The organism is Acinetobacter sp. WCHAc060006 (assembly GCF_004209135.1).
Classification (GTDB): domain Bacteria; phylum Pseudomonadota; class Gammaproteobacteria; order Pseudomonadales; family Moraxellaceae; genus Acinetobacter; species Acinetobacter cumulans.
Map to the genome: position 1 here is coordinate 1 of NZ_SGSS01000003.1, position 190634 is coordinate 190634.

The 190634-nt window shown below is 40.3% G+C and carries 169 protein-coding genes, 5 tRNA genes and 1 riboswitch; of the genes, 69 read left to right on the forward strand and 105 right to left on the reverse strand.

The window, feature by feature from the left end; all coding sequences use genetic code 11:
• From EXE29_RS02670 to EXE29_RS02680, 3 genes are all read right to left on the reverse strand, one after another.
• Nucleotides 1–897: AbiH family protein (locus EXE29_RS02670; RefSeq protein WP_215628798.1), on the reverse strand; the 897-nt coding region annotated here is incomplete at its 3' end.
• 93 nt (nt 898–990) lie between these two features.
• A complete protein-coding gene (locus EXE29_RS02675; RefSeq protein WP_410159306.1) occupies nt 991–1371 on the reverse strand; it encodes a hypothetical protein in 381 nt (126 codons plus the stop codon).
• Nucleotides 1372–1576: 205 nt separating this feature from the next.
• Nucleotides 1577–2986 (reverse strand): D-2-hydroxyglutarate dehydrogenase, encoded by a 1410-nt coding sequence (locus EXE29_RS02680; RefSeq protein WP_120363928.1) that lies wholly within the window; start codon nt 2984–2986, stop codon nt 1577–1579.
• Nucleotides 2987–3341: 355 nt separating this feature from the next.
• On the opposite strand from EXE29_RS02680, the gene serA reads away from it, so the two are divergent.
• Nucleotides 3342–4574, forward strand: coding sequence for a phosphoglycerate dehydrogenase (gene serA, locus EXE29_RS02685; RefSeq protein ID WP_106983978.1), 1233 nt, complete (start codon nt 3342–3344; stop codon nt 4572–4574).
• Nucleotides 4575–4691: 117 nt separating this feature from the next.
• Nucleotides 4692–5567, forward strand: a complete 876-nt coding sequence (locus tag EXE29_RS02690) for an EamA family transporter (protein WP_106983977.1) — start codon at nt 4692–4694, stop codon at nt 5565–5567.
• Nucleotides 5568–5658: 91 nt separating this feature from the next.
• Here the strand turns inward: EXE29_RS02690 and EXE29_RS02695 are convergent, their stop codons facing one another.
• Nucleotides 5659–7482, reverse strand: coding sequence for an astroprincin family protein (locus EXE29_RS02695; protein WP_106983976.1), 1824 nt, complete (start codon nt 7480–7482; stop codon nt 5659–5661).
• Between the two features lie 189 nt (nt 7483–7671).
• On the opposite strand from EXE29_RS02695, the gene EXE29_RS02700 reads away from it, so the two are divergent.
• Complete coding sequence (locus tag EXE29_RS02700; protein ID WP_120363927.1) at nt 7672–8544, forward strand: EamA family transporter; 873 nt, start codon at nt 7672–7674, stop codon at nt 8542–8544.
• Nucleotides 8545–8625: 81 nt separating this feature from the next.
• Here the strand turns inward: EXE29_RS02700 and EXE29_RS02705 are convergent, their stop codons facing one another.
• From EXE29_RS02705 to truB, 3 genes are all read right to left on the reverse strand, one after another.
• Nucleotides 8626–9087, reverse strand: a complete 462-nt coding sequence (locus EXE29_RS02705) for a hemerythrin domain-containing protein (protein WP_106983974.1) — start codon at nt 9085–9087, stop codon at nt 8626–8628.
• 146 nt (nt 9088–9233) lie between these two features.
• Nucleotides 9234–10007, reverse strand: a complete 774-nt coding sequence (locus tag EXE29_RS02710; RefSeq protein WP_120363926.1) for a sulfite exporter TauE/SafE family protein — start codon at nt 10005–10007, stop codon at nt 9234–9236.
• 33 nt (nt 10008–10040) lie between these two features.
• Nucleotides 10041–10946 carry a tRNA pseudouridine(55) synthase TruB gene (gene truB / locus EXE29_RS02715; RefSeq protein ID WP_120363925.1) on the reverse strand — a complete coding sequence of 302 codons (906 nt, stop codon included), beginning with the start codon at nt 10944–10946 and terminating at the stop codon, nt 10041–10043.
• Between the two features lie 143 nt (nt 10947–11089).
• On the opposite strand from truB, the gene EXE29_RS02720 reads away from it, so the two are divergent.
• The 5 genes from EXE29_RS02720 to EXE29_RS02740 all read left to right on the forward strand — a co-directional run bounded on the left by EXE29_RS02720 (nt 11090) and on the right by EXE29_RS02740 (nt 17009).
• On the forward strand, nt 11090–12121 hold the full coding sequence (locus tag EXE29_RS02720; protein ID WP_120363924.1) for a lipase secretion chaperone: 1032 nt from the start codon (nt 11090–11092) through the stop codon (nt 12119–12121).
• A gap of 423 nt (nt 12122–12544) precedes the next feature.
• A complete protein-coding gene (locus EXE29_RS02725; protein ID WP_410159307.1) occupies nt 12545–13528 on the forward strand; it encodes an esterase/lipase family protein in 984 nt (327 codons plus the stop codon).
• 193 nt (nt 13529–13721) lie between these two features.
• Nucleotides 13722–14690, forward strand: coding sequence for an esterase/lipase family protein (locus EXE29_RS02730; protein WP_120363922.1), 969 nt, complete (start codon nt 13722–13724; stop codon nt 14688–14690).
• Nucleotides 14691–14924: 234 nt separating this feature from the next.
• Entirely contained in the window at nt 14925–15890 is a 966-nt protein-coding gene (locus EXE29_RS02735) for a lipase family alpha/beta hydrolase (RefSeq protein ID WP_228198701.1), read from the forward strand.
• Nucleotides 15891–16049: 159 nt separating this feature from the next.
• A complete protein-coding gene (locus EXE29_RS02740; RefSeq protein WP_120363932.1) occupies nt 16050–17009 on the forward strand; it encodes an esterase/lipase family protein in 960 nt (319 codons plus the stop codon).
• 60 nt (nt 17010–17069) lie between these two features.
• On the opposite strand, the gene rplS is transcribed toward EXE29_RS02740, so the two are convergent.
• The 12 genes from rplS to ispH all read right to left on the reverse strand — a co-directional run bounded on the left by rplS (nt 17070) and on the right by ispH (nt 27779).
• Nucleotides 17070–17444, reverse strand: a complete 375-nt coding sequence (gene rplS / locus EXE29_RS02745; protein ID WP_106983966.1) for a 50S ribosomal protein L19 — start codon at nt 17442–17444, stop codon at nt 17070–17072.
• Between the two features lie 142 nt (nt 17445–17586).
• Nucleotides 17587–18327 (reverse strand): tRNA (guanosine(37)-N1)-methyltransferase TrmD, encoded by a 741-nt coding sequence (gene trmD, locus EXE29_RS02750; RefSeq protein WP_120363920.1) that lies wholly within the window; start codon nt 18325–18327, stop codon nt 17587–17589.
• Nucleotides 18328–18369: 42 nt separating this feature from the next.
• The gene (gene rimM, locus EXE29_RS02755; protein WP_106983964.1) at nt 18370–18918 is read right to left on the reverse strand and encodes a ribosome maturation factor RimM; all 549 of its coding nucleotides are present in this window, start codon (nt 18916–18918) and stop codon (nt 18370–18372) included.
• Nucleotides 18919–18936: 18 nt separating this feature from the next.
• Nucleotides 18937–19194: a 30S ribosomal protein S16 gene (gene rpsP, locus EXE29_RS02760; protein WP_005013161.1), complete on the reverse strand. Its 258-nt coding sequence runs from the start codon at nt 19192–19194 to the stop codon at nt 18937–18939.
• A gap of 150 nt (nt 19195–19344) precedes the next feature.
• The gene (locus EXE29_RS02765) at nt 19345–19818 is read right to left on the reverse strand and encodes a type IV pilin protein (protein ID WP_106984100.1); all 474 of its coding nucleotides are present in this window, start codon (nt 19816–19818) and stop codon (nt 19345–19347) included.
• Nucleotides 19803–20279: a type IV pilin protein gene (locus EXE29_RS02770; RefSeq protein ID WP_106983963.1), complete on the reverse strand. Its 477-nt coding sequence runs from the start codon at nt 20277–20279 to the stop codon at nt 19803–19805. Before EXE29_RS02770 ends, EXE29_RS02765 begins: the two co-directional genes overlap by 16 nt.
• Nucleotides 20280–20291: 12 nt before the next feature.
• Nucleotides 20292–23894, reverse strand: a complete 3603-nt coding sequence (locus EXE29_RS02775) for a pilus assembly protein (RefSeq protein ID WP_165382476.1) — start codon at nt 23892–23894, stop codon at nt 20292–20294.
• A 13-nt stretch (nt 23895–23907) separates the two neighbouring features.
• The gene (locus EXE29_RS02780) at nt 23908–24762 is read right to left on the reverse strand and encodes a pilus assembly PilX family protein (RefSeq protein WP_120363918.1); all 855 of its coding nucleotides are present in this window, start codon (nt 24760–24762) and stop codon (nt 23908–23910) included.
• Nucleotides 24759–25703 (reverse strand): PilW family protein, encoded by a 945-nt coding sequence (locus EXE29_RS02785; protein WP_117006872.1) that lies wholly within the window; start codon nt 25701–25703, stop codon nt 24759–24761. The genes EXE29_RS02780 and EXE29_RS02785 overlap by 4 nt, the downstream gene beginning before the upstream one ends.
• Nucleotides 25704–26219, reverse strand: a complete 516-nt coding sequence (pilV, locus tag EXE29_RS02790) for a type IV pilus modification protein PilV (protein WP_117006873.1) — start codon at nt 26217–26219, stop codon at nt 25704–25706.
• Nucleotides 26216–26662, reverse strand: coding sequence for a pilus assembly FimT family protein (locus EXE29_RS02795; RefSeq protein WP_120363917.1), 447 nt, complete (start codon nt 26660–26662; stop codon nt 26216–26218). The genes pilV and EXE29_RS02795 overlap by 4 nt, the downstream gene beginning before the upstream one ends.
• 166 nt (nt 26663–26828) lie before the next feature.
• A complete protein-coding gene (ispH, locus tag EXE29_RS02800) occupies nt 26829–27779 on the reverse strand; it encodes a 4-hydroxy-3-methylbut-2-enyl diphosphate reductase (protein WP_117006875.1) in 951 nt (316 codons plus the stop codon).
• A gap of 134 nt (nt 27780–27913) precedes the next feature.
• Here ispH and gmk point away from each other — a divergent pair, with 134 nt between their 5' ends.
• From gmk to bfr, 6 genes are all read left to right on the forward strand, one after another.
• Nucleotides 27914–28537, forward strand: a complete 624-nt coding sequence (gene gmk, locus EXE29_RS02805) for a guanylate kinase (RefSeq protein ID WP_106983957.1) — start codon at nt 27914–27916, stop codon at nt 28535–28537.
• A 76-nt stretch (nt 28538–28613) separates the two neighbouring features.
• Nucleotides 28614–28895, forward strand: coding sequence for a DNA-directed RNA polymerase subunit omega (gene rpoZ, locus EXE29_RS02810; protein WP_120363916.1), 282 nt, complete (start codon nt 28614–28616; stop codon nt 28893–28895).
• Between the two features lie 218 nt (nt 28896–29113).
• Nucleotides 29114–31219, forward strand: a complete 2106-nt coding sequence (locus EXE29_RS02815) for a RelA/SpoT family protein (RefSeq protein ID WP_120363915.1) — start codon at nt 29114–29116, stop codon at nt 31217–31219.
• Nucleotides 31220–31296: 77 nt separating this feature from the next.
• Nucleotides 31297–31680, forward strand: a complete 384-nt coding sequence (gene ridA, locus EXE29_RS02820) for a deaminase RidA (protein WP_106983954.1) — start codon at nt 31297–31299, stop codon at nt 31678–31680.
• A 155-nt stretch (nt 31681–31835) separates the two neighbouring features.
• A complete protein-coding gene (locus EXE29_RS02825) occupies nt 31836–32030 on the forward strand; it encodes a bacterioferritin-associated ferredoxin (protein ID WP_117006877.1) in 195 nt (64 codons plus the stop codon).
• Between the two features lie 225 nt (nt 32031–32255).
• Entirely contained in the window at nt 32256–32720 is a 465-nt protein-coding gene (bfr, locus tag EXE29_RS02830; RefSeq protein WP_106983952.1) for a heteropolymeric bacterioferritin subunit Bfr, read from the forward strand.
• A gap of 31 nt (nt 32721–32751) precedes the next feature.
• On the opposite strand, the gene EXE29_RS02835 is transcribed toward bfr, so the two are convergent.
• Nucleotides 32752–33207, reverse strand: a complete 456-nt coding sequence (locus EXE29_RS02835) for a pilin (RefSeq protein ID WP_178961702.1) — start codon at nt 33205–33207, stop codon at nt 32752–32754.
• A 188-nt stretch (nt 33208–33395) separates the two neighbouring features.
• On the opposite strand from EXE29_RS02835, the gene EXE29_RS02840 reads away from it, so the two are divergent.
• The gene (locus EXE29_RS02840; protein ID WP_120363914.1) at nt 33396–34547 is read left to right on the forward strand and encodes a glycosyltransferase family 4 protein; all 1152 of its coding nucleotides are present in this window, start codon (nt 33396–33398) and stop codon (nt 34545–34547) included.
• Here the strand turns inward: EXE29_RS02840 and EXE29_RS02845 are convergent.
• Entirely contained in the window at nt 34516–35583 is a 1068-nt protein-coding gene (locus EXE29_RS02845; protein WP_227865844.1) for a glycosyltransferase family 4 protein, read from the reverse strand. The two genes, EXE29_RS02840 and EXE29_RS02845, sit on opposite strands and share 32 nt — an antisense overlap.
• Before the next feature lie 108 nt (nt 35584–35691).
• Here EXE29_RS02845 and EXE29_RS17860 point away from each other — a divergent pair, with 108 nt between their 5' ends.
• A complete protein-coding gene (locus EXE29_RS17860) occupies nt 35692–36705 on the forward strand; it encodes an acyltransferase family protein (RefSeq protein ID WP_165382477.1) in 1014 nt (337 codons plus the stop codon).
• 4 nt (nt 36706–36709) lie between these two features.
• Here EXE29_RS17860 and glf read toward each other — a convergent pair whose 3' ends face one another.
• Genes glf through EXE29_RS02875 form a run of 5 tightly spaced genes read right to left on the reverse strand, consistent with a single transcriptional unit; the run spans nt 36710 to nt 41495 of the window.
• The gene (glf, locus tag EXE29_RS02855; protein ID WP_252383543.1) at nt 36710–37810 is read right to left on the reverse strand and encodes a UDP-galactopyranose mutase; all 1101 of its coding nucleotides are present in this window, start codon (nt 37808–37810) and stop codon (nt 36710–36712) included.
• Nucleotides 37811–37816: 6 nt separating this feature from the next.
• Nucleotides 37817–38728, reverse strand: a complete 912-nt coding sequence (locus EXE29_RS02860) for a glycosyltransferase (RefSeq protein ID WP_120363911.1) — start codon at nt 38726–38728, stop codon at nt 37817–37819.
• Between the two features lies 1 nt (nt 38729).
• Nucleotides 38730–39476, reverse strand: a complete 747-nt coding sequence (locus tag EXE29_RS02865) for a glycosyltransferase (protein ID WP_120363910.1) — start codon at nt 39474–39476, stop codon at nt 38730–38732.
• A 10-nt stretch (nt 39477–39486) separates the two neighbouring features.
• Nucleotides 39487–40728, reverse strand: a complete 1242-nt coding sequence (locus EXE29_RS02870; protein ID WP_120363909.1) for a glycosyltransferase family 4 protein — start codon at nt 40726–40728, stop codon at nt 39487–39489.
• A 2-nt stretch (nt 40729–40730) separates the two neighbouring features.
• On the reverse strand, nt 40731–41495 hold the full coding sequence (locus EXE29_RS02875; protein ID WP_120363908.1) for a DUF268 domain-containing protein: 765 nt from the start codon (nt 41493–41495) through the stop codon (nt 40731–40733).
• Between the two features lie 90 nt (nt 41496–41585).
• On the opposite strand from EXE29_RS02875, the gene EXE29_RS02880 reads away from it, so the two are divergent.
• Together EXE29_RS02880 and EXE29_RS02885 are read left to right on the forward strand one after the other, a co-directional pair.
• Nucleotides 41586–42434, forward strand: coding sequence for an alpha-1,2-fucosyltransferase (locus EXE29_RS02880; protein ID WP_120363907.1), 849 nt, complete (start codon nt 41586–41588; stop codon nt 42432–42434).
• On the forward strand, nt 42435–43283 hold the full coding sequence (locus tag EXE29_RS02885) for a glycosyltransferase family 2 protein (protein ID WP_120363906.1): 849 nt from the start codon (nt 42435–42437) through the stop codon (nt 43281–43283). It begins immediately after the preceding gene.
• Here the strand turns inward: EXE29_RS02885 and EXE29_RS02890 are convergent.
• The 19 genes from EXE29_RS02890 to EXE29_RS02980 form a co-directional block, all read right to left on the reverse strand.
• Nucleotides 43272–44558: a glycosyltransferase family 4 protein gene (locus EXE29_RS02890; protein WP_120363905.1), complete on the reverse strand. Its 1287-nt coding sequence runs from the start codon at nt 44556–44558 to the stop codon at nt 43272–43274. The genes EXE29_RS02885 and EXE29_RS02890 overlap by 12 nt on opposite strands.
• A 1-nt stretch (nt 44559) precedes the next feature.
• Nucleotides 44560–46269 carry an ABC transporter ATP-binding protein gene (locus EXE29_RS02895; RefSeq protein WP_120363904.1) on the reverse strand — a complete coding sequence of 570 codons (1710 nt, stop codon included), beginning with the start codon at nt 46267–46269 and terminating at the stop codon, nt 44560–44562.
• 5 nt (nt 46270–46274) lie between these two features.
• Entirely contained in the window at nt 46275–47156 is an 882-nt protein-coding gene (locus tag EXE29_RS02900) for a glycosyltransferase family 2 protein (RefSeq protein ID WP_120363903.1), read from the reverse strand.
• The gene (locus EXE29_RS02905) at nt 47125–49068 is read right to left on the reverse strand and encodes a TenA family protein (RefSeq protein ID WP_120363902.1); all 1944 of its coding nucleotides are present in this window, start codon (nt 49066–49068) and stop codon (nt 47125–47127) included. Before EXE29_RS02905 ends, EXE29_RS02900 begins: the two co-directional genes overlap by 32 nt.
• A gap of 63 nt (nt 49069–49131) precedes the next feature.
• A complete protein-coding gene (locus EXE29_RS02910; protein WP_120363901.1) occupies nt 49132–49557 on the reverse strand; it encodes a pilin in 426 nt (141 codons plus the stop codon).
• Nucleotides 49558–49759: 202 nt separating this feature from the next.
• A complete protein-coding gene (locus EXE29_RS02915; RefSeq protein WP_120363900.1) occupies nt 49760–50317 on the reverse strand; it encodes a TPM domain-containing protein in 558 nt (185 codons plus the stop codon).
• Entirely contained in the window at nt 50311–51396 is a 1086-nt protein-coding gene (locus EXE29_RS02920; protein WP_410159305.1) for a TPM domain-containing protein, read from the reverse strand. Before EXE29_RS02920 ends, EXE29_RS02915 begins: the two co-directional genes overlap by 7 nt.
• A 25-nt stretch (nt 51397–51421) precedes the next feature.
• The gene (locus EXE29_RS02925) at nt 51422–52012 is read right to left on the reverse strand and encodes a LemA family protein (RefSeq protein WP_106983937.1); all 591 of its coding nucleotides are present in this window, start codon (nt 52010–52012) and stop codon (nt 51422–51424) included.
• A 138-nt stretch (nt 52013–52150) separates the two neighbouring features.
• Nucleotides 52151–53035, reverse strand: coding sequence for a metal-dependent hydrolase (locus EXE29_RS02930; protein WP_120363930.1), 885 nt, complete (start codon nt 53033–53035; stop codon nt 52151–52153).
• Between the two features lie 221 nt (nt 53036–53256).
• Nucleotides 53257–54678, reverse strand: coding sequence for a glutamate synthase small subunit GltD family protein (locus EXE29_RS02935; RefSeq protein ID WP_117006899.1), 1422 nt, complete (start codon nt 54676–54678; stop codon nt 53257–53259).
• A gap of 74 nt (nt 54679–54752) precedes the next feature.
• Nucleotides 54753–59228 (reverse strand): glutamate synthase large subunit, encoded by a 4476-nt coding sequence (gltB, locus tag EXE29_RS02940; RefSeq protein WP_106983935.1) that lies wholly within the window; start codon nt 59226–59228, stop codon nt 54753–54755.
• 444 nt (nt 59229–59672) lie between these two features.
• Complete coding sequence (locus EXE29_RS02945) at nt 59673–60533, reverse strand: hypothetical protein (RefSeq protein WP_117006900.1); 861 nt, start codon at nt 60531–60533, stop codon at nt 59673–59675.
• Nucleotides 60534–60547: 14 nt separating this feature from the next.
• Nucleotides 60548–61627 carry a 3-dehydroquinate synthase gene (gene aroB / locus EXE29_RS02950; RefSeq protein WP_120363898.1) on the reverse strand — a complete coding sequence of 360 codons (1080 nt, stop codon included), beginning with the start codon at nt 61625–61627 and terminating at the stop codon, nt 60548–60550.
• Between the two features lie 13 nt (nt 61628–61640).
• Nucleotides 61641–62192: a shikimate kinase AroK gene (gene aroK / locus EXE29_RS02955; protein ID WP_106983932.1), complete on the reverse strand. Its 552-nt coding sequence runs from the start codon at nt 62190–62192 to the stop codon at nt 61641–61643.
• 36 nt (nt 62193–62228) lie between these two features.
• Nucleotides 62229–64319: a type IV pilus secretin PilQ gene (locus tag EXE29_RS02960; RefSeq protein WP_106983931.1), complete on the reverse strand. Its 2091-nt coding sequence runs from the start codon at nt 64317–64319 to the stop codon at nt 62229–62231.
• A gap of 16 nt (nt 64320–64335) precedes the next feature.
• Nucleotides 64336–64863, reverse strand: a complete 528-nt coding sequence (locus EXE29_RS02965) for a pilus assembly protein PilP (protein WP_106983930.1) — start codon at nt 64861–64863, stop codon at nt 64336–64338.
• Nucleotides 64863–65561: a type IV pilus inner membrane component PilO gene (locus EXE29_RS02970; protein WP_106983929.1), complete on the reverse strand. Its 699-nt coding sequence runs from the start codon at nt 65559–65561 to the stop codon at nt 64863–64865. Before EXE29_RS02970 ends, EXE29_RS02965 begins: the two co-directional genes overlap by 1 nt.
• Nucleotides 65558–66211 carry a PilN domain-containing protein gene (locus tag EXE29_RS02975; RefSeq protein ID WP_120363897.1) on the reverse strand — a complete coding sequence of 218 codons (654 nt, stop codon included), beginning with the start codon at nt 66209–66211 and terminating at the stop codon, nt 65558–65560. The genes EXE29_RS02970 and EXE29_RS02975 overlap by 4 nt, the downstream gene beginning before the upstream one ends.
• The gene (locus EXE29_RS02980) at nt 66211–67269 is read right to left on the reverse strand and encodes a pilus assembly protein PilM (RefSeq protein ID WP_106983927.1); all 1059 of its coding nucleotides are present in this window, start codon (nt 67267–67269) and stop codon (nt 66211–66213) included. The genes EXE29_RS02975 and EXE29_RS02980 overlap by 1 nt, the downstream gene beginning before the upstream one ends.
• 164 nt (nt 67270–67433) lie before the next feature.
• On the opposite strand from EXE29_RS02980, the gene ponA reads away from it, so the two are divergent.
• Nucleotides 67434–69962, forward strand: coding sequence for a penicillin-binding protein PBP1a (gene ponA / locus EXE29_RS02985; protein ID WP_120363896.1), 2529 nt, complete (start codon nt 67434–67436; stop codon nt 69960–69962).
• Between the two features lie 72 nt (nt 69963–70034).
• Here the strand turns inward: ponA and EXE29_RS02990 are convergent, their stop codons facing one another.
• The 9 genes from EXE29_RS02990 to EXE29_RS03030 form a co-directional block, all read right to left on the reverse strand.
• The gene (locus tag EXE29_RS02990) at nt 70035–70838 is read right to left on the reverse strand and encodes a putative RNA methyltransferase (RefSeq protein WP_120363895.1); all 804 of its coding nucleotides are present in this window, start codon (nt 70836–70838) and stop codon (nt 70035–70037) included.
• A gap of 69 nt (nt 70839–70907) precedes the next feature.
• Entirely contained in the window at nt 70908–72026 is a 1119-nt protein-coding gene (mraY, locus tag EXE29_RS02995; RefSeq protein WP_120363894.1) for a phospho-N-acetylmuramoyl-pentapeptide-transferase, read from the reverse strand.
• On the reverse strand, nt 72027–73436 hold the full coding sequence (locus tag EXE29_RS03000; RefSeq protein ID WP_120363893.1) for a UDP-N-acetylmuramoyl-tripeptide--D-alanyl-D-alanine ligase: 1410 nt from the start codon (nt 73434–73436) through the stop codon (nt 72027–72029). It abuts the gene before it with no gap.
• A gap of 9 nt (nt 73437–73445) precedes the next feature.
• Entirely contained in the window at nt 73446–74939 is a 1494-nt protein-coding gene (locus EXE29_RS03005) for a UDP-N-acetylmuramoyl-L-alanyl-D-glutamate--2,6-diaminopimelate ligase (protein WP_120363892.1), read from the reverse strand.
• 10 nt (nt 74940–74949) lie between these two features.
• Nucleotides 74950–76776: a penicillin-binding protein PBP3 gene (gene ftsI, locus EXE29_RS03010; protein ID WP_117006906.1), complete on the reverse strand. Its 1827-nt coding sequence runs from the start codon at nt 76774–76776 to the stop codon at nt 74950–74952.
• A 13-nt stretch (nt 76777–76789) separates the two neighbouring features.
• Nucleotides 76790–77122, reverse strand: coding sequence for a cell division protein FtsL (ftsL, locus tag EXE29_RS03015; protein ID WP_106983920.1), 333 nt, complete (start codon nt 77120–77122; stop codon nt 76790–76792).
• A gap of 10 nt (nt 77123–77132) precedes the next feature.
• The gene (rsmH, locus tag EXE29_RS03020) at nt 77133–78044 is read right to left on the reverse strand and encodes a 16S rRNA (cytosine(1402)-N(4))-methyltransferase RsmH (RefSeq protein WP_106983919.1); all 912 of its coding nucleotides are present in this window, start codon (nt 78042–78044) and stop codon (nt 77133–77135) included.
• Between the two features lie 348 nt (nt 78045–78392).
• Nucleotides 78393–79412 (reverse strand): sulfate ABC transporter substrate-binding protein, encoded by a 1020-nt coding sequence (locus EXE29_RS03025; RefSeq protein WP_117006907.1) that lies wholly within the window; start codon nt 79410–79412, stop codon nt 78393–78395.
• Between the two features lie 249 nt (nt 79413–79661).
• The gene (locus EXE29_RS03030; protein WP_120363891.1) at nt 79662–80663 is read right to left on the reverse strand and encodes a sulfate ABC transporter substrate-binding protein; all 1002 of its coding nucleotides are present in this window, start codon (nt 80661–80663) and stop codon (nt 79662–79664) included.
• Nucleotides 80664–81037: 374 nt separating this feature from the next.
• On the opposite strand from EXE29_RS03030, the gene EXE29_RS03035 reads away from it, so the two are divergent.
• The 4 genes from EXE29_RS03035 (at nt 81038) to EXE29_RS03050 (ending at nt 83674) form a co-directional block, all read left to right on the forward strand.
• Entirely contained in the window at nt 81038–81340 is a 303-nt protein-coding gene (locus tag EXE29_RS03035) for a hypothetical protein (RefSeq protein ID WP_117006909.1), read from the forward strand.
• A 141-nt stretch (nt 81341–81481) separates the two neighbouring features.
• The gene (gene gltX / locus EXE29_RS03040) at nt 81482–82990 is read left to right on the forward strand and encodes a glutamate--tRNA ligase (RefSeq protein ID WP_120363890.1); all 1509 of its coding nucleotides are present in this window, start codon (nt 81482–81484) and stop codon (nt 82988–82990) included.
• Between the two features lie 91 nt (nt 82991–83081).
• Nucleotides 83082–83157: transfer RNA gene (locus tag EXE29_RS03045), tRNA-Glu, on the forward strand.
• 175 nt (nt 83158–83332) lie between these two features.
• Nucleotides 83333–83674: a zinc-ribbon domain-containing protein gene (locus EXE29_RS03050; protein ID WP_106983914.1), complete on the forward strand. Its 342-nt coding sequence runs from the start codon at nt 83333–83335 to the stop codon at nt 83672–83674.
• A gap of 24 nt (nt 83675–83698) precedes the next feature.
• Here the strand turns inward: EXE29_RS03050 and EXE29_RS03055 are convergent, their stop codons facing one another.
• Together EXE29_RS03055 and ettA are read right to left on the reverse strand one after the other, a co-directional pair.
• Nucleotides 83699–84625: a cation diffusion facilitator family transporter gene (locus EXE29_RS03055; RefSeq protein WP_117006911.1), complete on the reverse strand. Its 927-nt coding sequence runs from the start codon at nt 84623–84625 to the stop codon at nt 83699–83701.
• 282 nt (nt 84626–84907) lie between these two features.
• Nucleotides 84908–86569, reverse strand: a complete 1662-nt coding sequence (gene ettA, locus EXE29_RS03060) for an energy-dependent translational throttle protein EttA (RefSeq protein ID WP_117006912.1) — start codon at nt 86567–86569, stop codon at nt 84908–84910.
• Nucleotides 86570–86887: 318 nt separating this feature from the next.
• Between ettA and EXE29_RS03065 the strand changes: the two genes are divergently transcribed.
• The 11 genes from EXE29_RS03065 to EXE29_RS03115 all read left to right on the forward strand — a co-directional run bounded on the left by EXE29_RS03065 (nt 86888) and on the right by EXE29_RS03115 (nt 99935).
• Complete coding sequence (locus EXE29_RS03065) at nt 86888–88165, forward strand: O-acetylhomoserine aminocarboxypropyltransferase/cysteine synthase family protein (protein ID WP_120363889.1); 1278 nt, start codon at nt 86888–86890, stop codon at nt 88163–88165.
• A 351-nt stretch (nt 88166–88516) separates the two neighbouring features.
• Complete coding sequence (locus tag EXE29_RS03070) at nt 88517–89404, forward strand: SDR family NAD(P)-dependent oxidoreductase (RefSeq protein ID WP_106983910.1); 888 nt, start codon at nt 88517–88519, stop codon at nt 89402–89404.
• 228 nt (nt 89405–89632) lie between these two features.
• The gene (hisIE, locus tag EXE29_RS03075; protein WP_120363888.1) at nt 89633–90415 is read left to right on the forward strand and encodes a bifunctional phosphoribosyl-AMP cyclohydrolase/phosphoribosyl-ATP diphosphatase HisIE; all 783 of its coding nucleotides are present in this window, start codon (nt 89633–89635) and stop codon (nt 90413–90415) included.
• Nucleotides 90416–90433: 18 nt separating this feature from the next.
• A complete protein-coding gene (locus EXE29_RS03080; protein WP_117006914.1) occupies nt 90434–91936 on the forward strand; it encodes a UvrD-helicase domain-containing protein in 1503 nt (500 codons plus the stop codon).
• 44 nt (nt 91937–91980) lie between these two features.
• A complete protein-coding gene (locus EXE29_RS03085) occupies nt 91981–93375 on the forward strand; it encodes a P-loop NTPase family protein (RefSeq protein ID WP_106983907.1) in 1395 nt (464 codons plus the stop codon).
• A gap of 340 nt (nt 93376–93715) precedes the next feature.
• A complete protein-coding gene (locus EXE29_RS03090) occupies nt 93716–96553 on the forward strand; it encodes a monovalent cation/H+ antiporter subunit A (RefSeq protein WP_120363887.1) in 2838 nt (945 codons plus the stop codon).
• A gap of 4 nt (nt 96554–96557) precedes the next feature.
• Nucleotides 96558–96923 (forward strand): Na+/H+ antiporter subunit C, encoded by a 366-nt coding sequence (locus EXE29_RS03095; RefSeq protein WP_106983905.1) that lies wholly within the window; start codon nt 96558–96560, stop codon nt 96921–96923.
• Nucleotides 96923–98731 (forward strand): monovalent cation/H+ antiporter subunit D, encoded by a 1809-nt coding sequence (locus EXE29_RS03100; protein WP_120363886.1) that lies wholly within the window; start codon nt 96923–96925, stop codon nt 98729–98731. Before EXE29_RS03095 ends, EXE29_RS03100 begins: the two co-directional genes overlap by 1 nt.
• A gap of 2 nt (nt 98732–98733) precedes the next feature.
• Nucleotides 98734–99255 (forward strand): Na+/H+ antiporter subunit E, encoded by a 522-nt coding sequence (locus tag EXE29_RS03105; protein ID WP_120363885.1) that lies wholly within the window; start codon nt 98734–98736, stop codon nt 99253–99255.
• Nucleotides 99252–99527, forward strand: coding sequence for a monovalent cation/H+ antiporter subunit F (locus EXE29_RS03110; RefSeq protein WP_120363884.1), 276 nt, complete (start codon nt 99252–99254; stop codon nt 99525–99527). The genes EXE29_RS03105 and EXE29_RS03110 overlap by 4 nt, the downstream gene beginning before the upstream one ends.
• A gap of 12 nt (nt 99528–99539) precedes the next feature.
• Complete coding sequence (locus tag EXE29_RS03115; RefSeq protein WP_120363883.1) at nt 99540–99935, forward strand: Na+/H+ antiporter subunit G; 396 nt, start codon at nt 99540–99542, stop codon at nt 99933–99935.
• Between the two features lie 100 nt (nt 99936–100035).
• On the opposite strand, the gene EXE29_RS03120 is transcribed toward EXE29_RS03115, so the two are convergent.
• From EXE29_RS03120 to tpiA, 10 genes are all read right to left on the reverse strand, one after another.
• Nucleotides 100036–100443 (reverse strand): ribosome-binding factor A, encoded by a 408-nt coding sequence (locus EXE29_RS03120; RefSeq protein WP_106983900.1) that lies wholly within the window; start codon nt 100441–100443, stop codon nt 100036–100038.
• Nucleotides 100443–103136, reverse strand: coding sequence for a translation initiation factor IF-2 (infB, locus tag EXE29_RS03125; RefSeq protein WP_106983899.1), 2694 nt, complete (start codon nt 103134–103136; stop codon nt 100443–100445). The genes EXE29_RS03120 and infB overlap by 1 nt, the downstream gene beginning before the upstream one ends.
• Before the next feature lie 10 nt (nt 103137–103146).
• Entirely contained in the window at nt 103147–104631 is a 1485-nt protein-coding gene (nusA, locus tag EXE29_RS03130; protein WP_106983898.1) for a transcription termination factor NusA, read from the reverse strand.
• Between the two features lie 35 nt (nt 104632–104666).
• A complete protein-coding gene (rimP, locus tag EXE29_RS03135) occupies nt 104667–105191 on the reverse strand; it encodes a ribosome maturation factor RimP (RefSeq protein ID WP_106983897.1) in 525 nt (174 codons plus the stop codon).
• A gap of 199 nt (nt 105192–105390) precedes the next feature.
• A tRNA-Met gene (locus EXE29_RS03140) sits at nt 105391–105467 on the reverse strand.
• Between the two features lie 94 nt (nt 105468–105561).
• Nucleotides 105562–105638: transfer RNA gene (locus EXE29_RS03145), tRNA-Met, on the reverse strand.
• A 66-nt stretch (nt 105639–105704) separates the two neighbouring features.
• Nucleotides 105705–105781, reverse strand: a tRNA-Met gene (locus EXE29_RS03150).
• Between the two features lie 49 nt (nt 105782–105830).
• Nucleotides 105831–105915 (reverse strand) — tRNA-Leu (locus EXE29_RS03155).
• A gap of 53 nt (nt 105916–105968) precedes the next feature.
• Nucleotides 105969–106298, reverse strand: coding sequence for a preprotein translocase subunit SecG (secG, locus tag EXE29_RS03160; protein WP_106983896.1), 330 nt, complete (start codon nt 106296–106298; stop codon nt 105969–105971).
• Nucleotides 106299–106311: 13 nt separating this feature from the next.
• A complete protein-coding gene (tpiA, locus tag EXE29_RS03165) occupies nt 106312–107103 on the reverse strand; it encodes a triose-phosphate isomerase (protein WP_120363882.1) in 792 nt (263 codons plus the stop codon).
• Between the two features lie 278 nt (nt 107104–107381).
• On the opposite strand from tpiA, the gene pilB reads away from it, so the two are divergent.
• Genes pilB through coaE form a run of 4 tightly spaced genes read left to right on the forward strand, consistent with a single transcriptional unit; the run spans nt 107382 to nt 111834 of the window.
• Nucleotides 107382–109094 (forward strand): type IV-A pilus assembly ATPase PilB, encoded by a 1713-nt coding sequence (pilB, locus tag EXE29_RS03170; RefSeq protein WP_106983894.1) that lies wholly within the window; start codon nt 107382–107384, stop codon nt 109092–109094.
• Between the two features lie 28 nt (nt 109095–109122).
• Nucleotides 109123–110349, forward strand: a complete 1227-nt coding sequence (locus EXE29_RS03175; protein ID WP_106983893.1) for a type II secretion system F family protein — start codon at nt 109123–109125, stop codon at nt 110347–110349.
• Nucleotides 110349–111212: a prepilin peptidase gene (locus tag EXE29_RS03180; RefSeq protein WP_106983892.1), complete on the forward strand. Its 864-nt coding sequence runs from the start codon at nt 110349–110351 to the stop codon at nt 111210–111212. The genes EXE29_RS03175 and EXE29_RS03180 overlap by 1 nt, the downstream gene beginning before the upstream one ends.
• Before the next feature lie 13 nt (nt 111213–111225).
• The gene (coaE, locus tag EXE29_RS03185) at nt 111226–111834 is read left to right on the forward strand and encodes a dephospho-CoA kinase (protein ID WP_120363881.1); all 609 of its coding nucleotides are present in this window, start codon (nt 111226–111228) and stop codon (nt 111832–111834) included.
• A 46-nt stretch (nt 111835–111880) separates the two neighbouring features.
• Here the strand turns inward: coaE and EXE29_RS03190 are convergent, their stop codons facing one another.
• From EXE29_RS03190 to ppnP, 3 genes are all read right to left on the reverse strand, one after another.
• Nucleotides 111881–112756, reverse strand: a complete 876-nt coding sequence (locus EXE29_RS03190) for a DMT family transporter (protein WP_106983890.1) — start codon at nt 112754–112756, stop codon at nt 111881–111883.
• A gap of 47 nt (nt 112757–112803) precedes the next feature.
• Entirely contained in the window at nt 112804–113553 is a 750-nt protein-coding gene (gene rlmB / locus EXE29_RS03195) for a 23S rRNA (guanosine(2251)-2'-O)-methyltransferase RlmB (RefSeq protein ID WP_106983889.1), read from the reverse strand.
• Between the two features lie 145 nt (nt 113554–113698).
• A complete protein-coding gene (gene ppnP / locus EXE29_RS03200; RefSeq protein WP_106983888.1) occupies nt 113699–114022 on the reverse strand; it encodes a pyrimidine/purine nucleoside phosphorylase in 324 nt (107 codons plus the stop codon).
• Nucleotides 114023–114594: 572 nt separating this feature from the next.
• Between ppnP and recN the strand changes: the two genes are divergently transcribed.
• From recN to ruvX, 3 genes are all read left to right on the forward strand, one after another.
• Nucleotides 114595–116256, forward strand: a complete 1662-nt coding sequence (gene recN, locus EXE29_RS03205; RefSeq protein ID WP_106983887.1) for a DNA repair protein RecN — start codon at nt 114595–114597, stop codon at nt 116254–116256.
• Between the two features lie 133 nt (nt 116257–116389).
• Nucleotides 116390–116944 (forward strand): YqgE/AlgH family protein, encoded by a 555-nt coding sequence (locus tag EXE29_RS03210; protein WP_106983886.1) that lies wholly within the window; start codon nt 116390–116392, stop codon nt 116942–116944.
• Nucleotides 116937–117380 (forward strand): Holliday junction resolvase RuvX, encoded by a 444-nt coding sequence (gene ruvX / locus EXE29_RS03215; protein ID WP_106983885.1) that lies wholly within the window; start codon nt 116937–116939, stop codon nt 117378–117380. Before EXE29_RS03210 ends, ruvX begins: the two co-directional genes overlap by 8 nt.
• Nucleotides 117381–117461: 81 nt before the next feature.
• Here the strand turns inward: ruvX and EXE29_RS03220 are convergent, their stop codons facing one another.
• The 3 genes from EXE29_RS03220 to EXE29_RS03230 are packed head-to-tail and all read right to left on the reverse strand — an operon-like array spanning nt 117462 to nt 120797.
• The gene (locus tag EXE29_RS03220; protein WP_106984096.1) at nt 117462–118469 is read right to left on the reverse strand and encodes an HlyD family secretion protein; all 1008 of its coding nucleotides are present in this window, start codon (nt 118467–118469) and stop codon (nt 117462–117464) included.
• A gap of 37 nt (nt 118470–118506) precedes the next feature.
• A complete protein-coding gene (locus EXE29_RS03225) occupies nt 118507–118713 on the reverse strand; it encodes a DUF1656 domain-containing protein (protein ID WP_120363880.1) in 207 nt (68 codons plus the stop codon).
• Between the two features lie 2 nt (nt 118714–118715).
• Nucleotides 118716–120797 (reverse strand): FUSC family protein, encoded by a 2082-nt coding sequence (locus EXE29_RS03230; RefSeq protein WP_117006919.1) that lies wholly within the window; start codon nt 120795–120797, stop codon nt 118716–118718.
• A gap of 410 nt (nt 120798–121207) precedes the next feature.
• Here EXE29_RS03230 and EXE29_RS03235 point away from each other — a divergent pair, with 410 nt between their 5' ends.
• Nucleotides 121208–121990 carry an IclR family transcriptional regulator gene (locus EXE29_RS03235; protein ID WP_106983882.1) on the forward strand — a complete coding sequence of 261 codons (783 nt, stop codon included), beginning with the start codon at nt 121208–121210 and terminating at the stop codon, nt 121988–121990.
• 326 nt (nt 121991–122316) lie between these two features.
• A complete protein-coding gene (locus tag EXE29_RS03240) occupies nt 122317–124119 on the forward strand; it encodes an ABC transporter ATP-binding protein (protein WP_120363879.1) in 1803 nt (600 codons plus the stop codon).
• A gap of 67 nt (nt 124120–124186) precedes the next feature.
• Here EXE29_RS03240 and phoU read toward each other — a convergent pair whose 3' ends face one another.
• On the reverse strand, nt 124187–124906 hold the full coding sequence (gene phoU / locus EXE29_RS03245) for a phosphate signaling complex protein PhoU (RefSeq protein WP_106984095.1): 720 nt from the start codon (nt 124904–124906) through the stop codon (nt 124187–124189).
• 81 nt (nt 124907–124987) lie between these two features.
• Complete coding sequence (gene abuO, locus EXE29_RS03250; protein WP_106983881.1) at nt 124988–126340, reverse strand: multidrug efflux outer membrane protein AbuO; 1353 nt, start codon at nt 126338–126340, stop codon at nt 124988–124990.
• 337 nt (nt 126341–126677) lie between these two features.
• Here abuO and EXE29_RS03255 point away from each other — a divergent pair, with 337 nt between their 5' ends.
• The 6 genes from EXE29_RS03255 (at nt 126678) to gluQRS (ending at nt 133110) form a co-directional block, all read left to right on the forward strand.
• On the forward strand, nt 126678–127640 hold the full coding sequence (locus EXE29_RS03255) for a hypothetical protein (RefSeq protein ID WP_120363878.1): 963 nt from the start codon (nt 126678–126680) through the stop codon (nt 127638–127640).
• A gap of 105 nt (nt 127641–127745) precedes the next feature.
• A riboswitch (TPP riboswitch) is annotated at nt 127746–127871 on the forward strand.
• Between the two features lie 144 nt (nt 127872–128015).
• Nucleotides 128016–129917, forward strand: a complete 1902-nt coding sequence (gene thiC / locus EXE29_RS03260; RefSeq protein WP_106983879.1) for a phosphomethylpyrimidine synthase ThiC — start codon at nt 128016–128018, stop codon at nt 129915–129917.
• A 78-nt stretch (nt 129918–129995) separates the two neighbouring features.
• Entirely contained in the window at nt 129996–130616 is a 621-nt protein-coding gene (locus EXE29_RS03265; protein ID WP_120363877.1) for an NUDIX domain-containing protein, read from the forward strand.
• A 10-nt stretch (nt 130617–130626) separates the two neighbouring features.
• Nucleotides 130627–131451: a 3',5'-cyclic-AMP phosphodiesterase gene (cpdA, locus tag EXE29_RS03270; protein ID WP_120363876.1), complete on the forward strand. Its 825-nt coding sequence runs from the start codon at nt 130627–130629 to the stop codon at nt 131449–131451.
• Between the two features lie 210 nt (nt 131452–131661).
• On the forward strand, nt 131662–132189 hold the full coding sequence (gene dksA, locus EXE29_RS03275; protein ID WP_106983876.1) for an RNA polymerase-binding protein DksA: 528 nt from the start codon (nt 131662–131664) through the stop codon (nt 132187–132189).
• Between the two features lie 3 nt (nt 132190–132192).
• Nucleotides 132193–133110, forward strand: a complete 918-nt coding sequence (gene gluQRS, locus EXE29_RS03280; RefSeq protein ID WP_120363875.1) for a tRNA glutamyl-Q(34) synthetase GluQRS — start codon at nt 132193–132195, stop codon at nt 133108–133110.
• A gap of 202 nt (nt 133111–133312) precedes the next feature.
• On the opposite strand, the gene ftsW is transcribed toward gluQRS, so the two are convergent.
• From ftsW to EXE29_RS03305, 5 genes are all read right to left on the reverse strand, one after another.
• Nucleotides 133313–134509, reverse strand: a complete 1197-nt coding sequence (gene ftsW, locus EXE29_RS03285) for a putative lipid II flippase FtsW (protein ID WP_106983874.1) — start codon at nt 134507–134509, stop codon at nt 133313–133315.
• Between the two features lie 21 nt (nt 134510–134530).
• A complete protein-coding gene (gene murD / locus EXE29_RS03290; protein WP_117006925.1) occupies nt 134531–135877 on the reverse strand; it encodes a UDP-N-acetylmuramoyl-L-alanine--D-glutamate ligase in 1347 nt (448 codons plus the stop codon).
• A 172-nt stretch (nt 135878–136049) separates the two neighbouring features.
• Nucleotides 136050–136301, reverse strand: a complete 252-nt coding sequence (locus EXE29_RS03295; protein ID WP_106983872.1) for a DUF6587 family protein — start codon at nt 136299–136301, stop codon at nt 136050–136052.
• A 46-nt stretch (nt 136302–136347) separates the two neighbouring features.
• Complete coding sequence (feoB, locus tag EXE29_RS03300) at nt 136348–138207, reverse strand: ferrous iron transporter B (RefSeq protein ID WP_106983871.1); 1860 nt, start codon at nt 138205–138207, stop codon at nt 136348–136350.
• A complete protein-coding gene (locus EXE29_RS03305; protein WP_106983870.1) occupies nt 138204–138464 on the reverse strand; it encodes a FeoA family protein in 261 nt (86 codons plus the stop codon). Before EXE29_RS03305 ends, feoB begins: the two co-directional genes overlap by 4 nt.
• Nucleotides 138465–138638: 174 nt before the next feature.
• Here EXE29_RS03305 and xerD point away from each other — a divergent pair, with 174 nt between their 5' ends.
• The 4 genes from xerD to thrC all read left to right on the forward strand — a co-directional run bounded on the left by xerD (nt 138639) and on the right by thrC (nt 143099).
• Nucleotides 138639–139556, forward strand: coding sequence for a site-specific tyrosine recombinase XerD (gene xerD, locus EXE29_RS03310; RefSeq protein ID WP_120363874.1), 918 nt, complete (start codon nt 138639–138641; stop codon nt 139554–139556).
• A gap of 98 nt (nt 139557–139654) precedes the next feature.
• Nucleotides 139655–140470, forward strand: coding sequence for a DsbC family protein (locus tag EXE29_RS03315; RefSeq protein ID WP_120363873.1), 816 nt, complete (start codon nt 139655–139657; stop codon nt 140468–140470).
• 127 nt (nt 140471–140597) lie between these two features.
• On the forward strand, nt 140598–141902 hold the full coding sequence (locus tag EXE29_RS03320; protein WP_106984094.1) for a homoserine dehydrogenase: 1305 nt from the start codon (nt 140598–140600) through the stop codon (nt 141900–141902).
• Nucleotides 141903–141959: 57 nt separating this feature from the next.
• Nucleotides 141960–143099, forward strand: coding sequence for a threonine synthase (thrC, locus tag EXE29_RS03325; protein ID WP_106983867.1), 1140 nt, complete (start codon nt 141960–141962; stop codon nt 143097–143099).
• Between the two features lie 104 nt (nt 143100–143203).
• Here the strand turns inward: thrC and EXE29_RS03330 are convergent, their stop codons facing one another.
• A complete protein-coding gene (locus tag EXE29_RS03330; protein WP_130125643.1) occupies nt 143204–144253 on the reverse strand; it encodes a serine hydrolase family protein in 1050 nt (349 codons plus the stop codon).
• Nucleotides 144254–144478: 225 nt separating this feature from the next.
• Here EXE29_RS03330 and gacA point away from each other — a divergent pair, with 225 nt between their 5' ends.
• From gacA to EXE29_RS03345, 3 genes are read left to right on the forward strand one after another with little or no spacing between them, the layout of a single operon-like run.
• Nucleotides 144479–145114 (forward strand): response regulator transcription factor GacA, encoded by a 636-nt coding sequence (gene gacA, locus EXE29_RS03335; protein WP_106984092.1) that lies wholly within the window; start codon nt 144479–144481, stop codon nt 145112–145114.
• Between the two features lie 20 nt (nt 145115–145134).
• Nucleotides 145135–146703, forward strand: coding sequence for a sensor histidine kinase (locus EXE29_RS03340; RefSeq protein WP_120363872.1), 1569 nt, complete (start codon nt 145135–145137; stop codon nt 146701–146703).
• A gap of 22 nt (nt 146704–146725) precedes the next feature.
• Entirely contained in the window at nt 146726–148141 is a 1416-nt protein-coding gene (locus EXE29_RS03345) for a sigma-54-dependent transcriptional regulator (RefSeq protein ID WP_120363871.1), read from the forward strand.
• Nucleotides 148142–148144: 3 nt separating this feature from the next.
• Here EXE29_RS03345 and EXE29_RS03350 read toward each other — a convergent pair whose 3' ends face one another.
• The 4 genes from EXE29_RS03350 to lptF all read right to left on the reverse strand — a co-directional run bounded on the left by EXE29_RS03350 (nt 148145) and on the right by lptF (nt 153187).
• Nucleotides 148145–149317 (reverse strand): S41 family peptidase, encoded by a 1173-nt coding sequence (locus EXE29_RS03350; RefSeq protein ID WP_120363870.1) that lies wholly within the window; start codon nt 149315–149317, stop codon nt 148145–148147.
• Nucleotides 149318–149339: 22 nt separating this feature from the next.
• Entirely contained in the window at nt 149340–150887 is a 1548-nt protein-coding gene (gpmI, locus tag EXE29_RS03355) for a 2,3-bisphosphoglycerate-independent phosphoglycerate mutase (RefSeq protein ID WP_120363869.1), read from the reverse strand.
• Nucleotides 150888–151011: 124 nt separating this feature from the next.
• Complete coding sequence (gene lptG, locus EXE29_RS03360; protein WP_106983862.1) at nt 151012–152082, reverse strand: LPS export ABC transporter permease LptG; 1071 nt, start codon at nt 152080–152082, stop codon at nt 151012–151014.
• 1 nt (nt 152083) lies between these two features.
• Complete coding sequence (gene lptF / locus EXE29_RS03365) at nt 152084–153187, reverse strand: LPS export ABC transporter permease LptF (protein WP_106983861.1); 1104 nt, start codon at nt 153185–153187, stop codon at nt 152084–152086.
• A 159-nt stretch (nt 153188–153346) separates the two neighbouring features.
• On the opposite strand from lptF, the gene EXE29_RS03370 reads away from it, so the two are divergent.
• The 4 genes from EXE29_RS03370 to EXE29_RS03385 all read left to right on the forward strand — a co-directional run bounded on the left by EXE29_RS03370 (nt 153347) and on the right by EXE29_RS03385 (nt 156195).
• Complete coding sequence (locus EXE29_RS03370; protein ID WP_106983860.1) at nt 153347–154795, forward strand: leucyl aminopeptidase; 1449 nt, start codon at nt 153347–153349, stop codon at nt 154793–154795.
• Nucleotides 154788–155195, forward strand: coding sequence for a DNA polymerase III subunit chi (locus EXE29_RS03375; protein ID WP_106983859.1), 408 nt, complete (start codon nt 154788–154790; stop codon nt 155193–155195). The genes EXE29_RS03370 and EXE29_RS03375 overlap by 8 nt, the downstream gene beginning before the upstream one ends.
• A 36-nt stretch (nt 155196–155231) precedes the next feature.
• Nucleotides 155232–155861: a cell division protein BlhA gene (gene blhA, locus EXE29_RS03380; protein WP_106983858.1), complete on the forward strand. Its 630-nt coding sequence runs from the start codon at nt 155232–155234 to the stop codon at nt 155859–155861.
• Nucleotides 155862–155979: 118 nt separating this feature from the next.
• Complete coding sequence (locus EXE29_RS03385) at nt 155980–156195, forward strand: hypothetical protein (RefSeq protein WP_106983857.1); 216 nt, start codon at nt 155980–155982, stop codon at nt 156193–156195.
• 58 nt (nt 156196–156253) lie between these two features.
• On the opposite strand, the gene EXE29_RS03390 is transcribed toward EXE29_RS03385, so the two are convergent.
• The 7 genes from EXE29_RS03390 to glnK all read right to left on the reverse strand — a co-directional run bounded on the left by EXE29_RS03390 (nt 156254) and on the right by glnK (nt 162411).
• On the reverse strand, nt 156254–156802 hold the full coding sequence (locus EXE29_RS03390; RefSeq protein ID WP_106983856.1) for a VTT domain-containing protein: 549 nt from the start codon (nt 156800–156802) through the stop codon (nt 156254–156256).
• Between the two features lie 111 nt (nt 156803–156913).
• On the reverse strand, nt 156914–157573 hold the full coding sequence (locus EXE29_RS03395) for a riboflavin synthase (protein WP_120363868.1): 660 nt from the start codon (nt 157571–157573) through the stop codon (nt 156914–156916).
• Between the two features lie 24 nt (nt 157574–157597).
• Nucleotides 157598–158896, reverse strand: coding sequence for a DNA adenine methylase (locus tag EXE29_RS03400; RefSeq protein ID WP_106983854.1), 1299 nt, complete (start codon nt 158894–158896; stop codon nt 157598–157600).
• Nucleotides 158893–159975: a bifunctional diaminohydroxyphosphoribosylaminopyrimidine deaminase/5-amino-6-(5-phosphoribosylamino)uracil reductase RibD gene (gene ribD / locus EXE29_RS03405; protein ID WP_106983853.1), complete on the reverse strand. Its 1083-nt coding sequence runs from the start codon at nt 159973–159975 to the stop codon at nt 158893–158895. Before ribD ends, EXE29_RS03400 begins: the two co-directional genes overlap by 4 nt.
• A 26-nt stretch (nt 159976–160001) precedes the next feature.
• Complete coding sequence (gene nrdR / locus EXE29_RS03410; protein WP_106983852.1) at nt 160002–160460, reverse strand: transcriptional regulator NrdR; 459 nt, start codon at nt 160458–160460, stop codon at nt 160002–160004.
• A gap of 152 nt (nt 160461–160612) precedes the next feature.
• Nucleotides 160613–162010: an ammonium transporter gene (locus tag EXE29_RS03415; protein ID WP_106983851.1), complete on the reverse strand. Its 1398-nt coding sequence runs from the start codon at nt 162008–162010 to the stop codon at nt 160613–160615.
• A gap of 62 nt (nt 162011–162072) precedes the next feature.
• Nucleotides 162073–162411, reverse strand: a complete 339-nt coding sequence (gene glnK / locus EXE29_RS03420; protein WP_004650081.1) for a P-II family nitrogen regulator — start codon at nt 162409–162411, stop codon at nt 162073–162075.
• A gap of 274 nt (nt 162412–162685) precedes the next feature.
• On the opposite strand from glnK, the gene EXE29_RS03425 reads away from it, so the two are divergent.
• Together EXE29_RS03425 and EXE29_RS03430 are read left to right on the forward strand one after the other, a co-directional pair.
• Nucleotides 162686–162925 (forward strand): accessory factor UbiK family protein, encoded by a 240-nt coding sequence (locus EXE29_RS03425; RefSeq protein WP_120363867.1) that lies wholly within the window; start codon nt 162686–162688, stop codon nt 162923–162925.
• A 55-nt stretch (nt 162926–162980) separates the two neighbouring features.
• On the forward strand, nt 162981–164465 hold the full coding sequence (locus tag EXE29_RS03430; protein WP_120363866.1) for a YifB family Mg chelatase-like AAA ATPase: 1485 nt from the start codon (nt 162981–162983) through the stop codon (nt 164463–164465).
• A 105-nt stretch (nt 164466–164570) separates the two neighbouring features.
• Here the strand turns inward: EXE29_RS03430 and EXE29_RS03435 are convergent, their stop codons facing one another.
• Both EXE29_RS03435 and EXE29_RS03440 read right to left on the reverse strand, forming a co-directional pair.
• A complete protein-coding gene (locus EXE29_RS03435) occupies nt 164571–165335 on the reverse strand; it encodes a TorF family putative porin (protein WP_106983848.1) in 765 nt (254 codons plus the stop codon).
• Between the two features lie 372 nt (nt 165336–165707).
• Nucleotides 165708–166478 carry a TorF family putative porin gene (locus EXE29_RS03440; RefSeq protein WP_120363865.1) on the reverse strand — a complete coding sequence of 257 codons (771 nt, stop codon included), beginning with the start codon at nt 166476–166478 and terminating at the stop codon, nt 165708–165710.
• Nucleotides 166479–167047: 569 nt separating this feature from the next.
• Here EXE29_RS03440 and EXE29_RS03445 point away from each other — a divergent pair.
• Nucleotides 167048–168358 carry an OprD family outer membrane porin gene (locus EXE29_RS03445; protein WP_120363864.1) on the forward strand — a complete coding sequence of 437 codons (1311 nt, stop codon included), beginning with the start codon at nt 167048–167050 and terminating at the stop codon, nt 168356–168358.
• Between the two features lie 102 nt (nt 168359–168460).
• On the opposite strand, the gene ppa is transcribed toward EXE29_RS03445, so the two are convergent.
• Nucleotides 168461–168997 (reverse strand): inorganic diphosphatase, encoded by a 537-nt coding sequence (ppa, locus tag EXE29_RS03450; RefSeq protein WP_106983845.1) that lies wholly within the window; start codon nt 168995–168997, stop codon nt 168461–168463.
• A 111-nt stretch (nt 168998–169108) separates the two neighbouring features.
• Nucleotides 169109–169510, reverse strand: coding sequence for an MAPEG family protein (locus EXE29_RS03455; RefSeq protein ID WP_120363929.1), 402 nt, complete (start codon nt 169508–169510; stop codon nt 169109–169111).
• Nucleotides 169511–169618: 108 nt separating this feature from the next.
• On the opposite strand from EXE29_RS03455, the gene EXE29_RS03460 reads away from it, so the two are divergent.
• Nucleotides 169619–170005 carry a hypothetical protein gene (locus tag EXE29_RS03460; protein WP_120363863.1) on the forward strand — a complete coding sequence of 129 codons (387 nt, stop codon included), beginning with the start codon at nt 169619–169621 and terminating at the stop codon, nt 170003–170005.
• Nucleotides 170006–170056: 51 nt separating this feature from the next.
• On the opposite strand, the gene EXE29_RS03465 is transcribed toward EXE29_RS03460, so the two are convergent.
• From EXE29_RS03465 to EXE29_RS03490, 6 genes are all read right to left on the reverse strand, one after another.
• A complete protein-coding gene (locus EXE29_RS03465) occupies nt 170057–171733 on the reverse strand; it encodes an AMP-binding protein (RefSeq protein WP_120363862.1) in 1677 nt (558 codons plus the stop codon).
• A gap of 148 nt (nt 171734–171881) precedes the next feature.
• Nucleotides 171882–174101, reverse strand: coding sequence for a DNA topoisomerase IV subunit A (gene parC / locus EXE29_RS03470; protein ID WP_120363861.1), 2220 nt, complete (start codon nt 174099–174101; stop codon nt 171882–171884).
• A 315-nt stretch (nt 174102–174416) separates the two neighbouring features.
• Entirely contained in the window at nt 174417–175736 is a 1320-nt protein-coding gene (niaP, locus tag EXE29_RS03475) for a niacin transporter NiaP (protein ID WP_106983841.1), read from the reverse strand.
• A gap of 126 nt (nt 175737–175862) precedes the next feature.
• On the reverse strand, nt 175863–176507 hold the full coding sequence (locus EXE29_RS03480) for a trimeric intracellular cation channel family protein (protein ID WP_106983840.1): 645 nt from the start codon (nt 176505–176507) through the stop codon (nt 175863–175865).
• A gap of 61 nt (nt 176508–176568) precedes the next feature.
• A complete protein-coding gene (locus tag EXE29_RS03485; RefSeq protein WP_120363860.1) occupies nt 176569–177036 on the reverse strand; it encodes a YchJ family protein in 468 nt (155 codons plus the stop codon).
• Between the two features lie 87 nt (nt 177037–177123).
• A complete protein-coding gene (locus tag EXE29_RS03490) occupies nt 177124–178707 on the reverse strand; it encodes a TerC family protein (RefSeq protein ID WP_106983838.1) in 1584 nt (527 codons plus the stop codon).
• A gap of 319 nt (nt 178708–179026) precedes the next feature.
• Between EXE29_RS03490 and EXE29_RS03495 the strand changes: the two genes are divergently transcribed.
• Nucleotides 179027–179647 carry an LOG family protein gene (locus EXE29_RS03495; protein WP_106984090.1) on the forward strand — a complete coding sequence of 207 codons (621 nt, stop codon included), beginning with the start codon at nt 179027–179029 and terminating at the stop codon, nt 179645–179647.
• Nucleotides 179648–179722: 75 nt separating this feature from the next.
• Here the strand turns inward: EXE29_RS03495 and EXE29_RS03500 are convergent, their stop codons facing one another.
• The gene (locus tag EXE29_RS03500; RefSeq protein ID WP_106983837.1) at nt 179723–180688 is read right to left on the reverse strand and encodes a hypothetical protein; all 966 of its coding nucleotides are present in this window, start codon (nt 180686–180688) and stop codon (nt 179723–179725) included.
• A 307-nt stretch (nt 180689–180995) separates the two neighbouring features.
• On the opposite strand from EXE29_RS03500, the gene mdtD reads away from it, so the two are divergent.
• The 4 genes from mdtD (at nt 180996) to EXE29_RS03520 (ending at nt 185206) form a co-directional block, all read left to right on the forward strand.
• Nucleotides 180996–182387 (forward strand): multidrug transporter subunit MdtD, encoded by a 1392-nt coding sequence (gene mdtD / locus EXE29_RS03505; protein WP_120363859.1) that lies wholly within the window; start codon nt 180996–180998, stop codon nt 182385–182387.
• A gap of 161 nt (nt 182388–182548) precedes the next feature.
• Nucleotides 182549–183262, forward strand: coding sequence for a glycoside hydrolase family 25 protein (locus EXE29_RS03510; protein WP_228198700.1), 714 nt, complete (start codon nt 182549–182551; stop codon nt 183260–183262).
• A gap of 28 nt (nt 183263–183290) precedes the next feature.
• Complete coding sequence (gene dinB / locus EXE29_RS03515) at nt 183291–184346, forward strand: DNA polymerase IV (RefSeq protein WP_120363857.1); 1056 nt, start codon at nt 183291–183293, stop codon at nt 184344–184346.
• 494 nt (nt 184347–184840) lie between these two features.
• Nucleotides 184841–185206 carry a RidA family protein gene (locus EXE29_RS03520; protein ID WP_106983832.1) on the forward strand — a complete coding sequence of 122 codons (366 nt, stop codon included), beginning with the start codon at nt 184841–184843 and terminating at the stop codon, nt 185204–185206.
• Between the two features lie 74 nt (nt 185207–185280).
• On the opposite strand, the gene EXE29_RS03525 is transcribed toward EXE29_RS03520, so the two are convergent.
• From EXE29_RS03525 to EXE29_RS03535, 3 genes are all read right to left on the reverse strand, one after another.
• Complete coding sequence (locus EXE29_RS03525; RefSeq protein ID WP_120363856.1) at nt 185281–185820, reverse strand: DUF2726 domain-containing protein; 540 nt, start codon at nt 185818–185820, stop codon at nt 185281–185283.
• 449 nt (nt 185821–186269) lie between these two features.
• A complete protein-coding gene (locus tag EXE29_RS03530; RefSeq protein ID WP_120363855.1) occupies nt 186270–188681 on the reverse strand; it encodes a YgiQ family radical SAM protein in 2412 nt (803 codons plus the stop codon).
• Nucleotides 188682–188878: 197 nt separating this feature from the next.
• A complete protein-coding gene (locus EXE29_RS03535; RefSeq protein WP_227865841.1) occupies nt 188879–189718 on the reverse strand; it encodes a M48 family metallopeptidase in 840 nt (279 codons plus the stop codon).
• Between the last annotated feature and the right edge of the window lie 916 nt (nt 189719–190634).

Consider the following 190634-nt stretch of genomic DNA (forward strand, 5'->3'; position numbering starts at 1 on the left):
TTTAGTAAAACTATAATTATTGAACTTCCTCAAAAAATCATTTTTAATGTCTGACACACCCAAAACCAATTTGTTACTATTATTTATTTTCCCATGTAAAAAATCAATTTTCGGTTTTTCAAAGTATAAGTTTTTAATTGTATTTGTATAATTAAATGAAAATATTTTTAAATCATCAAATGGAACTTTTAATACATTATCATTTAATTCAAATATTGGTCTTAATTCATCAACAACAGAAACCAAATAATTATCAAACAGCCCTATAAAACTATTTAGAGACTTTTCTAAATCCTCAATTATTAATTTAGAATTAATATCTAAATTATAATTCTCATTCCTAAAATATTTTTTTCGTATTTCCGCCACTGGGGATTCTTCATTTAAGGCTTTTCTTTCCAAAATTTTTAATAGAACTAATTTTTCACAAATGCTATCTCCGATTTTAATATATCCAGCAGCATCAAATTCATAATATAAACTCACAACACTCTTGCTAACATAATCATTTTTCTTATATCTTTTTTCAACGTCTGATATAAATTCAGCAACAACATCCAATGCTTGGCTAAATTCCATTTCAAAATCAATCCAAGTGTCAATTTCTGTTAGATGATGGCTAAAATATGAATACCAAATATTTTCCCCAAGCTGTTTTTTTAATTTTTTTATTTTTTGAACTGAAAGTATAATGTCATCGGTTAAATACATTGCTTTTGTGTAGCTAAAAAAATATCCTTCTTTTTCATATAACGCTCCAAAAATATCATCAAAGCCCATATCACCGTCTTCTTCATTCCATTTTTCAATTGTTTCCATTGCTCGTATAAAATGCTCATACTTCGTCGGTAAATAATGCGACAAATCAAAGCCGTTACCCACAATCAAAATATTCATTGTTCTTATAAAACCCCAATAAAAAAGCGCATCAATAGATACGCTTTTTATGAGGTTTTTTCGCCTAATTTTCAACCATAAATCAAAGATTTATTAAGGGCATTTCGCTGTTTGAAAAGTCTTGGTATTTTTACCGCGATAGCATTGATACTCTTTAGACGTACCCACTCTATTCCACTGCCCGTCTACATTTTTAAAACGGTACACCGTACGAACCGATTTTACAGAATCATCCATCAAACCTGTTTCAGTCACTTTCACTTCAGCAGCCGTTGGCGACTCCACACGGTTAAAGTACTGACGGATTTCAACCGTACTTAATTCCTTACGCAAATCATCACGCTCTTTTAACACCTGCGCCAAAGGCGTATCCGAACCGCCTATATTCACTTTATTGGCAATTTTTTGTGTGGTCGCACAACCCGTAAACATCAGCGCACATACTACTGCAGCTGTCACTAGACTTGTTTTCATCATTCTATCCCAATCAACAAACATCCATACAGCGCATGATGCCTTATTCTGCCTGCTTACTCTATTTGGTAAATGTAAGCCTCGCTACTGCGCCAAGTTCAGTTTTAAATAATACAAGTGCAAGATACGCGAGTGTGGCAAGCATGCCACACGTTCCATAAAAAAACGCATCCGAAGATGCGTTTTAAGTGCTTAATCTTTTAAATTAAAGATCAAACAATTTACCTGGGTTCATAATGCCTTGCGGATCGAATACTTTTTTCAACGCTTTCATGTATTCAATTTCTTCCGCTGAACGTGTGTAGTCTAAGTATGGCTTCTTCGTCATACCTACACCGTGTTCTGCAGAAATTGAACCGTCGTATTTTTTCACAGTTTCAAATACATACTTGTTCACCACTTGGCATTTACCAAAGAATTCATCTTTGCTTAGATTCTCAGGTTTTAAAATGTTCAAGTGCAAGTTACCGTCACCGATGTGACCGAACCAGCAGATTTCAAAGTCTGGGTAGTTATCTGCCACGATTGCATCAATTTCTTTAATAAACGCAGGTACGTGTGTAATAAGTACTGAAATGTCGTTTTTGTACGGGGTAAATGGCGCAATTGACTCAGAAATGTCTTCACGTAAACGCCATAAGCTATGCACTTGGTCTAAGCTTTGGCTCATCACGCCATCATGTACCCAACCTTGTTCCATGCAGTGCTCAAAAATTTCCATCGCCTTGTCCATAATCGGCTCAAATGGCGCTTCAAATTCAAGTAAAACATAGAACGGGCATTCAGTTTCAAATGGACGCTGTACATGGCCATTGGCAAGCACTTTCTGCATTGCCACTTCACCAAAGAACTCAAATGCGGTTAAGTCAATTTTTGCTTGGAAAGCATGCAATACAGGCATAACTGCTTCAAAGTCAGGCACACCCAATACCATCACTTGCAAGTCTTGCGGTTGACGCTCAAGCTTAATTTCAGCTTCAGTCACTAAACCCAGCGTACCTTCACCACCAATAAATAAATGCTGCAGCGCATAGCCCGTTGCGTTTTTGATCATGCCTTTGTTCAAGCGAAGGATGTCACCTTTACCTGTCACTACAGTCAGACCCAACACCCAATTACGTGTCATGCCGTATTTAATCACTTTAATACCGCCGGCATTGGTACCAATGTTACCGCCAATTTGGCTTGAACCCGCAGAAGCAAAGTCTACTGGGTAGTACATGCCCTGTTCTTCGGCATAGTTCTGAAGTTGTTCAGTCACTACACCTGCTTGAACGCGAACCATGCGGTCAGCTGGGAAGAATTCTAAAATTTGGTTCATCTTGTCCATGCTGACCACGATTTCACCGTTGGCAGCCACAGCACCTGCTGATAAACCTGTACGACCGCCACTTGGCGTGATCGCAACATTAAATTGGTTCGCAAGTTTTACAATTGCTTGTACTTGCTCAGTCGTTGATGGAAAAACGATTACCGATGGATTTGGATCGAAGTGCTTAGTATGGTCACGTCCCCAATTTTCGAGACTATCTGCATCTGTTTTAATGCGATTTTCGCCAACAATAGCGGTCAATTGGGTCAATAACTCTGGGGTTAAAGCGACTGGAGCATTCATCGTTTTCAGACCTTGCAAGGATTAAACAAGTGGTGTTCGGTGCCTCGGTTTATTCGCTGTCTAGCAATTTTTAGCTGAATAAAACCTAGACACATTGTGAAGATTAAACCAACGATATGGCATTGGCGTTTTTCACGAAGCCATATTATAAGGCATTTTTAAACGGAAACCCGCAGAAATCAGCATTTTGTAAATGTCACTTTGTAAATTACACAGTTAATTAGACCTGCAACGACAATTAATGACAGCAAATTTGCCCAAATAGACGATTGTAGCGTCATAAAGGAAATGTATATAGCCCTAATTGCTATGCTATGATATGCGCACTAAATTTGGCCTTTGTAGCGGAGCCGTAATGAGCCAACATCTTTCTTTGCCTAAAGATAAAATTCGTTTCTTGTTGTTAGAAGGCGTTCACCAAAACGCGATCGACACATTAAATGCTGCCGGATACACAAATATTGATTACCGTAAAACAGCGCTTGAGGGTGATGCGCTGAAAGAAGCGATCAAAGATGCGCACTTCATTGGTATTCGTTCGCGTACACAACTTACTGAAGAAGTATTTGAAGCTGCGAACAAACTAATTGCTGTGGGTTGTTTCTGTATTGGTACAAACCAAGTGAACTTGAACGCTGCGATGGTTCGCGGTATTCCAGTATTTAACGCACCATACTCAAATACTCGTTCAGTGGCTGAACTTGTACTTGCTGAAGCGATTCTTCTTCTTCGCCGTGTACCTGAAAAATCTACAGATACACATGCAGGCGGTTGGAACAAATCTGCTGTAGGTTCGTTTGAAACTCGTGGTAAGACTCTAGGTATCGTTGGTTACGGTTCAATCGGTTCTCAACTTTCTGTGCTTGCAGAAAGCATGGGCATGAAAGTAATTTACTTCGACACAGTAACTAAATTACCGCTAGGTAATGCACGTCAAGTAGGTACTCTAGGCGAACTTCTTGCAAATGCAGACGTTGTATCTCTACACGTTCCTGATGTTCCGTCTACACGTAACTTCATGACCAAAGAACAATTTGCACAAATGAAAGAAGGTTCAATCTTCATCAATGCTGCACGTGGTACATGTGTTGTGATTGAAGACCTTGCTGATGCGCTTAAATCAGGCCACATCGCTGGTGCTGCAGTTGACGTATTCCCGAAAGAGCCTAAAGCAAACGGTGAAGAATTTGTTTCTCCACTACGCAACATTCCAAACGTAATTTTGACACCGCACGTAGGTGGTTCAACCATCGAAGCGCAAGCAAACATTGGTTTAGAAGTGGGTGAAAAATTCGTTGCTTACTCAGATAAAGGTATGACTTTATCTGCTGTGAACTTCCCAGAAATCGCACTTCCGTTGACTGAAGGCAAACACCGTTTGCTTCACATTCACAAAAACGTGCCTGGCGTGTTGTCTAAAATCAACAACTTGTTTGCAGAACACGGCATTAACATTTCTGGTCAGTCTTTAATGACTAAAGGCGATGTTGGTTACCTCGTAATGGATGTTGACGCAACTGCTTCTCAAGAAGCACTTGATACACTGCATGAAGTTGAAGGCACAATCCGCGTACGCGTATTGTTCTAATTCTACTGCGGTTTTAAAACCACAGCTTTCGAGCTGTGGTTTTTTATTTTTGTAACATTTAAAAATTAGGCTATTGTCTCTCTCCCGCTATTCGAGTGATCGAATCAAATTTAGTTTATGCCAAATTTTAAAATCAGCCCTACTGTGCAAGCCCCTCTGATCTTACTCATCGCGATGATCAGCATGCAAAGTAGTGGCTCATTTGCCAAATATCTTTTTGGGCAATTTCCCATTTTGACCGTATCCGCAATGCGTTTGTTGCTGGGTACTTTAATTTTGGCGCTTATTTTTAAAATCTGGCAGATCAATTTTCGACAGCTAAAATGGTCATCCATCCTCAGCTACGGTTTAGCTTTGGCAGGCATGAATATTCTATTTTACTTGTCGCTTGATCGTCTCCCGCTTGGCATTGCTGTCTCTTTTGAATTTATTGGTCCATTAAGTGTTGCACTGTTTGCAATACGTCGTAAGTTTGACCTGATCTGGGTTGGCCTTGCCATTTTAGGCCTCATTTTATTATTCCCTTTTGACCAAGCCGCACAAACCCTCGATCCAATTGGCATCGCACTTGCCTTAGGCGCAGGTGCATGTTGGGCTTTATATATTATTGCAGGCCAAAAACCTTCTGGCGTTTCAGGTAATCATACAGTTTGCCTTGGCATGTTTGTCGGCATGTGTATGCTAATGCCTATGGCCTTATTTGCAGGAATGCCCGCACATACCTTTGAACCCGTCAGCTTATTGTATTTTATAGGCTTGGCTGTATTGGCCAGTGCTTTGCCCTTTACATTAGAAATGATTGCGCTACGTAATTTAAGCGCCTTAAGTTTTGGCACGCTGATGAGTCTAGAACCTGCTGTTGCGGCTTTGTCTGGTTTTGTATTTTTGGGTGAGCATTTATTGTGGACACAATGGCTGGCGCTTGCTGTCATTATTAGCGCTTCCATTGGATGTACCATCACAATGCAAAAACATAAAACAGCGCAAAACTAATCCAAAATTGCTGAATTCTAATTTTACCAATAAAAAACCGCGTTTGACTGAAAAGCAAAACGCGGTTCTAAACAACTCAGTTATAGCAACCTTAACTTGGTTCTACACAGAATGCGGTATCAGTTTCAACTGGATCATTACCACCATACAAAGCCACCATTAAAGTTGGCAATGCATCACGCTTAAACCCTTCTGCCCAGTTAGATCCACAATAGGTACCTTGTAGCATACGACCTTTCAAACTCAAGCTACTAATCATGCCTTCATCTAAGCCTGCAAAACCTGCATATTGGTTTGGTAAATGAATCAGCTTTTTCTCACCATACGGCACACTAAAATACAATTTATGCGTAGCTGCATTAAATTGATCCACATACACATTCATTTCAATTTCACATGGCTTACCCACCAAGAGTGGATTGCTTACATTCAATTTACCTGTGTTGTAATCATAACCAGACGTACATTGCACATAAAAACCAAGGCCTTGAGCAGCAGCCACAATTTCTTTGTCTTTTAAGGTAATTTTTACATCGGCTTTGCTATTTGAAACCGCTGCGCCCACATAACGTACCCACTGCCCAGCTTGTAAAGTAATGGCTGTTTTCGCTGACCATACTAATGAATCATTGCTTGATTTCAAGCCACTCATCACGCGTACACCTTCTTTAGGTGCATTAAACTCGATTGCTTGATAGCTTGTTCCCACTTTTGTAGTGAACTCACCACTACACTCTACGGCTGTACCATCTTCAAGCACACATTGTACTTTATTACTGGTTGCAGGAATGCCCAAATCAATCACCACGGTTTTATCATTTGGTAATTGTGAAGTCACTGAACCAATTAAAGTGCCTGTCGTATCTTTAGCTGACCAGTGAATTTGGCCTTCTGTTGGCATATTAATAATATCAACGCCATTTTCTGAAATAGACGTCGTTTTGGTCAAACCAGAACCATCTTTAAGTTCCACAAGCGCAGTAATATGACATGGCACATAGGTGCTTGCTGACTTACATTTCACATTGACTGAAGCTGGGTTTTCAAATTTAAAGTCCCAGTTCCATGTAGAGAAATGACTTACAGTTGCTTTTACTGCTAAGCCTGTCGCAGAAAGTGGCGATGCCACGACAGTACCCGGTGTACCTTCTTCAACCCATTTACCTTTAGTAATATCGAAGTACCACATTGGAATACTGGTACCCACCGTCATGGCTTGGTTATTCACACTATTCAATGGTAAATCCATTTGTATATCGGCACTTACACCCGTTTTAAGCTGTAATTTTTGCCCTGTGCTGTCGGTAAATGTTGCCGTTAGCATACCCGCACTAATTAATGTTGCAGGATTGCCTTTGGCATCAACTGCCACACCATTGGCTGGCATTGCATTTAAATCACTACTTTGAATATCCCAAGGCGTCAATTCAACCGTTACGGCGCCCGTTGCAGGCTGTCCATTTGGCAATACAAAAGCATTGGCAGGAATAGAAATTTGCGCATTCATAAAAGCAGATTGAATTACTTGTGCTTCTTCAATATTCGCAACAGTCATAGTCTGCTTAATCGGTAACAGATTCGCCGAAATCTGTGCAAGTTCATCTACTTTTACTTCTACAGACTGGCTAATAAATCCTGCTTTTTTAAAGCTGACCACAACCATTTTCGTGCTCTGTGGTAATTTCACTTTAAATTGGGCATTTCCAGAGGCATCGGTCGTAAAACTTTGACCATTGATACCAATTTCAGCACCAATCAATGCTGAACCTGTCGCAGTTTGTACCAATGCACTTACTGATTTTTCCACAATTACTTCATTGCCTGAGCCATCACCTGAGCCCGAGCCACAGCCCACCAAAGGCACAGCTAAAATACATGCGACCATCACCGCATGTGCGTGTTGTTTTAATTTCATTTATATTTCTCGGTTTTTATATAATTTCAAAAAGCAGCATATTATTGATATTATTTACATTATGTTCAATTGAACAATATTATTCACATGATATAACAAGCAAGTTCAAAGCCCATTGAGCCCACTTGCCAAATATATTTTTGCTATACTGCCCACACGTGTTCAGTCCAGTTCAGATGCAGAGTGGCTATGCCAAACGCACAACTTATTGCAGTCTTGTTCATGGTTCTGTCCATGATCTCTTATCAAATTAGCGCATCTTTTGCGAAGCAATTGTTTCTGGTGCTCGATCCCCTGTCCGTCACTATTCTACGCTTGTGCTTTGCTTCTTTAATTGTCTGTTTCATGTTTCGCTCATGGCAAATTTTAAAGCGCTTATCTTTTTTAAAGTGGCGTGATCTGCTGTGCTACAGCGCGGCCCTTTGCCTCATGAATGTCTTGTTTTATATGTCTTTGGGCAAACTCCCACAAGGGATTGCTGTTGGACTCGAATTCATTGGCCCACTCGGTCTGGCACTTCTCTCTATTCAGCGACGTAGCGATTATATTTGGGTGCTCTTGGCCATGACAGGCATTGCATTGATGGTGCCTTGGGGCCAAACCTCAGGCAGTGACTTTTCAATCATTGGTGCTACCTGCGCTTTGGGTGCTGGCTTATGTTGGGCCTTTTATATTTATTTTGGGCAAAAAGTTGTGCATCAAAATATCGGCATGCATGCTCTGACCATTGCCATCACCTTATCTGCACTTAGCCTACTGCCTATTGGCTTGTACCGTGATGCGCCTGCATTGCTAGAAACACAATACTGGGGTAAAGCGCTGGCAATTGCAGTTCTTGCGACAGCCATTCCTTATGCGCTGGATTTAAAAGCACTGAAAGTCCTCAGCAAGTTGAGTTACGGTACACTGTCTAGCTTATCTCCAGCCTTAGCTGCCTTAACTGGCCTGTTGTTACTTGGAGAAAAAATTGGAACATTGCAGTGGATCGCACTATTTTGCGTGATGATTGCTTCAGTCGGTGTAACCTTGCGCTCACAGCAAAAAGTGAACCCGTCGAGTTAAGCCTAATTCTCCATCGCAACAGTTTTCACTGATTCAAAAAAAGAGCGCATGCGCTCTTTTCATGTGTAGTCTTTTCAATCTTTATCCTGTCAGGCTGTCTTTATCTGCTTTTTTATATTTTTGATACTCAGCTAAATACTGCGTTGCCAAAGTCTCTTTTTGCTTGGCATCCAATATTTTACCCGCCTGTTGAAAGAAGCCATGCTCCTCTTCTTGCAAATGATGATGAACGGTTTCTGCCAGCTTTTTGGCAATCGCCAACCAGCCCGGATTGCTAAATTCAGTATCGGTCAACTGCTCGAGGAGTTCATCCATTTTATGGTGTTCAGCCAGCGCATGGCGGCTAATGTTTAGCCCTGAATCCGTCATCATCAGTGGAATATATAAATAGCGATCTTCCCCTACTGCATGGGCAAATAATTCATTTTTTAAACGATCAAACAGTTCACGGCGTTCGGGTGTATCGCCTGACGTATGGAGTAACTGCTCTGCAAGTTCGCGTTGTTTTTCATGACTTTGGCGTAAAGCTTCAAATATATTCATTTTGCTAATGACCTCTGATGCTGGGCTATATGTTCAATCAAAATATACAAATGTAATTGTAGTGGGCATAAAAAAAGCCAGCCCAATCAATTTCAGGCTAGCCTTTTTTCATACGCTAAATCAGTGCGCTTTTGTAAGCATTTTGTTTAGGCTTCACCCATGATCATTTGATAGCCCAAACGTACAATTAAAATACTCACCAATACCAAGAACAATATTCGAATAAACCCACTGCCATATTTCAGCGCAGCTTTTACCCCAACAATCGAACCCAAAATATTGGCCACCGCCATCATGCCACCAATAGCAAATAACACATGCCCAGTGGGTGCAAAAAAGCTGAGCGCGGCTAAATTGGTGGTTAAATTGGCAATTTTAGACAGCGCCGATGCATGCAAAAAGTCAGCTTTTAAATAACGAATAAAAAAGAAAATAAAGAAGCTGCCCGTACCCGGCCCAAAAATCCCGTCATAAAAGCCAATGGCTAAGCTACCGACCGCAGCCAAAAGTAATATTTTGGGTGTCAATTCTTGGCGAACATGTACTTGGCCAAATTGCTTTTTACAAAATGTATAAATCGCAATAATGATCAGCATGAAAAGTACAAACGGACGCAAGACTTCTTTAGGCACCATCGATACACAGGCCGCACCAGCAAAAGAAGCCACAAAAGCACAGCTGGCGATCACCGCAAGTAATTTCCAACGCAACTTCACTTGGCGTAAAAACGTCACTGATGCCGAAGCTGTACCAAAAATAGATGAAAGCTTATTGGTACCAAAAACTGTCGCGGGGGACAGTTGTGGCATCGCATTCATAATGGCTGGAATTTGAATTAAGCCACCCCCACCGACTGCCGCATCGATTGCGCCTGCAAAGAACGCAAAAAACAGCAATCTTAGGATGATTTCAATGTCCACAAGATTGACCTTTTATTAAAACAAATGGGAGAACTACAAATTTAAAACGCGTTTGGGAACCAAACGTTTTTGCGCGGTGATTTCAGCCAAGCCTAAACATTTTTCACCATCAAAGACCAAAGCTTCTGCCACAGCCTCATGCTCAATATTACTTTCCATACCGCGACTGAAATATTCTGCACGGCCTTCTGGTACTTGGACTTGAACTAAGTGTGATACAGGTGCATGTGCAGGCAATAACAAGGCCTCACGCTCTTCCTCAGTCAAACTTTCCAAATACTCAATGGTATAGCTTGGAATCAGCTCGAACGGACCAGTTTTAATCCGATGTAAATAGGTTAAATGCCCGTATGTGCCTAAGGCTTTTGCAATATCTTCACCCAAGACACGAATATAGGTTCCTTTTGAGCATGTCACATCTAAAGTAATACTATTCTCTGTATATGACAGTAATTCGATCGCTTCAATATGTATTGGACGTGCTTCACGCTCAATCTCAATTCCTTGACGTGCCAATTCATACAAAGGACGGCCTTCCTTTTTTAAAGCCGAATACATCGGTGGGACTTGTTTAATATCACCAGTAAACAAGGCCAAAGCAGCTAAGATTTTTTCTTCCGACAGCTCAGGTACAGCTTGTTCTAACAACACCTCGCCCTCAACATCACCTGTGGTGGTGCTATGACCTAAAAATACAGTGGTTTGATAGCGTTTTACTGAGTCTAATAAATAATGTGAAAACTTGGTGGCCTCTCCTAAACAAATCGGCAATAGACCTGAAGCTAAAGGATCAAGCGCACCTGTATGACCGCCTTTATGCGCACGGAACAACCAGCGAACACGTTGCAAAGCGCCATTCGAACTAATACCAAGTGGCTTATTTAGAAGGAATACGCCACTAATCGCACGGCGCTGAATTTTAGGAGAAGATGCTTTCATAATCACACTAAGCGAGGGAAATCCTGCGCAATGTTAACCCAATATTTACAACATTTCTGTGATTTTGTACGACTTTTATGGCATATTCTGAGCAACCAAAATGATTCTAAAACAAATACAATAGGAATAAGGTGCATTAGGATATGCAAAAAAATAAGTTATGGTTGATTGTCGTTGCTGTCATTATTGCCATCGTTGCTTTAATTTTCTGGCTTTCGCCGAACACTTCTACATCAGATGCAAGTCAACAAAATCAAGATGTCGCACTAAACCCAAATAGTGAAGCCAACACGGTATCGGCAAGCGATGCCAGTGCAGGCCCAGGCTTTATGAGTAAAAGCCAACAAGATACGCAAATTAACTGCCAGATGACCATGGACAGTTCTAACCGATTAATTGTGAATGAACAAACACGTAACTGTTTTGAATATTTTATTACCCAATACGGCGAAAAAAGTTTGGATCAAATCAAAAAAGATTTCCAAACTTATATGCAAAATACCCATAAAGAACCTGCCCTTTCACAAATTTTAGATTTGTGGAAACGCTATATGGACTACCGCGAAGCGCTTGGTCAGTTACAAGCACCTAATATTGATCCAAATGATCCGAAATACTACCGTGCTATTTTTAGCAGTACCCAAAACCTACGCAAGCAGCACTTTTCAGATTATGAAATTGAGGGTTTATTTGGTACTGAAAATACTTATCATCTGTACACCCTAAACCGCTTAGATGTCATTCATGATAAAAAACTGAGTGAAACTGAAAAAGCCAAAAAACTGAAAGATTTGTTTGATGAACTTCCTGAAGACTGGAAAGAGAACCTCGAGCAAATTAATAAGCTAGAAGACTTAAGAAAACTCACTGCGGACATTAAAGCACGTGGTGGTTCAGCCGAAGAGATTCGCAATATGCGTCTCAGCTTGGTCGGCCCAGAAGCGACTCAGCGTTTAGAAACACTCGATACACAGCGCTCGGATTGGAAAAATAACGTCAATGAGTATCTAACAGCTCGTGACAACATTATGAAAAGTGGCATGAGCGATAGCGCAAAACAACAAGCCGTTCAACAATTACGTAGTCAACACTTCCAAAGCAAAGAAGACCAACTTCGTTTAAACACCTTCGAAACCCTACATGACCAAGGTGAAAAACTCCCATTTAGTGATTAAGCTTTTGCTTGGATCACCCATTAAAGCCCTGTGGTCTTCAACACAGGGCTTTTTTTTAGTTTTAAAAACCATTTTAACGACAATAAAATTTACTTATTCTGCTACAACAACAAACCACCTATACATTGATGAAATAACATTCACTGTATTGTTCATTTTTAGTCTATTTTTTAAGCAAAAATCATGACTGTAAATGTCATTCTCAGACACATTATGTCCTAAAATGACATGGTTTAAACAGGTCAGCATGGAAAAATGACTGTGCATTAGCATGTGTTCAATCAGCACCCCATTGGTTTTTCCTTAAGCATATTTGAATGATTCAAATTTGATGAAAACAGGCGTGCTGTGATTTATAAAAATAGCGATAACAACAACACAAACAAAGGAACGTGTATGCGATCTTTCAAAACAATGGCCAAGATGGCCTCTCTAGCAACATTAGCAACTTTCACAATGGGTTTAACTGCAACTACACAAGCAGCGCCAAGTGTTTTACAAGTTAAAGAAACGGCAAAGTCTGACTATGCTAAAACCAAATACCCTATTCTTATGGTACATGGTTGGTTAGGTTGGTCACGTATTGGCAATGAAAGCTTTAACATGGACTATTGGTACCAAATCCTTCCAGATATGGCACGTAATGGTTCAACTGTATTTGCAGCACAATTATCACCAGCCAACACAACGGCATACCGTGGTGAACAACTGATTACTCAAGTTGAAGATGTGATGGCAATTACAGGTAAAAATAAAGTGAACTTGATTGGTCACTCACACGGTGGTCCAACAGTACTTTATGTCTCTTCTACGCGCCCACAGTACATTGCCTCCATTACAGGTGTAGCAGGTACTTACCACGGTTCTAAAGTGGCAGATGACATTCAAAATAATAAGCTGAGCCGTACTGCATTTAATATTTTAGGTGACTATATTGTCGGCCCATTGATTGCACTGGCACAATTGAAGCCCGAGTTGGGCATTGATTTTGATGCATCAATGAAATCATTAACTCAAACTGAATCTGCAAATTTCAATGCAACAGTTGCAAAATCAGCTGTAAATGATGGTGTATTGTCTGCAACTGAGAACTGTAATAAATCTTTGAGTAATGTAGACCGTAAAGGCATTTACTACTACTCATGGACAGGCGTTGCACAAACCACCAACCTACTTGATTTAGACACAATCCTTATGCAGTTAGGGCCATTGTCTTATGGCAACAAAGACAACGACGGTATGGTGTCACGTTGTAGCGCATACATGGGTAAAGTCATTAACGACAGCTACAAACTGAACCACACAGACTTAGCAAATATGCTATTTGGTTTAACTGGTGTCTTTGCTCAAGACCCCGTTGCATTGTATCGTCAACATGCAAACCGCTTAAAACTTCAAGGTTTATAAGCATGACAATCAGGCCCCTGAAATAATTCAGGGGCTTTTTTTTGCCTATTTTTTAACTGTTAAACTTTGTTACAACTCTCTCAAACGACCATCCAGCATTGTTTGCAAATCATTGTTACGACTGCTTTTATATTCATGACAAATTGAATTGTCAGATTTATAAAACTAAAAAACCATGCAGGATGATCACAATATGAAATTTAAAATTTTATCCGCGAGTCTCATTTCTTTACTTTGCATCAACAGTGCAATGGCGACTCAGGCCACTCAAGTGACTGAAAGTAAAGTCAGCTCTAGCTATGCCAAAACAAAATATCCTATTGTTTTTAACCACGGGATGGGCGGTTTTATTAGCATTGGTACTGACACTTTAGGAATGGATTATTTCTATCAAATTTTGCCTGATTTAGCGCGTAATGGTGCCAATGTCTGGGCAACACGTGTATCCCCTTTTAACTCGACGGAAGTTCGCGGTGAACAGCTCTTACAGCAAGTCCTTGAAATTCGTGCTTTAACTGGTGCATCAAAAGTCAATTTGCTCGGCCATTCACACGGTGGCCCAACAATTCGCTATGTCGCTGGGGTACGTCCTGACGTCGTGGCATCACTGACCAGTATTGCTGGCCCACATCAGGGCTCTCCAGTGGCGGACCTTATTTTAAAAGCAGAAGGTACTCCAATTGAAGGGCCATTGGTTGGCGCAGTGAATTTTGTTTCCAAAGCCATTACTTGGGCACAAGGTTTAGACCCAAATAGCTATCCACATGATGCTTTAGCTGGAGGAAGTAGTTTAACCTTAGCAGGCTCAGCCAAATTTAATGCCCAATTCCCGCTTGGCCTACCTAAAATTGCATGTGGTGATGGTAATAGTGTAGAAAAAGGCATCTATAACTATTCATTTACAGGTGTAGGTCAAGTCACCAATGTTTTAGATTTAGACTCTGCACTCAAAGTTACTGCATTGCTCATTGATGGCGGAAAAGACAATGATGGCTTAGTGTCTAAATGTAGCGCAAAGTTTGGTAAAACCATTCGTGATAATTACAATTGGAACCATCTAGATGAAGTTAACCAAGTACTCGGCTTAAAAGCTTTATTCGCACCAGATCCTGTTGATGTTTATCGCCAACATGCCAACCGCTTAAAACTTCAGGGTTTATAAAGACTTATATTTTAAGCAATCCGCAAGCCCAACCCCCATGTTGGGCTTCTTTATTTTATTTACATTTCACTTTTGCATTCTGTCGACTAGATCACATTATTAATTGTTTTTCAGCCTATGCTGTTTTTGACATGATGTATTGTCAACACACCATAAGCACCATGCTTACTGAGTGTGTAACAACATCCTCTGTCAGATCAAAACAAAAATAAAGGATGTGACATGAACCAGAAAATCAAAGGAAGTCTGCTATGCCTTACTTTATGCACTAGTATTGCATATAGCCCAACCTATGCAGCTTCAGCTACGCAACAAACCAGCGCTAAAACCCAGATCAGCAACTATGCTCAAACCAAATATCCAATGGTCTTTGCACATGGTTTATTTGGTTTCGGTAGTGTTATTGGCGTCGACTATTTCTATCAAATTTTACCCGACCTTGCGCGTAATGGTGGCAATGTCTGGTCTGCATCTGTTTCACCCATGAATTCAAGCGAGATCCGTGGGGAACAATTACTCCAGCAGGTTGATGAAATTATTGCTCTAACAGGCCAGCCCAAAGTGAACTTAATTGGTCACTCACATGGAGGGCAATCCATACGCTATGTTGCAGGCGTTGCACCCAATAAAGTTGCCTCACTGACTACCATTGCCTCCCCCAATCAAGGCGCCAAAATTGCAGATCTGGTGTTAAATATTGAAAACACGCCATTAGAATATCCAGTCCGTGCCGTGTTCGATAGTTTAGTCTCGCCTGTGATTACATTTGCACAAGGTCTTAACCCAACTGAATTCCCCCATGACTCAAAAGCCGCCCTCAAAAGCTTAAGTATTGCTGGCTCAGCCGCCTTTAATCAACGCTTCCCTGCTGGTGTTCCTACAGCATATTGTGCTGAAGGCGCATACAGCACAGCTGGCATTTATAATTACTCCTTTATGGGAAATAACGCACTCAATACCGTATTAGACCCATCCGATTATATTGCCGCGGCAGCTTCACTGTTAATTAATAACGGTGGCGACAATGATGGTGTCGTAGCACGCTGTGATGCACGCTTTGGTAAAGTGATCCGAGATACCTATAAATGGAATCATTTTGACGAAATCAACCACGTGTTGGGCTTAAAGAGTATTTTCGCACCGAGCGCAGTCGATATTTACCGTCAACATGCCAATCGCTTAAAACTGCAAGGTTTATAACAAGAATGGGGGCAATGTCGTGGCTAACATATTTAAACAAATAGCTCAGCCACACATATAATTTTTGCACCCCTATCCATGCAGCAAAAATTCAGCCCTGCCTACTACCCAACTGAACGCATCATTGAAAACAAAAACAGTTTAAAAAGGAATCCGTCTATGAATGGAAAAATAGTCTGTACCCTTGTCTTGAGTTGCTTAAGTTTAAATGCTGCACATGCAGCTGCAGGCATACAACAAGCTCCGCCCACAACAAAAATTGATCATTATGCAGAAACCAAATATCCGATTTTGCTGGTACATGGTATGTTCGGCTTTAACCGCTTAGGCGGTGCAACTTTTGGGCTCGATTATTGGTATCAAGTCTTACCAGACCTCGCACGTCACAATGCCACAATTTATGCCTCTCAAATATCACCACTCGAGTCGATCGAAGTTCGTGGTGAACAACTCTTAGACCAAGTGGAAGAGGTTATTGCCATTACAGGAAAACCTAAAGTGAACTTAATCGGTCATAGTCATGGTGGCCCAACTGCACGTTATATTGCAGGTGTACGACCTGATTTAGTGGCTTCCGTGACCTCCATTGCAGGAACTAATAATGGCTCTCCTGTAGCAGATTTAGTGCAAAGTGTCCCTATTCTAAATGGGACTTTAGGCATTGTAATGGATGCACTCATGACACCTGTCATTAATTGGGCACAGCAGTCAAACTTACCTTCTAATTTTAAAGCTTCAATTTATAGTATGGCTAAACAAGGTGTCGCTGAATTTAATGCCAAGTTCCCACTGGGCATGCCAACGACGGCCTGCAGTGATGGAGCTAGCCTCGCCAACGGTATTCGCTTTTATTCTTGGACGGGCGTTTCGAATACCACCAATTTACTTGACCCAGACACAATTTTTACAGCCTTGGGTCCAATTGCCTTTAGTGGCCAACCCAATGATGGCTTAGTCAGTCGTTGTAGTAGTAAATTAGGCCTGACCGTTCGTGATGACTATAAATGGAACCATTTCGATGAAGTCAATCAAGTGCTCGGCTTAAAAGGGTTATTTGCACCAGACCCCGTTGCGGTATTTAGACAACACGCGAATCGCTTAAAATTACAAGGCTTATAAAATATTGAAATAAAAAATGCGCCAGATGGCGCATTTTTTTCACTCGTATAAAACTTAAAATTAAGCTTTAACTTTACGAGCTGGTAATTTTTCGCGAATACGCGCAGCTTTACCAGACAATTCACGTAGGTAGTAAAGTTTAGCACGACGAACATCACCACGACGTTTCACTTCGATACCAGCAACGATTGGAGAGTGAGTTTGGAAAACACGCTCAACACCAACACCGCTAGAAATTTTACGTACTGTGAACGCAGAGTTCAAACCACGGTTTTTCTTAGCAATTACAACACCTTCAAATGCCTGAAGACGTTCACGCTCACCTTCTTTTACTTTTACTTGAACAACTACAGTGTCACCTGGAGCAAAAGCTGGAATATCTTGTTTAAGTTGTGCGTTTTCAATTGCTTGAATTAAAGGATGCTTACCGCTCATGGGGTATCTCCAATTTGTGTGGGCCAGAAGAGGTCTGAGATCCACTGGGGCTAGAGGCTAAAGCGCATAGACCCGATTGACTTTCCCTTTATACTTGACCGCTTCAAAATATAAAGAGCCTAATAATAAGATTTAAAAAATTTTAAATCTTGGAATCTTTCAGCCATTTTTTTTGCTGCTTACTCAACTCTACTTTTTCAACCAATTCTGGTCGACGTTCAAGTGTCCGTTGATAACGCTGCAAAAAGCGCCATTTTTCAATATTTGCATGATGCCCAGATTTTAAAACTTCAGGCACATCCAAACCTTCAAAATGATCTGGCTTGGTAAATTGTGGGCAATCTAAAAGACCATCCACAAAAGAGTCTTGTACGTGTGATTGCTCATCAGACATTGCACCCGGAAGTCTCCGAATAATACTGTCCAATAAAACCATCGCAGGGAGTTCACCGCCAGATAAAACGTAATCCCCTATGGACCATTCCTGATCAACATATTTTTGGATCAAACGCTCATCGACCCCTTCATAACGACCGCAGAGCACAATCAGCCCGTCATATTCGACAAAGTCTTGTACTGCTGGTTCATTTAAGGTTTGCCCTTGTGGTGACATATACACTACAGGAACACGAACTGCACCCGCTTGCGTTGCAAGCTCTTTAGCACGGTGGATTGCTTTTGCCAAAGGCTCAGCCATCATCACCATACCTGGGCCACCACCAAATGGACGTTCATCCACTCGTTTGTAATTGCCCTCAGCAAATTCACGAGGATTAATACAATGGACTTGTACTATCTCTTTCTTTGCTGCGCGCCCGCTAATACCGTAGGCTGTAATCGCTTCAAACATTTCAGGAAAAAGCGTTATGACTGCAAAAAACATCGCAGACTCCTCTATTTTCCTGCTGCGTCAATCCTTTAAGGATTAATAATCTACGCCCCAATTCACGTAGATACGACCAGCTTCGAGATCAACTCGCTGTACCACATCTTTATGCCATGGAATCATACGCTCTTCGCTATCGATACTGTCAGCAGTAGCGCGAACTACCATCACGTCGTTAGCACCTGTTTCAAACAATTCGTGGATTTGACCAAGATTCACTTCTTGCTCTTCTTCATTTAGACCTAACACTGTTAAGCCTTTTAAATCAGACCAATAATACTCGTCCACGCCTGCTTGAGGCAGTTGCGATTTAGAAATCCAAACATTTGCGCCGACCAAGTTGTCTGCTGCAGTGCGGTCCAAGACCCCTTTCAGCGCAACAACTAAGCCTTTGCCATGTGGTTTCCAGCGTTTTACATCTGCTGTTTGCCAACCCGCTTTGGTTTCAATGTACCAAGGCAGGTAGTCAAAGATGTTGCTCATAGGTTCTGTATTGGAATAGACCCAGAGCCACCCATTTAATCCATAAGCTGAACGTAGCTGTCCAATCTGAATACGATCTTCTGGAACATTCTGTGTTGGTGTCATGGGCAAGCTACTACCGTATTAAACAGCAGCTGCAGCTTTTTTAGCTTGAGCAGCTAAAGAAGCAACACGGTCAGACGGTTGAGCGCCTTGAGATACCCAATGAGCAAAACGGTCAGCATCTAAACGAAGTTTTTCTGCTTTACCTTGAGCTGTAGGGTTGAAGAAACCGATACGTTCGATGAAACGACCGTCACGTGCATTACGGCTATCAGTCACAATGATTTGATAGAACGGACGTTTTTTAGCACCACCGCGTGCAAGACGAATAACTACCATGATACAACCTTATAGTTTTTACGGATTATCCCTGTACCGACCATCGATACACTTCAAACCCCTTTCATAGAGGGCGATATTTTACGCTAAAATCATATAAAGGGAAAGGTTAATATTCACTTATCCACAGTTTTGAATTTGGTTCAATTGTTATGGTGATTGTTTCGTCCAACTCGTTGAGGAGTTAGGATCACACCACATTACATCAGAACTGCTCCAACACCGCATATCAGCTTGGTTTAAACCTAAATAACCATTTCCCAATTGACCACCTACAGGTCGAGCAGACAATCTCCATGTATTGGCTGTCACTGCATTTAAAGTGATGATATAAGTTGCTTGTTGATTTGGTGCAAAGCTGTATTCACCACTTGCATTTACGGTATACCCCAGATTGGCAAGGGTTACCGCCGTACCATTCGGTGTAAAAGAGTAATTTGCCATTTTAAATCGTTGCAATTGCCCCGCAATATTAACCAATTCAGTTTGGACTTCAACACGCTTCGTTTTTTGCCCTGCATTTTTATATGACGGATAAGCAATGGCCGCAATAATCCCTAAAATTGCAATCACAACGATTAATTCAACAAGTGTTAAACCTTTCTGCTTCAAGGCAACTTCCATGTCTCTTCCCCCGTACCACACGCAGTGAATGTTACATTCGCATACGTTTTATTTTTACAACTTGCACCACTACTATTGATTAAATAACTATATAGCTTACCGTCTGTAGCCAATGCTCGAATAACCCAATTCCGCCCTAGTGGTGGAGTGGTTGCATTCAATTTTTTCGTTGGATCATCACCATCCATTACTTCTATTTTGTATTTAGCCGTAGTTGCTGTTGCACCATAAGGCAAATACAACGGATCAGGAGAGAGTACATAGCCTAAATAATTAAACTGCCTTGATTTTTGATGCTCTAAATCTTTGACAATTTTTTGAATTTCCTGCTGCACATTACTTTCTTGCGACTTGCGCACAAAAACTTGATAACTTGGCAATGCAATTGCAGCGACGATTCCAACAATCATCACTACAATCATCATTTCCAGAAGTGTAAAACCTTTCCAATGTCTCATCATTTACACTTCATCCTAGTTCTTTTCATACCAACTTTGTGGGATTAGCTGATTACTTGCTCTGTAGATTGTACCTGTAATTTTATTACTTGATGGTAAAACGCCTAAAGATGCGATAACGCGGCGAGATGTTGGATCAGAACCTGGTCCCATTGTAATACCTAATAGTCCTTTACCTAATTCCAAGGTATTACCAGTCACATTATCTGTATTTTGACATTGACCATACGGCATACAGAAACGGTGCGCACGACTCGTACCATAAATACCAGCCCCACAACTTGCCGTTGAATCAGTGCCCTCTGCATTAAATGTACTTACATATAAATCATTATCAATTGCAATTAAATCACCTTGAACTTTTTCAATTGCTTTACGCCCTGTACTTGAGGTAAACGCGTAATACCAGCCTTTGTAGTTCGAAGTCTCTTTATTAGCAGCCAAATTTGCAGGGGCAGTCTGTCCTGATGTAATTGCATTTAATTCACGATTACTATCGGTAATCGCAAAAAGATTAGTTCGCGTAGGACTTGTTCCCAGTGTTGCTGTAGCAGGGGTCTTTGTCGTAACTACAGTGTCATAAATATTATATATAGCATCATCTGTTAAAGTCGTATTTAATGCTGTTGTTTCACCGTTTACAATATAAGTACCGTTCACTTGCTTACCTAATAGTGGCGTACTTCTATTCCCTGAACCAATACTGATTACAGCAAATAGACCGCCAGTTCCTTGATACACTGTAAATGCAGGCATTTCATAGAAGCGTGGGCTTACACCACCATCTACATGACCATTATAGATTCGTGTGATTTGAGATGCATAATTAGCTACAGTATCTGTAGCACCATGTGTGCTCTTTAAATCTACACGGAAAACCTGACCACCTAAATCGCCAAAATAAAGATGATCTACATCGCCATCACCATCGCGGTCAACCCCTTTAATTTGACTTACGACACTGTATTTTAGGTAATCACCATCTCCAATGAGTGTTGTTCCTGCTGTTGCAGGTGTTTTTACAGCATCATAAGTCGACCATAAAAACTCACCTGTGTTGGCATCAAACATATAAACGCCAGCACCCATGCCGTTTGTCTGATTATAGTTAAAGGTTTCATAACCAGGATCATATCCACCACCAACAAACATCACTAAACGGCGTTTGCCTTTCCATTGCACATTAGCAATGGTCGGTTTTGACCAGCTTTGCCCCATTTTTGCTAAGTTTGCATAACGTGCCGTTTCAGCTGTACTTGATGGAGTTGCGAAACCATCGACACTACTATTCACTGGGTTAATGCGGAACTTAACAGTAGGTGAGTCCATATTGGTCAAATCTAACGCATAATAACTCCGCCCCCCCATCCGCAGTCCGCCATACACCCATTGTTTACCAAACTTTGTAGCAGAGTCGTAAACCTTAAACGTTTCATCTGCCGTGTTATATACATATTCAGTATGAGCTGTCCAAGCACCATCAACACCATAGTACAAATGATTCATACCATTTGAACTAGTATTAGTTGCATCTACCGTTTGCGGTGGATCTAAAAATGCTTTTCCTTGGGTTGCCAGCATTTCTTGCGGCACAAATGCAAAGACTTCCTGCCCTGCTGTGTTTCCAACAGTCGTTATCTCATCTGATTTCCCAGCTTTTACAACATGCAACACGCCCTGCGTTGTACCAAATAAGAGATAGTCATCCCTATTGGTTGTATCCATATATGCATCTCGTGCGGCCACAGCAGCAGTTGTTGCTGTTGCTGCTTGAGCAGCTTGGGCTGCCACATAAGAAACTTTACCTGCTTGAGTAAGTAATACAGGCGTTGAATGCATTACAGCGCCAATTTGACGTAGTTCACTGGTTGTTTGAGGCAGTTGACTTAGATCAAAGTTAGAAGTTAACCCTTGTACTTGAGCAGCCGTAATGTCATAACCAAGCAAACCTAAGTAATAGCCACGGTTAGTTGGATCGGCTTTAATATAGTCTTCATTAACAGCAGTTAATGTTGTGCCATTACTGGTAAATACTTTACGGTTTAAGCTTGAACCCGTTTTTTGAAGATTTAAACGACTTAGCAGGCCACCTAATGCTTTTAAGCTTTGCTGATTAGCCGTCAACGTCGTATTTGTAGCATAATTTGGCGTCCATAAATCTTCATTAGCCGTATTTAAAACACTAGCACTGCTAAATAAAGCGGTATTATTTTTATCTTTTAAGATACCACCAGAAACATTATATTTTTTTAGATTACCCGTCCAAGCACGAAAGTCTTCAGAAGGTTTTGGTTGAAATTGTGGGAAATATGCATAAGGCTGAATAACTGAGGTATTCAAAACATCTTGCGGAATAGCAGATGTACCTGTAGTAATCGCTGGGATTGGAATTTTAATAGAATTTACAAAGTTGGTCACACTATTAACAATATCATTGGTATTAGATGCACTATACCAACCGCCTTTACCAGCAACAGCAGCTTTTGCTGCAGCAAGTGTATTTCCTGAGAAAGATTGACTTAATGTATCATCAGTATAAGTTGTCGTTGGATTATAAATTACACTCTGACCATTTGAATTTGAAAAGTTAAAAGCTGTACCAAAACCTACAACTGCTGTTTTAATCTCTACATTGCTATTATTTTTTTTCTGTTGAGAGTTTGCAGCCATAGATTGCACACATGACCACGAATCTGAATCTCCGCCCGTACACTGCGTATCAGTTAAAGCAAACGTATTACGCACTTTCGCATTGTATGTAGTTTTAGCTGATGATGGGTTATCTCCGGACGGATCACCATCCGTTAGATAATACACACCGTACCCAGCACAAGCAGTTTCAGTATTAGGGCTTGATATATGATCAAATAATCCTGATATACCTGTAGCATATGCACGCGCAATAGGCGTACCACCTGTAGCACTCCAAGTTTTTATTTCATTCAATAATGCCCCTCTATTTTCAGAATTCAACACCAGTGGGTTTGACTTAATTTCAGGAGTAGAATTTCGAAATGTTGTAAGACCAATTGATGATGTTGGCGGTAAAGGAGTATTTTCTGTAGCAAGTTTCCCACCATCGACAGAAGAATTTCCAGCAATTAAATCAAATAAGCTCCGCTTTAACATTGTTACACGGTCAGGGCAACTATAGGCTTGCTGAAGCTGTGAAACCCAAACTTTCTTCAACTCCCATCCAACCCATTTCCACTCCCAACCTCCGAAATCACGACTCTCTTTCAAACAGTTCTTCGCTTCAACTTGTGAAGTAATTTGAGCTCGCCTAGTAGTACTTAATCCACCAAACGTGCTCTCATTGATATAACAATATGAACCATTAAAGTCATAATTCACTCCCCCTAAAACACTACGAACAACTAAGCTCTCACTGGTACAACTTGTATTTGTTCCAAAAAAATCTCGTTGCACCGACTTATCTATTGACTGTGACATAGATCCAGATAAATCCAGCACAAACATTAATGTCGCACCACCATTTGTCGGCGCTTTATAAATCTCAATATCACTGGCATAAGTCGTTGCTGTTTGACACAACATTGCAGTTGAGAGAGCAGTTAAACCTGTTACTAAACCTTGTTTGTATTTTTTTGTTTTCATTTTCATGTCCTCATTATTTGCTTAATGTCTGCGTCAAAGCATAATTGGCAACTTGTGTATGGGTAGGTACACCTAAATTTGATAAGCAACTTGAAACTGTGACTTTTGACAATTGTAAGTTTGCTTTTGTAGCCTCATTAATGGCTTTATCTGCTGCTGATGTTATTGGGTCATTAATCTTGCCATTAGCAGTCGCAATATCAACATCCAATTCAGCTTGCTTAGTACTTGGGATGCTATTAAAACGTGAATTAAAACATGCATTAATTTTGCTATTTAAGTCGGTAGCACTTAATGTTGAGGCACTTAAGTTTGGAAAAATCGACGTTGCATAAATTGTATACATCTGAGCAGGATCTTTTTTTGAAGACTCAGGATCAGTTCCCTTTTGCATATATTGGAAATCTACTGCATCCTTTGTATCCATGGCTTTTACAGCAATCTGCGTAATTACAGCACTACGACCCGAGGTAAAAAAACCGCTTTCAACCTTACAAAAACCACCACTACTCAAACCATCATTTTTAATAGATGTGCCATTCCAACTAATTAGACTTGAATTTGTAAGACTAAAAAAATTGGTATTACCAGATTTAAAACAAAATACTAATTCTTTACCAACATTATCTTCACCCTTGATATAACCAAACATTCCGTTTAAGGCCATATTTCTCATTAACTGGTCAGGATCTTCAATTTTAAATAATGCGGCATCTGAGTTTTGTAAAAGCAACTGTTGCGCTTGGCTCAATGTTGAAACCTTTAGTGATAAAACACTAGAGCGAATAGCCAAACTTCCAATGACAGTAATTGCAACAAGTAAAACCAAGACGATAATAAGCGTCGCACCCCGTTGATTTCTTATCATGAGCGACTCCCTAAAGCATTTCTTAACGCAACAGTTTGCATAATCGGTGTTCTAACATAACGATTCGGAAAGGTTGTTTTTTGAGTTATAGTCTGCCCAAACATTGAAAACTCTTGCGAAGTTGATACTGCTCGCTCAACGCTTGTATCTTGTGCTCTTGCAATCACACCTAACTGTACGGCAAGAATACGAGGTTTAGTTGTCGTAAGTGCATTATAATCAAGCACCGTCATATACTTCTTTCCACTTGTATCCTGTACTAGGAAGCGGACACGAAATAAATCAACACGCTTCATAATAATTTCACCACTACCATACAAACCCGCTGTATTTGAAGACTCTAACGCTGTTGCTACAGTTAGTCCTGATGAGTACCGACTTGATGCACAAGCCAATGCTGACTTTTCAGCATCTGTACCACTACCATTCGTATCAGTGCGTACAAAATAACGTTCTAAAATATAAATATTGGTACTATCAATTACTTTTCCTTCGCAATCATAACCACCTATTTCAGTAGGTCGATATTGAATGACCAATTGATCATTCACTGCATCGTCAAAACTTGCAGGAGTTGTCGTAGCATTTTTTATACGCATATTACTGGTGTTAGTACTAATATTTGCCGTTACAAATTTGCTATTAAAATTAGTATTCAAGACTAATTTATTACTAACATTCGCTGAACTAAAAACAATACCAGAGAAGTTAGAAGTATTACTCAAGCTGGCTGAAGGGCTATTTAAATTAGCTTTGCGAATATTTTTTGCAATGTAGTTCAAGCCAAAGTTCTGGTCATCTTGTAAATCTGTCGTATTTTTTTGCATCGCAACGTTACGTTGACCACTTAGAAATAGTAAAAGTGCAGCAGCAACGATAATCAGCCCAAGAACAATCGAAATCATTAACTCAACGAGTGTGAAACCGGTTTGCTTTTTCATTTAGTAAACCTCCATCATTACACACGTTGAATTTGCTCTATATGCATTTCCATTCACACAGGAATTCGCATTAGAACTACTATTTGTAGGCAAAGTACTTCCCCAAGCAACAAATAAACATTGTCGCCCTGTTGTATTAGGACAAGCAGACATCCCCAACGTCATGCCATACTGCGTCGCATATGTTGATATTTCAGCCACATCAAAATCAGCAAGTTGAGCTTCATTGCAAGCTGAAGATGCACAGTCTGGAGTCGTACTAGCACGCGATTGCGTACCTGCGAGTTCTGTTAAATAAGTGTTTGTTGTACCATCCCAAGCAGTACGATTCACTCTCACGCGCTCAGCAAGATCTCGTGCAATATTAATTGCCTGAATACGCTGAGTACCTTCTACCGTTGCTTCCATTGCCCGGACCTGCAACATCACATAACCCAATACACCAATAGCTAAAATAATGAGCGCCACCAAAACTTCAACCATACCAACACCCTTTTGTGATGATCTTGCGCTCATGGACAACTCCCATCTTCAATTTTTTCAATTTGACCAAATTTAGTTAAGGTTATTTTTTTAGAACTTGTCGGATTAGTCGTTGAAGCACCTGAAGTTTTACATAATTCAACAACTGAAAATGTACTCACAAGTACGCCATTTCCATCAAATTTAAGCTCATCATTCGCTGGAGTCTTTAAAGCAACCTTACCTTCTTGCATCCAATTTAAAGTCGTCGGTGCATTATTGGCAGAAGACGCTAACTTTAAAGTAATTTGTCTTTTCTCCAAAATTGCTTTAGTTCTTGCTGCTTTAATCTCTTGAGTCAATGTATTTGTACTTTTCTTTAAATTTTGATTTAAGCTTATGGAGTTAAAAGAAGGTACTGCCATAGTTGCAATTATTGCTAATATTGCAATCGTGACCATTAGTTCTATAAGAGTAAATCCCTTACTTTTATACATGCACACTCCAAAGACTCAAAAACCAAATACCCTATTACAAATCATAGCGTGTTCACGTACAAACCAATTACAAATAGGGATAAAAGGTATAAAAAAACAGATAATTGCTAAAAAGCAATTATCTGTCAAATGTTTAAAAATATCAGAATGTTAAATAATTAACACTTTAAGCTTGTGTTACAGGAATACGTAACTCTTTCGGCAAACTAAAGGTAATGTTTTCTTCCCGACCAGCCAATTCCTGCGGCGCTTTTGCCCCCCAATCTTGTAACCGCTGAATCACTTGCTTAATTAAAATTTCAGGTGCAGATGCACCTGCTGTCACCCCAATTTTTGAGTTTTCTTCAAACCATTCTTTTTGCAATTGCTCAGCATTATCGACCAAATAAGCATGCTTACCCATACGTTCAGCTAGTTCACGCAAGCGATTCGAATTTGACGAATTTGGTGAACCTACCACCAATACCACATCACATTGTGTCGCTAAATCACGAACTGCATCTTGACGGTTCTGAGTTGCATAGCAAATATCATCTTTACGTGGACCCTGAATTTTTGGGAATTTTTCACGTAAAGCATCAATCACTTTTGCAGTATCATCAATTGATAAAGTCGTTTGCGTTACAAAAGCCACATGTGATGGATCTTTAATTTCTAAAGCACCAACATCATCTTCATCTTCCACCAAATAAATAGAACCACCTTGTTTGGTGTCATATTGTCCCATAGTCCCTTCAACTTCTGGATGCCCTTCATGACCAATTAAAATGGCTTCGACACCCTCTCGAGCATACTTGGTGACTTCAATATGCACCTTAGTCACTAAAGGACACGTTGCATCAAAGACTTTTAAACCACGGCGCTCAGCTTCCTGTTGCACCGCTTTTGAGACACCATGTGCACTAAAAATCACAATATTATCATCAGGAACTTCATCCAGCTCATCAACAAAAATGGCGCCACGCTGACGAAGATCATCCACCACAAATTTGTTATGTACCACTTCATGGCGCACATAAATGGGCGGGTTAAAGCATTCTAAAGCCCGATTGACAATCGCAATGGCACGGTCAACACCAGCACAAAAACCGCGTGGATTGGCTAAAACAATTTCCATAGAATCCTCAATGCCCATTCAATAATTTGGATATTCAACTGAAATAAATGTAAACAATAGATGTCTAACTCTTTAGTTTAAAGCGTGTCTGCTCTAAAATAGAGAAGATATTTTATCATATCAGGAAAAATATCATGTCGGGTCTCTTGTTTGTCGTTTCTGCAGCGTCAGGAACAGGCAAAACATCCCTCGTTAAAGCCCTACTCGAACGTGTAAACAACTTACATGTTTCTGTGTCTCATACCACTCGTGGCCAACGCCCTGGTGAACTCGATGGTGTTCACTATCATTTCTCAAACAAAGATGATTTCTTGGCTTTAGTTGCGAAAGGTGGCTTTATTGAATATGCAGAAGTATTCGGCAACTATTACGGGACTGCACAACAAACTGTAAAAGAACAACTTGAGAAAGGTCATGACGTCTTGCTCGAAATTGACTGGCAAGGTGCAGAGCAAGTTCGTAAGCTTTTTCCTGAATCAAAACAAATTTTCATTTTACCACCAAGCCAGTTTGACTTACGTCAACGCTTATCTAACCGCGGTACAGATTCTGTAGAAGTCATTGAGCATCGCTTAAGTTGCGCAGTCGAAGACATGCAACAATATACAAACTTTGACTATGTCATTATTAATGATGACTTTAACAAAGCCCTGCATGATCTAGAAGCTGTCATTATTGCGAACCGTTTGGTGCTGAATCAACAAGCCAATCGACACCAAGAGTTGATTCAAAAGCTAATTACTCCGACTTCGTTGTGATTAAAACTTGAGTCTATAGCCAAAGACTCTTATACTGCACAGTCTGTTAAAATTTATTATTCAAACGAGATTTCTTATGGCACGCGTAACCGTTGAAGATTGTTTAGACCATGTAGACAACCGCTTTGAGCTTGTACTAGTGGCAAGCAAACGCGCGCGTCAATTAGCACGTCAAGGCATTGAACCAACTGTTGAATGGGACAATGATAAGCCGACTGTTGTTGCACTTCGTGAAATTGCTGAAGGCCATGTATCTAAAGAGATTCTAAAGCAACGCGATCAAGACTACCAAACTTCAAGCCTTGATCTTGCACTTTCAGCAAACAATCTTAACTTGGATGGTTTTTCTTTCCAATAATTATAGATTGATGTAAAAAAGCCTAGTTTTTAACTAGGCTTTTTTATGTTCATGCTTTTATATTTGACCAATAACAGTTATAAATAAACAGATAGAAATGCTATGCAGATGTTAGTTTTTTCATTTTTTTGAATGAATAAATTGACAAGTCATGCAATATGCATTTCATTAGAGGATTAACCGTTTCATTTGTAAAATTTAGTAGTAAAAGGTGTTTTATGCCAGGCCCAGAGGTCAGTCAAGCCAAGCAACAGCTGAAAATCATTATCGACGCTTATCTACCAGAAAGTGATGTCGAACGTGTGCTTGAAGCTTGCGACTATGCCGACATCGCGCATGATGGCATTACACGTAAAAGCGGTGAACCCTATATTCTGCATCCTATCGCGGTCAGTTGTATTTTGGCCCACATGCGCATGGACTCAGAAACACTGATGGCTGCGCTTTTGCATGACGTTATTGAAGACACAGATTTTAGCAAAGAAGATATTAGCGAAAAATTTAGCAAAACCGTTGCAGAGCTGGTGGATGGCGTAACCAAGCTGAGCCAATCCAGTGATAAAGAATACAATAAAGCCGCGTCCTTCCGTAAAATTCTGCAAGCCACCCTACAAGATCCACGTGTCATTATTATTAAATTAGCCGACCGCTATCATAATATGACTACACTTGGCGCATTACGTCCCGATAAGCGCGCCCGTATTGCCAACGAAACTTTTGAAATTTTTGTACCCATGGCCCGCCTTGTTGGTATGAATGAAATGGCGGACAATCTTGAGCATCTGTGTTATCAAAATCTAGACCTCGATATGTATAACAATGTCCAAGTCGCTCTAGCACAGACCAAACCGAAACGTTGTGAATACCAAACCAAATGGGAAAACAACCTCAACACCCTGCTTCAAGAACACCACATCGCCGGCCGAATTAAAAAGAAAAATAACAATATTGAGCTCTTACGCCACTTCGTTAAAAATGACATCGATTTGCAAGAGCTGACTCATAGCCATGCATTTGAAATTATTCTACAAAGTATTGCAGACTGCGACCGTATTGCAGAAATCCTTCGAGATAGTTTTCAAGTACTTCATTATGCCGATCATATTCGTCGCCCACTCCCTGGTGGCAATCAATCCTTAATGATGCGCTTGAAAGGTGAAAAAACGACGCTATCGCTTACCATTCAGACTGAGTTAATGCGCAAGGCTGCCCGTTTTGGTGTGGTTTTAGGTGAAAATGCACCTCAAGCTTGTCGTTCAGCCATTCAAGCCTCTATGCAAAACCTCAACGTATTAGTTGATGGGGAATGTGCTAAAACAACTTTTAGTGAATTATTAGATTATCTTCATCAAGAAAAAATCTGGGTCTATACCCCACAAGGTCATTTACACGAATTACCTCAAGGGGCAACTGCAGTTGATTTCGCGTACTCAGCCAGCCTATTTTTAGGTAACCATGCTGTAGGTGCAAAAATTAATGGTGAAACAAAGCCATTATCAACACCACTCATGAGTGGTCAAGTCATTGAAATCATCACAGATGTACTCGCTACGCCTAACCCCGATTGGCTAAGTTTTATTAATACGCAAAAAGCACGTCGTGCACTACAAAATATTTTGCGTGATCAAGATTTAGATGAACAACGTCTGGTTGGGCAACAAGCCCTCAACCGAGCGCTCAAATTATTTAATCGCTCTGTGAACGATCTCACTACAGAAGATTGGCAAGATATTTTAAATTGGCGTCATATTGCAGATCAAAATCAGCTATTTGAACAAATTGCTGTGGGTGATTTATTACCACAATTGGTTGCTAATCATTTGTTTGCACAAGATTCAACACATAGCTCTACTGGCTCAGATCGCCTTATTCAGGGCACTGAAGGTGTAGATGTTAAATATGCACACTGTTGCAACCCTGTGCTTGGTGATCAAATTCAAGGGCATTTATCACGTCGAGGCTTGATTGTGCACCGCTCACGTTGCCACAATCTCTTACATGAGCAACACATGCATCCTGAAAACATCATGCCTTTACAATGGAATGCTGAAGAAATTGAAGATATTAGCTTTAGTGCTTTCCTTTGTATTAGTATGAGCATGACGGACGAGCAAATTTCAGAATTAATCTATCAATGCCGTAAAGAAAAAGTAGGGGTAGAATCTGTTCGTACACACGAAGGAAAGACATACGTTAATATTGTCGTGCATGACCGAAAACAAATTGCGAAAATTATTCGTGACTTACGTATGCTGTTTGGTTTCCCTCGTATTTCACGTTTATCACAGCCTATCAATTTTGCAGAAACATCGAAAGCAAGTTAATGTGCATGATCAGAGCTAAATATGCGCAACTGCATAAGAGATCTTGATTTTGCATGCCATGTTACAAGGAGAAAATGATGTCCCGCCAAGTGATCCATACTGAAAATGCACCTGCTGCAATTGGTACTTATTCACAAGCAATTTTAACTGGAAATACATTATACCTTTCAGGTCAAATTGGCTTAGATCCGTATAGCATGGAGTTGGTTGAAGGCATCGAAGCACAAGTACGTCGTGTTTTTGATAATCTAAAAGCAGTTTGTGAAGCGGCTGGTGGAACTTTAGCAGATATTGCAAAATTAAATATTTTCCTTACCGACCTCTCTCATTTTCAACTCGTTAACCAAATCATGGGCGAATATTTTGCTCAACCCTACCCTGCACGTGCAGCCCTAGGTGTCGCAGCACTACCAAAAGGTGCTTTAGTGGAAATGGATGGTGTGGTTGTTATTAATCAATAAGATACCTTCTTATAAAAAAGACCACCGATAGAGTGGTCTTTTTTTATTCAAATTCCCAATAACCATAAATTAAAAATGAAATGATTTTAATTGACAAACGATAATAATTATCAATAATATTACTTATCTTATTCATTCACTGTGGTTGTCGTCAAATGTACGTTTGTTTGTGCCGTGGTATTACAGATCAAGACATTAAAGATGCCATTGCCAATGGGGCTGAAAGTTATCGCGAAGTGCGTGACTTACTTGACCTTGGTACTTGCTGTGGTCGCTGTGCACCTGAAGCACGTGCAATCATTAGTGAAGAAGTTGCTATGATTGCCTCTAGACTCGCAATCGCGGCTTAAACCAAATAATCATAATGATAAATCAATAATCGTAAGATTATTCCTCCTCCCCCGCCATGACTCTAGGCGGGTTTGTTTTTTAGACCCTATTGTTTTTGATTGCGATTTTCATTTGCTGTTCAATAAAGTACTCGCCATCTAAGTCCATCTTGTTTAATATATTTTTTAATACAGTTTTTAGTGCCTAGGTCTATTTACTTTGGCAACTTTGATGGAGCAAATGCAATGAAAGGCAATCGTGATGTAATTAATCAGTTAAATCAGGTGCTCTACCATCATTTGACTGCAATCAACCAGTATTTCCTACATTCTCGTATGTTTAATGACTGGGGAATTGAGCAACTTGGTTCAGCTGAATATAAAGAATCGATTCGCCAAATGAAGCATGCTGACAAAATTATTGAGCGTGTTTTATTCTTAGAAGGTTTGCCAAACTTACAACACTTAGGAAAACTTTATATCGGCCAACATACAGTTGAAGTATTAAACTGCGATGTACGTAAAGTAAAAGAAAACATTGAAGCCATTCAAAAAGCTGTTGCCTTAGCAGAAGCACACATGGATTATGTAACACGTGATTTAGTCCAAGAAATTCTTGAGAAAGAAGAAGAATGGTTGGATTGGACAACAACACAATTAGATTTAGTTGAAAGTGTTGGTGTTGAAAATTATATTCAGAGTCAGATTTGATATTTTAAAGCCCGCAGTTGCGGGCTTTTTATTAAATGCCTTTACATGCTGAGGGTAAGTAGAGTTGCTTAATCTCCGTTGATGCACACTCCCAACGCGCCGAACCATTTCCTGCATAATTCATCATTGCAAAAATGAGTTTTTTACCAGCAACTCCCGCATTCATTCCAGAACTATTAAACGTAAATTCAAAAGCACAAACTGCGCTAGGATACGTTGTATTTAAGCTTATACTTTGTACATATTTAGAATTAATTAGTCCTGTTGATATAACCCCCATTTCTATCAAAGACGTTGGACAAGACCCCGTATCACCAAATACAGAAATCATCTCCCCTTTATAAGTACTTGCCATACCCAATGCTTCAGATACCTGAGAGCGTGTTGTATAATTTTGATATGCAGGAATAGCAATAGCAGCCAGAATACCAATGATGGCCACGACAATCATTAACTCTATTAATGTAAAACCTTTTTGCATTTTAATTTCCTAAATAACCAAATCATATATTGTGCCATCAAAAATCATGCCAAATATTTTTGAATAAAAATCATAAGCTTATTTTAAAAATTTTTTGATACATGTCATTTTTTGTCTAAATATAACAAACTATATCACTTTTTTACCGCCACAAATTATATACAATAGAGTCTATATTTTTTAGTTTATTCAAAATGAACACAAAAAAAATTTTAATGATTACTCGAAACCTACCACCACTCATTGGAGGTATGGAACGACTCAATTGGCATATAGCAGATGAATTGGGCCAAAAAAATGAAGTTCATTTATTAAGTCATATTGAAGCCAAAAAACAGGCACCTATCCAATGTAAATTTTATGGCGTTGCACTTAATCCCCTACCTATTTTTTTGATCTTTGCTTTTTTTAAAGCATTCTTTATTTGTTTATCACAAAAACCTGATGTCCTACTTGCAGGAAGCGGCTTAACAGGACCTATTGTAGTTTTTTGGGCCAAGGTTTTTAGAAAAAAAAGCATTATTTATCTTCATGGTCTAGATATAAGCAACAATAGCCGTGCATACCAAAAAATATGGATTCCATTTATTCGCTCAGCAGATTCAATTATCTGCAATAGTACTCCCACAAAAAAATTAGCACTAGACAAAAAAATTCAAGACTCAAAAATCTCCATTATCTATCCAGGTGTAAATTTCCCACCAAAAGAAAAAAACGAAGATATCACGAATAAATTAAAAGATAAATTTAGCCTCCATAATAAAAAAATTCTACTTTCTGTTGGGCGCCTTACCGAAAGAAAAGGACTATTAGAATTTATTCAAAACTGCTTACCGCAAATAGTCCAAGAATGTCCAGACAGCGTTCTTTTAATTATTGGCGATACAGCAAATAATGCATTAAACAATAAATTTCAAAATAAAGAAGATTTACTCGAAGCAGCAAAAAAAATAAAGGTTGATCAACATATTATTTTTACAGGAGCTGTAGATGAACAAGCTTTAACGGAATTTTACTATATGGCAAGTATACATGTATTCCCTGTAAAACATATTCCAAATGATCCCGAAGGATTTGGTATGGTTGCTATTGAGGCTGCTTCGTATGGCTTACCAACTATAGCTTTTGCAACAGGAGGAATAGTTGATGCTGTGCAAAATGAAGAATCTGGTTATTTAATTCCTAACCAAGACTATGAAAAACTTACATTACAAATAATTAATTTTTTGCAAAAAGAAAATAACCTGGCCAAAAATTGTCAATTTTTTGCATCGCAATTCGCTTGGAAAAATTTAGGCTACAAGTTTGGAAAACTTATTGATTCAAATAATGATTCATCATCTTAATCGTCTCTTGCCAATCTGGAATACGCACATTTAGTTTATACTCCACAGAAATTTGTATTAATAGAGCTTCTGCTAGTTCTTCGTAATTTCCAGCAGAATATAATAACGCCTTATGTTCACCGATTAAAGGCAACATATCACCTATAGCAGTAGAAACAATCGCTAGATCCGTTGCCAGCATTTCATATGCCTTCTGTGGAAAACAATACTGACCAAACTCATCATCAGGAATACATAGAACGCCAACATCTAAAGCTTGAAATAATGTTGGAATTTTTTCATGCGCAAGTAAACCAAGATATATTACACGGTCATCATTAGGCAATGGAGTAGCAATCTCAGTTGGTCCTGCAAGGACTAAATAAATATCCTCTCGTTTAGTACGAATAATTTCCCAAGCATTTAATAAATCATGAATACCCTTCATTTTAGTTAAGCCACCTGCTGTACCAATTAATTTAGCATCTTGCGGTAGATTCAGTTCCTGCCGAGCATATGACTGATTACCAACTTTAAATAAACTTTTATTAATCACACTTGGCATGGGTACAATGTGAGCAACACTAGGATGTTCTATTTTTATTTTATCGGCAAGGCTATAGCTTGTAGTTGTAATCAGTTGAGCAGTATCAAGCGCTTTATGAAAAAAGCGACGAAATAAAGGAATACGCGCTTGACCATATGATTCAAAATTATCATAAAGATCAGCTACAAAAGGAATATTTAATTTTTTTGCTAGCCACGCACCCATAATAATATGTGGAATATCTGAGGCAGCAATAATCATCTCTGGTTTTTCGCTTTTTAGTTTTTTTAACAACGCAAAAGGGTATTCAAATATTTTTATTTTTTTCAAATACTTATAGCTATTTGAATGCCACTTTATTTGCTTTTCATCATTACTTTCATCCCAAAATCCATCATCATGATTTTGATAACTTAAGCAATAGCAGGTGACTACATGTCCCAGTAATGAGAGCTGATTAGGGATTTCGTACAAACGAGCATATTTATCCAAAATCACATCTTTAGACATATATTGACGCTTACAAATGAAGGCTACTTTCAATTACTTCTTACTCTTCTATTGAATTTAGAACATAAAAAAAGATAATGTAGCATATTTCCCAATCAATATATGAGTATGGCAAGAAATTATACTTTCGATTTTATGCGCGGGTGCGCTGCACTTTTAGTCTGTATTGGGCATTTTTATGATTGGAACCAAAATTATAACATTATCCCGAGCTCTTTTATTTTAGCAGTTGATTTTTTTCTAGTATTAAGTGGGTTTGTCATTAGTCAATCTATCTTTTCAAAAAAAAAATTCAATCCATTTTACTTTGCAATGAATAGATGGATAAGACTATTCCCAGTTTTCATCTTATGCTATATATTGATTGCCATACCAAAAATTTTAATTTTGGAAAAATATACTCCTCCAAATATAATCGATTTAATTCAAGTTTTAATTATAGGAAAAATGCTCCCTATTAACTTAGGCACAAATTATGTAGACCCTCTAAGCATTTCCTACACTATTAGTGCTGAACTATGGGTAGGAATTATAATCTTCCCAGTGCTTTTTTTATTAAAAAATAAATTCAAATACATACTACTTTTACTTGTTATTGCATACACCTACTTTTTAATGATTCATTACTCACCCAACTACATGAATGTACATTCAATATTACTATATAATTATCTATACTTTGGAGTCATACGTTGTTTTCTAGACTACTCTCTCGGAATATTGTGTTTTTTAACCTATCAAAAATTAAAATTTAAAAAAAATAAAACTATTATTTTATTAACTTTTTTCACGTTAACCACTATAGTTCTGATCTACAAAGATATCAACTACAATAAAAATCTTGAATATTTAGCACCATTATTATTTAGTTTTTTGATATTTTTAGTTGCGCATATAGAAAATATTAAAAATCCTTACATATGCTTTACCTTTAAAAAGTTTGGTGAGTTTTCATATCCTATTTATCTAATCCACCCACTTCTCATTGGGGCATTCAATTATCTAAAAATTTCACCTAACATATATTCATCAATAGTTTTCATTACAATATGTATGATTATTTCTTTGATGATTCATAAACACTATGAAAAACCATTGATGAATTTTATGATAAAGAAATGAAAGCTTATTTCCCTAAAATTTTACCCACTGCATTTAATGCAGCACCAACAACCTGATCCATATTGTAATAACGGTATTCTGCAAGTCGTCCTACAAAAGTCACGTTTTCTTCAGCACTTGCTAACGCTTGATATTGTTTAAACAATTTTTCGTTTTCATCACGTGGAATTGGATAGTATGGATCGCCTTCTGCTGTAGGATATTCCCTGACAATGGAAGTTGATAAATGTTTTTGACCTGTTAAATGTTTAAATTCAGTAATACGAGTAAAGTCAAAATCATTTGGATAATTCACCGTACCTACACTTTGATATTGCTTAGTATGGGCTAAATGTTCATGCTCAAAGCGTAATGAACGATAAGGCAGATGACCAAATTGATAATCATAAAAAGCATCAATTGGACCTGTATACACAATGTGATCAAATAGATTTTCTTCATTCAAGACATCTTTAAACTCAGTTGAAGTTTGCACTTGAATATTTGGATGATCGAGTAAATTTTCAAACATTGCCGTATAACCACACAATGGCATAGCTTGATACTTATCTGTAAAGTAGCGATCATCAGAATTTGTGCGAGTTGGAATACGCGCAGCAACACCCGCTTTTAATTGAGAAGGATCAAGCCCCCACTGTTTTTTGGTGTAATTTAAGAAAAACTTTTCGTATAAATCACGACCAACAGAATTTAATACAACATCTTCACTACTTAAAACTCTTTCCTTTGGTTCTCGGACTTTTTCATAGAACTCACTAGCTTGCATTTCTGTCAAATCTAAATTATACAATTGATTCAAAGTGTCACGATTTATGGGAAAAGGATATTCTATTCCCTCAACTACACCACGAACACGATGTTCGTATTGATACCACTCCGTATATTTTGAAAGATAATTAAAAATTCGTTCGCTATTGGTATGAAAAATATGTGGCCCATATTGATGAATTAAAATGCCATGCTCGTCTTTTACATCAAATGCATTACCCGCAATATGATTGCGACGGTCTACCACTAAGATACTATGCCCTGCTTCGGCCAATTCACGAGCACAGACTGAGCCAGCAAAGCCTGCCCCCACAATTAAAATTTTCAAAATAGTCACCAATGATCAATACTTTGGATGTCTTCCTAACTTACCTTTTATACCATCATAAGTTGCTATACACCAAAGCTTTAGACCTTGCCAATTAAATTTTTTGTGAATGATAAAGTAATACGAATAGCGTATAAAATCTAAAGGTAGTAGTAGCGCATTACCATCTTCTATAAATGCGACAGCTCTATTTCTAAACATATAATAATTTTTAAAATCTGAATGTGCATCGCGAATAATCATTCGACCATGCAAACAAGCCACTCGCTCTGCATCATCACTAGGATGATAAAACTTTGCACTAGTAAGTGTTCCAAATTTTATATTATTTTTTAAAAATCTTTTTGTATATTCAACTTCATCACCACGAATAAAAAATTCTTTACGTGGTAAACCTACTTTTTCGACCATAGAGCGATGTATTAAAAGTCCATTAAATAAATTTGCTTCTTGTTCTATAAAGGTATCTTTAGGAATTTGATCAACACAACCACGAATTTGCTTCTTATTGAACCACATAGGAAAAGCAAGTTGACTGTGATCATTTATATTAATCTGTTGTGGAGATATAGCATCTAACTCATTCTGAAGCAAAAAATCATATAGTTTTCCTAAGCACTTTTCATCTGGATAACCATCATCATCCATCATCCATATATATTCGGCACCTTGATCTAAAGCATATTTAATCCCTTCATAAAAACCACCTGCCCCCCCAATATTATTTTTCAATCCTATCCATTGGATATTATTCTGAGTAAAATCTATCTGACTGGAAATATATTCATAACTATTATCGTTAGATGCATTATCAACAACAATAATCTCAAAATCAATAAATGACTGCAAAAACAAAGACTTTAAACAATTTAATAAGAGCTTCTTCCTATTGTATGTAACAAGCACAATTACTAATTTATAAACCATATTATTCCTTAGTATATGTTAAAGAATCTAGTAAAATTCTCTTAAGAACTCTCCAGAAAAAAAGAATGGTCTGTATATACTTATTAAAACCTAAATCCAACATTACTCTATAATTTTCAGTTAAAGTTCCAATTTTATCCCTCGAGCTTACACCTATATCGTTAAAAAACCCTACAATAATTTCTATATTTTTTATATTACATTTCTGAGCAGCTTTAGCAATAAAAAAAAAGTCTGCCGCAATAGGGTATTTTTTTGAATAATAGCCATACTCATCATGGATTGATTTTCTAATAACCACACCTACAGAATGGTTAGAGATATAACTAAAAATTCCACTAATACAAACTGCTCCCTTATTAGGCATTAAAATTTTATTTACACTTTGAACATTGGCAGTTAATATATCAATATTATTTGATATATTTAAAGTATAATACTTTATAGCATCTTCATACAAAATATCATCAGAACCCACAACTAAATAAAACTCACCAGAGCATATTTTAATACCCTTATTAAGGGCATCATAAATACCAAAATCTGGCTCTGAAATAATTTTAATATTTAAATCATCAATATTTCTTAAAATTTCCACCGTTTTATCAGTTGATGCACCATCTACAATGATCCACTCAAAATCACTATAAGATTGATTCTGAAGACTAACAATTAACTTTTTAATTTCATTTTCAGAGTTAAATGTTGCAGTAATAACACTAATTTTATACTTAAAATCACCAAACATGAGAAAAATCCTAAAAATTTGTATTAGGATTTATTATTGACATATATAACGCAATATAATCCTTAACCACAACACTTTCACAAAAATAGCTCTTAATGTAATTAACACATTTTTTAGATATAGCATTATTTTTATTATTTTGAATAACCCAGTCTATACCATCACTAAAATCAGAACAATCATACGGCATTGATAAATAACCCGTATCTTTATGAAGAATTAGATCAGAATTCCCGCCAACATTAAAAGACACAACGGGAGTACCACAAGCCATTGATTCCATAATTACATTAGATAAATTCTCTTGCAAGCTTGGCACAAGAAAAACATCCGCAGCATTATATAATAAATTCAAACTATAATCATCATATAAATTACCTAAATAATGAGTTTTAAAATTAAAATCATTATTATTTTTACTACTACCAAAAACAACCAACTCAACATTGGATTTAACATTTTTTAAAGATTTTAAAATATGATGATATCCCTTATTTTTATCAGATAAAGGGTTAATAGCACCAAACATAACCAAGGTGGCATTCTTCGGTAAATTAAGAAGCTCTCTAGCAACAGATTTATCAAATGGCTTATATTTATTAATATCTATTAAATTTGGTAAATTAACAATATCCTTATTTCCTAATAATTTACTTTCTTTTGCAGATTTCATCATCCATCTACTCAAGCCAATAATAGTTAGATTTGATAATTTATTATAAATTTTTACTTTTCTCATAAAAACATTATAGCTAATATCTTTATCATTTAATGAATTTAATTGAGGACAAGACTTACAACAGTCCAGATATTTATTGCAATCCCATTTAATATGACAACCACCTGTAAAAGCCCAATTATCATGTAAGCTCCAAACAATTGGCTTATTAATTTTAGAAATATCTTCAACCGAAATAAAACTACCACAGATCCAATGTAAATGAATAATATCTGCATCTATATTATTTATTTTATCAACAACATTTCCAAAAGAAGATGTAGCTGGGCTAAAAAGAACCTTTTTTTCACTATATAAGCGCAAATAAAAATCATCACTTAAATGGCGTAAAAATGTAAATATTTTATCAACTTTAGTATTGTTTATTGAAATAATTGTTGGGTCATCCGTTGTTTTATTTTGCACTAACATTTGACTATCTATTCCATTTTTCAATAATGCATAGTGTAAACGATTAGCAGCCCTGGCAGCACCGCCAAAAAAGTCGTAAGTATTTACATGTAGTATCTTCATGATTATTTTTTCCTTAATATAAAAATACCGCAGCCCGACGTACATTCATAGTTACTATCAATTTTATTTTCTAATAAATTTACATTTTCCCAAAAATCACCATTATCATCGATATATGAAAATTCTACTAGTTCAAAATCTACTAAAAGTAAATCTATCAAATATCTTAAATTAAAAAACCTACCAGCATTAAATTCTATTCTTTGCTCACCAATTTGTGTTGAAAAATATAAAAATCCTCCGAATACTAATTTCTTTTTAATATTTTCAAGTGCCTTCAGATGCCCGTCTATATCTAAAGCATCTCCATAACGACCTAAACCAAAATGTTCTATCGCATGCAAGCATGAAATTGAATCATATTGCATTGACGACTGAGGCTTCATCAGATCTGATTGTATAAAATTAATACTACTAATCTGTGTTCTTAAAGGCCGAATGTCCATAACATCTATTTTACGAAATATTGATACATGCGCAACAAAACCATCTATTCTTGATGCTATATCCAAATGATTAGTTGGATTTTTTTCATAAATTTTTTTCGCTACATAAATATCCTGATAAAAATATTGACCTTTAGCTACACCACACTCTTCCGCTTTATCATGTAGCACTGGAAATATTTTGAATCTCCATTTTTTTTCTAATTTATTATTTTGCTTTAAAATTTTTAAGAAGTCTTTAAAAAACCACCCCCAACCAAATAGAGCGCTTTTAAATTTTAACCAATTACCGCCAAAAATGAAAAATACTCGATGAAGCATAATTTTGCACTCTTTGTAAGCGTTTTTAAGATTGTTAAAGTCTAAAAAACTCAGTAAAATAAGTAAAGCTTTTCACATACTCACAACTATATGTTTTTTGAAAAATCTTTTATTATTATTAAACTTAAGGGTGGATTAGGCAATCAAATATTTCAGTTTGCAACAGCATTAAACCATGCACTGGATAACGAATGTGAGTTAATAATAGATATAAGTCACTTAAACCATGATGCTCTTAGAGAGTATGAACTTGTTAATTTAAATTTGAAATATAAAATTTTAAAAAATAATTTGCATAGAAAATTTTTTATTTTTTTTATATCTCTTTTAAACTTTAGAAAACCTACTTTTTTCACGGAGAAGGAAAACTTCAATTTTTATCAGCTTCCATACAATGATAAAAGTATTTTAATCCTAGATGGCTATTTTCAAAATTTTAAATACTTCGAAAAGAATAAACAAAATTTAATTGATATTTTTAATATAGATTACCCTAATGATTTAAATTTAATTAATATAAGAAACACCAATTCTGTTGCTCTTCATGTTAGAAGAGGTGATTACATTAATAATCAAAAAACCAATAATATTCATGGTTCATGCAGCATTGAATATTACAATAGTGCTATAAAAAAATTCAATGATAAATCTTATACTTTTTTTATTTTTTCTGATGATATTAATTGGGTAAAAGATAATATAAAAATTACTAATGAACATTATTTTGTTAGTGATACTAATCTATCAGATTTTCAAGAATTTGTACTCATGAAAAATTGTAAGCATTTCATAATTTCAAATAGCACTTTTAGTTGGTGGGCTGCATGGCTATCTAACACTCCCCAAAAGACTGTAATTTGTCCAAAAAACTGGTTTAAAGATCCAACCCTAAATAATTTATCAAAAAAAAATATCATAAACAATTGGATTAAAATATAAATGCCAAAAGTTTCATTTCTAATGTCTGTTTACAACTCAGCTGATACTATCGAGTACTCCATAAAATCTTTATTAAACCAAAATCACAAAGATTTTGATTTAATAATTATTAACGATCAATCCACAGATAATACATTGGATATTATAAGCAATATTAATGACCATAGAATAAAGTTACACAATAATCCAGAAAAAGGTTTAGTTAATGCACTAAATTATGGCCTAAATCTATGTGATTGTAAATATATTGCCAGAATGGATGCTGATGATTATTCTTTTCCAAATAGAATAATCACACAAGAGCGAGCATTAGAGCATAATCAAAATTTAGTTGGTTGTGGTAGTAATATTATTTATTTTGGGAAATTAAACTCCATTTCTAACTTTGAATTAACAGCAAAGAAAATTAAAAAAAATTTAATTTTCAACAACCCCATTGCCCATCCAACCACATTCATAAGAAAATCAGTTATAGATGAAAACAATATAAGATATAAAAATGAATACCTATATGCAGAAGATTATAAATTTTGGTGTGATTTATTAAATATAGGTGATTTCATTAATCTAAAGGAAACACTATTAAAATACAGAGTACATGAAAAGCAAATTTCAACCAAGTACAGAAAACAACAAATTAAAACACATACTAGAATCGTACAAGAAAATTTATCTTATCATGGCATAAATCTAACAACTGATGAAATTGATTATATATTATTTAGTAACAACTCATGTAATTCATTAAAAATTCTGAATACTCTTTTTAAATTAGCCATCAATCGAATGCTAACCCTAGAAACATCAAGAATACTCATCAAATCATTAAGGTCTAATTCAACCTATTAAATAATCAATTTCTTTATTAAAATTAATTTTTGAAAATTTTTTAATATTATAATAACCTTTTAATGATAATTTACTGCAAAGTAAATTATTCCGCCACAGTGTATTAATCCCATTATATATATCTACCATACTCAGTGGATTATCGATTAATAACGCACTTCCATTCGTTACTTCAGGTAAAGAAGTATTATTAGATGTTAGAACAGGTGCACCACACATTTGTGCCTCAATGACAGGTATACCAAAGCCTTCACCCAATGTTGGAAATAGGAATGCTCTACAACATCTTAACAGACACAATTTCTCTAAGTCTGTAACATATCCTGTAAGGTAGATATTTTTGCTCTTTTCTGGTTGTTCATAAGAAGATAAATAATTATGAATTCGATGCTCATTAAAGTACTTTTGATCCGCTTTACCAGACAATAGCAATGGCCTATTCAAATCTCCACCTGTGGCCAAATGATAAGCTTCAACCATCCTATGAATATTCTTACCTGCATTCAAAGCACCAACATAATACATATAAGATTTACGCTCGACTCCATATTTTTTTAAAACTTGGTCTTGTAAATAAATATCCTCACTTAGCTTAAGTAATACATCATCAACAGGTACTGGCTGATAAATTACACTTGTACGCTCTGCTAAATGCGGAAAAAACTCTAAAAACTCATTTCGAGTATGATGGGAAACAGTCAAAATTTTATCTGCAAAGTTGGCAGCAGAAATTCGCCTATACATATATCGCTCCCACTTTGAACGATCCTTTAGGTGCATAACATCATGTACCACTTGCACGACTTTATGTTTATTTGACTTGATTGTCATTGGTGAACTACAAAAGATAATGTCATTTTCACCAAAACCATCTAATGCAATATTTGTCATTCCAATACAATTTGGAAAAAGCACAGAATAATGTGATGAATTATAAAATAATGGAGAGTTCACATAACCTTTTAATTTTGAAAGATACTCAAATCCATCCACATTAGAACTTTTGCTTGTACATATTTCAAAATTATTCCTATTTCCTAATAGAAATTTTATATATGCATTCAATTCTTCAAACTTATTATCAACATAATGATCTGCATCGACCAATGATTGAATAATTTCACTTGGCTCTCTTGCTTGAGTTAATAAGTAATTTTCATACCCTAAATGACATGTTGCATCCATCATAGACTTCGTAAATTGATAAATACCTCTCTGATAACTACTCCTAAACTCATAACTACAATAAAGAATTTTGCGCAATTTTTTATCCATATTAAAGCACTATTTTTTTATCAACATATGCAAGCGTATTAAGCCGATGAGCAATAATAACCATTGTAATTTGACCATTTAACTTTGCAATAGATTGTGTAATAAGACGTTCAGTTTCATCATCTAATGCACTTGTAGCCTCATCCATAAATAAAACTTGTGGTTTTTTATACAGTGCTCGGGCAATACCAACTCTTTGTCTTTGACCACCTGAAAGTTTTATTCCCCTCTCACCAATTATTTCATTATAACCCTGAGGTAAGTCATTGTTTATAAACTCATGAATTTGTGCTTGTTGAGCTACCAATATTACTTGATCCATATTAATTTCATCAATAGGAATTCCAAATGCAATATTTTCAGCAATCGACTTATCTGCTAAATAAATAGACTGTGGTACATAACCAACAATATCTCTCCATTCATGACAACTTTCTAATTCAATTTCAACATCATCTATTCGTATTTTCCCTTGCTGAGGTTTTAGCAGTCCCAGCATGATATCCATTAGAGTACTTTTTCCACTGCCACTCTTACCTACAATACCTATACTTGTATTTTTTTCTATTTCCATACTGAAGTTTTTAATAATTTTACGATCATTGTTATAGCTGAACGTTATATTTTCTAATTTTATTGTTTTAGAGAAGTTTAATGTCTGATCTGAATTTAAGTTATGAATAATCTTCTCTTTATAGCCAATCTTAAACTCTGGATATAAAACATTCAGCACTTGCTGTGAAAACTTTAATTGAGCTAAAGAGCGGTAAATACTTTGTGCAGCAGGAAGCATTCTGTATGCAGCAAATCCATATAAACCTAATACTGGTAATATTTCAGATACATCTTTATCTGAAAGTACTAAAATAATGGCTAAGCCAATTAAGCAGCCATAGCCTACTGTTTCAATAATATTTAATGGAATTTGACTAAGTGTTTCTCTAGTCGCAATATGTCTTGCAAAAATTCGTGATGACTTTTCAAATTCCTCTATATATCCATCTTTTGCATTATTAATAATAACATCTTTAATACCGCTTAATGCTTCTTGGCAGATTTGAAACCTATTTTGATTGGCTTCAGTAAACTCAATGCCAATTTGTGCTAATTTTTTTCTTACAATAAAATAGATGATCGAATAAAAAACAAACAATACACTTGCCGTACTAATTGCCATCACAGGATCATATACTAGAAGAATTCCAATCATACTCACTAACACTATGCCATACGACAGCATGGATAGTGTAGGCAATATCATTGTCCAAATAAGCTGATCTACTTCTGATAATATGTTTTTAGCTAAATTCGAACTATTTCTTTCAATAAAAAATTTATAGTCTTGCTGCAGATATATTTTCAATAATTTTGTAGAGAAATAATGTCTTTGTAAGCTTGCAAAGCGATTGACTGCATATTGGGTAATAACTTTAAAAAAAGTAGAAAAAATAACTATCCCCAATGAGATTAAGCCTAAAACAACTATAGTTTTTTTAGTATCGTTAAAGTCTAAATATTCATTAAATAATTTTAATGTGGGATTACTATTTACAATATTAGGATCAGAAAGCACTGCTAGAAAAGGCATAATAGACATTACACCCAGTGACTCTATAAATGCCATACCCACGATCAAAAAAAGCACATATATTACTTTTCTTTTATCCAGCTTAGAAAGAATATTCCAGAGTTGTATTAAACTTTTCAACACAATGATTATTTCTCTTTGTACATCAATGCAGTAATCTGTTCAGAAATCAAGCCCATTAAAAAAATCATCACACTACCGGTATAAAGTAAAGCACTCATATTGGTAAAACGATGATATTCATAGAGTGTGTATCCATACCAAGCTGTCGCCATCATAAAGAGCATAACTGCTATAGGAATAAACATTTTTAAAGGAGAAAATAAAGTTGCAATTTTAAAAATAATGATAAAAAAGCGCATCCCATCCTTTAGAGGTTGAATATGACTTTTCCCTATACGCTTTGCAGCATGAATTGGAATGTAAGTTACAGAATACCCCGCTCTAAAGAATGCCATTGTACTCGTAGTTGGATAAGAAAAACCATTCGGCAAAAGATATAAGAATTCTCTAAATTTCTCTGCTCTAACCGCACGAAAGCCAGAAGTTAAATCTTCCACTTTGTGCTCAGTCATATATGTTGCAATATTATTATAAAGATGATTTGCAATACCACGCCCTATACTGGCTTGCGAACCTTTTTGTCGAGCACCCACAACAAGATCATAACCTTGTTCAATTTTTTCAATTAATTTTTTAATATCATTTGGATCGTGTTGGCCATCGGCATCCATAAATACAATAATATCGCCCGTTGCATTACGTGCACCTGTTTTAATGGCTGCACCATTCCCTTTCGAGTATGGATGTGAAATTACTTTAGCACCGGCTTGTTCAGCAATATTTTTTGTATTATCAGTAGACCCATCATTAATTACAATTAATTCATCAATGATACCTAGTTGGAGAATTTTTTTTACTGTTTCTCCAATTGCACCAGATTCATTCTTTGCAGGTAGTACAATGCTAATTTTCAATTTATTTTCCCAATAGTTCAGCTTGTTCAACATTTCTATTTTCTATAGCTATTTCTTTATACCAACTATTTTTAACGTCTAAATTTCGTGCAATTCCAATATGTTTTTTTGCTAAAAAATACTTACCTTGCAATCTATAAATTTGCGCCATCAACAAATTTCCATTAATATCATTTCTATAATGTATAGCATCTAGCATAAACTCCTCTGCTTTTTCATAATCCATTGCTACTGATACAAAATATTGTGCCAGTATTTTATAAATTTCAGATTGAAATTCAGGTGTAATATTGGGATTATTTAATCCCGCACTAATAATTAATACTGCTTGATCATGTGGCAATTTACAAAAATGCTGTATTTGACACTGTGTAAAAGCACTTAAGAAGCCAATATTACTATTATAAAAAGGATGATTTGTTAAATTATATATTAATTGTTGAATGACATCGTCAGAAATAGGCTTATCCAAATAAGATGCTAGGTGCAATTGTGCAAACCATGAACCATTAGCAGGCTTATAGCTTTCATGCGCTTGAATTAAATATTTTTCAGCTTGATCGGCATAATAGACTTTTCTTTCCGGTTCTTTTTCCATAAGTTTTAAATAAATTCGAGCCATTTGATAATTTGCTCGATCTGAACTAGGGTGCATTGCCACTTCAAATGCCGCATGATCAACTAAATTTGACCAAATAACTGCACGCTGCCACGTTGTAAAAGCCAAATTCAAAATATAGATAGTACAAACAATATAAATTAAAGGCCTTACCCTATTAAACTTAAATTCAGACAAACCATAAACAACTGCAATAATAAAACCTATACTTGCAAAATAATTGCGATGTTCATGAATCAACTCTAAACTAATAAATGTTGATTCCATTAGATGGCTTATAATAAACCAACCCCATGCAAATAAAATTATGGAATTTTTCTTATATAAAATAAGGCTAAATATACTAATGAATAGTAAACCTAAAATTGAAAATAATGTTGTTATTGGTGTTGTTATATTTTTAGATACTTCAAAATCATCGTGATAAAGACTTAAATCTGAGAGCAATGGAAAAAAAATCATTTTCAAGTAATAAAATAGTACTCTAGATTCACTTAATAATCTTTCTGCTATATTAAAATCTCTATTTCCAGGGTTTAAGTTTATAACATAAGGCCAAGCGATATAGATCAAGCCCAAAAGTACAACAAAAACCCCACTCCACAAAATATAATTTAAGCCAATTTTTCCTATTTTTATGCATTCATGACGGGTATTTCTTGCTTTAAAAATGCAAAGCTCGACCCAATAAATCAATCCGACAAAAAGCAAACCAGACTCTTTACTAAAAACTGAACAACATAATGCCAATAAAATACCGCAAATTGATAATACTGAGCTTGAGAAATTTAGGCTTTTACTTCTCCAGTGACAATAGATTAACAATGCCAATAACCCAAAAAATGTCGAAAGGCTCGTCATTCTTTGTACAATATACAGCACACTGGTTAAATTTAAAGGATGAATCAACCAAATAAAACTTACGATCAAGGCGAGATATTGATTTTTTTTTATATTTTGTTCTTTTAGAAAAATCCAAAAAAATAATTTTAATGATATAAAATAAATTAAAATACCATTCAATAAATGAATGATTAAATTTGTTAATTTAAAATAATAAGGGTTAAAAGCTGTTAAATAATAATTCAATGCAAAAGACAGCATACTGATCGGGCGCCCCAAAGGCCCTGCATCACCAGACCAAAAAGCCGCTTTAAGGCTCATATAATCTAAAGATGTAATTGCTATTTTCTGATTTTCAACAATATTTGCAATATCATCAAAAACATAATCACCTGATAATCCAGGTGCATAAATTAAAAATGTAAAAATTAAAATTGAAAACAAAACAAAAAGAGGCTTTGTTTTTTGAGTGATTTGCTTCAAAAACTTCCCCAGCACTTAAAAATAAAAAACACCCTATAAATAGGGTGTTTTTTAACATTCAAATTAGTTACGGCAATTTGAAGGCAAGAATTTTTGATCTACACCATTTGTTGTAGGAGCAGAACATTTCCATGTAATACCGCCACCAGAAGGTGTACCTTTAAGATTTAACTGTTTACCCGGTTCAACTTTTGTTCCATATGTAATTGTAATTAAGCTACCTGTTACTTCTACAGAGTTTACAGCATTTCCTTTAATACTTGCTGCTGGCGCAAGACCAACTGATGTGTTACCTGTAGGGAATTTACCATTTGAAGAATAGAATTCTGCAATACCTGTTTTAGCACCACCCGCAAGGCTTAGACCTTCAGAAACGTGTGAACGCTTCGTATAGTTTTGATAAGCAGGAATCGCAATCGCAGCAAGAATACCGATAATTGCAACAACGATCATTAATTCAATAAGGGTAAAACCTTTTTGAGCATTCATAACATTCTCCACAAATGTATAATTTAATTATTAAGCCTTTAAAGCTAATTTATTTTTAGCACTAAGTGTGCCAAGAATGATTATAATAAAAAAACTCAAAAAAACAGCATTTTAAAAAAATATTTATTTTTTTGTGAAAACTTTGTCTCTTTTTGTGTTTAAAAGTGACAATTAATGTCACTATCTTACTCATATTTCATGCCTACAAGATCACTGGCAAATCCGAAATTTCGTTTTTTTCGACTACTTGCACTTCCTCATAAAATTTTCCAAGCACTTCCCCAATTTCCACAACGCCATTCACCACAGAATCGCGATAATTCCCTTGCTTTAAAGCTTTCAACATGGATTCACAAATATCTTGCCAAACTTTTTGTTCGGTTAAGTTTTTAATGCCTCGATCAATCACAATCTCTACACTACGTTCACATAAATTTAGATATAACAATACACCACTATTATGCTCAGTATCCCATACGCCTAATTCTGCAAATAATTGCTGTGCCCGTGCATAGGTATTTTGTGAATAGGCTTGATGTGCAGGAATATGCCCCTCAATAACCACTTGTATTTCACCCACATGCCCCTGCTCTGCACGCGTCACAGCTTGCGCAATCGCATGCTGATCTTGTTGATCAAAATAGCGTTTTGTCGCAGGTAAAAAGCAAAAATGCTTTAGCCAACGTTTGAAGCTTGGCTGGTGCAAATCTTGAATTTTAGGTTGCGTTAAAATTTTTGTTGTTTCAGATGTTGTTACCATGAGCCTGAAGCACCTCCTCCACCAAAACCACCTCCGCCTCCACGGTAACCTCCACCGCCAAAGCCCCCACCAGAGCCACCGCCACCTCGTCCACCACCTGAGAGGAAGGCTTGAAAGATCACTTGTGCCAAAGCCGTAATTAATAAAAAGAAAATACCACCACCAATAAGCAAGCTAGTAATTAAACCTGCACCATTCACTAGCCCCGCAACCGTACCTGCGACAGCTGCTGTTGCTGCACTCAATCGATTACCTACAATATACGAGCCAATAATGCCTGCAATTAAAATAAACAAAGCAGTCATCATGGTTTTTTCTTTGGCTTGTTGCTCATGTAAAGCCTGCTCCTGTTGCTCTTTTAAAGCTTGAGCGGCTTGAGCGGCCACTTCTGGATCCATATTCAGGACTTTTTCAATCTCATTTAATCCTGCTTGAATCCCTTGAGCATACTGATTTTGCTTGAAATAGGGTGTGATGTTATTCCGAATAATTCGACTCAATACCACATCAGGTAACACACCTTCTAATCCATAACCCGACAATATTTGTATGCGATGATCATTCACTGCAATCGCCATTAACAGACCATTGTCTTGTTTGGCTGTTCCAAGCTTCCACTGATCTGCAACTCGCATGGCATAAGAGAAAATGTCTTCTTGCCCCGTGGTCGGTACAATAATAATACCAACCTGTGCTTTGGCAGTTTTATGTAGCTGTAGGACTTTCTGGCTAATGGCCTGATTTTCCGCTGCACTTAATAAGCCTGCTTGATCCACAATCGGTGTGTTTAGTGTGGGTAAAGCTCGCTCACTTTGGCCTTCTGCCATATCATTGGCAATATTAGGTGCAGGCTGCGTTACTGCGTCAGCTGATGCCGTTGCTGTTGGTTGACTCGTCTTTGTCGCCGATTGTTGCTCTTTTATGATCTTTGAGGCCACGGCGATTTCATTCACAGCCTCATCTTGAGCAACAGCAGTCTCACTCCAGGTATGACTACTCAGACTCAATAGACTTAAGCACAGAGCGAAATACAACCCCAAGTAAGCTTTAGAGTTGTGCAAACGTTTAGACATCAGCATTCCTTACAGGCTTTAGCGCAACAATTTAATCAAAAGTCACTTTAGGTGCAGATTGAGCACTTTGCTCAGCACTAAAGTTTGGTTTTGTTTTCATTCCAATCACTTTTGCAGTCATTGCTTGAGGAAATTGGCGAACATAGCCGTTATAGTCCTGAACAGTTGAAATATAACGATTACGCGCAACTGCAATACGGTTTTCTGTACCTTCTAATTGCACTTGTAGATCTTTAAATTGTTCATTGGCTTTTAAATCTGGATAATTTTCTGAAACTGCAATCAAACGTGATAACGCACTGGTCATTTGCGATTGTGCTTCTTGATATTTTTTAAATAGTTCAGGATTTTCAAGTACTTCTTTATCTACTTTTAAACCGGCAACATTTGAACGAGCCTGCGTCACTTCAGTCAGTACTTGTTCTTCATGTTTTGCATAACCCTTCACAACATTGACCAAGTTAGGCACTAAATCTGCACGACGTTGATATTGGTTTTGTACCTCAGACCACGATGCATTGACTGCCTCATCCTTCACTTGCAAAGTGTTATAGCCACAGCCTGTTAAGCTTAAACTACCTGCCAAAGCCAGCGCCAACATACTATTTTTTATTAAATTCATCCCAATTAACCTCGAGTATTTATTTGTATTTGTTTAAATAAATTTATTCTAGCGCTATTTTCTTTTGGTTTTGTTGCATTTCTTTAACAAAGTGAAAACACATAAAAAAAGCCCAATTCTTGGGCCTTTCATCATCATTCAACTATATCGTATAAGCGTCTGCTCCGTTTGAAAGCTTTCCACATGGTATTCATCTGCAAGTTGCTGTTTCCAATACTGCACAATGTCCGTGTAATCAATTTCAGAAGGATGAAAGTTCTGTTTGTAATAAGATAAATATTCTGGAATTAACTGTATAAACATTTTACCCAGCAAATACGTGCCAAAAATATTACCGCCTACTTTGGGCAAACTCTTTTTACGGTCTTGCATAAACAGCTTAGTGGCAGAATAAAAAGTTAAACTGGCAAAACCTGTAGTCACACTACGCATAATCATACGGCGGATCTTGTCATCGCCATAAACATGCTGATAGACATCAAATGCCACTGAGCGGTGTTCAATCTCTTCTATCGCATGCCAAACCCAGAGCTTTACAGCATCTGAATCTAAAGTACTTAACACCTCTGGATGACGCAGAATATAGCCCCCCAATAACGCGGTAAAATGCTCAAAGGCACAGGTAATTGCTAATTGAATTTTAGGATGTAAGTTTTTCACATAGCTATCTTTACGCGCTAACCATGCTTGAAAACGATCTAAGTTATAATCGTCTGAACGCCAAGCATCATTAAATTCGGCATGCGCCTTAGAATGCATCGCCTCCTGACCAATAAATGCAGCGATTTGCGCCTGCAATTTTTTATCCGTCACCTGATTTCGCACATTACGTACACTATGTACAAAAAACTGTTCACCAATTGGAAATGTTGAAGACAGTGCGGTCAATAAATGTGACATCACAGGTGAATTGGCAAAATAGTGCCGGCGAATAGCCTTAGGATTAAACTGTAGTTTACGTGCAGTAATACCAATGGCTTTTGGACGATTTTGATATGATTTTTGTGTCGTCACTACAGTCATTTTGAACATCTCTAATTTAGAATTCAAGAATCCAGTATGAGCATCATAAAGCCATGCACACATGGCAAAAAAGCTTAGCCCATTTGCAAAATTGTTCAATTTTCAGTCTTGTTTTACAATCTGAAGATGGATTTATCCGAATAGACCACATACGTATCATTTTAGGCAGTCAGCCCAATAAAAAACCCGCCGAGGCGGGTTTTAAAACGATATAGGCTCAATTAAACATCAAGGTAATCTAAGATGCCTTCCGCAGCCTGACGACCTTCTGCAATTGCAGTAACTACCAAGTCAGAACCACGAACCATATCGCCACCAGCGAAGATTTTTGGATTTGACGTTTGGAATTTAAATTCTTGCTGTTCTGCTGCCACTACACGACCAGAACCATCCAAATTAATGTTCACACCTGCAAACCAATCTGCCGGAGAAGTACGGAAACCAAAGGCAAGAAGTACCGCATCAGCAGGAAGAACTTCTTCAGAACCTGGAATTGGTTCAGGACTACGACGACCACGGCTATCTGGCTCACCCAACTGAGTCGTTACAACTTTAACGCCTGTCACTTTGCCATTTTCACCGACGATTTCGATCGGTTGACGGTTGAATTTAAATTCAACGCCTTCTTCTTTCGCGTTTTTCACTTCACGACGCGAACCTGGCATGTTTTCTTCGTCACGACGATATGCACATGTTACAGACTCAGCACCTTGACGAATAGAAGTACGGTTACAGTCCATCGCAGTGTCACCACCACCCAGTACAATGACCTTTTTACCTTCTACACTAATATATTCAGATGGGTCTTTTTCCCAGCCTTGAGTACGATTGACATTGGCGATCAAGAAATCCAGCGCATCAACAACGCCGTCTAAATCTTCACCTGCAAAACCACCTTTCATGTAGGTGTATGTTCCCATACCCATAAACACAGCATCGTAGTCTGCAAGTAGCTGATCAATGGTCACGTCTGTACCAATTTCAGTATTTAAACGGAATTCAACGCCCATGCCTGTGAAAATTTCACGGCGACGTTTCATCACATCTTTTTCCATTTTAAATTCTGGAATACCAAAAGTCAGTAAACCACCAATTTCAGGACGCTTATCAAATACAACGGGTTTTACGCCATTACGTACCAAAATATCTGCACAACCTAAACCTGCAGGACCTGCACCAATAATCGCAACTTTTTTGTCCGTCCATGTCACAGATGACATATCTGGACGCCAGCCCAAAGCAAATGCGGTGTCATTGATATACTTTTCAGCATTACCAATAGTCACAGCACCAAAACCATCATTCAGTGTACATGCACCTTCACATAAACGGTCTTGTGGACATACTCGACCACAAACTTCAGGCAAAGTATTGGTTTGATGGCACAGTTCAGCCGCTTGGAAAATACGACCTTCTGCAATCAACTTCAACCAGTTTGGAATGTAGTTATGTACTGGACATTTCCATTCACAGTAAGGGTTACCACAACCTAAACAGCGATGTGTTTGATTGGCAGCCACTTCCGCAGTGAACGGTTTATAAATTTCCACAAACTCTGCTTTGCGGACATCAATATCTTTTTTCTCTGGATCTTGGCGTGGTACATCCAGGAATTGAAAGTCATTATTTAGGCGCTCTGCCATGTCTCTCTCCGTGGGTAGATGCAGACTGATTCCAAGTCAGCACTGCATCTGCCTATATCTCTGCAGTAGTGGAATTATTGTGGATCAGCTTGAGTTGTTTTTAGCAAAGTCTGCAAGTTTGCAGCTTTTGGTTTCACAAGCCAGAATTTACGGCTATAGAAGTCAAACTCATGGCGGATCTTATACGCCCAAGCACTACCTGTTTCTTTAATGTGTTGATCTAAGATACGAAGTAAGAATTCTTGATGCTCTTCCATCGCTTCTGTAGAAATACGGTTCAACTCAATCAGTTCGTGGTTGTAATGATCAACGAAGTCATTATCCAAATCAAGTACATAAGCAAAACCACCTGTCATACCAGCACCGAAGTTATGACCTACTTTACCCAGTACAGTCACAATACCGCCAGTCATGTATTCACAGCAATGGTCGCCTGCACCTTCAATCACCGCAAATGCGCCTGAGTTTCGTACCGCAAAACGCTCACCCGCAGTACCTGCAGCAAAGAGTTTACCGCCAGTCGCACCGTACAAACATGTGTTACCAATAATTGCCGTATTTTGCGTTTGGAATGGTGAACCTTTTGGTGGGAAAATTGAGATACGACCACCCGCCATACCTTTACCCACGTAGTCATTTGCATCACCCTCAAGGCTAATATGCAAACCACCCGCGTTCCACACACCTAAAGACTGACCCGCAGTACCTGTTAAATTCACTTTAACTGGGTGTGCTTCCATACTCAAGTTACCATAGCGTTTTGCAATTTCACCCGAGATACGTGCGCCAATTGAACGGTCGCAGTTACCAATCGTGAAGCTATATTCACCCGTTGTACCCGCTTCAATCGCTGGAAGCATTTCTGCCACCATTTTCTCTGCAAGCAAGCCTTTGTCAAATGGCGCATTGCCTTCAACTTGACAGTACTGTGCTTTACCTTCAGCTGCTGGGTGTGATTCAAGTAATTTGCTTAAATCTAGATGTGCATGCTTTTCAGTTTCGCCAGGTAATGCTTCTAATAAATCTGTACGACCGATCAAGTCTTTTAGACTTGCCACACCTAATGCTGCCAACCATTCACGCGTTTCTTCTGCAATAAAGTGGAAGAAATTGATCAACATTTCAGGTTCACCAATATAGTGTTCCTGACGTAAATGATCTTGCTGTGTTGCAACACCCGTTGCACAGTTATTTAAGTGACAAATACGTAGGTATTTACAACCCAAAGCGATCATTGGTGTAGAACCAAAACCGAAGCTTTCAGCACCTAGAATAGCTGCTTTAACCACGTCTAAACCTGTTTTTAAACCACCATCGGTTTGAACACGGACTTTACCACGTAGGTCATTCACACGAAGTGCTTGATGCGCCTCGCTTAGACCAAGCTCCCAAGGAGAGCCTGCGTGGTGAATTGAAGAAAGTGGAGAAGCCGCTGTACCACCGTCATAACCAGAAATGGTAATGAAATCGGCATACGCTTTTGCTACACCGGCCGCAATCGTACCAACACCCGGCTCAGAAACAAGCTTAACTGACACCATCGCCTGTGGGTTAACTTGTTTTAAGTCAAAGATTAACTGTGATAAATCTTCAATTGAGTAAATGTCGTGATGCGGCGGAGGCGAAATCAGCGTTACACCCGGTACAGAGTAACGTAAACGTGCAATTAAGCCGTTCACTTTACCACCCGGCAACTGACCACCTTCACCTGGTTTTGCACCTTGAGCCACTTTAATTTGAAGCACTTCTGCAGAAGTTAAATACGCAGGAGTAACACCAAAACGGCCTGATGCAATTTGTTTGATTTTCGAGTTACGGATTGTGCCATAACGCGCTGGATCTTCACCGCCCTCACCTGAGTTAGAACGGCCACCGATCGTATTCATCGCAATTGCAATCGCTTCATGTGCTTCAGGTGATAAAGCACCCAAAGACATCCCTGCTGAATCGAAGCGAGGTAAAATAGCTTCTACTGATTCAACTTGATCCAATGCAATTGAATTGTCAGTTTTGAGTTTGAATAAATCACGAATCGTTGCGATTGGACGGTGATTCACTAACTCAGCATATTCTTTAAAGTCTGCATAGTTGCCCGAACGTACTGCTTTGTGTAAAGCATTAATCACGTCTGGGTTAAATGCATGGTATTCCTTGTCAAAGACAAACTTCAACATACCGCCTTGATCGATTGGCTTACGTGATTTCCACGCTAAATCTGCCAATTTTTTCAAATCATTTTCAAGGTCTACAAATGTTGCACCTTTAATACGACTTGGTACACCCGTAAAGCACTTCGCAACCACTTCATCCGACAAACCAACGGCTTCAAATAGTTGACCACCACGGTAAGACGCAACGGTTGAAATACCCATTTTAGAAAGTACTTTGAGTAAGCCTTTCTCAATGCCTTTACGGAAGTTTGCTTGTGCATGAATTGGGTCACCCAATAACTCGCCTTTCGCGATCAAATCATTAATCACGTCATAAGCTAAGTATGGATAAATTGCTGTCGCACCAAAACCTAAGATCACGGCAAATTGGTGAGCATCACGTGCCAAAGCTGTTTCAACAATAATGTTAGCATCTGTACGTAGACCAGCATTAATCAAGTGATGATGCACTGCGCCTGTTGCCATCAAAGCATTGGCTGGCAAGAAGCCTTGACGGATTTTACGATCCGTTAAAACCAACAAAGTTTTGCCTGCGCGAATCGCCGTCGCTGCTTCTTCACAGATACGTGCAATTGCAGCTTCTAAACCTTCTTCTACAGCATAGTTCAAATCAATATCTGCAATTTCATAGCCAGTACGACCAATCGTACGGATTTGATGCATTTTTGAATTAGATAGAACTGGGCTTGAAATAATCAAGCGATCTGCATGTTCTGGGCTTTGTTCAAATACGTTTTGCTCGCGTCCTAAACATGTTTCAAGCGACATCACAATTGATTCACGTAATGGATCAATTGGTGGATTGGTTACTTGTGCGAACTGTTGACGGAAATAATCAGAGACGTGACGAACTTGACGAGACAATACTGCCATTGGCGTATCATCACCCATTGAACCTACTGCTTCTTGACCGCTTTCTGCGATTGGACGAAGCAATTGATCACGTTCTTCAAAAGTCACCAAGAACATTTTTTGTGCCGCTTTTAGGTCATCGCCTTTTAAGCCTTGCTCACATAAATATTCTTCAAGCTCTGGGCTACCCTGAATACGAACTGAGTTTTCACGTAACCATTGACGGTATGGGCGCATGCGTTTGAGGTGATTGCTCACATCTTTGGTATCGAGCATTTTGCCCGTATGCGTATCAATCACTAAGATTTGACCCGGACCTACACGACCTTTAGAGATCACATCTTCTGGTTCATAACCCCATACACCAATTTCAGATGCAAGCGTGATGTAACCATTTTTAGTAATCACCCAACGCGCTGGACGCAAACCATTACGATCAAGCATACAAATCGCATGACGACCATCTTGAATTACCAAGCCTGCTGGACCATCCCATGCTTCCATGTGCTTCGAGTTAAACTCATAGAACGCACGTAAATCTGCATCTAAAGTTTCAACGTTTTGCCAAGCAGGTGGAACGAGCATACGCAGTGCACGGAACAAGTCCATACCACCACCGACTAGGAGCTCAAGCATGTTATCCATACTTGATGAATCCGAACCTGTACGGTTCACAATTGGATTCAACTCTGTAATGCCCGGCAAGAGCGGGTTTTCAAATTTAGGCGTACGCGCCATTGCCCAGTTACGGTTTGCCGTAATGGTATTGATTTCACCATTATGTGCCAAATAACGGAATGGCTGTGCCAAAGGCCAACGCGGTAAAGTGTTGGTTGAGAAACGTTGGTGGAAAACCACAATATGAGAGGCTAAGCGTTCATCAGCTAAGTCTGTATAGAAGTCTGCAATATATGCAGGCATCATCAAACCTTTATAGCTGATCACAGTTGAACACAAAGTTGTTACATAGAAATACGGATCTGCAGTTAACGCTTCTTCAGCGCGACGACGCGCCATTAATAACTTACGGTTAAATTCAACCTCAGTTACACCCATTGGGCAGTTCACAATAATTTGTTCAAAGCCAGGCAATGACTGCATAGCAATTGAACCTAAAGCGTCATTATTTGTTGGAATAACACGCCAACCTAAAACTTTACAGCCTTCAGATTCAATTTCTTTGGTTAATACTTGTTTTGAGTGCGCAGCAAGGGCTGGATCTAAATTTAGAAAAACCGTTCCGACAGCAAAGACTTCACTTAAAGTGATATCACTAATTTTTTTCGCTTCTTCACGAAAAAATTGCTTTGGCATGGCCAAAAGCAAACCACAGCCGTCACCCGTTTTACCATCGGCAGCAATACCGCCACGGTGGGTCATACAGCTTAGGCTATGAATAGCGGTCTTAACGAGATCATGGCTTGCATCACCCTGCATATGGGCAATTAAACCGAAACCACAGTTATCTTTAAACTCATCCGGTTGGTATAAACCTTGAGCGGGAGCTACAGTATTAGGCGATGGCATGTGCATAGCGTACCCTTCTTTTCTACACTGCTCTTTCGAGCCAATAACAAAATCTAATTTTTTCTTCGCGATTTAGTCTTAATCTACTCACATAAATTGTTTTGCTGAGCAAATTTATTTCTTCTTCACATGCTTAAGATATACCGAAAATCATAATCTTGCATGTAAATTGAGACATATTTTGCAGAACCATCAGTTCTCATCAGCCCGACCGCTTCGCACTCTCATCGAATCATTTTCGCGCCAAAATAGGGAGATATATTCAATTGATGCACCAATAAAGCAAGTTTCATGCCACATTAAAGAAACCTACAAGCAAGTATCTAGGAGTTAAGGATTTTATATTCAATATTGTTATTTGATGTTTTATTTTTAATCAAAATTGCACCAATAAGGCGCACTTTTAAAATAAGATGACAACTTAGTGCGCCATTTTAGCCCGAACTAATTAAATGGGTCACTCACCTCATGTTCCGCACTATTTGTTGGCGTTGTTTTAGGGCGACTTGGCTCTACACTACTCTGAGATTTCTGCACATTGACCACATTACCCGATGCATCTCGTCGAGTTACTGTGGTACTCGTGGTAACATTTTTCGTTGAATCCACTTGTGTTTCTGACTGCTGGGCTTGTGCTTTTATTCGTGCTGCCGCCAACTGTGCCTCATCAACCTGTGGCAGAGGTGCAGTTTTTAATTTAACTGAATAAACCTTACTGTTATTTTTTAATTCTTCTGTACCTAAATCATTCACCAACGGCTGATATTGATCAATCGCAATAACTACTGGCTTTACAGAAGCAGGTAACCCTATTTTCATATCTGCAATAGCCTGATTTGCTTCACTATTACTACGATACACACCATACAATAAAACATATTGCTCTGGGTGATCCTCACCAGAAAGTCTCAAATAGATGAAAGGCTTACGATCACTTTGCTTTTTCAAGAAGCTTTTTACAATTTCTTCATTTGAGCTACGAAAAATCTCGACTGCCACATCATTTTTATGTTCAGCGATGAATTTTGTACCACGAAACTCAGCTTCATGCTGTGCAGTCACCACCACACGTGTAGTCATATCTAAAGGTTTCACCTCATCATATAACGCACCAAGATGGTTCATTGCAGCAACTTTTTCAGGCTGAATTTGTAATTCAACTTCTGTTTCGGGCTGTTTATCCACCTCTATTAATTCTTTGGTGTCTGTAACCGCCCAGAACACGAGCGCGCCAAACAGGCAAGCCCCTCCAAATACGAGCCAAACGTATTGCTGGATAGGAAATTTTGCCTTTTGAAGCGCCATGATGAACCTTTTACTTATCTTTGATTTGCCAGAATGGCTTGTTTCATTAATTCCACATCAAATTCTTTCGTGATGACAGCTTTACCGAGTTGCTTCATTAGCACCAAACGCAACTGACCATTCAACACTTTTTTATCATGCGACATATATGACAAGAATTGATCTAATGGAATTTTAGGGCAAACTACAGGTAAATTGGCACGTAAAATGATATTTTTTGTACGTTGTACATCATCTGCACTAAGCCAACCCATACGATGCGACAAGTCAGCAGCCATAATCATACCTACAGCAACAGCTTCGCCATGTAACCACTCACCATAACCTAAGTATGATTCAATTGCATGACCAAAGGTATGACCTAGATTTAACAAAGCACGCTCACCTTGTTCCTTTTCATCATTGGCCACAATTCGCGCTTTATGTGCACATGAGCGATATACCGCTTCTGCTAGCAAGTGAGCATCACGCTGCACTAAGCCATCCATATTTTGTTCTAGCCAAACTAAGAAACCTGAATCACCAAGTAACGCATATTTAATAACTTCAGACAAACCTGCTGATAACTCACGATCGGGTAATGTATCCAATTGAGACATATCTGCCAACACAACCTGAGGTTGTTGGAATGCACCAATCATGTTTTTACCCAAAGGATGGTTAATGCCTGTTTTACCACCAACACTTGAATCTACCTGTGACAATAAAGTAGTAGGTACTTGAATAAAGTACACACCACGCTGGAAACATGCCGATGCAAATCCAGCCATGTCTCCAATCACACCACCACCCAAAGCAAGTACAGTACAATCTCGATTGAAGCCAGCCTGAAGTAAGGCATCAAAAATAAGATTCAAATGCTCACTATTTTTATATTTCTCACCGTCTGGCAAGATACATGTCGCAACTGTTTTACCCAAGGCTTGGATTGATTGCTGATAGTGCTCTAAATACAGTGGTGCGACTGTCTCATTGGATACAATCATCACTTGCTGCCCATGAATATAAGGTGCTAACAAGCTTTGTGGATTTAAATCACTACCAATAAATATAGGATAACGGCGTTCGCCAAGTTCAACATATAAGGTTTGCATGAATATCGCCGATCTAGGACTGACTAAGTACAGGAGTGGAAACGATTAAGTTCAAGATTTTATGCGCTAAATCACGCGCTGCACCTTGATTCGTTTCAATAATATGATGTGCAACTTCACGATAGAGTGGGTCACGTATCGCAAGTAAATCTTTCAACTTCTGTTCAGGATTTTCAACTTGCAATAAAGGGCGATTTTTATCGCGAAAGGTGCGCTGCAATTGAATTTCAACTGGCGTATAGAGATAAACCACAATACCACGATGCTTGAGAAATTCGCGGTTAGGGGCTTGAGTGACTGCACCACCACCTGTGGCTAAAACCAAATGTTCTCGAGCCGTTAACTCATCGATAACAATAGTTTCACGACTACGAAAACCCGCTTCCCCTTCTTTTTCAAAAATCCAGGGAATGGTAGCACCTGTTTTACGCTCAATTTCATGATCACTATCAAGAAATTCACGCCCTAACAATTCTGCCAGATGCCGTCCAACGGTTGTTTTGCCTGCCCCCATAGGCCCTACCAAATATATATTTGGTAGGGATTCAAACTCTTTGCTTGGCAAGGAGTCACCTTTTGATTTTGTTAATTTCAAAATATATTAATGATTTCTTGAAACACTGTCATTAACAATTCGTGGCGTAACAAAAATTAGCAACTCAGTTTGCGCATTTGTCTTCACATTGTTTTTAAACAACACTCCAACAAATGGTAAATCACCTAGGAATGGAACTTTTTGATACTGATTACGTTTGATATCATCAAAAATACCACCCAATACAATCGTCTCACCATCACCAACTAGAACATTGGTTTCAAGTTTGTTTGTATTGATTAGATAACCAGCCGAAGTCAGTTCACCAATGGTATCTTTTTCAATTTTGAGATCCATTTGTACTTTGCCATCAGGCGTAATACTCGGCGTGACTTCTAACTTTAGGTTAGCATCAACGAAGCTAGTTGTCGTACCACCCTCAGCACTCCACGATTGATATGGAATTTGATCACCACGTAAAATTGATGCCTTCTGCTTATCCCCAGTCATCACTTTTGGTGCTGATAAAACCTCACCATGACCATCAGACTGTAGCGCAGTTAATTGTAAATCCAACATAAAATCAGAAATCTTTAACAAACCAAAATTAAAGGTTCCCGCTGTCCCAGTCGCCAAGTCCACACCTAGATCAAACTTAGGCGAATAATCTCCACCCCAAACGTTTGAACCGTTTGCACCAGCACTTAAGCTTGGATTATTACGTTGCAAGCCCCAACTCACACCCAACTCACGTGAAAATTCTGTTTGAGCTGTAACTATTCGCGCCTCAACCATGACCTGCTTCACTTCAACATCAAGTAAATCGACCATCTTACGGATTTTATCAATATTTTGAGCTGTATCATTGACAATTAAAGTGTTAGTTCGCGCATCCACTGAGATTGAACCACGTGAACTAAGTAATGCATCAGAAGCATTATTACCACTATTTGTACCACCCGTATTGTTGGTCTTACTTTGTGTAATTAACTTTTCAATATCAGCAACTTTGGCATAGCTTAGCTTTAAGTATTCTGTTTGAATTGGTGCAAGTTTTATACTCTGCTCAATGGCTTTTGCTTCATCTTCTTCTGCTTTAATCAACTCTGAAACAGGTGCAATCCAAATGACATTACCATTTCTACGCTTATCTAAATTCTTAGTTTTTAGTACAATATCTAATGCTTGATCCCAAGGAACATCTTTTAAACGTAATGTAATATTGCCATTTACAGAATCCGCAGCAACCATATTGATATCTGTAAAATCTGCAAGTAACTGTAATACACGACGTACTTCAATATCTTGGAAATCTAAAGAGATCTTTTTGCCCGTATAGTGATTTGAAGCTTTTGCACGCGCTGGGTTTTTATCTTCAGGACGCTTTAAGCTAATGGTTAGTCGATTATCTGTCTGATAAGCCATGTATTCATAACTACCACTCGATGAAATCGTAATCAACCCACTACCACGATCATTTTGTGCATCTACCGTAGCAACAGGTGTCGCAAAATCATTCACATTCAAACGACGTGCCAAATGTGCTGGTACTTTATTCCCTAAAGTACGTACAACAATTTTGCTACCTTGTTGTTGTACATCAACAGGGGTATTGCTTCCTAACAAATCAATAACAACTAAGCCTTCGCCAGCTGAACCACGTTTAAACCCAATATCAGAAATGCCTTGTGCCTGCTTTTGCGCCGCTACAGGTGTAGGTGCCAATGCATTTGCCGCATTAATTTTTAGAATGAACGTATTCCCTTCAACACGTGTTGTAAATGCGCCTGCATCAGCTAAATTGACGGTTAAACGAGCGCGCTGCGCATCTGAACTAATATCAACAGAATTTGCTTCACTGGTCGCAACTGGGATCGAGCTTTGTTTAAGATTTTGCTGTGCTTTATCAAAATCTAAAACTAAACGTGATGGCTGTTCCAACTGATAAGCTTGAGGTTGTGGTGGCAAACCATTGAACATGACACGAATTTCAGTACCCTGTCCTGGAATTTGCATTGGCACCACATTCGTCACTGCAACACCCGCACTTGCGGCTTGCATGACAGCCATTGCTACAGCACCCATAGAAAACTGACGAAACATACGGTTCATTGTATTGCCATCCCCAAAAATAAAATCTTGCATACTATTTTTCATTTTTATTCCTTTAAGCTTAAGGTGCTGGTCCAATTAAAATAAGACTTCTCGGACGTTCCACATATCCTTCTCGCCCATCTGGAATAACCTCAATCAAGTCAATCTGTGTCGGCGTGATATTAACAATACGCCCCTGATTAAGCCCCATATAATTACCACGTTGAACACGCTCAATTTGCCCATCAGGAGTTTGAATCAATGCGATAATACCACCCGCTTGATTACGCAAACTTCCCTTCATATTTAAAGTTTCTAAAGCATAACTTTCTAAAGGCTGTTGCTGACGATTAAAGTTTGGATAAACACGTTTACCCGCCATAATTTTCAGCTCTGCTGCCAATGAACTTGGCAAGAAAGGGCTCTTTAGTTGATGTGCAGCATAAACAAAGGTTTCTGTCGAAGTAAAATCTGGTGCTGGCTCAATTGGCAAAGGTGGTTGATTACGAATATTTGCCATTTCTTGATTAACTGCATCAATACGACTATCACATCCAACTAAAACAAAGCCAATGAGTGAAAATAAGGCAATTTTATTCATTTTCATTATTGTGCTCCTTCCGTGGATGCATTATCACTATTACCTACATAACGATAAGTTTTGGCCTGAAGAGTATAATTTATGCTTGGAATTTCAGATTTTTTCTGAGGATTTTCAGAAGAGCTAATCGTAAAATCATGCAAAGTGACAATACGAGATAATCCTGCAATTCCACTTACAAAACTACCAAAGGCGTGATAATCACCAGTTGCTTCCATCGAAATCGGCTGTTCAATAAAGAACTCTTGCTTTACTTCCGGTTCAAGTCGAATATTCTTAAACTTCAACCCCGAATTCACACCTGTTACGTTGATATCTTCAACCAAACCTGGAATTTCAGTTTCTTTCGGCAATTGATCCAATTGCTGATTAAAACGCGCCTCCATATCCTGCAATTGAGTTTGATATTGTTGTAAATTACGCAACTTAGATTCTTTTTCACGGAATTCATTTAATAAGTTTTGTTCTTGTGCATTTGCATTTGCGATTGATTCAATTTTGCCTTTGATCATGACAAAATAAGCTAAAGCTAATACCAGCAGTACAATAAAAATCCAACAAGTAATTTTGACCGATAAGGGCCAACTACCATAGTTATTTGGATCCAAAGTATTGAATTGTTGTAAGAATTTATCCAGCGTCATTTTTTTCTTTGCGGGCGCAACAGATGCTTGATTTAATTCATCAAATTCTTCACGACTCATTTCGCCACCTCCGCTGTAGATGCTGCTGAATCAGCTCCTGTAGCACTTCCTTCTGCATTTGCTACGGGTTGTGGGATCGTATCTAGATCTGCAGTGACCACAAAATTACCATAACTTTCTTCAACACGAGGAACCACGGATTTTGGGGCTTGATCTTTATTTACTTCAACAGCCAAGAACGAATTCATGAAAGCATTTCGATACCAAGGTGAAGCTTCCAAATTACGCAAAAATTCTGCAACAGCGTTTGGACTTTCCGCCTTACCTTCAAAAGTAAACTTATCTCCAGATCGAGTAAACCTTGTAATATAAACATTACTCGGTACCACACGAACCAATTCATCTATCAGATGTACTGCGATTGGACGTTGGCTTTGTAAACCTTGAATAAGCTTCATGCGTTCAATAATTGCATTACGTTGTTCTTGTAAACCATCGAGTGACTTTAACTGCACATCTAAATTTTGGTTAGTACTCACAATCAACTGATTGGCTTGCTCTTGATCTTGTAATTTCTGATCGTAGTAGAACCAAACCGCAGCTGCTGCAATAACCCCTAGAAAAAATGCCCCAATGCAAATCGCAATAAATTCTTTTTTTCGTTTCTCTCTTAGCTCATCGCGCCAAGGGAGTAAGTTAATTTTTGCCATTAATCAAAACTCCTCAATGCTAAGCCACATGCCACCAATAATGATGAAGCATCATTTTCAATTTTTTTAATATCAATTTGAGGTGAAAAACCCATTTGTAAGAATGGATTGGCAATCGTGACTCGATATCCCAGCTTTTGTTGTAACAATTTTGCAAGACCAGGAATATTGGCATTTCCCCCAGCCAATAAAATATGATCAATTTCATTGAACTGTGAAGATGAAAAGAAGAATTGTAATGAACGTGCAGCTTGTTGCACTACGGCCTCTAGAAAAGGCTCTAATACTTCAACATCATAATCGTCTGGTAAAGCACGCGTTTTTTTCGCACGCCCAGCTTCTTCAAAAGAAAGACCATAACGGTTCTGAATTTCTTGGGTAAGTTGTTTACCACCAAATACCTGTTCACGACTGTAGATAACTTTATTGTTTTGCATTACATATAAGGTCGTCATGCTATGACCAATATCTAAAATCCCAACCGTTTTTACACCCATCGGTAGCGTATCTGAAAAAACCTTAAAGGCATTTTCTAATGCAAAACTTTCGACATCCGCAATTTTAGGTGTTAAACCCGCCATTTCTAAAACTTCAGAACGCCCTTCGATATTTTCAATCAGCGTTGCAACCAATAAAACATTAACGCGATTTGGATTAGATAAAACGTCAGGGAGAACTTCAAAATCTAGACTTGCTTCATCCAGCGGGAATGGAATGTATTGTTCAGCATCCATACGAATTTGTACTTCACGCTCATCACTTGTCATATCCGCATCCATCTCAATGACCTTTGTGATCACCATAGATGTTGGAATTGCAAATGCTGCATTTGAAGATTGCGTATTGGCTAAATTAATTGCGCGCTCAAGAGAATCCCCAACCGCTTCAGGGTTTAAGATATTTTTTTCAACAACACTGCCTTCTTGCAGTGGTACCAAAGCATAGCTTTCGACCCAATGCCTGCCGCCTTTTACAGAAAGTTCCAGAACCTTAACAGAAGTTGAACTAATATCTACTCCTATTAACCCCTTATTTGGCTTACGATATAACCTGAGCACAATATCATTCCTATTATTTTTTTATCCCCAAAAAAGTAACTAACTAACTATAATCGGCCTATAATTTATCGCAGATACAATATCTCATATAACAATCTGCGCGCCTTAAGGATATACTGACCGCTAATTAGTTTGCCATTAGCTCTTATTAAAACTTACTTGTTATGAAAAAGCTATCTTGTTCAGGCCTTGTTCATCCATTTTTTTTGATCTTAATTTTAATTTTGATCTCTATTCCAATGGGTTTTTATGGCATGTATCTCTATATTGCACCATCTTTGCCAGAAATGTCCACTCTGAAGAAGGCACCATTATTAAAACCATTACAAGTTTATAGTGCCGATAATGAGCTTATTGCGGAATATGGTGGCAAACTTTCTGTGCCTGTAGAATACAATCAAATACCACCCAACTTTATCCATGCTTTTCTAGCAGCTGAAGACTCCTCTTTCTTTGAGCATAGTGGCATTAGTTTCAAAGGCTTAGGTCGGGCTGTTAGTGAGTCTATTACAGGCTCAGATGTACAGACAGGTGGTTCCACCATTACCATGCAGGTGGCCAAGAATTATTATTTAAGCCCTGAACGTACATTAAAACGCAAACTCACCGAAGTATTTTTAGCTCGTAAAATAGAACAAAATCTCACCAAAGAAGAAATTCTCTCTTTATATGTCAATAAAATATTTTTAGGTAAAAATGCATACGGTATCGCCGCAGCCGCTAAGATTTATTATAACAAAAGTCTAAATGAACTCTCATTGGGCCAAATGGCGATGATTTCTGGCCTGCCTAAAGCACCTTCAAAATATAATCCAGTTGCTAACCCAAAACGTGCACTTGAACGTCGTAATTGGATTTTGGGGCGTATGCTACAACTAGGTTATATCAACCAAAAAGAATATGAGCTTGGAATTGCTGAACCTATTAATTTAGATATGCCTGAACGAGGTGTAAATAATCGTTTTCCCTATGTCGGCGAAATGGTCCGCTCAGAACTGATTAGTACCTTGGGTGAGCAAGCGATTGACTCTGGTTATAAAGTCTATACTACGATTAACAGCCAACGTCAGACCTATGCGGAACAAGCCGTACAAGAGGGTTTAGAGGATTATGACCGTCGTCATGGTTGGCGAGGTGCTGAAGCGCATGGCGAACCGCTTAAAAATTTCACAGCATTTGCTAACACCTTCCCCGCTCAAGTAGTAAAAGTCGATCGCTCAAGTTTTGATGCACTTTTACAAGATGGCACCACAGTGACGGTGCCGTGGTCAGGCATGTCTTGGGCACGCCCTTATCGCAATGCAAATAGTGTGGGTAATGCGCCCAGCAATGCTTCACAAATTGTCAAAAAAGACGATATTGTACGGTTAAGACCAAATGACAATAAAACAGCTTGGGCACTGGTACAAATTCCCAAAGTTCAAGGGCAGTTAATTGCGATTAACCCCAATAATGGTGCCATTGAAGCGGTGGTGGGTGGATATAATTTTTATCAATCCACCTTTAACCGTGCTGTTCAAGGTTGGCGTCAACCCGGCTCAACCATTAAGCCTTTTGTATATGCCTTGGCCTTAGAACGTGGTTTAACGCCTTATAGTATGGTTAATGATAGCCCTATTACGATTGGCAAATGGACCCCTAAAAACTCTGATGGTCGCTACCTCGGAATGATTCCACTGCGTCGTGCATTATATCTTTCACGTAATACGGTATCTGTACGCCTATTACAAATGGTCGGTATTGAGCGCACACGCCAATTGCTGATGGATTTTGGCTTACAAGAAAATCAAATTCCACGTAACTACACGATTGCCTTGGGTACACCTCAAGTACTGCCTGTACAAATGGCCACAGGTTATGCTGCCTTTGCCAATGGTGGTTATCGTATTCAACCGCATTTTATTAGTCGCATTGAAGATGCTTATGGCAAAGTCATTTATCAGGCTAATCCTGAATATGCATGTATTCAATGTATTAATGAAAAAGAACCTGCTCCTGAAAGTGATAATCCTGCAACGCCAGATGATGAAGCTTTCCAAGTTTCAAATTCGGCAAGTGAAGCCACTTCAAGTGATAGCGCAGAAGTTGATACTGGCGATTATCGCCAAGCACAGCGTATTTTAAAATCAAGCTCTGCATTTGATATGGCCAATATCTTACGTGATGTTATTCAGCATGGTACAGGTCGTGCTGCCCTCAAAATTGGTCGTAATGACCTTGGCGGGAAAACAGGGACCACCAATGATGCTAAAGACGCATGGTTTGCAGGCTTCAATGGCAAGCTGGTATCGATTGCATGGGTGGGCTTTGACCAACCAACCACATTGGGCCGCCGCGAATATGGCGGTGTCGCAGCCCTACCAATTTGGACCAACTTTATGGAAAATGCATTAAAAGGCACTCCAGAATCTTGGGTTCGTTTTGATAAAAATGCCAAACTTCCTGTACAACGCGGTCAGGCGGTGCCAAATAAAGATGCAAATAAACAGGATCGTGCAGCACCTGCTCTAGCACAACCTTTATATCGCCCTGCCCCAGTTGCACCACGTCCAACTGTGCAAAATGACTTCGAAGATTTACCAGGTGATCAACCTTTGGTGCCAAACCAAACTAAACCACCTGCACTAAATAACAATCCCCCGCCTAAACAAGGTGGAGATGCCTTAGATCATTTGATCCAGCAAGTACAATAATAAAAAAGCCCTCGAATTCGAGGGCTTTTTTATTATCGTCAGATTTGGTGATCTTGCTACAGCCTTAAACAATCACTTCTTTTGAAAGATGTAGATTTGATAATGTGCAGTCAGTTCAAAGCCATTTTGCTGCTCTAGGGCCTGGCGGCGCTCAGGTTTTGCTTTGTATGCATACGGCGTCATGGCAATCAGATTTTTTAAATCCTCTTGCTGAAGACACATCTTAGACTGCACAATTTCTTGATCAATTAAAGTAAAGTTGCCAGCCAATTGCTCCGCAAATTTATTTGGCTCATGCGCTTTTACTTCCTCAAATAAAGCTTCGCGCATCGCGTATAAATGCTCAGGTGCAGGCGTTACCACCAAAAGATAAGCTTCGGGTTTCAGCACACGCAAGATTTCTTCTTGCGGGATTGGGCTAAATAAACTCGTACACAAATCAATACTCTGATCAAGCACAGGTAAAGTCGCCCCTGTACCCACCACCCAAGTGACATTTTTGTTGAGTTTTGTCGCCACTTGCACTGCATTTTTAGCAATATCCACCCCTACGCATTGCAACACTTCTTGTTGCATCGCATCGGTGTAATAACCTTCACCACAGCCAATATCCAATAGATTTTCTATACGTAAATCACGAATTTTTTGCACAACAGCTTGCTGGAGGGGCGCATAATGCCCTGCACTTAAAAAAGCACGACGTGCTTGCACAGACTCAGGTGTATCCCCTGGGTTTTTACTATGCTTATGCTGTACCACATGTAAATTTACATAGCCTTGTTTGGCTACATCATAACTATGGTTGTTTTCACAGCGCCATGTTCTTTCCTCAAGCACCAAGTTTGTTTTACAAACTGGGCACATCAGCAGATTCATCATTTTCTCCAAGGCCATTGAGGCATAAAAAAAGCCGGGCAATTGACCGGCTTTTCATTTCAATTTTGCTTAACGCAATTTTAAGGTCATTAGGCCTAAAACTACCAGCATAATTGTGATAATCCAGAAACGGATCACGACTTGAGTTTCACGCCAGCCTTTCTTTTCATAATGGTGATGTAATGGCGCCATTAAGAATACGCGCTTATTTCGCATCCGTAGTGAGCCAATTTGCAAGAAAACGGAAATCGCTTCAACCACAAATACACCACCCATAATGGCAAAGACAATTTCTTGTCGAACCATTACCGCAATTGTACCTAGCATTGCACCTAAAGATAATGCGCCAACATCGCCCATAAAGATTTGGGCTGGATGTGCGTTATACCAAAGGAATGCCAAACCTGCGCCAATCATCGCCGCACAGATGACCACCAGCTCGGATGCATATTTCACATAAGGTACATGTAAATAGGTCGCAAAACGAATATCACCTGCTAGATATGCAAATACACCTAAACCAGCCGCCACCAATACGATTGGCATAATCGCCAAACCATCGAGACCGTCAGTTAAGTTCACTGCATTTGAAGCACCGTTAATCACCAAATATGTAAAGGCAATAAACCCTAAACCTAATGGAATTACAGAGAGTGGCAAACTTAATTCTTTAAAGAATGGTATAAGCACATCCAGCATATCTGCAGTATGTTCAGGGTTAGGTTGCTGTGTTGCAATCACATACAACGCAATACCTGCACCCAATGAAGCAATTGATGTCCAAAAGAACTTTTTCTTTGCAGGCAAACCCGCATTGTCTTTGTATCGGATTTTAATCCAATCATCTGCCCAGCCTACGGCACCAAAAATCACCATTACACCGAGTACAATCCACACATAAGGGTTGGATAAATCTGCCCATAACAGGGTAGAAACACCAATCGATAGTAGGATTAAAATCCCGCCCATGGTTGGTGTACCCATTTTTTTTGCATGGTTTTCTGGTGCGAATGAACTTACCGCTTGACCATATTTCAAAGCTTGGAGTTTACGAATCATGACTGGACCCAAGGTCAAGCCAATTAATAATGCCGTCAATACACTCAGTAAAGAACGAAGTGTTAAATAACGGACCACTTGGAATGAGCTATGATAGCCCGCCAAGTGTTCAAATAACCATAACAGCATTTAGAGCTTCTCCATCAATTCAGCCATCAACGTTTCCATGTGGGTAAAACGAGAACCTTTAAACAGGAAACTCATGGACTGAGGTTGATGTGTTTCAACGAGACTAATCAAAAGAGGCAAGGCTTGCTGTTGATTCAGAAAAGCCTGCATTTTTTTACCATATTGTGTACTACGCGCACCCTCTTGCATAGCAGGTGCAAATTCACCAACTGCTATGACAAAATTGATGCCTTTAACCGAAACTAAATCACGACCTAGCATGTAGTGTTGCTGAGCCGCAGATGCACCGAGTTCGCCAATATCACCAACAACCATGACCCGTACACCCTCTTGCTGTGCCAGCACTTCTGCTGCCGCACGCATTGAGGTCGGATTCGCATTGTAAGTATCATCAATAAACAAATGTGTTTTATGTTGAATAAAGTTTAAACGACCTTTTGCACCTTGCGCTTGTTCTAAGCCAGTGACGATGTCATCTAAACCTATACCTATTGCTAAAGCAAATGCAGTTGCAGCCACCGCATTTTGTACATTGTGCTCACCTGCAAAAGGTAGGTTTACAAGGTGTTCTGCAGAAGGGGTATGCAACTTAAACGTTGCAGACTGTGCATGTAACTGAATATCGGTTGCATAAACATCACCACCTAGACCAAAGCTGATCTGTTGCTCTGTTTGTACTGCACCCCGAATTTGATCGGTAAAATCATCTGCCGCCGGCACAATCGATGTGCCCGCTTTTGCAATATGCGTATAAATTTCAGATTTTGCTAAGCAAATGCCTTCACGACCACCAAACTCACCTAGGTGTGCTGTACCGATATTCAAAATGCCCGCAACCTGTGGCTGTACCAGATTTGAAGTATAGTCAATTTCACCTTTATGACTTGCGCCCAGCTCCATCACCGCATATTGATGCTCTGAGCGGAGTTCAAGCAGCATCATCGGTACACCTAAATCATTATTTAAGTTACCACGGGTAATTAAAGTCGGGGCAAGGCGAGACAAAATACTGCCTAACATTTCTTTGGTGGTGGTTTTGCCACTACTGCCTGTCAGCGCAATCACTTTAAGCGCTGGGTGTTTGGCACGGCGATAAGCCCCCAAATGACCCAAAGCCAAACGTGTATCAGCAACCACCAACTGGCAAATATCTGCGTCTATAGGTTGGCTAACAATCGCCAACTGACAACCCTGCGCTGCAACTTGAGCCACAAAATTATGTGCATCAAAGCGTTCCCCTTTTAATGCCAAAAAGGCATCACCCAGTTCTGCATGACGCGAGTCAGTCAATATACGCTTAATGTCCGTGTCTGGCACACGATCATTTAACCAATAGCCTTGAGTAGCCTCAGCTAACTCAGATGCTGTCCATGGCTCTAAAGGCACCGTACTTGTAGTAGATGTATGCATGATGATTTCCTATTGAGCTGGATAGCTTGAATCTGTGCCCTGCAATGCATTAATCGCAGACTGCACCTCAACAACATCGTCAAACCAATGACGTACGCCATCGATTTCTTGATAATTTTCGTGACCTTTACCTGCAATCACAACAATATCTCCATCTTGAGCGTGTTGGACTGCAAATTTAATTGCTTCACGACGATCATGAATTTCATGCACGATATGGCCTGCAAACTGAATACCGGCTTTCATATCTGCAAAAATTTGTTCTGGGTTTTCAGTACGTGGGTTATCCGACGTAATTAAGACCACATCCGCATAATCTAATGCTGCTTGTGTCATTAATGGACGTTTACCACGGTCACGATCCCCGCCACAACCAAAAACAGCCCAAAGATTTTGGGAAACATGTCGCTTAAGGGTAACGAGTACTTGAATCAGCGCATCTGGCGTATGGGCATAATCGACAACAAATAAGCGCTCACCATCACGGATCACTTGCATGCGGCCTGGTGCGCCCTTTAATTTAGGAGTGACTGCGATTAAATCTGCCAGTGCAAAACCTGCCTGCTCGGCTGCAATTAAACTCGCCACAATATTTTCAATATTAAAGTGCCCCAACAGCGGACTATGCACGTCATATACAGCATCTACAGTGATTAATTTAAAATGCGCGCCACTCAAACTATATTGAATATCACACACTTCATAATCCGCTTTTTGCGTGGTTGAATAGCTTAGAATTTTAGGTTGCGCTGGATTTTGACGCGCAGCATTTAACATAACTGAGGCATGCTCATCATCAATATTAATGATAGCCACTTTAAGAGACTCAAAGGCAAATAAGCGAGACTTCGCTTCGGCATAAGCCTCTAAGGTTTTGTGATAATCCAAATGATCACGGCTTAAATTACTATAAGCCGCAATTTCAATTGCACAACCATTTAAACGCCCTTGCTCCAAACCGTGCGAACTGGCTTCAATAGAAGCAAACTCTGCACCTTGCTGTGCATAATCATGTAAAGCATTTTGTAAGTGCAACGCATCTAAAGTTGTATGCGACGATGCTTCTAAATTTGGCAAAATACCATTACCAGTCGTTCCCATCACGGCACACTTTTTAGCTTGTAGCATCAACAACTCAGCAATAAGACGAGAAATCGTGGTTTTACCGTTGGTGCCAGTTACTGCAATCACGCGCGCAGCAACAACAGGTTGAGTCGCTTGTAAATACTGCTTCTGCCATTGCCCCATCAATTGACGTACATTTGGAATGGTCACGGCATTGGCTAAGTTCAAATCCATTTCAGAAATTACAGCCAAAGCACCTCGATCTAGCGCACTTTGGGCAAACTGTATGGTTTTTTCAGGTTGCGAATATGACGTCAGAGCAATAAAAATTTGCCCTTTGGATACATATCTGCTGTCCAAATTAAAACCCTGAAAAGGTTGTTTCATCCAGTCAGCAGTAGACGTTAGGCTGTATATCTCATTAAAACAAATCGTCATGGATTGTCTCTTACTGGATTTTAGGAGTATCTAAAGGTTTATCTAAAGGAACGTTCATTAAACGCAATGATTCTTGCATCACACGTGCAAATACTGGCGCTGCAACTAAACCGCCGTAGTATGCGCCTTTCGGGTTTTCCACCACCACAATCATGGCTAAACGTGGATCACTTACAGGTGCAACCCCTGCAAAGAGTGCACGATAATCTGTTTGCGAATAACCTTTACGGTCTGGACGTAATTTATGTGCCGTACCCGTTTTACCAGCGACACGATAACCAGGAATATTCGCCTGCTGTGCAGTCCCGCCTGGTAAGGTTACTGCTTCCATCATCAATAGCACTTGATCAGCAATTTTTGCATCAATCATTTGCTCGCCTTTCGGCGCTTCGTCTAATTTATATAAACTCAACGGCATCTTTTTGCCTTTATTGGCAATCATGGCGTATGCATCTGCAACTTGAAGCACGGTCGCATTCAAACCATAACCATAAGACATGGTCGCAACTTCTGATACATTCCACTTGCTCGGCGGTAAAATTAAACCACCACTTTCGCCAGGGAATTTCACAGCAGAGCGCTGACCGAAACCTAAACGCTTATAAAAAGTGGGTAATGTCGGATATGGCAACGATAAGGTAATTTTTGCGACACCAACGTTCGATGATTTTTGAATAATCCCACCTAGGGTTAATGCCCCATAGTTATGGGTGTCACGAATGGTATGGTTGCCCACACGCATCGACCCTGGCGAGGTATTAACCACCGTATTGGCCGTATATTTACCACTTTCTAAGGCCATCGCGACTGTTAATGGCTTCATTGTCGAACCTGGTTCAAATGAGTCAATCGCACCACGGTTACGCATGGCATCCTTATTCAACACGCCATTTTTATCATTCGGGTTATACGACGGCCAACTGGTCATGGCCAAGATTTCACCGGTTTTCACATCCACTGCAATTGCAGTTGCTGAACGTGCATTGTTTGCCACACCAGCAGCAGTCAATTCACGGTACATAATATATTGTAGGCGCGAATCAATACTTAAGGTAATGTTTTCACCCGGTTCAACTTCTTTAATCACTTCTGGGTCTTTAACTCGGTTGCCCTTTTTATCACGGACAATTTGTTGTTCACCATCAGTGCCTGCAAGACGTTGATTCAACTGCATTTCCAAGCCTTCAATCCCGACACTTTCACTATTGGTCAAACCAATAATTTGAGAGTTCGGCTGTGGCTGTGGATAGTAGCGTTTATAGTTTTTCTCGGTATATACCGCTTGAAACTCACGCTTCATAATCATGTCAGCTTGCTGCGGTGGTACTTCTTTTTTAAGTACCAAGTAGCGTGAACGCGGGCGCTCATTTAACTTTTTGCGAAGCTCTGCGCGATCCATGCCCACTGCATCTGCAAGTTCATCCAAGTTTAAATTTTTATCTGGCAGTTGACGCTTTAATTTACGGTTATGCGGATCATTGGCCAGCTGTGCCGTGGTTTCATCAAACAGTTTTTTGGTATCAAAATAATCACGCGGGTCCATCACCACCTTCATAACAGGTGTACTAATGGCCAAAGGCACACCATGACGGTCATAAATCACGCCACGCATCGCACGAATTTTTTCTGTTCTTAAAATATTGGCATTGGCTTTATTTTGCAAAAAGTCTTTGTTGATAATTTGCACATAAAAAGCACGTCCAACCAATGCAAAAAAGCACAGAAGAACCACACTCCACATTAAATAAAAACGCCACATATCAACACTAATGGCGGTTTTACCTGTGACAGACTGCTGTTTTTTTCGTGCTGTTTGCTTATTTCTCTTTTCAACCATTTGACAGCTAGCCTTATTTTTTCTCTTCTGAAGTTTGCGGCAAAGAAATCACCACCGTTTGCGCAACTGGCGGTGAATACATCCGAAGTTGTGTAACTGCACGTGTGCCAATTTGCGCCGTTGCTCCAAAAGTTTGTTGTTCAATCAACAAACGCCCCCACTCCGCGTTTAAGTCATCACGTTCACGGATATAGGTGTTCAATTGACGATAATCTTGACGGTATTCAAAGACTTGAAAAACCACAAAAATTGCACTAACGAAAACCAAAATCAACATGACGGCGTATGTGATCGTTTTTTTTAGCTTTAATTTTTTTGTGTTTTGTTCTATTGCTTCGGTTTTCATTCTTTGCCTTTTAAGCTAAACGTTCTGCTGCACGTAACCAAGCACTGCGTGAACGCGGATTGGCTTTTACTTCTTCATCGCTGGCACGAACACGGGATACTTTTTTCAATCGACGCGTATCTTCACGTTGTTGTGGCATACCCCAACTCGTATCTTCAGCCAAAGTCGATTCTTTTTGAATAAACTGTTTAATTAAACGGTCTTCCAATGAGTGGAAGCTAATCACCGCTAAACGCGCTTCTGGCTTTAACACGTCCACAGCTTGTGGTAGGAAAGCTTCAATATCATCTAATTCTTTATTAATGGCAATACGAATGGCTTGGAAAGTCCGTGTTGCCGCATGTTTATTTTTTTCCCATTTTGGGTGGGCAACTTTTACAATTTCAGCAAGCTCTGCAGTAGTTGCAATATAACCTGCGGCTTTAATGGCTTTGGCAATACGGCGACTATAACGTTCTTCACCATATTTAAAGATGATATTGGCCAATTCCTCTTCTTCAATATCCACCAACCACTCTGCAGCTGTTGGGCCTTGAGAGTTGTCCATACGCATATCAAGTGGGCCATTTCGCATAAAGCTAAAACCACGCTCTGCTTCATCTAACTGCGGTGACGACACGCCTAAGTCGGCCATAACACCATCTACAAGGTCGATGCCACGTGATTGTAATTCTTGTTGTAAGTCAGCAAAGCTGGCATGAATGATTTTAAAACGTGGATCTTCTTGTTCTAATTCTGCGGCCACTGCCAAAGCTTGTGGGTCTTTATCAAAGCCAAAAACACGTGCATTTTCATCTAATTTTGATAGCAATAATCGTGTATGTCCCCCACGACCAAATGTCCCATCGACATAGATTCCTGTAGTACGCCCAGCAAGCAAGGCATCAACAGTTTCGTGAAGTAATACAGAAATATGCGACATACAGAATCAATCATGACAGTAAAAAAGTAACTGCACATTATTACCTTGTTTTAGTAAAGCTCCAAACGACTTTTTGTACAGAAATATTACTTTCTATAGAGAAAACCGTTTTAGGCATTTATAAAACCAACTGTTGCAAGCTTTTCATCTATTGTTTGCGATAGATCACCCTACATATTCACACTAAAACACCATAATTCAGACAGCTACAGTCATTCATCTCCCGCAAACACAAATCCTTTTCAACCAGTAGCCTACAGATCAATGGCACAAAAAAAGCCCCTGCGAACAGAGGCTTTAAAATAACTTCGACTACGATTAACTCTTCAGAATGAATCCATTCATCAATTAACGCTTCGAATTATAAATTTGATCAAAAATCGCACCATTCACAAAGTGTGTTTGCTGTGCTTTTGCCCAACCGCCAAACACTTCATCAATGGTAAATGTTTTTAATGGTGGGAATTGTGCTTTATATTTGGCTAGAACAGCCGCATTACGTGGACGATAGAAATGTTTAGCTGCCATTTCTTGACCTAAAGGCGAATATAAATAGTTGATATAACCTGTTGCCAACCACTTGTTGCCATTTTTATCGACAGTTTTGTCGACAATTGCAACCGAAGGCTCCGTTAAAATAGACATTGATGGATAAACAATATCAAACTTACCTTTACCCAACGTTTTTTGGGTCACAAGCGCTTCATTTTCCCAAGTTAACAACACATCACCAATGCCACGCTCAGCAAAAGTCGTCATAGATGCTCGCGCTGCTGAGTCCATCACTTTCACATTGTGATACATTTTGCCGACGAATTCTTTCGCCTTCGCATCATTACCACCTGGTTGCTTCAGTGCATAGCCCCAAGCTGATAAGTACACCCAACGTGGTAAACCACCTGTTTTTGGGTTTGGTGTAATAATTTCTACACCTGGCTTGGTTAAGTCGCTCCAATCTTTAATATGCTTTGGATTGCCTTTACGTACCATAAACACAATTGTCGATGTATATGGTGCTGAGTTATACGGAAATTCCTTTTGCCAACCCGGCTGAATCTGACCAGACTTTACAATTTCATCAATATCATTGGCCAAAGCCAAAGTCACAACATCACCTTTCAAACCATCAACCACCGAACGTGCTTGCTTGCCTGAACCACCATGTGATTGTTTAAAATCAACAGAATAACCTGTACGCTTTTTCCAATATGCGCCGAATGACTTGTTAAATTCGTCATAAAATTCGCGAGTTGCATCATAAGATACATTTAAAAATTGGCGATCTGCCGCCTGAGTTGCTGTTGTAGGAAGCGCTAGACCTAGCGACAACAATGCACCACTCAACAATGCTTTGAATTGAAGTTTCATATCAGCACAAATCAAATATCTAAATTAATGCTAACTATATGAAAGAAAATCATTAATCGCAATTCACAAAATTAAAAGAACATCCGTTAAAGTAGAATAATTTGTTCTTTTATCATCTTGTTTTACTTATATAAAACTTCAAGAACACTTTACCTTTTCCATATATATACTGTTTTTTGCTTTGTATATAAAAAAAATGGATAACAGTAGTCATCCATTTTTCTTATCTAAACAACCTGTATTAATGCCTTATTTTTTATCACTATAAATTTGGTCAAAGATTGCACCATTCACAAAATGGGTTTGCTGTGCCTTTGCCCATCCACCAAAGACTTGATCAATGGTAAAGGTTTTTTGCTTTGGAAATTGAGCTGCATATTTCGTTGCAGCTTTACTATCACGTGGGCGGAAATAATATTTGGCAGCCAGCTCCTGTCCTTTTGGAGAATATAAATAATTCAAATAGCCTTTCGCCAAATTACGATTGCCATTTTTATCCACTGTCTGATCCACAATCGCCACAGATGGCTCAGCCAAAATCGAAATCGATGGATACACAATATCAAACTTATCCTTACCTAGCCCTTGTGTCGCCAGCAAAGCTTCATTTTCCCAAGACAGCAACACATCACCAATACCACGCTCCGCAAATGTCGTCAGTGAACCACGTGCACCCGAATCTAATACTTTGACATTTTGATAGAGCTTTTTAACCAATTCTTTGGCTTTCGCATCATTACCACCGGGTTGCTTTAAGGCATATCCCCATGCTGATAAATAAATCCAACGTGGCGCGCCACCCGTTTTTGGGTTTGGCGTAATAATTTCTACACCAAGCTTGGTCAGATCATTCCAATCTTTAATATTTTTAGGATTGCCTTTACGTACCAAAAAAACAATAGTTGAGGTATAAGGCGCAGAGTTATTTGGAAATTCTTTTTGCCAACCTTTTTTAATTAAACCTGCATTTACAATTTCATCAATATCATTGGCTAAGGCCAAAGTCACCACATCGGCTTGCAAGCCTGTCGCCACGGCACGTGCCTGCTTACCAGAACCACCATGTGATTGCTTAAAATTAACCTCTTGGCCTGTGCGTTGTTTCCAAAATGCACCAAACTCCTGATTATATTCTTGATAAAACTCACGGGTCGGATCATAAGACACGTTTAAAAAATCTTTATTCGCATATACAGAAGTTATAGCACCACTTAAAAGCGCCAATACAGTTGAAGCTATTATTTTTTTCATTGCCAAGTCTCATTTCATTCTTGAAATGCACTATATAAATCTCAATACTCTTGCACAATATCTTGGCTAGATGATTAATTTGTTTAGATTTCTATTTTTTAGATATGCAAAAAACTGCTTAGAATTGATATTTTTTTGCTAAAACAATGCTTCAAAATTCTATTCTCCATGCTATCTTCATAGTTATTTGATATAAAGTAACAATTAAGGAGAAATCTGCTTTATTCAGGTAATCTAACTTGGTGTTTTATTATTTTTTTGTAAAAAATGTGATGTTGTTCTACTTTTTAATCAATTAACGTGGTTAAAGCGTAGTATTAGTATTAAAAAACACCAATAAAAGTTCCATTCATCAAATTAGGGGAAGATTGGACATGAAATTAAATCAATATATGCTTCTTTGTGTCGCTTTAAGTTTTTCAACTTTGCAATTCACGCATAGTGCTGCAATCAACAAGACGACCAGTGCAAAAGTAACTTTGCCAAGTGATAAAACGTCGCCGATTGAAAAAGCCTTAACACAACAAAAAAATGAGTCTTCTAAAGCGCAATCATCTGATGACAGCTTAAAAGTACTTACATCGCTTAAAACTGCACCTGCTCAAAGTTTTTTTGCCTCACAAAACCAAAGTTTTAGCCGTTTTGTTCAAGCGTTATTCTCTACAAATCCATCTTAAGTCTTTAACGCACATATTTTAAGCCCATGCATTCCCCTGCTTGGGCTCGAAGCCTGATCACTGAATGATAAATTAAGCATTAAGTGATCAGGCTTTTTCGTTATAATAGATCCCAATTTACATTCTGATTAATAATTGATTATGACTGTTCGTACTCGTATTGCACCCTCTCCTACTGGTTTCCCTCATGTAGGGACTGCCTATATCGCTTTGTTTAACCTATGTTTTGCTAAGCAACATGGTGGCGAATTTATTCTTCGTATTGAAGATACCGACCAACTTCGCTCTACACCTGAATCTGAAAAAATGATTTTAGATTCATTGCGTTGGTTAGGTCTAAATTGGTCTGAAGGTCCAGATGTAGGTGGCCCACATGCACCCTACCGTCAATCAGAGCGTATGGGCATTTATAAGCAATATGCACTGGAATTGGTTGAAAAAGGTCATGCGTTCTATTGCTTCGCAACAAGTGAAGAACTGGATCAAATGCGTGCAGAACAACAAGCACGTGGTGAATCTCCACGTTACGATGGTCGTGGTTTAAAACACACTGCAGAAGAAGTACAACGTCGTTTAGCTGCTGGCGAACCGCATGTCATTCGTATGAAAGTGCCTGAAGAAGGTATTTGTCAATTTAATGACTTACTACGTGGTGAAGTTGAAATTCCATGGGCACAAGTCGACATGCAAATTCTGCTTAAAACTGACGGCTTGCCAACTTACCACTTAGCAAACGTAGTCGATGACCATTTAATGGAAATCACGCACGTGATCCGCGGTGAAGAATGGATTCCATCAGCGCCTAAACATCAATTGTTGTATAAATACTTCGGTTGGGATATGCCTGTGCTTTGCCACATGCCACTTTTGCGCAACCCAGATAAATCAAAACTATCTAAACGTAAAAACCCAACGTCAATTAACTACTACAAAGACATCGGCGTTTTACCAGAAGCTTTGTTGAACTACCTCGGCCGTATGGGCTGGTCAATGCCGGATGAAAGTGAAAAATTCACTTTGGCAGAAATGATTGCACACTTCGACATTCAACGCGTATCTCTTGGTGGCCCAATCTTTGATGTTGAAAAACTCAACTGGTTAAACGGTCAATGGATTAAAGCGCTTTCTCCAAGCGATCTGCTAGATACATTATTGGCTTGGAAAACCGATCGTGCCAAATTAGAAGAAATTACTGCTGCCATTCAACCGCGTATTAACTTACTTTCAGAAGCTGTGAATTGGTCTGCACATTACTTCAACCACTTCCCTACACTGAGCCAAGAGCAGTTTGTGAGTAAAAAACTCTCTGACGAACAAGTTCGTCAAAGCTTACAATTTGCGATTTGGCGCTTAGAAAGTCTGTTCACTTGGAATAACGACACTGTTAGCCAAACGCTAATGGACTTAGCTGCGCAAATGGAAGTGAAATTACGTGATTTCATGCCTGCGTTCTTTATTGCGATTGCGGGCTCAACAGCATCTACACCTGTCATGCAAACAATGGTCACGATTGGTCCAGATTTAACTTTCGCTCGCTTACGCCATGCGCTTGAAATTGTTGGTGGTCCAAGCAAAAAAGAACTTAAAGTTTGGGAAAAACTCAATGAAAGCTTAAAATTGCCGAAAAATGACGCAGTTGATGAAGCTTAATTGAATTTTTAGTTGACGCATGAGCCTTATATCCATAATATAGCGCCCATACAGAGACACAGTGTTAAACACTGATCCTGTTGCCTCACTTGTCCCTATCGTCTAGAGGCCTAGGACATCGCCCTTTCACGGCGGTAACCGGGGTTCGAATCCCCGTAGGGACGCCATATTCAAGCAAATCAATATGGTTTGCTTATAAAAAAGCCCAAGCATTATGACTTGGGCTTTTTTTATTGCTTATCTATTTACTAAGACACTGAATCTTATACTGTTACTGAGTATTTTTTGCTTTCTGTACTATTCCGATTAAAATAATACTCAGCTCAAAATTATGGAACTGTAATGCAATACCGTTGCCCTCAATGTCAAAGCCCTAAAATTATGCCCATTGCGCAAGCAGGCCAACCCGCTGCACGCCCTGTTGTGCCTAAAAGTTTGGTATTTTTAATCCCTGCAATTTTCGTGTTGTTACTCCTGGTCATCATTAGTATTGCAATGTGGTTATTTGGCAATGGTGCAGGAAGCACCATACAAACAGCAACCGTTGTGGTTTTTATCATTTGCGTGATTGCAGGTTTCTTATTTTATCGCGACTTACCTGATTTCAAAATTTCAATGCAAGCCTTCATGCAGTCACAAAAAAAATGGAAATGCCGCGATTGTAATCATGAGTGGGAAGTTTAATTCCCACACTTGTTCACATCAGCATTAATGCTGATGTGAATGTTCATCCAAGGCATGATGATGTCCTTCTTCTGCCAGACATGCCTCTTCTTCAATCTGTAAAACCATCTCAGTAATCCCATGTTGATGGCTTAACATCTCCATCGCCTCTTTATATAAGCTGGTACGATCAGCACCCGGCGCATAAAGATGGACTGTCAAATGAATATTTTTAGAACTAATCGCCCACACTTTAAGTTGATGAATACTTTCTACACCATTCAATTGCAATAAATCTTTACGTAGCTTTTCAATATCAATCTCTTCTGGTACACCTTCTAATAATATATTTAAACTCTGCTTTAACAGTACCCATGTGCGTGGCAAAACCCAAAAACCAATCAGCACAGCAATCACTGTATCCACCCACATCCAGCCGGTGAAATAAATCAGCACAGCACCCAAAATCACGCCTACAGAGCCCAAAGCATCACTTAAAACTTCAAGGTATGCTCCTTTCACATTCAAACTGTCTTGAGAGCTAGAAAATAGGATACGCATGGAAATTAAATTAATGACAAGACCAATGCTCGCCACAATCAACATCCCCATACTTTGTATCTCTGGAGGGGTTGAAAAGCGCTGATAAGCTTCATACAAAATATAAATAGCCACGGCAAATAGCATGAGCGCATTAAATAAAGCTGCTAATATTTCAAAACGCTGATAGCCAAAGGTTCGTTTATTATCTGCAGGTAATTTGCCAATTTTAATTGCGACTAAAGCAATCGCTAAAGCTGCTGCATCGGTAAACATATGCGCGGCATCTGAAAGCAAAGCCAAACTTTGTGTAATAAAGCCCGCCACAACTTCGACCACCAAAAAACTACTGGTCAGTAATAATGCAAAGGTTAATTTTTTCGAATTTTCATCTGTTACAACGGCATGACTATGATCATGATGCTCGGACATTCAATTATCCTTCTACTCGTTGAGCGAACTTGAGCATAACAACTTCTGTCGATGTAATACCATTACAACAACAGATCAGTTATGTATCATATTGAAACAGCCAATCAAAAACATGAACACCATAAAACTTGAATTTAAAACATCATCACATACGTTGAAGCAGAAATAGCAGTACTCGCTTTTGTATAATTTTAATTAACCTCATGACTTGTCTTAAATAGCACCAATTAAAACACAAAAAAATCAGCCCGAAGGCTGATTTTTTTACATCAAAATCGGCAATTAAACGCCAATTTTGCGATATTTTTGACGCTTAGTCACAAGGTCATCACCATCACGTTTACGGCGATATTCTTCAAACTCTGCATAATTACCAGTGAAGAATTCAGGTGTTTCACCTTCAAATGACAAGATGTGCGTTGCAATACGGTCTAGGAACCAACGGTCGTGCGAGATCACCATTACAGTACCAGGGAATACTAAAATCGCATCCTCAAGCGCACGTAAAGTTTCGATGTCCAAGTCGTTCGATGGTTCATCGAGTAAAATTACGTTTGCACCCATTTGCAGGATTTTCGCAAGCTGTAAACGGTTACGCTCACCACCTGACAATTGACCTACACGTTTTTGCTGATCTTGACCTTTAAAGTTAAAACGGCCGATATACGCACGAGATGCGATTTCGTATTCGCCAATACGCAAGATGTCTAAACCGCCAGAAACTTCTTCCCAAACAGTTTTGTTGTCATCAAGCGTGTCACGGATCTGACCAACGTAAGCCACTTTAACTGACTCACCAAGCACAACAGAACCCGTATCTGGTTGCTGTTCACCAGTCATCATACGGAATAAAGTTGTTTTACCCGCACCGTTCTCACCCACGATACCTACAATGGCACATGGTGGAACAACGAAGCTTAGATCTTTATAAAGCGTACGATCACCAAACGATTTGCTGATGCCTTCAACTTCTACAACCTTATTCCCTAGACGCGGGCCAGGTGGAATGTAGATTTCAGACGTTTCGTTACGCTGTTGGAATTCACGCGAGTTAAGCTCTTCAAAACGCTCCATACGCGCTTTGTTTTTCTTTTGCTGACCTTTTGCATTTGAACGAACCCATTCAAGTTCTTTTTTCAATGCTTTAGCAAAAGACTCTTCTTGCTTGTTCTCTTGTTCTAGACGGGCATTTTTCTGCTCTAACCAAGAAGAGTAGTTACCTTGGTATGGAATACCCATGCCACGGTCAAGCTCAAGAATCCATTCAGCAACGTTATCCAAGAAATAACGGTCATGGGTAATCGCAACGATTGTGCCCGTGAAGTCTTTCAAGAAACGTTCTAACCATGCTACAGATGAAGCATCTAAATGGTTCGTCGGTTCGTCTAGAAGCAACATGTCTGGTTTAGACAATAGCAAACGGCAAAGTGCGACACGGCGACGTTCACCACCAGAAAGTTTAGATACGTCTGCATCCCAAGCTGGAAGGTTTAAAGCTGCAGCCGCTTGATCCATTTGGTTCACAATATTATGTGCATCCCATGAATGGATAATTGCTTCAAGCTTCTCTTGCTCTTTTGCAAGTGCATCAAAGTCTGCATCTTCAGCTGCATATTCAGCGAAAACTTCATCTAGACGTGCTAAAGCATCAAGCGGCTCACGTAAACCATCTTCAACGTTACCACGAACATCTTTGCTTTCATCCAATGGCGGCTCTTGTTCAAGGTAACCAATTTTGATACCCGGTTGAGCACGTGCTTCACCTGAGAAATCTTTATCTACGCCCGCCATAATACGAAGCAAGGTAGATTTACCTGCACCGTTTAGACCAAGCACACCAATTTTTGCGCCTGGGAAAAATGATAAAGAGATGTCTTTCAGGATTTCGCGCTTAGGCGGAACCATCTTCGACACACGGTTCATCGTGTAAATATATTGGGCCACTTAGGACTCCTCAATAGTCAAAACATATACGGAACAACACAAAGTTGTCCCTGCTCAATTGAGCGAAAAAATAATCAGCTATTATACGCATAAAGTCGTGAAAAAATAAGGTTTCGCACACGCCTTCAATGCATTGTTACAAGTTTAATGGCGAACAAAATTTAAACATGCTGTTTTAAGCATGATTTCGCTCATCTTTAGCTGAAAATTTTTCAATAATATTAATAATTATGATATTCATTTTATAAATAAAGCACTTTTATTCATATATATAAGTGATAGACTGTTTAAAAACTAGCTCTCTTAGATGAAGTAATCATGACTTATAAAGACGAAACTTTAGCAATTCACGCGGGGTATACACCGGAGCCAACCACCAAAGCAGTTGCGGTGCCGATTTATCAAACCACCTCTTATTCATTTGACAACACGCAACATGGTGCTGATTTATTTGATTTAAAAGTTCAAGGTAATATTTATACCCGTATTATGAACCCAACCACTGCGGTACTGGAGCAACGTGTAGCTGCGCTTGAAGGCGGTATTGGCGCTTTGGCCTTAGCCTCTGGTATGGCTGCGATTACCTACGCGATTCAAACCATTGCTGAAGCGGGTGATAATATCGCCTCAGTTTCAACCCTATATGGTGGAACTTATAATCTCTTTGCACATACTCTACCGAAACAAGGGATTGAAGTGCGCTTTTTTGATTACCAAGACCCAGAAGCACTGCGTGGTTTAATTGATGAAAAAACCAAACTGGTTTTTGTTGAATCAATTGGGAATCCACTGGGTAATATTATTGACCTTGAGGCGATTTCTAAAATTGCACATGAATACGGCGTCCCAGTGATTGTCGACAACACCGTTGCTACACCTGTCTTACAAAAATCATTTGAATTTGGTGCCGACATCGTGGTGCACTCACTCACCAAATATATTGGTGGTCACGGCAACTCGATCGGTGGCATCATCGTCGACAGCGGCAAATTCCCTTGGGGCAAATATCCCGAACGCTTTAAATCACTGAATACCCCTGATCCAAGCTACCACGGGGTGAATTATGTAGAAGCACTGGGCGAAGCAGCTTATATTGCCCGCGCTCGCGTAGTACCGCTACGCAATACTGGTGCAGCCATTAGCCCACAAAATGTATTTTTAATTTTGCAAGGCCTCGAAACTTTAAGTCTACGTATGGAACGCCATACTGAAAATGCGCAAAAGGTGGCGGAATATTTACAAGCTCATCCTAAAGTAAAATGGGTCAACTATGCAGGATTAAAAGATCACCCTCAGCATGCATTAGCACAAAAATATGTGAAAGGTAAACCTTCCGCGATTTTATCCTTTGGCGTACAAGATGGTCTTGAAGGTGGCACACGCTTCATCGATGCATTACAACTGTTTACTCGCCTCGTAAATATTGGCGATGCCAAAAGTTTAGCTTGCCATCCCGCAACCACCACGCATCGTCAGCTCAATGAGTCAGAGTTAAAAGCAGCTGGTGTGAGTATCGACATGGTGCGCTTGTCCGTGGGTATCGAGCATGCTGATGATTTGATTGCTGATTTAGAACAAGCGCTGGCACAAGTTTAATTTTATTTTCTTTGCCAAGTAGGTTACAGCCCTAAAAATCAATTCAAAACCCTCTTATGCACCCCTATAAGAGGGTTTTTTTATGCTTTCCACACTATTCTGTGATCTTTCTCATTTTATCCCTTGTCTTCGCACTTAAATATTGTTAAAAGTAAATCACAACAATGAGTAATTTTAGAGCAATTACTCTAATAATATTTTTAAATTTCAATAGCTTAAATCCTATCTTTTCTTTTTAAATACGTTATCATTGCAAGCATATTTTCGCTGCCACTGTCTCTAACCAAGCACAGCCAGCCACGTAATAAAAAAAACGCACAGTCTCACATTTATTCAATCAGGGTATTAAACGTGAACCAAAGATTAGAAAAACGCTTTCAAGACAAAGTGAACGGTAAAATTGTTTTGATTACCGGCGCTTCCAGCGGTATTGGCCTTACAGCAGCACATCGCCTCGCCGATGCAGGTGCACATGTGCTCTTGGTTGCGCGCACCCAAGAAACCCTAGAAGAAGTCAAAGCTGAAATTGAAGCCAAAGGTGGTAAAGCTTCAGTTTTTCCATGTGATTTAAACAACATGGATTCTATTGATGAGGTGTCAAAGCAAATCCTCGCCTCTGTCGATCATATTGATATTCTGATTAATAATGCAGGACGTTCAATCCGTCGTGCCGTGCACGAATCCACTGATCGTTTCCATGACTTTGAACGTACCATGCAGCTGAATTACTTTGGTGCAATTCGTTTGGTGATGAACATTTTACCGCAAATGATGATTCGCCGTGATGGTCACATTATTAACATCAGTTCAATTGGCGTGTTAGCAAATGCGACCCGTTTCTCGGCTTATGTAGCATCTAAAGCCGCGCTCGATGCATTCAGTCGTTGCTTATCTGCAGAAGTGCATTCACATAAAATTGCAATCACATCGATTTATATGCCTTTAGTGCGTACGCCAATGATTGCGCCAACCAAAATTTACAAATATGTGCCAACGCTCTCTCCTGAACAAGCAGCTGACCTCATTGCCTATGCCATTGTGAAGCGCCCGAAAAAAGTGGCGACAAATCTTGGCCGTTTAGCCTCGATTACCTATTCGATTGCGCCAGACATTAACAACAAATTGATGTCGATTGGTTATAACCTTTTCCCAAGTTCAAGCGCTTCGGTGGGTCAACAACAGAAACTCAACTGGGTGCAAAAAGCATACGCGCGCTTATTCCCAGGCGAGCACTGGTAAGTTTCGCTAGTCTGTAGGTCTACATGACTAAGCCTATTTAAGTGAAGCCCAATTTCGATTGGGCTTTTTTATGTCTATGAATATTTTGGCAATATTCGACACTTTAAAAATTGCTTAAGTTTTAGTTACTCTCTTACGCCATGATGCCGTACACTATGGTTCGCGATTTTTAAATCGTGACTCGATTGAGTAACTTTATTTATTTGAACAAATTTAGGTGTAATCCACATGAACAATCTGCAATGGCTCGATGAAGTAAAATTTAACGAACAAGGCTTAGTGCCTGCTATTGCTCAGCATCATCAAACTGGACGTATTTTGATGGTGGCGTGGATGAACCGCGAAGCACTGGCTTTAACAGCTGAAAAAAATCAAGCGGTGTACTTCTCTCGCTCACGTAGCAAACTGTGGCACAAAGGCGAAGAGTCTGGTCATTTTCAAACGGTACACGAAATCCGTTTAGACTGTGATGCTGACGTGATTGTGCTTCAAATTGAACAACACGGTGGTATTGCCTGCCATACAGGCCGTGAATCTTGCTTTTACCGTAAACTGACAGCAACGGGCTGGGAAATTGTTGATGCGCAGCTTAAAGATCCATCTGCAATTTATGGTGAAAAGTCTGCAAATCCACATACCATTGCAATGAATGCCTCAAATGCACAGTCTGAACAAGTGGAAGTGCTCGACTACTTAGGCAAAATGATGGCTGAACGTAAAGTTGCAGACCCAGATTCTTCTTATGTGGCTAAGCTATACCACAAAGGCTTGAATAAAATTTTAGAAAAAATTGGCGAAGAAAGTGTTGAAACCATCATTGCAGCCAAAGATTTTAAAACTGAAGCCAATGAAGATAATAAAAACGACCTAATCTACGAAGTGGCTGATCTGTGGTTCCATACCATTGTGATGTTGGGTTATTTCGATCTAGACCCACAATTGGTTTTAAACGAATTGGCACGTCGCCAAGGCCTATCAGGCTTGGTTGAAAAAGCCAATCGTAGCCACTAAGCAACTAGGCATTGAACAGTGACTAATCCCAAAAAGCCGAGCGCAACCTATGAGCAAGCCACTGCGATAGATAACGCACGGCTGGGGAAATCTTTTAAAGTCATTGCCTATGCTGGCACAGGTAAAACCACAACTTTACAAATGATCAGTGAGGCCATGCCACAAAGACGTGGCATGTACTTGGCCTTTAACAAAGCCATAGCAACTGAAGCACAGCAAAAGTTTCATGGTAATGTCGACTGTCGAACTTTTCACTCCTTGGCCTTTCGTAGCGTTCCACGTGGAGTCACAGACAAGCTTCGCCTGCCTCGTTTAAGCCCAAGTTTCATCGCGAAAGAATATCGTTTAACGCCAATTACGCTACGTCGAATGATGGGTGGGCGTTATGAACAATATGTGCTGATGCCTTCTCGCTTGGCTAGCCTTGTGGCCAATGCCGTCAGCTATTTCTGCTCGACCAGTTCGCAGTACCCTGCACCGCGCCACATTCAAGCGCCTAGCTGGTTACATGCAGATGATATCGATACGCTACAAAAGCACCTTTACCCTGCTGTTGAACGCCGTTGGTTAGAATCAATCGACCCTCACCATCAAGCAGGGATTGGGCATGATATTTATTTAAAATTGTGGGCATTGTCTGAACCTAATATTCCCGCAGACTATGTGCTCTTTGATGAAGCACAAGATGCAGACCCACTGATGCTGGGCATTTTGCTCAAACAGCGCAATACGCAAGTGATTTATGTGGGCGATGCCCATCAGCAAATTTATGCATGGCGTGGCGCAGTCAATGCTATGCAGCAATTACCTTTGCCTGAGTCTCGTCTCACCACTTCATTTCGTTTTGGTGAAGAAATTGCACTCAATGCCAATGCCATTTTAGGTGCATTGCATGAAACCGTGCCCTTACTCGGCAACCCCCTGCTCAATTCCAAAGTAGTCAACAAACCTCATACCAAGCAACGTGATGCTATTTTGTGTCGTACCAATGCACGGGCAATGGAACTTTTATTGGCAGGCTTAGTCCATGGTGACAAAGTCAGTTTACAAGCCGACCATGCCAAGCTTAATCGTTTTGTCGATGCAGCAGCCATGTTAAAACAAGGTAAGCGTGTCGTGGATGTACCTGAATTGGCATGGTTTAACTCTTGGCACGATGTACACGAGTACTGTGAAACCAATGACGGTAGCGACATTAAGCCCTTAGTCAAACTGGTGGATGATCATGGTACAGATCCTTTAAAGCGCGCCTTGGCCAAAATCACCCCTATTGAGCAAGCCGACTATATTATTTCGACCGCCCATAAAGCCAAAGGCTTAGAGTGGGATCGGGTTCATATAGAAGACGACTACCAATTTCGACTTAATGAGAAAGACTATAAAATTAGTGATGAAGAGTTAAGATTACTTTACGTGGCTTGTACACGTGCTAAAGTAAGCTTAAACATCCATCATATTTATGATTTGGTGCAGATATTAAAACGAGAAATGCCGAAATCACTGCGCCAAGCTGTGAGCTAAGACCTGTCGCCCGATAACCTGCTCCAGCCAGAAACAGGTGTCTTATGAAAATACAATCAATTCAACTTAAGCACGCTTTACACTTTACCGACCTAAAAGCCGAATTTAATTACCACGACCTGCCTATTAGCTTAATTTTAGGCGAGCAAAGTAGTGGTAAAACCTCTCTTTTACGTCTGAGCTATCAAGCACTCACATGGTTTGCGGCCCGCTATAAAGACCTGCGCACAGCAGGCGTCGTGATGCTTGATCAAGATATTATGCTCACGCGATTGCAGTCTAAAATTGATATTCAAATTCGCTTTCCAGAAGATATTGGGCATTTTCCAGAAAGCCCAGATACAAGCAGTGAAGATCCTCAGCTGTGTCGTTGGCAACTATACAAAACTATCAATAGCCAAGGTATTGGCATTAGTAAGGTAGATACCCAACAACTTGAAGATTTGGTGCTGATCTATCAACGTGCCATGCGTGATGACCCACTTTTGGGCATGCCTTTAATTGCTTATTACCCCGCAGAGCGCTTTGTCAATGATGTGAATTTGCTAAATAAAAATAATCCAGCAATTTTTCAGGCCGCCTATGCTTACGAAGTTTCGGCTATTCCATTTACAACGTTTAGCCGTTTCTTTGAATGGTTCCGTGAAGTAAGTGATATTGAAAATGCTCAAAGTGCGCAATTGGTCCAACAGATTTTAGCCAAAAGCCAAACTGCAACTGAGTCAGATAAATCACAACACTTTATAGAACAACGACTACTTCAAGCGCATAGTGAAATGCACGCGCCTGCTCTGGCGGCTTTAAGACATGCCATTCGTATCGTATTACCTGAAATCAGCAATGTTTGGTTGCAATATCACCCAAAGCTACAGTTTATGGTGAATTATGACGGCCAAATCATGATGTTTCAGCAACTCTCCAACAGCATCCGCAATCTTGTTGCACTGATTGGCGATATCGTTCGACGCTTATGTCTATTAAACCCTGCCAGCCTCTATCCTTGCGATGAGGGTGATGGTGTATTGATGATTGATGCCATTGATTATCAATTGGATGGCAATATGGCAGCTGTAATTTTAGAGCGTTTACATCAAGCCTTTCCGCGCTTACAAATTCTCGCTACAGGCGAACGCCCTGAACTTTTAGAGCGCGCATCACGTTTTCAATGTTTAAAATTGGAAAATAAACAGCTATACAGTCTTCATCCTGAAGCATGGCAACAGCAATTTGAACATATTTATGCAAGTCTACATTTAGAAGATCACCCTAAAACAGAGGATGCTACTCCTCTGCCTATCGAAATCTTACAACCCGACGTTAACCCGATCCAAAGTCTAGTGAATCAAATTAGCGAACAACTGAATGAACAACAGCGTTTAGAACTTATACAACGCTTACAATTTGAAGATGACAATTCCAATCAACAACATTTGCTCTAAATCCAAAGCCATCAAGCCACTTTGAGTTTAACATTTACAATACGGCCAAAATGCCTTGCGGACTGTACAATACACCACCCCATGCACTGAAGCATGCGGTATATAATGACCTTCTCTTGCATAAAAAGATTGAAGTTGTGCATTGCCTGTAATATGATCGGTTTTACTTGCAAATTTCATATTAAAATCGGAATTTGCTATCGCTTATTTGCTGCGCAATACAGCACTTTATATTTTTAAACACATAAATGCTTTCAAGATTAAGTTTTGGACTACTCTTTGCGGTCCTTCAGTCCTTGAAAGATTGAGATTCACTCTAGGCTTAGGCCTAATCACGACAATGGATACGAGTGTGCTGCCGATTATTATCTTATTACCTTTAGTTTTAGGCACAATCCTTATCCCATGGCTGAAACAATTCTCACGAGGAGCGACAGCCTTTGGGGCAATTGCTGTCAGTTTAAGTAGCCTCACGCTACTACTGACACAAGCCAAAGCTGTTTTTAATGGTCAAGTGATTTTAGAAACTTGGCATTGGCTTCCGCAATTGGGGCTGAACCTGAGTTTTCGTTTAGATGCATTAGGATTGTTGTTTTCTTTGCTCATTACTGGCATTGGAACACTCATCTTTATCTATGCCTATTATTATCTCAGCCCAAAAAATTCACTCAGCAAACTCTATACGCTCCTTATGTTGTTTATGGCGGCCATGCTGGGGATTTCATTATCCAATAACTTAATGTTGCTGTTAGTGTTTTGGGAACTGACCAGTATTTCTTCTTTCTTATTGGTTGGTTATTGGAGTAACTACGAGGCTGCACAACGTGGCTCACGCATGGCACTCACCATTACCGGAATGGGTGGGCTGTGTATGCTGGGTGGATTTATCCTGCTCGGACAAATCACTGACACCTATGAAATAGATCAAATTTTAACGATGGGTGGCTTAATCCAAAGTCATGCGCTCTTTGTTCCAATGCTCCTACTTATCCTCATGGGTGCATTTACCAAAAGTGCGCAGTTCCCTTTTCATTTTTGGCTACCCAATGCAATGGCGGCACCAACGCCAGTCTCTGCATACTTACACTCCGCAACCATGGTCAAGGCAGGTATTTTCTTACTTGCCCGTTTACTGCCAATTTTTGCAGGAGCTGCGCTTTACCATAATCTCGTGACCTTTATCGGGTTGTTTACCCTTTGCATGGCTGCATTCTTCGCCATTTTTAAAGAAGATTTAAAAGGCCTACTGGCTTATTCAACCATTAGTCATTTGGGTCTTATTGTGTGCTTGCTTGGTATCGGTTCACCTTTGGCGGTGGCCGCAGCCATTTTCCATATCATTAACCATGCGACCTTTAAGGCAGCGCTGTTTATGATTGCTGGGATTATTGACCACGAGTCAGGCACTCGTGATTTACGCAAATTAAGTGGTCTATGGCAATTACTGCCGTTCACCGCAACCCTTACCATGATTACTGCAGCCTCTATGGCAGGCGTACCATTGACCAACGGTTTCTTATCCAAAGAAATGTTCTTTACGGAACTGTTGGCAAATTTAACGGGTCCAATCATGTTTGGTTCTGCGGTGGTTGCGACTTTTGCTGGCATTTTTGCCGTGGCTTACTCTATTCGTTTGGTTCACGGCGTATTTTTTGATGGCCCAATCGGCAAGCAAGTGCCTAATAAAGATGCTCACGAGCCTGCTTTTGGGATGCGTGCACCAGCAACATTGTTGGCCATTTTATGTATTCTAGTGGGCTTATTCCCTGCCCTCTTGGTCGAAAATATTGTTAATCGTACCGCACAGGCCAGTACACAAAATTTTGCCTTTGAAGGTACACATCTGGCTATTTGGCACGGTTTTAATTTGCCATTACTGATGAGTGCCATTGCTTTGGTCGGCGGGATTATTTTCTATTTTGCCTTGGCCAAAGATGGGCGTATTCGAGAAATTGACCTTGATCCTATCTTAGGCAAATTCCAAGGTAAAGTTCTGTTTGAGCTGTTCTTAAAACATTTATTATTAAATTCACGCAAATTTAAACGCGCCACTGAAACAGGTTCACTCCAACGCTACCTCATGTGGATTGTGGTGTTTAGTATTTTTGTGATGGCATTACCGCTCTTTTCTCAAGGCTTAATGACAGGTACGCGTGAGCTAACCAGTGCTCCATTGATTGCGATTGTGCTTTGGTTATTGTTGTTCTCTGCATGTTGGATGATGTTGTGGTTTCACCACGAACGCATTAAAGCTGTATTGATTAGTGGTGCAGTTGGTCTTGTGGTGACCATGGTCTTTGTTTGCTTCTCTGCACCTGACCTTGCACTCACCCAAATCACTGTTGATGTGGTCACTACGGTATTGCTCCTCATGAGTTTATCGCTTTTACCACAGCTTACACCTTATGAGTCGAGTGTTTCTCGTCGTTGGCGTGATGCCCTGATTGCAATTGCAGGTGGTGCAGGTATTGCATGGATCAGCTGGCTCATTTTGACCCGCGATCATAATTCAATTTCATGGTTCTTCATGCAACAATCGATTCCACTAGGTGGTGGTACCAACGTCGTGAATGTCATTTTGGTCGACTTCCGTGGATTCGATACCTTCGGTGAAATTACGGTATTAGGCATTGCTGCCATTGGCACGCTGTGCTTGATGGACGGTATGCGTACCCACGGTACTAGCATTACACAAGGCCTGACCTATCGTTTCAATCCATCACCCCTGATGTTCCGTATTACAGCCTCTTGGATTTTACCTTTAGCACTTGTAATTAGCCTGTACATTTTCTTACGTGGCCACAATCTACCAGGCGGTGGCTTTATTGCAGGTTTAATTACTTCTTTAGCTTTTGTAATTCAGTACATTGCACTGGGTCAAGACCATGCCGAGAAATTGCTCAGAGCAAAATCAGGACGTTTATACGAAGTTTGGATTGGCATTGGTTTAGTGATTGCAGGCCTAACAGGGATCGGTGCATGGTTCTTTGGTCGCCCCTTCCTGACCAGTGCACATTTTTATGTGTCGCCACCACTCATTGGTGAAATGCATTTAGCAACGGCTGCCTTATTTGATGTCGGTGTTTATATCACCGTCGTCGGTGCCACAATGTTGATGATTTCCGTCTTGGGCGATTCGCGTCACTCAAGTATGTCTGGCCCAGTACCAAAAGGATAAGCACATGATCAGTTTAGAACTTCTAATGGCTTCTGCGATTGGCTTACTGACCGCAACAGGCATTTACTTAATTCTCCGTGCACGTACTTTCCCTGTGGTTCTTGGTCTGGCCATGATTGGTTATGCCGTGAATTTATTTTTATTTGCCATGGGCCGTATTCAAATCAATGCTCCAGCGGTATTGACTGAAACCACCAAAGCAACTGACCCACTTCCACAGGCTTTAGTACTCACTGCCATTGTTATCGGCTTTGCCACTACGGCATTTATTGTGCAATTGGCGCTGCGTAGCCGTTATGAAACAGGAACAGACCACGTTGACTCTAAAGAAGAAATACCACCAATCGATTCGCGTGAGGATGAGCCATAATGACTAGTTTTATGCACTTCTTTACGCAACACACACCGATTTTTAGTATTTTAATTCCTGCGTTTACAGCGTTCTTGTTGGTCTTGCTCGGCAACCCGGGTTCTGGTTCATTAGCACAAGACCGCCGTCAACCATGGCGCCGTGGTCTCAGCTTACTCTCACTCATTCTAGGTGCTTTAACTTCAGTTTATTATTTAATCCTTGCCAGTACAGGTGAGGTACATATTTATAATCTGAGCGAATGGGCAGCGCCGTTTGGCATTGTTTTGGTACTCGATCAACTGTCTGCATTTATGCTGGTTTTAACCTATGCACTGGCCCTCCCAGTGATTTGGTTTGCCAGTAAAGAATGGGATGAACGTGGACGCTACTTCCATGCAATGTGCCATTTTTTATTGATGGGCTTATGTGGTGCATTTCTTACAGGCGACTTATTTAACTTATTCGTCTTTTTTGAAATCCTACTCATGGCATCTTATGTCTTGCTCCTACATGGTCAAGGCAAAGCACGCTTCCAGTTGGGTATTCACTACGTCACCATTAATTTATTGGCTTCTGCACTGTTCTTAATTGGTTTAGGCTTAATTTATGGCAGTGTCGGCAGTCTAAATATGGCCGATGTCGCACGTTTAATGCCTTTATTAGAAAATGATCAGCATCGTCTGGCTGTTGCTGGTGGATTACTTCTCTTTGTAGTATTTGGCATTAAAGCAGCCATGTTACCAGTGGGCTTTTGGCTACCAAAAACCTATGCCGTAGCAACTACACCCGTTGCGGCATTATTTACCATTATGACCAAAGTCGGCATTTATGCGATTTTACGTATTAATGGAACGGTATTTGATGATGCTGTGAGCCACAGCATTCTACAAGCCTTATTACTTGTGATTGGTTTAGTCACCTCTGTTTATGGCGTGATTGGCGCAATTGGTGCAGAACGTCTGCGCCGCTTTGTTGGCTTTATGATTTTATCGTCTATCGGTACGATCTTAATTGCCCTATCACTCATGAATACACAAGCTTGGGCCGCTGCACTGTATTATCTAGTTCACAGTACTATCATTGGTGCAGCCTTTTATTTGCTCTGTGGCTGGATTACCTCTCAGCGTGGCGAATTTAAAGATCATTTTAAAATTGCGCCACAGATGAAACAGCACAAAGTGGTTGCACTCACCTACTTTATTATTGCGCTGATGATGGCGGGGTTGCCACCTTTTAGTGGCTTCTTAGGTAAAGTCTTTATCTTACAAGCGACTGCAAACTCTCCATATCAATTGCTGATTATATTGGTGGTGCTTTTGGTCAGCTTACTCAGTATTTTGGCCATGACACGTGTTGGTTTTATTCTTTTTTGGCGTGCGACCCAACCAGAAGACAATCCTGCTGAAAAAGCCTATACCAATTATCAAGTCTTGCCCGCAATTGCACCTAAGCGCAACGATAAAACCATTTATGTCCTTCTGGCTGGCTTAATCGCCTATATGGCATTTGCCGCACCCATCTATCAATATACGCATAGCACAGCGGTACAGATTCAAAATAATGCCCTGTATGAAGGCCTATTATTGAAAAAAGATGAAACAGGTGAAGTGATTAGCGTACAACCGTTTGATCCAGAAAATCTTCCAGAGACCAAGTATGGCGGTGAAGTTGTTGACCCGAATGCACATCTAATTCCATATTTAATTCCTGAGCAAACCTTAAAAGGTGGGCATATTTCAGAATTTAAACAGCGTCAAATTCAGAGACAACATCAAGCAGATGAACAACCAGAGAATGACCAACTCAAACCGATGGAGGCACCTTGAATATGAAAAACACCTCGTTTCTAGAACGCTGTTTTCCACATCCGTTCGTCTCCATCATCACGGGCTTAAGTTGGTTGATGTTGGCGCACAGTATTGATCCTGCATCACTACTCATGGCAGTCATCCTCGCCATTGGTATTCCTTACTTAGTCAAACCCTTTATTGCTCGTACACCCAATATTAATTGGGTAAAGGCAATTCAATTAGGCCTTGTGGTGCTATGGGATATTATTGTCAGTAATATCCACGTAGCTAAATTGGTGCTTGGGCCGACTGATAAATTGCACCCAAAATGGTTTCGTGTGCCTTTAGAAACACAGCATGAGGAAGTTAACACCTTATTAGCGATGATCATTACCACCACACCAGGCACAGTCTCTGCAGGGATCGATCAAGACCGTGGTGATATTTTGGTTCATGCACTTAGCACAGATGACACTGAATCAGAAATTCACACCATCAAAATGCGTTATGAACAACCACTGATGCAAATTTTTGGGGTTCAGTCAGGAGAGCATGCATGATGATCTTGCCTTATGCACTTGGAATCTGCCTCATTGCAGTGACCATTTCTATGCTCTTATGTCTCATCCGTTTAGTGATGGGACCATCAATCGTCGATCGCCTTTTGGCACTCGATACTTTATTTTTAAACGCGACTTGCCTGATTGTGATCTTGGGCATTTATTGGATGAGTACGTCTTTATTTGAAGGTGCTTTATTGGTTGCAATGCTAGGCTTTGTTTCTACAGCAGCGCTTGCACGCTACTTTACCACTGGCCATGTGATCGATTAAGGAGCAACCATCATGCAATTGTTAATGGAAATCTTGGTTTCGTTCTTTCTCATTTGTGGCGCTTTCTTTATGTTGGTGGGTGGCATTGGCATGGTCCGCCTCCCCGACTTATTTATGCGTCTACATGCACCGACCAAATCAAGTACATTAGGTCTCGGTAGCTTCTTGATTGCAGCCATGATTTATTCTGCATTTCAAGGCCGGTTTGGCTTTCCTGAACTTCTACTCACACTCTTTGCCTTCATCACTGCGCCAGTTTCTGCCAATTTAATGGCACAAGCAGCTTTACACCTGCGTTTACGCTCAAAAGGTGGCGAAGTGCCTGAAGCTTTAGACCGACCGCTGCCTTGGCAACGTACGCGCCGTCGTGCATTTCATCAAAAAACATCTCAGGATGAAGTGAAATAGCTTCGTTTTCTAATTTACTGGCGATTGTGATTTAATAATAATTGCTGACATAAAAAAGCCACCCGAAGGTGGCTTTTTTTATGTGATCTCAAATGAGATCTTATTCATCATCTTTTTGTGTTGCATCTGTAGGAGGTAAATCCTTCACAGCTTCAGCAATCAAACCAAACATATAGTTACCATACGCATTGGTTTTATCGTAGTGAAAACGCAAGCGCGGTGTAATACGCGTCTTAATGCGGTGACCCAACTCATGGCGTAAGAAACCTGATGCTTTATTTAAAACATCTAAAGTCTCTTTATTCGCCTCTTCGTTTTGGTCATCACCAAGTTCACGACCCATTACGGTCACATAAACTTCTGCATAGCCTAGATCAGGACTGACCTTCACCGCAGAGATGGTCACTAGACCACCTAAGCGAGGATCTTTCAGCTCTTGACGAATCAGTTCAGACAACTCGCGTTGTACTGTATCCGCCATTCGCTTCAGACGTTGACTGCCTGCCATTACAGACTCCGTTTAACCAATTGAACATCATAAACCTCAATCTTATCTTGAGCTTTGATGTCTTTATAGCCTTTAACTGCAAGACCACATTCCATACCGGCACGAACTTCTTCAACCACATCTTTATAACGACGTAGAGATTCAAGTTCACCTTGGAAGACAACCACATCATCACGTAATACGCGAATTGGTTTATTACGATGTAGCATACCTTCAAGTACCATACAGCCTGCAGCTGCACCAAATTTACTTGAGTGGAACACTTCACGTACTTCAGCAACACCAAGGATTGTTTCACGGTGTTCAGGTGCAAGCTTACCGCTCATTGCATCTTTCACGTCATCAATCAATTGATAAATAACTGAGTAGTAACGAATGTCGATACCATCTGCATCTGCTTTTTGACGTGCAGTATTGTCAGCACGTACGTTAAAGCCAAGAAGTACAGCTTCAGAAGATTCTGCAAGTGTTACGTCAGACTCAGTGATTGCACCAACGCCCGAACCAATAATACGTACTTTCACTTCATCAGTTGCAAGATCAGCAAGTGCTACGTGTAGTGCTTCTAAAGTACCACGTACGTCTGTTTTAAGAACAACGTTAACAATAGGAACATCTTTCTTGCCCATAGACGCCATGATGTTTTCAAGACGCATTGCAGATTGACGTTCAAGACGTTTTTGACGTTCACGATCCATACGCGCATCAGCAACTTCACGTGCTTTTTTCTCGTCGCTTACAACAAGAACTTCGTCACCCGCCATTGGCGCTTCTGGAAGACCCAAGATTTCAACAGGAATCGAAGGACCAGCAGATTTAATACGTTGACCATTTTCATCTGTCATTGCACGTACACGACCGTAAGATGCACCTGCAAGAACAAGATCACCTACTTTCAATGTACCATTTTGTACAAGAATCGACGTTACCGCACCACGGCTGTTATCAACACGTGCTTCAATTACAACACCTTGCGCTGCACCTTCTTCAGATGCTTTCAACTCAAGCATTTCAGCTTGGATTGAAATAAGGTCAAGTAATTCATCAATACCTTGGCCAGAATGTGCTGAAACCATTGCAACCGGTACATCACCGCCCCATTGTTCAGGCACGATTTCTTTGGTTGTCAATTCGTTCAATACGCGATCTGGATCTGCAGATTCTTTATCCATCTTGTTGATTGCAACAATGATTGGAGTACCCGCAGCACGCGCATGGTCAATCGCTTCCGCAGTTTGTGGCATTACACCATCATCTGCCGCTACAACTAGAACCACGATATCTGTCGCTTTCGCACCACGTGAACGCATTGCAGTAAATGCTGCGTGTCCCGGAGTATCTAGGAAAGTGATAATACCTTTGTCAGTTTTAACGTGGTAAGCACCGATATGCTGTGTGATACCGCCCGCTTCGCCTTGTGCAACTTTGGCACGACGAATACGGTCAAGAAGCGATGTTTTACCATGGTCAACGTGACCCATGATCGTAACCACTGGCGCACGCGTAGATTGTGCACCACGTGCTTCTTCAGCTGCTTCAAATAAGTTGTCTTCTGCTTGAGTTTCAGAAACTAGAACCGGGTTATGGCCCATTTCTTCAACAACAAGAGCAGCAATTTCTTGATCAATCGCTTGGTTTTGCGTAACTAACTCACCCATTTTCATCAGTGATTTAATAACTTCGCGCACCTTGATTGCCATTTTTGCAGCTAAGTCAGCAACAACAATCGTAGAACCAATTTCTACATCATAAACTTGTTTTTTAACTGGTTTTTCAAAGCCATGTTTGTTTGCTTGGCTTGATTTTAAACCACGTTTATGTGAGTTATCACGGAAAGACTGCTCTTCACCACGGCGACCGCCTTTTTTAGGTGAACGTGTATTATTCGTGTTTGTACCACGTTTAATTTCACGGTCTTCTTTCGCAAATGAATCTTCATAAGCCTGACCAACAAGGCCAGCTGCTAATGGAGAATCGTCAATTACACGAATCGTTGCTGTCGTATCTTCAGCAGAATATTTCGATGCCATTTGACGCATTTGCTCAAGCGTACGTTGTTGTGCTTCTTCAGCAGATTTACGACGTACTGCTTCTTCAGTTGCTTTTAACTGAGCCGCTTGTTCTTCACGCGCTTTTTTCTGTGCCAATGTTTCAATTGGTTTAGAAATCGGCTTGTTGTTTGACTTGCGTTTTACAACAACCGCCGCTTTAGGCGTTTCTTGTTTCGCGCTTTCTTGCTTCGCTGCCGCACGCATTGCTTCTAAAGCTTGTTTTGCTTTAGATACAGGTTGAGCAGTTGCTTCTTCTTTTGCAGATGCAACTGGAGCAACAGTTTCACGCGCTTTTTGATCTGCTTGAGCTTTAGCCAAAGCTTCCGCTTTAATTTGTTCTGGATCAGGCTTAACAAATGTATGCTTCTTACGAACTTCTACATTAATCGTTTTTGCCTTACCTGATGTACTTGCCACTTTAGCAGTACTGGTAGTTTTACGTTTCAACGTGATTTTTCCTGCATGTCCATCGTCTTGACCATGAACTTTCTTCAAATGGTTAACGAGAACATCTTGTTGTTCGGTGGTAATAATATCATCAGATTTACCTTGCGGTAGACCTGCATCACGAACCTGTTCCAGCAGCGTCTCAACGGGGCGACCCACGCTAAGTGCTAACTCTTTAATCGACTTGTCCGCCATATATTACCTCCTAGTTAAACCATGATTCGCGCGCTTTCATAATTAGTTGACCCGCTTTTTCTGAACCTAAACCTTCGATATCTGAAATATCGTCAGTTGCTTGGTCAGCTAAGTCATCTACAGTTACCACACCGCGAGCAGCAAGCGCATACGCGATCTCTTGTGTCATGCCTTCCATTGCAGCTAGCTCTGGGCTCGGCTCTTGAACATTTTCCTGTTGTTGTAATGCATCTGCCAATGCAACTTCTTTCGCACGGCTTTGCAATAATTCAACAGTTTCAGCATCAAGCTCAATCTCATCAAATGTTTCTGCAGGAACATATGCAATTTCTTCGAGAGATGTGAAGCCCATTTCTACCAGCGCCATTGCTAAATCTTCAGCAATATCTAAACGAGTCACAAACATATCTAGATATTGTTGTGCTTCGTTTTGTTGACGCGCGTAGTATTCTTCTTCCAGCATCATGTCTAGCTTGTAGCCAGTCAATTCAGATGCTAAACGTACGTTTTGACCTTGAGAACCAATAGCACGAGCCAATTGATCACTCGCAGCGAAAATGATATCTGCAGTATGTGCATCTTCATCAATGACAATACTTGATACATCTGCTGGCTCAAGCGCACTTGCAATATACTGCGCTGGATCATCTGACCACACGACAACATCAATACGTTCGCCATTAAGCTCTTGTTGTACCGCTTGGATACGTGTACCACGCATACCAATACAAGCACCTACTGGATCAATACGATGATCGTTTGTTTTCACAGCGATTTTAGCACGAACACCTGGTTGACGCGCTGCTGCTTTAATTTCAATGATTTCTTCAGAAATTTCTGGAATTTCTTTTTTCATTAAAGCAATCAGCATTTCTGGCTTAGAGCGTGACAATAATAATTGAGCACCACGGCCTTCACGGTTCACACTATATAAAATCGCATTTACACGTTGTTTAGGACGCAAAATTTCTTTTGCAATCATTTCTTCACGTGCAAGATATGCTTCAGCATTGTCACCTAAGTCGATGATAAAGCCATCTTTGGTTTGTTTTTTAACTTCACCGTAGATTAACTCACCCACTTTTGATTCATAAGCATCTGCAACCAATGCACGCTCAGCTTCACGAATCTTTTGTACAATCACTTGTTTCGCAATTTGCGCTGCAATACGGCCAAAATCAATCGATTCAACTTCAAGCTCACGAATATCACCAATAGACCATTTTGCTGGATCTACATCTGAAATTGCATCCTGACATGCAGGCATTTCATGATCTTCGTCGGCAACAACTTCCCATTGACGGAAAGTGCTGTAATCGCCAGTTTTACGGTCGATTTCCACACGTAAACGCGCTTCTTCCGAATGTGTGCCTTCATAGAATTTCTTTTTCGTCGCTGCAACCAATGCTTGCTCTAGCGCTTCAAAGATCGCCTCACGAGGTACACCTTTTTCGTTACTAACCGTTTCTACCACGGTAAGAATTTCGCGTGCCATAAGTCACCTATTCGTTCAGATTCTTATTTATAGAATTAATCTTGGTAGATCAAATTTGCTTTATCAATATTATGACTGTCGATTTCAAGCACTTGTTGCTGTTCGACTTCCACTTGAATGATTTCATTTTCTAGATCTACAGCCACCAATTTAGCCTGAAACTTACGGCGGTTTTCTACAGCACTAATTAAGCGTAAAGCCACTTGCTGACCGATATATCCCGACATTTGTTCAAGTTGGAAGAATGGACGATCCCAACCAGGTGAAGACACTTCAAGTGCATACTCACCTGAAATTGGATCATGCACATCCAGCATTGCGCCAACTTGTTGCGTTACACGTACGCAATCTTGCACGCCAATACCGCGACCTTGTTCAACTTCACCATCTTCATTGATCACAGGTTCTGCGCCGTCATCCACTGCTTTGTCGATGTAAATACGCAATAAAGAACGCTTGCCTTGAGGCATGAATTCAATACCCCAAAGATCTACACCACATGCCTGCACTGCTGGAGCGATTAGATCCTGGAGTGCCTGAGTTTTATTTGATAGCTTCATTTACTCTCGTTAAATTTGTGCGATTCATTGGCCAGAAACAGCCAGAAAACAACCTATAGTGAAGCGTCATTTTATGACCAAATCATGTCGACACTGCACAATAGCCAATAAAAAAGGGCGTAAACGCCCCTAGTATTGCACAGAAAACTAAAGTCCACTGTGCAAAAAGGCCCACCTTTTTGTGAGCCTTTTAGAAACTTGGTAGCGGGAGCTGGATTTGAACCAACGACCTTCGGGTTATGAGCCCGACGAGCTACCAGACTGCTCCATCCCGCATCAACGTGCAAAAATTATATACAATTCATTCCTAATTTTCAATCGAAAACATTGTAATGATTTGCCTGATCGCGTTGCACCGAAGATCAGAAATTGGTAGCGGGAGCTGGATTTGAACCAACGACCTTCGGGTTATGAGCCCGACGAGCTACCAGACTGCTCCATCCCGCACCGACATGCAATTTATCTCAACCAAATTGGCTGTTTATTCATGTTGTTTTCATAAATAAAGTTGATTGGTAGCGGGAGCTGGATTTGAACCAACGACCTTCGGGTTATGAGCCCGACGAGCTACCAGACTGCTCCATCCCGCATCAACAGATTTTAGCTACAAAGCACCAACTTATGTTCTGGATTATAAGTTGGTGCGGAAGGGGGGACTTGAACCCCCACGCCCGAAAGCACTACCACCTCAAGGTAGCGTGTCTACCAATTCCACCACCACCGCAGCTGTGTCGCATTCTAGACGCATCACTCAAAAAAAGAAAGAACTAATTCTGATTAGTCTGCGCTTTTTGGTGCAGTTGGCGAAGTTTCAGGCAATTTAGCAGGAGCAGTAGGTACATTCGAAATTGCTTTTAAGCTATACGCATCTGTAGATTGTTTCTTCGCAAAAATGGCCAAAGTTAAGCTTGTTACGAAGAATAACGCCGTTAAAATCGCCGTTAAACGCGTTAAAAAGTTACCTGAACCTGATGCACCAAACACGGTCGCAGCACCACCACCACCGAATGATGCACCTGCATCAGCACCCTTACCATGCTGAACCAGAATCAAAACAATCATCAAAACGGCTAAGATAATGTGTACTACCAACACGAAAGTCTGCATGCTGCACTCCTAATTATTTTGTATTCGCAAATGCCTGAGCAATTTTATAAAACGATTCGGCATTCAGAGAAGCACCACCTACTAGTGCACCATTGATATCCGGACAAGCAGCTAACTCTACTGCATTTTCAGGTTTAACACTACCGCCATATAATAGCGCCATTGTTTGACCTATAGGCGTGATCTGACTAATGCCTTCTCGAATAGTTGCATGCATCGCTTGCGCATCTGCTGGCGATGCAGTTTTACCTGTGCCAATCGCCCAAATTGGCTCGTAGGCAATAACTATTTTTTCCCATTGCTGAGCATTTACCACGCTTGCAATATCACAAATTTGCTGTAATACCACTTGTTCAGCTTGACCATTTTCACGTTGTTCAAGGCTCTCACCCACACAATAAATGACGGTTAAACCTGCATTAAGCGCATTTTTAACTTTTTCATTTAAAATATTTGGGGCATCACCAAAAAATTCACGGCGTTCTGAATGACCTACCAGTACAAACTCAATTTGGCTATCTTTAAGTAATTCAGCACTCACCTCACCTGTATATGCACCTGTACCTGCTATACGTGAAACATCTTGTGCAACCGTTGCAATATGACGATTTGCCCTTTGTAATTCTGCTTGAATGCTTTGAAGTGCAATGCTGATTGGCGCAATACCAATCTGACATGCAGATTCAGCAATTTCTTGATCTTGCAATAATTTTTTTAAGTTTTGAACCAGCTGCTTGGCATCTGCTTGCATTGGATTCATTTTCCAATTGCCAACCACCCAAGGCGTAATCGTCGAACCCGACATATATAACCTATAAAAACTTTCGATGAAAACGGGCACATTCTACACGGAATTGTGAAATTTAATGAAAATTTCCACTGACATTTGAGGATAATTTTTTTATTTGAGCCCACTGACTACAATTTATTTTACATTTTTTCTGCTTAGATTAAGGCCCAGTTCAAAGTTTTTCCCGATATTAAGGTAGTGACATCATTTTCAGATATGGTATTTTTATTTAACGAAAGTATAATTTCAATAAAACCAATTATAAACAAATTGAAGCATAGGTTTATTTACGCATGACAGCATTACAAGGTTCTCCACGATTTACAGGATTTATTCGTCGCTTAGTCGACGAAGGGCACATTTCTGCTGAAAACATGCAACAAGCTATGTTGAGTGCAAAAAAAGCCAACCAAGACATCGTAGCCTATCTTGTCAGCGAAATTGGACTATCTGGCCTCACCATTGCTGAAACGATCTCTATTGAATTCGCTGAACCTGTTTTTGATATTAGTGCTTACGATGCGAGCCAAATCATTCGTGAGGGCTTAGATGAAAAGCTCATTACGCGCTTTCGGGTCTTACCTATTTTTAAACATAGCAATGTTCTTTTTGTTGCAACGAGTAACCCAACCAATATTGATGCAATTGATGCCATTCGATTCAGCAGTAAAATGCAGACCGAAGCCATTATTGTTGAACATGCCAAACTAGAAAAACTAATCGAACAACAGTTTGCCGAAGAAAGTACCTTTGAATTTGATGATGATTTTGATTTAGATCTTGACGATGGAACCAGTACACCCCAGCCACAAGATTCTGAAGATGAAGAAAAAGGCGAAGAAGCACCAATTGTTAAATATATTAACAAATTGCTGGTTGATGCGATTCGTATGGGCGCATCGGATTTACACTTCGAACCTTATGAAAAAAGTTATCGTGTCCGTTATCGTGTAGATGGTGTATTACGCAATATCACCAACCCTCCCCTACAATTGGCCAATCGCTTGGCATCACGTTTAAAAGTGATGTCACAGATGGATATTTCCGAAAAACGTATCCCACAAGATGGCCGTATTAAACTCAAGCTATCAAAAACAAAATCCATCGACTTCCGTGTCAACTCACTCCCAACATTATTTGGTGAGAAACTGGTACTGCGTATTCTCGATCCTTCTAGTGCCATGCTGGGGATTGATGCATTAGGTTATGAGCCTGAGCAAAAAGAATTGTTCATGCAAGCACTTGATAAACCCCAAGGCATGCTACTCATCACAGGTCCAACAGGCTCGGGTAAAACCGTATCGCTCTATACGGGTTTAAATATTTTAAACCGAGAGGACACCAATATTTCCACAGCCGAAGACCCTGTGGAAATTAACTTGGAAGGCATTAATCAGGTTAACGTCAATAACAAAGTTGGTTTAACCTTCGCTGCAGCATTAAAGTCATTCCTGCGTCAAGATCCAGACATTGTCATGGTTGGTGAGATTCGTGACCTTGAAACAGCAGAAATTGCGGTTAAAGCTGCGCAAACGGGCCATATGGTGATGTCAACACTGCATACCAACAGCGCCCCAGAAACCCTAACCCGCTTACGTAATATGGGTGTACCTTCTTTTAATATTGCAACTTCAGTCAATTTAGTGATTGCACAGCGTTTGGCGCGTCGTCTTTGTTCACAATGTAAAGCACCCGTTGAAGTTCCACACCAAAGCTTAATCGAGCTTGGTTTTACCGAAGAAGATCTCGCAAATCCAGATTTTAAGCTTTATCAACCCGTCGGATGTTCAGAATGTCGAGAAGGCTATAAAGGCCGTGTCGGTATTTATGAAGTAATGAAAGTGACACCTGAAATTTCTCGCATTATTATGGAAGATGGTAACGCCATACAAATTGCAGATGCCTCAGACAAAGCAGGGTTTAATAATTTACGCCGTTCTGGCCTCATTAAGGTTATGCAGGGGGTGACTTCCTTACAAGAAGTCAATCGTGTAACCAGTGAATAATTTAGTATTTATAAAATAAGGATAAATCATGGCTGTCAAAAAAGGGCAGATGATGCCAACCTTCAGTTATGAAGGGGTTGACCGTAAAGGGGCCAAAATTAAAGGGGAAATGCCTGCGCGCAATATGGCGCTGGCAAAAGTCACTTTGCGTAAGCAAGGGATTACCATCAAGAATATTCGTGAAAAGCGTAAAAATATTCTTGAAGGCTTTATGAAAAAGAAAGTGACAACCTTAGATATCACGATCTTTACCCGTCAGTTGGCCACCATGATGAAAGCTGGTGTTCCATTGGTTCAAGGTTTTGAAATCGTCGCTGAAGGCTTAGAAAACCCTGCCATGCGCGAAGTTGTATTAGGGATCAAAGGAGAAGTAGAAGGTGGTAATACCTTCGCTGGTGCTTTACGTAAATATCCACAATACTTTGATAACCTATTCTGCTCATTGGTGGAATCAGGCGAGCAGTCTGGTGCACTAGAAACCATGCTGGATCGTGTAGCCATCTATAAAGAGAAGAGTGAACTTCTCAAACAAAAAATTAAAAAAGCCATGAAATATCCTGCGACAGTCGTTGTTGTCGCGCTGATTGTTACAATCATTTTAATGGTCAAAGTTGTTCCAGTTTTTGAAGAACTCTTCACCTCTTTTGGTGCAGACCTTCCAGCTTTCACCAAAATGGTTGTGAATATGTCACAATGGACACAACAATATTGGTTTATTCTAATTATTGTTATTGCTGCCATTATTGCTGGTTTTCTTGAAGCGAAAAAACGTAGTAAAAAATTCCGTGATTTTCTTGATAAAGCTGCACTCAAAGCTCCTATTTTTGGTGACCTAGTTTATAAGGCGATTATCGCGCGTTATAGTCGTACGCTGGCAACCACTTTTGCTGCGGGTGTACCCTTAATTGATGCGCTAGAGTCTACCGCAGGCGCAACCAACAACTGTGTCTATGAAGAAGCGGTCTTAAAAATCCGCGATGATGTCGCAACTGGTCAACAATTGCAGTTTGCCATGCGCGTTACCAATAAATTCCCATCCATGGCGGTGCAAATGGTAGCGATTGGTGAAGAATCTGGTGCTCTCGATTCAATGTTAGACAAAGTTGCAACCCATTATGAAAATGAAGTAGATAATGCCGTAGATGGCTTAACAGCAATGATGGAACCTCTAATTATGGCAGTTTTAGGTGTACTTGTTGGTGGTCTCGTAATTGCCATGTATTTACCAATCTTCCAAATGGGTTCCGTGGTTTAATGCAAGATTTAGTAGAATATTTAATTCAAAACCCAACAGCGCTTTATTGCGTTGTTGGGATTTTTAGTCTCTGTATCGGCAGTTTTTTAAATGTCGTTATATATCGCACCCCAAAAATGATGGAACAGGAATGGCGAACTGACTGCACACTTTTCCTTCACCCTGAACAACCTATCATTGATGAAACAAAGATCACATTAAGCAAGCCTGCCTCAACCTGCCCTAAGTGCCACACTCCAATTCGCTGGTATCAAAATATCCCCGTGATCAGCTGGATAAGCTTAAAAGGCAAATGCGGGAGTTGCCATAACCCAATTAGTATTCGCTATCCTTGTATCGAATTACTCACAGCTGTCTGTGCTTTAATTGTTGTTGCTGTCTTTGGCCCAACGTTACAAATGCTCTTTGGTCTGGTGCTGACTTATATGCTGATCGCACTGACTTTTATCGATTTTGATACACAGCTTTTGCCAGATCGCTACACCCTCCCCCTAGCTGCCCTAGGTTTAGGGATTAATAGCTATGCCATTTATGTCTCTCCGACCGCTTCGATTTGGGGTTATTTACTGGGTTTTCTATGCTTATGGACTGTCTATTACGCATTTAAACTCATTACAGGCAAAGAAGGCATGGGCTATGGTGATTTTAAATTATTAGCGGCTTTAGGCGCATGGATGGGGCCACTCATGTTGCCTCTCATTGTGCTTTTATCCTCTTTTGTTGGTGCGATTATCGGTATTATTTTGCTCAAAGTTCGTAAAGAAAACCAGCCATTTGCTTTTGGCCCTTATATTGCCATTGCTGGTTGGATTGCGTTTTTATGGGGTGAGAAAATTATGAAAATCTATCTCGGTCAAGCATAAAGGTAATCTCGGCATGACATTTATTTTGGGTCTTACAGGTGGTATTGGAAGCGGTAAATCTGCTGCAAGTGCATGGTTTGAATCTCAAAATATCACTGTAGTCGATGCCGATATTGTGGCACGAGAAGTTGTAGCGCCTGGGCATGGTGCATTACTCGATATTCAACGTGCGTTTGGTGATTGGGTTTTACTCGACAATGGCGAATTAAACCGCCCTGCTTTACGTGAACATATTTTTAAATCACCTGAAGCACGTAAAATCTTAGAACAGATCACTCACCCTGCCATTCGCCAATCCATTATTCAGCAACTACAGCATGCCAGCAGTCCTTATGTCATCTTGGTTTCACCACTTTTGTTTGAAACCAATCAGCATGAACTGACCCATCACACCCTTTTAATTGATGCGAGCGAATCCCTACAAATTCAACGTGCCAGCCAACGTGATGGCCAAAGTGTTGAACAAATTCAAAATATTATCCAGGTACAAATGTCACGGGCAGATAAACGCGCCTTGGCTGATGATATTGTTGTGAATGATGGTCATCTCGATCATTTATATCAACAGTTAACGCCCCTACATCAACAATACTTAAAACGCGCAGAAAAAAAGCAGTCTTAATACAGACTGCTTTTTTTGCACATTCATTCACAGATCATTCGGCAACTTAACGACGGCGCAACCAACGCCATGGCTGCAAAGCACCTATTGCCATCCCGAATAAACCACAAATAATCGCAAAACTTAAAGGCTCATTCAGCAATGGAACGGCCAAAATTGCAGCCATAAATGGTGCCAGTGTGACAATGCTGCCCGCCTTAAAGGCTCCAAGGCGTTTAATTGCTTCCACATAGGTTAAGGTCGCAACAATCACCACAAAAATGCCATGATATAAAACTTGAGCCAGCAAATGCATCGGCTCAGGCTCACTTAAATGCTTAGGCAGAAATAAAAGATAAATTGGCACAAATACGATCGCTGACCATACAGCAACCCCAGCCATCGCATGCCATGCGCTTAATTGCCACTGTCTTAGCAATACGCTAAAAACACCCCACCAAATGGCACTCATGACAAATAGGAGATCCCCTAGACCAAATGCGACCCCAGTTTCACGATACATTAAGAAGCTCATGACACTAATCGCACCAATCATAATGACTAGACTCGCCCAAGTATGCCGATCAAAAGCCTGCTTAAATAAAGCGAAGGCAGCGATTGCTGTACACAGCGGAATAAAGCCATTGAGAAAAATAGCTGCATGTGCAGCTGGTGCATAATGAAATGCTGAATATGCGGTTAAACAATATCCTACACCACCAATCATGGCCAAAATAAAAGGTTCTTTTTTCCATAAAAAAGCGGTGTCTTTTTTATAGATTAAGATCGGCATTAATATGCAAAAGGCCAATAAAAAGCGCAGTGCGGTAATATCCCATGCGCCGATTCCCCAGTTTGCACTGAGCCGTGCAGTCAGAGTAAATCCCCCCCAAATACACATTGTAATCAGAACATAGAGATAACCTTGTTTTTGGGGAGACATAAACTTTTATTTCTTAAATTAAGTCAAACTCACTCAATATGAGTGTATTAGTGATTACGCTGGCGACATACTTCGTACAAAGCCATACCTGTAGCAACACTGACATTCAAACTTTGTAAATTACCATTCATTGGAATATATACCGTTTGATCACACTGCGACTGCGTAATTGGGCGTAAGCCTGTATCTTCAGCGCCCATCACTACACAAACTGGTGTGCCTGTAAAATCAAACTGTTGGATTGGCAATGCTTTTTCATCCAGCATAGTTCCCACAACACGCACATTAAACTCTTCTTTTAAATGCGCTAAGGTACGTGCCAAATTGGTCACTTGAATAAATTTAACTTTTTCTGCCCCACCCGCTGCCACTTTACGCGCTGTTGGTGTAAGACTCGCTGCACGATCGCGAGGTACAATCACCGCCTCAACCCCCATTGCGGCCGCAGTACGGATACATGCACCTAAGTTGTGAGGATCTGTAATATGATCCAACGCCAACAAGATCGGCTGTGTTGAAGCAGCCATCAACGTATCTAAGTCTTTTTCATTGAGCGTAGGGTATGGACGCACAGCGGCCACAACGCCTTGATGGAAAGGCTGACCTGCTAGCTTTTCTAAGGTGTCACGGCTCGCTTTTTGAATGCTAATACCAAACGGTTCAGCCAATTCAAATACATGCTGTAAACGCTGATCATCACGGCCTTTTAAAGCAAATAAAGTTAAAACGCGCTCTGGCTCTAGCTCAAGCAATGATTCCACTGCATGAACGCCATAATAATATTCAGGTTTTGCCATGAACGGCCTCTTAACGACAACAATTGGAGAGATATAAAATAAAAAATCCTGCAAAGCCAGCTTTACAGGATTTTTGCGATAGCATTAGTTTAACTGATTCAGGGCAAAATTTCCTTGCCTTACTTCAATTTGGCTACGGAATCGCTTAGCCTTCAAAATGACATACGTAATCTAACACTTCATCTGTTTCAATTTTAAAACGGCTTTCACCCGGTACATAGAAGGACTGACCTGCACGGAACAATTCGCTTTCTTCGCTATCGCCAATTTGTACACGGCATTCACCTGAAATGATTTCCATACGCTCAGGGACATGTGTTTCAAATGTCAGTGGCTTTTCCGTTGGAAGCAAAATACCCAATGTTTTCTTGGTACCATCTTCAAATTGAACGGTATGGCTAATGCATAGACCACCAAAATAAACATTTGATTTTTTTACAACTGATACATGATCAAACTGCGCTGACATGCGTATTTCTCCAGATAAAGCATATTTATAATATTTAGATTGAGTTAGTTTAATTCCGCCACTTGAACTAATCAATCAATGAATGCACAGACGGAATCAAGTGATCATGCCGCCTTCATCGCCAAAGCTCATATCCATATTGACGATTCTGCTTCAAAAGCAGACTGAGTCTAAAGCAACTATTTTTGAATCTCAAATCACTTTTTATGATACAAAAATATGACATGTAAAACTTTGTCTATGAGCACTTTAAAGAATCATTGGACTTGAAGCTATCATAAAATAAACTAGCGAAGAACATGCCAAAATTAGACCAACAGCTTATTTTTTGTAAAATTACTGTAGCTATATCTAAGTTAAGTGACCAAAACATGACAGTATTGTGATCAATACTCATATTTAACCCCATGAAATATCGGCGATGATGATCATCATCACTTCTCCTATATCATCTTGTCCAAATTGCGTTAAAATGATGCTGTTTTTCGGTCTTATCTCAACTAAGCCGTCTTGTGAGAAAAACAAAACTTGTCTATCTTAAAACTCAAACTCTTCGCAGCTCGGATGCGTGTATGCTGACACATTTAACTCTGATCAATTTTGCATTAGCCGACCATTTAGCCATTGATATTGAAAAAGGTTTTAACGTTTTAACGGGTGAAACTGGCGCAGGTAAATCCTTGTTATTGGATGCCCTCTCAGCGTGTTTAGGAGAACGTACAGATACCAATTATGTGCGTTATGGATCAGATAAAGCCGATGTTACAGCCACCTTTAGTTATCAAGAAGGCTCACCAGAAGCGCTTTGGCTAAAAGAGCAGGAGTTAGATGATGAGTCAGGGGAAATCCATTTACGTCGTGTGATTTTTGCAACGGGTCGAAGCAAAGCATGGATTAATGGCCGACCAAGCAGTCTATCTGAGCTCAAAGAGTTAGGGCGCTTACTGGTTCAACTGTATAGCCAGCATAGTCAGCAACAATTACTCGAACCGCCCTATCCAAAACACTGGATCGATCGTTATAGTAGCTTCCATGAACCCGCTCAAGCAGTACGTGATGCATATAGCCTGTGGCATAAAAATATTCGACTGCATCAAACTGCACTCGATGCACAAGCGACACGTAAGCAAAGAATTGAAACCTTACAATTACAGCTTGAAGAACTCGAAGAACCTGTACAGCTAGACTACAAAGAGATTGAACAAGAATTCGATCGTTTAAGTCATCATGAACATATTATGCAAGACTGTGGTTATGGTCTGGCTGCCCTAGATGATGCAGAACAAAACATTAATCAAGAAATTTCATCTATTTTGCGCCGTTTAGAGTCGCATGCAGGGCGTAGTGAACAACTGTCTGAAATTTACAATGCTGTGCTGAATGCGCAAAGTGAATTAGATGATGCGACAGCAAACTTGCGCCAGTTCATTGACCGTCAAAGTTTTGATCCTGAACGAATGGAAGAACTCAATACCCAGCTTGAAGTCTTCCATCGTTTAGCACGTAAATACCGTACACAACCTGAACTTTTAAAAGAGCAATTTGATACTTGGCAAACTGAACTACAGCAATTGCATGAATTGGAAGACCCTGAAACCCTTGCAGAGCAAGTGGAGTTGTCTTACCAAGACTTTTTAGCAAAAGCTGAACATTTAGACCATATTCGCCGTGAAGCAGCGACACCATTAGCCAAACAATTAACCGAGCAAGTTAAACAGTTGGCGTTGCCTGAAGCACATTTTGAATTTAAATTTGAACCACTCGAGCAAGCCTCGAGTGAAGGTTTAAGTTTCATTCAGTTGCTCTTTACCGCAAACAAAGGCATTCCTGCACAGCCCTTGGCAAAAGTTGCTTCTGGTGGTGAATTATCGCGAATTGCCTTGGTGATGCAGGTGATGAATGCCGAAAAAACCGATGCCGAAATTATTGTTTTTGATGAAATTGATGTTGGTATTAGCGGTGGTACAGCGGAAATCGTCGGTCGTTTATTGGCTGATTTGGCACAACATGTGCAGATTTTATGTATTACTCATCAGGCACAAGTGGCCGCACAATCAGACCAACACCTATTGGTTAAAAAGCGTCAGACTGACCCAGCCAGCAGTACAATTTTAGAATTAGAAGAAGACGGCCGTATTCAAGAATTAGCGCGTATGACAGGTGGTGTAGAAATTAGCGAAACAACACTCCAACATGCTAAACAGTTACGCAATCTAAAATTTCAACACGCTTAAGCCCAAATCAGCAAAAGATACGAATTAAAACGCGCCAAATGCAAAAAGTATTTGGCGAAATCTTATTCCTCTTGTAACGTGTAATAAATTAAAGATCATAAAGACAATCATAGAGATAGGGAGACGCCCTTCGGTGAGCAAACAATATCTGACGCATCAATGTTTGATTGCACCGCCAGATATGCAAGATGAATTTTTTGCAAATACGGTGATTTATTTGGCACGCCACGATGAAGATGGCGCGCAAGGCATCATCATTAACCGCCCTTCTGGCCTGCAAATTAAAGAGTTGCTCAACGATCTGGAAATTAATGCGGATAACGTCAATCCGCATGAAGTTTTGCAAGGTGGTCCCTTACGTCCAGAAGCAGGCTTTGTACTTCATACGGGACAACCCACATGGCATTCATCCATTGCGGTAGGTGAAAATGTCTGTATTACTACATCAAAAGACATTTTAGATGCGATTGCACACAATGAAGGTGTTGGTCGTTATCAAATTGCATTAGGCTATGCCAGCTGGAGCAAAAACCAATTAGAACAAGAGATTTCTCGTGGTGATTGGCTCATTTGTGACTCCGATATGGATTTAATTTTTAACTTGCCATACAGTGACCGCTGGGATGCAGCCTACAAAAAAATGGGCGTCGACCGTAATTGGCTTTCTTCCGAGATAGGACATGCCTGATTTATCTTCACCGCATTTAATTATGGCCTTTGACTTTGGCACACAAAAAATGGGCATGGCTGTTGGCCAATCGCTTATTGAAAGTGCCAATCCATTACCGTTATTTCCCATGAAAGATGGAATTCCGGTTTGGGATGATTTACTTAAAATTGTGAAGCAATACCAACCGACTTTATTTTTGGTGGGTTTACCACTCAATATGGATGATAGCGAATCAGAGCTTTCTGCACGAGCACGTAAATTCGCCCGCCGCTTACGCCACCAAACCAATATTGAAACTTTAATGGTGGATGAACGCTTAACAACACGTGAAGCACGGGATGAACTCGATCATTATCAAGCTCAAGGTCGCGCTAAAAAGCTCTCTGCAGACAGTATTGCAGCTGCTTTATTTATTGAAAGTTGGTATCGAAACCCTGAAGGTTTAACACCTTAAATCAGATTTCATTCATAAAAAAAAGCATCTGAATCAGATGCTTTTTTCATTTTTAGATGAATATTTGAAATGAACGATTTTTTATTGCTTATCTTCTAAAATATGAACTGTCACAGTACGACCTGCAACAAATGCCAATTCATTTTTAGGAACTTCATCTAAAACAATTTTTACCGGAACACGTTGTGCCAAACGCACCCAACTAAAGGTTGGATTCACATTGGCCAACAAACCTGTGGTTGAAGTTCTTTCCCTATCTTCAATACCTGAAGCAATCCCTTGAACGTGCCCTTTTAAGCTATGAGAATCCCCCATTAATTGAATAGATGCTGGTGCGCCCACATAAATTTTATTCAATTTAGTTTCTTCAAAATAACCCACCACATAAAGTTCTTCACGGTCAAGTAAAGCTGCAACAGCTTGACCTACTTTGACATAATTACCTGCTTTTAATTCAAAGTTGGATAATGTGCCATCTGCAGGTGCAACCACTTCTGAACGCTTTAAATTCAATTGTGCTAAATGCAAATTACTGGTTGCCACTTCAATTAATGCTTTTTGCTGAACAATATTGGCTTTGGCTTGCTCAATCGATGCCTGCATTTGTTCATGCTCTGCATGAGATTGGTCTCTTTGCGCAAACATTTGGTCTTGTTCTTGTTTTGAAATTGCGCCATCCATTAAGTTTGAATAACGATTTGCATTTTTGTCTGCTAAATTTCTAGTGGCTTCAGATTTTATAACATTGGCTTTGGCCTGTAGTAACGAGGCTTCCGCCGAGGCTAGGCTTGCTTTCGCTTTCGCCAAATCAGATTTCGCTTGCTCAACATCAAGAGATTGGCGTGCAACATCGATTTTAAATAGAACTTGCCCTTTTTTCACCGTTTGGTTGTCTTGAACCAAAACTTCAGTAATTAAACCTGAAACATCCGAAGAGACCTGAATGACATCACCTCGAATACGTCCATCACGTGTCCATGGCGCTGCATTGTAATAGTTCCAAATATGTGTAATTGCCAATATCGCGAAAATCGCAACAACCAGTAAACCTACGGGTCGTATGATTTTACGCAAATCAAAAGATGCCATTTTCATTTTACCTCGTTCATTTCAATTATTTGTGTGCTTAAACAGAACACACAATAAAACCCCAATGGATTAGCCATAGTAAAATGACATAAATACATAAATAGAAAACGCTAGGTAACGGGATCCACCCTTTTGCGATTAAGGGGTCTATTACTAACATCGCTAAGCACAGCACAACGTAAGCAATTACGCTCTGCACTAAAAGCATGGGGACATAAACACCATAGATATTGAGTTCACCCATATTTATGCTCCCACCCAATGTGTTTGTTCAGTTTTATCAAAACTTGCATGACACAAACTGCTTTGAATATTGTTAAGTGAAATCTGTAGTCGCTGAGAAAGATCCGAATTTTCCATATCTAAAGCTCGAATTTTTAATGTTTGAATTTGGCTTAATATTTCATTTCGATACTGACCTTCTGCTTGATATAGCTCTTTCGCACGGAAGTAATCATCTAAATGAGACTGTAACGCTGCCAAACTTAGGCAAAGTTCAGGCTCGTCATTCAACTTAGAAATCAGCTCTTGAAGACGGGTTAAATCAATAACCGCACTGGACTCAATCAGGGCCAAATTAATCTTTTTCTTTAATAAGTCTGATTGCACTACTTTGGTATTGAGAATACCAATCCGATCGAACATGCCACGTAGGTGAATGCGGAAGTTCACTCCATAAGGGATATATAAGGCTTGCCTGATATCTTTGTAATGTAAGGCCAAAATACGCTGTGCCGTAATATCTGGCGACATCGCTCGAACCAAATGAATTACATAAACAGAAATAATTGGACCAAGTACCGTGCCAATAGACGCATCAAAAAAGAAGATCTGATCTAACGAATAACGATTTTGAAAGTTAAGTCCCATAATCGTTCCCATAAGGACAGGTAAAGCCAAGCCAGTTAAGGGCGGATGAGGAAACATCATTAAGCAATACATTACAAATGGCGCAAGAACCAAGGCCAACTGCCAAAACTCGGTGACGTGCGGAAAAATACCGTAGGCATAAATAAACACCATAACCCCTGCATAAATATTCCCACGAATAAACATTTTCAAAGCAGGCACAGGGTTATCCATCGACGTCAAAATACATGCACTAATTGCCGCCATTTCAGCCAACATAAATGCGGCCTTCCAGCCACTCATAATCCAAAAACCTGTGGCAATCAGCACAATTAAAAATGCAGAAATTCCTCCTCGCACCGCCATCCCATGATCTCGATGTAGACTTGGATAAGTAGTGGTTAAGGGCGCAACACTCTCAGGTAAAGATGCATCACCTTTTTGTATGCGCTGCCAAATCAATTTAATTGCACGTACATTCTGAATAAAATGGCGAATATCCATTTTAAAGCTCTGAATAACCACTTGTTGTGATGAGGTTGCCACCGCCGATATATTGGCAAAATCCTGTTCAAAACTTTCAGGTAAAGTGTTTAATTCACGCTCAGAAAAATCTTCATGTGTATCCAAAAATTCAACAATATGTTGTCTTGCAAGCTCTAGCTGTGGTCGATAATTCGTATCAATTTCATCGAGTTGTTTAATGCGTTCTGCCATGGCAACCATATTACTCACCAGCATACTGAGCTGATGCAATAACTCTTGTAAGGGTTTGGTCATCCCCTTCAAAGTTGATTTTTCATAAGTCAAATGCACGGCCATGACATGAATATCAGCAATATCACGTGCAATATGACTCAGCGCCGTGCTGTAATTTTCTAATGCTTTTTCATCTATTAATATTTTTTCAAAAAGCTGTTTTGTATCTAAAAGTGCTTTTGACACTCGGGTTTTTACAGCAGGCCCAATATGCATTGGAAAAATAGTGGTCGTCACAATCGCACTACACACCACCCCAACCGTAATTTCTAAAAACCGCCCTACAGCCATATCAAATATAGAGCTGGTATCGATGTTATAAATAATGTTGTAGCAAATAATCACCGTGGTATAGCCCGCCAACATACACACATAACTACGCGGGGTTCGGTCTAACAGTGAAATATAAAGACAAAAACCCACCCAAAAGGCTAAAAAGAAAGTAAATAGCCAAGGGGTGTTAATTAAAAACGGTGTAACAGCAACGGAAACGACCGCACCCAATAGCGTCCCTAAAACGCGATACAAACTTTTAGAAGACGTCATGCCTGCATAAGGATTGGCAATAACAAATACAGTGCCAATCGCCCAAATGGGATAGGCCAAATTTAAAGCGAATGCAACATAAAGTGAAAGCATGCCTGCTAAAAACGTTTTAGTCGCAAAAATCCAGTCCATTTTATTCGGACGAAATGCAAGTAATTGTTTGGTTAATAACATGTCTTTCTCAAAGATGATGCTTTTAAACCACGAACTCACAGGGATGACTCGACCTGAGCAGGTCCAACATCCAATACGATGCCTACGTAGATATGGTTTAAAAGCAAAGAAATTTGGCGAAAGAATGCACCAACCCAAATAAAGGTTAATAATTCGCCATTAGATATTTTGGTTGCATTTTTTCAAATTTAGCATTTAAAGTCAATATAAATTATCCAATAGTGATAATTTAACTTATTTTATCTTCATACTTTCTAATTAAAATGCAATCCAAGAGCCAAAGATTCTCCTTTGAAGCTCACAGCTGACATACAGAATGTGTCGAAAACTCCTGCAGAGCAGCAGTGTTTTTGTTATAAAGTAACTCTTAATTTGAAATTTTCCGCTTATTTTGAGCAAGTAGGTTTTTTATGGCCCTATCCAGTTTTGGTAAAATTCTTACTGTCTTGGACTTATTCTCTATTTCACGTCCCGTCATTAATGTCGATATCATCAGTGAAGAACTTGGCTTATCAAAACCCACGAGCTACCGCTATTTAAAAGAATTGGTCTCTGTAGAACTATTACAACGCCTAAGTGGAACCTCTGGCGATTATACATTGGGCTCAAAAATAGCCGTTTTGGACTATATTTCACGTACCACAGATCCCTTGGTCCAAATCAGCACGCCGTTTATGCAAGATATTGTCGAACGGACAGAGTTTTCTTGCCTATTAACGCATTTAAATCATGATTCCTGCATTGATCTACATGATGAAGTGTATAAAAACACCTTGCTGCTGTCGTATGGTCGCGGTTGTCCACGTCCTGTCTTTGTCGGTTCATCAGCCAAAGTTATGATTTCACATTTACCTAAACAGATGATGCTGGATTACTATCAACGCTTTGCAGAACAATTATCAGCAGTCAATTTTGCGCAAGATCAGCATGAGTTTTTAGAAAAAATGAAGAAGATTAAAAAGCAAGGCTATTATTTTTCTGTAGGTGAACTCGATCCTAATATTTCTGGTTTGTCCGTGCCGATCAAATTTTCCAGCAAAGAACCACCACTCGCACTGACCTTGTTAGCATCTAAAAACCGCTTTGAGTTTGTTAATCTACAAAAACTCATTGAGATTTTGCAAGAAAATGCCAGTTTAATTGAGAAAAAGGTCAATACACTGGCTGAGCAAACACAGCATTCACCTCTATAAAAGCATCTTTGATTGCACAAAAATAGTTGAATATTTAGATAGATTCTCATAATATGATTATTGTTCTTCATCAACCATAATGTTCCATGACATCTTTGTGCGATATAAAGAAGACACTCCTCAGAAGTAAAAAGCTCATGTTTCTATGGGCTTTTTTCTTGTCTCAATAAAAGTAATGTCTCTGGTCGAGGGCACTTTGTTTTGTCTGGCCTACTGTAGACTTATACTTATGCAATTTTGCTCACAATTTAATACAAGGAAGTCGCTTGTTGGTATGGGTTGAAATACTTACACTAAAATCAATTCAACAATAAAAATAACTGCCCATGAGCCTTTGGCAACTCTTTCATAAGTTACGCCCCTTTGTGCATCCTTATAAATTATTGGTTATCGCGACCTTAATTTTAACGCTTATTGGCGCCTTAACAGCACAAGTCAATGCACTCACCTTGCAATATGCCGTCGATCGGATCAATTCGCTGTTAGAGGCTGGTCAGGGTCTCGCCGAAGGCTGGCGCATCTTAATCACCATTAGCATCATTTTATTAAGCAAAGAAATCCTCAATGCGGTGGTGCAATTTGGTCAAAAATTTTATGGCGAGAAACTGCGCATTTTTGTATCGCAAGATTTAGCTCAAGGCATTATTGAAAAATTTCTCACCTATCGCTTGGCTTTTTTTAATCACGATGCAAACCAAGCGGGTAAATTACAAACTCGTATTGACCGTGGGATTGGCTCTCTCACCCGCTTAGTGCAAATATTTTTTATTGATATCTTGCCCTTATTTACCAGTGCCATTGTTGCGCTCGGGCTCATGTTTTATGCCAACATCTATGTCGGATTAGTCGCCCTTAGCATTGTGCCAATTTACTTTTGGCTGACCTATAAACAAGCGCAAAAGCTCGGGGGATGGCGTAGAAACTTACGTGACGGTCGTGAGAAAAAAAGCCAAGGGATTTTAGGTATTATTAATTCAATTACCGTCATTAAGTCGTTTAATCGCGAATCGATTGAAGCAGAAAAACAGCTAAAACTACAAAAAGAACTCACCCACAACCAAATGCGCACGCGCCAAACCAGTTTTGTGTTTGATGGCTTAAAAACCTTTATTGAACAAATTGGCATTGTGCTCATTATTATATTAACAGCCTATTTTGTGCTCGATGGACAAATGACCATTGGGATGATTATGTACCATGTTTTACTCTTTAATAATGTTTCAGCTCCGATTCGCTCTTTGCATCGCATCTATGATGAAGTGAATGATGCCATGATTTATGCCGAAAGCTTCTTTGGCATTCTTGAAGCGGATGATGAAATTGAACATTCTGGCCCCTTAAAGCCATCAATTCAGGGTGAATTTAAACTACAAAATGTCGACTTTTCCTATCCCAATGGTCATCAAGCTTTAAAACAGATCAATATGACCATTCAACCCAATAAAATTACTGCCTTAGTCGGTTTGTCGGGTGCAGGAAAATCGACCTTAATTAGTCTCTTAGACAAATTTTACCAACCTCAAGCAGGAACAATTCAGATTGATGGGATTCCCCTGCAAGACATCGATACGCATTATTTACGTGAACATATTGGTTTAGTTTTGCAAAAAAATCATATTTTCCAAGGCACAATTTTTGAAAATATTCGTTATGGTAAAACCCATGCCAGCTTAGACGATGTCATTGAAGCTGCAAAAAAAGCCTCAATTCATGAGCAAATTTTGCAACTCGAACATAGCTATGACACAGATGCACTTATGCTGTCCGGTGGCCAACAACAACGCATTGCCTTAGCACGAATGTTTTTAAAAAATCCACCGATTATTTTTTTAGATGAACCTACAGCCAGCTTAGATGCGATTGCCACTGAGCAAATCAAACACAGCCTCGATGAAATTAAGCAAGGCCGTACTGTGGTCATTATCTCCCACAGTTTGTCGCAAATTATTGATGCTGATTACACCTATGTGATGAAAGATGGATGTATTGCAGAACATGGCGAACATCATCAGCTTTATCATCAAGAAGGTGTGTATAAAGATATTTTTGATGCGATGGCCAAGAGCCTCAATATTGAAAAAATTGCCAAAACCTTTGAAGAAGATGGTGAAGAAGAAACACATAGTTAAGCAAACCATACGCACTTAAAAATAAAAAAGCCTGCAATTCGCAGGCTTTTAAGCTTCATTCAGTCGCTTAGCGCTGAACCTTCAACTCAATTTCTTCTACACTGGTATGGCGCACATCAAGACCTTTCACCATATAAATCACTTGCTCTGAAATATTGCGTGCATGGTCACCAATACGTTCCAAAGAACGAAGTACCCACATTACATTAATCACACGCGTAATATGGCGCGGATCTTCAATCATATAGGTCATTAAAGTACGTGTTGCAGACTGATATTCACGGTCAATATCGGCATCAGCCAACAGTACTTTTAAAGCCTGATCTACATCTAAACGTGCAAAAGCATCTAAGGCATCATGAATCATGACACGCACTTGGTTACCAATATGACGAGTTTCCATGTAACCGCGAGGTGAACCACCCTCTTCACATAAGCTTTGTGCAATACGGGCAATTTTTGCAGCTTCATCACCAATTCGTTCTAAATCTGTATTGGCTTTGGACATTGCAATCACCATACGTAAATCAATAGCTGCAGGATGACGACGTGCCAAAATTAAGGTCAGCGCTTCATCAATTTCTGTTTCTAAACGATTTACTGCATTGTCTTGAAATTGCACATCAATCGCCATCGCGGCATCGGTATCCAATAAAGCATGGATTGCATTTGCCACCTGCTGTTCAACCAAACCACCCATGGTCATAAACTTCGTGTTTACACCCTGTAAATCTTCATTAAATTGAGACGAAATATGGTGATTTAAAATTGGGTTGTTTGGGCTCAATGCATGCACTCCACAGCAACAAATTTAGAGAATTTAATAGGCTCTATTAGAACATATCCATTATGAAGCTTTTATGACGACTTAAGGTTTATTTATACGCATATCGACCGTAGGTTGAGACAGCCAGATGTTCATTTCTTCAAGGTCAGTTTCACTCAACTTACCCACAGCCGCTTTAAGCTTCAATACATGGACCAAATAATCATATTTGGTATTTAAATAATCTTGCTTAGCAGAAAAAGCGTTACGCTGCGCCAATAGTACATCGACCATGGTTTTTAAGCCCTCACGGTACTGTGCTTGTGAAGCCTTCGACACCGTTGCAGAAGACTCCATTGCAGCTTTACGCGCTTGGATCTTCGTTTGATCTGTGTCTACCTGCATATAGGCTTGCTTGACATCCGTTGTGGCTTTACGGACAGCTGCGTCTAATTCTGCTTCACTTTTTTGCACATTCACTGCGGCTTGTTTAATCGACTTCTGCGTACGCCCACCCGTATACAGATTCCAATTCATTTCTACACCCACTTGGTTAAACTGACCATCTTGCGACATGATCGAGTTTGGGCTTTGCTTGGCATAACCATACGTACCAACAGCTTCAATTTGTGGGTAAAGTGCCGCTTTTTCGACACGCTTTTTATCTTCGGCATAACGTTGTTGCATACGTGCTTGCAAAATACCGAGGTTCTGCCCCATGGCTAAATCTTCCCAAGCCTGCATACTACTTGGAACAGGTTTCTGAAATTCAAAATCATCACGTAGCACGGCTAAATTTTCAGTATAAGGGCCAATCATTTGCTGGAGTTTTTCTTGTGCCAACACCAATTGTACTTGTGTGGCCATGCGGTTCGCCCGCGCATTTTGATACTGCGCATTGGCTTCACTCACATCGCTTTTAGCCACTAAGCCTTCTTTGAGCTTGGCATCCATCATTTTGAGCTGTTCAGATAGTGCTTTTTCTTCTTGTAAATTAGCCACGGTTAAAGCTTGCTGACGCAGTACATTAAAATAGGAATCCGCGACATTTAAAATATGATCTTGTCGTTGTAACCGAAGACTAATTTCACTCAAATTAATTGAGGTTTTGACTTGCTTTAACCCTTCCCATGCATCCCAGCGAAAAAGTGGCTGGCGAGCTGTTAAAGCAATTTGTTTACTGGTCACACTGCTAGGCATATTCAACCCTGCCGATGCACCTGATGTATTTTCACCTTGGTTTTTACGGGTCACATTGCCCGATAAGCTAATCGTGGGCAATAAATTGCCTGAAGCAATACCAAGGTTCAATTGATCGGCTTTATACTGCAACTGATTGGCTTGCCAAGTAGGATCAGACTGTTTTGCTCGTTCATAAGCATCGACCAAATCCAAGGCAGTGGCCCATGGACTTAAGAACAACGCACACGTACAGAGTAAGTAATTTATCTTCATTTTTTTTGGCAAATCCCTGCAATTCTTTATCGCTTCTTTGACATTCAATCTGAAGTCAAAGCAAATACTAAAGCGATTTATGCAATTTTCCGTATGATTTTTATTAATTTTTTACAGTGATTCTTATAATTTAGCGTATTTTCCTGAAATAATCATAAACGCTGACAACGCTGTAACAAAGCAATGCACAATACTACACATTCTTCATGCTTTTGGCGCTATAAAATACCGACATTCTATCGGACAAATTTCAATTTTTTGTGACTGGGTGACTGTGTCTTTACGTTCTTTTTTTTCTGTTCCATACAGAATTCTCCTTATTGGTTGCATAATTGCAATGGTTGCCTGTCAGCAACAAGATGAGCCACACCCAATTAAAGAGCAAATTGAAACACCTAAAGTACAAAATACGGCAGTTGATCTCACGCTCATGTGCCAAAATATTAAAAAAAATATGGCTGAGATTAATGATCAGCGTACCACTTTTGCCCTAGAACAAATTAATCAAGATTTAAAAGTTTGCTTGCCTTTGCTTAATCTTGAGCAACAAAAAGCCTTATTAAGCCTATCCTTAAAAATGTACGATAACTTTTTACAAGTTACCCGTACCCCTGCACAGCAAATCGCCTTTGAGCGCTATGCGTTTGATATGGCACAACACCCCACCATTCATCAGAGTCATTTTGAACAGCTGACCGCCCGTGATCAATACTTACTCAAACACCAAGGACAAGCCTATGTTGAAGTGGTGGATGCAGGCAATGAACAACTGAGCTACCGTCGTAGCCCTGAATATCTGGCCCGGATTTTTGCGCCATATATGCCAGAGGCTGAAAAAGTATTTATTGAAAACTTGGCGCATCAAAATATTGAAACTGCTATTCAAGACAAAAGCCTGCTCATTGAACCCTTTGAAGTGGCACGGCGCGCGCTCTATTGGGAAGATTATATTCAACAATATCCACAAAGTAGCTACTTAAGTGATGCTAAATTGCTTCTCGCACAATATCGTTATTTTTTATTTATTGGTGCACCCAAAAGCCCCGTATCAGAAGGCTATCATGACCAATATTCTGTACGAGTAAGCTCTTGGGAGGAAATTGAAAAACTATCCCAACGCCATGATTCTGAATTATCAAAATTGGCGAAGAAATTTATTCAGTTCTATCACATGAGCGAAGAGCAACGTAGACAAAAGATTCCTGCATCTGCAACTGCCGAACAACAATTGATACATTATCTTGATTTAACACGCCAAAACTCTAGCAAAGACTGTTTTAGTGATGCTATCTGTCTGTGATGTATACACATCATCACCTTGTTAAATCTTCGCAAAGCATTTTTATCGTACTGATTACTGTCGCTTCGTGCTTTGTTTTTCAGTACAACTCCGCTAAAATTAGAGCATCGCTTGACGGAGCGCGGGTAATCTCCCGCTGAGATCACTTAAAAGCATTACATGCTTTTAAAGGTGAGTACCGTTGAACCTGATCAGGTTAATACCTGCGTAGGAATCAAGCCAGCTAAAAACTGAAAGCCTATATCTTGTCTATTGGTCGGTAGAAATACCCTGCTTTTTACATATTTTTATATGTTCAGGCGCGCCATAAGTACAACTTGCCCCCTGTTTTTGGTCGTGCTTGATTCGTTGATGTCATTCATAAGGATCATTGTAATGAACCAATTAACGAATCTCACCGCTACAGATCTTTCTGCTCAACATGAGCAAGATGCTAAAGATCTCACTCGAATTTTACCTGCATCACGTAAGGTATATCTCCAAGGCTCACGCCCAGATATACAAGTTCCCATGCGTGAAATTGCATTAACAGATACACCAACCGAGCAAGGCCTCGAAAAAAATCCGGCACTGATGGTCTATGACACCTCTGGCGTGTATACCGACCCAAATGTCAATATCGATCTCAATGTCGGCTTACCTCACGTGCGTGAAGCTTGGATTGCCGAGCGTAACGACACAGAATGTTTAGACACACTCAGCTCTAAATTTGGCCAAGAACGCCTACGTGACATTCGTACGGCAGAGATTCGCTTTGCACACATACAAAAACCACGCCGTGCAAAAGCTGGAAAAAATGTAACGCAAATGCATTATGCCAAACAAGGCATTATTACCCCAGAAATGGAATACATCGCAATTCGTGAAAACCAACGCCAAAGCGAAGGTGTGGATATGCGCCAGCATGCAGGTCAAAACTTTGGCGCACATAATTTAATGGAAATCACACCTGAATTTGTGCGTAAAGAAGTCGCTGAAGGCCGCGCGATTATTCCAGCCAATATTAATCACCCTGAAATTGAACCGATGATTATTGGTCGTAATTTTTTAGTCAAAATTAATGCCAATATTGGCAACTCGGCATTGGGTTCAAGCATTGATGAAGAAGTTGCCAAAATGACTTGGGCTACCCGCTGGGGGGCCGACACGATTATGGACCTATCAACCGGCAAAAATATTCATGAAACCCGCGAATGGATTATTCGTAATTCTCCTGTACCCATTGGCACAGTACCAATTTACCAAGCCTTAGAAAAAGTAAATGGTGTTGCAGAAGACTTAAACTGGGAAATCTTTAAAGACACCTTAATTGAACAAGCCGAACAAGGCGTCGATTACTTTACCATTCATGCTGGAGTGCTATTGCGCTATGTACCAATGACCGCTAACCGCCTCACAGGGATAGTCTCTCGTGGTGGGTCCATCATGGCACAGTGGTGTTTGGCACATCATCAAGAAAACTTCCTCTACACACATTTCGATGAAATTTGTGAAATTATGAAAGCCTATGATGTTTCATTTAGTTTAGGTGATGGTTTACGTCCAGGTTGCATACAAGATGCCAATGATGAAGCGCAGTTTAGTGAATTACGCACCCTAGGGGAACTAACCCATCGCGCATGGGAACATGATGTTCAGGTGATGATTGAAGGCCCCGGCCATGTACCTATGCACATGATTAAGGAAAATATGGACTTACAACTTGAAGTCTGCCAAGAAGCACCTTTCTATACACTCGGCCCTTTAACCACTGATATTGCACCAGGCTATGACCATATTACTTCAGCAATTGGCGCAGCCATGATTGGTTGGTACGGTACAGCCATGCTTTGCTATGTTACACCGAAAGAGCACTTGGGCTTACCCAATAAAAAAGATGTAAAAGACGGCATTATTACCTACAAAATTGCAGCCCATGCTGCCGACTTAGCCAAGGGCCATCCGGGTGCGCAGGCACGTGACAATGCGCTTTCTAAAGCCCGTTTTGAATTCCGCTGGGAAGACCAATTCAACTTAAGCTTAGATCCTGACACAGCTCGAAGCATGCATGATGAAACCATGCCAAAAGACGCACATAAATCTGCGCACTTCTGTTCAATGTGCGGACCTAAGTTCTGTTCTATGAAAATTACACAAAATGTACGTGAATATGCCAAGGCAAATAGTTCCAGCCAAAGCACTGAAATGCATACATTAAATCAAAAAATTGAACATGGATTTAGTGAAATGAAAGCCGTTTATCAGGAACATGGCCAAAAATTATACTCCAAAGTATAATTGACACAAAAAATCTTTTATCTTCGAGTCATTCTCAGTTAGGATGAAAAACAGCTGTTTTTCATCCTAATAAAGCTTATGAATATTATTAAACAAGCCTCTTATAATCAGAATAATTTTACGATAGAAAGCCGTGAGCATGTCTTCAAAGGATTTATTCAAGTTGAAAAAGTCAGCTTACGTTACCGCTTATTTAATCAAGAACAATATAGTCGTACTTTGGCGCGTGAACTCATTCAACGTAAAGAAGCTGCAGGCGTGTTATTGTATAGCCCAACACAACAAAAAATTGGCTTAATTGAACAATTTCGTATCGGTGCAATTGATGATGCAGATTCTGCATGGCAACTCGAAGTCATTGCAGGCGTATTAGATGGAAAAGAATCACCTGAAAGCTGTATTCGCCGTGAAAGCCTTGAAGAATCAGGCTGTGAAATCGACCAGCTTCAGCATTTATTTACCTTCTATCCTTCTGCGGGTGCTTGCTCTGAAATTTTTCATTTATATGCTGCAGCCACACAACTACCCGAACAAGGTGGTATTTTTGGCTTAGAAGAAGAAGGTGAAAATATTCAGCTTCATCTGATCGATTACACTGATATTCCAGCATTATTAACCAATGGTCGGTTAAAGAATGCGCCTGTCATAATGGCCTTGCAATGGTTACAAATGCAGATAGATACTATGAAGAATGTCTAAGGGGAAAGACATGCCTCTCATTAATAATAATGATCAACACAAACACGATTCCGTGTTTGATTGGACCATCATTCAAATATCAGATACACATCTGATGGATCAACACGAGTTAGATTTTGTCTCAGTCAACCCTGAGCAAAGTTTTCACGAAGTGATGCATCACATTCAGCAACAAGTGCCACATATCGATGCGATTATTCACACAGGTGACCTCGCACAAGTCCCTGTTGCTGAAACCTATAGCCGTTATTTGCAGTTTATGACTGGATTAGATATTCCCCACTATCAAATTCCAGGCAATCATGACTGTACAGAAATTTTTCCATTCCATTTGCAGCAAGATCAAGCACACATTTTACATTATGGTGCATGGAGTGCGATTTTGCTCAATAGTGCAGTCAAAGACAAAGTCGATGGCTGGATTAGCGAAACACAGTTACAACAATTACATCAGCTTCTGAGTGATCACCCACAACAGCATATTTTGATTGCTTGCCATCACCACCCCTTTGCGATGGAATCTGCATGGATTGATCAGCATAAACTTAAAAATGCGACACATTTGATGGATGTGATTTCACAGCACAGTAATGTCAAAATTGTGATCTGTGGACACGTGCATCAAGATTCAATGAATACATGGAATAATATTCAATTTTTATCGACACCTTCGACCAGTATCCAGTTTAAACCATATAGCCAAACCTTTGCTTTAGATCAAGTTTTACCTGGATATAGAGTGATACGCTTAAAGAATAATGGCGAATTTGAAACCGAAGTACATCGTGTTGCTTTATCGCAGCCACAAATAAATGTCGAAATTTCAGGTTATTAACTTTTCAATTTGTTTTTTTTCTATTACTTTATGTCCTCAAATGGAAAAGTGATATAAAACATCCAGACATCTGGGACTATCAAAAAGGAAAAAAAGTCTATATGATGACGACCCCCACAGGAGGAAACTCCTTGAAAGGGTGGATATAACATGCATATCACCATATTTTTTGCGTATAACCATTTACGTATATGATGAGGAATGCCCTATATGGCGAATGATAACCAAAATCAAGTTTTAGACGAACAAACTGATGTTGCAGAAGAGAAGTCTGTAAAACGCGTACGCAAAACTAAGCCAAAGTCGGCTGATGGCGGTTCTACTGCAAGCTTATTTGGTATTGAACCTTATCAGCCGAAGAAAAATGAAGAATACATGTCAGAAGGCCAACTTCAACATTTCCGCAATATTTTACTTGCGTGGAAATCTGAGTTGATGTCTGAAGTTGACCGTACGCTAAACACAATGCAGGATGAAAACACTGCACTTCCTGATGTTAACGACCGTGCTACACAAGAAGAAGAGTTTGCGATTGAATTACGTACACGTGACCGTGAACGCAAATTGATTCGTAAAATTGAGCAATCAATTGAAGCAATTAAAAACGATGACTACGGTTTTTGTGAAACTTGTGGTATCGAAATTGGCTTGCGTCGTTTAGAAGCACGCCCAACTGCGACTCTTTGTATTGACTGTAAGACTTTGGCAGAGATCAAAGAGAAGCAAAATAACGGTTAATTCATGTTATTGAGTAATGCATCCCTCCCCCTTCCTTTAAATCAGGAAGGGAAAGAAGTGAATTACGTGGGTCGGTTTGCGCCATCGCCAACCGGCCCTTTGCATTTTGGGTCTTTAATTACTGCTGTTGCAAGCTATTGCGAAGCCCGCGCTCAGCAAGGTTCATGGCTGGTTCGGATTGAAGATACCGACATCCCCCGCATTTATCCTGGCAGTGAAGCGCATATTTTACGTGCCATAGATGCCTTTGAATTTGATCCAGATAGCAACATCATTTTTCAAAAAGACCGCTTAAACATTTATGAAGACGTGATTCAGCAATTACATGCTCAAGGCTTGGTCTATGCTTGCCAATGCACACGTAAAATGCTCGGTTCTAATCATATTTATCAAGGCACGTGCAGAGATCTACAGCTCGATTTAGCCCATCAAGCCATTCGGGTTAAAGTGTCAGATCAAGTCATCCAATTTACAGATCCAATTCAAGGTACGCATCAATCGAATTTAAAATTTGATTTAGGTGATTTCGTGCTAAAACGCCGTGACGGCATTATTAATTACCAATTGGCTGTTGTTGTCGACGATCATTTGCAAGGGATCACGCATGTGGTGCGTGGTGCCGATTTACTCGACAACACCGAGCGACAAATCTGGTTGGGTCAACTTTTGGGCTATGCGCCACTGCAGTATATGCACTTGCCGCTTGCCATGAATGATCAAAGGCAAAAACTTTCTAAGCAAAATATGGCCGAAGCTTTAGATTTAAGCCAACCTTCGCAATTGCTACAACGTGCACTCAAAGCTTTACATCAACCCGAAGTAGAACTCGACCGCCCTGCACGTATGCTCCAACAAGCGGTTGCACAGTGGTCAAGTACATATATTCCACATCAAACTATGCTCGAAGGTATTTACACCTAAAAACACACCGCTACGCCTGTGTATTACCTTTCTATACTGTTATAACCTAGATTTTTTAAACTGTATCCATCTTTTATACGGCGCTTATTACGCTCATTCTGTGTATACACCTAGGGCAAAGCTGAACATTCGCCCACACGGGCATAAAAATGCCGAGTACGGTTTTCACCCTACTCGGCTGATCGATTCAACTTTAAACGGCTTAGAAGCTCGATTCTTCTTTACTTGGGTTTACTTGATTGGTCGTGCTTTCAATCTTAAGGATTAAACTCATCATCACCGCACACATAATTAAAGATGAACCACCATAACTAATAAAAGGCAAGGTTAAACCTTTTGTTGGTAGCATCCCCATGTTCATGCCCGCATTCACCAAAATTTGCAGTAAGAAAATAATACTAATGCCATAAGCCAAATAGCCTGCACGCAAGTATTGATTACGTAAGGCACGATGACCAATTTTAATACTGCAGACCACCAGTGTGAATGACAGAATCATCACGGTGGTAATCCCCATAAAGCCGAACTCTTCACCCAAAATAGCCAACATAAAGTCAGTATGTGCTTCAGGTAAATAGGACATTTTTTGGATACTATGACCGAGACCAACCCCAAACCATTCACCACGACCAAAAGCCATCAACGCATTAGAGAGCTGATAACCTGTGCCCAGCGGATCGGCCCAAGGATTGGTAAACGATAAGGCGCGTTGTAAACGATATGGCTCAAAGACAATCGCGACAATTAAGCCCACCACAATAAAGGCCATGAACGCGATAAACTGTACAGCAGGCGCGCCTGCCAAAAAGAATACGCCTAAAATCATCAAGACAATTACAGCGGTTGCCCCTAAGTCGGGCTCAGCCAAAATCAGGCCGACCGTGATAATCATGACCCCACCTAAGCGCACTAAGCCAGAGACGCTATTACGCACCTCCTCTGCCCTTCGTACCACATAATCGGCGGTGAAAATGGCCATCATCACCTTCGCCACTTCAGAAGCCTGTAAGGTAAAGCCTGCAATTTTAATCCATCGGGTGGAACCATTGACTTCTGTACCAGCGACCAACACCACGGCCAGCAGTAAAATGGTTAATATCCAAAATGGAAAAGTATTATTAAACCAGACATTTAAAGGGACTTTATATACTGCATAAGCCGCCATAGAAGCAGCTAAAATTGAAATCCCATGTCGCGTGATATAGTGAAATGGATTTTCATGTAAACGTGCAGCATACGGCATAGATGCCGATGCCACCATAATTGAACCAATACACAGCAATGCCAATACACTAAATATGAGCACATTACGTGTGGTAATTTCGGCGGGCACGCGTGGTGCCCAGCGCTCATATACCTCGGTAATTTTAGTTATGGTCGTCTGAGCTAACCCAGCCATACAACTTTCCTTATCATTTTTTTAAGCCAATGCGTTCACGCAGTCGACAAACTGATGGCCGCGTTCACTATATCCTTTAAACATATCAAAACTTGCACATGCAGGTGATAGTAGTACGACATCATACGCTTGAGCATGTTGTTGGCACATTTCAACTGCTTGTTTTAAAGTTTCAGCATGTACTAATGTGGTTGTTCCTGTAATTGCTTTTTCAATAATTGGGCGGTCTTCACCAATGAGTACTGCAACCTTGGCATATTTTTGTAGCGAATCACGCAGTGCAGTAAAATCCTGCCCTTTGCCTTGACCGCCTAAAATAATGACCACTTTACCGCCTTTGGCCTCAATGGCAGCCCCTAAGCCATCCACTGCGGCCAATGTCGCGCCAATATTGGTGCCTTTTGAGTCGTTGTAATAACGCACATCATGCAATTCTTTCACGAACTCACAGCGATGCTCTAAACCTTTAAAGGTTTTTAGGGTATTTAACATACTGTCTAGGCTTAGGCCAATTGCTTCGCCTAATGCTAAACATGCCAATGCATTCGCTACATTATGCGTGCCCTGAATATACATGTCTGCACTATTGAGTAAACGCTCACGACCACGTGCCAACCAAATAGTGCCATCATCGTCTTTCAACACACCAAATTGATTAATATCAGGTGCATTTAAGCCAAAGCTTTGCATTGGGGTAGCATCTGGCACCAACGGACGTGTTAAAGAGTCGTCGCGGTTAAATACAACTTTTTTCACAGCTTGAAAGATTCTGTGCTTCGCTGTGTGATAACCCATCATATCGCCATGGCGGTCTAAATGGTCTTCACTCATATTGAGCACTACAGCCACCTCAGCAGCCAAATTGGATGTGGTTTCGAGTTGGAAGCTTGAGAGTTCAAGCACATAAAGCTCAGGATCATCTTTGGTTAAGTCCAAAGCAGGACGACCCAAGTTACCACCCACAGCCACTTTTTTACCAGCATCAGCAGCCATTAAGCCAAATAAAGTGGTTACGGTACTTTTCGCATTTGAACCTGTAATGGCAACAATCGGTTTATCTGTTGCGCGGCGTAAAATTTGAATTTCACTCACCACAGGAATGCCTTTTGCAACCGCAGCTTGTATTTCTACTAATTTTGGATCAAGCCCTGGGCTAATGACAATTTCTTCGGCTTGTAATAACAATTCTTGATCTAATTGACCAAAACTGGTTTGCACATCACTGGGGATTTGGTCATGTCCGGGTGGCGTTTCTCGAGAGTCTGTTACTGCAACACGGTAGCCTTTGTCATGTAAGAAATTAACTGCTGCAACACCAGATATTCCGAGCCCAGCAACGACTTTTAATCCACCACGTTGTATTAACATTTTTGCCTCTGTTTATGGTCTATTTTACAACTGTGGAAATGTTAGCACTTTGCTGTTTTGAATGCTTTTTCTGTTTTAACTTTATGATGGTTTTTTTGTGTCGGCGCGTAAAAAAACCGTCATAAAAATGACGGTTTTCTTTTACACAGCATATTTTCAATGGCTAAAGCAATTACTTCCATTTAACCGCCTGTACTTGCTCTTTTTGAGGGCGTGCTTCTTCTGTAGCAGAACAACCACAACTCCCACCACAACCCGCAACCGCAGCAGGTTTTAACCATGTTGCCAGTTTTGACCAACCACGGCGTGCACAAGCTTTTGAAATAGACGTGAAGACTGAGTTCGATGTTTGAGGAAATACCTTTTTAAACACCACGACAGCACTCCAAATGACCAAAGCAGCCACAATTAGAATTTCAATCATCTCAATCTCCTTTTACCATCAAAGTAAAATGTTTTAATCTAAATTTTTAACCTAAATAATGCGATGCAATTTGATAGGTCAAAAATGACATGAAATATGCCAAACCAAACAGGTAAATCGTCATGAATGTAACTGTTTTCATTGAGCCTGTTTCACGTTTCACTGTTGCCAATGTCGCTAAGCAATGCGGTGCATAAATAAACCAAACGAGCAGTGACAAACCTGTTGCCAATGACCAGCTTAAGTCACCCGTACTGATGAGTGTTGATAGCCCTTGTGCCACAGCATCATCGTCTGCTGCAGATAAGGCATATACCGTACCTAAAGCAGCCACAACCACTTCACGTGCAGCCATTGCTGGAATTAAGGCAATACAAATCTGCCAATTAAACCCAAGTGGTGCAAAAATAGGTTGCATTAAATGCCCAAGCATCCCTGCAAATGAATAATCGATATCTGGCAGCGTTGCACCTTCTGGCGGTTGAGGGAAGGTACACAAGAACCACAATAAAATTGAAAGCGCAAAGATAATACCACCCACACGCTTTAAGAAGATTTTGGCGCGATCCAATAGACCAATCCAAACACTCTTAAAATCTGGAATACGATAACTTGGTAATTCCATTAAAAGTGCATGTTGTGATTTATCTTTTTGGAAGAATTTAAGTACGGTCGCAACCAATAAAGCACTCACAATCCCTGCTGCATATAAGCCAAACAGTACCAAGCCTTGTAGATTGAACACTCCCCAAACCATTTTTTCTGGAATAAAAGCAGAAATCAGTAGCGCATAAACAGGTAAGCGTGCCGAACAGGTCATCAGTGGCGCAACAAAAATCGTGGTTAAACGGTCACGTGGGTCGCTAATGCTTCGAGTTGCCATAATGCCAGGTACGGCGCATGCAAAACTTGATAGCAATGGAATGAAGGCACGGCCACTTAAGCCAGCTTTATACATCAACTTGTCTAAAAGGAATGCGGCACGAGGTAAATAACCCGATTCTTCTAAAACCAAAATAAAGAAGAAAAGAATTAAAATCTGTGGCAAGAAGACTACAACACCACCTGCACCCGCAATAATGCCGTCCACCACCAAACTATTGAGCATTGGGTGTGAAATATAAGCACCAACGGTTTCGCCAAACCAACCAAAGAAGCCTTCAATACCATCCATAAATGGCGCAGCCCATGCAAAGACCGCTTGGAATACCACAAACATCATCACAGCAAGGCTAATCAAGCCAAACACAGGATGTAAAAATATTTTATCTAAAAAGTCAGAACGCTTATCTTCTTGGTCTACATACACCACTACATCTTTTAAGATGTTTTCGATTTGTGCATGAACAGAATCTGCTTTGCCCACGTCACTCAACGCAGCATCAGGTGTTCTAAAGGTGCCTGCATCCAGCGCACCCATGAGATTTTCAATGCCTGCATTACGTACAGCCACTGTTTCTACCACTGGAATACCCAAACGCTGAGAAAGTTTTTGCGTATTAATCTGCATGCCACGACGACGTGCTTCATCCATCATATTCAATACCAGTAGAATAGGACGTTTCAGCTCAATCATTTCCATGACAAGGCCCAAATGCAGTTTTAAGTTTGTGGCATCCACCACACATAAAAATGCATCTTGTTGGCCTTCTTCTGCAATTTTACCTTGTACCACATCACGGGTAATCGCTTCATCGGGACTGGTCGCATTCAGACTATATGTACCGGGTAAATCTAACACACGTACAGGCTTACCTGAAGGCAATACAAATTGACCAACTTTACGCTCAACGGTTACACCCGCATAGTTCGCAACTTTTTGGCGCGTACCCGTTAAATGGTTAAATAATGAGGTTTTACCGCAGTTGGGATTCCCGACTAAAGCAATACGAAGAGCATCACTCATGCTGACGCTCCTTCAAGCAAAATTTCAATTTTTTCGGCTTCGACTTTACGTAAAGCAAAACGCGTAAATCCAACTTGAATTAAAATAGGATCACCACCAAAAATGCCTTTGGTGATAACTTGTACTTTCGTACCCGCAACAAAACCCAACGTTTCTAGGCGACTTGCTACTAAATCAGTCTGAGTTTCGCCATCCAAAGTACGATTTACTTTGCTAATGATGGCAGTTTGTTTGACTTTTAAATCAGATAAACGCACCGCATCCAACCCTTAAATATTTTGAACAGTATACAAACAAATGAGAATAATTACCAAATCAGATACGATAATGATTCGCATCTGTTATAGCACATTGATTACTAAGAATTGTTACAATACATTTGATAAAATCAATCATCACCATCGGTTATATTCATTAATTCTGAGTGCGTCATGCTAAATAAAAAACCTCGTATTCCAACTCCTGTTAGCATTCCGGAACACTATAGTTTTTTAAAAGGTTATCGAGACGATTTAATCGCACAGACCGTTAGCCCGCACACGCGAAATGCCTATTTATCGGATTTAATCCAATGTAGTGAATGCCTTACTCACCCAATGCCGACGTGGTCTGCAGACGATATTTCTGATGTTTTATTACATCTAACGCAACAGGGTAAAAGCCCTCGCTCAATTGCTCGTTGCTTATCTGCCATGCGTTCGTTTTTTAAATTTCTGCGGGAGCAAAAACTGCGCAGTGACAACCCTGTCAGCACACATAAAACCCCAAAACTCGGTCGAGCTCTGCCCAAGGATTTGTCTGAAGCCAATGTCGAAGCACTTATTTTGGCACCCGATATTCAAACCGCTTTAGGTTTACGTGATCGTGCCATGTTAGAAGTGCTCTATGCCTGTGGCCTACGTGTGACGGAACTCTTAAATTTAAGATTAGAGTTGATGAATCTGAAGCAAGGCTATATTCGCATTGTCGGTAAAGGCAATAAAGAACGCTTGGTGCCCATGGGTCAGGCTGCCTGTGAATGGGTCGAAAAATATCTCAATGAATCACGACCACAACTCTATAAAACTGCGACTGACTATGTGTTTTTAACGCAACTGGGCGGGATTATGAGTCGACAAAATTTTTGGTACGCCATTAAACGTTACGCCTTACAAGCAGGCATACAAGCAGAACTTTCACCACATACATTACGCCATGCCTTTGCAACACATTTACTGAATCATGGTGCAGACCTACGTGTGGTACAAATGTTATTAGGTCATAGTGATTTATCAACCACACAAATTTACACCCATGTGGCGCAAGTCCGTATGCAACAGCTCCATGCTCAGTTTCATCCACGCGCTTAACGGTATGGCATATCAGACCAAGAAGTTTTTTTCACACCCGATTTTTTTGCTATGCTAGCTCACCTGTTTTTTAAAAAGCGAAAAGAAAAGGGTTTTTTATGCTATTTACCCGTTCAAAAATTGTGATCGCATGTACACTTGCTACAGGCCTTGCTTTAAGTGCTTGCAGCAAATCAAATAATGATGAAGAAAAACAAGCGCCTTTAACCGCAAGTGCGCCAGCAACGGGCGAAGCCTCTACCCTTTCAGAACGCAATCAACAGCAACGTCTCATTCAGACCCTGCAAGAAGGCCTGAAAAAAGCCAACATTACTGCCAAAATTAGCAGTGTAAAAGCCACCGAAGTCCCAAATTTATTCTGGGTAAGCTTTGAAGGCATGTCTTCTGTGTATGCCACAGCCGACGGCAAATACATTATTCAAGGTGATGTCATCCGCTTAGGTGACAAAACTTTGCATAATGTCAGCGAAAGTTTGCAGTCTGAAGTGACCAAAAAAGAATTAGCAAAACTCAAAACTGAAGATCTCATTGTTTACAAAGCAAAAGGTAAAACACAGCATGTGATCTACGTCTTTACCGATGCAAGCTGTCCGTATTGCCATAAACTGCATGAACATTTAGATGAGATTACCAGCAAAGGCATCGAAGTTCGCTATATTGCATGGCCACGTGGTGACCAATTTTTGCCGGCAATGGAAAGTGTTTGGTGTAGTGCAAACCGTCAAGAAGCCTTCAATCAAGCGATTTCAGGGGTTCAACTCCCTCCTGCATCATGCAAAAACCCAGTCCGCGACATGTACAAATTGGGTCTGAATATTGGCGTAAATGGCACTCCTGCAATTTATAATACCGACGGTGTTTATTTGGGTGGCTACATGGAGCCTAGCGAATTAATTGGACGCTTAAATAAATAAAATTTATTGATTAAATTACTGTTTTTTATAGATAGATATAAATTTGTGAATCTCCTAGAGTCATAGGCTTTTTTTAGCTATGATCTAGGTTCACTTAAAAAATTTGCTGAAATAAATGGAGTGTGACGTGAAACCAGTTCGTCTGGCAATCCTCGGTCTTGGTACTGTGGGTGGTGGTGCCCTTAAACTACTAAAAGAAAATGCTGCTGAGATTAAACGTCGCACCGGTCGTGAAATTGAAATTACCCATGTGGGAACGCGTCGCCCGCGTCCTGACCTTGATTTACCTGCATCAGTTCAACAAAGCGCAGATCTTTTAGAGATCGTTCGCCAACCTGATGTCGATGTTGTCATTGAGGTTATGGGGGGTATTCACCCTGCGTATGAAGTGATCAAAGAAGCTATTTTACACGGTAAGCAAATTGTGACAGCCAACAAAGCCCTGCTCGCAGAGCACGGTAATGAGCTGTTCAAACTGGCTGATGATCATCATGTACAAATTGCCTATGAAGCTGCAGTCGCTGGCGGTATTCCAATTATTAAAGTCATGCGTGAAGGCTTGGCTGCCAACAAAATTGATTGGTTAGCTGGCATTATCAATGGTACAGGCAACTTCATTTTGACTGAAATGCGCGAAAAAGGCCGTGCCTTTGCCGATGTACTCAAAGAAGCGCAAGAGCTTGGTTATGCAGAAGCAGATCCAACTTTTGACGTTGAAGGCATTGATGCTGCACATAAGCTGACACTTCTTGCATCTATCGCTTTTGGTATTCCATTGCAATTTGACAAAGTCTTCACTGAAGGCATTAGCAAAGTGACTGCACAAGATGTGAAATATGCTGAAGATTTAGGTTTCCGCATTAAACACTTGGGTATTGCACGCCGTGCAGCAAACGGTATCGAATTACGTGTACACCCGACGCTGATTCCAGAAGAACAGCTGATTGCCAATGTAAATGGCGTGAAAAATGCTGTATTAGTACAAGCCAATGCCGTTGGTCCAACACTTTACTATGGCGCTGGCGCTGGTGCAGGCCCTACAGCTTCTGCAGTTGTTGCTGACGTTGTCGATATCGTACGTGACATCTCTTATACCGAAGATGGTGCAGGGACTATTCCGCAATTAGCTTTTGAAAGCTTAAGCGATTTACCTATTCTGCCACGCGAAGAAATGACAACAGGTTACTACATCCGTATTAATGCTGAAGACCAAACTGGTGTTTTAGCTGAAGTGACCACTATTTTAAGCCGTGCAGGCATTAGCATTGATGCCATCATGCAACAATCGCGCTTAAAAGACCTTATTCCTATCGTGATTCTGACCGATCCAGTGAAAGAATCTAAAATGGATGAAGCCCTTCAACAAATTCAAGCATTGCCTGTCATTCATGGCGAAATTGTACGAATTCGTTTAGAATCGCTTGATAATTAATCGGGTTAAGGGGAAATTCTCCCCTTACCAAGCTCTATACACAATTGGAACATCATCATGTCGAATGCCAATCGTTATACTGGTTTAGTTGACCGCTATCGCGACCGTTTACCAGTGTCTGCCACTACTAAAGCGATTTCTTTAGGTGAAGGTAATACCCCACTGATTAAACTTGCAAATATTCCGCGTTTAATTGGCAAAAATGTTGAAATTTATGTGAAGTACGAAGGCTTAAACCCGACTGGTTCATTTAAAGACCGTGGTATGACCATGGCGGTAACAAAAGCTGTTGAAGAAGGCTCAAAAGCAATTATCTGTGCATCTACAGGTAATACCTCAGCAGCTGCAGCCGCTTATGCTGCTCGCGCTGGCATCAAAGCATTCGTTTTAATCCCAGAAGGCAAAATTGCCATGGGTAAAATGGCGCAAGCAATGATGTATGGTGCTATCACCATGCAAATCCGCGGTAACTTTGACGATGGCATGCGCCTAGTGAAAGAAGTTGCAGACCAAGCACCTGTAACCATCGTAAACTCAATCAACCCATACCGTTTGCAAGGTCAAAAAACCATTGCTTACGAAATCGTTGATGAACTCGGTCGTGCACCAGACTACCACTGCTTACCTGTAGGTAACGCGGGTAACATCACTGCACACTGGATGGGTTATACAGAAGCTGTTGCAAACCAACCTGTAGGTGAGTTTGAACAAGTGATTTACGATGCGGCAACTGACGCCTTCACTGGCCCTAAACCAGAAGGTTTACCAGTGATGGTAGGCTATCAAGCATCTGGCGCCGCACCATTCCTACGTGGCGCACCTGTAGCAAATCCAGAAACAATTGCAACAGCAATTCGTATTGGTAACCCACAAAGCTGGAACCATGCAAAAGCAGTTGTACGCGATTCTCAAGGTTGGTTTGATGAACTGACTGATGCTGAAATTTTAGATGCACAGCGTATGCTTTCGATGTATGAAGGCGTATTTGTTGAGCCTGCATCTGCAGCATCAATTGGTGGTGCAATCCGCGACCTTAAAGCAGGTAAAATCCCTGAAGGTTCTGTGATTGTATGTACCGTAACAGGTAATGGTTTGAAAGACCCTGATACTGCAATCAAACAATGCTCTGATGCCGTAATGTTGTCAATCGATGCAACAATGGATCAAGTTCGTGATTCAATTTTGTCAAATATGTAATCACATATTTGATTGAATAAAGAAAACCCTGCACTAGCAGGGTTTTTTTATGGGCTAAATTTAGCCTAAAAATAAAAAGCTCAAGTTGAGTAAGAAGTTAAGCCTTAAATTCGTTTTGGTAACTGAGTTACCCAAGTCATTAAGCGCGTTGCATCATCTGTACGTGCTTGAGAGGTATCGGCTCCCAGTAACACAACAACAGCTGGACGATTATTTAATGTTGTATGCATCACAACACAGCGCCCTGCTTCATTGATATAGCCTGTTTTAGAAATATTAATATTCCAACCACCATTACGCACCAAGGCATTGGTATTATTGGATTTTAATACACGGTAGCCCAAGTTAAAGTCATAACTTGGTGTGGTAGAAAACTGACGGATTAAACCATATTGCGATGCTGTATTCACCAAAATCGCCAAATCACGCGCTGAAGCAACATTGCCCGGATGTAGACCTGTAGACTCTACATAATGCGTGCTGGTCATGCCCAATGAGCGCGCTTTGGCATTCATCGCGCTATAAAATGCACTACGACCACCCGGATAAGTACGTGCCAAAGCCGATGCTGCTGGGTTCTCTGACTTCATTAGCGCCAGTAACAATGCTTCTGCACGATTCATGCTATCGCCGGCACGTAAAGTCGAACTTGAGCTCTTACAGCCAGAACATGAAAAATCACCTTGCTGTAAGGTAATATTTTCAGACATGTTTAAGCGGGCATCTGAAATAACCACAGCAGTCATCAACTTGGTAATCGATGCAATAGAACGCGCAACATTACTGTTTTTACTGTACAGCACTTCGCCTGTTTGACCATCCATCACAATCGCCGCACGTGCATTAATGCTCGGTTGGTTGGCATAATTATTGGTATCCACAATACGTACCGTTTGTGACGGTGCATTTTGTGTCGTTACGCCATTCGAACTACGCACACTGGTGGTGATTTTGGTCGAACCCTGTGGTGATGGCTCATCTGTAGCAGATGAAACATCTTGATTTAAAAGTTGGCTGACATCATCAGATGACCAGCTCAAATTCGATTGACTCGTGTTTGGATTCATAATAATTTCAGCAAAGCTTACGGTGCTTATGCCAAATAAAAATGAAAAGCCCAACACGTGTGCGAATGATTTATTTAAATTCTTCACTTTTACTTACTCAACTCTATCTTAGTAATTTAGCTAAAAATTTGCCTATTACCATAAATATGCCTTACATTTAGGCACATAGCAGAACAATTTTTACCCACGACATTGTGTATCAAATATTTTCATCGTAGATAAGAATAGGATTGCTAATTTTGTCGTTTCATTGCAAGCTTATTTTGCTTTATGTAACAAAAAAGACATGTATAAAACAGAGGGAGAATGTCAGTGATCACAGTTTTGGTGGTGGACGATCATGAGTTGGTTCGTACAGGTATTTGTCGAATGTTAGAAGACCATGTGGATGTACAAGTGATTGGGCAAGCCGAATCTGGTGAAGAAGCGATTTCTCTGGTGCGTCAGCATCACCCCAATGTCGTACTTCTCGATGTGAATATGCCAGGTATTGGGGGTGTAGAAACCACACGACGTCTCTTACAAACAGCGCCTGATACCAAAGTGTTAGCCGTAAGTGGTCTTGCTGAAGAGCCTTATCCTTCCCTACTCCTAAAAGCAGGTGCGAAGGGCTATATCACCAAAGGTGCGCCTGTTACAGAAATGGTGCGTGCCATTAACAAAGTCATGCAAGGCGGTAAATACTTTAGTGCCGACATTGCAGAGCAATTGGCCAGCTCGTATTTATCTGACACTCAACAATCTCCTTTTGATGCACTTTCAGAACGTGAAATGCAAGTGGCGATGATGGTGGTCAATTGTATTAGCGCACAAGAGATTGCAGATAAGCTTTTTGTGAGTGTAAAAACCGTCAACACTTACCGTTACCGTATTTTTGAAAAATTAAATTTAGACAGTGACGTCAAATTAACTCACCTAGCCATTCGCTACGGCCTTATTAAACCTTAAAAAATACCAGTGCATCCTTTATGCCCCAGCCTTCTTATCATGCGGAATTAAATCAGTATCATCTCGGGCTGTGGTATAGCGCATATCGCTTCATTATCAGTACGGGCTTATTGCTGATTTTTATGCTGACTTATCGGCAGTTAAGTGTCGAATATCAGTATCCGCGCTTTTACTTATACGTCCTTAGCGCTTATGCATTAATCAGTAGCCTACAGTTTTTTTTAATGCGTGGCGTGCGTGCTTATATTCCAAAGCAACTGGTAAGCCTCTTTGTTGTCGATGTTACAGCGCTTAGCTTATTAACCTTGGCACTTGATGGTCCAAATTTACATATCAGCTTGCTGTTCGTAATTTGTATTTTTGCAGCTTCGCTTTTACTCAATGCACAAAAAGCTCTACTCATTACACTGATTGCCGTCATTAGTGTCGTTTACCAAGTATTTATTGGCTCCATTTTCGAGCTGACCTCACTGAAAAATATTGGTAATAGTGCTCTATTGGCCTTCTTATTTTTTGTGGTCTATGGAAGTGGACAAATTGCGATTCGTCGCTTCCAGATCATGGAAAATTTGAACTTTTCACAGTCCCTAGAATTAAACCAACTGCAAAATATTAACCGTTATATTTTAGAGCAAATTCAAACGGGCTATTTGGTGCTCGACCAAAACTGCCATGTGGTACTCAGCAACCCTGAAGCCTGTCATTTATTGGGCATTGCGCCGATGTATCGCTATGAAACACATCCACTGTATAAAACCCAACCCGACTTATTTGAGCTGATGAAATTTGAAGAACTGCCCGATGGCGATACATTCCAATTTCAATCCCAACAAAGTCGCTTTCATATTCATGTTCGGGTACAAAAACTGAATGTGCCGCACCAGACCTTAACCTTACTGGTCTTGCAGGATGCACAAAAAATTAATCAGCATGTACAACAGCTAAAATTAGCAGCCCTTGGTCAGCTTTCTGCCAGTATTGCACATGAAATCCGTAATCCATTGGCGGCCATCGTTCAAGCCAATGATCTATTTTTAGATAGTGATCCATCACAACAAAAACTATTACATAGCATGATTGCTAAACAATCGGTGCGTATTGACCGTATTGTGCAAGACACGCTCAATATGGTGAAAAATAAAGAAACGCGCCCAATACTGATTCCATTAAAACACTTTATGCCTCAGCTCATTCAAGATGATCTTTCGGATATTCAAGATAAAATTCAACTGAATATGCGAGAGCCTGTGGCGATTCACTTTGATGAAGGTCAATTGCGCCAAGTCCTGATTAATTTGGTGCGCAATGCCATCCGACATAATGACCCCAGCACACCGCATATCGAATTAAATATTTATACATATCAAAAATATATACATATTGATGTGCGTGATTTCGGCCTTGGTGTTGCAGAACATGATCGATCTGCATTATTTCAACCATTTTTCAGTACCGAAATCACAGGAACTGGTTTAGGATTGTACCTAGCGCACAGTTTTTGCGAAGCAAACCAAGCACAGCTCACCTACGTAGAACAAAAAGAACAAGGGGCCTGTTTTAGAGTTTCTTGCTTAGCCGTGACCGTTTAATCGATTTTATTTGGGGGGAAATATGGCAGAACAGCAACCATTGGTACTGTTGGTCGATGATGAAGAAGACTTATGTACACTCATGCAAATGTCTTTATCACGCATGGGGATTCGTACACACATTGCACACCGACTCAGTGAAGCTCGCCAATGCTTAACAGAACACCAATACGATGCCTGTTTAACTGACCTCAACCTTCCTGATGGTAATGGCTTACAACTGTTACAATGGATGAATGAGCACTGCCCAAGCCTGCCTGTAGCCGTTTTAACGGCGTATGGCAACATGGAAATTGCCATTGCAGCGCTCAAAGCAGGCGCTTTCGATTTTGTCAGCAAACCCATTAATCCAAAGCACTTAGAGCAACTACTACAAAAAGCACTCAATAAACCAATTCCTTCTACAGCACCACAAGAAGACACACTAGAATACAAAATGTTGATTGGACAATCCTTGCCAATTCAACAGCTTCGTATCACTTTGAAAAAAATTGCTCGCTCACAAGCACCTGTTTTTATTACTGGTGAATCAGGTACGGGTAAAGAAGTTGTCGCAAATTTGGTGCACCGCCTAAGTAATCGAAATGAAGGCCCCTTTATTGCCATTAACTGCGGTGCGATTCCGAGCGACTTAATGGAAAGTGAGCTTTTTGGCCATAAAAAAGGCAGCTTCACAGGTGCAACCCAAGATAAGCAAGGTCTGATTCAATCAGCACATGGCGGTAGTTTATTCCTCGATGAAATTGCGGAATTACCCCTAAGCATGCAAGTAAAATTGCTCCGCGCTGTGCAAGAAAAGCGGATTCGTCCCGTCGGTGCAGACCATGAAATTGATGTCGATTTCCGCATTATCAGTGCAAGTCATCAAGATCTAGATGGACTGGTGCAACAGGGTCGCTTCCGTCAGGATTTATTCTTCCGTATTCATGTGATGGACTTAGAATTGCCACCGCTTCGTGAACGTGGCAATGACATCTTGTTATTGGCGCAGCATTTTATTCAAAAAATTTGCTCAGAATGGGATATTAAAGCCAAGGCCCTCACAGAGCGCGCGCAAGATTTTCTACTCAATCAATATTATCCAGGCAACGTGCGAGAGCTACGCAATATCATTGAACGTGCCATCACGCTCAGCGATACAGATAATATCGATTTACCTCATTTGCAAAGTGCCCCACTACGCCGTAGTGCACCTGTGCTGGATCACACAGATGCCTCTCAGGCTGTTGCTATGGCCTCTGTTACCAGTATGCCATTAAAGAAACTGCCTGAAGAAGGACTAGAGCCTTATCTAGAAAATATCGAAAAAGAAATTCTACTGAATGCGCTCAATCTGACACACTGGAATCGAACCTTAGCTGCTAAAAAGCTGGGGATGTCATTTCGCTCTTTGCGCTATCGTTTAAAGAAATTTGGGCTCGATACCGACGAAGAATAAGTATTATTTTTTATTGAGCAGTTGCTCTGTCACATGCTCAAGATATTGCTGCTCACTCATCTCATGCTGTGGGTAGCTAAAATCAGGTTGCACCCCAATGTCTTCAATCATTCGACCATTGGGCGTGTAATACTGCGATACGGTCATTTGTAAAGCCGCACCGTTGGATAATGGAAAAAGCTTCTGCACTACACCTTTACCGTAGCTTTTTTCACCCACGACCCATGCTCGCCCATGCTCTTTTAACGCTGCCGTAAAAACTTCCGCTGCCGAGGCAGATCGACCATTAATTAAAATGCCCACTTTCATATTTTGAAATTCAAAGCTCGGTAAAGCTTGAAACTGCTGATCCCCTTCGGAGCGACTTCGCGTCGAAACAATCACGCCTTGGTTGAGAAATAAATCTGCCGTTTCTACCGCTGCCGACAATAAGCCCCCTGGGTTATTTCTTAAGTCAAATAAGATTGCTTTGACCTTCGACCCACTATGGCTTTCAATAATGCGTTTGATCTCATTGGCCGTGTCTTGCTGGAATACTTTTACCGTTAACACCAAAACCTGATTATTGAGTAAACGGGATTCAATATCGGTTTCAATTTTGGTATTACGCACAATATAAATTGGCTTACTGTGTGTGGTCAGTTGTAAGCTTAATGTTGAACCAATCGCCCCATCTAATAACTGTTTAACTTGTGCATGACTTAGCTTTTTCAGCTCTTGATCATCCATTTTGTACACAGCCATACCATTACTTAAACCCTGTTTTGCAGAGTCAGCATCTTTTTTGAGATTATGAATGACCCAGTGCTGCGCGATCGTGTCATAGTGCAAGTCAAAATCGACTGCTGCCAAATCGCCTTCGGTATATTGTAAAAGCTGTTTATAGTCTTCAGGAGAAAGATAACGTGAATAGCGGTCTAGACCACTGACCAAGCCTTGGATCGCTTGCTGAAACAGATCATCGTCTGATTTTTCTTTGAGATAATTGTCTTTAACAATGCCATAAATTTGAACAAATTGTTGTATGGATTCCACCGGAACTTCCATATTACTTTGTTCATAATCGCCATCAAAATCAAGGGCTGCTGACTTTTTGCCAACAGCCCATGTGGTATGACTAAAGCACATTAGAAGTGAGCCAAAAATTACCCCAGAAATCCAACGTGCTTGCGCCATACATCTACCCTTTCATCAATATTTATGCATCTAAATGAATTAGATTGCGACCTTGCATTTCAGCAGGAACTGGAAGCTTCATCAAGTGAAGTAATGTAGGCGCAACATCGGCCAAAACACCACCTTCCACAATCGTTGCTGACGTTGGGCCTGCATAGATGAATGGTACTAATTCAGTTGTATGCTGTGTATGTACCTGACCGCTTTGATAATCCTGCATTTGTTCAACATTACCGTGATCGGCTGTCACAATCATGTGACCTTGATTCGCCATGACTGCGTCGTACACACGACCTAAGCAAGTATCTACAGCTTCAACAGCTTTTACTGCAGCATCAAATACACCCGTATGACCAACCATGTCACCATTGGCATAGTTCACCACCAACAAGTCATATTCGCCTGAATTGATTGCAGCCACCAACTCATCTGTAACTTCGTATGCACTCATTTCTGGTTTTAAGTCATACGTAGCAACGCTTGGAGATGGAATCAAAATACGTTTTTCACCTGGATATTCATCTTCACGACCGCCACTAAAGAAGAAAGTCACATGGGCATATTTTTCAGTTTCCGCAATACGTAGCTGGGTTTTACCCAAGTTCGACAAGTATTCGCCCAATGAATTCACCAACGCTTCTGGCATGTATGCAACAGGTGCATCAATCGTCGCTTGGTAACGTGTCAACATCACATACTTAGACAATGCAGGTACAACTTTACGCTCAAAGCCTGCAAAGTCTTTTTCTACAAAGGCTTTGGTAATTTCACGTGCACGGTCAGCACGGAAGTTCATGAAGACAACGCTATCACCATCTTGAACTGGAGCTGCATCACCAATACGCGTTGCTTTCACAAATTCGTCTTTTTCATCAGCTGCATAAGCTAACTCTAGGCCTGCAACCGCAGTAGGGGCTGTACGTACAGCTTCACCTTCTGTCAACAAACGGTAAGCTTGTTCAACGCGATCCCAACGGTTGTCACGGTCCATTGCAAAATAACGACCGATTAAAGTCGCAATACGACCTTGACCTGGATATTGAGCAAACAATGCATCTAATTTTTCTAAAGATGGCTGTGCGCTGATTGGCGGTGTATCACGGCCATCTAAGAAAGCATGTAAATAGACTTTCGCACCACGTTTTAACGCAAGCTCAGCCATCGCCACAATATGGTCTTCATGCGAGTGTACACCACCTTCAGACAACAAGCCCATCAGATGGACTGCACCATTGGCTGCTTTGGCTTTTTCTACAGCATCCACCAGTACTTCATTTTCAAAGAAGGCGCCAGTACGAATGTCTTTGGTAATACGGGTAAAGTCTTGGTACAGCACACGGCCAGCACCCAAGTTCATGTGACCCACTTCAGAGTTACCCATTTGGCCGTCTGGTAAGCCAACGTCTTCACCAGAGCCAGAGATTAAACCATGCGGATGCTTTGCTTCCATCGCGGTTAAATTTTGACGTTGAGCTGCTAAAAAAGCATTGTCCTCAATCGCTTCACGATGACCCACACCATCCATAATGACTAAAACGTGAGGGATTTTGCGAGCACTTGCATCCGTCATAATTGAACACTCTTTTTCGTCTATAAATTAATCATGCTATCTTACCGAATTTTCGGTCAAGACTCTATGTTCAAGGCATGGTTAATGCTGTTCATGAACATAGATTTACCCGATTTTTCCTGATCTAACGTGCACGGTGGAGCAAATAACCACCACCCATAAAGATCAATACAATAGGAACAAATACGAACCATGCTGGAGATGGTGAATACACCAAGCTGGCATAACCTAAGAAATCCTGTAAATAGAAGAACCCTAGGCCTGTAAATAAGGCAATTACCAAACGAAAGCCCATTGACTGCTGACGTAAGGGACCAAAAATAAATGAGCAGGCAATCACTACCAAAGCAATTAATGCAAATGGAGAACCGACTTTTTGCCAAAATGCGAGCTGATAAGTTTTTGGAACTTGACTATATTCATGCATATAGCTCATAAAACTAATCAATTGGCTCGGTGAAAGATCTTCTGGATCAAGGGTCACCATGTGCACATATTTCGGCTGTAAAGCCAAAGACAAAGGGTGTTCAGCGTTTTTTGCTAAAGTGGCATCGCCATCTTTTAACACATCCATTTGTTGCACAGTGTTGAGTTTCCATGTGCCATTTGACACAAACTGGCCTTGCTCGGCTTCAATCGTGCCACGCAAGCGATATGCATTATCAAAATCAATGACTTGAATATTTTTAAGCTCACCTTTTGAGTTAGCATAATCCACATAAATAAAGCGTTGGCCTTCACGAGTCCAATAACCATTGACCTCGCCTAATTCTGCAACAGAGCGGTGGCTTTTCACCCCTTTGGCTTGCTCATTGGTATAAGGAATAATCCATTCACTTAATGCAAATGACAGCACCACCAAAATTAAAGCAGAACGAATCACCCATCCCACAATTCGCCAAAGACTCACCCCAACTGAGCGCATGACAATCAGTTCACTATTGGATGCCAGCGTACCTAAACCCAGTACTGCACCAATCAGAGCAGAAATCGGGAGGATTTCATTCAAATAATACGGCGCACCCCACAACACATAAATAAAGGCATCCCAAGCCCCATAATTCGGTTGCAGTGATCCTAATTCGCCTAAATAAGTAAATAAAACCTGCAAACTCGACAAAACGGCGGTTGCACCTAACATGGCAAGTGCAGTCGTTTTAGTCACATGTTTGGCAACAATACGGCGTGCTAACATTTTACGACCTCACTCGCTGAATCTGTTTCTTAATTTTAGGTGCCAATTTTTGTTTACGCGAAAAGAGTGCGGCTGCCACGGCGTACACCAACAGCACCAATGGATAAGCGAAGATGCCCATCTCCCCTTTCGATATTCGCGTTTTAATCGCCATAAGTGCAACAATTAAGCTGGCAAAAATTAGTAAAGCGGGGAAAAGTTTTAAGTAGCGTCCTTGGCGTGGGCTCACTTCAGATAAAGCGGTTGCTAACATCAATGCCACCACAATTGAAAATGGCACGAATATACGCCAACCTAACTCACTCGCAACTACAGCATCATCACGGCTATGCCACAGTTGTGACATCGGCAATGCTTCAACTTCAGTACTTTCAAATTGCGCTTCTTTGTTATTTTCTAAGCGTAAACGATAAGTTTGAAACTCCACTTGCGAATAACGTGGTCGCCCAGGGTAAATTTCATAACGACGCCCTTCGACCAAATCCACGACATTGGCGCCATCATTATCTTCAACATCCACACGAGTTGCTTCTTTGGCCAAAATAATCACGTCAGGTTTATCTGGTTTAGCTGAGCGCTGATAAAAGAAAATGTCTTTTAAATTTTTGCGGTCTTCAGATAAGTCACCTGCATAAATAGTATATGGCCCCGAAGGAATAAACTCTTTAGGACGGACCAAGTCAAAACCTGCACGTACTGCTTGTGTGGTGGTCAATGCTTCGAACTGACGTAATCCCCAAGGTGAGGCCCACATCATTAAAAACATTTGTGCTACCAGAAAAACCGCTGTCATTGGCACTAAAATTCGCGCCAATTGGTTGCGACTGACACCGCTACTATTCATGACGGCCATTTCATGGTCGACATACATACGCCCAAAAACCAGCATGAGCGCAATAAAAAAGCCCAGTGGAAGAATTAAGGTGAGAAATTCAGGTAAGCGATAACCAATAATGCTAAATAAAATTCCCGCATCCAAACGGCCTTGCGCTGCGACGCCAAAATACTTGATTAGCCGGCCGCCCATCATGATTAAGGTCAGTAAAGCAATCACTACCAAGGACGTCGACACAACTTGCTTGACCAAATAACGCCGAATAATCAAATTAATTCTTCCAGAAAATTGGGTAATAAAGACTAGCGCTATTTTACCCGAATGTTGAAAATATAAAACCTATACCCATGTTGCACATTGAAACTCTATTCATGAAAATGTTTCAATGGTTTAATGGTTTGCAAATTTTAAAAGGCATGAATTCCGCATATGAAACTCACTATTAATACGTCATTCCAAGAGAATGCGTCTAGCCAATTTTTGTTGATATTAGTAGATTCTGAGCAGCTTCAAAATGCTTCAACTTTATACAAAATCAATGACTTAGATAATATTATAGAAGCAGCACAATTTAAAGCAAGCTTCAATGAAAGTTTAGCGCTCAATGGTGTTGTCGCTGAAAGTCGCATGTGTAGCTTAGTGGGGCTTGCAAAATCGACTGAACTCAATCCTGCGAAACTCGCGAAATTAGCTCAAACGATTATCAAAACTTCACAAAAAAAATTCAAACAGATCAGTGTTGATATTTCAGCCTTACCACAAGAGCTACACTATTTATTTGCATTAAGCCTAACGCAAGCAGGCTATGCATTTGATGAATACAAATCGAAAAAAAATGAGTTTGCATTGGAGCAAGTGAATCTCATCACAGCATCAAGCCCACTGACAGACACACAGTTACAATTGGTACATGCCATCCAATCAGGTCAAAGCCTTGCACGTAACCTTGGCAACCGCCCTGGTAACATCTGCTTCCCAGAATATTTAGCCGATCAAGCCTTGGCGCTTGCTGCTGAATTTCCAGAGCTACTCAAAGTTACGGTACTTGATGAGCAACAAATTGCTGACCTTGGCATGGGTGCATTCCTTGCGGTAAGCAAAGGTTCAGATCGTCCAGGTCGTATTATCACACTTGAATATCAAGCACAGCGTAGTGAAGCACCTGTCGTTTTAGTGGGTAAAGGTATTACCTTTGATACAGGCGGCATTTCACTTAAACCAGGCGCTGGCATGGATGAAATGAAATACGATATGTGTGGCGCAGCCTCTGTACTGGGTACACTTCGTGCGCTCTGTGAAGCGAAACTGCCATTACATGTTGTCGGTGCGATTGCAGCTGCGGAAAATATGCCATCTGGCCACGCTACACGCCCAGGTGACATTGTGACTACAATGAGTGGCCAAACGGTTGAAATTTTAAATACCGATGCCGAAGGCCGTTTAGTGCTGTGCGATACACTGACCTATGTCAAACGCTTTAACCCTGCCCTTGTGATTGATATTGCAACATTAACGGGTGCATGTGTGGTTGCACTTGGCTCAGTACTTACAGGTATGTTCAGTTCAGATGATCAATTGGCTGCCGACTTAGTGGCTGCAGGTCAAACCGCATTTGACCGTGTATGGCGCATGCCAGTCATTGAAGACTACCAAGAACAACTCGACTCACCTTTTGCTGATATTGCCAACATTGGTGGCCCTAAAGCAGGTGCAGTGACTGCAGCATGTTTCTTGCAACGTTTTACACGTGACTACCGCTGGGCGCATTTAGACATCGCAGGCAGTGCATGGAACTCAGGTGCAAATAAAGGTGCGACAGGTCGCCCTGTGCCGTTATTGGTTCAATTCCTCGCAAATCGCGTTGTAACGAATGGCTAAAATTAGCTTTTATTTGTTTGAAAAGAGTCCCGAACGGCAGGTCGAAAGTGCCTGCCGTTTAAGTCGTAAAATCCTTCGTCAATCTGCACGTATTTGGTTTTACTGCAGTGACCAAGGCTTAAGACAACAGTTGGATGAACGCTTGTGGACTTTTGACGAAGCCAGCTTCATCCCGCATGGCATAGACCAACCCCATGCACCCGTGTGCATTTCAGAGCATTTGCCAGAGCAAGATGACTGGATTGTATTTAATTTTAACAATCAAGCGCTTGAACAATGTTCACATTTTAGTCACATTATTGAAATTATAGAAAATAATGACGACGCCAAAATAATTGGCCGTGAAAAGTTTAAACAATACCGTCGTTTAGGCATAGCACCACAAACCTATAAGCTTTAACACGACTTTTAATTACTCATACAAGGAGATGCTGCAATGGCATTAAATGTTGGTCCCGATTTTAAACAGCGCTGGTTAAACGTGCCTGATGCTGTACGTCAGACCTTTATTGATGACCTCAGCCGCATCTGTGATGTGCTGAAGCCAGAAAGTCAAATTCAGGAATGGCTGATCACCGACCAAAAGCAACAGCAAATGTCCTTTGAGATTATTGAAGAAGCTTATGCCAAGCGCAAAGCGGAATTAATTGAAGAAGCACGTTTGCGTAAACAGCTCGCACTTGAAAGAAAACTGGATAAAAAACGTGCTGAACAATTGGCTTATGTTGAACGACTGAAACAAGATGAAATTCGCCAATATGCTGAGCAGAGCCAAACCCTCGCGCTGATTCGTCAAAATATTGACCGTGAAATTCAGACTTATACGGCACGCTATCATAAAAACCCTGAAGGTATTGCCTTCAATTTTGCCCAAAACTTATCTATACCTGACCATGCCATGTTGTCAGAATTAGAAAGTGTTCGTGTTCGTTTAGAGCTTGAGGCAGACAGCCTGATTGAAAAGTCAGTCAATGCATTTCGTGCAGAACTCAAAGCTGCAGCCCAAGAAGAAATTGAATATATTTTAAAAAATTCAAATTTTTCAGATAAAAAAATTGAATCTTAAAATCAACTTAAAAAATTCTTTGGGATAGATTATTTGTCATCAAACTGACACATGATTGCAACAAGATGTTCATAGGCCAGCCTTAAGCCTGGCCACATCCTTTCATCAGGAGTCTAAAATGGACATCTTAAGCGACATTACTCAAAAAATTTCGGCATTGCCGACTGGGGAAACTTGGGAAATTTCGGCACGCTCACTATGGCTGAGCCACTCCGACTTTCACTCCATTCGTATTTTTTTAACACGTGAAGCTGAAAAAGGGTTATTTTCAATTCAAAATATTGACCACATGACATCTGATGCCACTGCATCACTGCAAGTCATCAAACATTAATACAGTAAAAAGCCTGCAACATTGCAGGCTTTCAATTTTTTGATCCGTCACCAATCCGTTAGGGAATCAGCTCCGCCACCGCCGAGACTGTATGACCTAAGCCATAACCAATTCCCAATAGCAACCCAATCCAAATCAGACCACCTACCACATTATAAAAGCTAAACATGGCAAAATTCATGTGCGCCGAACCTGCTGCAAAAGGTGCAAATGAACGTACAAACGGAACAAAACGTGCGACTAAAATGGTTTTGCCACCATGCTTCATAAAATAACGATTGGTTTTTGCTAAATATTCTGGCTTAAAGTAACGATTATGCTGATTGAAGTATTTGAGTCCCAATACACTTCCCGTGTAGTAATTCACGCTATATCCCAATACCGATGCAATAAACAAAAGTAGGATCATATAATGTAAATGTATTAGTTCTGTTGTTGAGCACAGCGCACCAATCGCCAGCAACAAACTGTCTCCTGGCAAGAAAAACATAAATACTGAACCAGTTTCTGCAAAAATCACCAAAAATAAAATGGCATAAATCCACAAACCGTATTGCTCTAACAGCATGGGCAACCATTGTTCTAAATTCAGTAAAAAATCAATCATCAACCCAATCCAATTTCTGCAATCACGTTCATCACGAGCGCATTATGACCTAAAATAAAAAAAACAGTCCAATTTTTCAATCAAACTGTTCGTTTTTACCGCTTTATTTTTTTATCTTAGGAAACCATTTTCAGCCAAAAAATCGAGACTAATTTTAGATTCTGCCTTGGCTTCTGCTGCTTTATCTCCCAGCAATAAGCGCTCAATATAACGTGCCAACACATCAACTTCTAAATTCACACGCGTGCCTGCTTTCCATGTACCAATATTGGTACGCTCAGCAGTATGTGGAATTAAATTTAAACTCAATACATTGCCATTGAGATGATTGATGGTCAGGCTAATACCATCGACTGTAATTGAACCTTTTTCTGCTAAATATTTTGCCACTTCAGCAGGTGCAGTCACTTCAAAATACAATGAGCGTGCATCTGAGCGTACTAAGGTAATTTCACCGACGACATCAACATGACCAGAGACAATATGCCCGCCAAAACGCGTGGTCGGAAGCATTGCTTTTTCAACATTCACAGGCTGGCCTACTTGCCATGCGCCCAAAGTTGTTCGATTCAAACTTTCACGTGAAACGTCGGCTGCATACCAATTTGAGCCCCAATCAATGACGGTTAAGCAGATCCCATTGGTTGCGATTGAATCGCCTAAATGCACATCCGACATATCCAATTCAGTTTGAATGCGTAAACGTACATCGCCCCCAACATTTTGGATACTTTCGACCTGACCTAAACTTTCAATAATGCCTGTAAACATACGCTTCTCTAAATTGTATTTGTTTTACCACAATGCCAATTGTGTGCTGACATCGGTTGTATCTACCCCGCCAAGCTCTGCAAAATGATGCAACTGCCCAAGTAATTGGCGTATTGGTGGGCCTGACTTTGCATGCGTATCTGTAATCACAATAAATTCCAGTACACGTGCACGCTCAGACTGACGCTGTTTACTCACACGATAACGTGGTACATCTTGTGTTAATAAGGTCACACGGCCACGTTTTAAATTGGCTTGCAACAAGTCTGTCGCACTAATATTTCCATCCGTTGAATAGCTAGTCAAAATATAACGTGCATTAATTGTTTCGACTAATTTTTCATAAGCTTCTTGGGCATGCTTAGACGAGTTATAGGGACTCGGACGCTCTTTACGCCATGCACGGTCAATACCACTTTTAAAGCCTTTGGTATCTGGTGTAGGTAAATCTACCTGATCCCACAAAGTCAGCGCATTAAGTACATGATAGTTAGAACTATACGCATGTTGGTTATAAGGTGGATCTAAATAAGCCACATCCACTTCAAAGCCACTCATTTGATTTGCCAAATGTTGTGCATCAACACACCACATCTCAGCGGCAGGCTTTTTCGGATCACCCAATTCACAAAAACGACTTGGCGTTAACCACAATAAAGATTCAATACGCTCTAATGCAGTCTGTGTTTTACCGCCCCAACCATGGTGGAAGCTTTTAAACACCCCTGAAGTATTTGATACAAAACTTGCCGAATATAATAAAGGCGCCAACAGTGCCGACATTTCGACGTCATTAATTGCACCTTGAGTTTGCCAAGTGGCAATTTGCTGGCGAATAGCATCAATACGCATACCATTACGGCGTTTAAAGAACAAACGGTCACGGCTAGGATCGTAAATCTCATCATTACGCGGGCACAAATTATGCGTCACCCAACCCTTCACTTCAGGTAGGCGATTAAGATAATCAATAGCTTTTTGATAGCCACCCAATTCTTTAAATGTAGGTGCTTCAACGCAAGATAATACTGCGCTATTTAATGCATGACTATATGGTTCCCAGTCATTGGCAATCACACGATAACCATTTTGTCGTGCTAAGCGTGAAACTACACCTGAGCCTGCAAAAAAATCGGCAAAAATAGGTGCTCGACCATCTTCACGATTCAATGTGCCTGTTTGCTCAAGGGCTTCTAAAATCAAATGCAGTAAACGACGTTTGTTCCCTAAGTACGGCACCAATTGATGAAAAAGATATTCATCTGTGGTACGTGCTGCATGGCGACGTTTATGATAAACCGTAGACGTAGACTCTGTACTCATACTGACTCTGGAATAAGGCTCAAGCGAACATCTTGACCGAATTGGGCAACATGTTTGAGCTTAAAGCGAAGTTGTTCTGCCATCACACTAAATTCAGCATTAAACATGGCACGTGCTGACGACCCTAAAAAGGTCGGCGCAACATAACTAATAATTTCATCTACCAGTTTTTCTTGTAAAAAGGCAGTCGATAATGTTGCACCTGCTTCTACCAACACGTCATAAATTTGATACTGCTGCGCAAGAAGCGAGATTAAATCCGTTAAAGGTTGAACCTCGATTTGTTCTACACCTAAATCTGCAAGTTCCTGACGATATGGCCCCATGACCATTAAAGTTTCAGGCTGTTCACATAGTTTAGCCGTTAAAGCTAAGCGACCTTGACGGTCTAAGACTAAACGCTTGGGTTGTACAACTGTGTTGAGATCTATATCTGCTGATAATTGGCGTACATTTAACTGGCAATCATCCGCCAATACCGTTTCAATTCCTGTAATGACCACACCCGAAATTGCCCGCCAATGTTGTACATCTAAGCGTGCTTCTGGGCCTGTAATCCACTTTGACTCACCCGAAGCCATCGCAGTACGACCATCCAAACTCGATGCAACTTTCAAACGTACATAAGGCTGACCTGTCGCCATGGCTTTCAAAAAGCCCAAGTTAAGCTGGTGGGCTTCTGCTTCACATACCCCAACTTCAACCTCAATACCCGCATCTTTTAAAATTTGAACGCCTTTACCCGCAACCAATGGATTCGGGTCTGGACAAGCCACAACTACTTTTGCAACACCTGCTTCAACCAAACCTTTGGCACATGGAGGCGTACGTCCAAAATGCGCGCAAGGTTCTAGAGTCACATAAGCCGTCGCACCTTGGGCTAAAGCGCCAGCTTCACGCATGGCAAACACTTCTGCATGCGGTTGCCCCGCTTTAGGATGAAAACCTGCACCCACCTGCTGGCCGTCTTTTACCAATACACAACCAACATTGGGATTTGGGCGTGTCGAGTATTGCCCAAGCTGTGCCAATGCAATCGCACGTTGCATCCATATTTGGTCTGGGCTCAGCTCTGACATGTTGTGCGTATTCCTATATCTTTCACTTACTGATCGCGGTGTTGCATCTGTTCGATTTGACGACGAAATGCTTCCACATCTTGGAAATCTTGATAAACCGATGCAAATCGTACATAAGCCACATGATCTAAGGCAAATAAAGACTGCATGACAATTTCACCAATGGTTCGTGATTTCACATCTCGCTCGCCTAAACGACGAATTTGCAGTTGAATGTCACTCAATACTGTTTCAATTTGTTCTTGAGTCACGGGACGTTTTTGTAAAGCATGTAGCAATGAGCGTCTTAATTTGGCCTCATCAAAAGGCTCATTTTTACCATCTGACTTAATAACACGTGGCATAACCACTTCATAACTTTCAAAAGTCGTAAAACGCTCGCCACAACAAATACATTCACGGCGTCGGCGAATTTGACAGCCTTCAGCAGCCAAGCGCGAATCAATCACTTTACTGTCTGCAGCGTTGCAAAATGGACAATGCATAGCGGGTTAATTGAACAATTTTGAATGGCCTCAGAGTGTAGCAAAAATTCTGAGCTTTGTAGAGCATTACGCAACATATAGAAAAAAAACAGCCCTTTCGGGCTGTTTTACACAATATATTGATATTAGATCATCAGTATAATGTCGAATTATTATTCTACACGTTCGCCATGTTGGCTTAAGTCTAGACCCATGCGTTCGTCATCAGCTTCAACGCGGATACCAATCACAAGATCAATCACTTTAAGAATAATGAATGTTAATACTGCAGAGTAAGCGACGGTTGCAAGTACACCTTCTACTTGTACCCATAATTGATGCATCACGTCTGTTGGTGCTTTATCGCCCATGATGAAAGAGCTGGCAAAGAATGCTGTCAAAATCGCACCCACAATACCGCCTACACCGTGCAAACCAAATGCATCAAGTGAATCGTCGGCTTTTAATACGCGTTTTAATGCGGTAATACCCCAGAAGCATACTACACCACCAATCAAGCCCATTGCTAAGGCACCGCCTACAGTGACAAAACCTGCAGCTGGTGTAATCACCACTAGACCTGCAACCGCACCAGATGCACCACCAAGTACCGATGATTTACCACGAACCACTTTTTCAGTGATGAGCCATGCAATAGCTGCTGCTGCTGCTGCCACTTGTGTCACTACGAGTGCATAACCAGCTGAACCATTTGCACCTAATGCAGAACCACCGTTAAAACCAAACCAACCCACCCAAACTAAGCTTGCACCAATCACAGTTAAAGTTAAGTTGTGTGGTGCCATAGATTCACGACCTAGCCCCATACGTTTACCGAGCATGTATGCAGCCACTAAGCCTGCAACACCCGAGTTAATATGAACGACCGTACCACCAGCAAAGTCAAGCGCACCATCGTTACCTAACCAGCCACCACCCCACACCCAGTGTGTAATTGGGGCATAAACGATTACACTCCAAAGCGTAATGAACGCAACGAATGCACCAAACTTCATACGTTCTGCAATCGAACCGCTAATAATTGCAACGGTAATGATGGCAAACGTCATTTGGAAAATAACAAATAGAATTTCAGGGATTGTGCCTGTGAGTGCATCAGTGGTAATGCCTGAAAGCATCATTTTATCTAAACCACCAATGAAGGCATTTCCTGAGCTAAATGCGAGCGAATAACCAATAACAACCCATGTTAAGCTTACGATGCCAGCTGCTACAAAGCTATGTGCCATAGTGCTGAGTACGTTCTTTTTACGAACCATACCACCGTAGAATAATGCTAAACCTGGAATAGTCATTAATAAAACAAGTGCAGTAGACACTAAAATCCAAGCCGTATCACCTGTGTCCAGTTTTACTTCTTCTTTTGCTGGTGCTGGTGGAACTTCCACCGGTGCAACGGTTTCAGCGACTGGTGCCGCTGAAGTAGCCTCAGTTTCTACAACTGAAATTTCTTCTGTAGGTGTCGGCGCTGTTGCAGCTTCTTCAGCCCACGCAACAGAACCGCCTAAGAGTGCGCCAGATAGACTGAGCGCAAGCAACATCTTTTTCATTCGTATCCCCCAACCTAGTTTTTGTGAGTTATTAGGTACTCAGCAAACTTCGTGCCAATTAATTAGACAGCGTCAGCACCTGTTTCGCCGGTACGAATACGGATAACTTGTTCTAAGTTAGTCACGAAAATTTTACCGTCGCCAATTTTACCTGTGCTTGCAACACGGGTAATTGATTCAATCACTGAATCAACCATTTCATCACTAATCGCAATTTCAATTTTTACTTTAGGTAAAAAATCAACTACATACTCAGCACCACGGTACAATTCAGTATGACCTTTTTGACGGCCAAAACCTTTGACTTCAGTTACCGTGATCCCTTGAACACCAATTTCAGACAATGCTTCACGCACGTCATCTAATTTGAATGGTTTTACAATAGCAGTTACAAGTTTCATGTTTGTTTTCCTTCGGCTTATTTCACCTGTAAGGTTTTATGTTCAATTTTCATGCCAAAGTTACTAAGGTCGGGGGAAAATAGAAACTTTGAACACGAAGCTTATGTATAACCTATTTTATACGTTTAATTGCGTCTTGAACGCGAAAATTAGACGTTTTTACCATAAGAATTACGATTTTAAGTATCGATTCATACGATATAATCGGCCGAAGGCTATAGCCGAACCAGTGTGAATGCTACACTCGCTATTTTATGATTGGATTAGACATAAAATGATTGAAACCTTATTACAAGCTATTCTTGAGCAAATTGAACAACCCAAAAAAGATATTGAACACAATATACGAGCACTATTAAATGAAACTGTCAGCAAAATGGATTTGGTCTCACAAGCAGAGATTGAACGCCAACGTACAGCTTTAAATCATGCAAATTCACGCTTAGATGCCCTCTTGGCACACGTTGAGCAACTCGAAAAAGAATTACAGAACAAAAAAATAAGCACCAAATAGGTGCAGCAACAGACGCATAATGATTAAAAAAAACGCACTATAATGGAACAACAATATGTCTTTTGCCAAAATCTATACCCGAGGGCTCTTGGGCTTACATGCACCTTTAATTGAAGTAGAAGTGCATTTGAGTCAAGGCTTGCCCTCTTTAACTATTGTGGGACTACCAGAAGCCGCTGTTCGTGAGAGTAAAGACCGCGTCCGTTCTGCCATTATCAATAGTGGTTTTCAGTTTCCAAACAAGCGACTAACGATTAATTTAGCCCCAGCAGATCTCCCCAAAGATGGCTCTCGTTTAGACCTTCCGATTGCTTTAGGGATTTTGATTGCCTCTGGTCAATTGCCTGAACAGGCTGCAGAGGGGCTAGAATTTGTTGGCGAGTTGGCCCTCGATGGCCATTTACGCCCAATTACAGGCATCTTAAGTATCGCTATTGCCTGCCAACAACTGGGACATCCACTCATTGTGCCCCAACAAAATGCCGCTGAGGCTGCGCAGCTCCCTAATTTTGAAGTCTTTGCTGCAGGGCATTTAAATGAAGTATGTGCACATCTGGCCCAAAAAGCACCCATTACCGCCTATACAGCACCGAGAACATCCATTATAGGTCAATACAATTTTGACTTGGCCGATGTTAAAGGCCAACTTCGCCCACGACGTGCCCTCGAAATTGCCGCTGCAGGTGGACATTCATTATTGTTTAAAGGTCCACCAGGCACTGGAAAAACCCTATTGGCTTCACGTTTGGCAAGCATATTACCGCCACTGAATATGCAGGAAAACATTGAAGTCGCCAGTATTTATTCTATCGCCAATAGTCAGCATCATTTTGGACAACGCCCCTTTCGAGCCCCACACCATACGGCATCTGCAATTGCCTTAGTGGGAGGTGGTTCAAACCCAAAACCTGGGGAAATTACCTTGGCACATCTAGGGGTACTTTTTTTAGACGAACTCCCTGAGTTTGACCGCAAAGTCTTAGAAGTTTTAAGACAACCGCTGGAATCTAAAGAGATTGTCATTTCACGGGCATCACGCCAAATTACCTTTCCAGCCAACTTTCAGTTGGTGGCTGCCATGAACCCTTGCCCATGTGGTTATGCATTTAACCAAGATGCGCGTTGCCAGTGCTCACCCGATGCAATTAAACGCTATCAAAATCGGATTTCTGGGCCTTTACTCGACCGCATTGATCTGCATATTGATGTACCACCACTACATGCACATGAGTTAAATAATCAACAAGCTGTAGAAAACTCGACCACAGTTCGCGCACGTGTATTACAAGCCTACGAATATCAAATACAACGGCAAAATACGGTGAACATGGCACTTAGCCCTAAGCAATTAGAACAATTTGCCCAGCTGGATACGGCAGCGCAAAGCATCATGGCTATGGCCCAACAACGACTCAATTTATCGGCACGGGCCTATCATCGTGTTCTACGCGTTGCACGTACCATTGCAGACCTCGCACAGGCCGAGCAGATTCAAACGGCGCATTTAACAGAAGCCTTGTCCTATCGCAGTCCATCCTAATCAATCTTTGCTTAGCAAAAATACAATGCTAAAAAAGCCCTGAATACACAATGTATTCAGGGCTTTTGTTATAACTTATTAAAAGCTAGTTTACGCTGAGCTTTATTAGAAAGTCTTCGTTAGCGTAAATACTGCACCAGTTTCTACGCCACGCTCTTGAGCATGTGTGAAACCTTTAGTATCAATGTTTGTGCCCACTGCTGCCAATTCAGCCGTAGCACCTGGAATAGACTTAAAGCCATAGTTCACACCGACTTTCCAATCGATGTAATTATCATCGCCATTGAATGAATATTTTTTCTCATCATTTACAACAGTATAGCCAACACCTGCCACAGCGCCAAAGCCCGTATCACCAATGGGTGCCGAATAACCTGCAGTGAAATTCCAGCTACTGGTGTCGAATGCAGCATAATCATTGGTATAGTTAATGTTGGTGAGTAAGCTATCGCCCGACGTAAATACATCAGCAAAAGTTAATTTTCCATATAACTCCGCCCAATTTAAATCGCTTGCGCTTGGGTAGTTATAATAAACCACACCTACATCCAATACTGGCTTACTGCTAAAGCTTTCTAAAGTTGTTGCATAACCAATAGAAGGATCTAATTCTAAGCTTGGCGTACCTGAACCAAAGTTCACGCTTGAACCCCAAAGGCCAACATAAACACCTGACTCATGCGCTAAAGTAAAGCCTGCTTGTAATGCTGGATCTGTTTCTGTTTGTGTAATACCGCGGAAACGATAATCTGTTGTGATCGCTGCATTACCGCTAAAAGATAGACCAAATGGCATTGCAGCTTTATCTTCTGCCAATACAGCGCCAGATGTTGTTGCCAATACAGATACAGCTAATAGTTTTTTTAACATTTTAAATCCCCACCCGATTTTATTTTGAATACTCAACAGGGATTAGCAAGTGCTGTGCCAACTTTGAGTTCATAAATCTCAGCTCAGCATTCAAGTTGTTCTTTGAAATAAATAAAATATTGTTTTTTATTATTATTTATATAAAAAAATAAATCTTAATATCTAAAATCATATTTTTTCGATGCATCCATTTGGATAAGTCGACCAAAGTTTCAATGCGATGACAACATGTAACTATTTATATATTAAAGCGCCTTTAATGCACACTTTTTCATCAAAGTGTTGTAAAAATGCATAAAAAAAGTGCATAAATTCACATTTATGCACTCTACGCTCAAAAGCAATATGTTTTAGTCACATCATCGTTATGAACTAAAAATTATAGTTCAGGCCAACCAAGGTTGGATTATCAAATTTCTCACCCATACGATCTTTGCCTCCCCACACTTGTTCAACAAAAACGTCTGCACCTGTACTGCCTAAAGCTTTGCTTAAGCCTAAGCGAGCTTCATTAAAGCGGAAGCTTTTGCGTGTTTCTACAAAATCATCATCGCCATGATCATTATAAATGTAGGCAGCCACTAATGCTTTTGCAGTAACATCATAAGGAAGCGCATATTGATAACCCGCACTGACATATACATCGCCAGCATTGCCGTAATTCACATCAGATAGCAACACGCCTAAACCTAAGCTGAGGTCTTGGTAATTCAGTGTATTATTCAACTCTATGCCTGTGGTACGGCGCTTCGATGAACGATCATCGTTATAAACTGAACCACCGCCCTGATAAATATAAGCAGTTACTTGGCTACTATAGCTCCATTGATCATTTAATTGACCGCCATAGCCAATATAAACATCGTGTTCAAAGCCACTGTTTTGTGTTTCATCTGTGGGATCATAGCCCAACATTGAACCCCAATATCCCACAAATACACCACTTTGATGATCATATTGCACACCACCTTGTAGTGTCACATCATCATTTTCTTCACCACCACGGTAAATATATTTATTTACCACAGATACACTGCCTGAAATCGCATGAGGCTCTGCATCCGTCGTTTCTGCGGCCAAGCTTGGAAGTGCGTAAAATGAAAGTGCAATACATAACGCACGGCGTGGTGAAATGAATGGCATGATAGAGTCCCCCCAAATATTCAAATGTGCTATCGCATTTTTTCGTATCAATTTTCGTGCGAATTCTATTCTCACTTTACCATTGAGTAAAGTTCAGCAATTAAAAACAGCCTTGATATTTATAACAAAGCTTTAGATTTTTAATGCTGGTGCGAATATGAGTACAGATTTTAATGATTTATTTTATGTTATTTATCTCTATTTATTGAATACACGCTATGATTTAAATCATGGCGTTAAATTTTATTAAATATTCAATTTTTATTTTATAAAAATAGGATTAAGCAAAAAATTCAATACCTTATCAGTCACTCTATAGCTTAGTCGTCCCAGCAATGATAAGACTTACAAACCAGCGACTATTAAGCTCAATTATCTTTATGTTTTTACTCATTATTAAAAAAACATTTCCAATCTTTCTAATAGCTTAGAAATATCACAAATACTTCTTATCTAAAAAATGCATGACTTTAGTTGTATAAATTCAATAAAAGTAATGTATTTTTATAGAATACTTATACAATCGACATACCTTTTCACAACACTTTTTTGCATGAGGCTCTCTCCCAATGCTCAAATCAAAACAATTGACACTGGCTTTACTTGTAAATGCCTTTTTAATCTCCTCTGTATACGCGAGCAAACAAAGCGAAGCTAAAGGCTTTGTAGAAGATGCTGAAGGTACTGTGCTGTTCCGTACTGGTTTTATTGACCGTGACAAAAAAAATGGCGTACAAGATACCCGTTCTACAGCAGAATCAGCTATTTTCAATTTAGAGTCTGGCTATACTAAAGGCATCGTCGGTTTTGGTGTTGGCGTTGTTGGTGATGCATCCGTTAAATTGGGCGATAATAAACATGCAGGTAACGGCATGATTCCACGTGAAACAGGCCTAAATAGCAAAGGTCAGTTAACTAAAGGGGCTGGCGATACTTACGATCATTGGGCACGTGGTGGCGCAAATGTAAAAGCACGTTTTTCAAATACTGAAGTGCGTTACGGTACTCAAGTGTTAGACCTGCCTGTATTGGCCAGCAACACTGCGCGTATGGTACCTGAATACTTTGAAGGTACTTTAATTAAAAGCCGTGAAATTAAAAATTTAGAAGTTATTGCGGGTAAATTTACCAAAAACCAATACTCAGACCAAATCAGCACAGATGCCCGTCATTTGGACAGCGCTGTCGTTTGGGGTGCTAAATATAAGTTTGATGATCAACTGAATGCATCTTACTATGGCATGGATTCTAAAAATAAACTCGATCGCCATTACATCAATGCCAACTATACAATTCCTTTAGCTGAACAACGCTCTTTAACTTTAGACTTTAATGGCTATCACACAGAGTGGGACAAACAAGCAAGTACTTACTCATCTACAATTGGTAATGAAAATGTTGATGACCGTAGCAACAGTATTTGGTCACTTGCTGGTACGTTGAACCAAGGTGCTCACTCTGTAATGTTGGCTTACCAACAAAACACGGGTAACACAGGTTATGACTACGGCGAAAATGCTGATGGTGCGCAATCAATTTACGTTGCAAACTCATACTTATCAGACTTTATTGGTAACCACGAAAAATCAGCGCAAGTTCAATACAATTTGAACTTTGCTGACTATGGTATTCCTGGCTTGAACTGGACATCTGCTTATGTTTATGGATGGGATATTAAAGTTGCAGGCACTACAGAAGAAGGGAAAGAACAAGAGTTCTTCAACCAAGTGAAATACACAGTTCAATCTGGCTTTGCTAAAGATGCAAGCTTGCGTCTACGCAACTCAATCTATCGTGCAAATAATGCATACGATGGCGCATATATCGGTGACACCAATGAATGGCGTATCTTCTTAGACATCCCTGTAAAACTTTTCTAAGTTTGCAGCCTGTTTAAGATAGACATAAAAAAACCTGCATCATGATGCAGGTTTTTTTGGCCTAATCAAAATTAAACTGATCCAGCCTCATTCCAAATGGAATTATTTATTTGCTTCTTGGTATGCAGCAATTGAGCTTAACACTTCTTGTTTTGCAACATCAGCGCCTTCCCAACCACTTAACTTAACCCATTTTCCTGGCTCTAAGTCTTTGTAGTGTTGGAAGAAATGTTCAATCTGGCTGATCAATAACGGAGGAAGATCAGTATATTCTTGAATATCTTTATAAATTGGAGTCAATTTGTCGTGTGGAACTGCAACAAGTTTCGCATCTACACCACCGTCATCTTCCATATTCAATTTGCCCACTGGACGGCAACGAATTACAGAACCTGGCTCAACTGGGTGTGGAGTTACAACCAATACATCTAGTGGGTCACCATCAAGTGACAATGTATTTGGTACATAACCGTAGTTTGCTGGGTAGAACATTGCTGTACCCATGAAACGGTCTACAAACAAAGCATCAGAATCTTTGTCAATTTCGTATTTGATTGGTGCTGCATTTGCAGGAATTTCAATAATTACATAGATGTCGTTTGGTGCATCTTTACCCGCAGGGATATTGCTGTAGCTCATAGCATCACTCTTTAAACTAGTTAAATCTTTTTAAACCGACATAATTATAACGGTTTTTGTTTCATTTTTTGTGATTTTGCATCTTCGTCTTAAAATTTCATCTAAAAAAACTTAAGACGTCAATTTGATAATCAATAACAACAAGGTCACAGGACACAGCATCGACAGTAACCACACGATTGTGCGTAAAGCTGCCCAATTTTTTAAATAGCAAATTCCGTAGATTACCCGGCATACCAAGTATGCAATACCAAAGGTCATAATCAAGCGTTGTGGCATGACCATATATTCAGCCATCAGTACGGCTGCAATAAATAAAGGTAAACTTTCAAAGCTATTTTGCTGTACGGCATGGGCACGACTGGCTAAACCTTCTGATTTTGCTAATGCCTCTCGTGGGTTTTGGTTATCTTTGGCTGTAAAACCCGCCGCTTTTTTGGCAATCATCGTAAAAACATAAGGGAGTAGACAAGCCCCCAAAATGAGATAAATGATCCCACTTATGCTTTGCATTTGTTTTTTCTCATAATGAAAAGTATTTAAAAGCATCATAGCATGGCATTTAGTGAATAAATTTTGTTAAATAGAGTGTTTTATTAAATTGTGTATATAGGTTCTGCCATGGTCACTCCAGAACAACAGCAAATTTATGATGCACTAGCGCAACAACGCGGTCATCAGAAGCAAGTTGATCGTGTATTAAAAGTCGTTCTTCCCATTGCGGCCTTCTTATTGTGTGTGATTTGTGCCAATCTCAATGTATGGTCTACCCTACTGACCTTTGTGATGATGTGGATTTCTTTTTATGCCACAGCCATTAAACGCTGGCCTCTTTGGCATTGGGCACTGGCCATTTTAGTATTTTGCCTGATCGATAATATTTTAAGTTATGGCACCTTTAACCGCTCAGGATTCAGTCGCCAATTTGGCACTATGTTTATTTTCTTGGGTGTTTTTGGTGTAGGCCGACGCTACTTCGATCGCTGGCTAATGAAAAAAAGTATTTAACATCATGAACAAAAAAAGCGCCCTTAGGCGCTTTTTTTTAGATCGGAAAGATTAGGCAGTTTTACGCAAATCTTTACGTAGAATTTTACCTACGTTCGATTTTGGTAATTCATCCATAAATTCAACATAACGAGGGCGTTTATAGCCAGTTAAGTTTTCTTTCGCAAATGCAAGAATCTCTTCTGTCGTTAAAGATGGATCTTTTTTCACAACAAAGAGTTTTGGCACTTCACCTGATTTTTCATCAGCCACACCAATTGCCGCCACTTCTAGCACTTTTGGATGTTTGGCAATCACTTCTTCAATTTCGGCTGGATACACGTTAAAACCAGATACCAAAATCATGTCTTTTTTACGGTCAACAATCTTCACATAACCACGTGGATCCATCACACCGATGTCACCCGTACGGAAGTAACCATTAAACATTACTTTGGCAGTTTCGTCTGGGCGGTTCCAATAGCCCTTCATCACTTGTGGGCCACGAATCGAGATTTCGCCTTGCTCGCCCAAAGCAACTTCATTGCCATCATCATCTAAAATTGCAACTTCAGTTAGTGGCAATGGAATACCAATTGTACCGCTAAACTCCATTGATGCAGGCGGATTTGCCGTTGCAACAGGTGAAGTTTCAGAAAGACCATAGCCTTCAATAATGTTCGTACCAGTGACTTTTTTCCACGCTTCAGCTGTAGATGGCAACACAGCCATACCACCGCCCATCGCCATCTTCATTTTGCTGTGATCAAGCTGTTTAAACTCTTCATTGTTAACCAATGCATTAAACAATGTGTTTACAGCTGGGAAGAACGTCGGCTGGTATTTACGTAATTCTTTAATGACTGCTGGAAGATCGCGCGGGTTAGGAATAAGTACGTTGGCTTGACCTTTGTACATACCGTAAAGTGCACACACCATAAATGCAAAGATGTGATACAACGGCAATGCACAGAAGATACGATCATCTGGCTGGCCATCTTGTTGGCCAAATTTGCTTTGGAAAATACCATCACATTGCAACATGTTTGCTACTAGGTTGCGGTGAGTCAGCTCAGCACCTTTAGAAACGCCCGTTGTACCCCCTGTATATTGCAATACAGCTGTATCACTTAAGGTTAAGTTTGGACGTTTATAGTTGCTCGCGCTCACTTTTGCCATTGCCGCATTAAAGCGAATGTGGCCTGGAATATTCCATGCTGGAATTTGCTTACGTACAGAACGTAATACAAAATTCACTAATGTGCCTTTTAATACACCAAGCATGTCACCAACAGAAGCAATAACCACATGCTTCACTGGCGTTTTACCAATAATTGCTTGATATACAGAAGCAAAGTTTTCAACAATCACTAATGCTTCTGCACCAGAGTCATTTAATTGATGCTCTAATTCACGTGCGGTATAAAGTGGGTTTACGTTAACAAGAACGAGGCCCGCGCGGAATACACCTAAAGCCACGACTGGGTATTGCAGTACGTTTGGCATCATAACGGCAACACGTGAGCCTTTTGCCAAACCTAAACTTTGTAAGTATGTCGCGAATTTACGGCTTGCTTCTTCTAACTGGTCGAAAGTGATGGTTTTATCCATGAAGATAAAGGCATCACGTGAACCAAATTTTTGGAAGTTACGTTCAAAAATATCTACCAATGAGCTATTTTCTTGCGGTAACTCTACAGTCTCTGGAATTCCTGTCTTTTGGTATTCTGCGAACCAAATCTTTTCCATAATGCCCAATTCTCCTGTACAAATCCTTAATAATTCAACTGTTTTTCTCAATACTAAGCATTCTTTATTTAACTTGTTACTGCTTAATATCGCATCCATTTCTCGAATATATGCATATATAACGTATTTCGATCAATGGATGCTAGTGTTATCTTTGAATCAACAGTTTATTTGCTTTTTGATATCCCCTAGGCAATAGCACACCTTTAGAGGCACGCTTCCCAATATACTTCTGCAAGTCATCACCTTTTAGCTTTAATTGCTGATTTCCTGCAAGCACTTGAATTATTTCATCTAGGTTAAGTGTTGTCATGGATACAATTTGATCTTTGCCTTCAAGTTGTATCAATTTATTACCCTTACCTTTATTCAGACTTGGCAAATCTTGTAGGTCAATTAACAATAAACGGCCTGCTGAACTGAGCAGTGCAAGATGTGTATATTGCTCAACCGCATGTAAAGGCAATGGATTTGCATCGTCAGATAACGTCAGGAAAGCCTTACCAGCTTTGGCATTGGTGTCTAAGTTTTTGGCTTGGGTTTTAAAGCCATAACCTTTATTGCTCAGTGCTAAAAGCTCAGCATCATCCTCTGCAATAAACACCTGTTTAAAGCCAACGCCACTTGCAGGAGATAATTTTGAACTTAAAGGCTCACCTAAACCACGTGCTGATGGCAAAGTATTAATCGCTAAAGCATAACTACGGCCAGATTCATCCAAGACATATACACGTTGATTTGACTTACCTTGTGCATGACTTAGGTATTGATCACCAGCGCGGAAATTTAGATTTTCGGCATCAACGTCGTGGCCTTTCGCTGAACGAATCCAACCTGCTTCCGATAACACAACCGTTACAGGATCAGCTGGCATCATGTCCTGCTCATTGATCGCATGTGAATCTTCACGTTGCACAATTGGCGAACGTCGATCATCACCAAATTTTTTCGCATCGTCTTTGAGTTCGTTAATAATTAATGATTTGAGTGATTCAGGGTTGGCCAATTGTTCACGAATAATGGCTGCACGAGCTTCCAACTCTTCTTGCTCACGGCGCATTTCCATTTCTTCAAGTTTGGCCAAATGGCGTAACTTAAGTTCTAAAATGGCTTCTGCCTGAATCTCATCAATCCCAAAGCGTTCCATTAATACCGGTTTAGGTTGATCTTCTTCACGAATAATTCGAATCACTTCATCAATATTTAGGTAGGCCACAATCAAGCCACCCAAAATATGCAAACGCTTTTCGATTTTATTTAAATGATATTGCAAACGACGCGTTACCGTTGTCTTACGGATTTCAATCCATTCCAACAAAATACGACGAATCGATTTCACTTGTGGACGGCCATCTGCACCAATCATATTCATGTTGACGCGATAGCTAGACTCAAGGTCAGTTGTTGCGAATAAGTGGCTCATGACCGCTTCAGCATCAATACGATTTGAACGTAAGACAATCACTAAACGCGTAGGATTTGCATGGTCTGATTCATCACGTAAATCACTGACCAACGGCAGTTTTTTCGCCTGCATCTGATCTGCAATTTGCGAAATGACTTTAGAGCCAGAAACTTGGTAAGGTAGCTCAGTAATCACGATTTCATTTTTGTCGATCGTATAAACTGCGCGGGTACGGTAACTACCACGACCCGTCGTTTGAATTTTCAGTAATTCATCCGGCGCCGTGATAATTTCGGCTTTGGTCGGTAAGTCTGGCCCAGGAATATACTCAGCAACCTTCTCATCCGTTAGATTTGGATTACGAATAAGAGCAATCGTGCCTTTGACCACTTCGCGTAAGTTATGTGGCGGGATATCGGTGGCCATCCCGACTGCAATACCCGTTGTCCCGTTTAATAAAATATTAGGTACGCGCGCAGGCAAATTTACAGGTTCTTTCATTGAACCATCAAAGTTATCCTGCCAATCACAAGTGCCTTGACCGAGTTCAGAGAGTAGCAAATCACTGTAGGCCGATAGCTTTGCTTCGGTATAACGCATGGCAGCGAAAGACTTAGGATCATCGGGTGAACCCCAGTTGCCTTGGCCTTCAATAAATGGATAACGATAGCTAAACGGCTGTGCCATAAGCACCATTGCTTCATAACATGCCAAGTCACCATGCGGGTGGTATTTACCCAAGACATCACCCACAGTACGTGCAGATTTTTTGGGCTTACCTGTAGGCTTGAGGCCTAACTCACTCATGGCATAGACAATACGGCGCTGTACTGGCTTTAAGCCATCGCTGATATGTGGCAAAGCGCGGTCCATAATCACGTACATGGCGTAATTAAGATAAGCTTGTTCGGTAAATTCTGCTACGGAACGGTTTTCTGTCGCATGATGCGCAAGGCTTGTCATAACAACCTTTAATCCTAATAAATTCGTTTTTGTATATGGGTTCTTATGCTATGTCTCTGCCGTGCTGGACACAAGTGGCGAAACTTACACACAGCGACAAATCTTGTCTTAAGACAGCTCTATTGCCGTAAAATTATCCACTTTAAGCTAAATGTTCAACTTCTAATTTGAATTTTCAAGCATAAAAAAACAGCAGGTCACAGAATTTAATCTGTACCACCTGCTGCTGTTTGCTTTAGCTTGGGCATTCATGCTTTCACGCCAGCGATCAGCTGAATTTAGATGCACCACCAAAACAAATTGTTTCGTCCAAACTTATAAGCCTAAAGACTCTAAAGTTTTGCCTTTGGTTTCTTCACCCAAGACCAAAATCACAAAGGCAACCGCAAACAGTACGGCAGTAAACATGGTAAAGACCATACTAAAGCCATTGTTCATGACCATCATGTGCGTGACTGCCAAGGGCGCGACAATCCCCCCCATACGGCCAATGGCGGCTGCCCAGCCCGAACCAAAAGCGCGAATATTGGCTGGATATTGTTCTGGTGTATAGGTATACAGTACGCCCCATGCACCAAGGTTGAAGAAAGACATTAAACAGCCCCAAACCACAATCATCGTGACGGTTTCTGCCTGTCCAAAGAAATACGCCGATACTGCGCACATGCCAATAAAGCCTGCCAACGTGGCTTTGCGTCCTAATTTTTCGACCAACCATGCTGCCACGATATAACCTGGCAACTGCGCTAAAATCATGACCAGTACATATTCGAAAGACTGCACAATGGTATAACCTTGTTTGACCAATAAGCTTGGCAACCAGGTAAAAATGCCATAATACGAATAAACAATACCAAACCAAATGAGCCACAGCATCAGGGTACGGCGTGCAAATACACCCGACCAGAGCTGTTTAAATGACACATTTTGCTGCTGCGCAACAGGCTTCACTTCAAATATTTCAATCACCTCTACACCGCACTTGGCTTCAATTTTTTTAACCAAGGCATGTGCTTCAGCATGACGGCCACGGTTAATTAAATACGGAATAGACTCAGGCACAAACTTCCAAATAACGATGGCATATAGTGCAGGCAAACCCCCAATTAAAAAGGCTGCATGCCAATTAAAATTTGGAATCACAAAATAAGAAACCAAGGCAGCCACCAACCAGCCCAAGCCCCAAAAACTTTCTAGTAATACAATAAAGCGCCCACGCACATGAGCAGGTATATATTCACTCACCAAAGTTACAGCAACCGGAAGCTGACCACCCAAACCTAGACCGACCACAAAACGAAATAGCAAAAGCCAAGTTAAGTTGGGAGCAAAAGCACAGGCTGCTGTCGCAAGACTGTAAATCACCAAAGTGACAGCAAAAACAGTTTTACGCCCAATACGATCAGCTAAAGCGCCTGAGCACACTGCACCAATTGCCATACCCACAAAGCCAATAGATACCACCCAACCCTTTTCAGCAGGTGTCATGGCCCAGTCTTCAGCCATTTTGGCCAAGATAAAGGAAATTAAACCCGTATCCATGGCATCAAACATCCAGCCTAGCCCGATGACCAACAATAAAGTGTAGTGAAAGCGTCCAATTGGCAGACGCTGTATGCGTGAGACTAAATCCATAACAAGATCTCTGATAGGGTGAAAGAATGCATGCTGCCTTCACAACAGGAATTATGATTTTGCTATTTTAAGTATTGTGTGAGATGCAGAATGACCATGATCACTCACGGTCATTCTACTATGAAACTAAGAGAGGTCTTTAGAAGATGCTGACTGTTCGTCATCGTCTTTATAAATAAATTTCGGCATTTCTAAGCCAAAATAGATCGCAATCACACGTAAGCTAAAACCAAAGACTAAGGTAGCAATCACGGTTAGCTCTAGTGATAAACCGAGTTCTAGACAGATCCAATAACAAATGACTGCCACAAAGGAAATAGACGCATACAGCTCACGACGGAATACCAGTGGCACATCGTTACATAAAATGTCACGTAAAATACCGCCAGATACACCCGTCAAAACACCCGCAACTGCGCACACCACAAAACCATGTCCCATTTCTAATGCAATTTGGCAACCAATAATGGTAAAGCCAATCAGACCGAGGGCATCCAGCAACAAGAAGATATTGCGTAAGTGACGCATCCACTTGGCAATTAAAATAGTCACAAAAGCGGCACAGCAGGTCAGAATCAGGTATTCAGGATGTTTAACCCATGTCAGCGGATAATGTCCCAGCAATACGTCACGCACTGAACCACCACCTAAGGCAGTCACACAGGCAATCAGCACCACCCCAAACCAGTCCATACTACGTCGTCCCGCAGACAACGCTCCTGTCATGGCCTCTGCCGTAATTGCAATGATATAAATAATGGTGAGTAACATTGCCCTTCATCCGCTGATGGGTAAAAGATGCGCGCTATTCTAAGTCAAATTTTAGAAAAAGTTACAGAAATTGCGCACAGCATTGCTTAAATTTTTTCGTTGAACCACAAATACACGGCTGTTTCATGGTGATTTGCATCTCTACAGTCGGATCGAGAAAATACCAAGCCGTATCGTGCTTCACAAAATGTGAAATTTCATGGTGTACATGTGCTTGCTGACCATCATGATAATGCGCTTTAAATTCGACTTGCGCATGCGTTTTATCTAGCTTTTCTTGGGCTTGTACCACCTCTAACTTCAACCATTGATTGTCCTTACTCCAAGCTGTAATCGCAGGGACATCTAAGAAGGCTTGCTGACCTTGTGCCGTCGTCGCAACGATATAGTCAATTTGCTGTAAGGCAAAAGCACTGTAACGAGATCGCATTAACTGGGCAGCGGTTTGGGCTTGTTCACGACCTGTATGTAAAAGCTGGCAACACTCGGCATACACGCCTAAACCACATGGACACTGTATTTCTGACATGTTTGTTACTCTGCAAATATTGAATTAAAAATAGCCCAACTGAGTGGGCTATTTGGGCAAAAGCATAGATCCATTTAACTTTGAAGTTTAGTGCTCTTCACTCGGGTTATGCACATTAATCACATGAACCTTGTCAATTTTATGACCGTCCATCGTCACCACTTCAAAAATATGATCATCCGCTGTTAATTTTTCACCATTTTCAGGCAAACGCCCTAAGTGAAATAAAATATAACCAGAAAGTGTCGAATATTGCTCTGACTCATCCACCAAATCACAGCCCAATAATAAGGACACATGGCGAATATCAGTTGAACCGTCCAGCATCAACGTACCATCTTCTAAACTTTCTGCAACGGTATCGAGTTCATCTTCATCTGGGAACTCACCTGCAATGGCTTCGAGCACATCAATTGGTGTTGCAATCCCCTCGATTGAACCATATTCATTTAACACAATCGCCATTTGTAGCGGTGCTTGACGCATTTGTTCCATCACCATCAACACTTGTGCATTTTCATGCACAATCACAGGTTCACGCAGGTGCTTTTCAAAGTTCACCTCACCTGTTTCAATATATTCGTTCATGATTTTGTGCGTTAACACCACACCTGCGATATTGTCTAATTCGCCATGTGCCACAATCAAACGTGAATGTGTTGTACTTAATAACTGCTCACGAATAAATTCAGCATCTTCGTCTAAATCAATCCATTCCAGCTCTGGACGAGGTGTCATCACTGATTTCACAGGACGCTCGGACAGACCCAATACCCCCTGCACCATCACGCTGTGGTACACGCCATTGTCTTCATCAAAGACTTCATCGGCAAATGCACGAGTCGCCAAAACGTCTTCATGATTATCGTTCTGAGTTTCTGAGGCACTTTTCCCGCCCAACATACGCATGACAGCTGAAGCAGTCCGGTAACGTAAATCAGTCGTAGTCACCATTTTTTCCTGATTATGACGCATAGTCTGATTCAGGAATTCAATCAGTACAGAGAAACCAATTGCAGCATATAAGTAGCCTTTTGGAATATGGAAACCGAAGCCTTCAACCAATAACGAAAAACCAATCATCATTAAGAAACATAGGCACAAAATGACCACAGTCGGATGACGATTGACGAAATTCATCAGCGGTTTAGAAACTAAGAGCATGATGCCAACGGCAATGACCACCGCAATCATCATCACGGGGAGTTGCTTCACCATACCCACTGCCGTGATCACGCTATCTAACGAGAACACTGCATCAAGAACCACAATCTGAATAATCACCATCCAGAAAGTCGCATGCACAGGATTTTCTTCTTTGAGCATTGGCTTGTTTTCAAGGCGCTCACGGAGTTCCATCGTGCCTTTAAACAGTAAAAATACCCCACCAAATAACAGAATCAGATCACGTCCCGAGAAAGGATGCTCAAAGACATGGAACAGTGGTGTGATCAGCGTCATGACCCAAGCAATCGATGCCAGCAACACTAAGCGAATACATAGCGCGAGCAACAAACCGACTTTACGTGCTTTATCTCGTTGTTCTGGTGGTAATTTTTCCGCCAAAATAGCAATAAAGACGAGGTTATCAATACCCAGTACAATCTCTAAAACCACTAAGGTGAGTAAGCCTACCCATGCAGAAGGGTCTGACATCCATTCAAAGATCATGAGTGATGCTCCTGAATTTCAGCCTGAATGGCGCAACGAGAAATCTGTTGTGTGAGGAATAAAAGACGCGCGGAGGCGATTGAAGTATTTATTTCTAAAAATTTTATACGTGCCGAGTGACAACTATCACTGCCCATGTTCGTTCATATCTGGTGAAACAAGTTTTTAGTATATCAAGATGAGACAAAATTTCATCTTTTTTATGCAACGACTATTTGCGTTTTTTTGTGCAAAACAGCCCGCTTCGACATAAATACGTCATCCTTAAAAGTTAGGCTAGAGCCGTTAAAAATAACGTGCTAAGGTAATAAAAACAATGATGAACAGCGTATTCAATATGTCGAATCAATTACAAGAAGTCTCTCCTAAAACAACCACTCCCCTTGTTGCACTGTATTGTGGCTCACGCTCGGGCAACAACCCTATTTATTTAGAAAAAGCCGTGGCTTTGGCCCAAAATATTGCAGAGCATGGCTTTGGTTTGGTCTATGGTGGTGCAAGTATCGGACTGATGGGCCAAGTAGCCGATGCGGTCATTCAACATGGCGGTGAAGCGGTCGGCGTAATCCCTGAATTTATGCTGGATTATGAAATTGCACACCACAACCTTACCGAATTACATGTGGTGCGTACCATGCATGAACGTAAAGCCATGATGGCTGAACGTGCCAGTGCCTTTATTGCTTTGCCTGGTGGTTTAGGTACTTTTGAAGAAATTTTGGAAATTGCCACTTGGGGGCAGCTGAATCAGCACCAAAAACCCATGATGCTCTACAATGTGAATGGCTTTTATGATGCACTGATTGCTCAATTAGACCATGCCGTACAAGAAGGATTTTTGCCACCGCAACATCGTGCCAAACTGATTGTGTGCAATTCCTCTAAACAAATTTTAAATGCTTTAAAAAATCTAAATTGTCCAAAACAATTTGTGGTGTAGCATCACCTCTCAGATGAAACATCAAAAAAGCGGACCTCATGTCCGCTTTTTTTCATTCAACTTAATCTATTCGACTCAACCTGAAATAAGCTGATAGAACCAAGGCAAAGTGGTGGCCAATACAATACTCATAATCAGACCAATCATGAGTTTCATCGCATCCTTACTCACATTACGTGAAGTGCGGTACTTGTTGACCTCATGTAAATGCATCGACATCGCAAACTCACGACCAGCCAGTAAACCTAAGAATACCCATGTGGTACTCATTGGAATATTGCTCCACTCTTTAAATATCAACAAAATTGAGGCGTAAATAAAGTCGATAATCGTAGCAGAACGTATATCTGCAACCCCAGTTTTGGTATCAATAATTTTTTGAATTGCCCCGCCCCGCTGGTACAAAATCACACCGAGAAGCACCACAAATAAGCTCACGGCAAAAATCATAAAACTTAAGGGCACTTGTCGTGGCAGATAAACAAAGATATTGGCTAAATCTTGAATTAACCATTGGCTCCATAAAAAAGCTGTAGAAATCCACTGTAAGCCAATCCAAATATGTGAGGGCTCCTGATCACGCGTCTTACTGAAATATACCGAAATCTGTTTAATCACAAAGCGGTAAACAATAATGCCCACCACAAAAGCAACCGCATAACCCATCATCGATTTGGTCAGCATCGAGCCCAAACTACTTGGCGAAAATATTGTAAGCACCAAGAAAGTTGTACTCACAGGAATCCCATATTTGGTTAATAATATGAGTAAAATCGGCGGCACGATATATAACCACGTAATGCCTTCTTTCGGGAATGGAATCGTTTCCAAGCGTCCGTATGATGCATCGCCTGTACCTGATGCATACCAGCCATACATCAATACCACCACTAAAATCGTACTGATATATAGCCATAACACCCACCATGGGCGGTGTGCATTGGAAGAAATAAACGTGCCTAAAGTTTGCGGAACGTCATTTCCAACAATGGAATAGGCTGCTAAGCAAAAGCCAATCACCATTAAGATTTCAATTGTCATGAAAACAGAATACCTTTGCCGTACAGAAAAAGCCCCTCATACACTGAAGGACTCGAAGCTATTATGACAGCTAAATAGCAAGACAAACAATTTCAGCCTCGTATTTTATGTATTTACAACCGAAACGTAGCCCAAATCGCGTATTTAAGAGCTCATCTACTGCATGCCCTGCTGTTCAAGCAACTTGAGGAATTGATCTAAAAAGCCTAAAACCAAGATACGGTTTTAGCACATGATTTTCTGTCTATTCCCCTGTACATTGCGTACACTGCTTATACATCATTCTCCGTTATTTTTTGCCCTGCTTATGAATGCCACGCCCACACATCAAGCCTTACAGCCCGAATTTAGACTTTTGGTTTTGCTGGTGTCTATTGGCTTTTTTATGCAAGGGCTCGACACCACAATTGTGAATACAGCCATTCCAGCCATGGCTACCAGCCTGCAAGAAGACCCGCTCCAATTACACAGCGTGGTGGTGGCTTATGTGCTTGCTGTGGCAGCCTGTATTCCACTCAGTGGTTGGCTAGCCGATCGCTTCGGGGTTCGAAATACTTATTTTAGCGCGATTATCATTTTTACCTTGGCCTCATTGGGCTGCGGAATGTCTAATTCTTTAAATGAACTATTGTTTTTTCGCGTACTTCAAGGCATTGGTGGTGCATTACTGTTACCCGTAGGCCGTCTGGCCATGCTGAAGGTCATTCCGCGTACGCAGTTTTTATCAGCCATGAGTTTAATGAGTCTGGCTGGTCTCATTGGTCCCCTTTTAGGTCCAACACTTGGTGGTTGGTTGGTGGAAAATACCAGTTGGCATTGGATTTTTCTGATTAATCTTCCCATGGGTATTTTAGGATGTTGTATTGCATTCAAGGCCATGCCTAATGTGACTGAACCCACGGTACAGCGTTTTGATTTTGCAGGCTTCATCCTTCTCGTGATTGCCATGGCTGGCCTGACCCTAGGTATTGAACAATTTGCCAGCGTGGAAAATTCACTGCAGTGGAGCCTCGGCCTGATGTTTGCAGGTCTCATCGCTGCACTGCTTTATGCGGTCCATGCCCACACCCACCAAAATGCCTTATTCCGCAGTAAAATGTTTAAAAACCGCATTTATGCAATCGGAATTGTGGGGAATTTTTTTGCGCGCTTGGGCGGTAATGCCATGCCCTTCTTGTTGCCTCTGATGCTCCAAGTTGCCTTTGGCTTAGAACCCTTAATGACGGGTTTACTCATGATTCCGACTGTTTTAGGTTCTTTGGCCTCTAAGCCCCTTATTCGTCCAATCATCCAACGCTTTGGCTATCGTCATGTCTTATTGGTCAATACTTTACTGGTCGGAGTTTGTATTGCCAGTTTTGCCTTAAGCACCCCTTCGACCCCAACGTGGATATTGGTCAGTCATTTCTTTATTTTTGGTCTACTCAATTCATTGCAATTTGTGTCTATGAACACACTTACTTTAAAAGATTTGCCACAACAAGATGCCAGTAGTGGCAACAGCTTCCTTTCTATGATCATGATGGTATCTATGAGTATTGGCGTGGCATTGGCAGGCACATTGGTGAATATGTTTATGGCCTATTATGGCAGCTCGCATGTGCTCAATGCATTCCATATCACGCTAATGTGTTTAGGAGCCATCAACCTCATTACTGCGCTTATTTTTTGGCAAATCCCCAAACATACGGCGGTTTAAGGCGACAAATCATCTGTCGGCTCACCCGATGCAGAAAGTACATAGTGTGCTCAGAAACTTCGCGCTATCATAGAGATCTCTTTAAAAGACTTTGATCTCTTATGAAAAAATCATCTGCACTCAGATCATACACACCCTATATCGGTGTCACAGGTCTAGCGATGATCGCGCTACTGATTTATATGCTGTTGGTGCCTCATCGACCTGCCAGTGCAGAAGAGTATCCAGTCAAAGGCTTCGACGTTTCACATCATCAAAAGGATATTCAGTGGAATAAAATCTCCCCTGAAAAATTTCAATTTGTGTACTTGAAAGCCACCGAAGGTGGCGACTTCAAAGACACCAAGTTCCAAGACAACTGGTTGCAAGCCCGTGAACGTGGTTTTTTAGTTGGTGCCTACCACTTTTACCGGTTATGTCGTGATGGCAAAATTCAGGCTGAAAACTTTATTGCGACCGTACCCAATAAAGACGATGCCTTGCCCCCTGTCATAGACCTCGAATATGACAGTCAATGTATAAATACGTATAGCAAACAACAAATGTTGCAAGAAATTCAATACATGCATGATCGTTTGGCACAGCACTATGGTAAGCAGCCCATCTTTTATGTGTCGAAGTCTTTTTATAATATTGTGTTGGCAGGTGAGTTTCGCAATACCCCACTTTGGGTACGCGAATACAAAGGCAAGCCTGATTTAAAAGATCAACCTGAATGGATATTTTGGCAACATACCAATCAAGGTCAAATACGCGGGATTGCCACCACAGTTGACCTCAATGTGTTTCAGGGAAGCCAAAAACAATGGCAGGCTTTTTTACTCAAAAATGGCCTCTATCCACCTCAATTTAAACAAAAGACAGCTCCAAAATAAGTTCGACCAAAGCACTTAATATCCGCCTATGCGCAAAATTATCCATATTGATATGGACGCTTTTTATGCCTCTGTCGAGTTAAGAGAGCGTCCCGAGCTGAGCCATTTACCTGTGGTGGTATCTTCACACCATCCACGGGCTGTGATTTGTGCGGCCTCCTATCCTGCGCGTGAATTTGGCCTGCGCTCAGCCATGTCGATGAGCCAAGCGCTTAAGCTCTGCCCACAAGTGACCGTTATTGAACCAAATTTTGATAAATACCGAGCAGTATCAGCACAAATCCACCAAATTTTTCAGCGTTATACCACGCAAATTGAACCACTCTCGCTAGATGAAGCCTATTTAGATGTGACTGAAAATTTGCAAAACCTGCCCAGTGCAACTGCGGTTGCTGAACAGATCCGTGCCGATATTTTTAATACCACAGGACTCACCGCCTCTGCTGGCGTTGCGCCCAATAAATTTTTGGCCAAAATTGCCTCAGATTGGAATAAGCCCAATGGCATTTGTGTAATTAAACCCAATCAAGTACAGCAATTTATCCAGCACTTGGCACTCAAGAAAATTCCAGGTGTGGGCAAAGTCACGCAAGAAAAACTCAAAAGTCTAAATTTAGAAACACTTGGCGATTTACAACAAGTGGATGAAAATCTGCTGATCCAACACTTTGGCAAATATGGCAAACAATTATTTTTATATGCACAAGGCATTGATGAGCGAGCTGTTCAAAGTGAACGTCAACGGCAGCAAATCTCCAAAGAAACCACATTTGATGCAAATTATAATCTACAACAATGCCTGCCTTATTGGCCCAAATTGATTGATCAAGTCTGGAACGCCCTCGAAAAAAAACAACTGCACGCCCGTGGTGTATCAGCCAAACTTAAGCTGAAAAATTTCCAAGTCATCCAACACAGTAAAAGCTTTAAACACGTCTTACACAGTAAACAAGAACTGCATCAAGCCCTTACGCAACTATTAGAAGAAATGCATATCGCTCCAAATTTACAATTTCGTTTAATTGGTATTGGCGTGTATCAATTGAGTGAAGTACAAGCCGATGCCCAACTTTCACTGCTTTAGTTCCTTCTTAACGCTCAACTTTTACACAAAAGAATAAAATTAAAGCAATTTATACTTCACATTATTGCAATATAGAGTAATCTATCAGCGCGATGCATTTATCCATGTATACGCTGAGATGCTGAAAATCACCTTTACTTTCAGCATAATGTCCTGTGGTTGGCGTGACGATCAATCCGAATATTGCAGGACATCTCTGCTGTCATTCATGGAACACTTCTCTTGCATGTCTCCTGCCTCCCCCCTTCAGCTAAACCAGCTTTAAAAAAAATATGCGCATAAAGACGCTTTAAATTGTTTAGCACTACTATCGTCAATTGCTACAGCTTTATCCCTCATGATGGGTGCAATACACTGTATAAACATTCTGTTTTTTGCTTGGGTTGCCAACCGTTTGGATCAGCATGAAATGTGCTATTTGCTAGTTTAATTGGTGATTTGGCTACGTTAAGATTGTTTAAGGCCTTAAATGCACAAAACACAGGACTAAATTCATGACCATACAAAGACTTCATGTCTCTTCGCGCTTTTCTGAAATTGCTATCGCTGGAAATTTAGTCCATTTGGCAGGTCAACTTGCCACAGATACCAGCTTAGATATTCGAGGCCAAACCCAACAAACCCTCGACATTATTGACCAGTTTTTGGCAGATGCTGGCACAGATAAAAGTCAGATCATGTCTGTGACCATATATTTAAAGGATATTGAGCAAGACTACGCCGCTTTTAATGAAGTTTGGGATGCATGGGTAGCAGACATCGAGGCCTTACCCCGCACCTGTGTAGAAGCAAAAATGTATTTACCTGAAGTATTGGTTGAAATGACCGTTGTGGCTATTAAGCCAGTCGCAACAGCTTAAATCGTTAATTTAAAAATAAAAAAGCATGCTTCTGCATGCTTTTAAAAAAATGATTGATATACCGACTTGAACAGCTAACTCAATAACTTCACTTTCTTGCGCTCTAAATCAGAATAAAGGTGATATTTCTTTAAACCATTGACAGTCGGCGTATTTAAAATTGGAGCATTCGGATTTAAGAAATCTTCCCGAAGTTGAAAATACTCTGGTACATCGTCATATCGCACTACACGGTATCCCGCCATTTCCAATAGCGCATCTTGATATTGTGCAAGCTGTGGACGTTTGAGAACCATAGGATCATCCACTGCTACAATTGCAGTTACTTGTTGATTTTGATCTAAAATAACAAAATCAGCGACCATATTACGGTATTTATTACGTGTCCGATAATATTTGGTTGTTAATAAGGCATCAAAAGAAACATGTGCCAATACAATATGGCTCGGTAAAATTTCCTTAAGCCGTGTATAGGTCAATTGCTCATTGATATTAAAGATCGCACGTTGTTTAAGCGCGCTATCCTGTTGCTTGTCTCCAGTTTCTAAACTTTTCCAAGCAATCATTAGCATACAGAGGAGTAAAATACTCCCTATTACAATATAAATTGCCATGTTACATAATCCTTTACATTTCTTATAATCATTCGGACTGCACCACTAGCTTTACCCACCATCAAAACGCTGGGATATTCTATCGAGTGTACAGTCTGTTTTATTTTAAATTGTCCAAATCATCAATTTGCTTCCAATCCTCACGAAAAACATATCTAAATTTACAAAATAGTGTAACTTTCAAATATTCAATCCATTGGACTAGAACAGCAAAGGCAAATCATTTGCCCTATTTCACACTGTAGATCATTCGCAGAAAAGCTGGCAAGCACAGATTTAAAACCCAACCACAATTCCGACAAACTGCATATCAAATGCAAGTCTCACGGCATTTTCAGCGCTAAAACACATGTGAACCAAGCCCAATATAGCGTTCATGCAGAGCATCCCCATGTTGCACATAAAAAAAGGATGCCGAAGCATCCTTTTTCTAAATTTTAATATGAACTTTAAGCACGTGATTTAGGCTTAGACTTTCCTTTCGTTTGACTACCCGAAAAAGGTTTTTTGTCACCTGTTTCACGTGGTGGTAAACCTGTATGCTGCGTCAAAATCTGACCTTGTTCTGGGCGTTTTTTGGTATTTGAAGGACGTTGACCTTGTGCAGCCTTCGTGCGATTACCTTGCTCACCAGTACGTTTTTGTGAATCGCCCGCCACGCTTGAATTTTTCTTACGTGCTGACTTGTATTCACCTTCTACACTTGCAGGCTGATAGGTTGGAATCAAATGTTGCTTAGAATTACCAATCAAATCTTGGCGACCCATTTCTTTCAAAGCTTCACGTAATAATGGCCAGTTATTTGGATCATGATAACGTAAGAATGCTTTATGCAAACGACGACGCTTCTCACCTTTCACAATATCTACATCTTCAGTATAACGCGCGACTTTCGCCAGCGGGTTTTTACCCGTGTAGTACATGGTCGTTGCTGTTGCCATTGGTGATGGATAAAAGGTTTGTACCTGATCGGCACGGAAACCGTTCTTTTTCAACCAAACCGCAAGGTTCATCATATCGTAATCGGTTGTACCCGGATGCGCCGCAATGAAGTAAGGAATCAGATACTGCTCTTTACCTGCTTCTTTACTAAAGCGATCAAACATTTGCTTAAAGCGGTCATAAGTACCAATACCAGGTTTCATCATCTTCGATAATGGGCCTTTTTCGGTATGTTCAGGTGCAATTTTTAAATAACCACCGACATGATGCGTCACCAACTCTTTGACATATTCAGGGTTAAGCACCGCAAGGTCATAACGCAAACCAGAGCCGATCAAAATCTTTTTAATACCCTTTAATGCACGTGCCTTACGGTAGAGCTGAGTTAAAGGTGCGTGATCAGTATGTAAGTTTTGGCAAACCCCTGGGAATACACATGATGGCTTACGACAGTTCTTTTCAATTTCAGGATCTTTACATGCCAAACGGTACATATTTGCCGTTGGACCACCTAAGTCGGAAATAATCCCTGTGAAGCCTGGCGCAGTGTCGCGAATCTTTTCAACTTCACGCAAAATCGATTCTTCAGAACGGTTTTGAATGATACGACCTTCATGTTCGGTAATCGAGCAGAAGGTACAACCACCAAAACAGCCACGCATAATGTTCACAGAGAACTTAATCATGTCAAATGCGGGGAAACGTGCTTGACCATAAGATGGATGTGGTAAACGCGCGTATGGAAAATCAAAGACATAATCCATTTCTTCCGTAGTTAACGGAATTGGCGGTGGGTTTAACCAAACATCACGTTCGCCATGCTTTTGTACCAAAGCACGTGCATTACCTGGATTGGTTTCCAAATGTAAAATACGGTTAGCATGTGCATAAAGCACTGGGTCATTCACCACCTCTTCAAAAGCAGGCAAACGAATTACAGCTAACTCACGCGGTGGTAATTTGTGTTTAATTGCTTTCGATGAGGGCTGTAGCTGTACAATTTGCGTGTCGCTATCAAGTTGATCACCTTCACGCACAATTGGATTAGCAACCAATTCTTTTTGGAAGTTTTGATAATTGGCTAAGCTGTTGCCTTTATCTTGTTCAATCTCACAACCATCTAAATCTTCGGTCATGACATAAGGGTTGATGATGGGATCAACGCGACCAATAGTATCCACATCATTGGATGCGATTTCTACAAACTTCGCTTTTGACGCGCGATTATGCTTATTAATAATAAATGCAGTACCACGAACATCGGTAATATCTGTAATTTTTTCGCCTTTGGCTAAACGATGCATCACCTCAATGATTGAACGCTCACCATTACCATACATGAGTAAATCGGCTTTTGAATCCATCAAAATTGAGCGACGAACTTTATCTGACCAATAGTCATAATGTGCAATACGACGTAATGAACCTTCAATACCACCTAAAAGCACAGGAACATCAGGATAAGCTTCACGTACGCGTTGGCAATATACTGTTGCAGCACGGTCAGGACGTTTATTTGGCAGATTATCTGGCGAATAAGCATCATCTGAACGGATTTTACGGTCAGCCGTATAACGGTTGATCATAGAGTCCATGTTCCCTGCCGATACACCCCATGCAATATTCGGTTTACCCAGCACTTTAAATGCTTCAGCAGAAGTCCAATCAGGTTGCGAAATAATACCTACGCGAAAACCTTGAGCTTCCAAAGTACGACCAATAATACCTGTCACAAATGATGGATGATCGATATAAGCATCACCACAAACAAAGATGAAGTCACAACTATCCCAACCGAGTTGGTCCATTTCCTCACGTGACATCGGCAAAAAAGGCGCTGGTTCAAAGCATGACGCCCAATATTTGTCGTAATCAAACAACGCTTTAGGCGCTGTCTGCATGGTATAAGCAGTAGACATGGCTAGCAATTCTCGGCTGGCAGATGGAAGATCAAAAGTAGATCAAAGATGAAAGCCGATCATTTTACCATGAATTCCATTCAGCTTGCTTGATTATAATTTATACAAAACCTGTTAACTAATAATTATAATTTCATACAGACAACACATAAAAAAAAGAGCGCCTGGAGGCGCCCTAAACTTGGAACATGTACATATTAGTTTTTTACAATTGTTTGTGTCGTATAACGATCTGCCTGCCCTTTCACTGCTAAAGCTTGTTCATATTTTACTTGCATAGCAGGTAGGTTTTTTTCAATATTGGCCATACGTTTTGCAAATAAATCATCATTCATTAATGGTTTAACATTATATGCTTTGCGACGAATACTTTCGGCTTGGAACTTATTCCAGAATTTCACGGCTGCATCAGGGTTATATCCTGCACGTGACATAATATCTAAACCAATAAGATCTGCTTCAACCTCAATGTTCCAACCTTGTGGAATCATCGCTGTTTGACTCGCAGCACTTGCCGCTGCTGAAGCAATACCGCCAACGCCAGCTGTAGCCGTTAATAGCGCAACATTACTTGCCAACATAATTGATGCTTTTTCACGGTTATGGTCGCGGAGTGAATGTGCCATTTCATGCGCAATTACAAATGCAAGCTCATCTTCATTCAACTTTAATCCCCAATACAAACCCGTATTCACAATAATTTTGCCACCTGGTAATGAGTGTGCATTTAACTCACCATTTAAATTCCCTTTGATATCCCAATTCCAAGCTTTCGCCCCAGTACGAAAAACATCAGCTTCAGATTTAAGATTTTCTAATACATGATCCAATTTACGGTCAATCACTAAAACTTGCTTATCTTTTGCTTGATTCACAAACCGTTTATAAGATTTATCCGATTGTGCATTCCATACTTTTTCAGGAATCACCATAAATTGTTTACGCTCAGCACCAGCCGTACCCATTTTTGTAGTACTCATGCAACCAGTAAACAACAAACAGCCTAGTGTCATCGCTAAAAAATTAAGATTTCTCATAAATCACCTTTGGCTATTAAATACTGTGGGAATAAGCATATTAAAGTTAATTAGAACTAAAAAATCAAAGCCATTCATCGGAAGACCAATGAATGCTTAAAAATATTTTTATTTATTGTTTTTCAAAAACTTATATTAATATAAAAAACATTAACACCCTCATAAATATCTATAAATTTGAATCATTATTCAAATTTAATATGAATAATATGATGTAGTTCATACTATTTCAAATAATAGTCATTTTGTATTAATAAAGTCTATTTATTGGTTATATTTCACATTTTCTTATTAAATTGATAGTTTTTCACATTACAAATGAGATACGATTCGCACTTTATAAAATTACAATTTTTGCTGTTTTTTTCGCCAAACATAACTTTGGTCGTATTGAAATCTATCCTCGATAGCAACAAAAATGAAATTACTTTCAAAAAATTGCTCTTTTTGATGTAAAAAACGAGCTTAAAATCGTCAAATTTGGCGAAAAAATCTAGATTTCGCCTAAAAAAATAAATACCATTACCATGTGAAAGCCTAAAAAATGCCAAATAGCATAAATATAAATGAGCAATATTACTTATAAATTTAACCTTATAGCTCTCATAAGATTATTATGAGCACACAGATATATTGATATTAGCCATCATTTTAACTGCTTTATAATAAGCTGAATGATCAATGGATTTGCAGATGCTAAGCTCACTCGATCATACTATTGAGCCTCTTAGCGTTAAAAACACTGCAATGGACATATCCTCAACACTGATAGCTCGCCCTGCCCTACACGCTTTCTGAGCCAGCCTTCTAGTAGCCTCCAAGCCCTCTTTCTGTATATTCTTTATTTATAACATTCCAATTTTTCTAATTTCTAAAATATTTCATGCATAAAAAAACACCCCCTGCACTAGTCAGG

What these genes read in the sequence shown, in the direction of transcription:
- EXE29_RS02960 (WP_106983931.1), bottom strand. Translation starts at nt 64,319, where the DNA reads ATGAAAAATAGTATGCAAGATTTTATTTTTGGGGATGGCAATACAATG.
- EXE29_RS02865 (WP_120363910.1), bottom strand. Translation starts at nt 39,476, where the DNA reads ATGTTTGGTGATTTTAAGTATAAAATTAGTGTTATTACTGCAACATTT.
- EXE29_RS03240 (WP_120363879.1), top strand. Translation starts at nt 122,317, where the DNA reads ATGAGCCTTTGGCAACTCTTTCATAAGTTACGCCCCTTTGTGCATCCT.
- EXE29_RS03180 (WP_106983892.1), top strand. Translation starts at nt 110,349, where the DNA reads ATGCAAGATTTAGTAGAATATTTAATTCAAAACCCAACAGCGCTTTAT.
- mraY (WP_120363894.1), bottom strand. Translation starts at nt 72,026, where the DNA reads ATGCTGTTATGGTTATTTGAACACTTGGCGGGCTATCATAGCTCATTC.
- gltB (WP_106983935.1), bottom strand. Translation starts at nt 59,228, where the DNA reads ATGCCATCGCCTAATACTGTAGCTCCCGCTCAAGGTTTATACCAACCG.
- dksA (WP_106983876.1), top strand. Translation starts at nt 131,662, where the DNA reads ATGGCGAATGATAACCAAAATCAAGTTTTAGACGAACAAACTGATGTT.
- EXE29_RS03295 (WP_106983872.1), bottom strand. Translation starts at nt 136,301, where the DNA reads ATGATTGAAATTCTAATTGTGGCTGCTTTGGTCATTTGGAGTGCTGTC.
- aroB (WP_120363898.1), bottom strand. Translation starts at nt 61,627, where the DNA reads ATGCAAACCTTATATGTTGAACTTGGCGAACGCCGTTATCCTATATTT.
- EXE29_RS03120 (WP_106983900.1), bottom strand. Translation starts at nt 100,443, where the DNA reads ATGGCAGGCAGTCAACGTCTGAAGCGAATGGCGGATACAGTACAACGC.
- EXE29_RS02680 (WP_120363928.1), bottom strand. Translation starts at nt 2,986, where the DNA reads ATGAATGCTCCAGTCGCTTTAACCCCAGAGTTATTGACCCAATTGACC.
- EXE29_RS03220 (WP_106984096.1), bottom strand. Translation starts at nt 118,469, where the DNA reads ATGGCATCTTTTGATTTGCGTAAAATCATACGACCCGTAGGTTTACTG.
- EXE29_RS03085 (WP_106983907.1), top strand. Translation starts at nt 91,981, where the DNA reads ATGAAAATACAATCAATTCAACTTAAGCACGCTTTACACTTTACCGAC.
- EXE29_RS02915 (WP_120363900.1), bottom strand. Translation starts at nt 50,317, where the DNA reads ATGGTAACAACATCTGAAACAACAAAAATTTTAACGCAACCTAAAATT.
- EXE29_RS02845 (WP_227865844.1), bottom strand. Translation starts at nt 35,583, where the DNA reads ATGTCTAAAGATGTGATTTTGGATAAATATGCTCGTTTGTACGAAATC.
- EXE29_RS03035 (WP_117006909.1), top strand. Translation starts at nt 81,038, where the DNA reads ATGAAATTAAATCAATATATGCTTCTTTGTGTCGCTTTAAGTTTTTCA.
- EXE29_RS03445 (WP_120363864.1), top strand. Translation starts at nt 167,048, where the DNA reads ATGCTCAAATCAAAACAATTGACACTGGCTTTACTTGTAAATGCCTTT.
- EXE29_RS03395 (WP_120363868.1), bottom strand. Translation starts at nt 157,573, where the DNA reads ATGTTTACAGGCATTATTGAAAGTTTAGGTCAGGTCGAAAGTATCCAA.
- EXE29_RS02720 (WP_120363924.1), top strand. Translation starts at nt 11,090, where the DNA reads ATGCAAAAAAATAAGTTATGGTTGATTGTCGTTGCTGTCATTATTGCC.
- EXE29_RS03455 (WP_120363929.1), bottom strand. Translation starts at nt 169,510, where the DNA reads ATGCAAAGCATAAGTGGGATCATTTATCTCATTTTGGGGGCTTGTCTA.
- EXE29_RS03095 (WP_106983905.1), top strand. Translation starts at nt 96,558, where the DNA reads ATGATCAGTTTAGAACTTCTAATGGCTTCTGCGATTGGCTTACTGACC.
- nusA (WP_106983898.1), bottom strand. Translation starts at nt 104,631, where the DNA reads ATGGCACGCGAAATTCTTACCGTGGTAGAAACGGTTAGTAACGAAAAA.
- EXE29_RS03340 (WP_120363872.1), top strand. Translation starts at nt 145,135, where the DNA reads ATGCCCCAGCCTTCTTATCATGCGGAATTAAATCAGTATCATCTCGGG.
- xerD (WP_120363874.1), top strand. Translation starts at nt 138,639, where the DNA reads ATGCTAAATAAAAAACCTCGTATTCCAACTCCTGTTAGCATTCCGGAA.
- rplS (WP_106983966.1), bottom strand. Translation starts at nt 17,444, where the DNA reads ATGAGCGGTAAGCATCCTTTAATTCAAGCAATTGAAAACGCACAACTT.
- ftsW (WP_106983874.1), bottom strand. Translation starts at nt 134,509, where the DNA reads ATGGCTGGGTTAGCTCAGACGACCATAACTAAAATTACCGAGGTATAT.
- feoB (WP_106983871.1), bottom strand. Translation starts at nt 138,207, where the DNA reads ATGAGTGATGCTCTTCGTATTGCTTTAGTCGGGAATCCCAACTGCGGT.
- ftsI (WP_117006906.1), bottom strand. Translation starts at nt 76,776, where the DNA reads ATGGTTGAAAAGAGAAATAAGCAAACAGCACGAAAAAAACAGCAGTCT.
- EXE29_RS03065 (WP_120363889.1), top strand. Translation starts at nt 86,888, where the DNA reads ATGACTTATAAAGACGAAACTTTAGCAATTCACGCGGGGTATACACCG.
- EXE29_RS03375 (WP_106983859.1), top strand. Translation starts at nt 154,788, where the DNA reads ATGGCTAAAATTAGCTTTTATTTGTTTGAAAAGAGTCCCGAACGGCAG.
- truB (WP_120363925.1), bottom strand. Translation starts at nt 10,946, where the DNA reads ATGAAAGCATCTTCTCCTAAAATTCAGCGCCGTGCGATTAGTGGCGTA.
- EXE29_RS02705 (WP_106983974.1), bottom strand. Translation starts at nt 9,087, where the DNA reads ATGAATATATTTGAAGCTTTACGCCAAAGTCATGAAAAACAACGCGAA.
- EXE29_RS02975 (WP_120363897.1), bottom strand. Translation starts at nt 66,211, where the DNA reads ATGGCAAAAATTAACTTACTCCCTTGGCGCGATGAGCTAAGAGAGAAA.
- EXE29_RS03110 (WP_120363884.1), top strand. Translation starts at nt 99,252, where the DNA reads ATGATGATCTTGCCTTATGCACTTGGAATCTGCCTCATTGCAGTGACC.
- mdtD (WP_120363859.1), top strand. Translation starts at nt 180,996, where the DNA reads ATGAATGCCACGCCCACACATCAAGCCTTACAGCCCGAATTTAGACTT.
- EXE29_RS02860 (WP_120363911.1), bottom strand. Translation starts at nt 38,728, where the DNA reads ATGGTTTATAAATTAGTAATTGTGCTTGTTACATACAATAGGAAGAAG.
- EXE29_RS02880 (WP_120363907.1), top strand. Translation starts at nt 41,586, where the DNA reads ATGTTTTTTGAAAAATCTTTTATTATTATTAAACTTAAGGGTGGATTA.
- EXE29_RS03090 (WP_120363887.1), top strand. Translation starts at nt 93,716, where the DNA reads ATGGATACGAGTGTGCTGCCGATTATTATCTTATTACCTTTAGTTTTA.
- blhA (WP_106983858.1), top strand. Translation starts at nt 155,232, where the DNA reads ATGGCATTAAATGTTGGTCCCGATTTTAAACAGCGCTGGTTAAACGTG.
- ispH (WP_117006875.1), bottom strand. Translation starts at nt 27,779, where the DNA reads ATGGAAATTGTTTTAGCCAATCCACGCGGTTTTTGTGCTGGTGTTGAC.
- EXE29_RS03255 (WP_120363878.1), top strand. Translation starts at nt 126,678, where the DNA reads ATGGTTGCCTGTCAGCAACAAGATGAGCCACACCCAATTAAAGAGCAA.
- EXE29_RS02725 (WP_410159307.1), top strand. Translation starts at nt 12,545, where the DNA reads ATGGCCTCTCTAGCAACATTAGCAACTTTCACAATGGGTTTAACTGCA.
- EXE29_RS03000 (WP_120363893.1), bottom strand. Translation starts at nt 73,436, where the DNA reads ATGCATACATCTACTACAAGTACGGTGCCTTTAGAGCCATGGACAGCA.
- EXE29_RS03315 (WP_120363873.1), top strand. Translation starts at nt 139,655, where the DNA reads ATGCTATTTACCCGTTCAAAAATTGTGATCGCATGTACACTTGCTACA.
- rsmH (WP_106983919.1), bottom strand. Translation starts at nt 78,044, where the DNA reads ATGTCGCATATTTCTGTATTACTTCACGAAACTGTTGATGCCTTGCTT.
- EXE29_RS03005 (WP_120363892.1), bottom strand. Translation starts at nt 74,939, where the DNA reads ATGACGATTTGTTTTAATGAGATATACAGCCTAACGTCTACTGCTGAC.
- EXE29_RS03510 (WP_228198700.1), top strand. Translation starts at nt 182,549, where the DNA reads ATGATCGCGCTACTGATTTATATGCTGTTGGTGCCTCATCGACCTGCC.
- EXE29_RS02815 (WP_120363915.1), top strand. Translation starts at nt 29,114, where the DNA reads ATGCCAGGCCCAGAGGTCAGTCAAGCCAAGCAACAGCTGAAAATCATT.
- EXE29_RS03050 (WP_106983914.1), top strand. Translation starts at nt 83,333, where the DNA reads ATGCAATACCGTTGCCCTCAATGTCAAAGCCCTAAAATTATGCCCATT.
- niaP (WP_106983841.1), bottom strand. Translation starts at nt 175,736, where the DNA reads ATGGATTTAGTCTCACGCATACAGCGTCTGCCAATTGGACGCTTTCAC.
- EXE29_RS03425 (WP_120363867.1), top strand. Translation starts at nt 162,686, where the DNA reads ATGATTGAAACCTTATTACAAGCTATTCTTGAGCAAATTGAACAACCC.
- EXE29_RS02695 (WP_106983976.1), bottom strand. Translation starts at nt 7,482, where the DNA reads ATGAAATTAAAACAACACGCACATGCGGTGATGGTCGCATGTATTTTA.
- dinB (WP_120363857.1), top strand. Translation starts at nt 183,291, where the DNA reads ATGCGCAAAATTATCCATATTGATATGGACGCTTTTTATGCCTCTGTC.
- ribD (WP_106983853.1), bottom strand. Translation starts at nt 159,975, where the DNA reads ATGTCAGAGCTGAGCCCAGACCAAATATGGATGCAACGTGCGATTGCA.
- bfr (WP_106983952.1), top strand. Translation starts at nt 32,256, where the DNA reads ATGAAAGGCAATCGTGATGTAATTAATCAGTTAAATCAGGTGCTCTAC.
- EXE29_RS02675 (WP_410159306.1), bottom strand. Translation starts at nt 1,371, where the DNA reads ATGAAAACAAGTCTAGTGACAGCTGCAGTAGTATGTGCGCTGATGTTT.
- EXE29_RS03480 (WP_106983840.1), bottom strand. Translation starts at nt 176,507, where the DNA reads ATGTTACTCACCATTATTTATATCATTGCAATTACGGCAGAGGCCATG.
- EXE29_RS03490 (WP_106983838.1), bottom strand. Translation starts at nt 178,707, where the DNA reads ATGATCTTTGAATGGATGTCAGACCCTTCTGCATGGGTAGGCTTACTC.
- EXE29_RS03225 (WP_120363880.1), bottom strand. Translation starts at nt 118,713, where the DNA reads ATGGGTGAACTCAATATCTATGGTGTTTATGTCCCCATGCTTTTAGTG.
- EXE29_RS02875 (WP_120363908.1), bottom strand. Translation starts at nt 41,495, where the DNA reads ATGCTTCATCGAGTATTTTTCATTTTTGGCGGTAATTGGTTAAAATTT.
- EXE29_RS03435 (WP_106983848.1), bottom strand. Translation starts at nt 165,335, where the DNA reads ATGTTAAAAAAACTATTAGCTGTATCTGTATTGGCAACAACATCTGGC.
- EXE29_RS02785 (WP_117006872.1), bottom strand. Translation starts at nt 25,703, where the DNA reads ATGAAAAAGCAAACCGGTTTCACACTCGTTGAGTTAATGATTTCGATT.
- EXE29_RS02930 (WP_120363930.1), bottom strand. Translation starts at nt 53,035, where the DNA reads ATGACTGTAGTGACGACACAAAAATCATATCAAAATCGTCCAAAAGCC.
- rlmB (WP_106983889.1), bottom strand. Translation starts at nt 113,553, where the DNA reads ATGGCAAAACCTGAATATTATTATGGCGTTCATGCAGTGGAATCATTG.
- EXE29_RS03415 (WP_106983851.1), bottom strand. Translation starts at nt 162,010, where the DNA reads ATGAAAAAGATGTTGCTTGCGCTCAGTCTATCTGGCGCACTCTTAGGC.
- ridA (WP_106983954.1), top strand. Translation starts at nt 31,297, where the DNA reads ATGTCCCGCCAAGTGATCCATACTGAAAATGCACCTGCTGCAATTGGT.
- trmD (WP_120363920.1), bottom strand. Translation starts at nt 18,327, where the DNA reads ATGTTTTTTGCAGTCATAACGCTTTTTCCTGAAATGTTTGAAGCGATT.
- thiC (WP_106983879.1), top strand. Translation starts at nt 128,016, where the DNA reads ATGAACCAATTAACGAATCTCACCGCTACAGATCTTTCTGCTCAACAT.
- EXE29_RS03385 (WP_106983857.1), top strand. Translation starts at nt 155,980, where the DNA reads ATGGACATCTTAAGCGACATTACTCAAAAAATTTCGGCATTGCCGACT.
- EXE29_RS03230 (WP_117006919.1), bottom strand. Translation starts at nt 120,797, where the DNA reads ATGTTATTAACCAAACAATTACTTGCATTTCGTCCGAATAAAATGGAC.
- ruvX (WP_106983885.1), top strand. Translation starts at nt 116,937, where the DNA reads ATGCCTGATTTATCTTCACCGCATTTAATTATGGCCTTTGACTTTGGC.
- EXE29_RS03055 (WP_117006911.1), bottom strand. Translation starts at nt 84,625, where the DNA reads ATGTCCGAGCATCATGATCATAGTCATGCCGTTGTAACAGATGAAAAT.
- EXE29_RS02900 (WP_120363903.1), bottom strand. Translation starts at nt 47,156, where the DNA reads ATGTTGAACAAGCTGAACTATTGGGAAAATAAATTGAAAATTAGCATT.
- EXE29_RS03535 (WP_227865841.1), bottom strand. Translation starts at nt 189,718, where the DNA reads ATGAGAAATCTTAATTTTTTAGCGATGACACTAGGCTGTTTGTTGTTT.
- nrdR (WP_106983852.1), bottom strand. Translation starts at nt 160,460, where the DNA reads ATGCATTGTCCATTTTGCAACGCTGCAGACAGTAAAGTGATTGATTCG.
- EXE29_RS03345 (WP_120363871.1), top strand. Translation starts at nt 146,726, where the DNA reads ATGGCAGAACAGCAACCATTGGTACTGTTGGTCGATGATGAAGAAGAC.
- EXE29_RS02890 (WP_120363905.1), bottom strand. Translation starts at nt 44,558, where the DNA reads ATGGATAAAAAATTGCGCAAAATTCTTTATTGTAGTTATGAGTTTAGG.
- EXE29_RS03025 (WP_117006907.1), bottom strand. Translation starts at nt 79,412, where the DNA reads ATGAAACTTCAATTCAAAGCATTGTTGAGTGGTGCATTGTTGTCGCTA.
- ppnP (WP_106983888.1), bottom strand. Translation starts at nt 114,022, where the DNA reads ATGTCAGCGCAGTTTGATCATGTATCAGTTGTAAAAAAATCAAATGTT.
- EXE29_RS03400 (WP_106983854.1), bottom strand. Translation starts at nt 158,896, where the DNA reads ATGAGTACAGAGTCTACGTCTACGGTTTATCATAAACGTCGCCATGCA.
- lptG (WP_106983862.1), bottom strand. Translation starts at nt 152,082, where the DNA reads ATGTTAGCACGCCGTATTGTTGCCAAACATGTGACTAAAACGACTGCA.
- ponA (WP_120363896.1), top strand. Translation starts at nt 67,434, where the DNA reads ATGAAAAAGCTATCTTGTTCAGGCCTTGTTCATCCATTTTTTTTGATC.
- glnK (WP_004650081.1), bottom strand. Translation starts at nt 162,411, where the DNA reads ATGAAACTTGTAACTGCTATTGTAAAACCATTCAAATTAGATGACGTG.
- coaE (WP_120363881.1), top strand. Translation starts at nt 111,226, where the DNA reads ATGACATTTATTTTGGGTCTTACAGGTGGTATTGGAAGCGGTAAATCT.
- EXE29_RS02780 (WP_120363918.1), bottom strand. Translation starts at nt 24,762, where the DNA reads ATGATAAGAAATCAACGGGGTGCGACGCTTATTATCGTCTTGGTTTTA.
- EXE29_RS03190 (WP_106983890.1), bottom strand. Translation starts at nt 112,756, where the DNA reads ATGTCTCCCCAAAAACAAGGTTATCTCTATGTTCTGATTACAATGTGT.
- serA (WP_106983978.1), top strand. Translation starts at nt 3,342, where the DNA reads ATGAGCCAACATCTTTCTTTGCCTAAAGATAAAATTCGTTTCTTGTTG.
- abuO (WP_106983881.1), bottom strand. Translation starts at nt 126,340, where the DNA reads ATGAAGATAAATTACTTACTCTGTACGTGTGCGTTGTTCTTAAGTCCA.
- EXE29_RS03235 (WP_106983882.1), top strand. Translation starts at nt 121,208, where the DNA reads ATGGCCCTATCCAGTTTTGGTAAAATTCTTACTGTCTTGGACTTATTC.
- EXE29_RS03465 (WP_120363862.1), bottom strand. Translation starts at nt 171,733, where the DNA reads ATGGAAAAGATTTGGTTCGCAGAATACCAAAAGACAGGAATTCCAGAG.
- EXE29_RS02775 (WP_165382476.1), bottom strand. Translation starts at nt 23,894, where the DNA reads ATGAAAACAAAAAAATACAAACAAGGTTTAGTAACAGGTTTAACTGCT.
- EXE29_RS03030 (WP_120363891.1), bottom strand. Translation starts at nt 80,663, where the DNA reads ATGAAAAAAATAATAGCTTCAACTGTATTGGCGCTTTTAAGTGGTGCT.
- EXE29_RS03530 (WP_120363855.1), bottom strand. Translation starts at nt 188,681, where the DNA reads ATGTCTACTGCTTATACCATGCAGACAGCGCCTAAAGCGTTGTTTGAT.
- EXE29_RS02870 (WP_120363909.1), bottom strand. Translation starts at nt 40,728, where the DNA reads ATGAAGATACTACATGTAAATACTTACGACTTTTTTGGCGGTGCTGCC.
- gltX (WP_120363890.1), top strand. Translation starts at nt 81,482, where the DNA reads ATGACTGTTCGTACTCGTATTGCACCCTCTCCTACTGGTTTCCCTCAT.
- EXE29_RS03485 (WP_120363860.1), bottom strand. Translation starts at nt 177,036, where the DNA reads ATGTCAGAAATACAGTGTCCATGTGGTTTAGGCGTGTATGCCGAGTGT.
- EXE29_RS03350 (WP_120363870.1), bottom strand. Translation starts at nt 149,317, where the DNA reads ATGGCGCAAGCACGTTGGATTTCTGGGGTAATTTTTGGCTCACTTCTA.
- EXE29_RS02700 (WP_120363927.1), top strand. Translation starts at nt 7,672, where the DNA reads ATGCCAAACGCACAACTTATTGCAGTCTTGTTCATGGTTCTGTCCATG.
- EXE29_RS03175 (WP_106983893.1), top strand. Translation starts at nt 109,123, where the DNA reads ATGGCTGTCAAAAAAGGGCAGATGATGCCAACCTTCAGTTATGAAGGG.
- cpdA (WP_120363876.1), top strand. Translation starts at nt 130,627, where the DNA reads ATGCCTCTCATTAATAATAATGATCAACACAAACACGATTCCGTGTTT.
- EXE29_RS03495 (WP_106984090.1), top strand. Translation starts at nt 179,027, where the DNA reads ATGAACAGCGTATTCAATATGTCGAATCAATTACAAGAAGTCTCTCCT.
- EXE29_RS02935 (WP_117006899.1), bottom strand. Translation starts at nt 54,678, where the DNA reads ATGGCAGAGCGCCTAAATAATGACTTTCAATTCCTGGATGTACCACGC.
- pilV (WP_117006873.1), bottom strand. Translation starts at nt 26,219, where the DNA reads ATGAGCGCAAGATCATCACAAAAGGGTGTTGGTATGGTTGAAGTTTTG.
- infB (WP_106983899.1), bottom strand. Translation starts at nt 103,136, where the DNA reads ATGGCGGACAAGTCGATTAAAGAGTTAGCACTTAGCGTGGGTCGCCCC.
- EXE29_RS03390 (WP_106983856.1), bottom strand. Translation starts at nt 156,802, where the DNA reads ATGATTGATTTTTTACTGAATTTAGAACAATGGTTGCCCATGCTGTTA.
- secG (WP_106983896.1), bottom strand. Translation starts at nt 106,298, where the DNA reads ATGCAGACTTTCGTGTTGGTAGTACACATTATCTTAGCCGTTTTGATG.
- EXE29_RS02970 (WP_106983929.1), bottom strand. Translation starts at nt 65,561, where the DNA reads ATGAGTCGTGAAGAATTTGATGAATTAAATCAAGCATCTGTTGCGCCC.
- EXE29_RS03520 (WP_106983832.1), top strand. Translation starts at nt 184,841, where the DNA reads ATGACCATACAAAGACTTCATGTCTCTTCGCGCTTTTCTGAAATTGCT.
- parC (WP_120363861.1), bottom strand. Translation starts at nt 174,101, where the DNA reads ATGACAAGCCTTGCGCATCATGCGACAGAAAACCGTTCCGTAGCAGAA.
- EXE29_RS03430 (WP_120363866.1), top strand. Translation starts at nt 162,981, where the DNA reads ATGTCTTTTGCCAAAATCTATACCCGAGGGCTCTTGGGCTTACATGCA.
- rpoZ (WP_120363916.1), top strand. Translation starts at nt 28,614, where the DNA reads ATGGCACGCGTAACCGTTGAAGATTGTTTAGACCATGTAGACAACCGC.
- murD (WP_117006925.1), bottom strand. Translation starts at nt 135,877, where the DNA reads ATGTTAATACAACGTGGTGGATTAAAAGTCGTTGCTGGGCTCGGAATA.
- gpmI (WP_120363869.1), bottom strand. Translation starts at nt 150,887, where the DNA reads ATGACGGATGCAAGTGCTCGCAAAATCCCTCACGTTTTAGTCATTATG.
- pilB (WP_106983894.1), top strand. Translation starts at nt 107,382, where the DNA reads ATGACAGCATTACAAGGTTCTCCACGATTTACAGGATTTATTCGTCGC.
- EXE29_RS02885 (WP_120363906.1), top strand. Translation starts at nt 42,435, where the DNA reads ATGCCAAAAGTTTCATTTCTAATGTCTGTTTACAACTCAGCTGATACT.
- gmk (WP_106983957.1), top strand. Translation starts at nt 27,914, where the DNA reads ATGTCGGGTCTCTTGTTTGTCGTTTCTGCAGCGTCAGGAACAGGCAAA.
- EXE29_RS03105 (WP_120363885.1), top strand. Translation starts at nt 98,734, where the DNA reads ATGAAAAACACCTCGTTTCTAGAACGCTGTTTTCCACATCCGTTCGTC.
- EXE29_RS02920 (WP_410159305.1), bottom strand. Translation starts at nt 51,396, where the DNA reads ATGCTGATGTCTAAACGTTTGCACAACTCTAAAGCTTACTTGGGGTTG.
- EXE29_RS03440 (WP_120363865.1), bottom strand. Translation starts at nt 166,478, where the DNA reads ATGCCATTCATTTCACCACGCCGTGCGTTATGTATTGCACTTTCATTT.
- gluQRS (WP_120363875.1), top strand. Translation starts at nt 132,193, where the DNA reads ATGTTATTGAGTAATGCATCCCTCCCCCTTCCTTTAAATCAGGAAGGG.
- ftsL (WP_106983920.1), bottom strand. Translation starts at nt 77,122, where the DNA reads ATGAAAACCGAAGCAATAGAACAAAACACAAAAAAATTAAAGCTAAAA.
- EXE29_RS02730 (WP_120363922.1), top strand. Translation starts at nt 13,722, where the DNA reads ATGAAATTTAAAATTTTATCCGCGAGTCTCATTTCTTTACTTTGCATC.
- EXE29_RS02840 (WP_120363914.1), top strand. Translation starts at nt 33,396, where the DNA reads ATGAACACAAAAAAAATTTTAATGATTACTCGAAACCTACCACCACTC.
- EXE29_RS03100 (WP_120363886.1), top strand. Translation starts at nt 96,923, where the DNA reads ATGACTAGTTTTATGCACTTCTTTACGCAACACACACCGATTTTTAGT.
- EXE29_RS03500 (WP_106983837.1), bottom strand. Translation starts at nt 180,688, where the DNA reads ATGACAATTGAAATCTTAATGGTGATTGGCTTTTGCTTAGCAGCCTAT.
- EXE29_RS02910 (WP_120363901.1), bottom strand. Translation starts at nt 49,557, where the DNA reads ATGAATGCTCAAAAAGGTTTTACCCTTATTGAATTAATGATCGTTGTT.
- thrC (WP_106983867.1), top strand. Translation starts at nt 141,960, where the DNA reads ATGTCGAATGCCAATCGTTATACTGGTTTAGTTGACCGCTATCGCGAC.
- recN (WP_106983887.1), top strand. Translation starts at nt 114,595, where the DNA reads ATGCTGACACATTTAACTCTGATCAATTTTGCATTAGCCGACCATTTA.
- EXE29_RS03460 (WP_120363863.1), top strand. Translation starts at nt 169,619, where the DNA reads ATGGTCACTCCAGAACAACAGCAAATTTATGATGCACTAGCGCAACAA.
- EXE29_RS02795 (WP_120363917.1), bottom strand. Translation starts at nt 26,662, where the DNA reads ATGTATAAAAGTAAGGGATTTACTCTTATAGAACTAATGGTCACGATT.
- EXE29_RS03370 (WP_106983860.1), top strand. Translation starts at nt 153,347, where the DNA reads ATGAAACTCACTATTAATACGTCATTCCAAGAGAATGCGTCTAGCCAA.
- rimM (WP_106983964.1), bottom strand. Translation starts at nt 18,918, where the DNA reads ATGACACCAACACAGAATGTTCCAGAAGATCGTATTCAGATTGGACAG.
- EXE29_RS02925 (WP_106983937.1), bottom strand. Translation starts at nt 52,012, where the DNA reads ATGAATTTAATAAAAAATAGTATGTTGGCGCTGGCTTTGGCAGGTAGT.
- EXE29_RS02990 (WP_120363895.1), bottom strand. Translation starts at nt 70,838, where the DNA reads ATGAATCTGCTGATGTGCCCAGTTTGTAAAACAAACTTGGTGCTTGAG.
- EXE29_RS03525 (WP_120363856.1), bottom strand. Translation starts at nt 185,820, where the DNA reads ATGGCAATTTATATTGTAATAGGGAGTATTTTACTCCTCTGTATGCTA.
- EXE29_RS02770 (WP_106983963.1), bottom strand. Translation starts at nt 20,279, where the DNA reads ATGATGAGACATTGGAAAGGTTTTACACTTCTGGAAATGATGATTGTA.
- EXE29_RS02945 (WP_117006900.1), bottom strand. Translation starts at nt 60,533, where the DNA reads ATGGCGCTTCAAAAGGCAAAATTTCCTATCCAGCAATACGTTTGGCTC.
- EXE29_RS02690 (WP_106983977.1), top strand. Translation starts at nt 4,692, where the DNA reads ATGCCAAATTTTAAAATCAGCCCTACTGTGCAAGCCCCTCTGATCTTA.
- rpsP (WP_005013161.1), bottom strand. Translation starts at nt 19,194, where the DNA reads ATGGTAGTTATTCGTCTTGCACGCGGTGGTGCTAAAAAACGTCCGTTC.
- EXE29_RS03265 (WP_120363877.1), top strand. Translation starts at nt 129,996, where the DNA reads ATGAATATTATTAAACAAGCCTCTTATAATCAGAATAATTTTACGATA.
- EXE29_RS02765 (WP_106984100.1), bottom strand. Translation starts at nt 19,818, where the DNA reads ATGGAAGTTGCCTTGAAGCAGAAAGGTTTAACACTTGTTGAATTAATC.
- hisIE (WP_120363888.1), top strand. Translation starts at nt 89,633, where the DNA reads ATGAACAATCTGCAATGGCTCGATGAAGTAAAATTTAACGAACAAGGC.
- EXE29_RS02740 (WP_120363932.1), top strand. Translation starts at nt 16,050, where the DNA reads ATGAATGGAAAAATAGTCTGTACCCTTGTCTTGAGTTGCTTAAGTTTA.
- ppa (WP_106983845.1), bottom strand. Translation starts at nt 168,997, where the DNA reads ATGAGCTACAGCAATATCCCTGCGGGTAAAGATGCACCAAACGACATC.
- rimP (WP_106983897.1), bottom strand. Translation starts at nt 105,191, where the DNA reads ATGAAGCTATCAAATAAAACTCAGGCACTCCAGGATCTAATCGCTCCA.
- EXE29_RS02825 (WP_117006877.1), top strand. Translation starts at nt 31,836, where the DNA reads ATGTACGTTTGTTTGTGCCGTGGTATTACAGATCAAGACATTAAAGAT.
- tpiA (WP_120363882.1), bottom strand. Translation starts at nt 107,103, where the DNA reads ATGTCGGGTTCGACGATTACGCCTTGGGTGGTTGGCAATTGGAAAATG.
- EXE29_RS02965 (WP_106983930.1), bottom strand. Translation starts at nt 64,863, where the DNA reads ATGAAAATGAATAAAATTGCCTTATTTTCACTCATTGGCTTTGTTTTA.
- EXE29_RS03115 (WP_120363883.1), top strand. Translation starts at nt 99,540, where the DNA reads ATGCAATTGTTAATGGAAATCTTGGTTTCGTTCTTTCTCATTTGTGGC.
- EXE29_RS17860 (WP_165382477.1), top strand. Translation starts at nt 35,692, where the DNA reads ATGGCAAGAAATTATACTTTCGATTTTATGCGCGGGTGCGCTGCACTT.